At 53.1% G+C, this 187,257-nt stretch carries 142 protein-coding genes, 3 tRNA genes and 1 other RNA gene (1 of these 146 running past the window's edge); 63 read left to right on the top strand and 83 right to left on the bottom strand.

Annotated elements, in window-relative coordinates:
• Positions 1 to 294: 294 nt before the first annotated feature.
• The 3 genes from G0Q06_RS05595 (at position 295) to G0Q06_RS05585 (ending at position 4,137) form a co-directional block, all read left to right on the top strand.
• Positions 295 to 1,479: a glycosyl hydrolase gene (locus G0Q06_RS05595; protein WP_163963263.1), complete on the top strand. Its 1,185-nt coding sequence runs from the start codon at positions 295 to 297 to the stop codon at positions 1,477 to 1,479.
• A 146-nt stretch (positions 1,480 to 1,625) separates the two neighbouring features.
• Positions 1,626 to 3,659: a TonB-dependent receptor gene (locus tag G0Q06_RS05590; protein ID WP_163963261.1), complete on the top strand. Its 2,034-nt coding sequence runs from the start codon at positions 1,626 to 1,628 to the stop codon at positions 3,657 to 3,659.
• A gap of 73 nt (positions 3,660 to 3,732) precedes the next feature.
• The gene (locus G0Q06_RS05585; protein ID WP_238710283.1) at positions 3,733 to 4,137 is read left to right on the top strand and encodes a YccF domain-containing protein; all 405 of its coding nucleotides are present in this window, start codon (positions 3,733 to 3,735) and stop codon (positions 4,135 to 4,137) included.
• Positions 4,138 to 4,258: 121 nt separating this feature from the next.
• Here G0Q06_RS05585 and G0Q06_RS05580 read toward each other — a convergent pair whose 3' ends face one another.
• Positions 4,259 to 5,296: a vWA domain-containing protein gene (locus G0Q06_RS05580; RefSeq protein ID WP_163963259.1), complete on the bottom strand. Its 1,038-nt coding sequence runs from the start codon at positions 5,294 to 5,296 to the stop codon at positions 4,259 to 4,261.
• 178 nt (positions 5,297 to 5,474) lie between these two features.
• Between G0Q06_RS05580 and G0Q06_RS05575 the strand changes: the two genes are divergently transcribed.
• Positions 5,475 to 5,551, top strand: a tRNA-Asp gene (locus G0Q06_RS05575).
• Between the two features lie 71 nt (positions 5,552 to 5,622).
• Here G0Q06_RS05575 and G0Q06_RS05570 read toward each other — a convergent pair.
• Complete coding sequence (locus tag G0Q06_RS05570; RefSeq protein WP_163963257.1) at positions 5,623 to 6,258, bottom strand: energy transducer TonB; 636 nt, start codon at positions 6,256 to 6,258, stop codon at positions 5,623 to 5,625.
• On the opposite strand from G0Q06_RS05570, the gene G0Q06_RS05565 reads away from it, so the two are divergent.
• From G0Q06_RS05565 to G0Q06_RS05545, 5 genes are all read left to right on the top strand, one after another.
• Positions 6,257 to 6,646, top strand: a complete 390-nt coding sequence (locus G0Q06_RS05565; protein ID WP_163963255.1) for a hypothetical protein — start codon at positions 6,257 to 6,259, stop codon at positions 6,644 to 6,646. The two genes, G0Q06_RS05570 and G0Q06_RS05565, sit on opposite strands and share 2 nt — an antisense overlap.
• Before the next feature lie 229 nt (positions 6,647 to 6,875).
• Positions 6,876 to 7,565: a PEP-CTERM sorting domain-containing protein gene (locus G0Q06_RS05560; RefSeq protein ID WP_163963253.1), complete on the top strand. Its 690-nt coding sequence runs from the start codon at positions 6,876 to 6,878 to the stop codon at positions 7,563 to 7,565.
• A gap of 110 nt (positions 7,566 to 7,675) precedes the next feature.
• Positions 7,676 to 9,496 (top strand): tetratricopeptide repeat protein, encoded by a 1,821-nt coding sequence (locus tag G0Q06_RS05555; protein ID WP_163963251.1) that lies wholly within the window; start codon positions 7,676 to 7,678, stop codon positions 9,494 to 9,496.
• Between the two features lie 118 nt (positions 9,497 to 9,614).
• Positions 9,615 to 10,919, top strand: coding sequence for a glycoside hydrolase family 16 protein (locus G0Q06_RS05550; RefSeq protein WP_163963249.1), 1,305 nt, complete (start codon positions 9,615 to 9,617; stop codon positions 10,917 to 10,919).
• A gap of 81 nt (positions 10,920 to 11,000) precedes the next feature.
• On the top strand, positions 11,001 to 12,746 hold the full coding sequence (locus G0Q06_RS05545; protein WP_238710281.1) for a tetratricopeptide repeat protein: 1,746 nt from the start codon (positions 11,001 to 11,003) through the stop codon (positions 12,744 to 12,746).
• On the opposite strand, the gene G0Q06_RS05540 is transcribed toward G0Q06_RS05545, so the two are convergent.
• The 3 genes from G0Q06_RS05540 to G0Q06_RS14455 are packed head-to-tail and all read right to left on the bottom strand — an operon-like array spanning position 12,743 to position 15,125.
• The gene (locus tag G0Q06_RS05540) at positions 12,743 to 13,141 is read right to left on the bottom strand and encodes a hypothetical protein (RefSeq protein WP_163963246.1); all 399 of its coding nucleotides are present in this window, start codon (positions 13,139 to 13,141) and stop codon (positions 12,743 to 12,745) included. The two genes, G0Q06_RS05545 and G0Q06_RS05540, sit on opposite strands and share 4 nt — an antisense overlap.
• 4 nt (positions 13,142 to 13,145) lie before the next feature.
• A complete protein-coding gene (locus G0Q06_RS14675; protein ID WP_163963244.1) occupies positions 13,146 to 14,963 on the bottom strand; it encodes a carbamoyltransferase N-terminal domain-containing protein in 1,818 nt (605 codons plus the stop codon).
• A 9-nt stretch (positions 14,964 to 14,972) separates the two neighbouring features.
• On the bottom strand, positions 14,973 to 15,125 hold the full coding sequence (locus G0Q06_RS14455) for a DUF5989 family protein (RefSeq protein WP_238710279.1): 153 nt from the start codon (positions 15,123 to 15,125) through the stop codon (positions 14,973 to 14,975).
• Positions 15,126 to 15,226: 101 nt separating this feature from the next.
• Between G0Q06_RS14455 and G0Q06_RS05530 the strand changes: the two genes are divergently transcribed.
• Positions 15,227 to 15,931, top strand: a complete 705-nt coding sequence (locus tag G0Q06_RS05530; protein ID WP_163963351.1) for a nitroreductase family protein — start codon at positions 15,227 to 15,229, stop codon at positions 15,929 to 15,931.
• 38 nt (positions 15,932 to 15,969) lie between these two features.
• Positions 15,970 to 16,878 (top strand): cation diffusion facilitator family transporter, encoded by a 909-nt coding sequence (locus tag G0Q06_RS05525; RefSeq protein WP_163963242.1) that lies wholly within the window; start codon positions 15,970 to 15,972, stop codon positions 16,876 to 16,878.
• Positions 16,879 to 16,917: 39 nt separating this feature from the next.
• Here the strand turns inward: G0Q06_RS05525 and G0Q06_RS05520 are convergent, their stop codons facing one another.
• Positions 16,918 to 17,178, bottom strand: coding sequence for a hypothetical protein (locus tag G0Q06_RS05520; protein WP_163963240.1), 261 nt, complete (start codon positions 17,176 to 17,178; stop codon positions 16,918 to 16,920).
• 179 nt (positions 17,179 to 17,357) lie between these two features.
• Between G0Q06_RS05520 and G0Q06_RS05515 the strand changes: the two genes are divergently transcribed.
• Both G0Q06_RS05515 and G0Q06_RS05510 read left to right on the top strand, forming a co-directional pair.
• Complete coding sequence (locus G0Q06_RS05515) at positions 17,358 to 18,890, top strand: PAS domain-containing protein (protein WP_163963239.1); 1,533 nt, start codon at positions 17,358 to 17,360, stop codon at positions 18,888 to 18,890.
• Positions 18,891 to 18,964: 74 nt separating this feature from the next.
• The gene (locus G0Q06_RS05510) at positions 18,965 to 20,227 is read left to right on the top strand and encodes a Glu/Leu/Phe/Val family dehydrogenase (protein ID WP_163963236.1); all 1,263 of its coding nucleotides are present in this window, start codon (positions 18,965 to 18,967) and stop codon (positions 20,225 to 20,227) included.
• 2 nt (positions 20,228 to 20,229) lie between these two features.
• Here G0Q06_RS05510 and G0Q06_RS05505 read toward each other — a convergent pair whose 3' ends face one another.
• Together G0Q06_RS05505 and G0Q06_RS05500 are read right to left on the bottom strand one after the other, a co-directional pair.
• Positions 20,230 to 20,649, bottom strand: coding sequence for a response regulator (locus tag G0Q06_RS05505; protein WP_163963234.1), 420 nt, complete (start codon positions 20,647 to 20,649; stop codon positions 20,230 to 20,232).
• Positions 20,650 to 20,708: 59 nt separating this feature from the next.
• Positions 20,709 to 21,815, bottom strand: a complete 1,107-nt coding sequence (locus G0Q06_RS05500; protein ID WP_238710278.1) for a hypothetical protein — start codon at positions 21,813 to 21,815, stop codon at positions 20,709 to 20,711.
• A gap of 207 nt (positions 21,816 to 22,022) precedes the next feature.
• On the opposite strand from G0Q06_RS05500, the gene G0Q06_RS05495 reads away from it, so the two are divergent.
• Genes G0Q06_RS05495 through G0Q06_RS05485 form a run of 3 tightly spaced genes read left to right on the top strand, consistent with a single transcriptional unit; the run spans position 22,023 to position 24,306 of the window.
• Positions 22,023 to 23,075 carry a CNNM domain-containing protein gene (locus G0Q06_RS05495; RefSeq protein ID WP_163963233.1) on the top strand — a complete coding sequence of 351 codons (1,053 nt, stop codon included), beginning with the start codon at positions 22,023 to 22,025 and terminating at the stop codon, positions 23,073 to 23,075.
• An 8-nt stretch (positions 23,076 to 23,083) separates the two neighbouring features.
• The gene (gene lgt / locus G0Q06_RS05490; RefSeq protein WP_163963231.1) at positions 23,084 to 23,959 is read left to right on the top strand and encodes a prolipoprotein diacylglyceryl transferase; all 876 of its coding nucleotides are present in this window, start codon (positions 23,084 to 23,086) and stop codon (positions 23,957 to 23,959) included.
• A gap of 11 nt (positions 23,960 to 23,970) precedes the next feature.
• Positions 23,971 to 24,306 (top strand): glutaredoxin family protein, encoded by a 336-nt coding sequence (locus tag G0Q06_RS05485; protein ID WP_163963229.1) that lies wholly within the window; start codon positions 23,971 to 23,973, stop codon positions 24,304 to 24,306.
• Here G0Q06_RS05485 and G0Q06_RS05480 read toward each other — a convergent pair.
• The 5 genes from G0Q06_RS05480 to G0Q06_RS05460 form a co-directional block, all read right to left on the bottom strand.
• On the bottom strand, positions 24,303 to 27,800 hold the full coding sequence (locus G0Q06_RS05480) for a Ser-Thr-rich GPI-anchored membrane family protein (RefSeq protein ID WP_238710275.1): 3,498 nt from the start codon (positions 27,798 to 27,800) through the stop codon (positions 24,303 to 24,305). The genes G0Q06_RS05485 and G0Q06_RS05480 overlap by 4 nt on opposite strands.
• A 266-nt stretch (positions 27,801 to 28,066) precedes the next feature.
• On the bottom strand, positions 28,067 to 29,080 hold the full coding sequence (dusB, locus tag G0Q06_RS05475; protein WP_163963224.1) for a tRNA dihydrouridine synthase DusB: 1,014 nt from the start codon (positions 29,078 to 29,080) through the stop codon (positions 28,067 to 28,069).
• Positions 29,081 to 29,086: 6 nt separating this feature from the next.
• The gene (locus G0Q06_RS05470) at positions 29,087 to 30,880 is read right to left on the bottom strand and encodes a M3 family metallopeptidase (RefSeq protein ID WP_163963222.1); all 1,794 of its coding nucleotides are present in this window, start codon (positions 30,878 to 30,880) and stop codon (positions 29,087 to 29,089) included.
• A gap of 31 nt (positions 30,881 to 30,911) precedes the next feature.
• Positions 30,912 to 31,742: an alpha/beta fold hydrolase gene (locus tag G0Q06_RS05465; protein ID WP_163963220.1), complete on the bottom strand. Its 831-nt coding sequence runs from the start codon at positions 31,740 to 31,742 to the stop codon at positions 30,912 to 30,914.
• A 35-nt stretch (positions 31,743 to 31,777) separates the two neighbouring features.
• Positions 31,778 to 32,269 (bottom strand): peptidylprolyl isomerase, encoded by a 492-nt coding sequence (locus tag G0Q06_RS05460; protein ID WP_163963218.1) that lies wholly within the window; start codon positions 32,267 to 32,269, stop codon positions 31,778 to 31,780.
• 131 nt (positions 32,270 to 32,400) lie between these two features.
• On the opposite strand from G0Q06_RS05460, the gene G0Q06_RS05455 reads away from it, so the two are divergent.
• The gene (locus tag G0Q06_RS05455) at positions 32,401 to 34,218 is read left to right on the top strand and encodes an assimilatory sulfite reductase (NADPH) flavoprotein subunit (RefSeq protein ID WP_163963217.1); all 1,818 of its coding nucleotides are present in this window, start codon (positions 32,401 to 32,403) and stop codon (positions 34,216 to 34,218) included.
• 189 nt (positions 34,219 to 34,407) lie between these two features.
• On the opposite strand, the gene G0Q06_RS05450 is transcribed toward G0Q06_RS05455, so the two are convergent.
• The 4 genes from G0Q06_RS05450 to G0Q06_RS05435 all read right to left on the bottom strand — a co-directional run bounded on the left by G0Q06_RS05450 (position 34,408) and on the right by G0Q06_RS05435 (position 38,692).
• Entirely contained in the window at positions 34,408 to 35,370 is a 963-nt protein-coding gene (locus tag G0Q06_RS05450) for a DUF4097 family beta strand repeat-containing protein (protein WP_163963214.1), read from the bottom strand.
• Between the two features lie 91 nt (positions 35,371 to 35,461).
• Positions 35,462 to 36,790: an endo-1,4-beta-xylanase gene (locus G0Q06_RS05445; protein WP_163963212.1), complete on the bottom strand. Its 1,329-nt coding sequence runs from the start codon at positions 36,788 to 36,790 to the stop codon at positions 35,462 to 35,464.
• Positions 36,791 to 36,856: 66 nt separating this feature from the next.
• Positions 36,857 to 37,705 (bottom strand): alpha/beta hydrolase, encoded by an 849-nt coding sequence (locus G0Q06_RS05440; protein ID WP_238710273.1) that lies wholly within the window; start codon positions 37,703 to 37,705, stop codon positions 36,857 to 36,859.
• Positions 37,706 to 37,807: 102 nt separating this feature from the next.
• A complete protein-coding gene (locus G0Q06_RS05435; protein WP_163963210.1) occupies positions 37,808 to 38,692 on the bottom strand; it encodes a hypothetical protein in 885 nt (294 codons plus the stop codon).
• A 193-nt stretch (positions 38,693 to 38,885) separates the two neighbouring features.
• Here G0Q06_RS05435 and G0Q06_RS05430 point away from each other — a divergent pair, with 193 nt between their 5' ends.
• Positions 38,886 to 40,040 (top strand): substrate-binding domain-containing protein, encoded by a 1,155-nt coding sequence (locus tag G0Q06_RS05430; RefSeq protein WP_163963208.1) that lies wholly within the window; start codon positions 38,886 to 38,888, stop codon positions 40,038 to 40,040.
• Positions 40,041 to 40,070: 30 nt separating this feature from the next.
• On the opposite strand, the gene G0Q06_RS05425 is transcribed toward G0Q06_RS05430, so the two are convergent.
• From G0Q06_RS05425 to trpA, 14 genes are all read right to left on the bottom strand, one after another.
• Positions 40,071 to 41,789, bottom strand: coding sequence for a sulfatase-like hydrolase/transferase (locus G0Q06_RS05425; protein WP_238710271.1), 1,719 nt, complete (start codon positions 41,787 to 41,789; stop codon positions 40,071 to 40,073).
• Between the two features lie 48 nt (positions 41,790 to 41,837).
• Positions 41,838 to 45,695: an endo-1,4-beta-xylanase gene (locus tag G0Q06_RS05420; RefSeq protein ID WP_163963207.1), complete on the bottom strand. Its 3,858-nt coding sequence runs from the start codon at positions 45,693 to 45,695 to the stop codon at positions 41,838 to 41,840.
• A gap of 41 nt (positions 45,696 to 45,736) precedes the next feature.
• Positions 45,737 to 47,095 (bottom strand): glycoside-pentoside-hexuronide (GPH):cation symporter, encoded by a 1,359-nt coding sequence (locus G0Q06_RS05415; RefSeq protein ID WP_163963205.1) that lies wholly within the window; start codon positions 47,093 to 47,095, stop codon positions 45,737 to 45,739.
• Positions 47,096 to 47,107: 12 nt separating this feature from the next.
• On the bottom strand, positions 47,108 to 48,730 hold the full coding sequence (locus G0Q06_RS05410; protein WP_163963203.1) for a sulfatase: 1,623 nt from the start codon (positions 48,728 to 48,730) through the stop codon (positions 47,108 to 47,110).
• 88 nt (positions 48,731 to 48,818) lie between these two features.
• Positions 48,819 to 51,785, bottom strand: a complete 2,967-nt coding sequence (locus G0Q06_RS05405; RefSeq protein ID WP_163963201.1) for a TonB-dependent receptor plug domain-containing protein — start codon at positions 51,783 to 51,785, stop codon at positions 48,819 to 48,821.
• A 33-nt stretch (positions 51,786 to 51,818) separates the two neighbouring features.
• Complete coding sequence (locus G0Q06_RS05400; RefSeq protein ID WP_163963200.1) at positions 51,819 to 53,432, bottom strand: glycoside hydrolase family 43 protein; 1,614 nt, start codon at positions 53,430 to 53,432, stop codon at positions 51,819 to 51,821.
• 36 nt (positions 53,433 to 53,468) lie between these two features.
• Positions 53,469 to 54,515, bottom strand: a complete 1,047-nt coding sequence (locus tag G0Q06_RS05395; RefSeq protein WP_163963198.1) for a LacI family DNA-binding transcriptional regulator — start codon at positions 54,513 to 54,515, stop codon at positions 53,469 to 53,471.
• A gap of 35 nt (positions 54,516 to 54,550) precedes the next feature.
• Positions 54,551 to 59,221 carry a sulfatase-like hydrolase/transferase gene (locus tag G0Q06_RS05390; protein WP_163963196.1) on the bottom strand — a complete coding sequence of 1,557 codons (4,671 nt, stop codon included), beginning with the start codon at positions 59,219 to 59,221 and terminating at the stop codon, positions 54,551 to 54,553.
• A 46-nt stretch (positions 59,222 to 59,267) separates the two neighbouring features.
• A complete protein-coding gene (locus G0Q06_RS05385; protein WP_163963194.1) occupies positions 59,268 to 60,224 on the bottom strand; it encodes a hypothetical protein in 957 nt (318 codons plus the stop codon).
• An 89-nt stretch (positions 60,225 to 60,313) separates the two neighbouring features.
• Positions 60,314 to 63,625, bottom strand: a complete 3,312-nt coding sequence (locus tag G0Q06_RS05380; protein WP_163963192.1) for a carbohydrate binding domain-containing protein — start codon at positions 63,623 to 63,625, stop codon at positions 60,314 to 60,316.
• 33 nt (positions 63,626 to 63,658) lie between these two features.
• Complete coding sequence (locus G0Q06_RS05375; RefSeq protein ID WP_163963190.1) at positions 63,659 to 64,201, bottom strand: carbohydrate binding domain-containing protein; 543 nt, start codon at positions 64,199 to 64,201, stop codon at positions 63,659 to 63,661.
• A 199-nt stretch (positions 64,202 to 64,400) separates the two neighbouring features.
• The gene (locus G0Q06_RS05370) at positions 64,401 to 64,646 is read right to left on the bottom strand and encodes a type B 50S ribosomal protein L31 (RefSeq protein WP_163963188.1); all 246 of its coding nucleotides are present in this window, start codon (positions 64,644 to 64,646) and stop codon (positions 64,401 to 64,403) included.
• Between the two features lie 22 nt (positions 64,647 to 64,668).
• Entirely contained in the window at positions 64,669 to 64,794 is a 126-nt protein-coding gene (gene ykgO, locus G0Q06_RS05365) for a type B 50S ribosomal protein L36 (protein WP_163963186.1), read from the bottom strand.
• Positions 64,795 to 64,879: 85 nt separating this feature from the next.
• Complete coding sequence (gene trpA / locus G0Q06_RS05360; protein ID WP_163963185.1) at positions 64,880 to 65,683, bottom strand: tryptophan synthase subunit alpha; 804 nt, start codon at positions 65,681 to 65,683, stop codon at positions 64,880 to 64,882.
• Between the two features lie 95 nt (positions 65,684 to 65,778).
• Between trpA and G0Q06_RS05355 the strand changes: the two genes are divergently transcribed.
• Entirely contained in the window at positions 65,779 to 67,092 is a 1,314-nt protein-coding gene (locus tag G0Q06_RS05355) for a 3-deoxy-D-manno-octulosonic acid transferase (RefSeq protein ID WP_163963183.1), read from the top strand.
• On the opposite strand, the gene kbl is transcribed toward G0Q06_RS05355, so the two are convergent.
• Positions 67,076 to 68,275 carry a glycine C-acetyltransferase gene (kbl, locus tag G0Q06_RS05350; protein WP_163963181.1) on the bottom strand — a complete coding sequence of 400 codons (1,200 nt, stop codon included), beginning with the start codon at positions 68,273 to 68,275 and terminating at the stop codon, positions 67,076 to 67,078. The two genes, G0Q06_RS05355 and kbl, sit on opposite strands and share 17 nt — an antisense overlap.
• A 105-nt stretch (positions 68,276 to 68,380) precedes the next feature.
• Here kbl and tdh point away from each other — a divergent pair, with 105 nt between their 5' ends.
• On the top strand, positions 68,381 to 69,406 hold the full coding sequence (tdh, locus tag G0Q06_RS05345; RefSeq protein WP_163963344.1) for an L-threonine 3-dehydrogenase: 1,026 nt from the start codon (positions 68,381 to 68,383) through the stop codon (positions 69,404 to 69,406).
• Here the strand turns inward: tdh and G0Q06_RS05340 are convergent.
• Entirely contained in the window at positions 69,403 to 70,548 is a 1,146-nt protein-coding gene (locus G0Q06_RS05340) for a DNA polymerase Y family protein (RefSeq protein ID WP_163963179.1), read from the bottom strand. The two genes, tdh and G0Q06_RS05340, sit on opposite strands and share 4 nt — an antisense overlap.
• Before the next feature lie 141 nt (positions 70,549 to 70,689).
• On the opposite strand from G0Q06_RS05340, the gene tkt reads away from it, so the two are divergent.
• On the top strand, positions 70,690 to 72,696 hold the full coding sequence (gene tkt, locus G0Q06_RS05335) for a transketolase (RefSeq protein ID WP_275106703.1): 2,007 nt from the start codon (positions 70,690 to 70,692) through the stop codon (positions 72,694 to 72,696).
• A gap of 9 nt (positions 72,697 to 72,705) precedes the next feature.
• On the opposite strand, the gene lepB is transcribed toward tkt, so the two are convergent.
• The 5 genes from lepB to G0Q06_RS05310 all read right to left on the bottom strand — a co-directional run bounded on the left by lepB (position 72,706) and on the right by G0Q06_RS05310 (position 78,160).
• Positions 72,706 to 73,929 (bottom strand): signal peptidase I, encoded by a 1,224-nt coding sequence (gene lepB / locus G0Q06_RS14670; protein WP_163963175.1) that lies wholly within the window; start codon positions 73,927 to 73,929, stop codon positions 72,706 to 72,708.
• Between the two features lie 22 nt (positions 73,930 to 73,951).
• Positions 73,952 to 75,757 (bottom strand): translation elongation factor 4, encoded by a 1,806-nt coding sequence (gene lepA / locus G0Q06_RS05325; RefSeq protein ID WP_163963173.1) that lies wholly within the window; start codon positions 75,755 to 75,757, stop codon positions 73,952 to 73,954.
• Between the two features lie 98 nt (positions 75,758 to 75,855).
• A complete protein-coding gene (gene fabD / locus G0Q06_RS05320) occupies positions 75,856 to 76,761 on the bottom strand; it encodes an ACP S-malonyltransferase (RefSeq protein ID WP_163963171.1) in 906 nt (301 codons plus the stop codon).
• Between the two features lie 130 nt (positions 76,762 to 76,891).
• Positions 76,892 to 77,242: a transfer-messenger RNA gene (ssrA, locus tag G0Q06_RS05315) on the bottom strand.
• A 105-nt stretch (positions 77,243 to 77,347) separates the two neighbouring features.
• Entirely contained in the window at positions 77,348 to 78,160 is an 813-nt protein-coding gene (locus tag G0Q06_RS05310; protein ID WP_163963169.1) for a hypothetical protein, read from the bottom strand.
• Between the two features lie 93 nt (positions 78,161 to 78,253).
• On the opposite strand from G0Q06_RS05310, the gene G0Q06_RS05305 reads away from it, so the two are divergent.
• The 6 genes from G0Q06_RS05305 (at position 78,254) to recJ (ending at position 85,469) form a co-directional block, all read left to right on the top strand.
• Positions 78,254 to 78,976 carry an SDR family NAD(P)-dependent oxidoreductase gene (locus G0Q06_RS05305; RefSeq protein WP_163963167.1) on the top strand — a complete coding sequence of 241 codons (723 nt, stop codon included), beginning with the start codon at positions 78,254 to 78,256 and terminating at the stop codon, positions 78,974 to 78,976.
• A gap of 54 nt (positions 78,977 to 79,030) precedes the next feature.
• Positions 79,031 to 80,131 (top strand): glycine cleavage system aminomethyltransferase GcvT, encoded by a 1,101-nt coding sequence (gene gcvT / locus G0Q06_RS05300; protein WP_238710268.1) that lies wholly within the window; start codon positions 79,031 to 79,033, stop codon positions 80,129 to 80,131.
• 73 nt (positions 80,132 to 80,204) lie between these two features.
• The gene (gcvH, locus tag G0Q06_RS05295; RefSeq protein WP_163963163.1) at positions 80,205 to 80,588 is read left to right on the top strand and encodes a glycine cleavage system protein GcvH; all 384 of its coding nucleotides are present in this window, start codon (positions 80,205 to 80,207) and stop codon (positions 80,586 to 80,588) included.
• Positions 80,589 to 80,726: 138 nt separating this feature from the next.
• Positions 80,727 to 81,038 carry a preprotein translocase subunit YajC gene (yajC, locus tag G0Q06_RS05290; protein ID WP_163963161.1) on the top strand — a complete coding sequence of 104 codons (312 nt, stop codon included), beginning with the start codon at positions 80,727 to 80,729 and terminating at the stop codon, positions 81,036 to 81,038.
• A 45-nt stretch (positions 81,039 to 81,083) separates the two neighbouring features.
• The gene (gene secD, locus G0Q06_RS05285; RefSeq protein WP_163963159.1) at positions 81,084 to 83,741 is read left to right on the top strand and encodes a protein translocase subunit SecD; all 2,658 of its coding nucleotides are present in this window, start codon (positions 81,084 to 81,086) and stop codon (positions 83,739 to 83,741) included.
• 12 nt (positions 83,742 to 83,753) lie between these two features.
• Positions 83,754 to 85,469, top strand: a complete 1,716-nt coding sequence (recJ, locus tag G0Q06_RS05280; RefSeq protein ID WP_163963157.1) for a single-stranded-DNA-specific exonuclease RecJ — start codon at positions 83,754 to 83,756, stop codon at positions 85,467 to 85,469.
• Between the two features lie 28 nt (positions 85,470 to 85,497).
• On the opposite strand, the gene G0Q06_RS05275 is transcribed toward recJ, so the two are convergent.
• The 3 genes from G0Q06_RS05275 to G0Q06_RS05265 are packed head-to-tail and all read right to left on the bottom strand — an operon-like array spanning position 85,498 to position 89,100.
• Positions 85,498 to 86,079, bottom strand: a complete 582-nt coding sequence (locus tag G0Q06_RS05275; protein ID WP_163963155.1) for an SRPBCC family protein — start codon at positions 86,077 to 86,079, stop codon at positions 85,498 to 85,500.
• Between the two features lie 46 nt (positions 86,080 to 86,125).
• Positions 86,126 to 87,661: a glycine--tRNA ligase gene (locus tag G0Q06_RS05270; RefSeq protein WP_163963153.1), complete on the bottom strand. Its 1,536-nt coding sequence runs from the start codon at positions 87,659 to 87,661 to the stop codon at positions 86,126 to 86,128.
• Positions 87,662 to 87,711: 50 nt separating this feature from the next.
• The gene (locus G0Q06_RS05265) at positions 87,712 to 89,100 is read right to left on the bottom strand and encodes a glutamate--tRNA ligase (RefSeq protein ID WP_163963151.1); all 1,389 of its coding nucleotides are present in this window, start codon (positions 89,098 to 89,100) and stop codon (positions 87,712 to 87,714) included.
• 62 nt (positions 89,101 to 89,162) lie between these two features.
• On the opposite strand from G0Q06_RS05265, the gene G0Q06_RS05260 reads away from it, so the two are divergent.
• Positions 89,163 to 89,927, top strand: a complete 765-nt coding sequence (locus tag G0Q06_RS05260; protein WP_163963149.1) for a M14 family metallopeptidase — start codon at positions 89,163 to 89,165, stop codon at positions 89,925 to 89,927.
• Between the two features lie 13 nt (positions 89,928 to 89,940).
• Here G0Q06_RS05260 and G0Q06_RS05255 read toward each other — a convergent pair whose 3' ends face one another.
• Entirely contained in the window at positions 89,941 to 90,351 is a 411-nt protein-coding gene (locus tag G0Q06_RS05255; RefSeq protein WP_163963148.1) for a response regulator, read from the bottom strand.
• Between the two features lie 66 nt (positions 90,352 to 90,417).
• Positions 90,418 to 91,134, bottom strand: coding sequence for a dienelactone hydrolase family protein (locus G0Q06_RS05250; RefSeq protein WP_163963146.1), 717 nt, complete (start codon positions 91,132 to 91,134; stop codon positions 90,418 to 90,420).
• Between the two features lie 228 nt (positions 91,135 to 91,362).
• Here G0Q06_RS05250 and G0Q06_RS05245 point away from each other — a divergent pair, with 228 nt between their 5' ends.
• Both G0Q06_RS05245 and G0Q06_RS05240 read left to right on the top strand, forming a co-directional pair.
• Positions 91,363 to 91,896, top strand: coding sequence for a hypothetical protein (locus G0Q06_RS05245; RefSeq protein ID WP_163963144.1), 534 nt, complete (start codon positions 91,363 to 91,365; stop codon positions 91,894 to 91,896).
• Between the two features lie 128 nt (positions 91,897 to 92,024).
• A complete protein-coding gene (locus G0Q06_RS05240; RefSeq protein WP_163963142.1) occupies positions 92,025 to 93,362 on the top strand; it encodes a formylglycine-generating enzyme family protein in 1,338 nt (445 codons plus the stop codon).
• A gap of 19 nt (positions 93,363 to 93,381) precedes the next feature.
• On the opposite strand, the gene G0Q06_RS05235 is transcribed toward G0Q06_RS05240, so the two are convergent.
• From G0Q06_RS05235 to G0Q06_RS05225, 3 genes are all read right to left on the bottom strand, one after another.
• Positions 93,382 to 93,466: transfer RNA gene (locus G0Q06_RS05235), tRNA-Leu, on the bottom strand.
• 79 nt (positions 93,467 to 93,545) lie between these two features.
• On the bottom strand, positions 93,546 to 94,697 hold the full coding sequence (locus tag G0Q06_RS05230) for an LptF/LptG family permease (RefSeq protein ID WP_163963140.1): 1,152 nt from the start codon (positions 94,695 to 94,697) through the stop codon (positions 93,546 to 93,548).
• Between the two features lie 16 nt (positions 94,698 to 94,713).
• Positions 94,714 to 95,871: a MalY/PatB family protein gene (locus G0Q06_RS05225; RefSeq protein ID WP_163963138.1), complete on the bottom strand. Its 1,158-nt coding sequence runs from the start codon at positions 95,869 to 95,871 to the stop codon at positions 94,714 to 94,716.
• Positions 95,872 to 95,960: 89 nt separating this feature from the next.
• Here G0Q06_RS05225 and G0Q06_RS05220 point away from each other — a divergent pair, with 89 nt between their 5' ends.
• From G0Q06_RS05220 to G0Q06_RS05210, 3 genes are all read left to right on the top strand, one after another.
• Positions 95,961 to 96,683, top strand: a complete 723-nt coding sequence (locus tag G0Q06_RS05220) for an HAD family hydrolase (protein WP_163963136.1) — start codon at positions 95,961 to 95,963, stop codon at positions 96,681 to 96,683.
• A 1-nt stretch (position 96,684) separates the two neighbouring features.
• Positions 96,685 to 98,898 carry an SF1B family DNA helicase RecD2 gene (gene recD2 / locus G0Q06_RS05215; protein ID WP_163963134.1) on the top strand — a complete coding sequence of 738 codons (2,214 nt, stop codon included), beginning with the start codon at positions 96,685 to 96,687 and terminating at the stop codon, positions 98,896 to 98,898.
• 145 nt (positions 98,899 to 99,043) lie between these two features.
• Positions 99,044 to 100,030 (top strand): hypothetical protein, encoded by a 987-nt coding sequence (locus G0Q06_RS05210; protein WP_163963126.1) that lies wholly within the window; start codon positions 99,044 to 99,046, stop codon positions 100,028 to 100,030.
• A 3-nt stretch (positions 100,031 to 100,033) separates the two neighbouring features.
• On the opposite strand, the gene G0Q06_RS05205 is transcribed toward G0Q06_RS05210, so the two are convergent.
• The 3 genes from G0Q06_RS05205 to G0Q06_RS05195 all read right to left on the bottom strand — a co-directional run bounded on the left by G0Q06_RS05205 (position 100,034) and on the right by G0Q06_RS05195 (position 102,688).
• Complete coding sequence (locus G0Q06_RS05205; protein WP_163963124.1) at positions 100,034 to 101,380, bottom strand: NupC/NupG family nucleoside CNT transporter; 1,347 nt, start codon at positions 101,378 to 101,380, stop codon at positions 100,034 to 100,036.
• Positions 101,381 to 101,447: 67 nt separating this feature from the next.
• Entirely contained in the window at positions 101,448 to 102,263 is an 816-nt protein-coding gene (locus G0Q06_RS05200; RefSeq protein ID WP_163963122.1) for a TatD family hydrolase, read from the bottom strand.
• Positions 102,260 to 102,688: a SufE family protein gene (locus G0Q06_RS05195; protein ID WP_163963120.1), complete on the bottom strand. Its 429-nt coding sequence runs from the start codon at positions 102,686 to 102,688 to the stop codon at positions 102,260 to 102,262. The genes G0Q06_RS05200 and G0Q06_RS05195 overlap by 4 nt, the downstream gene beginning before the upstream one ends.
• 75 nt (positions 102,689 to 102,763) lie before the next feature.
• Here G0Q06_RS05195 and G0Q06_RS05190 point away from each other — a divergent pair, with 75 nt between their 5' ends.
• Positions 102,764 to 103,108, top strand: coding sequence for an SH3 domain-containing protein (locus G0Q06_RS05190; RefSeq protein WP_163963118.1), 345 nt, complete (start codon positions 102,764 to 102,766; stop codon positions 103,106 to 103,108).
• Here G0Q06_RS05190 and glgB read toward each other — a convergent pair.
• Complete coding sequence (gene glgB / locus G0Q06_RS05185) at positions 103,080 to 105,284, bottom strand: 1,4-alpha-glucan branching protein GlgB (protein ID WP_163963116.1); 2,205 nt, start codon at positions 105,282 to 105,284, stop codon at positions 103,080 to 103,082. The genes G0Q06_RS05190 and glgB overlap by 29 nt on opposite strands.
• A 152-nt stretch (positions 105,285 to 105,436) precedes the next feature.
• Here glgB and G0Q06_RS05180 point away from each other — a divergent pair, with 152 nt between their 5' ends.
• From G0Q06_RS05180 to aroQ, 5 genes are all read left to right on the top strand, one after another.
• Complete coding sequence (locus tag G0Q06_RS05180) at positions 105,437 to 107,605, top strand: LPS-assembly protein LptD (RefSeq protein ID WP_163963114.1); 2,169 nt, start codon at positions 105,437 to 105,439, stop codon at positions 107,603 to 107,605.
• An 11-nt stretch (positions 107,606 to 107,616) separates the two neighbouring features.
• Positions 107,617 to 108,387: a segregation and condensation protein A gene (locus G0Q06_RS05175; protein ID WP_163963113.1), complete on the top strand. Its 771-nt coding sequence runs from the start codon at positions 107,617 to 107,619 to the stop codon at positions 108,385 to 108,387.
• Between the two features lie 44 nt (positions 108,388 to 108,431).
• Positions 108,432 to 108,668, top strand: a complete 237-nt coding sequence (locus G0Q06_RS05170) for a hypothetical protein (protein ID WP_163963110.1) — start codon at positions 108,432 to 108,434, stop codon at positions 108,666 to 108,668.
• Between the two features lie 36 nt (positions 108,669 to 108,704).
• Positions 108,705 to 109,028, top strand: a complete 324-nt coding sequence (trxA, locus tag G0Q06_RS05165; protein ID WP_163963108.1) for a thioredoxin — start codon at positions 108,705 to 108,707, stop codon at positions 109,026 to 109,028.
• Positions 109,029 to 109,136: 108 nt separating this feature from the next.
• Complete coding sequence (aroQ, locus tag G0Q06_RS05160) at positions 109,137 to 109,574, top strand: type II 3-dehydroquinate dehydratase (protein ID WP_163963107.1); 438 nt, start codon at positions 109,137 to 109,139, stop codon at positions 109,572 to 109,574.
• A gap of 1 nt (position 109,575) precedes the next feature.
• Here aroQ and G0Q06_RS05155 read toward each other — a convergent pair whose 3' ends face one another.
• Together G0Q06_RS05155 and pgsA are read right to left on the bottom strand one after the other, a co-directional pair.
• Complete coding sequence (locus G0Q06_RS05155; protein ID WP_163963105.1) at positions 109,576 to 110,100, bottom strand: phosphatidylglycerophosphatase A family protein; 525 nt, start codon at positions 110,098 to 110,100, stop codon at positions 109,576 to 109,578.
• Positions 110,097 to 110,720, bottom strand: coding sequence for a CDP-diacylglycerol--glycerol-3-phosphate 3-phosphatidyltransferase (gene pgsA / locus G0Q06_RS05150; protein WP_163963103.1), 624 nt, complete (start codon positions 110,718 to 110,720; stop codon positions 110,097 to 110,099). Before pgsA ends, G0Q06_RS05155 begins: the two co-directional genes overlap by 4 nt.
• A 135-nt stretch (positions 110,721 to 110,855) precedes the next feature.
• On the opposite strand from pgsA, the gene coaD reads away from it, so the two are divergent.
• Both coaD and G0Q06_RS05140 read left to right on the top strand, forming a co-directional pair.
• The gene (coaD, locus tag G0Q06_RS05145; RefSeq protein ID WP_163963101.1) at positions 110,856 to 111,338 is read left to right on the top strand and encodes a pantetheine-phosphate adenylyltransferase; all 483 of its coding nucleotides are present in this window, start codon (positions 110,856 to 110,858) and stop codon (positions 111,336 to 111,338) included.
• A gap of 8 nt (positions 111,339 to 111,346) precedes the next feature.
• Complete coding sequence (locus tag G0Q06_RS05140) at positions 111,347 to 112,681, top strand: MFS transporter (protein ID WP_163963099.1); 1,335 nt, start codon at positions 111,347 to 111,349, stop codon at positions 112,679 to 112,681.
• Between the two features lie 8 nt (positions 112,682 to 112,689).
• Here G0Q06_RS05140 and G0Q06_RS05135 read toward each other — a convergent pair whose 3' ends face one another.
• From G0Q06_RS05135 to serA, 7 genes are read right to left on the bottom strand one after another with little or no spacing between them, the layout of a single operon-like run.
• Positions 112,690 to 113,193, bottom strand: a complete 504-nt coding sequence (locus G0Q06_RS05135) for a type II secretion system protein (protein WP_163963097.1) — start codon at positions 113,191 to 113,193, stop codon at positions 112,690 to 112,692.
• Between the two features lie 57 nt (positions 113,194 to 113,250).
• Positions 113,251 to 114,252, bottom strand: coding sequence for an NAD(P)H-dependent glycerol-3-phosphate dehydrogenase (locus G0Q06_RS05130; protein WP_163963096.1), 1,002 nt, complete (start codon positions 114,250 to 114,252; stop codon positions 113,251 to 113,253).
• Between the two features lie 12 nt (positions 114,253 to 114,264).
• Positions 114,265 to 115,626: a threonine synthase gene (thrC, locus tag G0Q06_RS05125; RefSeq protein ID WP_163963094.1), complete on the bottom strand. Its 1,362-nt coding sequence runs from the start codon at positions 115,624 to 115,626 to the stop codon at positions 114,265 to 114,267.
• A gap of 7 nt (positions 115,627 to 115,633) precedes the next feature.
• A complete protein-coding gene (locus G0Q06_RS05120) occupies positions 115,634 to 116,848 on the bottom strand; it encodes an aspartate kinase (RefSeq protein ID WP_163963092.1) in 1,215 nt (404 codons plus the stop codon).
• Between the two features lie 14 nt (positions 116,849 to 116,862).
• Positions 116,863 to 118,179, bottom strand: coding sequence for a homoserine dehydrogenase (locus tag G0Q06_RS05115; protein ID WP_163963089.1), 1,317 nt, complete (start codon positions 118,177 to 118,179; stop codon positions 116,863 to 116,865).
• Positions 118,176 to 118,796 carry a glycerol-3-phosphate 1-O-acyltransferase PlsY gene (gene plsY, locus G0Q06_RS05110; RefSeq protein WP_163963087.1) on the bottom strand — a complete coding sequence of 207 codons (621 nt, stop codon included), beginning with the start codon at positions 118,794 to 118,796 and terminating at the stop codon, positions 118,176 to 118,178. Before plsY ends, G0Q06_RS05115 begins: the two co-directional genes overlap by 4 nt.
• 1 nt (position 118,797) lies before the next feature.
• On the bottom strand, positions 118,798 to 120,396 hold the full coding sequence (gene serA / locus G0Q06_RS05105; protein ID WP_163963085.1) for a phosphoglycerate dehydrogenase: 1,599 nt from the start codon (positions 120,394 to 120,396) through the stop codon (positions 118,798 to 118,800).
• Positions 120,397 to 120,532: 136 nt separating this feature from the next.
• Between serA and G0Q06_RS05100 the strand changes: the two genes are divergently transcribed.
• Positions 120,533 to 121,915 (top strand): dihydrolipoyl dehydrogenase family protein, encoded by a 1,383-nt coding sequence (locus G0Q06_RS05100; protein WP_163963084.1) that lies wholly within the window; start codon positions 120,533 to 120,535, stop codon positions 121,913 to 121,915.
• Between the two features lie 14 nt (positions 121,916 to 121,929).
• On the opposite strand, the gene G0Q06_RS05095 is transcribed toward G0Q06_RS05100, so the two are convergent.
• On the bottom strand, positions 121,930 to 123,255 hold the full coding sequence (locus G0Q06_RS05095; protein ID WP_163963082.1) for an alkaline phosphatase: 1,326 nt from the start codon (positions 123,253 to 123,255) through the stop codon (positions 121,930 to 121,932).
• Positions 123,256 to 123,425: 170 nt separating this feature from the next.
• Between G0Q06_RS05095 and G0Q06_RS05090 the strand changes: the two genes are divergently transcribed.
• Positions 123,426 to 124,646, top strand: a complete 1,221-nt coding sequence (locus G0Q06_RS05090; protein ID WP_163963080.1) for a DUF4126 family protein — start codon at positions 123,426 to 123,428, stop codon at positions 124,644 to 124,646.
• Here the strand turns inward: G0Q06_RS05090 and G0Q06_RS05085 are convergent.
• The 3 genes from G0Q06_RS05085 to hpf are packed head-to-tail and all read right to left on the bottom strand — an operon-like array spanning position 124,643 to position 131,036.
• The gene (locus G0Q06_RS05085) at positions 124,643 to 127,747 is read right to left on the bottom strand and encodes a UvrD-helicase domain-containing protein (protein WP_163963078.1); all 3,105 of its coding nucleotides are present in this window, start codon (positions 127,745 to 127,747) and stop codon (positions 124,643 to 124,645) included. The two genes, G0Q06_RS05090 and G0Q06_RS05085, sit on opposite strands and share 4 nt — an antisense overlap.
• On the bottom strand, positions 127,744 to 130,632 hold the full coding sequence (locus G0Q06_RS05080) for a PD-(D/E)XK nuclease family protein (RefSeq protein WP_163963076.1): 2,889 nt from the start codon (positions 130,630 to 130,632) through the stop codon (positions 127,744 to 127,746). Before G0Q06_RS05080 ends, G0Q06_RS05085 begins: the two co-directional genes overlap by 4 nt.
• 32 nt (positions 130,633 to 130,664) lie before the next feature.
• The gene (gene hpf / locus G0Q06_RS05075; protein WP_163963074.1) at positions 130,665 to 131,036 is read right to left on the bottom strand and encodes a ribosome hibernation-promoting factor, HPF/YfiA family; all 372 of its coding nucleotides are present in this window, start codon (positions 131,034 to 131,036) and stop codon (positions 130,665 to 130,667) included.
• 340 nt (positions 131,037 to 131,376) lie between these two features.
• Between hpf and G0Q06_RS05070 the strand changes: the two genes are divergently transcribed.
• The 4 genes from G0Q06_RS05070 (at position 131,377) to G0Q06_RS05055 (ending at position 135,012) form a co-directional block, all read left to right on the top strand.
• On the top strand, positions 131,377 to 132,147 hold the full coding sequence (locus G0Q06_RS05070) for an RluA family pseudouridine synthase (protein ID WP_163963072.1): 771 nt from the start codon (positions 131,377 to 131,379) through the stop codon (positions 132,145 to 132,147).
• Positions 132,148 to 132,219: 72 nt separating this feature from the next.
• The gene (gene ffh / locus G0Q06_RS05065) at positions 132,220 to 133,602 is read left to right on the top strand and encodes a signal recognition particle protein (RefSeq protein ID WP_163963070.1); all 1,383 of its coding nucleotides are present in this window, start codon (positions 132,220 to 132,222) and stop codon (positions 133,600 to 133,602) included.
• Between the two features lie 18 nt (positions 133,603 to 133,620).
• A complete protein-coding gene (locus G0Q06_RS05060) occupies positions 133,621 to 134,496 on the top strand; it encodes an HAD family hydrolase (RefSeq protein ID WP_163963068.1) in 876 nt (291 codons plus the stop codon).
• Between the two features lie 132 nt (positions 134,497 to 134,628).
• On the top strand, positions 134,629 to 135,012 hold the full coding sequence (locus G0Q06_RS05055) for a response regulator (protein ID WP_163963065.1): 384 nt from the start codon (positions 134,629 to 134,631) through the stop codon (positions 135,010 to 135,012).
• A 17-nt stretch (positions 135,013 to 135,029) separates the two neighbouring features.
• Here G0Q06_RS05055 and G0Q06_RS05050 read toward each other — a convergent pair whose 3' ends face one another.
• Positions 135,030 to 137,267, bottom strand: coding sequence for an NADP-dependent isocitrate dehydrogenase (locus tag G0Q06_RS05050; RefSeq protein ID WP_163963064.1), 2,238 nt, complete (start codon positions 137,265 to 137,267; stop codon positions 135,030 to 135,032).
• A 124-nt stretch (positions 137,268 to 137,391) separates the two neighbouring features.
• On the opposite strand from G0Q06_RS05050, the gene G0Q06_RS05045 reads away from it, so the two are divergent.
• Complete coding sequence (locus tag G0Q06_RS05045) at positions 137,392 to 140,337, top strand: FAD-binding and (Fe-S)-binding domain-containing protein (RefSeq protein WP_163963062.1); 2,946 nt, start codon at positions 137,392 to 137,394, stop codon at positions 140,335 to 140,337.
• A 104-nt stretch (positions 140,338 to 140,441) separates the two neighbouring features.
• Here the strand turns inward: G0Q06_RS05045 and G0Q06_RS05040 are convergent, their stop codons facing one another.
• The 3 genes from G0Q06_RS05040 to G0Q06_RS05030 all read right to left on the bottom strand — a co-directional run bounded on the left by G0Q06_RS05040 (position 140,442) and on the right by G0Q06_RS05030 (position 147,203).
• Positions 140,442 to 143,699, bottom strand: a complete 3,258-nt coding sequence (locus G0Q06_RS05040) for a TonB-dependent receptor (RefSeq protein ID WP_163963060.1) — start codon at positions 143,697 to 143,699, stop codon at positions 140,442 to 140,444.
• 80 nt (positions 143,700 to 143,779) lie between these two features.
• Positions 143,780 to 145,555 (bottom strand): choice-of-anchor J domain-containing protein, encoded by a 1,776-nt coding sequence (locus G0Q06_RS05035; RefSeq protein ID WP_163963058.1) that lies wholly within the window; start codon positions 145,553 to 145,555, stop codon positions 143,780 to 143,782.
• Between the two features lie 25 nt (positions 145,556 to 145,580).
• A complete protein-coding gene (locus tag G0Q06_RS05030; RefSeq protein ID WP_163963056.1) occupies positions 145,581 to 147,203 on the bottom strand; it encodes an endonuclease I family protein in 1,623 nt (540 codons plus the stop codon).
• Between the two features lie 273 nt (positions 147,204 to 147,476).
• Between G0Q06_RS05030 and G0Q06_RS05025 the strand changes: the two genes are divergently transcribed.
• The 4 genes from G0Q06_RS05025 (at position 147,477) to G0Q06_RS05010 (ending at position 151,668) form a co-directional block, all read left to right on the top strand.
• Positions 147,477 to 148,328: a hypothetical protein gene (locus tag G0Q06_RS05025; protein WP_163963054.1), complete on the top strand. Its 852-nt coding sequence runs from the start codon at positions 147,477 to 147,479 to the stop codon at positions 148,326 to 148,328.
• Positions 148,329 to 148,511: 183 nt separating this feature from the next.
• Entirely contained in the window at positions 148,512 to 149,072 is a 561-nt protein-coding gene (locus tag G0Q06_RS05020) for a lipocalin family protein (protein WP_163963052.1), read from the top strand.
• 100 nt (positions 149,073 to 149,172) lie between these two features.
• Positions 149,173 to 149,991 (top strand): mechanosensitive ion channel family protein, encoded by an 819-nt coding sequence (locus G0Q06_RS05015; protein ID WP_163963050.1) that lies wholly within the window; start codon positions 149,173 to 149,175, stop codon positions 149,989 to 149,991.
• 246 nt (positions 149,992 to 150,237) lie between these two features.
• Positions 150,238 to 151,668, top strand: a complete 1,431-nt coding sequence (locus tag G0Q06_RS05010; protein WP_163963048.1) for an MFS transporter — start codon at positions 150,238 to 150,240, stop codon at positions 151,666 to 151,668.
• A gap of 79 nt (positions 151,669 to 151,747) precedes the next feature.
• On the opposite strand, the gene G0Q06_RS05005 is transcribed toward G0Q06_RS05010, so the two are convergent.
• Positions 151,748 to 151,823: transfer RNA gene (locus G0Q06_RS05005), tRNA-Ile, on the bottom strand.
• A gap of 152 nt (positions 151,824 to 151,975) precedes the next feature.
• Here G0Q06_RS05005 and G0Q06_RS05000 point away from each other — a divergent pair.
• Positions 151,976 to 153,730: a hypothetical protein gene (locus G0Q06_RS05000; RefSeq protein ID WP_238710267.1), complete on the top strand. Its 1,755-nt coding sequence runs from the start codon at positions 151,976 to 151,978 to the stop codon at positions 153,728 to 153,730.
• A 4-nt stretch (positions 153,731 to 153,734) separates the two neighbouring features.
• On the opposite strand, the gene G0Q06_RS04995 is transcribed toward G0Q06_RS05000, so the two are convergent.
• From G0Q06_RS04995 to G0Q06_RS04975, 5 genes are all read right to left on the bottom strand, one after another.
• Positions 153,735 to 154,748, bottom strand: coding sequence for a glycoside hydrolase 5 family protein (locus tag G0Q06_RS04995; RefSeq protein WP_238710265.1), 1,014 nt, complete (start codon positions 154,746 to 154,748; stop codon positions 153,735 to 153,737).
• Between the two features lie 18 nt (positions 154,749 to 154,766).
• Positions 154,767 to 156,986 (bottom strand): APC family permease, encoded by a 2,220-nt coding sequence (locus G0Q06_RS04990; protein ID WP_163963046.1) that lies wholly within the window; start codon positions 156,984 to 156,986, stop codon positions 154,767 to 154,769.
• Between the two features lie 386 nt (positions 156,987 to 157,372).
• On the bottom strand, positions 157,373 to 157,885 hold the full coding sequence (locus tag G0Q06_RS04985) for an acyl-CoA carboxylase biotin carboxyl carrier protein subunit (protein WP_163963044.1): 513 nt from the start codon (positions 157,883 to 157,885) through the stop codon (positions 157,373 to 157,375).
• Positions 157,882 to 159,414 carry an ATP-binding protein gene (locus G0Q06_RS04980; RefSeq protein ID WP_163963043.1) on the bottom strand — a complete coding sequence of 511 codons (1,533 nt, stop codon included), beginning with the start codon at positions 159,412 to 159,414 and terminating at the stop codon, positions 157,882 to 157,884. The genes G0Q06_RS04985 and G0Q06_RS04980 overlap by 4 nt, the downstream gene beginning before the upstream one ends.
• Before the next feature lie 35 nt (positions 159,415 to 159,449).
• Positions 159,450 to 161,033 carry an acyl-CoA carboxylase subunit beta gene (locus G0Q06_RS04975; protein WP_163963041.1) on the bottom strand — a complete coding sequence of 528 codons (1,584 nt, stop codon included), beginning with the start codon at positions 161,031 to 161,033 and terminating at the stop codon, positions 159,450 to 159,452.
• Between the two features lie 182 nt (positions 161,034 to 161,215).
• Here G0Q06_RS04975 and G0Q06_RS04970 point away from each other — a divergent pair, with 182 nt between their 5' ends.
• The 7 genes from G0Q06_RS04970 to G0Q06_RS04940 are packed head-to-tail and all read left to right on the top strand — an operon-like array spanning position 161,216 to position 166,177.
• Entirely contained in the window at positions 161,216 to 161,539 is a 324-nt protein-coding gene (locus G0Q06_RS04970) for an ArsR/SmtB family transcription factor (protein WP_163963040.1), read from the top strand.
• Between the two features lie 8 nt (positions 161,540 to 161,547).
• Positions 161,548 to 162,801, top strand: coding sequence for a type III sulfide quinone reductase, selenoprotein subtype (gene sqr / locus G0Q06_RS04965; protein WP_163963038.1), 1,254 nt, complete (start codon positions 161,548 to 161,550; stop codon positions 162,799 to 162,801).
• Positions 162,802 to 162,844: 43 nt separating this feature from the next.
• Entirely contained in the window at positions 162,845 to 163,159 is a 315-nt protein-coding gene (locus tag G0Q06_RS04960) for a TusE/DsrC/DsvC family sulfur relay protein (protein WP_163963036.1), read from the top strand.
• Between the two features lie 15 nt (positions 163,160 to 163,174).
• A complete protein-coding gene (locus tag G0Q06_RS04955; protein ID WP_163963034.1) occupies positions 163,175 to 163,666 on the top strand; it encodes a DsrE/DsrF/DrsH-like family protein in 492 nt (163 codons plus the stop codon).
• 52 nt (positions 163,667 to 163,718) lie between these two features.
• On the top strand, positions 163,719 to 165,026 hold the full coding sequence (locus G0Q06_RS04950) for an OmpP1/FadL family transporter (RefSeq protein WP_163963032.1): 1,308 nt from the start codon (positions 163,719 to 163,721) through the stop codon (positions 165,024 to 165,026).
• 25 nt (positions 165,027 to 165,051) lie between these two features.
• Entirely contained in the window at positions 165,052 to 165,552 is a 501-nt protein-coding gene (locus G0Q06_RS04945; protein WP_163963030.1) for a TlpA family protein disulfide reductase, read from the top strand.
• Positions 165,553 to 165,586: 34 nt separating this feature from the next.
• On the top strand, positions 165,587 to 166,177 hold the full coding sequence (locus tag G0Q06_RS04940; protein WP_163963028.1) for a redoxin domain-containing protein: 591 nt from the start codon (positions 165,587 to 165,589) through the stop codon (positions 166,175 to 166,177).
• Positions 166,178 to 166,195: 18 nt separating this feature from the next.
• Here the strand turns inward: G0Q06_RS04940 and G0Q06_RS04935 are convergent, their stop codons facing one another.
• Positions 166,196 to 167,461, bottom strand: coding sequence for a glycosyltransferase (locus G0Q06_RS04935; protein WP_163963027.1), 1,266 nt, complete (start codon positions 167,459 to 167,461; stop codon positions 166,196 to 166,198).
• A 10-nt stretch (positions 167,462 to 167,471) separates the two neighbouring features.
• Positions 167,472 to 169,709 (bottom strand): hypothetical protein, encoded by a 2,238-nt coding sequence (locus G0Q06_RS04930; RefSeq protein ID WP_163963025.1) that lies wholly within the window; start codon positions 169,707 to 169,709, stop codon positions 167,472 to 167,474.
• A gap of 101 nt (positions 169,710 to 169,810) precedes the next feature.
• Between G0Q06_RS04930 and G0Q06_RS04925 the strand changes: the two genes are divergently transcribed.
• A complete protein-coding gene (locus G0Q06_RS04925) occupies positions 169,811 to 172,627 on the top strand; it encodes an insulinase family protein (RefSeq protein ID WP_163963023.1) in 2,817 nt (938 codons plus the stop codon).
• Positions 172,628 to 172,673: 46 nt separating this feature from the next.
• Here the strand turns inward: G0Q06_RS04925 and G0Q06_RS04920 are convergent, their stop codons facing one another.
• From G0Q06_RS04920 to G0Q06_RS04900, 5 genes are all read right to left on the bottom strand, one after another.
• Entirely contained in the window at positions 172,674 to 176,228 is a 3,555-nt protein-coding gene (locus tag G0Q06_RS04920; protein ID WP_163963021.1) for a beta-propeller domain-containing protein, read from the bottom strand.
• 82 nt (positions 176,229 to 176,310) lie between these two features.
• The gene (locus G0Q06_RS04915; RefSeq protein WP_163963019.1) at positions 176,311 to 177,012 is read right to left on the bottom strand and encodes an AsmA family protein; all 702 of its coding nucleotides are present in this window, start codon (positions 177,010 to 177,012) and stop codon (positions 176,311 to 176,313) included.
• An 89-nt stretch (positions 177,013 to 177,101) separates the two neighbouring features.
• The gene (locus tag G0Q06_RS04910) at positions 177,102 to 179,180 is read right to left on the bottom strand and encodes an endonuclease (protein WP_163963017.1); all 2,079 of its coding nucleotides are present in this window, start codon (positions 179,178 to 179,180) and stop codon (positions 177,102 to 177,104) included.
• Between the two features lie 114 nt (positions 179,181 to 179,294).
• Positions 179,295 to 180,467: a lipid-A-disaccharide synthase gene (lpxB, locus tag G0Q06_RS04905; protein ID WP_163963015.1), complete on the bottom strand. Its 1,173-nt coding sequence runs from the start codon at positions 180,465 to 180,467 to the stop codon at positions 179,295 to 179,297.
• 10 nt (positions 180,468 to 180,477) lie between these two features.
• A complete protein-coding gene (locus G0Q06_RS04900) occupies positions 180,478 to 181,419 on the bottom strand; it encodes a Gfo/Idh/MocA family protein (RefSeq protein WP_163963014.1) in 942 nt (313 codons plus the stop codon).
• A gap of 329 nt (positions 181,420 to 181,748) precedes the next feature.
• Between G0Q06_RS04900 and G0Q06_RS04895 the strand changes: the two genes are divergently transcribed.
• Positions 181,749 to 182,933 (top strand): hydrolase, encoded by a 1,185-nt coding sequence (locus tag G0Q06_RS04895; RefSeq protein WP_163963012.1) that lies wholly within the window; start codon positions 181,749 to 181,751, stop codon positions 182,931 to 182,933.
• Positions 182,930 to 183,958, top strand: coding sequence for an arginine N-succinyltransferase (locus tag G0Q06_RS04890; protein ID WP_163963010.1), 1,029 nt, complete (start codon positions 182,930 to 182,932; stop codon positions 183,956 to 183,958). Before G0Q06_RS04895 ends, G0Q06_RS04890 begins: the two co-directional genes overlap by 4 nt.
• A gap of 29 nt (positions 183,959 to 183,987) precedes the next feature.
• Here the strand turns inward: G0Q06_RS04890 and clpX are convergent, their stop codons facing one another.
• The 3 genes from clpX to G0Q06_RS04875 form a co-directional block, all read right to left on the bottom strand.
• Positions 183,988 to 185,286, bottom strand: a complete 1,299-nt coding sequence (clpX, locus tag G0Q06_RS04885) for an ATP-dependent Clp protease ATP-binding subunit ClpX (protein WP_163963008.1) — start codon at positions 185,284 to 185,286, stop codon at positions 183,988 to 183,990.
• A 66-nt stretch (positions 185,287 to 185,352) separates the two neighbouring features.
• A complete protein-coding gene (locus G0Q06_RS04880) occupies positions 185,353 to 185,952 on the bottom strand; it encodes an ATP-dependent Clp protease proteolytic subunit (RefSeq protein WP_163963006.1) in 600 nt (199 codons plus the stop codon).
• A gap of 35 nt (positions 185,953 to 185,987) precedes the next feature.
• Positions 185,988 to 187,257 carry the 3' portion of a trigger factor gene (locus G0Q06_RS04875; protein ID WP_163963004.1) on the bottom strand. Its footprint extends 89 nt past the window's final position, so only the last 1,270 of its 1,359 coding nucleotides appear in the window; its start codon lies off the right edge, out of view — the gene reads right to left on this strand; its stop codon occupies positions 185,988 to 185,990.

The following is a 187,257-nucleotide window of genomic DNA, read 5'->3' as shown; positions in this document are numbered from 1 at the left end:
CGCTGAGCTACCGAGCAATAAAAGTTAAAAGAACGTCCGGTGACCAAGTGGTTAATCCCGCTATGCGGGACTCTACCGCTGAGCTACCGAGCAATTTTCCAGAGGAAAACGAGAAATAAGTGGGCTTGGAGTCGGCTTGTCAACGGTGTTTTGGGAAGAAATTCATCGCTTTGGGAGGAAAGTGCCGGATGACTTGGAATTCATTGGCAATCAATTATCCCGGGTGGTAGGCTTCCCAGTATGATTACCCGGATGAGGCTCTATTTTCTTGGGACTCTAACCTGCTTTATATGCATGGAGCCGTTGGCAGGCGAGCCGGCATGGCGGAGCCAAAAGCGGGGGGTGAGCGCGAATAACCTGACGAGCGAGCAGGTGGCCCTCCTGGCTGAGGGGGTCTCATGGGTCTATAACTGGGGTCCAGACGAGGGCAATATCGAGGTGAATGGCCAAATGGAGTTTCTGCCGATGATCTGGAGTGACCGACAATACGAGCTGGACATCGTGGAGTCCCGACTGGCAGGAGGCGAAAGGCCCTCCGCGGTGCTTCTCCTGAATGAGCCAAACCTGCTTGGGCAGGCCTTTCTGACGCCTGAAATCTCAGCGGATTGGATCACGCATGTCCATGAGACGCTGAGCGAATTCGAGGTTCCCTTGATCGGTCCACAAATGTCCCTGGGATCATCTGCTGACCGTTCGATTACTGCCTGGGATCCCATCCAGCAGACAGAGGTCACGTACACGACCATGCTGATGTTCCTCGATGCCTACGATTATTACATGGGCGATTTGAGCCTCGAGGGGATTTCCATCCATCCATACGGGAACATCGGTGAGTTGAAGTATTTTGTGGATGTGATCTATGAGCGCTATGGCCAACCCGTCTGGGTGACTGAATTTGCCTTTTGGGATGCCCCGGATGCAGAGGCTGAGTATGCCTATATGATCCAGGCCTTGGAATTCCTTGAACGCTCTCCAAAGGTGGCTGGCTACGCCTGGTTCAAGGCAGACCTCGGATCACGGAACAAGTTGAGCCTGCTTGAAAGTGGGGAAGCTCAACTGACCCGACTGGGTGAGTTGTATGTAAACTTCCCCGCCTTTGACCCAGACTATCATTATTCCGTACCTGGGCGAATCCAGGCGGAAGCCTATTCCTACAAGGACGATACTATCGTCCTGACAGAATCGGACTCAGAAGACGGCTTTGCAGCGCTGAAAGCCGGACGTGGATTTGGTTGGGTGCATTACCAGATCAATGTCGCCGAGGCTGGAACCTATCGCCTGAGAGTCCGGGTAACAAGTGAGTTTTATGATCCGATCCCCGAACCGGATGGGCCGTCGGAAGTGATGGATCCACCAAGCGGGATCGAGCGAGACCTCTTTTTCACGACAGGGCTGCAAGCGGGTGAGCAGACCCTTCAAATAATGCTCAAAGGGCTCAATGCGAAAGTGGATTGGCTGGAGTTTGAGCGTATTGATTGAAGGGCAATACAGTCTTTAATGATAGGATAAGCATTTCTTGCGACTCTCATCGGCATTTCTGATAATTGAAAGAATGGTCCTTAAACTGTGTCATATCAGTTGGCGGACTGTTGACAGAATGGTAGCCGGGCGGCTGAACGGTTTGTATGCGTTTGTCACTGTTCTTAGCCTGTTGTGTGGGAATATCCCTGCATGCCGATGACCTGATCGAGCTGAATCCCTTCATTGTTGTCGCGCCGAATCTGCTTCCGCTGGACGGCAGCCTGCCGGGCGAGCAAATCCGGGAATCTAAGCCACTGGACTTGGCGACCATCCTCTCGGAGGAAATGCCGAGCATCGCGCTCTCGCGAAAAAGCCCGCTGGCGGGTGACATTGTCCTGCGCGGCATGACCCGAGACAACATCCTCATCACTGTGGACAACACCAAGACCTTTTGTGCCTGCCCGAACCGGATGGATCCCCCGGCATTTCACGTGAGCTCGCAACAGATCGAGGCGATCAGTGTGCGGGCGGGCCCGTTTTCAGTCAGGCAAGGGGCGACCACTGGCGGGGCCGTGTTTGTGAAGACAACACCGGCCCCGGACAGTCTCTCAGCCCGGGCCTATGGATTTGTGGGAAGCTTTGGGTACCGCGCTGCGGGAATCACTGCCGGGGCGCCACTTCAGGATGGAAAAGCCCAGTTGCAGGCGGGCTTGTACACGCAGTACGGGGATGTCTTCGAGGACGGTGATGGGATCCCGTTTACCCGTCTTCCGGGAACCAATTACCAGAATGGTCGGATGACAGGTCAGGCCTTCAAGGTGATTAATCTTGAGACCAAGCTGTCCGTCAATTTGTCCGGCGGAAAGGTCATCGCGTTTAATTACGCCTTGCAGGATGCGCAGGATGTCCTGTACCCGGGCCTGAAAATGGATGCCCTGACGGACACCCTGAATCGCGGTGGGATTTCGTTCAAGATGCCGATGGAGTCCGGTATTGCCGACTCGCTCAGTGTGAGTGTGGCGGTCAGCACGGTGGATCACGACATGCGGGATACATTCCGGAAGAGCGCTCTCATGAATCCGGCTTTTGCGGAGCGCGGATACATGATGCGGACCGAGAGCAAGACGGGTTATTTCGGGCTCATGCTGGAAGGGCGCAAGGAGCTCGATGCAGGCGTCTTGAGTTATGGATTGGACCTCATGGAGCGCCAATGGGATGCCGCCAACCAGATCATGATGATGGAAAATGACATGCTCCCGGATGTGAGTGGCCGCAGCGCAGGCGCATGGGCGGTCATGGAGCGGGCAGTGGAGGCATGGAAATATGAATTGGGCGCCCGGGTTGATTACACGCGATCACGCGCACAGGACGATATTTCATTCGTGCAGGCACTTCGGGGCACTTCGACCAACAAGACGGATGACTTGCTCGCCTCAGCCTATGTCCTGACCAGTTATGATCTTGACCAGAATCGCTCGCTCTTTCTTGGCCTGGGCCATGGGGAGCGCCTTCCCGACCCACAGGAGCGTTACCTGAACCTGAACCGTCCAACCGGCAAGCCGGATTGGGTGGGTAACCCGGATTTGAAACCTGTGCAAAACACGGAAATCCAGGTGGGCGGGCGTTTTCAGGTAAATGGATTCTCCACCTCGGTGTCCGTTTTTCATTCATGGCTGGGCGATTACATTTACCTCGGAAGTATCCAAACCACCAATACAAAAGCGACCACCTACGAGAACATTGATGCGCGCCTCTACGGGACTTCGCTCGACCTTTCCTACCAACTCGCGGACCGCTGGAATTTCCGCTCCGCGATCGCCTGGCAGGAGGGAGTCAAGTCCTCATCGTTACCGGGCTCGTCCAACAAAAACCTTGCCGAAGTTCCGCCATTGAAAGCGGTCTTCTCGCTGACATGGAAGGGCGAGTCGGTCGCGGTCAGGTGCTCGGCCCAGTTTCAGGATGACTTGAGCCGGATCGATACCGACCTGAATGAGCAACCCATTGATTCCTCATGGGTGATCAATCTCGCAGCCCATTGGAACCTGAATTCGCACATCACGCTCAGCGGGGGAGTCGACAACCTCTTGGACGAAACCTACGCAGTCGCCAATTCACACCTGCGGGATCCCTTCTCCAGTTCAGTTATTGTCAATGAACCGGGCCGCTTTTTCTTCCTGCGCTTGTCGGCCGAGTATTAGCGTTCGAAAAATGATTCCAATGCGCAGCTCAAAACACTCGCCATTCTTGTATGTTTCATAGAAGGCTAATCGCATGAAAGGTATAAGTCTTCTCCTCAATCTTCTCTGGTTTGTCCTGGGTGGATGGATCATGGCTATCCAGTGGTTCATCGGCGGGCTCATCCTTGCCATCACAATTATCGGGTTGCCCTTCGTCCCCGGAATCTGGCGCATCGCCATGTTTTCCGCTTTCCCATTCGGGCAGGAATTGATCGATTCCCCAAAGGGCAGGGGAGGTTCGGTCTTCTCGGGCCTGCTCAACATCTTCTGGCTCATCTTTGCCGGCATCTGGATTGCTATCAGCCACGCCCTCGCGGGTATTGTCCTTTTCATTACGATCATTGGGATTCCCTTTGGATTTGCCCATTTCAAGCTGGCCGGCGCCGCCCTCATGCCGGTTGGGAAGGAGATTGTGCCGAAGCCGCTGAAAACGCGGTGAGCGCTGCATCATTTAACTCCGAATTACGCGGATCACACGAAATCCAAAGTAGTGCGCTTTATAGTTTTTATAGTATTCGGGTGATTTGCGCGACTCGTAGTTAGACCTGTGTGATTCCCAGTTAAAACACCCGCAGCGTCCCGTTGCCGGTTTCGCGGACCCACGCCTTCAAATCGGCCAGTGCTTCCTCGGGAGGGTAGAAGCAGAGGACCCGCAGTCGCGTCTCGCCGATGGATTGTTGTTGGAGCTGCTTTGTGAGATCCCGCAACTGCGCCCATGGGACATCCTGCCCGCCACCGCCGGGGGGTGTGCGTTGGAAGTCGCAATCGCTGACGAGGAATAGCTCATCCAGCTGGGGATCCATGGCGAAGGCCTGTGTCATGACGGCCTCGATACCGTTGGGAAAGCCGCCATTCCAGTTGTGCCCGCTGGTCCCGTTTGTCCGGAAGGAGGAATTGATCCATTCGCGCGCTTCCTCACGAACCTTTGTTGTGGCAGGAACCAGTTCGTCGCGGAAGGCTTGCCATTTGCGGGTGAACTGGATGATCCCGAAGAGGTGATTGGGACCGAGTTGGTCGACAAATTTGTGCACTTCCTCGCGCAGCTTTTCCATGGAGACCCCGGCGCGCTCCATCTTGCTTTTCACCGAGCCCGAGACGTCCAGCAGGAGAACGATGCGCCGGGCGCTGAGGCTTTCCCCGAGGAAGGAGACCGGATCGGGTGGGGGAAGTGAATCCGCATCCATCCCGTCCGTGAAGGCACTCAGGCTACCCTGAAAAATCGACCCCATCGGGAGCATCGCTCCCATCGCCCCGATTGACTGGGCCAGATCCGGGGATGCCACCGCCAGCTCCGGTCGGGTCGCCTCCAGCATCGGCTGCATCAACGTGTTCAGGCCCTCCGATTGCATCCGGTTCAGCTGGGCCAGCTGGTTCTCGGTCGTGCGCTGTTGCTCCCGATGCCGGGTTGCCGATCCCGCCGGCAGCTTCAGCGTTGCCTCTTTGTGTGGCTGGGGATCCAGCACCCCGATCAAGACCGCCAACCCCAGAATCACACATTGAAAAGCCAGCGCCAGCCCTCCCGCCAGAAGCCCCTTTCGCCAGGCTCGGCGCTGGGACCGTGTGGCCGACACATCCCTGCGATCCGGGTCCGCTTGCATGCTGAGAGATTGTCTTCGCTATCGTCAGCCACACAAGGCCTCAGCATGCCCACTTTAGACCGATTTCACCGCTTGACCTCCCTCGGTTTCCAGTTCTTTCCGGCTTCACATTTTTTTATGCAATAAACGCTTGACCAACCAAGGCCCCCGAATAGCTTCACTTCTCATTACCCAATTTGGGGTGGTAGTTCAGTTGGTTAGAACGCCGGCCTGTCACGCCGGAGGCCGCGAGTTCAAGTCTCGTCCATCCCGCCATTTTAAAAAGGACCCGATTCGAAAGAGTCGGGTCTTTTGCATTTCCGACCAATCAACCTGCCTTGTAGACCTCAATTTGAGATGGTGAAGGGGATGCGCACACGGACGCGGGAGGTGACGATTTTGCCGTCCTTTTCCCCAGGGATGAATTTCCAGCGCCGGACGGCGTCGGTGGCGGCCGATTCGAAGACCGGGTTGGAGGATTTAAGGATTTCAATGCCTTTGGTGAGGCCCTCAATAGTAACGAGAAACTGCACAACAACCTCTCCGCTGATCCGGTTGCGTTTGGCATCGGGCGGGTAGATCGGGGAGGGCTGCTGGATCGCCTTGGGCTGGGTCGTGAGATCCTTAATATCGACGAAGGGGTCGGGAATATCCCCGGTTGGCAAATTAATTTGCGTGCCGCTCCCGATGCCCCGCAAATCCGGATTAATGATGATTTCAATATCCGTAATGGTGGGCGGCTGCACATCCGGCTTGAAGTCATCAATTGGCTTGTCTTTTGGCGGCGGGGGAGGCGGAGGGGGCTCCTCGTAGTCGGGAGATTCATAGGGAATGGTATCGGTGTCCGGTCCCGACGGAACTGGATCATCGGTATTGGTCCACTGCACAAACGGAATGGCGAGCAGAAGCGCCACTACAAAGAGAATGGAAATCCAGAGCGCCCCGGAAGGGGTCTTGTTTGAGACTTCAGGCACAGATGTCATGAAAGCTCTATACAAGATTAACGGTTCCTTGCCAAGCCTGCTTAAACGAGGCCTTTATTGTGGCTGGCTGTCCGCATCCGGTGAAGAGTGGTTCATCCAGAAAGCGGGGATTCCACTATCGCTGAGCCCCTCCGAGCAGGCAACTCCTGTCACCATCGCTATTATTGATGACGGGGTCCGCATAACCCACGAGGAGTTAGCGCCTTTCCTGTGGGTGAATCCGGGGGAAGTTCGCTGGAACGGAATTGATGATGATGGAAACGGGTTGAGAGATGATGTGCACGGTTGGGACTTCGGGGACCGCGAAGCGCTGCTCTGGTTTGTCACAGACGGTCAAAACCAGGGCCAGGGGTGGAACGTCCAGTATGAGTTTGTCGAGGCGGACTAGGATCAGGGAATTCAGCGGTATTAAAAGGCTTTCGGGCGCCTGCATATTCCTGCATCATTCCCGCATAAAACGAGAGTTTTTTACATATAAGATTGCACTCAATTGCAGTTTTTCTGTTGACACTGCAGAGTCGATGCCATTTCACTCTACATCGTTACGGTGCGATTTGCCGTAGCGTGAATTAACGTTAATCACTAAAAATCCTAATTATATGAAAAAATTACTCTTAATGGCTTCGCTAGCCGGACTTGTCACAAGTTCATTGTCAGCGCAGTTAAATTTCACGGTCGATCCGGGTGCTGCTTGGAACGGATTTGTGAATACCTTCAGCGTAGCAGACGATTCCTTCCAGTTTGGTTTTGGCTATGGCGATTTCCCGAATGCTCAATCCACCTTTTCGGGCAGCACGCTGTCCTTAGGCGCTAACAAGGGCATTTATGATGTTGAAGCCGCTAACCCTGTCTGGGTAAACCAGACGACTGGCGATCCCGAATTGTACATTGAGTACGCCTTCTATCAAGAAGTCGTCGGTGCAGCTATTGGTACTACAGTCAATTTCGACTTTGAGACAATTACTCAGGGCTTACCCGCTGGCTACAGTGTGGTAGCTTTTGCCGCGGTCTTGGATGGTTTTGTAACGTGGGCAACGACCCAGTTGGAAACCGCTCCGCTCGTATCCGGTGTGACGGACAGCCTATCCCTCGTGGTGGCATCGCCCGGCACAGGTACTCCTGTAGTACAAGCTGGATTCCGTGTCACTGGCCCGATCCAGCCGTCGCTCGACGAGTTCTTCAACCCGAACCCGCTGACCCTGCAGTACGCTACGGTTCAAACTCCGGTTCCGGAGCCGTCAACCTACGCAGTCCTGCTTGGTTTTGCTGCTCTTGGTCTGGTGATCTATCGTCGCCGCAAGGCTTAATCTGAGCACATCTTTAGAGATTTTTAATTTCTAAATTACAAACCCGCTATTTTCGGATAGCGGGTTTTTTTATTCCTGATTAGATTCTCCCTAGGACAATCCGATAAACGATGAAAAAACGAATAAGCCCCCGTCGTCTTTGGGCCATGCGGCTGATGGCCATGGTCATTATTCCTGTTCTGTTTATCGGTGGACTTGAGCTGCTGTTAAGAGTGACGGGCTTTGGCTATCCCACGACCTTTTTCCTTCCTAGCAGGCTCGATGGAAAAGAGTATTTAATACCCAACTACAAATTCAGTTACCGGTTTTTTCCGCCAGCCTTGGCGCGGGTTCCATTAGTGTTTCGGATGCCAGCTGAGAAGCCGGAGGGTACCTACCGGATTTTTCTATTTGGGGAATCAGCTGCTTTGGGCGATCCTGAGCCAAGTTACGGGGTGGGGCGTCAGCTTGAGATACTTCTGGAAAACCGTTATCCAGGGAGAGAATTCGAGGTCATCAATGTCGCGATGACCGCGATCAATTCACATGTAATCCTGCCAATTGCTCGGGAGTGTGCCCGACTGGATGGCGACCTGTGGCTGATCTACATGGGCAACAACGAGATGGTCGGCCCGTTTGGAGCTGGAACCGTCTTTGGTTCAAAGGCTCCCAGCCTCTGGTTTGTCCGGCTAGGCCTTGCCTTGAAAACGACAAAGATCGGCCAGTTGCTGACACTGCTCTCTTCTGTTTCTGATGGCGGAGAGGCTGATTCTGGAAATTGGGCAGGTATCGACATGTTCAAGGAAAATCAGCTCAGGCTGGATGATCCGAATCGCCTGCAGGCCTACGAAAACTTCAGGGGAAATCTTGAGGATATCCTCAAGGCGGGTCGAAAAGCTGGGGTGCCGGTTCTACTGAGCACTGTGGGGAGTAACTTGAAGGATTGTTCACCGTTTGCCTCGCTGCACCGGGAGGGCCTTGATTCCTCGCAAGAAGCGAAATGGGATGCCTTATTCTCGGAAGGAAATGCCTTTGAGGAGGCAGGTGATTTTGCTTCTGCTCTGGGGAAATATGAAGAAGCCGCGGAAATTGATTCTGACTATGCCGAGCTGCAGTTTCGGATTGGCACTTGCCTGCTTAAACTTTCAAAGCCGATTGAAGCGAAGGAAGCCTTCGTCCGGGCAAGGGATCTGGATGCGCTGGCGGTCAGGGCAGACACCCGAATAAACGCAATTGTGAATGAGACGGCGCTTAACAGCGAAGGCCAAGTCGTTCTTGTTGACGGAGTCGATCTGCTGGCACGCCAATCTTCCGACACAATTCCAGACCAGAACCTTTTCTACGAGCACGTCCACTTTACGACCAAAGGGAATTACATTCTGGCCAGAGCCTTCGCGGAAGAAGTGGCCCAGTTTCTACCACCCACTATTCTGGAAGCGCAGGAAGAGGAGTGGATCAGGGAGTCCACATGCCTAAAGCAGCTGGCCCTGACAACCTGGGATACAAAACGGCTCTGGCAGACAGCCCTGGGGCGAATCAACGTTTCTCCATTCAAGGAACAAAGCAGCCATTCCCGAACTGTGAGTCATATCCGGGAACAATTAGGACAGATCGATAAAGGTATCACGATGCAGACGCCGTGGCGGGACCGGAGCCTTTACATTGCCGCTTTGAGACGAGCGCCTGAGGATACAATGCTTCTTGGCAACTACGCGCAATTCCTTGATGGAACAGGATCTGGTCCCGAAGCTATTGAACAAGCTCGGCGGTTCTGTGACATGTTACCTGACCTCGCCTGGCCACATTACTACCTGGGAGTATTGCTCTTGAAGGGGGAAAGGTTTGCCGAGGCCAAGGAATCCTTCGAGAGAGCTTTGGAGATTCGCAGCAACTTCAAGCAGGCGGCCAATGACCTCAAGACAGTAGAGAGAAAATTGAACAGGCTCAATTAGGCACGAAATGCCTTTGGGGATTCTTGATTCCTTAAACCCGAGCCAGCTATCTTTGGAGTGCGGGCTTCTTTATCGGTTGTGTAATCACCATAAAGCTTTTCGCTTAGAGACACCAATTATGAGATCGCAAAAATTAGTCATGGCAGGAGCGATCCTCCTTGGTGCGATCAGCCTGTCTGGTCAATTGCCGGAAATCAGCTTCACATTTGTCCCGCCGCAGGGATCCGATGCCAATTTGACCGGTGAGGTAATGAATGTGAACCCGGAGGATCATCGGGTGGCTGTTTATATCTATGTTCATGGATGGTGGACAAAGCCGACCAACGCGCAACCGCTGAGCATGATCGATTCTGGCGGAAACTGGGTCTGCGACATTACGACCGGCGGTGCGGACCTCGTGGCCAAAAAGATCGCGGCATTTCTCATTCCGGTGGGTTACGATCCGCCGATTCTCAATGGGACGGCTGAATTCCCAGTGGATCTTCAAGTAACTGCTTTGGCTTCCATCCAAGTGGATCGGCAAAGCGTGAATGCTTTCCATTTCTCCGGTTACGACTGGGATGTGAAAACGTCGGGTGGATTCCTTTTCGGTCCAGGACCCAATGTCTTTTCAGATGATCTTGAAAATGTCTGGGTCGATGCAGAAGGAAAACTGCATTTACGGATTACCTATCGTGACGGGCAATGGCGTTGTGCGGAGGTGATCTCAAATGACTCATTTGGATACGGGACTTACCGGTTTTATGTGGATTCCCCGGTTGATGCCTTGGATCCGAATGTGGTTTTGGGGCTTTTTACATGGAGCGATGATCCTGCGTATTCCTACCGTGAAATCGACGTGGAGATAACCCGTTGGGGGGATGCCCAAGACCCGACGAATGCGCAATTTGTCGTCCAACCATGGAATAACCCTGGAAATCTGGTACGCTACACGATTCCCCAGGGAAGCGCACCGACCACGCACAGTTTTGACTGGCAGGCCGATCAAATTGCATTCGCCAGCCACGATGGTGCGTATGCGCCACCTCCGGATGTCACCCCACTTTTGACGCAATGGACTTATACAGGGCCTGACATTCCAGTCCCCGGCGATGAACAAGTACGAATCAATCTCTGGCTTGTTTCCGGCCTTGAGCCAATTGATGGCGAAGAAGTCGAAGTCGTCATCAGCCGGTTTGTTTTTATTCCTTCGGTCGTCCCGCCCCCCAAGCTCACATTTTTGGAAATGGATGATCAAGGAAACCTCCAACTCAGTTATGCCGGAATTCCACAGCTCCTCTATAATCTCCAAAGTTCTCCGGATTTGGATCAATGGACAAAGGTGCAGTCCCAGATTTCTGACGAAGCCACGTTTCAATTTAGCGCACCCAGTCCATCGGTTTCAGAAAAAGTCTTCTACCGGGTCCAAGTCCCCGTGCAATGAGTTTGGAGTTTATAAAGCATCCTTGTTATGGTTGTAAGTGGCATTAGAGGTTCCAGATTGTGGCTCATGCGGTTCGCTGCGATGCTGCTAATCCCGGCCTTGTTCCTGGGCATATTGGAGCTGGCCCTTCGCGTAGCAGGTTTTGGCTATTCAACAAATTTCTGGGTACCGAGTACGATCGACGGGGAAGAGTACCTTGTCCCGAACACGCAATTCACGTATCGGTTTTTCCCGCCGGCCTTGGCGCGTGCGCCCTTGCCGATGCGGATGCTGGCGGAGAAGCCGGAGGGGACTTATCGGATATTCTTGTTTGGGGAATCGGCGGCGTATGGGGATCCTGATCCGGCGTATGGGATGGGTCGCCAGCTGGAGATCCTGTTGCGGGAACGCTTCCCGGGGACGGAGTTTGAAGTGATCTGCACGGCCATGACGGCGATCAATTCGCACGCCATTCTTCCGCTGGCGCGGGAATCCGCAAAACTGGATGGCGACCTGTGGATCATCTACATGGGGAATAATGAGATGGTCGGGGCGTATGGCGCAGGGACCGTCTTCAGTTCGAAGGCACCGCCGCTGGGAGTTGTCAGGGGGATACTTTTTCTGAAGAGCACGCGAATCGGGCAGTTGATGGACACGCTCTTGTCTGGAGGAAGTAACGACTCCATGGATCGGGATGATTGGGATGGGATCAACATGTTTACCAGAACTTCTCTTCGGTACAATGATCCAAGCCGGTTGACGGCCTATAAAAATTTCCGCGGAAACCTTGAGGACATTCTGAAAATCGGGAAGAAGGCGGACGTACCGGTTCTCTTGAGCACGGTGGCAAGCAACTTGAAGGATTGTGCACCGTTTATATCGCTGAATGACAAATCCCTTGGCACATCCCGCTTATCACAATGGGAACAATTCTACGCCCTTGGCCGGCAGAGCGAATCGGCGCAGGCATATGGGGAAGCCTTGTCCTATTATTCACAGGCCGCTGAGATCGACCCGAATTATGCCGAGCTGCAGTATCGCATGGGGCAAAGTTTTCTTGCCATGGGAAATGCTGAATCGGCCCTTGAAGCTTTTGAAAGTGCGCGTGACCATGACGGGTTGGCAGTGCGCGCCGATACGCGTATCAACCTAATCATCCAGAATGCGGCCAAGAATGCGGAGGGGAAAGTGTCCCTTCTGGATTCAGCAAAGGAATTGAGTGCGGAGTCATCCGGGATAATTCCCGGCAAGGAACATTTCTACGAGCATGTGCATCTAACCCTGAATGGAAACTATGCACTGGCGCGTGCAATGGCTGAGCGGATTACCGGGATGCTTCCGTCTGTAATTCTCGATACAGACAGTGGGGATTGGGTTTCCCTGGAGACGTGCAACCGGGAACTGGCGGCGACCCTCTGGGATCAGCACCGACTCTGGAACAACATGCTGAAACGGGGATCCGTTCCTCCCCATACCGCACAGTCAAATCATCGGGCAAATCTGGAATATCTCACCCAGCAGGCACAAAAGGTGATTGCCCAAATCACGAACAAAACGCCACAGGAAGACCGCGCCTTGTACTTGGAAGCGATTACCAAATATCCCAACGACAACCTGATCCATGCCCGCTTTGGGCAATATCTTGAGGCCATGGGATCAAGGAACGAAGCAATTGCCCAGTTCCAGAAAGTCTGCGAGTTGCTGCCCGACGTGGAATGGCCGCATTTCTATCTTGCGGAACTCTTTTTCCGCGCGGGCAGGAAGGATGAGGCAAGGCAGTCCCTTTCGCGAGCCCTGGAGATTCGTCCGGATTTTGCCCAGGCCCTCAATAAATTGTCGGAAATTTAAAACATCCGGTCAAACTCGCGGTTGTTCTTCGCCGGGTGCCAGTGCGTCGCGTCCTCCGGGTTGATCTTGATCTTCAGGAGATCCTTTCCAAGAAGGCGAAGTAACAGCCCCATTGGCATGACGAGCAGAAAGAAGAAAAGCACAAGAAGCAGCTTCCCGAAGGTCTGCCCGATATGGAAACTGACCGTCATGCCGCCCCGGTAAAAACCACGAAACCATCGTGGTCGGACGAACGAGGCACCCAGAGCAAGCAGCGCCAGGCCGATCCCTGCCAGCAAAAGCATTGATGGGAGGATAGCGTTCCACCAAAGCATCCAGAGGATCAGGTTCGCACTGAGTCCCATGACTCCTGTGAACTTGATCCATTCAACTGGGTTTTCCTTCAAGCGTAGCATTGTGTTAATCGGGGACTGGGTGAAAGGATTGTTTCACGCCTTCATGCGGTTGGTCAGCGCGCTTGAGAAGGAAGTGACCGATGGCCAGGTAATCCATCTCAGTATTGACAAAGCAACGGTACGCATCGTCCGGCGTGCAGACCACCGGTTCGCCGCGTACATTGAAGGAAGTATTCATAAGGACAGGACAATCCGTCTTCTCCTCAAAGCGTTTCAGGATGGCATGAAAGTTCGGGTTTTGGTCGGCGGTCACCGTCTGCACACGGGCCGAGTAATCGACATGCGTAACGGCGGGGATTTTGGAACGCAACTGTTTGAGCCGCTCAAGCCCGGAGGCCGGGGGAGGGGACTCAAGGCGCTGATCCGGATGGACTGGAGCCACGATGAGCATATAGGGGGAATTCGTTTCCAATTCAAAGAACTCGGGGGTGTGTTCCAGCAAAACGGCCGGGGCAAACGGCCGGAAGGATTCACGGAACTTCACCTTCATATTCAGGATTGACTGCATCTGCGGTGAGCGCGGATCCCCGAGGATTGAACGGTGGCCAAGGGCCCGCGGACCGAATTCTATCCGCCCCTGAAACCAGCCAACAATCTTTTCGTCTGCAAGATGATCAGCAACTGTATCTAGTAGCGACTCCGTATCCAGTTTTCGATACACGGCATTGTGCGTTTTCAGAACGGCTTCAATTTCCTTATCTGGAAATTCCGGTCCGAGAAATGCCCCCTGCATCGCATCCGGTTGAACCACGGAGCGCGGTTGTGGAGCATCCTTTTGCATATGCCAGACCGCGAGGGCTGCGCCAAGGGCACCGCCCGCATCGCCAGCGGCGGGCTGTATCCAGATATTTTCAAAAATCTTCTCCCGGAGAATACGCCCGTTGGCAACGCAGTTCAGGGCCACACCGCCCGCCATGCAGAGATTGTTTTGCCCGGTCAATTCACGCGCATGCCGGGCCAGCCGGAGCATAATCTCCTCAGTGACCACTTGTATCGAGCGGGCGACATCCATGTGGCGTTGCTCAACCGGCGTCTCTGGCTTGCGCATCGGTCCACCAAACAGTTGGTCAAACTTGGAATTGGTCATCCGAAGGCCACGCAGGAAGTGAAAGTATTCCAGGTTCAATTGCAGGGAACCGTCATCCTTGAGATCAAGGAGGTGCTCATAAATGGCATCGACGTATTTCGGTTCCCCGTACGGAGCAAGTCCCATCAGCTTGTATTCCCCGGAGTTGATCCGGAACCCGCAATAGGCAGTGAAGGCAGAGTAGAGCAGTCCGAGAGAGTGGGGGAAGCGCAGTTCCTTGAGAATTGTAACCTCATTGTCTTTTCCCATCCCAACCGTCGTGGTCGCCCATTCCCCCACGCCATCAACTGTCAGAATGGCCGCCTCTTCAAACGGGGAGGGAAAAAATGCACTCGCAGCGTGCGACTGGTGGTGCTCGGTGAAGAGAATCGGCGTCTCCTCTCTTAAACCGGATAGTTCATACCGGAGCGTTCCACGCAGGTTGAGCTTTTCCCCAAGCCATGGCGGCAGGGCCCGCGGAAAGGTCATCCAACCTCCCGGGGCAACCGCAAGATAGGATTCGAGCAATCGGGCAAACTTGATGATCGGCTTGTCGTAGAAAACGACTGCGTCCAAGTCGGACTCCGAAATGCCTGCCTGCTTTAAGCAGAAAGCCACCGCATTTCTTGGAAATCGCTCGTCATTCTTTTTGCGACTGAAGCGTTCCTCCTGGGCGGCCGCAATGATTTGTCCGTCACTCAGCAGCGCCGCTGCGGAGTCGTGGTAATATGCTGAAATGCCAAGGATATGCCGCACGCGGACCTTTTACATGAAGGGATACATGAGCGGCGCGAGGACGGACCCACCGGTAAAAACAATAACCGCTGCCAGAAGAAGCAGAATAACGACAAGCGGGATCAGCCACCATTTTTTCTCCTGGCGAAGGAACAATAGAAATTCTTTAAATAACTGCCACATGATTGCGCTTAATCTCAGGTAATTTCTTTATGGAGTAAAGGCCTTAAAGAACCGGACAGGATCTGCATTGCCAACAACTCCCGATGAATTTCACTGGTGTGATGGCTAACTCGGATATGGCGACAGACGCCAACAAATCAAGCACTCCGGTCAAACGGATTTCCTATTCAGTACCTCTTCTTTCTCCTCGGGATATGCAAAGCAGGGCAAAAGCCGTGTACAAGCGCCTTTCGGCCCGTCGGAGTGTTCGCGATTTCTCCACTGATCCGATTCCAGAGGGAGTGCTTGAAGACGCCATCCGCTCGGCTGGCACAGCCCCCAATGGGGCAAATCAACAGCCATGGCATTTTGCAGTTGTCCGGGACCCTGAGATCAAACGGAAGATCCGTCTGGCCGCCGAGGAAGAGGAGCGGGCATTTTACAATGGTCGTGCACCGAAAGAATGGCTGAATACCCTGGCACCTCTGGGAACCGATGCCGAGAAGCCTTTTCTGGAGACTGCTCCCGCACTTGTCGCCATATTCATGAAATCGAAAATCAAGGCCCCCGATGCAACATTGCGAAAGACCTATTATCCAAAAGAGAGTGTTGGGATTGCGACGGGATTCCTAATTGCCGCCCTGCAGGAAATTGGTCTTTCAACCCTGACGCACACGCCGAGCCCAATGCAGTTCCTGAATCAAATTCTCGACCGACCACCAGAGGAAAAACCCTTTCTTTTACTGGTTGTTGGCTATCCTTCAAAGTCTTGTACGGTCCCGGCAATTCAGAAACTGCCCCTCGAACAGATCTCCAGCTTCCAGTAGTCTTGTCTATTTTTTTCGGTTCCCTATAAATCCAGCGAATGCCAGGGAAAGCCCCATCAGAATTTCCATCCTCCGGACTCCTGCAATTGGGTATCGGGACGCTCTGCCTGAATCTTATCCTCGTTATTATCAAGCTGACAACCGGGCATATGGGCAATTCGCAGGCCTTGATTGCCGACGGGCTTGAGTCGGCAAGTGACATTATTGTCAGCCTTGTCACGTGGGGCGGTTTCATGCTGTCCCTGCGACCTCCCGATAAGAACCATCCGTTTGGACACGGGAAAATTGAATCCCTGACCGGGCTCTTTTCAGGTCTTTTTCTCATTGTGGCAGCTCTGGGGATTGCCGCTGTTTCAGTCAGGGAAATCAATGACTTATCCCACGAGGTACCATCGTGGTATACCTTGCCGGTGCTCCTCCTGGTCGTGGCAGCCAAGGAATTTGTTTTCCGTAAAATTGAGCGCTACTCAGATGATCACAAGAGCTGCGCCCTTGCGGGCGAGGCATGGCATCATCGTTCGGATGCGATCACCTCCGCAGCGGCAGCCTTGGGAATTTCCATCGCCTTGATTGGCGGTACTGATTGGGCTACAGCCGATGACTGGGCGGCCTTGGTGGCCTGCGTATTTATCGCCTTTAATGGCACCCGCATCATCCGGTTATCCCTGCATGATGCCCTCGATGGAAATGTGGAAACAGGATTTATCGAGTCCCTTAAAGGACAGGCAAATCAACATGTCGATGTCCTGAGGGTAGAAAAGTGCCGGGTCCGGAAGAGTGGGGTGGATTATTTCCTGGAGCTGCATCTTCAGGTCGATCCGGAAATGAGTGTCCTCAAAGGGCATGATCTTGGCCACCAAGTGAAGGATAACCTGATGAAGGCCCATGCAAACCTTCGGGACGTGGTTGTCCATTTGGAGCCGTATGCAGGGCAGCATCCCGATTGAACACAGGACCGGACTTGGCCGATTCCTCCACTGGTTTCCTTAAGAAGCCTTGCCGTCCTGGCGCTTTTCCCCGGCCTCCTTCATCAGGGCTTTTGCTGCTTCGAACTTACCCGTCGCACAGGCACAAAAGGGACACAAGCGCCCATGGTATTTCAAGGCGACCTTCTCTCCCAAGGTGAGGTCGCGCTCACAACCGGTCTCCACCAGAGCCAGCGCCTTTGTGCAGTTTGGAAGGCACTCACAAGCGCTTTCCATGAGACGATTGCTCCAGGATCGGGAGGTACTTGGCTTGGATGGCATATGATTGGGTTATCCACTCCTGAGGGAATTTCAAGACAAGGGGACAATTCAAGCTGCTGACGCTTGACGCCCTGTAAATATTATATTACCTAAGATTACCTTCTAATATTTACGAAAAGGTCTTGAGGGAAATGGACATTCACGGGTTTCAAAAGAAATATGCGCTGTCAAATAAGGATATGGCGGAGATCTGCTTGTGCTCCCTGCCAACTATCCAGAAATGGCGAAGCGGGGAAGTCACCCCTTCCGGGGCCGCAAGGCAGCTGATTAAACTTCTGGATTTCTCCGCCAAGGGAAATCCTGCCGAACTGAGAAGTCTGCTCTCAAAGATGAACCGGAGCATTAGTTCCGGTTCTAGCCAGGCGGATGATGAGATCCAGCAGTTGGAATCGAGCATGACCAAGGTCATGAATCGTATTGAGCTCATGCTTGATGCGAGGCGAAAGGAAAAAGCCCTTGCGGAAAGCGAAGCCCGCTATCGCTCAATGGTGGAATCCCAGGAAGATCCTGTTTGCCGGTGGAAACCCGATACTACTTTGACCTTCGTGAACGAGGCGTATGCCAACCTTTACAGTAAATTCGGGACCGATCTCCTGGGCAGGAAATGGCTCGATTTTATTCCAAAGGAAAGGCGATCCTTTATTGAGACACTTGTTACCGACATGGTCCGCCGCGGGGAACCGGAAGTCTTGAAGCATGAGTCCGTGGACAAGGATGGCCAAATCCACTATCAGGAATGGCGCGATATCCCGATTTTAGATGAGCGCGGAAGCGTCATTGAATTCCACTCGGTCGGAAGGGATAAAACAGAATTGTTTAAAAGTCGCCAGAAGATCGAGGAATTGACAGCCAGTCTGGATTCACTGATGCAGGCCTGCGGGAATCCCGTTATCCTGTTCAAGCCCGACGGAACGCTGCTTCAGTGGAACACTGAATTCAAGGAACAGTTGTTGCAGGACAATGACTGGAAGCATCTGGGAGACTTGTTCCCGGCCTTGGAAAAGAAGCGCTTTAACCGGTTGCTTGAACGGCTAACGGAATCAGATCACATCGTTTATCGCATCAAATTTGATAACCGGGCGATGCTGATGACTGTCCGGGCAATCCGGGCTTTCGAAAGTGAACCGCAGTTTTTGGGCGTATTTCAGGAAATCAAGAATCTTCCTTCAGGTCATATAAAACAGGTCAGGTTGGCCGAAGAGATCCTCATCGATGACCGTCCGCTTGATCCGGTTTTGCGTAAGGCTGATGAAAAAAGGATCAACCGTGAGGTGGAGGCAGTTGCGAAAAGAACCCAGGTTGATCGGATCCGTGTATTCCTTTTTGATGACAAGAATGAGCTGGCAAATAATGTTATTGAGTGGTGTGCGGACGGAGATGATTCCCACATTGATCAACTCCAAAGAGTTTCTTACAATGAGTATTCCTGGTGGATGAAAAAACTCAACAAGGGCCAGTGGATCAATGTGAGCGACATCAACCAGCTTCCCGGAACAGCAGGCAGTGAGAAAAAGGTGCTTAAGGCACAAGACATTGCCTCAGTTGTCGTGGCACCTCTTGAGGTCGATGGCAAGCTGGTGGGATCTGTGGGCTTTGAACAGATCCTCAAACCGCGCCTGTGGCACAGTCAGGAGATTGAGCTCCTCAAGCACCTCAAGGAGAAAACCGAGGAATATCTGGCCGGTTCGCTTTCGGCCAGCGAGTCAAATTGATCTCCCAGGGATTGCATTCTTGAATTGCTAATTTGGCGATTTAAGGGAGACTACGGCTAAACCATTACCCCTGTATGCAATCCCGGATTTTTGACTCACAAGTATTCAACATGGCATGCCGGCAATTTGACGCCGCTGCGGAAATTCTCGATCTTCCAATGGATGACCGGGACCGGACCAAGTTCCCGAAGCGCTGTATCGCAGTGACCATGCCGGTGCGTATGGATGATGGCCGGGTCGAGGTATTTGAAGCCTACCGGGTCCAACACCATCTTTCCAAGGGGCCGACCAAAGGCGGAACGCGCTTCCATCCTTCCGTAACGGTCGGGGAAGTGGCTGCCCTGGCAATGTGGATGAGCTGGAAATGCGCCCTTGTTGGCCTGCCTTATGGCGGGGCCAAGGGTGGAGTGGCCGTCGATCCACGTCAGCTCAGCCTCGCGGAAAAGGAGCGGGTTTCCCGGCGCTACATGCAGGAGTTGGTGCCCTTTGTCGGGCCCAATATTGATGTTATGGCCCCGGATATGGGAACGGATCCGCAGACAATGGCCTGGATGATGGATACGTATTCCAATATTGTCGGTTGCTCGACTCCCGCTGTCGTCACAGGCAAGCCAATTGACATTGGTGGTTCGGAAGGCCGCCTTGAATCAACGGGACGCGGGGTTGCCTACTTGATCAAACGGTACCTTGAGTCACATGGCCTGAGACCCCACCAAGCCACGGTGAATATCCAGGGATTCGGGAATGTTGGATCCCACGCCGCCTTGGGCCTGCTCGGGTACGGCTGCCGCATAACTGGAATCAGCGATATTTCAGGGGCGATATTTAATCCCGGTGGGATTGATGTGCATGAGGCGCTTCGGCATGTCGAGGCAAACGGTACCCTTGAAGGGTACATGGAAGGTGACCGGCTGACCAACGACGAGTTGCTCCTTCAGAAATGCACAGTGCTGGTCCCTGCGGCTTTGGAGCGTGTCATAACCGTGAAGGTGGCACGCAAATTAAAGTGCCGCTTCCTGGCTGAAGCCGCCAATGGGCCCACGACAGTCAGCGCGGACGCTGTCTTGGATGAGCGCGGGGACATCGAGGTCATTCCAGATGTTCTTTGTAACAGCGGCGGGGTGATCTGTTCCTATTTCGAGTGGGTACAGGACCTGCAAAGCCTTTTCTGGGAGCATGACGAAGTCCTTCGAAAGCTCTTTGATATTCTGGACAAAGCCCGGCATAGCGTGGAAACGCAAAAGGAACGCCTTGGAATTAGCCGCCGAAATGCCGCCCTGACGCTGGGGATTGAGCGGGTTGCCCGGGCCAAGGCGCTGAGGGGAATTTTTCCCTAGGCCTAGAAGTCGTAGTCTTCAATCAAGCGGGCGATGCTCGGACTGAAATACCGGTTGCCCGCAATGGCGGAAGTAATTGCCTTCTGAAGTTCTTCCAGACCGTATGCCTTTTCGACATACGCGATGGCCCCGTTTTCCAAAGTTGTTCGCAACATCTCCTCGGACAATGAGCCCGTGAAAATGATGACTTTTGTTTCTGGTAATTCCATGTGGAGCACCTTCAAAACATCGAGTCCACTGACCTCCGGAATACGCAGGTCCAGAATAATTAAATCCGGTCGTAGCTTGCGGCATTTTTCAATGGCGGTCGCCCCGTCCCGGGCATCACCCAGAAATTCTATTTCTTCAAGCTCACCCAGAAACTCTGCGAGCAATTCACAGACCAGGGCTTCGTCCTCAACTAGGAATAATTTCACTGCCATGTTAGTAAATGAGTTAGAAGACCTCATGCATAATGTCCATTCTCAATTGAGGGGAATCCTTAGATATCGTCCTCAAACTGGGTCTCAACCTGTTTGCGGTAGCGCAGGACTCGCTCCTCAATGAGATCGAGGGAAGTTTGAACAAGATGCCCCATGCGAGTGCATCGGAGGAAGCGCTTGTCCTTGTGGTGCTTGGCCAGTCCACGGCGTAGTTCGTCGATTTTTTCATCGGAGGAAATCTGGTCCTCGCACATACACTGGAGCAACCGCTTGACACGCGTTTCGGCAAGCTGGATACGCCGGAAAATGACCGATTGCTCTTCCTTCTGGTATTGCCTGGCGGTCTGCGGATTCAATTGCTGGACACAGAATTCCACCAACTTGTTATTGTCCTTGAAAAATTGTGGCAGATAAAACTTGAGCCGTCCGCTGTAGCTTTGCTGGTCAAAATCCATTGGGCGAATCTTGACCTGCACATCCTCGAAGTCCGGGGTTACCTCGACTACGAAATTGTAGGCCCGCATATCCCCGAGAAGGCGCAGAAAGCAACGCTCGTTGAATTTAACAAGTTCCTTGGCGAGGCGAATATTGTTCAAGTGCGGATCATCCAGCCATGTCTCGATAAAGACATCTCCCGGAATGCCCACAACGTGTTCCTCGACAAGAATATCCTCAGCAATGAAGTAGTGCATCCGGTTGGGCGACAACAGGTGTTCCAGCTCAAGTCCATAGATCCGCGACGCATCCGACTTCTTGATATAATAGTAATCCTGATTCTCGTTGTAGGAATTGACGACACGGATCCGGAAAGGATTGCTGTTGCCGAAGGTGCAGTAATCCACTCGGTCCACATAGAGGTGATCGACGAAGGAGGTGTCGCCCTCCGTTTTCAAAAGGGCGTAAATCGCAGTCAGGTGCTTGTTCAGTCGCCTCCAGACTTCCGGGCGGTAAATAACCGTCTGCCAGAGGGTATCTTCGCCATCAGCATCATAGAGTGGCATCGACTCAGCCCATTCAAGGAGCCTCGAATAGGAGACCGGTAATTCAAATTCCCGGCTGTACTGGCGAAGGTAGTCCCGCAGGCCCGGTCCGACCGGATACATGGGCTTTTTCTTGGTCGCAAAAGCGTCGAGAACTGGAATGGGGTCAGCCTGCATTTCCAGCATTAGAAGAATTCATCAATTCGGGTGCAATATGAATTGCATTGCGGCCTTCTTTTGCCCACATCATAAGGTTTATTGATAAATGAAGGTATGTGAACCAGAAGAAACGGAGCCTGACAGTAGATGCCCTCAGGGCCGGCATCATAGATGCATTTTACGCGGCAGGATGACTTTAAGCGGCTGCCAGACACCTAGTAGGGGGGTCGCTCCATGACCGGATTAGTCATTGCAATCCTACTCACTCTCGGGGTTTCCGCGATCTGTTCGCTTTTGGAGGCTTTTATTCTCAGCACGACCATGGCCGAGATCGAGGGTTTGAAAAAATCCCATCCCAAGGCAGGACAGTTACTGGAAATGTACAAGGTCGGCATTGATGAGACCAGCTCCGCCATCCTGACCTTGAACACCATCGCCAATACGGCGGGCGCAACGATTGTCGGGGCCCTTGCGGCACGGGTATTGGAAAGCACCTCCCTTGGCATTCTTTCAGGTGGGATGGTCCTCGGAATCCTCTTCTTTTCAGAAATTATCCCGAAAAACCTTGGAGTGGCCTATCGTAAAAACCTGCAAGTCTATCTGGTTTACCCGATCCTGGTAATCCGCTGGTCGATGAGCCCATTGTCGTATGTGGCCAAGAAAATGCTGACCCTGATCATGCCGACGGGGCAGCCGACGGAGGAGGAACAGGAGGAGGAAATCCGGCTTTTGGCTGAGCGAAGCGCTCAGAGCGGTGCCTTGAGTGATGATGAGCGCGATCTGATTTCCAACGCCCTCAGCTTGGACGATGTGTCGGTTGAATCGATCATGACGCCGAGAACTGTCGTAACCTTCCTCAAGGAGAGTCTGACCGTGGAGGAAGTTTGCAATGAATTCAAAAACATCCCCTTTGCACGCATTCCCATTTACAAGGAAACGATAGATGAAATTGCTGGAATTGTCCGGCGTCGTGATATCCTCGAGGCGAACGGGGAAGGTAAAGCGGAAATGACGCTTGAGGAACTGAAGGGGGATGCCCTTTTCATTCCAGAGACCGCATCCGGTCTGCAGGCCTTGCAGTTATTCATGAAAAAACACCAGCAAATCGGGGTTGTCGTGGATGAATACGGGTCAACCGTCGGTGTTATTACGATGGAAGACGTAGTTGAGCACTTGCTGGGCGATGAGATTTACGAGGAATCCGACATGGCAGTCGATATGCGCGAGTTGGCTAAAAAGCGGGCTGAGCGGATGCCAAGTGCCACTCCGAACTTACGCGAAGACTGATCAAGGCGATGGAGGAAAGCGGTCAGGTCAGCTACTGGGTCCACGATCTCGATCCTGTCATTATCCAGTTTACCGATACCCTTGCCGTACGCTGGTACGGATTAGCCTATGTGGCGGGATTTCTGGTCGCATTCGCCTTGCTTGGCTTGTACTGGAAGAAAGGTCGCTCACAGCTCAGCCCGCAGATGCTCGAATCCATGGGGATGACAATGATCCTCGGGGTGATGATTGGCGGACGGTTGGGATATTTTCTCCTGTACGAGTTTTCCACCTTCATCGCCAATCCGCTGGTTTTCTTCAAAGTCTGGGAAGGGGGAATGGCCAGCCACGGGGGATTTGCCGGAGTAGCAGTCGCTGCGCTTTTGACTGCGCGGAAGTTTAAGCTACATCTGCTGATGCTTGGGGATTTGGTTGCTTCGGTCTCGGCGGCAGGACTGTTCTTTGGGCGGGTCGCAAATTTCATCAATGGTGAGCTATGGGGCAAGGTCACAGACGTCTCGTGGGCGGTTATCTTTCCGGCAAGTGCTCCTGTTGGCTTGCCAGTGCAGCTGATCCCCCCGAGGCACCCATCGCAACTCTATGAGGCCCTCCTTGAAGGCCTCTTCCTGTTTATCTACATGCAGGCACGGTTCTGGATGGTCAAGGGGCGTGAAGACCCGACCAAGGTGGGCTCTCCATCTTCAAGGCCCGGCCACCTGACTGGAGAGTTTCTGGTCTTTTACAGCATCGGGCGGTGGATCGCAGAGCTCTTCCGGGAACCAGATGCTGCGCTCATCATGGGAATCAACCGAGGAAGTTTTTATTCCCTCTTTCTCCTGATAGCCGGGATTTTCTTCATTGCCTGGAGTCGCCGCTCAAAGTTGACAAACGGCCAAATTGGATAACCTTCCAACATATGGAAATAGTTGCCTACCTTAAACCAACCTGCGGATGGAGTACTGGTGTTCGCGCCATACTCAAGAAGTACAACCTCGAATACACCGACAAGGACATCATTAACAACGCGGAAAATTACGCGGAAATGGTGCAGAAGTCGGGTCAGCCCTTGTCACCGTGCGTCGTCGTGGATGGGGTGATGCTGGCCGATGTCAGTGGTGAAGAAGTTGAAAACTATCTTCTTTCCAACGGACTGGTCCAGCCCAGTGAAGGGGATGTGGATGTCCCCACGAATGCTCCTTGTACAGACGAAGAACACGCGCGGATGCAATCAAAGACGATCCGGTTCTTCTAGTCCTGGTTCGAGGTCACATTCAGCCGGATGAATTTCCGGGCTCCCGGCGTCATGGGACTGTTCAGACGAATCGTCACCGTTTCCACGCCGTTGACCGTATTTCTGGATTCCACAGTTCCAGCAACTGGGCTCCATGATGATGCTCCCAGCGTCTGGCTTGTTTCCACAACATAGACCAGATCGTCGACCGAATATCCACTTGCTCCGGATTCAATTCCTCCTGCAAGCCGGCGGTATTGAAAGGTGAGGTATTCCAGATCCTCAACAACAGTGGAAGACTGAATGGGCCGGTAGGCATTCCCGCCATCCGTTGGGAGCGTTCCGAAGGCCCGTTCCATTACGTTGGCAAGGCCGTCCCGGTCAAAATCAAATTCATCAGAGGCCACACCCTCATTGAGGGTTGTTTCGAAGTAGGTCAGACGCCACGATTCAGGCGGGCTCAAGCCTGGGGAGTTATTGATCGAGAAGGAAGCTGTATATTGGTCGGCAATACTTTCGCCACCTGTCAGGTCCAGATCCTGATCGACCAATTGACCATACGTATCAGCAACGGTTGGATTGAGGACCATTGAATAATTTCCATCCACTGATTGCTCGGGAAAATCAACGCGCAGTAGGGTTGAAGAGATCCATTCGAAACCACTCGAAGAGATTGAACCGTTTGGCCCGTCAAATTGTGAGATGTCTCCAAGGCTGAAGCTACCCGGATCCATCGGTTGGGAGTATTCAAAAAAGAGGGCTGATTGGCTCCCGCTTGATTCATCGTTGGGAGTATGACAAATGACAACTGGAGGTGGCGGGGCAACTGTCTGCGAAGGTGTGTTTACCAGAACTTCTATGTCATCAATGTTCCAACCAAATGATTCGCTTTGCCCGTCTGATTCGATGACAAAGCGAATTAAGAGGGATTCCTGATTCTCCGCGCTGGCGGGCAACGAGAAGCTTTGAAGGGCCCATCCCGTATCGACAATCTCCGTGCTGTTTTCCCAGATCGATGTCCATGACGTGCCATTCGTCGAGTACTCAACCCGGGCATAGTCTGCATGCCGTGAATTAGGCGAACCGTTCGCCTTTAGAGAGACCCCGAGCCAGCGCCGGAATTGCAGCTGGACCTGAGTTTTGCCGGTTGTGGCAATAGCGGGCAATGTGGCTTTACGTACAATCCCCGGTTCATACTGTCCGGACAGATTGTAACCTAGAACGGAATTTCCGGTGTAGGCTGAATTGGGTCCACCCAAGCCTCCTTGAGAGGGAACTCCCCAAGCCCAACCGGGATCGGTGGAAGCGCCCGGATTTGATGACATGTCCGCAGTGTACACGGTTGAGATACCGCCCGGTATTTCTTCCGTAATTTCAAAGATCAGGGCATACTGGTCTTCAAATGCTTCACCTGGTAAAAGGTCGCCGTCCTGATCGAGCGGATTACCATTTGTATCGAGAATTTCAGGACCCATGACCATTCGATAAAATCCGGTGGTGTCCAAAGCATTGAAGGAAATGGTGAGAACCGTATTCGAGGCGGACCAGGAAAATCCGGTTATCGACGAAGACAAATCCACTGCCTGGGGACCCGTAAAGCTGGCAACGTCGTCGGTAATCGTGAATGAGGCTGGGTCCATTGTCTCATTGAAGGTAATTGTCACCGAGGTCTGCGGACCTTCAAGCAGGTCACTCGCAGAAGGTGCCTGACCCGCTACAACAGGAAGAACTTCCCGGATTTCAAATATACCCGAATCAGACGTTCCCGTAACTCCGTCAACACTGACCCGCACAGTATAGCCAGAACCCTGTTCCAGGCCGGAGGGGACGGTCCACAAGGTCGAACTGTTGGCACCATCTAAATTTGAGACAATACTCTGCACAAATGAACCGTTTCGGTATAGATCCAGATCGACCGATTGGCCGGCGACCGTCCCGCCCCAAATGATTTCATAAAGAAGACCGGGTTGCCAGGTAGCGCCAAGGGCAGGGGAGGCGACAGACAAGTCCTGCGGAATCGTTCCAGAAATAAAATACATCCCGAGACTGCCATAACTGGTATATCCAGAAGGTGGATCGCCGAGGGGATTTCCTGAACCTGTTCCTTCAATGGAAATCGTATAAGCCCCTTGAGTTACACTGAGGTTCAGCGAGGCTGCGACTTCCGCTGTCGGATCGGCCACCGCGACTGTATTGCCGGCGCTGTCGAATAGAGTCAGTTTTAGGTCTAAGTTATTACCGCGGGCATATTGGGTTACTTCGGAGATGAACGGATCCACTGTAATGGAAAGAGGGCCGCCGCTTGTCTCAAAGGAAAAGAAATCCTTGTCGGTGGGAGTTTGGATAATTCCCTCATTTGAATCATCCCCGATAAAAAACTCAGTTGAAGGTGCCTCGATGGAGTTTCCGACAAGGCTGAGCGGAGTGGCACTGGCTCGAGTATCACCGACTACGTCAGGATCGCTTCCGACTTTTCCCGTAATGATATTGATGTCATCCTGAGTGTTATTGGCGTTCAGATAATCACCTTTGCTCCATGTAGTGACATTCTCATAGTATGAAGACCCCATAATCGGGGCCCACTCAGTCTCACCCGACCCATGGCCGGCATAATATTCAACTGTACTCGAACCATCATGGGCCAATCCCATATTATGACCCATCTCGTGGGAACCGGCTTCCGCCATAAAGTGCCCCACGTTGGGTCCAAGGTTGTCTGCATACACGAGGGCAGGGGAGTAATTGGATGCATAGAGGGAACTGCCGAACACATTCAACCAGGCAACGCCGCCTGCGCCTTTGGCGGGCATGGCTGTTCCGCTTTTATCCTCGTCGCGGGTGAAGAGGATCCACCCGATCGAATTGGAACCACCTGTCACATCCGGATCAAAGCTCGGGTCAGTTGTCACATTGACATTGAAGGGTGCGTAATCTTCGGAAATGCGCTGCCAGATTTCGCGAATGATGGCCTGCTCAGCATCGGAGAAGGTTGTGCTGTCACTATCCTTGGTCCAAATATATGTATCGTAGTCGGCACCGCTGTTGTAATTCGAGTTCCACAGCGTACCGGAGATCACGCCACCATTGAAATCCAAATAGATGGCATACGGGGCGCCTGGCTTTGAATGATAGACAGGTGGTTGGCTCACAGGCACGGAGGCCTCTGCGGTGAGGGCAAGGGCTTCTGATTGCTGGGGAGTAAACTCAAGGAAAACACTTTCTGAGGCATCTGAGTGATGAACGCCCGAGCAAGCGTAATGGAGGCTTCCACAGGATCCAACGCGGAGAGATGAAGAGTCCTGAATGGGGATTTCCAAGTCGTTGAATTGCCCGAGGGCCTTGGCGCGTGCCACTGTGTCGAGTTCAAGAAGCCCCTGGCGGAAAGTTGATTGGGGAATATCGGGGAGGAGCCGTCTGGCATTGGAGGCCGTGTTGGCGATCGCTTCCTTCTGACTAACCTGAGTAACTGAAGCAGATTCAGGTGTGGCGGATCCCCCGCGGGCCGATGTGTCCAAATTGGCAATTTCCGCGGATTGGGGCCCAATTAATTGCTTCTGAGGAAGCCGGGAATGACCAGATATGAAAATGGCCGCAGCAGCCATAGTGAGAGCTCCTCCAATAAGGGGGAATTTCCATGAATTTAGACGCATGCATATCTAAGTGTATGATGTTACAGCGCTGACAAGCCACACTCTCATTTTAACAAATAAAAACAAGTTTCTGACAATCATAGGGGGCAAAATCCACGACCCACTGGGCTGTTCCACTTATTTATGCCAATTCAGGCGGATTCCCAGGATTCTGACAGCAGTCGCAATTGTTCCACAGAGGTGACTGTTTCAAGCTCTCGACGCATGGACTTTGATCCCGGAAAATTCTTGGCGAAAGCCTTGAGGCGTGACCGCATCCAGTTGATCCGGTCGGATTGTGCCCTTTCCCGATGCTCGGTCAATTGCTCGCAATAGCGGATTATCACGTCCCAACGTTCAGCGATGTCAGGTGGTGGCAGCTCCTCACCTGTCTGAAGGGTGTGTTTGATTTCCCGGAAAATCCATGGATTGCCAAGGGCGGCCCGGCCGATCATAAGACCACGCACCTTGCCAGCTGTCTTGATCCGCCTCACATCCTCCGCCGTGCGCACGCTCCCATTTCCAATCACCGGGACAGAAACAGCATCTGCAACGGCATGGATTACCTCCCAATCTGCATCACCACTGTAACCTTGCTCCTTGGTTCTTCCGTGCACGGCAACGGCCTCGATGCCCACATCTTCAAGTCGCCTTGAATTCTCAACCGCGTTTACACTTGTAGCGTCCCAGCCAATACGAATTTTGGCAGTGACAGGAACGTCTTTTCCAACGGACTCGACAACTTCTGCGGCGACAGCCTGAAGCCGGCATGGGTCTTTCAAGAGGGATGATCCGGCAGCGTTGTCGACTACCTTGGGTGCGGGACAACCGTAGTTGATATCGATAAAATCGGGCTTCAGGCGATCGACAATCCTGCGTGATGCCTCTGCCATTTTTCCAGGTTCGCTGCCGAAAATCTGGACTCCCATCGGTCGCTGTTGCGGAGTAAAATCAACAATTTCCCAAGCGTCGCGTTCCCCGCGAGGGTCAAGGAATTTGTTCGCCATGACAAACTCGGTCACCATGACATCGGCTCCCTGCTCCTTGCACAACTCGCGGAAAATACGGTCCGTAAAGCCTGCCATCGGAGCGAGGTAAAGGGGAAACTTTCCCCCGTCAAACCAGGGAAGGCGGCTAACCGGTAAGCCTGTTTCAGCGGGCGGCATCAATGGTCAATGACTCAGTTCCTGAAGGAGGGTTTTGTATTCTCCAAATGGCCGCTGCAACTTGTCGATTAGACCGGCCCAGAAATTTGGGTCTTCTATGTCCTCGGCAAGGGTTTCGGAGACAACCTCCTCACAGCTCATCTGCCCAGAGAGGGCCAAAAACCTTTCGTAGGAATTGAGGGTTTCCGTGCCGCCTTGACGGAATTGTTCCATGAAAGCGGTACTCAACAGATAGCCAAAAGTGTAGGGATAATTGTAGAACTGCACCTGGTTAATATAGAAATGCAATTTGGAGGTCCAAAACCACGGGTCCTCTCCGCCAACCGATAGTGACTCACCGAACACTTTCCGCTGCATGTCTTTCATCAGCGAACAGAGCTCTCCCGGGGAGAGTGTCCCATTACGACGACGATGATAAACTTCCTCCTCGAATCGAAAACGCACCGGGATATCGAGCAGGAAGGCCAGCATGTGCTCAATCTCTGCATCAAGAATGATCAATTTGGTCAACTTATCGATTCGGGTATCTTTCAGGACGCCCTCTGTGAGCATGCGCTCAGCAAGGGTGGACGCCGTTTCAGCAAGTGTCATCGGGTAGCCTGCACAGAGCACCCGCGCGTCCTTGAGAATACGCGAATGCCATGCATGGCCTGCTTCGTGTGCAAGGGTGAGGACATCGTTCAAGGTGTCCTTGTAAGTCATGAAGATCCTCGATTCCCTTGTCATGAGAGAACCAGTACAAAACCCGCCCGGGCGCTTACCCATGCGAGGAGTAAAATCGACCCAGCTTTTGGAGATCAATTCGTCAAAGAAAGATCCCAGCGATGGATAGATTGTGTTAAAGGCATTGGAGACAAGCTCCACACCTTCATCCCACGTTGGGCCGGATCCTTCTCCCAATGGCAGCGGGGCCCGCAAGTCAGCATAGCTTGGATTATCAATTTTCAGGAATTTGGTCCGGAAGGTGAACACTTCCCTTACAAACGGCAGCCTGTCCTCAATGGCCCGCATGAGGGCCTGAAGCGTGGTGTGCTTGATGCGGGATTGCTCAAGCGAAGGCTGAAGGAAATTCCCGATACCACGGCGCTTGTTGAGTACATGCCGGGTTCCCGAAATTGAATTCAAGGCGCTCGCGTAAAGGTGCTGGTTGGCCTCGAAGGTTTTCACGGCGCCTTTGTATGCGGCGAGGCGTCTCTCCCGAAGCGGGTTGGAGAGAAGGCTGTTCAGTTGTGACATGGGAACATCCGTCTCACCGGTCTCCGGGTCTATGTAGGTAAAACTTAGGGTGCCCATGGTCGTGAAATAGAGACGGCTCCATGCGGAGATCCCATTCACGCCAAGGTCGGCCGTCAGCTCTTCAAGATCCGAACTCATGCGGTGCTTCGATTCCCTCCGGAATTCCTTTAACCGAAAGGCTGCCTCGGAGAGACGGTCACGATGGATCAAGGTGGAAAACTCCTCTTCAGACATCTGTCCGATTCCACGAATGATTTTATCATTGAGTTTGGCTGCTGTGGCCTGCATTTCGGAAAGCAGACTTTCCTCTTTCAGGTATGCTTCGTTCGTGGCGTCAGCCGCAGTGAGGCAGCTGATGTAACTGGAAAGATGTGAAAAGTTTGCCAGCATGTGCTCATAGTCGAGGAGAAAGGTTTCCCAATCACCGGAGCTAAAGGATGGTGCCTCGAGCAACTTCTGGGCAAGGGAATCCAGTTGCTCGAAGGAGTCTGCCAGATCCTGCTTGAAAATTGTGAAAACAGGGCTCCCGAACTGCGTGAAATAGCTTTTTAAACTCCAATCCATAAGAAGCAGATTGGCAGGAAAGAACGACCTTTCAACGGGAAAGTAAGAAATTGCTCAGCACCGCTGCCGTTGCTTCTGGAGCTTCCAGGTGGGGGGCATGTCCGCTCCCAGGAACAGCGATTGCCTCAAGGCCACTATGTTCACGCTGCATCGAGCGGGCAATTTGCTGAAATTTGTCGTCTTCCTGTCCAAAGAGGCAAAGTGCTGGGGGTAGCTTGGCAAGATCCGCCCAAAGGCTTGGCAGGACGCCGCTGCCAAGGGCGAGCAAGGTATTGCGGAGTCCAATTGGGTCATTCTGTCGACGCCGTGCAGCCAGTTCTGACTTGATCGGCTCGGGTAGTTGCGTCTGTGGTCGGATCAAATCCTGAGCCTCCCACTGATCACAGAAATCGTTTATGGAGGCGTCTGGTCCGGAGATGAGGAGACCATCTCTCTGGCGGCGCTTCGACCGCTCTTCCGCGTTATCGATGCCGGGATTCGCAGCGATCAGGACGGCCGGCATGGGCGTTGCCCATTTCAAATAATGCAGGCCGACCCGCGCCCCCATCGAATAGCCGAGAAGACAGACCTGATGTGGATCCGGCGCAAAACTGCGGGCTGCATCGATCAGGCTAAGCGCGTTGACAAGAAGATACGGATCCAGCGAATCGGGGCTTTGACTCCGACCGTGGCCCATGAAATCCACACAGACCCAGTTGAAGGAGTCCGCGCCAAGGCTTGACCGGAGTGGGAGAAAATCTTCACCAGATCCGGTAAATCCGTGCAGGGCAATGAGGGTTGGAGAGCCCTCTTTAGCAGCTGGATGGAAGGTTAGAGTAGCCTGCGACCCCGCCACAAGAACCTCGATCAAGCGAGCTCGCATGACCATGTCGCCTCCAGTCGCCCGAAGAGCGAAACTTATTCGTGAATGGTGATACTCTGAATCACCTGATCATCGACAGGGCGGTCATCCCGACCAGTCGGTGTCCGCTCAATCTTTTCCACAACTTCATACCCTTCAATGACTTCGCCAAAGATTGTATGGCGACCATCGAGCCATGGGGTGAGGGCAGTGGTAATGAAAAACTGGCTTCCGTTGGTGTTCGGACCGGCATTGGCCATCGCCAGAATGCCGCGCTTGTTGAAGCTCAGCTCGGGGGAGCATTCGTCCTCAAACGGCTTTCCCCATAGGGATTGCCCACCGCGGCCGGTCCCAGTGGGATCGCCGCCCTGAATCATGAACTCAGTTATGACACGGTGGAAAATAATGCCGTCGTAATAGCCCTTTTTGGCCAGTCCGAGGAAATTTTCGATCGTTTTTGGTGCATGTTGCGGGAACAGCTTGATCCGAATTGTTCCCTGATTGGTATTAATTCCAACCTCGCATTGCTTGTTGTCTGTATCAGCCATTTGAGGAAAATCCGGGAGAGCGAGCACTTTGTCAAGGCACAGGATTCTTCATGGCCAGATGCAAAGATTTCCCACGATAAGACCCTGAAGCGGATTGCAAACTGACCATAAATCCTAAAGTTACCTCCAAGATGAGTAAATCACCCACGAGTTTACCGGAAAATGCGCCCTTCGGGCAAAAGCAGAAAGAGGCCCTTAATTCGTTGATTTCAACATTGGATGCCTCGCAAACCGCTTGGTTGAGCGGTTTCTTGGCAGGTTTGGGACAAGAAAAAGGGGAGGGTGCCTCTGGGCATTCCAGTGAGACTTCCGCAGTCCCAATGACCATTCTGTACGGCTCGGAATCCGGAAACGCGGAAGGTTGCGCTGACGAGGCCGCCAACTTGGCCAAGAACGCGGGATTTAAGGTGTCCGTGTGCGATATGGCTGATTATGACCGCTCAAACCTCCCCAAAGAGGAAAATGTCCTCGTAATTGTCAGCACCTGGGGCGAGGGCGATCCACCGGAAGGCGCGGTTGATTTCCATGAGTATTTCATGAGCGATGCGGCCCCCAGATTTAAGCAGACAAACTTTGCGGTATTCGCATTGGGCGATACAAGCTACGCGGAGTTCTGCGAGTGCGGGAAGCAGTTTGACCGGCGCTTTTCCGAGCTCGGGGCAACGCGGATCTTGGATCGAGTGGACTCCGATGTGGACTACGAAGAACCGTTTTCGAAGTGGCTGGGGCTCGCTATTCCGAAATTTGTCGATGCGACCGGGGCCGGCCAAGCCGGCAAGGCACCATCTGTGGCGGTTATGGATAATTCCTCCATCGCCAAGGATGTGCCGGTCTTCGGTAAGAAGAATCCATTTCAAGCACCGTTGAAAACTTTTATCAACCTGAATGGAAGGGGATCCGCCAAGGAGACCTGCCATTTGGAATTTTCCCTCGAAGGGTCAGGGTTGAGCTACGAACCCGGTGATGTTGTCGGAGTTTTCCCGAGGAATTGTCCCGAAGTGGTTGAGGATTTCTTAAAGGTGACCGGGCTTCGGGCAGATGAGCAAGTTGAAGACGCGCAACAGGTCCTCAACGAGGTGCTGGCAACTCGCCACGATCTGACATCCTTGAACGCCTTGCTCCTGAAAAAGTATGCCCCAATCGCCAAGAACAAGCAATTGGATGCTTTTCTGCAGCCGGATAAGAAGGAAGACGTAAAGGAATGGCTCTGGGGACGGGAAATTCGCGACATGTTCCTTGAGTTTCCGCCAGAGAAGAAGTTGGACACGGCTCAGATCCTCGGGCTTTTGCGCAAGATGCCTCCTCGGCTTTATTCAATCGCCTCGAGTCTGCGGGCCCATCCGGACGAGGTTCACCTGACCGTTGGCTCAGTCGAGTATCAGGCCCATGACAGGCACCGTAAGGGGGTTTGCTCAACTTATCTGAATCAGAGAATCAAGCCCGGTGACACCGTTTCCCTGTACACTCATCACAACAAAAATTTCTTCCTGCCTGAAAATGGGGAGACCCCGATCATTATGATTGGTCCAGGTACTGGCATTGCTCCGTTCAGGGCCTTCGTTGAGGAAAGGGACGCCTTGGGACAAAAGGGCAAGAATTGGCTCTTTTTTGGCGATCAACACTTCAATACGGATTTCCTCTACCAGCTTGAATGGACTAACTATTTGAAAAAAGGCGTTCTCGATCGGCTCGATGTCGCTTTCTCACGCGACACCGACCATAAGATCTATGTCCAGCACCGGATGAAGGAAAAGGCCCGCGATATCTATGCCTGGATGCAGGAGGGGGCTTATTTTTACGTCTGCGGCGATGCCAACCGAATGGCCAAGGATGTTCATCAGGCACTCATCCAGATTTATGCCGAGGAGGGTGGACTCGCACTCGATGCCGCCGAGATTGCCGTTAAGGAACTCCAGAAATCCAAGCGCTATCAGCGCGATGTCTATTAAAGTTTCTCGTCGGAATACGACCTTTAATATTCTCGTTGGAGTTACGCCTTTAGAATTCTCGTTGGAGTTCCACCTTCAGGCGGTCTGGTGGACAGGGGACCGCCTGAAGGCGGGACTCCAGCTAATTAGTATTAACTCGTTCAGCCCCAGTTTATTACAAATTAGACATAATACATATTGTGCCTCAATCTACTGTGGAGCGGCTGGATAGAGGGAGACATTCCCTGTACCGGCCTTGGCGGAAATCAGGGCCCCGTTGTTATTCAGGACCAGATCGACCTCCTTTTGTGAGACGGACAGGAAATTGGCATTGGGAAAGTCAGCGCGGACCTCGCCGGAGTTGGTTGAGCCATTGAACTGGGCGTTGGCGGAGATGGGGAGAAAAATATCGATATTGCCGCTACCGGTTGAGACGGAGGACGGATCGGGATCATTCAAGGCGGTCTCAATGATGACGGATCCACTACCGGTATCTGCGGAAAAGGAACTGATCCGTCCGCGTGCCTGGATGTTCCCGGAGCCGGTATCGCCATAAAATTCTCCCTCAAGGTCCTGAACCATGATATTCCCGGAGCCGGTATCTCCGCGAAAAACTCCTGAGATCATCTTGACGGAGATATTCCCGGAACCGGTATCGGAATTCACCGAACCGGTCAGGTTTTCGCCTGTAATATTACCGGAACCGGTGTCGAGCGTGATCTCTCCTTCGACCCCGGCGACGAAAACATTCCCGGAGCCGGTATCGAGGACAAGATCGCAGGATTTCGGGCAAATCGCATAAACGACCACTGGTGGAGCTTTCCTGCCGACGAGCCAACCCCAGGAGGAATACCCTTTTTGATTGCGGACCTTTACTTGAACCCCGCTGTCGGATTCATCAATGTTGACCTCAATCTTGTCGAAAAGTGCATCAGCTTTTTCCTGATTTGAGGCCTTCACGGAGATTTTCACCTGAATTAAAGTGGAATCATCGTCCCCTGCCCGGACTTGGATATCCCCTGCCCTGGTATCGATGACCAATTCCCTACCGGATTGACTGACAAATTCCCGGGATATATCCCGCTCGAAAACCTTGGCGGAAACAGGTGGTAAAACAGAGGCAAAGACGACTAAGCCAATGCCGAATTGGAGTATTCTTCGTGTGTCGCTCATGAAGCCAGTTTGCAGACAAACTTCCCTCGGTAAAACCTTTTTTTAGGGATGGGTACCCCTGCTTAGGAGCACAGGAAAGCGTAAACAAGATTCACGATTCAGGGATAAGCTTCGTCAAGTGGATGTTGACTGTATTGTCGGAATCCCGGGAAATCTCAAAACTGCCGACGTAACTCTTCTTCCCGAGACTGACTGTCAATCTATAGGAGCCATAGAAACCGCGTAACCCGATTGAACCAGACTCATCAGTTGAGGTTCTCAGACGAGTTTTCCACTGCTGGTTAATAAGCTTATCGAGTACGCGGTAAACAGGTTTGGGCCGACAATCCCGATCCAGCAAGCCAGCGGGAGCCCCGCGCCAGGCAGCCCTGTCCGAAACAGACCACCAGATGATTGCCTCGACCTTGGGATAGCTGAAGGCCAATGTGTAAAAATCCCGCGTGTAATCAGCCTGATACTTTTCCCATTCGGGGCTACTATTGATGAACGGCAGGTCCTTGCCTTGTCGCCTTGCCTGATTGATGGACTCCTTGTAGGCCTTGATCTCCTTGTATGATTCGAAGGGTTCACAGCTAAGGACGCTGATCTCACTTAAATGTAGTGGTTTTTCAAATACGGAGAAACGCTTTAACATCTCATTCATCTCCTCCTCCTGGAGGACGGAATCTCGCGAATGCATGTGAGTTTGAATGCCTATGGCATCAAAAGGAACATCGTTACTGAGGCAGAATTCCACTTGGTCCCAATACTCGGGATCATTCCCATTGAAGTGATTCAGGATGAAATAACCATCAGGTTTCACCGAGCGGACTTCCTTCACGACAAGTGCAGTCATGGGTCCTGCACCGCCAGTTGATTCAACCCATCTTCGGGCACCCCAGTCCGGATCCACAAGTCTTATTCCAGGTGCCTCATTATACAGGTCCCACTGGTGTATTTCAGGATACAATCTAACCAGGCGACGGACGTGCTCCTTGATGTCTTTATCAATTTCAGAAACGGGGCGATTTGTGTCGCTGATCCATTTGGGAATAGCGTTATGCCACATCAGAGGATGCCCTCTCAGTGTCATTCCTTTGCTCTGGGCCCAGTCAATTGCATCACGGGTGTAGTCTTGAAGATTCCACTCCCCTCGCCTCCTTTCATGCAGCGACCAGTAAAAGCCAATAGTGGAATAGTTGAACAATCGGGCAAAGTTCACCTTGTACTCTTCAAGGACCCCTTGGCCATGAAGGGATCGAACTTGCGCCAGTGAGCCTCCAAAGTTGAAGGCATGCCGGGTCTGCTCAATTCCGACAGGAGTACCCTCAGGAAGGAATGATCCGTCAGGGAGACTGATGGTGAGTGTACAGGTTCCTTTTCGATATTGCTCAATACGCTGCTCTGCCTCCTTCAAATTCCATGCCTCATGTATCGGCATAGCTGATACTGTGAGCCCAGTTATCAGGCTTAGGATTTGAATGAGGCTTTTCATGAGTGATTTAAATTATTCTTCAATCAGGTATCCCAGAGAAGAAAGGAATCGATCCATCTCTGTCAGGGTTCTCAAGTAGTTGTCTCGATTTCCATAATTGAAGAAGCCGTGGGGTTCGCCCTCATAAAGGTGCAAATCGCAACGCCGCCCCTTCTCTTCCATCAGGCGCTTGTATTTCTTTGCTGTTTTTACCGGGATCAGCTTATCCGCGGTGCCGAGAAAAACGATAGTCGGTGGCGTGGCTTCGCTTATATTGTGAATGGGCGAAAACTCTTTCCAGTATTCCTTAACCCGATAATAGCCGTAGCCATTGGGGCCATTATCGAAGACGGGATTGAAAAGAATCAAGGCATCTGGGCGGGCGCTGATAGCTGAATCTTCGCCCTCTTCCTCAAATCCGCTTGCCATGGCGGCAGCGGCGGCGACTTGACCCCCTGCTGATCCACCCCCTGCGGCGATTCGATCAGGATCAATTCCGAGTTCCTTTGCCTGTTGCCGGATCCATCTGACAGCAGATTTACCATCCTTCACGCACTCGCGCGGGGTTGTCTTGTCTCGGGACTTTACGCGGTACTCGGCAGACATGGCGACCATGCCCTTGGAGGCCAAGTGCTGGCAATGCGCGTAGAACTGGCTGGGAGAACCGCCATTCCAACCACCGCCAAAGAAGAATACAATCGCCGGGCGCTTGTCTCCCTTCCTGTGCCCATGCGGATAAAAGACATGCAGGTTAAGGCTCGTTTCTCCAACCTTCTTGTATTCGATGACTTGATCGGCAGTGAAACCCTTGCTCTCAAGCGAAAATGCCTGAAAAAAGGCGCAGATGAATAAAATGTACAGATAGTGTCGAGTTGTTTTCAAAATGAACCTAGTTTGGAAAGTGAATGGTATTGCGCTAAAAATAAAGCGCAACTTCTCAAGTTGCGCTTTACTTTATAACCCTTCTCGAAACCCCTTAGAAAATCATAGACGCCGACGGCGGTACATAACAAGGCCGAGCGTCGCAAAGGCTGCCCAAAGGGCGAAAGTCGCCGGCTCGGGAACAGCGGTTAAAGTCATACTGTCAATTAGAACATAGTCGCCTGCTGTTCCGCCAACCGTTGGGTCCGTGGTTTGCCCGGCTCCCGCACCACCCCAGGAACCAATGGTGGGACTCTTAGCAAACACGCCAATCGCCGCAATCTCAGTCAGTCCGCTACCTGAAGTGATGACCTTGAATGCGCCTCCGTCACCATCGTTGGCTGAAGCGGTCCATGCTCCAGTGGTCAAATCGCCTGTAATCCTCAATATGCCGCCGTTGGCTTCGAATCGATTTACGGCATTATCAAAATCACCCCCATTGACTTGGGAAAATACAGTTCCAGTGCCTTGACTGAAAGCGCGAAAGCCACTTGTCCCCTGCGTATCAAACCCGATTTGCGCATTATCCGCACCCCCAGCGGTCGACTCCAATATGCGGAAGCCGATGCCCTTGGCAGCTGCAGAAGCGTTGCTGGGATCCCAGTTTTGGCGAAGATCCCACTTTGATAAATCAATTTCGAAGGTGTAAGTGGAATAATTGGCACTGGTGATTGCGCTAGAGAAAGCAAATGTCCGGAAAGCTCCTGAACCCGCCGCATCATCAACATCCTGCCATTTAAAAAATGATGTGTAGCCGAAGTTCAAAGCCCCGTTTTGCGTTTGCGGACCTCCGAAATTCCAACTGCCGCTCTCTGCGCCTGTCGTGGTCGCGACGTTTAAATTCGTCCCGTTGGCGTCAGCGAACTGCCAATCCCTGAGAACAAGTTGTGCGCTGAGGCTTGAAAACCCGAGGGTTAAGGCCAGTAATCCTATGGTAGTTTTAGTCATTGTTAGTTTTTGGGGTTATGGGAGTTGTTGGTCGGGAAAAATGGTAAATTTTGATCAATACCGGCGAGTGCCGCTAATGGCATTCGGAACTACTTTGCATATGGGGAACATACGGATTCTACTTGTTTATCCGGAAGATCACAATACACAGTATTGACATCTAAATCCTAAATTTTGAAACTGGCTGACTGCCGTGCTGAAAACCAAACATATCCTGCTCCTGTTGGAATGGTATGACTACCGGATTCATCGTGGTGTTGCCATGATCGCGCGGAAATATGGCTGGCAGCTGAATTGCCCCAAGGACATGGTTGCCAACGAAGGGTTTTTGAAGGACTGGCAGGGTGACGGGTGCATTGCTCTCCTCGAATGCAGGGATACTCTGGATTATTTTTGGAAGAACAATATCCCCTTGGTCGATCTCGGATTACACAGTTACAAGCGACCGGTTCCGCGAGTCGTGACCGATAACCGACAAATCGGTCGATTAGCGGCAGAACATTTCCGGGATCACGGCTACAGGGAAGTTTTCACCTTTGATCATGGAGGAAAAACCATGTTCAGGGAGCGCTTTGAAGGCTTAAGGGAGTTCATGGAGAGTGAAGGAGGAAAAGTCACCATGCTGGGATCCTCAAGGACAGTTAAGCCCGATATCATTGAAAAATTAAGTCAAGTTGTGGAACGGGAGGGAAAGCGACTAAAGGAAACGTCCGTGGGGCTTTTTGCTTACGAAGATACCATGGCATCCGAGATGATTTCCCTGTGCTTGCAGCAGGAGCTGAAAGTTCCTGAGAATATTGCCGTTCTGGGTGTTGATAACGACGACCTGATCAACAGCGGTCTGACAATTGGCCTCAGCAGTATCGACAGCGACCAGGAAGGCCTTGGGATGGCAGCAGGGGAACTTCTTCAATCTGTTTTCAGAGGGGAGAATTGCCCGAAAGACATCCTGGTCCATCGGCACCCTCCCAAAGGTGTTGTCACTCGTGGTAGTACCGATTGTTACGCGGTTAACAATGCGGTTGTAGCAAAGGCCCTGCACTGGATTCATAAAAACTTTTACATGGGGATACAAGCCATTGATGTGGCAAATGCTGTTGGCGTTAGCCAGCAAGGATTACAGAAAGCTTTTGCGAAAAGTTATACACGTTCACCCGGCGAGGAAATTCGCCAGCAGCGGATTCAAGCTGTTGCACATTTACTAGGCACTACCAATGCCAGCTTGGATGAAATAGCCGAAAACTGTGGTTACTACTCGGTGAATTCCCTGATAAATAATTTCAAGGCAGCCTACGGGACAACTCCAGGAAAGTACCGTCAGCTTAAGAGAGCAGAATACTTGATATGAATCCCTACCCTCTCATTTTGAACGATGAGCTTAGTTCGCTGGAATGACGGCAATTTTGAGATTTGCCGTCACAGGCGAATTTTGACCATCAGAGACACTGACAACAAACTCATTTGTGCCCAAATCTTCTGCCGAAGGAGTCCCTTCCACTTTGCCGTATTTTGAGTTTGTCATCGACAGCCAGTCTGGTCCGGAGAGCAAGGCATACTCCAAGGCATCCTCTTCCTTATCGGTAGCCGCCCAATTCACATAGGAGACATAATCCTCACCAACGGTTGCATCCTTTAGCTTGAAAGTGCCCCGCTTCCATTTTGGTGCTTGATTGACGGAGCCCTTCTCCTTCGCACTGATTTCCAGAAGTGGGTCTGAGTTTTTAACCTCTGTACGGTGAGCCTTGAGCACTGCGGACAACTTGGCCACTACCTCCTTGTATTCGGAATTCTCGGCCACGTTGATGTTTTGGTCCGGATCAATTGATTGGTCATACAGCATTCTGGCCCCTCCGCTCCATTCCGCGTAAAGAAATCTTTCTGTGCGGACAGCCTCCCCACCGTGGTACCTGGAAAAAGCGGCTCTCTTCAGCACAAGCTCATCATTTTTCAGGAGCGGCACTAGGCTCGTCCCTTGGAGGTGTCCCGGCATTTTCAGTCCGGCAAGTTCACAAAGGGTCGGGAAGATATCCACAAATTCGACAAGGGAGCTTGTCCGCTGTTCTTCTTTCATTCCGGGCGCGCTGATAATGAGCGGAGCATTCAGGGAGGTATCAAACAAGGCGTGCTTGCACCAGAGGGAATGCTCACCCAATTGCCAACCGTGGTCTCCCCACAGAATCACAATAGTATTTTCTCTCATTTCGAGCCGGTCCAGTTCAGCCAGAACCTGGCCAATCATCGCATCAGTATAAGAGACGGCTGCCCGATAGCCATGGATTAAGGTCCGGGCCAATTCATCTGGCAAGGGACCGGACTTCGGAATTCCCCCATACCCGTTCCGCAGCTCCTGCCATTGATGGATTGCCTGCCGTGGAGCTCCCTTTGGAGCGAAGGGATTATCAGCCAGTTCAATGCTTTCGTGATCATAGAGATCCCAATACTTCTTGGGTGCATTGAAGGGCAAATGTGGCTTTGTGTATCCTGCCGCGATAAAAAAAGGAGTTCCGTCCTTTTTGGCCTGTCGGAGGTCATCGATAATCCTGACCGTCATTTGTCCTGTGGGATACGCATTATCCGGGACATCCGCTGACTCGTATGCCGGCTGCTTTCCATTGGGCAGGTTGGCGTTTTCGGGGAGCAGGTATACCCTGAAATTCTTCGTACGGTCAATTTCGTCCCATGAGGGTTTGTTATCATCCCGGTTATGATAAATCTTCCCGTGGGATATTGTCTGGTATCCATACTTCTTGAGCCAACCCGGAAGGTCGACAATGCCAGGAGCATCCTCGTCAGCCCTTGAATGGTAAGTGACAAAACGATCCGGGGTCGGATAAAGGCCTGTCATCAGGCTGGCTCTGGAGGCTCCACAGACTGGCACTTGACAGTAGGCTTGGGAAAACAAGGTTCCCTGGCTGGCCAGACGGTCAATGTTCGGGCTGATGACTTCCTCAACTCCGTAAGCTCCAAGTTCAGGACGGAGATCATCGACTGCGATGAACAGAATATTTGGATGTTCAGATGTTTCAGCGCAGAGTCCGACATGCAACAGCATCAGTGCTCCAGCAAAAAATGGGAATGAAATTTTAGATAAGTGCATGGCTTGGTTTTTTGAGATATTAAAGTCGGAAAATGTGAAACTGCTGGATCAATAATGGTCCTGCATGTAGTCGGATGGTTTCAACCTTCCTTCAAGATGACCCGGGACATTCTTGAACCGGGTTGTCTTGTCCAATGGGTGAAGGGTGGGTTTCAGCAAGGGAAGGGGCTTGCCAAGTTCGATGAAATCGCCCTGCTCCCCCATCCATTGCAATAACTGAACCATCAACTGTTGCCTGAGTTCCTTGAATTCAGGCTTTTTACCGAGGTTGTCTTGCTCGAAGGGATCGGCTGAAAGATCGTACAGCTCAATAAACCGCCGCCAGTGGTCCTTTTGCGCACCCAGTTGGAGAAATTCATTGACGACGGTATTGTCACCATAGTTTTTCTCAAGGGCCTCAACGGCGTTGAAATTAATGGATAACTTATATCTGCCAGTTGTAATACTGCGGCCCGGAAAAACCCGTGTATCCTGAATATTCTGGTAGGTCTGAAGTCCGTAGACCGCTTCATGGATTGCATCCGCATCCCCTTTCACCAAGGGCAAAATACTTGTTCCGTCGAGGCTCTCATTTGCCTCCCCGCCTGCAATCTCTACCATTGTGGGAACAATATCCACGAAATGAACGAGGGCGTCGATCTCGCCCCCTGGTGATGCCTGGCCTTTCCATCTCATTATCAAGGGAACGCGAAGGCCACGGTCAAAAGTTGTGTACTTTCCATCTATTCCATGATCAGAGGCGTAAAAGAAAACATCGTTCTCCCAATTGCCCGTTCCCTTGAGCATTTCCACAAGCTGGCCAAGCTGCTGGTCATCTTTCCGGATGTTTTCATAGTAACCGGCAGTCCGTTTACGGGCTCTGAAGTTGTTGGATTGATATGGCTTCGGACTGAATTCTGACTCATCAAGGGCTGGCATGTCCGGATATGGGCCATGGGGAAACTCAGAGGCGAAGAAAACACAGGCTGGACCTTCCTTTGTTCGAAGAAACTCCTCAACCTTTTCCAATGGTAATCGTCCACCCTTTTCTCCCCTGACGGGGACAGTCGGCCAATGATGCGACCAGTCAAATACTGAATTCGGATTGACATGGCTTTTCCCAGCCAGAATCACCGTGTATCCAAGGTCCTTGAGATACTGGGCAACGCTGCGGATGTCATTCCGCGAGCGAATGTGATTCATGTAGCAACCGTTCCTGAGTGGGTAGAGTCCGGTATACAGGCTGTTTCGACTCGGTGAACAGATGGCCATGCTGGTGTATGCCCGCGTAAACAGAAGGCTCTCGTTAACCAGCTTGTCCACATTCGGTGTACTGACTTTGTCATTACCCGCGAAACCGTAATCCCAGTAATTCTGATCATCAGCCAGATAAAAGAATAGATCCGGGCGGATGACATTCGTTGACGCTTGCTCTTCCAGCAAGTGGGGTGATACAGGTTCCTCAATGGCGGAATGCTCCTCCAAGTAGGCCGAAGGGTTGATGACCGCTGAGTAAGCTGATTTGGCCCGCCCTTCCCTGTTTATTAAGCCTGCGTAGTCAGTCCTGCGATCGACTGGCCAGTAATTTCTCCAATTGTCGGCATCGTAAATCCCCCAAAAAGTCACGCGTTCTAAATCACCCGCATATTCCTGGTAGAGACTCATTAAGTTGGCATATTTAATCCCCTGGTAGATTTCGAGCTCTCCTGGCAATCCCCCGGAATAGCGGTCGGACTTGTCCCCCATGTCGAATACACTCATGTCGATTTCGGAGACCGATACCTTCAAGCCCATATTACTGACGGCCTTAATGCTCTTCGCCAATTCTTCAAGCTCTGGATAGTACAGGTTGTAATGCGACTGGAAGCCGACTGTATCTACCTGAATACCCTTTTCCAGAAGACCCGAAATCAAGCGGACAAGTTTTTTCCGCTTTGGTGGATCAGGCAATGAATAATCGTTGTAGCTCAGCAAGGCGCCTGTTCCTGCTTCCATTGCGTACAGAAAGGCCTTCTCAATGAAGTCTTCTCCAACAATCTCCAGCCACTTTGATGGATAAAGGAAAACATCCTCCTCATCAGAAATAGCCTCGTTCACGACATCCCAACCATAAATTACATCCTTGTAGCGATTCATCACGGTGTGGATATGCTCCCGCATTCGCTTCAGTACCAATTCCCGGGAGGCTGTGGAGTCGCCATCCTTGAATATCCATTCGGGAGTCTGGTGATGCCAGACGAGGACGTGTCCCCAGAGCTTGTACCCGTTTGCGCGCGCAAATTCAGCCACTTTATCAGCCTGAACAAAATCATACCGGTCCTCTTCCGGATGGATGGCGTCCCATTTGAAGCAATTTTCCGCTGTCAGGATGGAAAAGTTATTTTTGATCAATGAAAGTCTCTCAGGATCAGCTTCCATTACTTCGCGATAACTGATCGCTGTTCCGACTGGGAAGTAATCCGCATAGGTTTTCTTAATGGAACCCGATACGTTGAAATCCTTTTTTGCGATGGACTGGCGTACATCCTCCAATTGGCTCTTCATTGCCTCCACTACACCGGCATATTCCGGCGATTCAGAAACATTCAAGTTTTCGGCAGGATCGTTTTCATGGTCGTACAACATTCGTCCATAAAGTTCACCGGATTGGTTGATCCACTCAGTATAGATGTGTTGATCACTAATAATGGATTCACCCCAATGGTACCGGCTGTAAGCATACTCCTTGAATTGGTTGTCCGGTTCCCTGAGTTCGGAAACAAAGCTCTTTCCATCCAGATGTCCCGGAATGGGCAGATCCGCCAATTCGCACAAGGTCGGATAGATATCAATAAACTCGGTAATGGCGGAAGTTTTAACGCCGCCTTTGATACCCGGCGCCTTGACAATCAGCGGAGCGTTCATCGTGCGGTCAAAATTGGCATGTTTGCACCAGAGACCGTGTTCACCCAGATGATAGCCGTGATCTCCCCAGAGGACAACAATCGTGTTTTCCGCCAGGCCGGTCTCTTCAAGCGTATCAAGCAGCTTGTTGATTTGGGCATCAGAGTATGAAACAGCTGCAAAGTATCCGTGAATAAGTCGGCGGGCCAACTCATCAGAAATCGGACCGTCCTGCGGGATATCGCCATACATGTCACGAAGCTCACCAAAGCGATGCATTGCCGCATCAGGTGAGTCCTTGGGTTGGTAGGGATTATCGGCGAGTTCAATATCCTCGGGATTGTATAAATCCCAATACTTCTTCGGTGCATTGAAGGGCAGATGTGGTTTCCAGAATCCTACTCCAAGAAAAAACGGCTCACCAGATTTTGCAAAACGCTTTAGATCCTCGATTGCCTTGTCGGCCAACATTCCGTCTGGGTACATGTTGTCATCGACATCCGCATTCTCCGTGGCGGGACCAATGATCTGGTTCGGGTTTTCAGCAGTTTGGTTGGCAAGGATCATTGTCTTGGATTCTTCCGTGAGGTAGCCCTGCCATCCAATCCCTTTGCTCGGCGGGCCCCATGGACGCTCAGACCATGCGACAAGGTCGTCATCCGTATGGTGATAGATTTTCCCATTGGAGATTGTCGTGTACCCATGGTCCTTGAACCATTTGGCGACGCTCGGTACTTCGGGTAAATCCCTATCCTTGCGCGTATAGTAATTGAAAAACCGATCTGCAGTCGGGCGAACGCCTGTCATCAAGCTGGCTCTTGATGCCCCACAGACGGGGACGCTGCAATACGCGCGCGAGAATACGACCGATTCATCCGCAAGGCGGCTCAGTCCGGGCGTCTTCATCTGGTTCTGTCCATAGACAGTCGATTGCAAGCGTAAGTCATCAACTGCAATGAACAGAATGTTTGGTCGTTCCCCCGCAAAACCGGAAATGGCGGCGAAAGAGGAGATTAATAATAAGGTCAGGGGAAGTAGTTTCATAAATCCTGCTAGTTATATAGATTCAAATTCGGTCCGGTTGTTCACTTTCCGACACTTGGATGGAACCGGTTGTTCTGGAGATCGATCAGGATTTGTTCGTATCGCTCACCAGTCAGCTTATAAAAAAGCAAGCTCAAGAGGCACAAAACTGAACACAGTCCAGGAAATATATTGAATAGCCAACGGATGCCTTCCGCCGCCTGCGCCGTTAGTTCGGTATTGGCAACGTATCCGGTCAGGGAAAGAACATAGGCCGCGAAAGCACCTGCCAAAGCCATACCAACTTTTTGCGAAAAAGAGAAGAAGGCGATGGGTATTCCCTCGGAGCGGAAACCCGTTTTCCAGTGACCATACTCCACCGTGTCCGGGACCATCCCCCACTGGGTGACCGAACAGGCCATTTGCCCGACAGTCCCCAATGCCGATACGACAAACAGCAACCAAATCATTGAATCCGGAACAAAGTAACGACCAAGGGCGAAGACGGCTACGACGAAGCTTCCCAAAATAAACGCCTGTCGTTTCCCGATCCATTTGGTGAGCATCGGGGCAAGGATAACTCCCAGCAGGTTGAAGGGAATCATGACGAAGAAAAAGATCGGCTGAAGGCCGGCATCACCTAGTATGTATTTGAAAAAGTACAGAGCTACTGCATTTCCAATGACCCAGACACCGGTGTTCAGGATCATGGCCAGGCCTAAAATGAGCAAGGCGTCGTTCTTCCGGATAATGGTGATGATGTCCTTGAGGTGATAGCGTTCTTTTGGCACTTCAACCCGCTCTTGGGAGAATCGGAATGCGAGCCAAATCAGGAGGGTCGAGGCAATGGCAAAGATAATGGACACCAAAGAGAAGCCGGTTTGTTCGCTTGAAAAAGCGGCAACCATGGGGCGGACCCCGACCGCGATGATACTCATGCCGATGATCACCGCAAAAAACATCCGAAAGGAGGCAATGACGGACCGCTCCTGCTGGTCTTGTGTCATTACCGCGGCGATCGAGGAGTATGGCAGCCCAAGCGCCGTGAAGACCATTCCATGAAGGAGATAAGTAACATAAGCATAGACCACTTTTGCCTCCACGGAAATCTCTGGCGTAAAGAAACAGGCGACCAACATTAGATTCAACGGAATGGCCATGAAAAGCAGGTACGGGCGAAACCGTCCCCACCGGGATTTGGTATGGTCAGCGATATACCCCATGATCGGGTCATTAACCGCATCCCATATTCGCGCCACCAGGAAAAGCCCCGCTACATGCCCGGGAGAGATTCCAAAGACATCGGTGTAGAAATAAGCCAGATAGAAACCGATCATCTGGAAATTGAGGTTGATCCCCAAGTCCCCGAGTGAGTATCCAAAGATGCGGGATTTTGAAAGTGGAGGTAGTGAAGTGCTCATGTAAGTTTCTGGTTAGCGGGTGGTATTGATTACTTGAAAAAATTCCTTGCGAAGGGTTTGAACCACTGGCGCGTATTGCGGGCGGCTAGCGAGGTTGTACCATTCGTTGGGGTCAGTCAGATGATCGTACAGTTCCTCTTCACCGTTCCTTGTCAGGACATAGCGATAGCGCTCGCTGCGGATCGAATAGTGCTGGTCCTCCGGCGCCCCCGGTTCGTTGATCTCAAGTGGCTTATTTGAGGACAATGCGGTTATGGCTATCGGTGGACCCTCCCATTTATTTGCAGAGGGATTTTCCAGCAACCCCCTCATGGTGAATCCATCGAGAGACTTTCCATTCTTCCTTGCGTTCGGTTCCTGATCCAACTGCCCATAATCAACCAGTGTCGGATAAAGGTCTATCAAAGATACCGGCGCTGTGCAAACGGCATCAACAGCAATATCGGGACCAGCAATTACCATCGGAACACGGGTACTCTCTTCCCAAACAGAGTTTTTGAACAAATGCGATTTCTCTCCCATGTGGTATCCGTGGTCGCTTGTGAATATGACGATGGTGTTATCCGCATACGCACTCTCGTCCAATGCGTCGAGCACGCGACCCAATTGGTCATCAACAAAAGTGACGCAGGCCAGGTATGCCTGTGTCCATGCTTTCAGGTTTTCCAGACCCCCATTGTTAATGACATGGCTGAATTTTTCAAAACCGTAGCCCTCCGTTCCAATATCCTTCTTCGTGCTGAATGTCGGGGCACAATCCTCCAAATCATCCTTAAGCATCGGGGTCAATTGAAGCTCATCCAATGGGTACAGATCAAAGTAGTTTTCTGGAACATGCCTCGGGGAATGCGGCCGGTTAAATCCGATTGCCAGCATGAACGGTTTGTCGTGCTTTTGCTGCAAGAGCTCGATGGCATAATCCGCACAGCGTTCATCGGGCATTAAATCCCGGTCATCCGGACCTTCGTACCGGTACTCGTCTTCCCAACTGAATTTATATTTCCAGTAACCGGTACCACCGTATTCAGCGGATATATCCCGGATGGCTCCGAAACCAGAGTCCCACCCCACCCCTTTCATTCCCGAAGGCATGTCGGGATGGGTGTTCCCCCGGCCGGGATACTCATGTTTATCACCCGCTGGATAGGGCCCCATGCTGGGCTCAACCTTAAAGCCGGTATTCCCATCAAGGTCCTTGAAAATATCCCAGTCCTCGTGGCCGTTGTGATGAATTTTACCACTCGCGAAGACTTTGTATCCCTCGTTAGTGAGGTGCTCAAACAGCGTGACAGTCTCCTTCATGACGGGGTTTTTCCGCCATGGGTTCTGTTGCTGCTTGTAGCCAAAATTTCCTGTCGTGTGTGGATAAAGACCACTCCAGAGACTGGCCCTTGAAGGCCCGCAGATCGGAACATTACACTGGGCGTTAACGAACTTCACCCCTTTTCTAGCCAAACGGTCCATGTTTGGCGTGATTGCCTGTGGGTGCCCGCCAAATCCCTCAACGGAATCATTCAGGTCATCGCAGATGATAAAAATGACATTTGGAACATCCCCTCCCTTCTTCCCCGCCGCCACTTGTGTGGACAGGAATAGAATGAAAACAAAGACCAATGCTGACGTGCTGATTTTCATACGAAACAGTCGCGGACAGGTTCATAACCGGCCGGACCCATCGAATGTAATGGAATCCGGGAGTTTAGCTTCATGTTTGATTGTCCGATTAAAACCTGAAGGAGGTGGTCAGGGAAGCTTCACGGCCTTCAACGGGTCGTAGAGCATAGATTTCTCCTGTTATCGAATTGGCCGACTGCACTGAGAAATCATCGTTATCGAGGACATTGCTAATGTTCAGGCGGATATTCATGATGACTCCATTGGAAAACTTTTTCCAATATCCGAGATTCATTCCAAGGATATAGTTGGGGTCATCATAAACGTAAGCTCCGGTAAAGCCGGTCTGGGGGTCAATGATAGCCTGGATGGCCTTCTTGCTTGAGTAACGCAAATTTCCACCAATGGAAATCCCCTTCAATGGCCCTTTTCGGAAACTGTAATTGGTCACCAGTGTGTAGCGCCATTTGCTCGAACGGATTGCCAGCGTTCCTTCCCTTGAGAACTTGTCATTGGCAATTTCCTGCCTTGTATCAGCGAAGAACTCCGAAATTGTCCGGTCGTAGTCAGGAATGTCCCAATCATCCAAACCAGTTGAAATGAAGGCAGCCTCAATCGGGAGAAGAAATTCCTGGAAATGCCGGAAGCTTCTGTTCAGAACGTTCGATTCCTTGTTCTCCATTTTTTGTCCCCGGAAGGAAATACGCCAGTTTGGCTTGGGATTATATGTGATTTCCCAATCCATTCCTTCCGCCTCGTTATCAAAGGTATCGATCGGGTCAGCTATTTCCACCTGTGCGGCTCCGTAATTCAAGTCAGGAAATCCAGCGGGTTGATCGGTCCCTTCCTGGACTTCAATGAGTGCGTCCAGAAGGTTGTTTGTGGGATCAGGAAACTGGGCTCCAACATTCCCACCAATAATATTGAACAAGGGAATATTCAATTGGGTGGATTCAAAGACTGAAAAGCTTCCAACTAATTTGCCATCAAGGAGTTCAAAGCGAACGCCGGCATCCCAACCCTCGCCCGTTGACGAGGATATCGTTTCACCAAATACATCCTGTCGGCTGCTTCCTGGAGACAGGACCTCTGATTCATTGTAGAATAAATCAATGAAAGGTGTGATCCGATAAACGACACCCCATGTCAAAGTTGTGTCATCGAATGTTGATGCTCTCTCATATGGTAGTGTCCTCCAGTCCGGAAAAACACCACGGACTTTAGAGGCATTCATTTCTGATTGTATCAACTGGGTCGATACTTGGTCGTCTTTCCGAAGACCCCAGAATGGGACAAGGCGTTCCCTGATGTTACCAAATCCAGGCGCTGGGAAGAAGCTCTGCATGGAGAAGACCCATGAGTCGGTTTCCGTCTCCCCACGGCTCACCCGGAAATTGGCGAGTTCAGTTGCAAACCGATCCCCCGCTTCACTCTGCACGCTGGAAGGATCAACAAGACCGCTGATTGAGGAATAGGCATCCCTGCCTGGATTCGCCATCCCCTGCCAGACATTGCCATACCCGGTGAAAAGATAACTCCTGCGGACGGTGCGATTGCCGAAATTGGTCAAATCACTTTGAAATGCCCCAGGACGGTCAGTCAGAAGATTGACTTCAAGAAGGTCATTGAGCCCCAGAAGGTCACGCGAACTTTCCAAAAGAACACCAAAGCGATGGCGACCCAACCAGTCAGCCGTATCGCGAAGATCCAATTCATATCCGACAGTCAGTCTTCCGACTTCAATCTCACGATACTGTTGCTGGACCCGCGGGGTTCCCTGTGTAAAGACCTTGCCGACATTTGGATTGGAGTCCCCATTGGGTAGAAACTCCAAGACATCGACATACAGGTCTTGCCCACCGTTGCTTCGGTTCCAGTCACGGTCGACACTTTGTTGATACCAGGCAATTTCCGTGAAGAGTTTATCGAAGAAGGTCTGCTCGACAAAGACAGCATGGGAATCAGAGTCCAGCGTATATCCCCAAGCGGCACCTTGATAGGATAAATCAGTCGGAATAGGTATATCCGTGCCGGGGATGGTTGCTCTGCTTAAGGGAGTGCCGATTCGATAGCGCTGATTGTTGTCGGAGCGAGATTGCATGCTGGCGGGCCTGTTACCATATGTGAAAGTGGGAACATTCACTTCAGAGCCGCTAATTACGGGCGCTATCGTGAAAGCATTGGGAATTCGGGTCATCCCGGCAGGCCATCTTAATGCGGCAGGAACCTGGTCTGGGGAATCATATGTTGGCGAACCCGCATCCTGCCAGGCTGTGATGTTGTCCCATGGCAAATTCCATGCCCGTGTAGTCGTGACCTGAGAAACATCTTCAAACTGATAGCGAACGCTCAGGTCATAATTTTTGGTATCAGCTATCTTGGCGTTAAGGGCGATGTAGAACCGCTTGTCCCGGTCGGACATGGGTTCGATAAAGCCCTTTCTGTCTTCTGTCATTCCGGCAATACGGATTGCCAGACGGTCTTCGATGACAACCTGATTCCAATCCCCGGCAAAGCGCCAGCTGTCGAGGGTATCCACCCGGTTTTCCACCCACCCAAAATTCTTCCTCAACTCAGCGTTTTTCGTTGTCGCGACATAGGTGCCGCCAGGATTGCCGATTCCGAAGAGAATCGCGTTGGGGCCGCGATTAATCTCAATGCGATCAATATTATAGCGGTCCGTCGTGGTCCGCGTGGGGAAAAAGTTCACGTTTGTATTTGTCTGCTGGAACCCCCTGATCCGTGATGAAACCGGATTGTTGTTCAGGGAGTTGTAAGGCCGCGGATCATCATCCACGGCAGGAACAAAGGACAAGGCGTCGTTTATATCGGTGGCATCAATATCCTCCAGGAATTCCATCGTAAGGACAGTGACGGGTGACGGGGCATCCTTCAGGTCGGTGGCAAGGCGTGTGCCAGCCAGCGTTTGTGAAGCGAGGTAACCGGTATCCTTTGAGGCATCGACGACGAATGGAGATAAATTAAAAACATCATCGGCTTCTGCTTTTTCGTCCTGACCGAAAAGAACAAACGCAGAGGAAGCGAACAATCCTGTTATGAGGTATTTGGTTTTCATATGTTTTAGTATTGGAGTTTGGTAATTGGGTAATTACGGCAGTGAAAGTTCTTGGTACTTGAAATACTTGAAATCGGCTGGATTGCCTGACCGTACAAAGTCTTGGGCACACATACCCACAAACGCTCCTGTAAAGCCCAAGTGATTAAAGTCATCGGATAAGATTGTGCTCTCAAGGACCGGTCCAATGGGTGTCCAGCTTTCCCCGTCGAGGGAAAAATAAAATTGGAGTTCAGTTTGCTCGATTCGAACCCTTAGGTGGACAGATCCGTCCGATGGAACCGGCACATCTTCGGAAAGAATTTCACCACTTGGTCCGGCAACAGTCTGAATGATGTTTAATGAGCGGCCGACTTTTTCGTCATGGCTTAATCGAAGGTAATAGTGGTTCTCTGTATCATAATAGGCGATAAGCCCTGCCATTTGGTTGAATCCTTCCGGCTTGAAGTCAACTTCGGTGGAGGCCTCAATAGTAAAGGCCTGTACCCGCCGGGCGATCAGACTTTGGCGAAACTGGCTCGTGGTCGGTTCAAACCCCTTCAGCCTTAGCCACCCGGGACGCTCCGTAAGGCTGCACCAGTCCTCGGTGATAGGCTGGCGAAGGGATTGAAAATGGATATCAAGCGCGCTGGGAGAAAATTCGCCATCCCAAACATCTTCAGTCCCATCTGAATGATCCAGATTCAAAGGCCCCGTCACTTCCACTTGTGGAGAAGATCCGCCGCTCTCAAGATAAATCCAGCCATCATCCTTCCAGTTGCACTTTTGCAGGGCTGTCTCCCGGCCCAGGATGCAATGTCGCCCGTCGACTGGACGACCACACAAATGAGCCAGGTACCACTCGCCTTCCGGAGTTTCGACAAGGGATCCGTGCCCCGCTTTCTGGAGGTTCAGTTCCGGCTTTCCGTAGGAAGTCAATAATGGGTTTTCCGGGTGAATTTCGTAGGGGCCTTCAATCTGTCGCGAACGACAAAGGCTCACAGCATGTTGGTACTGCGTTCCTCCTTCAGCTGTCAAAAGGTAATAGTAACCATTGAGTCGATACAAATGCGGACCTTCCACGAGGCCAATTTCCGTGCCCTTGAAGATTTTTTGGACAGGGCCAATCAGCTTCTTCTCAGCGGGCGAAAATTCCTGCAAAAGAATGCCACTGAAACGATCCCGACCCTTCCGGTGATCCCACTCCATGCTTACCAACCACTTGCGGCCGTCCTCATCATGAAAAAGTGAGGGGTCAAACCCGGTGGAATTCAGGTAGATTGGTTCTGACCAGGGCCCATCAATAGCCGGTGCCGTGACCAGGAAATTGTCGACCACCTTATAGGGATCTTCTTTCCATCTCCTCACATTCGAATAAATCAAATGGAATTTTCCATCGCAATGGCTCAAACAAGGAGCCCAAACCCCGCCCGAATCAGGATTGCCCAACATGTCCAGTTGGCTTCTGCGCGTGAGAGGACGGGTTATCAGCCTCCAGTTGGCCAGATCACGGGAGTGATGGATCTGTACTCCCGGAAACCATTCGAAAGTTGAAGTCGCGATGTAGTAGTCTTTTCCTACCCTGAGAATCGATGGGTCCGGATTAAATCCCCGCAGGATGGGATTTTGAATTGTCCCTGTTTCAGTGCCTTTCTGTGCCCCTATCATATCTACATTAATCCTTTAATGAATTGGTAAAAAAAATCAGATGGTATTCCCCTGGATCAGCGAGGGAACAAATCTTACGCTTGGTAGCTTACCAGCATCCCCCTTGATCCGGTTGACGGCCATTCGACCGAGCGTCAGACCCATTTCGTAAGCGGGAATCTGCATTGTGGTCAAGGCGCGCCAAGAGGAAAGGGAAGCATAATCACCATTAAACCCTGCGAGACCAATATCGTCTGGTATCCGAATGCCTTTATCATAGCACTTGCGGGCAATACAATTGGCAAAGTCGTCATCATAGGCGATAATCGCATCGAATTCTTTAAGCTGTTCCCACTGCTCATCAGTCAGGTTAACTTCCCTTCCAAGCACAGCAGGTGATTCAACCGTAACAACTGTCGGGTTCAGTCCATTTGCAGACATGGTCTGCCGGTATCCAGTTTCCCGATCGAGGGCGCTGTGGTGCATTTTCTCAATTACCGGTTCCCCCTTGATGTAACGGTGGGCAAAAGCGATTTTTCTATAACCCTTTGAGATAACATGGTTTGTTAGAACCTTTGAAGCTTCAATTTCCCCGACAAAGACTGAATCAAATTCGTGTCGATCATTCAGGTAAAGAAAGGGAAAGTCCCTGTCGGCATACAGGTCGTGGAGTTTCGACGCCAACTCACTATAGCTTTCAACGATCAGGCCATCGAGGTGAAATTCACTAAAGGCCTTGGGGATTTCCTCGCTTGCCTGGTCCACCCCTGCAGAGACGCGAATGAGGGTGAGCCGGAAATCACTCTCTTCCAGGGCATCATGTACACCGTGCTGATATCCGTATGGAGTGTAGACAAGGTTAAGTGACTTGGAAGAAAAGTACCCAATTGAGCCAAAACGTTGTGAGCGAATGGAGCGGGCGCCCGTATGTGGCCTGTAATTGAGTTTTTTTGCTGTTTCCCGGATTAATTGGATCTTGGTCTCCTGAAGCTTTATATTGGAGTTTTCCTTGGGCCGCAGCGCTTGGGAAACTGCCGCGGTACTCACACCCGCAGCTTCAGCCACATCCTTGATGGTCGTCCTTTTTGAATTGGATTTTCTCATGATGTTTAAGTTGTACTACAGGCCAGAACCAGAGCTCAAGGATTCGCCTGAACATTCAACCGGATAAACCCCTTGGCTTCCGTGGTGTTAAGCGTGGCATCCGTCCGTCCGGTTTCAGTATTGTTGTTTATGGTTAATCCGCTTGTGGACCAGGTCGACAAATCAAAACTCTTCTCAGGGTAGCCTGTATAGTCTGGCCGAATCACTGGAGATGGATAACCAAGTGTAATTTCCAGAGAGCCGCCTCCATTGCTCGCCCCAAACGATAAAGGTTTGTCATCCCATACCACTGGAGACAAGCCGAGGAAGTATTCAACGGATGTTGGTAGACCATCTCCGTCATAATCCAAATTGTCCGCCAATAGGGCCGACTCTGTTCCCAATGGAAAATAGACAGATTTCCAATTTGCGATCGGAGTAACTTGAACTGGATCACCGACATACTGGGCAATGATGGAATCCTCCCACCGGGCACCCTCCATGACTGGCCTGAAAGCAGCGACTTGCAGAGCATAAGCTGAATCGCCAATCAAGTTGACTGGCTCGTCCGGGGCGTTGCCATAATCATAGAACTCCTCATCTACTGGAGTAGACCCTGTGGTACTCGCGTCAATGAGGGAACCACGAGGGAACCACGAGGTCAGCCGGTACTGGTCAGTCCTCATGGAATAACCCATGTAGAGCGAACCGGGATTCCGGTGATACTGGCTGAAAGCCGCCTTGCGCCAGGGTCGATTGCTGTCACGCAAAACTGGCTCAAGCCCATTCCCTTCGAGTGGTCCGACATTCGGTTGAACAGGATAAGCAAGTCCAGTTAACTGACAGAGTGTGGGGAAGATATCGACCAGTTCGACAGGCGAAGTGACAACCCCACCCGCCTCAGTTACCCCAGGCGCTTTCACCATCAGGACGCTGCGGGTGGATTGCTCATAGTTACTGTGCTTGGCCCAGAAGGCACCGTGATCCCCAAGGTGAAAACCGTGGTCACTCCAAAGCACGACAATGGTGTCATCAGCAATCCCTTGGGCCTCCAGCTCATCCAGGAGTCTTCCAATTTGTGCATCAATGAAACTGGCACAAGCGTAGTAGCCGTGCACCAGTCGTGTAGCTTCCGAGGCATCCGGGGCTAATACTACTCCCTCATCACCTGCAGGCCATCCTGCGCCGTATGTTTCATCTGGGATTTGACCCTGCACTTCATATGATCCGGGTTCTCCACTGAACGGACGGGCGTAGGTGGGTGCGCCGACCGGATAATCAAAGAGAGCGTTGTAGGAACCCATACCAAAGTCTACCCCGTCATAAAGTGCCCAATATTGATCCGGGGCATTAAAGGGCAGGTGTGGTTTCTGGAAACCAACCGTCAGGAAGAAAGGCGTTCCATTATTGATGAATTCCGGAGCGTATTCAGCAATTTTATCCACGCCCTTCTGGGCAGCCATCCCGTCACCATAATCAGTGTCTGCGCTGACAATTCCCCGGTCGGTCGAAGAAACCCTCCCCGCAACCGAACCGTTGCCGCTCGACCTCAATGCATCCTCAAATTCAGATTTTCCGGGTTCATAAAATTTCTTGGTCACTCCATGAGCTTCCCAACCATCATTCCATGACAGCGCAACATCCTGTCCGGCAGAATTTGTTCCATGGAAGATTTTGGAAATGCCATGGGTTGTGTAGCCGTGGTCGGAAAAATGTTGCGGCAAAGTAACGATTTCCGGGTTCACGTCGCGGACCAGAGTGTTCAAGTCAAAGACACCTGTTGAGTCCGGGCGTAATCCCGTCAGAACCGATGCCCTTGAGGGTCCACATATAGCCATCTGGCAATGTGCGTTGGAAAAGATCACCCCTTGGTCAGCCAATTGGTCCATCCGGGGTGTCACGGCAATCGGGTCTCCAAAGGCACCAATGGTCGGCTTCAAGTCGTCAACAATGATCATCAGAACATTGCGTACGGGCGGTCCGTTGACAACAAACTCCCCTGCCTGGTCAAGATCGACATCATATTGGAAGTTGTCACCGGAAATTCGATACTTACCGGGAATTCCCCTCACCTGAACCATGCCATCGGCCCCGACGGTTTCTTCCAGCGTTTCCATAAAGACCGGGTAACCGGGAAAAAGGCTGCTATGATCGACTCTGCCGGTCATGTGCTGCCAGGCCCGTCCAAAATCTGTCAAAGTGTAATTGAAATTTCCGTCATCCAGCAACATTGGGGCCGCTGTTGCATTTGTGAACATTTCTCCTTCAAGGAAATTCCAGACAAGGAAGGAATTCACGCGGTCATTCCCGAGAGCGATGGTCATTGCCTGTCGCAAGAGTTCCGCGCTTTCCATATATGTCGGGACTGGAGCGGGCTCCTGCTTGACTCCAAATTCAGTGATTGAAAGGGGAAGGCCCATTGAGGCCGTGTTTTGAAGGACCTTGTAATACACTATTGGATCGAGAAAGGAATTCTGGCCCGGTTTGTTGGAGACATACGATTGATGTCCAATCCCAAAACCGTCCAATCGCTTGCTCTCCGGAATGTTCGCCAAAACATTCTGGATATGATCGACAAACCAACTGGCGTAGTCGTTCGCAGTGGAACTGAAAGTTCCGTACTCATTGAAATATATGGGCGTGGTTGAGCCGATTAGTCGCAACTCATCATAGGCTTCCTCATAAATATCGGCCACACCAGCGTAGCCATAAAGTTGAAGCAGGCCATCAACGTGCCAACCCTCGTTGATGCCATCCATTTCTATCCAATCAGTCGCGCGACCGGTAATGTAGTCGGTGATGCGCTCGGAAATTTCGCTACGAAGAGCGTTTGCTGAGGCAACATTCCCGCCAATGCCTTCATCCATCAAATCAACAGCCCACCCCGGGTTCCCCCCGGATTTAGCCCAGGCGAGCGCGTGCATGCGCAGTCTCAAGTTGTTTGTGGATGCAAAGCCTTGGATCAGGTCAAGTACGTCGTAATCGAGCAGATCCCGGACATTTTCAACTGGCGCCCACTTGCCTGCATTGTTTGTCACGATGGTGTTGAAATTTTGGGCAAGAAAATCCCGGATGGGTTGCAGGTCTGCATAATCGGGATGTGTTGGATCTACCCAATCGCGTTTGGCGGCCTGCCCGGCACTACTGTTCCAGCCCTTCACACCCACGCCAAAATTAAGGCTGGTTTCCAAGGGGGTAATTGTGACCGGAGTTCCCGGAACGAGACGCTGTCCATCTGCATCATGCAGTATCAGGGAAAAAGCGTTCTTGCGGTAGTACTCAAAACTGTTCTCCGCAGCTTGCAGGGTGTGGCTCTCAACATTGTCAAAAACCACATCAATACCAGATACCGTAATTGAATTCAGGGTGATGGAACGGGCCGGTCCCAATTCTGGATTCATGAGGCTTAAACGAAGGGTGTGGACTCCTGGAGGCAGAGTAAAAGTGTAATTCTCTGTTGCAGCTCCAGAGACGGTCCTTTGCTCTCTGGTGACCCCAGTGAATACTTCAAGCACGGGTGAGACCGCAAGGTAATCAATGCCTGTAACATCCAGACTCAGGGTGACTTCTGAATCCTCAGAGCCGAGATTATTCAGGAAGCTGCCGATGTATCCGGGGCCATCCAGCGTCCAAGCTCCCGAGCCCGCTGAACTGCCACTTGATCGGAAGACAAAGGTATCCGGTGCAAGTGAATCTAACGGTACAACTGGATTGGGTTCGATAAGGTTAAAGCTGTCCAGATAGAAGGAAGCGAGTGACCCGCCGCTGGGGGAATTAATGGCCAACTTGAGATCCGTAAGGCTTGTCTCTGTAAAGGAGAACTCAGCTGAAAAATCACGATACTCGGAATCGGTTGAGGCAACAGTCGTGAGCTGGGTGAAAGTGTTTCCAGAACCATCATTCTTGAGTAATTGAATCTGTATGTTGGTATCTGTTTCTCCTGTAGCAAGTCTCACGTGCCCGGTTATTCGATAGGTTGTACTTGGGAGTAAGATTCCCAGCAGATCCTGTTGGATTCCGTTCCAAGTTTGGGTTCTGGATTCGACCAACACAGAGCTTGCGCCTGTAACAACTGGGCTTGCTGGCTGAGACAAAGTTGCATCACCTCTCCTGTCCCAACCGCTTCCGTCGGTGGGATTAATCGTATCCTCAAATCCAGGGTTAACGAGAATATTGGGAAGCTCGGTCAGAGTGAAGTAATCCAGTAGAAAGGCCGCATTAACAGCCGGTCCGTTGACCGAGAGGTAGGTATCTTCTTCCGCAAACTCAAAATCTGCACTGAATTCCACATATTCGGAGTCAGTAACCGCGGATAATTCCACCAGTAATTTCTCAACTCCACCCGTTGTAGTCAGCAACTTAATCCGAATGGTATCAGGAGCCTCACCCTGAGCCATGCGAACATGGCCCTTGATGCGGTAAAGTCTTCCTGGTGTCAGGATACTTGTCAGGTCTTGGCGTATGCCGTTCCAAACAGCTGAGGTTCGTCCGTCAACTTCCAAGGCAGAGGCTCCTTGAACAACCGGATTGCTGACCTGCGTGAGCGTAATGGTCGTTGGACCCCTTCGGTCCCAACCATTTCCATCACCTGGAGAAACAGGCGACTCAAAACTGGGATTGACCAGAAGGTTCGCTGAGGAATGGGTAAGACCAGAAAACAGCACCGCAAGGCAGATCCATTTCCATTGGTTCAAAAATCGATTCAGGACAAATTTTATACGTGGCATAATGACTCTCGTGGAGGGCTTGGGGGCGAGGAGACTCAGCCTTGTATTATTTAGGTGCGTAATTCCATGCGCCAGAGTCGGTGACTAAAGCCTCGGGCAAGTAAATGTACATCTTCGAAGAATTCACATATACAAAATCCCCGCTGGTGACATTGATCCAACCAAGCCAATCTCCGGTATCTACCCAGCCATCTTCCTCAATTGCATATCCAGCCCAGCCAGTGCTCGGCTCTGTAGGCTCTCCGCTGACCGTGAAAACCCTTACCCCATAATTCAAGCCCAATTGCTCCTCAATTGTCGTGAGTTCCAAGAGGAAGCCGACATAATCAACACTTTCAAAAGAAGGGCTAGCAAGAGCGCCCCCGGTGACGGCAGAATCCACATCGGTTAGCGGATCGTATTCGTACCAGTTCGCAGCAAGAGCATTCGCAGAATAGGCTGAAGGCGTATTTCCGGCCAATCCGCCTGTTTGCAGATTTTCTGATGACTCGGAAATGTACCATGTTCCCGCATCGCGGACAACAAAGCTGATTGTTGAAATCTCCACGCGGGCCATGTCTGAGGTAAAGATATCAGGCGCATCGATCAAGTCGTTCAGCGCTGTGAACTTTACGGGTGCCGGTTCCCCGCTGATTTCAGTCTTAAAAACATGCAATACACTAATCTGCAATGCACCGGTATTGGCAGTGAGTTCGTCGAAAGGAACGGTTGCATTGGCACGAATCCTCCAACCGGATCCACCCGAGTTGGAGACACCGCCCCCACCCTTGAAAATGTTCCGCGTGAGTCCTCCGTAAACATTGGGTCCGGAGTAACTTTCATCGCCAGTCAAAACGGGAGTCGTTATGTCCAACGGAATGATTTTACCGAAAGAACCATTGTAAGCGGCAAGCGTACTGTCGGAAGTATCGGTCTGCATCGTGTAGATGTCCAGATTTAGGACAGTGGCTCCATTGGCAATAATGGGCAGACAGAGAAGAGTTAATAATGCACTTTTTTTCATGATTGGATGAGGTTTATAGATATTTGAAAATAGAGTTTATAGTATTGTTTGACGGGTGGCTTGAGCAACCGTTTTGACTAAAACAAGGTTCATGGGGCTTGATCAACATTGAACCGGTAAAATTCCTTGTCAGGATGTGGCCCAATCAGGGTTGCCTCAACGGTCGTTTCAATGATTCCGTTATTGGCTGCTCCTTCTATAATCACTGGGATTTCTGTAACAGGACCCCAACCGGACAAATCCGAGGATTGTTCAATGTCGGCAAACAGGTCAGTGATGCCGTCACGAACAGGTATTGTCCAAGAGAGGATGCGATTGGTCCCCACAGTGAAACTGTTATCCACCAGGAAGGAATTCACTCCGCCGGGAGCGTCCGCAACGAGGGGATCATATCCGAACACATATTCGAAGAAGTTGGACAAACCATCTTTATCGAAGTCGTAGCCAGGACCGGCGAAATTCAAGATAGCGGTTTCAGAAGTATACGGAAACAGCGGATCTTCAGCTATGAAACCGGCAAAACTATCATAGGTTGTGCTCGCCACAAAAAGGTTAATATTGTCGACGATGAAATCAGCGCCAATTGCGGGACCGTGAATGGAAATTTCAAACAGGTGCAAATTCGTGGGTACGGTGAAGACCTTCGAGAAACTTGTCCATTCAGCATCGGAAACTGAAACAAGCGTGTTCGCCCCGAAATAGGATACGCCGTCTTCTTCTGTGCCGATGCCCTGTATGGCGATGGTGTCTGCACTTTCTCCGGTGGCCATCCTGACATCACCGGTAATCTGGTAAGTCATTCCAGGGTCCAAATTAAGGTTGGCGTACTTGATACCATTGAAGGTGGCTGTGCGACCACCAACCTGCAGGGCGCTTGACCCATTGGTGGGGGTTGGGGAAGCAACTTGGGTCAAGGTGACCGTTCCTCCACGGTTGCTCCATCCCGGGTTGGACCCAGTGGCTGGAACAACAACATCTTCAAAACTTGGATTTTCTATTGGAAAGGCAGGTGTGACTTCCTCAAGGACACAATTGTCCACAAGAAAAGTAGCCAGATTCGGGCTGTCCGGCACCGAAACATTGGCTGGACCATGTATCGATAAATCAAGAATAGACAGACCAGTTTCCGGATAGGAAAATAGGGCAATGAATTCCTGCCATGAACCTGATGTGGCCGTACTGAACGTGTAAAGCGTATCAAGAACCTGTCCACTCCCGTCGTCCTTGATCAATTGTACGCGGATCAGGTCATCGGCTTCTCCTGCCCCCATCTGGACTTTTCCGGAAATCCGATAAAGCGTATTGGGTTTTGTTATGGGAAGAAGACTCTGCTTTACGCCATTGAATGCTTCACCAGGTGTACGCCCCGCAACAAGAATCGCAAAGCTCCCGTCATCAGGCGTTGGAGAACTTACCTGTGAAAGGGTTACGCTGCTGCCGCGCTGCTCCCAGCCAATCCCGTCGGCTACAACCGGGGCCGTTTCAAAACTTGGATTCACGAGTTCAGGCACTCTCTCAAGCACTACATTATCGATAATCAAGTCTACCCCTGCAGCAGGTCCGTGGATGGACAGATCGAGTTTGGTCAGGCCAGTGTCACTGAATGAAAAAGTGTTTGAAAAGCTAGACCAACCTGTGTCGGTGGCGGTTGTTGAAGCAATGGTTTGGAAAATGTTTCCTGCGCCAATGTCCTTTATCAGCTGAACTTGAACAGCGTCTGAAGAGGAACCGACGAGACGAACATCCCCACTGATCCTGTAATTGGTATCGGCTTGAAGGGTACCAAGGAGGTTTTGCAAGACACCATGAAAGGTGGCCGTTCGACTGATGACCTGCAAGGCGTTATCGCCTTCGGTTATTGGGCTCGTGACGAGAATCAATTCAGATCCTGTGATGCCACGGGGATCCCAACCAGTGCCGGCTAGACTATTAATCGGGTATTCAAAGCCAGGATTAACCAGCAGGGTCGAAACGAGCTCTAGAGAGAAGTTATCTACCGTAAAACCTTTCAGCACCCCCACGCCTTCAACCAATGAGGCACTTGTTACTGCGCCGACCGATAATTGCAGTGTTGAAAAAGCATCAACAGAAAATGTCGTCGTGAAAGAAGTGAATGCACTATCCCCTGCCCCAACAGTTGCAATATTCACTGGAGCACCACCGTTCCCGTTGACGATTAGCTGGATCTTGACAGAATCCGTTGACTCGCCCGCGTTCATCCTAAGATCTCCTGAGAGCCTGTAGGTTAATCCGGGTGAGGTGACGCCTGTAATATCTTGCGCAATGCTATGAAACCCTGCAGTGCGATTGGTGAGTTGAACCGCAAAAAGTCCGGATGAAACAGGGCTCGTCACTGCTGTAAATGTGGGAGATCCACGCTTGGCCCAACCACTTGTTCCGTCCTCGAAATCAGCGTTTACAAGCAAATCCAGGGGTTCCTCCGCAATTGAGAAATTATCCAGAATAAAACTGGCGGTGGTTGAGCTGAGGCCTCCCACAGTCAATTCAAGATTAGAGGTAACCTCTGACCCGAAGGAAAAACTTGCCGAAAAAGGTGTATACGCGGCATCCGTGACATTGACTGTTTCGAGTGTTACCGGAGCGCCGCCATTCCCATTCTTAATCAACTGCACCTTGATGGCATCAGGAGATTCACCCGCAGACATGCGTAGATCTCCTGTCACACGGTATAGCTTATCTTGGGAAAGAACATTATAAAGGCCTTGCTTGACACCATCAAAGCCAGCGTTCCGGCCCGTGACTTCCAATGCCTTGGTTCCTTCGGATACTGGGCTCGTGATTTGGGTCAGAGTGGTTCCTCCGCGCTCCACCCAGTCGACCAATCCAATGTCAGATTCGAATCCGGGATTGGCCAGAAGCGTCGGACTTTCCTCCAGAGAGAGATTGTCGATCAGGAATGCCACTCCACCAGTCGGACCAGAAAATGAAACCACGGTTGTTTCAAAAGGTCCATCAATTGAAAAGTAGATGTCGAAGAATGACCAGGTCGAACCGTCTATAGGGAATTCAATCAAGTTGACTGGAGTCGCCCCGATTCCGTCTTTTATGACCTGTACCTTGAATGGTTCTGGTCCACCGCTCGCAAGCCTTGCATAACCAGAAAGTCGATAGATTTGCCCGGGAATCAAATCCAGTGAATGCACAACCCCGTTCCAAGGCTGGGCCGCATTCCTGTCAGATACAAACAGGGCGAATGCACCTTCCTGTACGGGAGAGGCCACACGGGTCAAGGTGACCGTGTCGCCACGACGGTTCCAATCGACGTTGTTAGAGGGGATAACATTTCCGTCCTCAAAACCAGGATTTAGAAATAAGTTCTCAGCTTGTATTGTGATGGCAAAAACAAGACTGAGGGCAGGCAGTAGTATACGAGTTTTCATGGCTATGATTTCTTGGGGTTCTTGAGGTTAAATTTAATCGATCTCCTGAAGGCTGAATCCGTCGATGATAAACGATTTTCCGCCGCCCATCCCGTGGATGGAAATGAAGAGTTCCTCGGGTTGCTTTCCCTCTATCGAGAAGGTTTCCGTGAAGGTCGTGTATTCGCTCGCGTTGAGCTTGCTGCGGAAAATGTCCTGAAACTCGGTTTTCCCCGGCCCATAGGATTTGATCAACTGCACCGCTCCCTTGTCGGCTTTTTCACCCTTCCCAAGGCGAATGGATCCTGAAATCCGGTAGGTTTTACCCATCTCCAATTTCACCGCCTGCTTGACGCCTTCCCACTTGGGGCCACTCCGGCCATCGACAAGCAGCGCGTAATCCCCCTCTTTCACCGGGTCCTTGACCCGTTCCAGGCTTATCGCTTGAGGGCCGCGGGCATCCCAGCCTTGCTTGTCATAATTTGAAATTTCATCCTCGAAACTAGGGTTCGTCAGGAGCTCTTCGCCTTTCAGCGCCGTTGAGAGTCCGAGCGTGCCAATCAGGATGGTTAGGGTAATCTTTATCGATACTTTCATTTGTTGAATCCAAGGGTAAGTCGGTGAATATAGCTGTATTAAACAATACAGGATTAACCGTTTAATTCAGGCCGCGCAAGCAGGTCAAGCACTTAATTAAAGGTTTAATTAAAAATTGAGAAAATCGGCGTATTGGGGACAAAAAAAGCCCTCCGGTTAGGGAGGGCCTTCTGGTAAAGTGGAATGAAATAAACGAGCTCTAGCGCTTGCGGCGGAACTTGTTCTGGAATTTCTCAACGCGGCCGGCGGAGTCGACAAAGCGTTTTTCGCCGGTGTAGACCGGGTGTGAATCCATGGTAATATCCCGGACAACAACATCATATTCGATGCCATCGATGGTTTCCTTCCGATCCGACTTCATAGTGGACTGGGTGAGGAAGTTTTTTCCGCTGGAAACGTCGCGGAAGCAAACGGGATGAGATTTCGGATGAATTTCTGGCTTCATTGGAATGATCCCTTTCTGGAAATTAGCCCTGACGCGCCTTGAAGCGCGGGTTGGTTTTACAAATCACGTAGAGACGGCCGCGGCGGCGAACCACCTGGCAATCCGGGTGACGGGTTTTCAAAGACTTGATTGAAGAAGCTACTTTCATTTTCGGAACTGGTTAAAAGAGAGGAAGAAAGGTGTTTGGACTGGGGCTGTCAAACGATTTATAGGAAAAATCGGGATAGGCTCCCCTACTCTTTTACGAGGCCCGGACGGAGGGCTTCCATCTTGCTCCCCAATTCGGATAAAATAGCCTCCTGGTCACCCAGATTATGGGCAATACAATTGACCAATGCGCTCCCGACAACCACGCCGTCGGCGACGGCTGCCACGGTCCGGACATGATGCGGCTGGGAAATGCCAAACCCGACTACAACGGGCTGTGTGGCGTGTTTTTGGATGAGCTGGAGTTTTTCGGCAAGATTGGTTGCAATCTCGCTGCGTTCCCCGGTGACCCCTTCCTGGCTGACGTAGTACAGGAATCCGGTCACGTGCTGGCAGATCATGCGAATTCGGTCTTCAGGGGTCGTGGGCGCGATGATGTAAACTGTCTTAACACCGGCTTTATCACACACTTGTTCAAATTCGCCAGCTTCCTCAGGCGGCAGGTCAAGCGTCAGGACGCCGTCTGCCCCGGCAGAAGAGACCTGCCCCGCGTAGGCCTCCAGGCCCTGTGAGAAGACAAGGTTGTAGTAAGTGTAGAGAACAATCGGAACCTCCGAGAATTCACGGATTCTGCGGATCAGCTCGAAGACCTTCTGCTGGTCCATTCCCGAGGCCAGGGCACGCTCGGCAGCCAGTTGATTGGTCAAGCCGTCAGCCAAGGGATCGGAAAACGGCACTCCCAGCTCGAGAATGTCTGTACCCTTCTCAATCAAGGTGCAGCAGACTGCCAGGGAGGATTCGAGGTCGGGATCGCCAGCGCAGACATAGGCGACAAAAACGGCCCGGTTTTCGGCTTTGGCTGAATCAAATGCGTGTTGGATGCGGTTCATGGTGTGTCCTTGTTTGAGGGAAGTTGGGAAAAGAAGTGCCCGAGGGCAACCGGAAGCTTGCCCAAAATCAAAAAAAATGGGGAGTATGGCAGGCGATGCTACTGTATCGGATTTTGTACATACCGGCTCTGGTCCTTGCCTTGCCCTACTTCGCCTACCGCATGTGGCGTCGTGGCGGCTACCGCAAAGGCTTTGCAAACCGCTTTGGCATCCTCGAGGGAGTTCCCCCACGGAAGCCGGGTATCCGGCGGATCTGGATTCAGGCAGTGAGTGTCGGAGAGTTGATGGCGATTGGGCCGTTGCTCAGGAATTTGCTGGCTGAAAAGGATACCGAAATTGTCCTCACGACCACAACGAGCACGGGATACCGGCTTCTGAACGATAAATATTCGGAGGAAACCGTCTGGAGAGGCACCTTCCCTTTGGATTTCTGGGCCTGCAGCCGGAAGGCCTGGAAACTTCTCCAACCCGACATGGCGGTCCTCATGGAAGGCGAACTTTGGCCGGAACACATTCATCAGGCGTACCTGAGGAAAGTCCCGGTGGTTATGATCAACGCAAGACTCTCGGACCGCTCCTTCAGGCGGCATTATAAAGTCCGGTCATTCATGCGATCGTATCTCTGCAAGCTCAGTGCAATCCTCGCGGGAAGCACGACTGATCTGAAACGAATCCGGAAGCTGGGCTGGTTGCCCGAGGAAAGGATCCTCCGGTCGGGTAACCTGAAGCTGGACTTGGACCAAGAGCCGGATTTCCCAACAGAGGAACGAAAGCGCCTCCTCTCCGAATTGGGATTTGCCAATCTCTCGGATGAATCCACTGACATCCAGGTGCTTCTCGGCTCATCGACGTGGCCCGGGGAAGAAGCCGCCCTGGTGCAATCCTACATCGACTTGCGCAAGCGCTTTCCGAATTTGCGCCTGCTGATTGTGCCCCGTCATGCGGAGCGCCGAAAGGAACTGGAGGCAGATCTCAAGGCGTTGCCGGTACAGACCCATTACCGCACGGACAGGAAACAGGCGCCTCCCGGAACGGAGGTCTATGTGGCCGATACCACCGGTGAATTGAAATCGCTTACCCGCGTGGCCGACCTTGTCTTCATCGGGAAATCGCTACCTCCCAATTCAGGCGGGCAAACTCCCATTGAAGCCGCCTCAATGGGCAAGGCCATTATCTGCGGTCCTCAAATGAATAACTTCCGCGATGTCACTCGGTCGTTGCTGCGCGAAAACGCCATTGTCCGCCTTCAATCCGTGGAAGAACTCACCGCTCAGGTGGCAAGGTTTCTGGAGAATCCGGACGAACGGCTTGCCATGGGACAACGAGCTGGCGCCTTTATTGATGTCAGCCGTGGGGCTGCTGATTTTACCGCGGCCACACTTCTCGAACTACTCAATCAACAAGATTGAATTCCTCTGCAATTTCCTTCCACGCGTCGAGTACCTGGTCGAGATCATTTCGGGAATGAGCTGCGCTTATCTGCGTGCGCAAACGAGCCTCACCTTTTGGAACAACCGGATAAAAGAACCCGACCATGAAAATTCCCTTCTCGAGCATGCGCTTCGAGATTTTCTGGGAAAGCGCGGCATCTCCCACCATTACCGGGACGATTGGGTGCTCGGTGCCCCTCACTGTGAGGCCCAGCTTCTTGAGCCCTTCCCGATAGTAAAGGGTGTTTTCCATCAAGCGTTCCCGAAGATAAGTTGAGCGCTCAAGCATCCTCAATACCTTTAATGAACCAGCAGCAACCGCTGGGGCCAATGTATTGGAAAATAGATACGGACGCGATCGTTGGCGGAGGAGATCGATCATCTCCTTCGGGCCGCTGACATAGCCACCGCTTCCCCCACCAAGGGCTTTTCCAAGAGTGCCAGTGAGAATATCCACTTTCCCCATCACATTGTGATGTTCATGCGTGCCTCGCCCCGACTCTCCCATGAACCCTGTCGCGTGGCAGTCATCAACCAGCACCAGGGCATCATATTGCTCTGCAAGGTCCGTGATTCCTTTCAGGTCAGCGACCACTCCGTCCATCGAAAAGACCCCGTCAGTAACGATGACTTTTTGCCGCGCTCCCTTTGCCACGGCTTCCTTGAGCTGCTTCTCCAGGTCAGCCATATCGTTGTGTTGGTAACGGTATCGGGCCGCTTTGCAGAGGCGGATGCCGTCGATGAGGCTGGCGTGGTTGAGCTGGTCACTGATGATGGCATCATCCGTACCAAGCAATGCCTCAAAAACCCCGCTGTTGGCATCAAAACAGGCAGCATAGAGGATTGTGTCTTCCATGCCGAGGAATGTGCTGAGCTCGGCCTCGAGCTCCTTGTGCAAGTCGAGGGTTCCACAGATGAAGCGCACGCTGGCCATTCCAAAGCCATGCTCGTCCATGCCCTTTTTGGCGGCGGCCATGATATCCGGGTGGTCAGCCAGCCCGAGGTAATTGTTGGCACAGAAATTCAGGACAGTCCGCCCGTCGGCCAGCCGGACCTGCGCCGATTGTGATCCGACGATGACTAGCTCATCCTTGTAAAGCCCTTCACTTTCGATTGATTCAAGTGTTTGCTTCAACTCTTCACGAAATCCCTTTGAATACATGAAAAGGACGCTAGCCGGAATTGGCTGGTTCGACAACAGGAATTTGAATTGGGCAGAGTCATTCTCACTCTTGCCAATCTAGAAAAGGCCGTGCAGGATAGTCGTATGCGAGCCATCATGAAGGAAAAGGCAGGGCCCGGTCTTGCGATGAAGGAGGTTGAAGCACCGGTTCCGGGACCTGACGAGGTTCTCATACGCATTCTGAGGACCTCCATTTGCGGAACCGACGTACACATCGACCTGTGGGATAAGTGGGCTTCGCAGACTATTGAGCCCCCATTGGTCATCGGGCATGAATTTGTCGGGGAAATCGTTGAGACGGGTGAACATGTGAAAGGCCTGAATCCCGGGGAGATTGTTTCCGGTGAAGGGCATCTGGTCTGCGGGGAATGCCGCAACTGTCTCGGGGGCCGGATGCATCTCTGTCCACACACCAAGGGTGTCGGTGTAAACCGCCAGGGAGCCTTTGCCGATTTTCTCTGCCTGCCGAAGACGAATGTCTGGCGGGTTAATCCGCCACTCCCGCTGGATGTCGTCTCCTGTTTTGATCCGCTTGGCAACGCAGTCCATACCGCAACGCATTTCGATGTCCTCGGGGAAGATGTTCTGATCACCGGTGCCGGCCCGATTGGTTGCATGGCGGCGGCTATCTGCCGGCATGCCGGGGCCCGCAGCGTGGTTGTCACCGACGTCAATCCCTACCGGTTGGAACTGGCCCGTAAAATGGGGGCAACCGTAGCCCTCGATGTATCGAAAGATTCACTACTCGAAACAGAGAAGTTCCTTGGCATGAAGGAGGGCTTTGATGTGGGGCTTGAAATGAGCGGCAACCCGCAGGCTTTGTCCCAGATGATTGAAGTCATGTTCAGTGGCGGACGGATCGCCCTGTTGGGAATTCTTCCTTCGGATGCCCAGGTCGACTGGACCCGGATCATTTTCAAGGGACTGACCCTCAAGGGTATTTACGGCCGGAAGATGTATGAGACATGGTACAAGATGAGCGTCCTTCTTCGTGGCGGACTGGATATCCAACCAATCATAACGCACCGCTTTCCCGCAGAATCCTGGCGGGAAGCCTTTGATCTGATGGAGAGCGGGCAAAGCGGAAAAATCATCCTCGAGTGGAATTAAAGCTGGCTTGCGCGCATCAGGCTGCCCTTGCCAAAACGGGAGTTGAGGTCGTCCCCCACTTCGCAAATACGCCGCGCGCGCAGCTGCGTCTCGTCAAACAGGTCATTCTGGATCCAAGCGGGATACAGGTTACTGAGTTGCACGCGGATTTGATTGACCTGAACCCGCCGCTGCCAGGCGCGCTTCATGAGCACCCTCACCCGCGGAAGAAAGACCGGATCGAGATTGCTCGGCTCCGGGAAGCTGTGTGAGGCCTGTGCATATTCCCGATCGCTGTAGCGCAAACCAATGCCGAGGGTCCGCGCGGTTTGCCGGGCCGCCCGAAGACGCCGGAGCTGGTTCTCCAGCAAGCCCTTGATGTCCCGTTCGACCTGATCTTCGTCCCCTGTCTCGCGGTCAAAGGTTTCCTGTTCTCCATAGGATTTAGGTTGTGGGGCTTCGGTAGTCACTGGTTGGCTGTCCTGTCCCCGCGCCAGCTCCAGCAGCGGCTCAGCCTGCTTGCCGAGAATAGGATACAGAATATCCGGCCCGACACGGACCAGGTCCCCGATTGAGCGCAGGCCGATTTGTCCGAGCCGGCGCGTGGTGACCGGCCCGAGGCCCGGCAGATGGTAAAGTCCCAACGGCTCGAGGAAAGCAGCCTCGCTACCCTCTGGTACAATGGTAAAACCGTGCGGCTTGTTCGCCTTTCCGGCAATTTGGGCAATCCGCTTCTGCGAGGAAAATCCGCAGGAAACGGTAATCTTGAGCCATTCAGACACCTCACGATCAAACGCCCGGAGGATTCCAATCGCGACCTCGGGACCCCCTGCCCTGCCCCGGAAATCCACGTAGCCCTCATCAATGGAAGTCTGCTCAACATGCGGCGTGAAATCCTCACACAGATCAAAGAGTTGCCCGCTGAAGCGCTCGTAGAGCTCGAATTGCCCGCGGATGAGGGTCAGCTCCGGACAGAGCTGGAGGGCCCTCCGGGTGGGCATTGCACTGTGAATGCCAAAGGCGCGGGCCTCATAACTGGCTGAACAGACTACGCCACGCGAGCCGCCCCCGACCGCAACAGGACGCCGACGCAGGCGGCGATCAGCCGCCTGTTCAACCGAGGCAAAAAACGCGTCCGCATCAAAATGGGCAATAGAGGACATGTATAGGTGAATATTTGTACACTACTCCTTCTGTCGCAAGATCGATTTAACGAGTTAAGAGATTTTTGGACAGTAAAGCTGAAAAAGAGTTGGCATCAAAGCGCCATCCCGCCCTAGTTTGTGCTCTTCTTATATAAAATACTGAAAGACAACCAAACCATGGACACAGAAATCTTGAAGAAATCGGCGGCGCAGGCACGGGGCCTGGCCATTGATGCGATCCACACGGCCGGAATCGGCCACCTTGGCCTTCCGCTCGGATGTGCGGAAATCGGCGCCAGCCTGTTCAGTGAATCCCTCTCCTTTAATCCCGACAAGCCACGCTGGATCAACCGCGACCGCTTTGTCCTTTCGGCCGGACACGGCAGCATGTTCCTGTACGGATGGCTGCACCTTTCGGGATACGACCTGTCCATGGATGAGATCAGGAAGTTCCGTCAGCTCCATTCGAAGACTCCGGGCCACCCGGAATTCGGTGAGACTGATGGCGTTGAAAGTACGACCGGACCGCTTGGCCAAGGTGTGGGAAATGCCGTGGGAATAGCCATCTCGCAGAAGATGTGTGCTGAGAAATTCAATACCGCCGAGCACCAGATCATCGATAACCATGTTGTCTGCCTCGCGGGGGACGGCTGTTTCCAGGAGGGTGTGGCGATGGAAGCCAGTTCCCTGGCCGGCCACCTTGGATTGGATAATTTGATTGTCATTCTGGACAGCAATGACGTGACGCTTGATGCGATGGCCGAGGTAACCCAGAGTGAGGACACGGGTAAGCGGTACGAGGCGATGGGATTTGACGTGGTCACCATTGATGGACATGACTTCGCCGCCGTTGCCAAGGCTGTTGCAGAGGCCAAGGCAGCCGACAACGGCAAACCCAAGCTGATTATCGCCAAGACCGAAATCGGCCGCGGTATTGAGGAAGTGGCAGGAACGAGCAAGGCGCACGGCGAAGGTGGGGCCAAGTTTGCCGAATCCGCACGGGCAAAGCTCGGGCTACCGGCCGAAACCTTTTATGTCAGTGAGGACGTGAAGGCCTATTTCGCTGAAAAGAAGGCGGAAAAAATTTCCTCCTTCACCGAATGGGAAAAGACTTACAAAGCATGGAAGAGCGCCAACAGCGAGCTGGCCGCACTCCTTGAATCCGCGGAGGCCGGTAAGCGTCCGACCGCCGAGGAATGCCTAGAAATGATTCCTGCTTTCCCCGCTGATGCCAAGCTGGCGACCCGTGCAGCGGGCGGCAAGGTCCTCCAGCCACTGGCTGCAGGATTGCCGCTGATGACAACCGGCTCAGCCGACTTGTTTGGATCCAATAAAAACTACCTGGAAGGCCTTGGGGATTTGAGCCGCGACAACTTCAGCGGACGCAACACCTGGTACGGCATCCGGGAGCACGCCATGGGAGCCGTTTGTAACGGAATCGCCTACGACGGGATTTTCATTACCTCCGGGGCCACCTTCCTTGTCTTTTCCGATTACATGCGCGCGAGTATCCGCCTTGCCGGACTCGCCAACTTGCCGGTGTTCCATGTCTTTACGCACGACTCGGTCGGCGTCGGCGAGGATGGACCCACTCACCAGCCCGTCGAAACAACCAGCGCCCTGCGCCTGATTCCTAATGTCGACGTGATTCGCCCGGGTGATCCGGAGGAAACCGCGGCCGCTTTTGCCATGGCAGTTGCCCGCAAAGATGGACCGACCTGTCTGGTTCTTTCGCGACAGAATCTCCCCAACCAGAATGACATTCCGGTAGAGGCCCGCCGTCTGGGCACTCTCAAGGGCGGCTACGTTGCCAGGAAGGAATCCGGCGAATTGAAAGCCGTTATCCTCGCCACAGGGAGCGAGCTGCAACACGCCTTGGTCGCCGCTGAACAATTGGGTGATGGTGTTCGTGTCGTGAGCATGCCTTCCTTGGAAGTCTTCGACCGGCAGGATAATGCATATAAGGAGGAGGTCATTCCCAGTGCCTGCAAGGCGCGTGTGGCAATAGAAGCCGGTGTCGGTGGACTTTGGTACAAATACACGGGACTCGACGGCAAGGTTGTCAGCATCGACCGCTTCGGCCTCAGTGCCCCGGGTGATTTGGTCATGAAGGAGCTCGGAATGGAGCCGGCCAGCGTCGTCGCAGCCGCTCAAAGCCTTCTCTGAGCCGCTACCCTACTCCGCTGGTCCCCAGCGGTGGCTGAAGGGATAATAGATAAACATCGCCTTCCCGACAATTTCCGTCTGTGGGACAAATCCCCACATGCGGCTGTCAGCGCTGTTGGGCGAGTTATCGCCCATGGCAAAATAATGTCCGTCCGGGATCTTGATAGGCGTTCGCCCATCTGCCTGGGGTAACGGATAGTTCTGTGAACGCATCCCGTAGACATATCCCGAGTAAGGAGCTTCCTGATTACGGTTTGCCTCAAAAGCCTTTGCCCCTGTCGCCGGCTGGCCGTTGAGCACCAGTCCGGGCGGATCAATTTCGAGAACGTCATTGGGGCCGGCAACCGCGCGCTTGATGTAGTACTTCCCCCGGTTATCGCGGTCGATGTGTTCCAAGTTGTCGGTACGGAAGACAATGGGATCACCCACACTAGGGCGCTTGAAATGGTAGCTGAAACGATCCACGAACAGTTGGTCGCCGGTCAATAAATCGAAGGAAAAAGCGGTCTCGCCCTTGTTGATTTGTATTCCCGTTTTCAATACGCGCGTCCCATTTGAGAGGCGTCCCATGTTTCCCTCGGAACCTTCCATCAAGGGCTCAATGACTTGGCGGATATCAAATTCCAAGGGCAAGTCCAAGGCGACCGGGGATTCCCCCACGTAAAAGGTGTAGCGCAGCTTTTTTGTCGGTAGCACAAACCACTTCCTGCCCGGGACAACCGATCTTTCCACGCCAAAGGACAATTCTCCTGAATCAGGCGCAGTGACGGACTTGTTCGCTGCCCCAAGTGTGACAAAGCGGAAGACGCGGAGGACAGGATTGGGCCCCGTGTCGGCCTGGTAGACCCTCGCAGTCATCCCGTTGTAGGTCGGGTACATTGAATTGGTCGGAATCTTGAAGGGTTGCAGGAAAAAAGACCGGATCCCGATAGCCAGTATGGCCGCGAACAATATCATTTCGGAATTCTCCGCGATGAAACTCTTCGGGTAGAAATGTCCACCGGTCCGTTTCATGATGGGCTCCGCTTCATTCTGGACAATCTCCAGGCCTTCAACTGGTGTGCGCTTGTCCTTGAGTAACTTGTAGAGACGATCCACTACATTTTTCAGGGCGTCCCGATCTGCTTCCGGCAAAATATCGTGCCGATAGTCGTAGATCTTTTTAGCCATATGGTAGCACTCTGTCGCCTGTTTGCGTGCCGCCTTGACCTTCTTGTCTGCAAAAAATTTCACTATCTGGTTTTCTGGGTTGGGGTTACCGGCTTGTCGACTTCAGAATGTCGACGAAGGCTTCCTGGGGGATCGAAACTTTTCCGATCTGTTTCATGCGCTTTTTTCCCTCCTTTTGCTTTTCGAGGAGTTTGCGCTTTCTGGAAATATCACCGCCATAACATTTTGCCGTCACATCCTTGCGCAGGGCGCTGATGGTTTCCCGGGCGACTACCTTGCTCCCCACGGAGGCCTGAATGGCAATCTTGAACATCTGCCGCGGAAGAATCTCCTTGAGCTTCTCGCACAACTGGCGGCCCTTTGCCTCGCTTCTTTCCATGTGGACGATACTGGAAAAGGCATCCACTGTCTCGCCATTGACGAGAATGTCCAACCGGACAAGTTTGCTCTGCTGGTAATCAGACAATTCGTAATCCATCGAGCCATATCCCTTGGTGATGCTCTTGAGCCGGTCATTGAAATCAACAAGGATCTCATTGAGAGGCAAATGGGCAACCATCATGACGCGGGATTCATCGAGAGTTTCAGTGTGATCAACGTATCCGCGCTTTTCCGTGGCAAGAGCCAGGATGTCCCCGATGGATTTGGATGGAATATGCAGGGTCGCCTTGATTGTCGGCTCGGAGATGGAAGTGATTTCCGCCGGGTCTGGCATGTTAACGGGATTGTGGACTTCAATCTCGGTCCCGTCGGTTTTCAGCACTTTGTATACAACACTTGGATACGTTGAGATGATATCCAGGTCATACTCGCGGCGGATGCGCTCCGTGACAATTTCCATGTGCAGCAACCCGAGGAACCCGCACCGAAAACCGAACCCAAGAGCAACTGAGGATTCAGGAGTAAAGACCAGGGCCGAATCATTGAGCTGGAGCTTGCCCATGCTCACTTTCAGCTTCTCATAATCCGATGTGTCGATCGGGTATAGTCCGGAAAACACCATCGGACGCACTTCCTTGTATCCCGGAAGCATCTCAGTCGCCGGGTTTGCGGCGGTCGTGATCGTGTCGCCAATCTTGATTTCAGAGACGTCCTTGATGTTGGTCACGATATACCCGACCCAGCCGGCCTCGATTGTCGAGGAGGGTTTCATGCTCGGGGAAAAGATTCCAACTTCTTTCACTTCGGCCTTTGTGCCGTCGCTCATCATGAGGATGGTGTCACCGCGTTTAATGGTTCCTGAGAAAACGCGGACAAAACAGATCACGCCTTTGTAGGCATCATAAACACAGTCAAAAATCAGTGTGCGGGTATGCGGATGTTCTCCCCACCGCGGCGGTGGAACGCGCTGGATGATGGCCTCCATGATTTCGGGAATCCCCTTGCCAGCCTTGGCACTGGCGAGAATTGCCTCATCCGCAGGAATGGCCAAAATATCCTCAAGCTGTTGTTTGACCAACGGGATATCTGAACCGGGCAGGTCAATCTTGTTGATGACCGGAATGACCTCCATCCCAAGATCAAGTGCCAAATGGGCGTTGGCCACGGTCTGCGCCTCAATCCCCTGTGCGGCATCAACGAGCAAAAGTGCGCCTTCACAGGCTGTCAGGCTCCGCGACACCTCGTACGAAAAGTCCACGTGCCCGGGGGTGTCGATCAGGTTGAAAATGTAGTCGATTCCATCGGCGGCCTTGTGCTTCAAAGTCACCGGATGGCTCTTGATGGTGATTCCTCGCTCCCGCTCCAGATCCATTGAATCCAGCAATTGCGCCTGCATGTCGCGCGCGCTGACCGTCTGGGTAGCCTCCAGCAAGCGGTCGCTGAGGGTGGTCTTCCCGTGGTCGATATGGGCGATGATGCAAAAATTGCGAATTTTGGAGAGCTTGGACATATGAGTTTAGAAACTACGAATCCCGCGAATTTCGCGGATTAATTAGGGACGCTGGTTTCAATAAGTTTTTCGATTCGAATGATTCGTGCAATTCGTAGTTAACCCAGATCCGCGAATTCCGCAATGGACTTGACGATCCATGAGCGGTCGGTCCGCTTGGCCATACCGGCCAGAACCGCACCAAGGCCGCATTCGTAGAAGTCTGTCACGCCCATTGAGGCCGCTTCCCGCATGCAATCCTCCCAGAGGACACTGGAGACTACCTGCTTCGCGAGGGCTTCCCGGATTTCGGCAGCCGTCTTGACCGCCTTGCCGGTGGTGTTGCTCAACACAGTCAGCTGCGGTTCTTTAATTTCGACCCCTTGGAGGAATTCCTCAAACTTGACCCGAGCCGGCTCCATCAGGCGGCTGTGATAGGCGCCTGCCACCTTGAGCGGCACCACCATGCGGAAAGTCCCAGCGGCTTTGGCGGCTTCAACGGCCTGCCCGACCTTCGCCGTCTCCCCGGAAATCACTATCTGACCGGGGCAGTTGAGGTTGGCCATGTCGACATCGTGCGCTGCACAGAGTTCTTTCACCGCCTCCACTTCGCCACCGATCATCGAGGCCATCGCACCGTCTGTGGCGTCACAAGCCTCCTGCATCAGGCGACCACGCTCCGCGACCACCCGCAAGCCGTCTTCAAAGGAAAAGGATCCGGCGGCGGCCAGGGCCGTCAGCTCACCCAAGCTCAAGCCGGCGGCGAGGCTGATGTCGCCCGTCTTGCCCGCTTCCTCGAGTAAAGTGTAGACCGTAAAGCCGTGGACATATAGTGCCGGCTGGCAGACGCGGGTCTCCGTGAGGGTTTCCTCCGGCCCGTTGAAGCTGATTTCGCTCAGCTTCCAGCCCAGTACCTCATCCGCCTTTTCATACAGCGCTTTTGCAGTGGGACTGCCCTCAAACAGGGACTGGCCCATGCCGACCTTCTGCGCTCCCTGACCTGAAAATATGATTCCTTTAGACATAAGCGGGTCATCAAATGACCTCTCGGGAAGAAATCAATATCCTAATCACAGTTTGATGCCCGTGCCGCAGGCTTCGTCCGGGCTCGCCGCGCTCACTTGGCTTGCCATCCGAAGCCCGCAGGGCGAAGGATGGTGGAGGTGAGGGGATTTGAACCCCTGTCCCGGTCGTTTCAAGAAACCGCCTCTACAAGCTTAGCTGTATGTTTAAGTCTCGCCTTTGGAGCACGAAACAGCGCGTTTTCCGCAGGCCAGATACCTGTTGAATACGGCCTCGCCCCGGTATCCCGGACGAAGGCTATGCCCGCTAATCGTCGGATTCCCTCTCAGCGGGTGTCAGAGGTTCACCGTCACAGCACAATTAAGCTGCGAGTGCGTATTCGTTTTCGCCATTTATAGGCTTGGCCGATTGTTAAGGAGCCTTCGGCCAACTCCTGCCTGCCACGATTTCCGTTCACGACCGGTCGAATTCCAAAACACCCCCAAAAGAGAAAGTCCGAAATTGACCATCGAAACCGGGTCGATGAGTCAAAGAACTAAGAGTCGAATATCGCTCCGGTGGACCCTGCTTGTCAAACGGATTAGTAATTCACGGCCCTGGGGGCCGACCCCCACCCGGAGGACCAAACCCGGAGCCGTTTCCGAGACTTTCCAGATAGCTGGACAACTGTTCTTCGGTCAGGATGGTGCCAAGCTGTTCCTGCACGGCTTCCCGCATATTGAAATCCTCACCGGTCTGCCGCGCAATCAGCCATTCCTGGGCTGTGGCGTTCACCGTGTCATAGACAGTGGCTTGCTGCTCATCCGAAAGCTCAACTGACTGGATCAAGCGGACCAGTTGTGTCGTCGCGATCAACTCCGCCCGGTTGTAGATTTCTTCCTGGGACTCCTCAAGGTATTGGGCAAACTGTTCCTCGGATAGCACCCCGGCAATGGCCTCATCCAAATTGAACGGTTCCACAGCTTCCCCGTTCCGGCGTGCCCTGAAATTCTCCAATTGCATCCGGAAGACCTCCTCAAGCTGTCCCCGCTGTGCCTCATTCAGGTCATAATCGGCCACGAGGGAATCGACCCGCCGAGCCATCCGGTTTTCCATTTGCCGGGCAAATCCGGATCGGCGTTCTGGCTCTGCTTCAGGCTCCGGCTCGGGCTCGACGATTGAAGCGGAAATTTCCTGCGCTCCGACAGTGGCCAATTCACCCCGCAGGCGGACAATCTCCTGTTCCTGCTCACGGATCCGGGCGAGCAATGCCCCACTCTCTTCAGTTGCCTCGACTTGACTCTCGGTTCCCGGAGTATCTGCAGGAGGTTGATCAAGAGGCCGGAAAATCAGCGTCAGGCCCACACCCGTTAACGCTCCAAGCAAAAAGATAAAGCCAAGCAGCTTGTTGTTCTTCATCATAATAAATTACGATACGTGATAACTGGCTGTAAGAAAAGACCATTTCTCATTCCTCGTTTGCCAAATGTTGAAGGCTGACAAAAATTTCCGTTTATGAAGGAAACAATCTTTATCACGGGCGTCAGCCGCGGCTTGGGCCACGGATTGGCAAAGGTGTATCTGGAAAGCGGGCATACGGTCTTTGGTTGCAGTCGTGGTGAGTGTGACCTGGTTGAAGCTTACCCGGAACAGTTCAACTACGCCTCCATTGATCTCGCCGACCATCTTAAGGGCAAGTCCACCCTTGAGAATTGGCTGAAGCGGGTTTCGGGATTCGACCGGGTAATTCTCAACGCGGGAATCCTTTCCGAAATCCGTGACATGCGTGACACGCCCTTGGAATCCCTTCGTGACACCATGGAGATCAACGTCTGGTCAAACAAGTGGTTGCTGGATGCGCTCCTCCGCATGGAACAAAAGCCGCGACAGGTGGTAGCTATTTCGTCCGGGGCGGCCGTATCGGGCAGCCGTGGTTGGAACGGCTATTCCATTTCCAAGGCGGCCTTGAACATGCTGGTGATGCTCTACGCCGCCGAGGAACCGGAGGTGCACTTTACCTCGCTGGCCCCCGGCCTGATCGATACGGCCATGCAGGATTACATCTGCGGCATTGAGGCTGATCAGAATTTCGAAACGGTCAGGCGACTTAAGAAGGCAAAGAACACCCCGGACATGCCTTCCGCTGAGGCGGCGGCCCACCGCATATCCAGTGCAATGGAAAAATTCATGTCCGAGCCCTCTGGATCGTTCATCGATATACGGAAAATGAAAAGTTAGGAATTCCTGCCAAGTTTTATTGGTTTTTCCGTGAAATGCCTTTTAATGGGAATTATGAGTGATTCACTAAAACGCACCCCCTTGCATGCCTTTCACACGGATCATAATGCTCGATTGGTGCCATTCGCCGGCTGGGAAATGCCGGTCCAGTATACTTCCATTCTGCAGGAACACCGTGCTGTCCGCGAAGCTGCGGGCTTGTTTGATGTCAGCCACATGGGTGAAGTGCGCGTGCATGGATCCGGGGCACGGGCCTTCCTGAACAAACTCGTGACCAACAACGTCGAGAAGCTTCAAGTCGGCAAAGCCATCTACACGGTGATGTGCTATGAGGATGGCGGGGTTGTCGATGACCTGATCATTTATCAGGTTGGCGATGAAGAGTATTTTCTCTGTGTGAATGCCGCCAATGTCTCCAAGGATGTTGAATGGATCACCGGCCAGGCAGTTGGCTTTGATTGCCTGATCGATGATGTTTCCGAGGATTTCGGGCAGCTGGCATTGCAGGGACCGAAGGCCATGGAGATCTTCAAGCTGGCCTCTGGACAGGACCTCTCCTCCCTGAAGCGCTTCCACTTTATCCAAGGATCATTCATGGAGACCAACGCCATTGTCAGCCGCACCGGCTACACCGGCGAGGATGGCGTGGAGATCTACCTGCCCGCCGGTGAAGCGGCACGGGTCGCAAACCGTATACTGGAGATCGGCAAGGATCACGGCCTTCAGTTGGTCGGGCTTGGCGCACGCGACAGCCTACGCCTTGAGGCGGGTTATCCCCTCTATGGGCACGAAATCAGCGCCCAGATTGATCCCCTCACAGGCGGACTGGGCTGGGTCGTCAAGTTCCAGAAGGCCACGGACTTTGTCGGGAGGACTGCCCTGCAGAAGCGGCTCGACGAGGGTCTTGACCGGAAAGTGGTCTTTTTCCGCCTGGAAGACCGGCGCATTGCCCGCGAGGGAACTGAAATCATCGACGAGGATGGCAATCCATGCGGAAAAGTTCTATCTGGGACTCAATCCCCCATGCTGGGTCGTCCCATTGGTTCCGCATGCGTTTCCACACAAGCGCTCAAGGATAAGATTCCGCTGCTTGTCGAGATACGCAAAACGCGGATTCCCTTGGAAATTGCCCAGCCTCCGCTGCACAAAGTGTGATTTTGCAGGCTAAATTGTCCGGCAAAGCGTTTTTCCGGTTGTCAGGTCGTGCTCAAGCCCCTTGAAGAGAGGCATGAGTTCAATTCCGGATAATTTGAAATATACCAAGGATCATGAGTGGATTCGTCTTGAGGAAGATGGAACGGTCACCGTTGGCGTTACCGACTATGCTCAAAACAGCCTTGGGGATATTACCTTTGTGGAACTTCCTGAAGTCGATGACACCTTCGAAGCCGGCGATTCATTCGGGGTGGTCGAATCCGTCAAGGCGGCCAGCGACCTTTACATGCCGGTTCAAGGCACGATCAGGGCCGTTAATGATGAGCTGACCGGAGCCCCTGAGACCGTCAATTCCGATCCGTACGGAGAAGCTTGGATGATTCGCGTTCAATTGGATGAGGGAGCCAATCTTGATGATCTGATGGACGCTGCCGCCTATGCTAATATTGTTGGCTGAATACAGCCTTCAGCCAGCTGATCCGGCAACAAGCCCCTCGCAACCGTCCTTAATTGGCCGGGACTACGCAAATTTCTTGATTCTTCCAGCGAGAGGCGCACAGTTGCTGGTTTTTTACGACCTTTAACTCGCACAACTATGAACAGTGTATTTTACATCCTCGCACAGGGCGGCCCTTCACAGGGAAACATGCTCATGCAGCTTCTCGCCTTTATTCTTCTGATGGTGGGCTTCTGGTTCCTCCTGATCCAGCCACAGCGCAAGAAGCAAAAAGAGCACCAGCAAATGATCACGGAATTGAAGCCCGGTGATACTGTTGTCACTGCCGGCGGTATTTGCGGCGTGATCACGCACGTGAAAAAGGATCGATTCCAGGTCAAAATTGATGACAACACCCGCATCGATGTCCTGAAGGGATCCATCACGGCCCGTGACACCGCAGACCAGTAAAGCGCCCCCCTCCCCCTTTTTCCAGTAAACCAACCAATATATCCAATGAACGGAACAAACCTTTTCAGGCTGATTGTCACCCTCCTCGTTGCCGCATGGGCAACCACGGAGCTGCTCCCACCAACAGGAACACCCTTTGAACCGTATTTGACCAGTCAGGTAACTGCAGCCGTAGACGAGTCAGGTACCGAGATAAAGTCCCGCGAGGACAATTTCTCCGAGTTTGAAGCGCTTGTCGTGCGGGCCAATGAAAAGGTTGAAGAGGCCGCTGGAGATGCAACGTCTCCCTACGCCACCCTCTATACGGCCCTGTTGAGAATTTCAGAGGATGAATCAATCGACCTCTCGCAATATTTTCAGGACATCCGGCTTCAGGAAATTCGTAACCTCAAGAAGAAGAACAAAATTCTTCTCACCGAGCTGCTCCGCCGTTCAAAGGGTGAAATCAGCCTTGGGCTGGACCTCAATGGGGGGGTTGCCATTACCTTTGATGTGGACGAAGCAAGCTTGTCCGAGGACATGTTCTTTCGCCAGCGACAGCTGGAGGATGCGCGTCAAGTGGTTCTCGACCGAGTCGATGGTCTTGGAGTGGCTGAACCCGTGGTACGCCTCAAAGGGGCAAACCTGATCGAGGTGCAGATGCCCGGTATCAATACCGAGGACAATCCCAATATTGCCGAGACAATTGGAGCCCCTGCCCTGCTTGAATTCAAGCTGGTCCACCGGACCGCTCAACCGCGCCCGGGCGCTGAGCCCCCACTGGGTTACCAAGTGCTTGTTGAGGAAACAGAAGATCCGGAAACCGGGGAAATTGTTGAGAGCCCGACGTACGTGAAAATCATTCCGGTAATGACGGGGGAAATCATTGAAGAGGCCCGTCCGCAGATTACCCAAACCGGTGGTTACGAAGTGACCATGGAATTCACTTCCGAGGGGCGGCGCCAATTCGCCGAGGTCACCGGACAGATTGCCGCTGGCAACACCGATTTCAGCATTGGCCGCCTGGCCATTGTCCTCGACGGCAAACTTGTTTCTTCCCCAACAGTACGGGAACGCATCAACAGCGATTCCGCCCGGATTACCGGGTCTTTCACCCAGCGTGAGGCATTCGAACTGGCCAACGCCTTGAACAATCCCCTCGCCGTCGAAATGGAAGTCGCCGAGATGTACGAGGTTGGCCCGACACTTGCCAAGGATGCCCGCAATACAAGTATCAGTGCCGGCATGTACGGCGGTATTCTCGTCATTGTCTTCATGATTCTCTATTACGGGCTTTCCGGCCTGGTCGCGATGCTCACTGTCTGCCTTAACTTGTTTATTGTTCTGGGCGCCCTGGCGAGCTTTGGGGCCACGATCACCCTTCCCGGTGTCGCAGCCCTCGTCCTGACAATCGGGATGGCAGTCGACGCCAGTATCTTGATATTCGAACGTATCCGGGAGGAGCTACATAACGGCAAAAGCGTGCACAGTGCTCTTGTGGCTGGGTACGACAAAGCCTTTTCGACCATTGTGGATGCGAATGTCACCACATTGATCACCGCCTTGATCCTGGTCTGGCTGGGGAATGGCCCTGTCCGCGGATTTGGTGTCACCCTCAGCGCCGGTATTCTTGCCACCGTCTTCTGTAGTCTGGTGACCAGCCGGTTTATTCTCGAAGCCTTGGTTGAAGGGGGAATCATCAAAAACCCCTTCCGATTCCAGCTCTTCAAAAATACCAGTTTCCAGTTTCTCAATCATGCCCGCCGCGCTTTTGCCTGTTCATGGGTTCTCGTGCTGATCGGGGTGGCATCCTTCGCCTATCATTTTGATCAGGCCTTCGGGATTGATTTTACGGGTGGTGATGAAGTTGCCGTCAGTTACAGTGAGCGGCTCTCTTCCCAGCAGGTGGATGAGGTGGCCTCTTCGGCAAGTTTTGTCGACGAGGACGGCGTGACTCAATCCTTCGGGGAAGTGAACATCTTCTTCCAAACTCCGCTCGGCGCCGACAAGGATGTCATGATTGTCCAGACTGAGCCCGACAAGGGTGAACAGTTCTTCGGCGCTCTCAATACGGCTTATCCTGAAGCAGAACTCGTTGAGTTGGGGTTGACCCAGATTGGCTCAGCAGTCGGTAGCGAAGTGACGCGCAGTGCCATTCTTTCCATCCTGGTCGCACTGTTGGGGATTCTCCTCTACATCGCCTTCCGGTTCGAGTTTGGATACGGATTGGGCGCAGTTGTAGCGACGGTTCACGACATCTTGATGACAATCGGTATTTTTGTCACTCTGGGAGAAATCTTTGGAATCGGAAGCGGACAATTCTCTGCTCCGATGATTGCGGCCATCCTGATGACAGTCGGTTACTCCATCAATGATACGATTGTGGTCTTTGACCGTGTTCGTGAGGAACTGGAATTGAATCCGGGAAGCAACCTCAAGAAGATTGTCCACCTGTCCATCAACCGGGTCCTCAACCGGACGGTCCTGACCAGTGTGACAACGCTCTTTGCCTCACTCATGCTCTTCCTCTTTGGGGCGGGTGTGATCAAGGACTTCGCGCTTGTCTTCCTGATCGGTATTCTCACCGGAACCTTCTCTTCGATGTTCATCGCCAGCCCAGTATTCTTCTGGTACCATAAGGGCGATCGCAAATCGGTCGAAAAGGGAGAAATCCTTCCGAGCTACGACTGGACATCTGACGAATCATCCAAGCAAAAAGCCTGATTTTGATCCGCGATGCGCTGGATCAAATCATCCCTTGATGAAACCCTGGCTACTGCCATTGCCCGGGAACAGGGATTAAGCGAAATCAGCGCCCGCCTGCTTGCCGGCAGAAACCTGACCACCATGGAAGAGGTGGAGGGCTTTCTGAATCCCGGCCTGTCAACGCTTGGCGATCCACTCTCGATGGGTGGAATGCCGGAAGCGGTTGCCCGGGTGGAATCGGCCCTGAAGAAGCAGGAATCTGTCCTGATATTTGGGGACTATGATGTGGATGGAGTCACCTCCACCGTTTTCCTGACACATTTCCTCAGGCGCTTTGGGCTATCCCCGAAGTTCGTTGTTCCCAAGCGACTGGAGGAGGGCTATGGGCTGGGTATCGATTCCCTTTCGCGAGCACTCGAGGAGGGTAAGCCGGACCTGATGATCGCCGTTGATTGTGGAACAAGCAGCTCCGAGGAAGTGGCCTGGTTGAGGGAACAAGGGATCTCCGTGATCATTCTCGATCATCACACATCCAAGGAGTCCCTTCCCGACGATTGCATCATGGTCAATCCCCATGTCCACGATCCTGACTCTGTCCCATGGAAGAACCTCTGTTCCGTGGGGCTGGTCTTCAAGTTTTGTCATGCCTTTTTGAAGGTCATGCGGCAAAAGGGCGATGCTCTTGCCGCGACGACCGACCTGCGCGAGTACCTCGATCTGGTCGCCCTCGGCACTGTTGCCGACCTGGTCGACCTGACTGGAGAGAATCGCATTCTCGTTCGCAACGGCTTGCGCTATCTGGAAAAGTGTCAGCGGCCTGGCATTTGTGCGCTTATGGAGGTCGCCGGGTTGACGCTTGGCGACACCCTTTCGCCGAGCGATATAGGTTTCCGCCTCGGACCGCGAATCAATGCGAGCGGACGGCTGGATGACGCCGCTCTTCCCATCCAGCTTCTACTCAGTGAAAACTGGCAGACTTGCCGTGAGACGGCCTTGACGCTGGATGAGTTTAACCGGGACCGTCAGGACATTGAGCGTTCCATCGCTGAACTAGCCGAGGCTCAAGTCAGTGATCTTTATCCCGACCACATCGGAATCGTTGTTCACGCGTCTGATTGGCATTCGGGCGTAGTGGGAATTGTCGCCAGCCGGCTTGCCCGTAAATTCCACCGTCCTTGCCTGGTCCTCGGATCGGAAGGTGAAGGGCTGGCCAAAGGCTCGGGACGGAGTGTGGAGGGCGTGGATCTGGTCGAGATTCTCAAGGAGTGTTCGGATGTCATTACCCAATGGGGAGGTCATCCAATGGCAGTTGGCCTGACGATCCAGGAGGACAAGGTGAATGAACTTCGGGAATCCTTTAATGCGGCTTTACGGGAAAAGTACAGCGAAGGAATCCCTGAACAGGTTATTACAATTGAAGCAGAGGCTCGGCCTGAAGAATTGACTTCCACGCTCTTATCCGAGCTGGATCAACTAGCCCCCTACGGACAAGGAAATCCCGAGCCTGTTTTCGCCCTTCGCGGGGTGGTTTTGCCCGCGCTTGCGAAGATTGGCACGGCACACCTGAAGTTTGGGGTACCGCGGCCAGGGCTCACTGGCCCAATTGAATGCATTGGCTGGAATGCGGCCGAGAATCCACCGCCCACAGGGAAGGCAATCGATCTCGCCGTGCGGTTTGGCTGGCATTCATGGCGGGGGCAACGGTCCCCTCGCCTGACCTTGCTGGATTGGCAACAAAGTCGTTGATTGAGGATTGAGCAGGTTCCGGTACAAATCAGGGAACTGGGACTTCCTTGAAAACAGCTTCCGGATCAAGAGCGAGTGCTTCGCATCTTTCCTTGAGCGATTGCAGGCCCTTTTCGTAGCTCGGACCGACAAATTTGTCGATCATCACACTCATCCATCGGCCAAAGAAGCTATCCCCCACATTACCTTCGAAGGTCCATCGCACAGTGGAGCTACCTTCGCTTGATCCTTCGGAGATGAAAAGCGAACTGTAGGAAGGATTGTCCTCGTATCCTTCGAACAGGAGTTCAAAGCGCACGTGTTCCATGCCTTCCACCTTGATGATCTTCATGGCCCCGTCACCTGCCACGTCACTCTGCCAGGTGTAGCTGGCGCCAGGTCCGGCTGAAAGCTCTCCGTACTCAATGAGCATGTCAGGATCCATCTCATTCCACGGATTCCATTCCTGCCAGGCGACCAGATCTACAACCTGCGAAAAGACCAGTTCTGCGGGAGTATTAATCTCCGTGGACCGCTCAATCTCGTATTCGGTCGGGAGGAAGAAGGTGATGAGTACAAAGAGACCCAGAAGTAACGCTACAAGGGCGATCAACCATTTAACAATCTTCATAACGCATTGGACCTTATGAAGATCCCCAAGGCAATGCGACTAAAAACTAGCCCTCGATTCGCTCGTTCAACCAGCCTTCAACCTCATCAAGGGGAATACGGACCTGCTCGGTCGTATCACGGTCCCGGATGGTCACGCATTGGTCCTTTTCAATGGTATCAAAATCAATAGTGACACAATACGGCGTGCCAATTTCATCCTGGCGACGATAACGCCGCCCGATCGCTCCCGAGACATCCCAGGCGACATTCCAGCGCCGTTGCAATTGCTTGTAGAGATTTCGCGCGGATTCAACCAACTCCGGCTTGTTCTTCAAAAGCGGGAAGACCGCTACCTTGAAGGGCGCGACTTTGGGGTGGAATTTCAAGAGCACCCGCTTCTCCGGGGCACCCTTGTCATTCGGCACTTCGTCCTCGCAATAAGCAGCTGTTAGGACGGCGAGGATTGTCCGGTCCACACCGAGGGAAGGTTCCACAACATGAGGAATATATTTTTCCTTCCGTCCCTCGTCGAAGAACTCCATGGACTTGCGGCTGTGCTTCTGGTGCTGCGTCAGGTCAAAGTTCCCGCGGCAGGCAATTCCCCAGAGCTCTTGTGTGCCGAAGGGAAAGGTAAAAGTCAGGTCGGTTGTTCCCTTTGAATAATGGGAAAGCTTTTCCGCCGGGTGGACATCCTCGCCCACCATGTCGGCAGGAATCCCGATGCTGACCAACCACTCCTTGCACGTATCGATCCATTCACGGTATACGCGCGGCCAGGTCTCTTCATCCGGATCGATGAAGTATTCAATTTCCATCTGCTCAAATTCCCGTGAACGGAAAATGAAATTTCGCGGCGTGATCTCGTTGCGGAAAGCCTTTCCGATCTGGGCAATGCCAAACGGGATCTTCACCCGGCCAGTGTCCACGACATTCTTGAAATTTTGGAAAATCCCCTGAGCGGTTTCCGGGCGCAGATATGAAAGCCCGGAAGCGTCCGCCAGCGGGCCAACCCGTGTCTCAAACATGAGGTTAAATTGGCGGGGCGGGGTTAATGAGCCGGGCTTGCCGGTGGCCGGACTGGGAATGAGTTCGTATTCCTCCGGATCCGCTTCGGTGTAGTCCTTTAATTCAATTGCCTCAAGGGTTCCCTGGACCGCCTGCTTGCGCTTCATCTCGGCGGCCATTTCCTCGGCTTCGGCCTGCATGGTGCCGGATTCCTCAACTGAGACATAACCAATCGTATTTCCGTCAACCCGGACCGGTGCAAAAAACAACTGATCTGCCCGGTAGCGCTTCTTGGATTCCTTGCAATCCACCATCGGGTCATTGAAGCCCTCAACGTGGCCACTCGCCTTCCAGATTTCCGGATGCATGATAATTGTCGAATCAAGCCCGACAATTTCATCCCGCTCATGGACCATGGCTTTCCACCAGGCGTCCTTGACGTTCTTCTTCAATTCCGCCCCGAGAGGCCCGTAATCAAAAAAACCGGCATAACCGCCGTAGATTTCACTGGACTGGAAAATAAATCCCCGCCGCTTGCACAAAGTGACAAGGGCTTCAAGCGTGGGAAGAGTTCGTGAGCTGGATTCTTCGGACATAAGCGCAGAAAAATGGGTTTTGGTCAGTGTTTGGTCAAGAAGGCAATTGATCAGCTATTGGCTTCGAGGAATCGCCCCAGCCTTCCAATGACCATTTCCCGTCCCATGATTTCCAGCATCGGGAGGAAATCCGGCCCACTGGAGGTGCCACTCACGGCAAAACGGGTCAGCGGCCACCACTGGAAGGGCTTCTCCATGCCGTGGGCAGTTGCCAGATCCTGGAAGGCGGCTTCAAGGGATGCCTGTGTCCAGTTATCCCCGGCAACAGCGGAAAGAGCCTCTTTCACCTGGCTGGCCAGCTCAACGGCATTGCCTTTCTTGAGGACCTTTGCCTTGGCCTTTTCATTTTCCGCGTATTCATCCGAAAAGAAGTAGGCACAAAAGAGCGGGAGCTCTTCGAGAGATGTGATTTTTTCCTGACAAATGGCCAGCACGCGCTGGAGGTGATCTTCATCATGATCCTCAGCGAGCAGCCCCTTGGCGGTCAATACAGGGCGGGCAAACCAGGCATAGGTTTCCACGGGCAACTCCTTGAGATACTGGAAATTGATGTGGCTCATTTTTGCCTCATCAAACCGCGCGGCGCCCTTCTGGATATCCTTGATATCAAAGGATTCAATAATTTCCCCGATGTCCATGATCTCCCGGTCGTCCCCGGGGTTCCAGCCAAGAAGGGCAATTGCATTGCGCACCGCGGCGGGTAGAAAATGGCGCTCTTGATATTCCTCGATGAGGGAGCCCTTGTCGCGCTTGCTCATCTTCCCCTTGCCCATTTTCGGGTCCTTCAAAATGAGCGGTAAATGGGCAAACTGCGGAGGCGTAACCCCGAATGCATTGAAGAGCTCCACATGCTTGCTGGAATTACTCAAATGGTCCTCACCACGAATGACATGGGTGATCTTCATTGTGATATCATCGACCACATTCACAAAGTGGAATGTGGGGCTCCCATCTGAGCGGAAAATAACAAAGTCTCTTGTTTCGCTCCGGACCACCTTTCCGCGGATGGCATCATCAATTTCAACCGGTTCGGCGCGTACTTTTTCCACTTCTTTGCCATGATACTCGTCAAACTCCGTGTAACGCTCCCCTTCCAGCTTGAAGAAGATCGCTCCGTCCTGCTCGTAAGTCCGTCCGGCGGCCTGCAGCTTGCCAAGGTACTCCTTGTAGATTTCGCCACGCTGACTCTGGAAATATGGACCAAAGTCACCGCCCATGTCTGGCCCCTCATCCCAGTCAATGCCGAGCCAGCGCATGCCCTTGAGCAGGACCTCAAGGGCCTCCTGAGTGTTGCGGGCCTCATCGGTGTCTTCAATGCGAAGGATAAAGGAGCCGTTGGTGTGCCGGGCATAGAGCCAGTTGAAGAGCGCCGTCCGGGCGCTTCCAATGTGGAAGAATCCCGTTGGACTGGGAGCAAAGCGTACTCGTGTTTCAGACATGAAGGAGACTGTGTGTGCCTTTGCAGTTGAATTCAAGGCGGATTCACGCCTTTAGTTTACCTGTGAATGTCGAAGTCTATAGCGAGCGTCTGGAAGTGGCTGCCAAGCGCGCCGGCTTTTCCGTTTTATCCTACGGAAAGGTTGGTGATTTCTCCCTGCCTGTTCTTAAACGCGATGTCTCGGATACGGCCCCATCGGTTTACATTTCTGCCGGGGTGCATGGAAATGAACCAGCCGGGCCGATGGCTGTTCTCGACATGCTGCGCCGAAAGGCATTCCCGGAATACGCCAACTTGACCGTTTTCCCCTTGATCAATCCGGAAGGCCTTCTCGCCGGGACCCGCGAGAATGCTGCTGGAATTGATCTCAACCGGGACTACGGCCTGAGCCCGCGCTCCGTTGAAACAAAAGCCCAACTGGAATGGATTGGTCAACGGTCGTTCGACTTCGTCATCTGCCTGCACGAGGATGATGATGGACAGGGATTTTATATTTATGCCCATGTTGATGCGGATACGGAGCTCGATTATGAAGGCATCGCCCTGAAGGCCGCCGAACCATGGACCGGAATTGATCAGCGTGAGCTGATTGATGATATGCCAGCGGAGAATGGGCGGATGCGCCCTCCTGAGGAAGTGATGGATGCCTTCGGGAATGATTTACCGGAAGCCCTCAGACTTCACTTTCACCACAGCTCCAAATATACATTTACAACCGAGACACCGAGTCGACAGCCCATCGACAAGCGCATCAGGGCGCAATGCGCGGTTGTGGAGGCGGTATTGGCGGCATGGTGCAATGAGCAGCAGCCCGACCCTATTGCCTGAAACCCCTCCATCCCTACAGCTTTAATCCCGTGTGTTTCTCCACGCAGTCGCGTAGCATCTGCGAGCTGATTGGCTTGGTCAGGAAGCCGCTGAGGCCCTGGCTCAGGATATCGCTCTCGCTGGCATGGTAAACATCCGCCGTCAGGGCGACTATCGGCGGACATTGATCCCCTAGCATCTCGCGGATGATTCCAGCCGCTTCCACTCCATGCATGCCCGGCATATGAAGGTCCATGAGGATCAGGTCATATTTTGATTCTTTAACCTTCTCCACCGCCTCCTCACCGTGGTTGGCAATATCCGGCTCAATGGCATACTTGGAGAGCATTAGCCGGACAACCTTCTGGTTGAGAGGGTTATCCTCGACAAGTAGTATTGAGCACTTGTCAGTTGTTTCAGGGGATCCTTCGGACTCTGTTGGCATCAGGTAAATAATTACCAAGCGCCAATCTACCTGTAAACAAATATTCTCCTTAATTCCTTCAGTCGCCTACCAAAGTTCACTGAAAAGTGTCTTCATGTAGGCAAAGGCGCGTTTGGCGGATTGTGGGTGGTATTCCGCCTTTCCGGCCATGCTGGCGCTCGGGTCCGTGAAGGAGTGCACGGTGTTGCTGAACTGTACCAATTGCCAATCGGACTCAGTACCCTGCATCGCCGTTACAAAAGAGGCCACATGCTCCTGCGGGACAAACGGGTCGTCCGCACCATGCAGGACCAGAACCTTCGCGGTGACATTTGCCGAGTCAGCTTCCAGCGTTGGCGATACCAGATCCCCGTGGAAGGAAACGACCGCATCCAAGTCCGCTCCGGCCCGGGCCAGCTCGAGGACTGTACCGCCTCCAAAACAAAACCCAATTCCGGCCACGTGATCTTTCGCGAAAGGAATATCTACACTGGAAAGGAAAACCTGCAGCGCCTTCAAACCGCGGGCACGCATCAGCTCACGGTCACTCCGCAATACACCTGCGGCCGCCCCTGCTTCACCGCCGTTTTGCGGACGGACATCCACGCCGTACATATCCACCATCATGACCACGTAGTCCTCCCCTGCGATCTCCTGCGCCTTCTCAAGGGAAGTTTTGGTCGGTCCCATCCAGTTGGGAACCATGAGGATTCCCGGGCGGGCCTCATCAATATGACCGTCCCAAGTGATGACGCTTTCAAAGGAGACGCCATCGAGCTCGTAAGTGACAGTCCTTGTGCTCATGTGAGCCATGGCTGAGGAAACACTGAGAAAGAAAATTACACAGATTAGGCTTAAGGATTTCATGTTTTAAAGTCCCCCAATCCTGCCAAATCGCAAGCAGCCGAAAGGGATATTCCATAGGGATTCCTGATTACCCATGTGCAACTAGGTTTGGGACCTGGAAATAAATAGAAGATATGTATATTTTTTCTTGATTGTTAAATATTTGGCCCAATTTGTGTAAAACCAATGAATACCAAGTATATCATATTCCTACCAGCAATGGCGGCGCTTTGCGCATTGTTGATCCTCTCCGGTTGCAAAACGACCTCCCTGGATTCATCGAGCTATCCGCCCAATAGCATCGGGGGAAATTCGCAAATACCCGAGGAGATATTCGTCGATTTCTACGGTGAGGAGGTGACGAAGGCATTTATCGGGCGTCCCTACGATGTGTATGTGCGCTTCCGGGCAAACACCGATCGGGATGACATCCTTCAGATCAAACGTGCCCTCTATAAATATCCGGAGGAAATCGACCTGAACCGGATCCAGAAATTTCCAGAAGGCCTTAAAAATAAATACAAGGCGGCCGGTTCCCGAATCAAACCTTCCTTAAAAGTGCATGTTGTCTGCTTTGAGAAAAACATGTTTCCCATGGAGGCCATTGTCATGGTGGAACCTGAGGGAATCGCTACCCCGGAATCGAGCGTCTACGACCGCTGGATCAAGGTCATCCAATACACCCGGCCGCTTCTGAAACAAACACGCACCGAGGACTAGGCCCACAATTCCAGTCCACCGGGTTTCGGCTGAAGCCTTTGTCCAGTCCAGATGCAGTGAGGGATTGATAGTCCCCTTGACCTTGTGGTGAAAAATGGATTTTATCCTCGGTACGGGAGGATTTAACCATGGTGGCACTTGTACGACTTTTCTTATGCGGATTTTTATGTGCTGGGACGGCTATAGCGCAAACCCTGACACTGATTCAGGATGGAGCAGATGACCTCGGAGGGGGTTGGTACAACCTTGACTGGTTTGGTGCATTCCATGAGTCCTCGCCCGATTGGATTTATCACCGCGAGCATGGATTCATGCGAGTTGTCGGAGAAAACACTGCCGAGTTGGCATTGTATGATTTGGAATTGAACACTTGGTTCATGGTGTCCTCTGAAGCCTATCCAATAATCTACAAGATGGGTTACCGGGAAGGCTGGTATTGGTATTACATGGGAGCTGAACCGGGCAGCAGGGTTTTCCACGACTTCGCCCTCAATCAAGACATCGGCCAGCGCTTATTGATTGAATATATATCTCCGACCTATGCCCTCATCCCGGCGGGTTCATTTACCATGGGGGACAGGCTCGATGTTGTGTCACAGGAATATCTCAATCGAATTCCGGCACACGATGTCATGTTGTCTGCCTACTACATTCAACACACTCACGTGACCAACGCCCAGTTTGCCGTGGTTTTGAACTGGGCGAGCGAGCAAGCACTCGTTGAGATCACAAACGATCGGGTTTATAATACTGAAGGTGATGTTCAGGCCCTGCTTTACACAAAATCCGATTCCCCAACATGGAGTCAGGTACGATGGGACGGTAGCCAGTTTGCCGTGGATTCTGGCAAGGAAAATTTTCCCGTAACGGGTATAACCTGGTACGGGGCCATGGCCTACTGTCACTATCTAACGCGGATGGAAGGGGGATTGGTCCAGGCAATTGACCTGACCGACTGGAGCATGGACACCACTGTTGATGGATATCGCCTGCCGACTGAAGCCGAATGGGAAAAGGCGGGTCGTGGGGGATTGGACAACACCCGCTTCCCTTGGGAAGATTATTGGATCACCCATGAAAAGGCCAATTATTATGCATGGGTAGGCAGCCTCATCGATAAGAGTACAACCCTCCGTTACCATCCTGATTGGGATACAAATGCTGAACGGGCCTACTACACAAGTCCTGTCGGGACATTTGCACCAAACGGTTATGGCTTGTATGATATGGCGGGAAACGTCTTTGACTGGTGCTATGACTGGTTCGGTGAAGCATACTATCTCGAACATTTTCAGTCCCCTGTTCCAGATCCCCTCGGACCTGAGACTGGAACCAAAAGAATTCTGCGTGGGGGTTGCTGGGACCTTGGCGAAAAATGGTGCAGGGTCGCCTACCGCGAATCCGATTACCCAACCCAGTTTACAATGACCCGGATCGGCCTCCGAGTGGCACGAAGTAGCCCATGACCAATCCGCAGTATCCCTTTGGTACCCGGGACAGGGGTTGAACCTGCACACCTTACGGTACTGGATCCTAAATCCAGCGCGTCTGCCAATTCCGCCACCCGGGCCAAGGATGTGAGCAGTTGAAAAAGGCTGGTTGGGCGAAGCAACCTTTTTCTTTTCCATTCCAGAAATTGGAGGAGGAGCCTAGTGCCGGTGGGCTCGAAGGAGGAGCCAGAAACCAAGTGCCTGCGCCGTAAGATTGGGCATCCAGACAAGTAGTTCCGGGCGGAGATGGGGCTTATCCTGCGTCCAGCCGATAATAATGAGGGCAAAGTAGTAGCTGAGGGCAATTGCCAGGGCCAAAGTAAAATTGGCATAGGTTTCGGTCCGGCTCACGCGAATGCCCAGGGGAACGGCGAAAAGGGCCAGCGAGAAGACGCTGAAGGCCATGGCAAAGTGCCGGCTGATATAATATTGAATACGACGATAGTCGACCAGCGCTTCCTGGTGAACTTCCTCAGTTGTGTTTTCTGAAAGTATCTCTTCCGCACCGCGCCGGAGCTGAATCAACTCATCAATCGTGAAATTCTTGAGTTTTCTCGGTTTATTTGCCGCACCGAGAAGATTCGCCAGGGGGAGCCTGATCCGGGCATCCCGGAATGAAAGCGTTGGTTGGACTTCACGGAGATTATCGGGGTTCTTGGGATCGCGAAGCTCCGTGAATCCCTCCTTGAGGGTCAGGACCAGGGCATCATTTTGCGCGTCAAAGGAGAAGTTACCCTCCTCAGCCCGCAGGAGGCGGACCGCCCGCTTCTTCTCATCCAGTTCCCATAACCAGAACTGCTTCATCCGATCCTCTTCCTTTTCCGCAACATAAAGAATGTAGCCGGGAAAGTCATGAATGAAGGTTCTTGGAACAATGAAGCGAAGAGGATCCGTCCGCACAAGGTCGTTCAGGATGGCGCGATAGGAAGCACTGGACTGCGGTGCGTGGACCGCATTGATATAGGCGGCCAGAAGGCTCCCGCAGAGGGCGACAAAAAGAATTGGCGAGGTGATCGAAAAGAGGGAAATGCCGGCAGCCTTTAGAGCGGTCAGTTCCCGGTTGGCGGACAATCGCCCCATCACCAAGAGGATGGCAATCAGGACACCCAGCGGCATCGCGAAGGAAAAGGCGCTTGGAACAAGCAGGAATATGAGGTCTACCCCGAGGGAAAGCGGAATGTAGCCCGCGGCCAAAAGACCGAGAATGTCCCGCATGGCATTGCCCGTAATGAGGATAAAGACAAAAACAAGAATACCCGCGAGACTTGTGGCTGCGACGGCCTTGGCAATATATCGGGTGAGGATCGTCATTATCCGGAAGAAGGGATCAAGTCCCTATCTTATGATAGGCCACTTCCATTCGTTCAAGCGCGCTTTCCAACATTTTGCGCGGGCATCCGAAATTAAGCCGCAGAAAGCCTTTGGATCCGAAGAGCGCTCCGTTGCTCAATCCGACTCCATGATCCTCAAAATAGCGGTCCGGTGCCTCAAGTCCCAACCGGCTGACATCCAGCCAGGCAAGATAGGTCGCCTCCATCGGAAACATGTGGATCTTGGGCATCTTTTCACGAATGTAGTCGTAAGTATACTCATAGTTCCCCTGCAGCACCTTGATCAATTCCTTCAGCCATGGGCCTCCATGCCGGTAGGCGGCCTCACAGCCGACATATCCAAGGCAGTTGACCTCAGTGATCATTCCCCTCGAGGCCCGCTGGAAACGCGCCCGCAAGCCGGCGTTGGGGATCAGAATGAAACTACAGGACAGTCCGGGAACATTGAACGTCTTGCTTGGAGCCATCAAGGTCAGCGAATGATCATAAGCCCAGTCGTCGAGACTCAGAAATGAGTGATGCTTTTTATATTCATCGAGGATCAGGTCGCAATGGATCTCATCGGAAATGACGATCAGGTCATGTTTTTTGCAGAAACTGATCAGCTCTCCCAGCTCATCGCGATTCCATACACGGCCCACTGGATTATGCGGGTTGCACAGGATGAAGAGCTTGGTCCGCTCGGTAACCGCCGCTTCCATGGCCTCAAAGTCGAAAGTGTAGCGGTTTTCCACGATCTTGAGCGGGACAGACAAGAGCTCCTTGTCCTGCCATTCCGGAGCGGTCAGGAAAGGTGGATAGACGGGCGTGTTGGTCATGACACCGTCCCCCGGGTTTTCAAAGGCCCGAGAAGCTGTGTTCAGCGCAGGAACGAGCCCGGGCATCCAGACAATCCATTCACGCTTGATCTCGAGCCCGTGCGAGCGGTTCAGGTATTCGATAACGGCATCTTCGACGCTCGTGTAAGGAATTGTGTAACCGTAGACCCCGTGCTCGACCCTGGCATGCAGGGCGGATCGGATTTCTTCCGGGGAGCGAAAGTCCATATCGGCAACCCACATGGGGAGAATGTCTTTGTCCTGATAACGCTGCCACTTCAAGCTGCCCGTGCGGGTCCGATCGGGATATGAATCAAAGTCAAAATGAGGATGCATGCAATTGGTCTTCACCCCTCTTTCGCGCAAAGGCAAAATAATTTGTCCTCCGATTGATCGATTTACCTGAATTCGGCCTTTGAAGGGCATTGACAAAGCAGAGCGCCGTTTCCTCTCTCAAAGATGTGCATGCCGATCCGACACAATCCTGCAAGGCGGTCCTATTCGATCTCGATGGGACCCTGATTGATCACTTCCGGGTCATCTTCCGCTGTTACGAATATGCCCTCGAAAAACTTTCCCTGAAGCCAGTGACCTACGAGCAGGTGCGGGCAGCCGTTGGGGGCTCAATTGTCATTACTTTTGGCAAGCTGATCCCCGAGGAGCACGTGGAGGAGGCAGTCGATTATTTTCGCGAGGAATTTGACCGAATTTGGCACGAGGACATTGAAATCCTGCCCGGTACCCGTTGGCTGCTGGAAAGCCTGCATGAACGCGGGCTCAAGCTCGCTGTATTCACCAACAAGGAAGGTGACCGGGCCCGGAGAATTCTCAAATACATCGGCTTGGATTCGCGTCTCGATGGGATATTCGGGACCCTCGACACGCCCTGGAGGAAGCCGCAGCCGGAATTCACCATGCACGTCCTGGAAGAACTCGGCGCGGATCCGCTTCATGCCTGCATGATTGGGGATTCTCCTTATGATGTGGATGCGGCCGCAGTGGCACAGATGCCGTGCTACACTGTCGCGACGGGTTCTCACACGGTAGCCCAATTGAAACAGGAAACCGACTCAGCCGGAGTGTTTAAAAACCTATTCGAACTGGGGGAATCCGTATTCGGACTTCCTCCAGCCAACCAATCCTCCTGACATGGCCGGACAGGGACAAAATTCACCAATTCATCCGGACAGCCTGAATGGGGTCCTGGAAAGAATTATCTACAGCAATCCGGAGAACCAGTTTTGCGTCGGTGAATTACGGGAGGAAAGCGGGCTCACGCACACCGTCACCGGGGTCATGCCCAATGTTCAATGCGGGGAAACCCTCGAACTGACCGGCAACTGGGAAACTCATCGGCAGCACGGACGCCAATTCAAAGTGGAATCCTGTTCATCCACCCTCCCCGCTTCTGTGTATGGAATTCGCAAATACCTTGGAAGCGGCCTCGTTCCCGGCATTGGAAAAACCTATGCCAGAAAAATCGTTGAGGCTTTCGGTAATGAAACCTTCGATATAATAGAAAATCATTCCGCGCGACTCCGGGAGGTTGAGGGCATTGGTCCCAAACGGGTGCACGAGATTAAGAATGCGTGGGACACCCAACGGGCAAGCCGGGAGGTCATGCTCTTCCTCCAGACCTATGGCGTTTCGGTCCGCAACTGCCTCCGCCTGGTCAAGCGCTATGGAAATCAGGCCAAGGCCATTCTTCTCGAGGATCCGTACACTACCGCTCGCGAAATTGACGGTATTGGATTCAAAACGGCAGACCAGATTGCACGAAATCTTGGATTCGGTTTCTCATCGCGAGAGCGCATTGAGGCAGGTCTTCTGCATGTGTTGAAGGATAAGGAATCCGAGGGCCATACGGCCCTGCCGCGACAGTTTCTTGTGGAAGAGGCGCACCGGCTCCTCGAAGTTGAAATTCAGGATATCGAACCCCACCTGGGGACATTGGTCGATGGCCAACACATGGTGCCTGCCGGGGGAACCGATTTCCTGCAACTGCCGGTGAACCAGATGCGGGAAAAGACCATTGCACGCCAAGTCATGCGGCTCAAGGAAACCGCTTCCTGCCTGCCCGCGATCAAGGTGGATGTAGCCATTGATTGGGCCCAGGAAAGAAGTCGAATCAGTTTTTCTCCCGAGCAGGCAGACGGTTTGCGCAAGGCCCTCAGTTCCAAGATCTCCATTTTAACAGGTGGACCCGGCACTGGCAAAACCACCATTCTGCGGAGTCTTGTCGAAATTCTCAGTGCGAAGAAGGTGCGGCTGGCCCTCGCCTCCCCGACCGGGCGTGCCGCTCAGCGCCTGTCCGAGTCGGCAAGGCATCCGGCCTCCACTCTTCATCGGCTTCTCAAGTTTGATCCGGCTAAAGGTGGCTTCACGATGAATGAAGATCATCCCCTGAACTGCCATTATGTGATCATTGACGAGGCCAGCATGCTTGATACCGGCCTTGCCTCGGCGATGTTCCGGAGCATTCCCTCGGATGCCCATCTGCTTCTTGTCGGCGACGTGAACCAGTTGCCCAGTGTCGGTGCAGGGAATGTATTGAATGACTTGATACAACATGCGGACATTCCCGTGGTTCGGCTTCAACAAGTCTACCGCCAGCGCGAGGAAAGCAATATCGTGACAACCGCCCACGCGCTGCTGGGTGGCCGGGCCTCCCCGCCCCGCACGGCAAATTCGCTGACCGATCTTGATTCGCGCTGGGACCTGCAATTCATCCCTGCCCCGGATCCGGGTGAATGCCTCAACCTGATTGAGGAGCTGATTTCCAAGTGGATTCCGCAAAGGCTGAAGCGAGTGGATCCTATTCGCGACGTGCAGATCCTTGCCCCAATGCATCGAGGGGTCACGGGCATCCGTCAAATCAACCTCACGATGCAGAAGCGTCTCAACCCGGGGGCCAAGGGTGTGGCTTTCGGGGATACGCTATATTCCATTGGCGACCGGGTCATCCAGACACGTAACAACTACGACAAGAATATTTTCAATGGCGACATGGGGACTGTCACGGCGGTCCATCCCGAAGCAGGAACCATTGCCGTGGAATTCGACGGGCGCGTCATCGATCTTGAGCGAATGGAGCTGATCGACATCGACCTTGCCTATGCGATCAGCGTGCACAAGTCACAGGGTAGCGAGTTTCCTGTAGTGGTTTGTCCGATACTAAAGCAGCATTACGTCCTGCTTCAACGGAATCTCCTTTACACCGCGATCACCCGTGGTCGGCGCAAGGTCTTTGTTGTCGGTGATCCCGTGGCGTGGGCCATGGCCGTGAACAACAATGAGCAACGGGAACGCTTTACCGCCCTGCCCCTCCAGCTTAAACCGGATTGGGTGCCGGATGAGAAGTGATAACTGCGATAAGCCATACTGATTTAAGCAGGCTGAATGCATTATCGTTGCGCCTTTAGTAAATCCCTCTAACCTCAAGGCGTCCCCCCGAGTAGATTTGCATCTACAGGAAATCACGCGAAAACCAGTAAGGGAGGAGAAGTAGATGAGAGGGAAACTTGCCGGCATGATGGGAATGTGCCTTGCGTTTTGTCCCGCAATTCATGGACAGACTGTCGATATTGCGGACTTTTTTATTTTGGAAGAGGATTATAAGCACACGATGGATGGCTGGGGCGACTGGGATGACTGGTGGCGGACCATCGGTTGGGATGTCAAGGTCAAGAAGGCATTCGGCTATGACAATCAAGGCATTCGCCAGCTCTCCATCTACATGCTTCGATACTCGGTCAGCTGGTCCTTTGATTTGGAAGTGACTCCATCGCATCTTCTCCTGCACAAATCTGTTTACCGGGACTTGGATTTTTCGATGGAGACCCGCGAGTTTCCCTATCCCGACCCGATCCCCTTCCTTCCCCGGTTGGTCACAATTGGTCATGAATACTCGATCGAGGCTGGGACGGAACTACCGGTCTTTTACAAGACCATTCGTATCGATGGCATCGAGGAGAAATCCTACGGAAGTTGGACTGTGCCAACACTGAGATTGGTTCTGACAGATGAATTGGATACCCTCACGCTTTGGCTGGCCCGCGATATTGGGATTGTCGAATTATACTTCGATTGGAAAAACGAGGTCCCGCCGGGGACGGCCGGGGCATATTTGACGGGTCCTGGAGGCGAATGGACAGCGCAGTTGGTGGATTGCCAATGGGGCAATACGCTTCGCGAAGGCACGGGCGGTTGGCGTACCCATCATTGGATGGGATTGATTTTTCCTCTTGCGATGAACTCCCCGTGGGCCTTTCAGGGCATGGGCTGGACCTACTGCACAGGCACCGATGACAATGAGTGGCTCTATCTGCCTGGCCATGGCTGGCTTTGGACAAACGCGACATACTACCCTCTTATGTACCGGCTTCAAGACGGCCATTGGATGAGTTATCGTATTCCAAGTGGCTTTCCAACGCGAGACCAGTGGTTCTACGACTGGAATATGCAGGAATGGGTTAACTTGGGTAATCCAGGTTGAGCGTTAAATAAAAATTCCCGAAATCGCGCCTGTATAGAGGCATGCCGCTGTTCCCCCGACCACGGAAAGCAGGGCCAGCCTGGACAAGTTACCCCGCTGCGAAGGGGCGAGTACGGAAATACCGCCGATCTGGATTCCCATTGAGCTGAAGTTGGCAAACCCACACAGTGCGTAGGTGGCAATGATCACGGAGCGTTCCGAAAGGACCCCGCCCTGCTGCATCATATTCCCCAGTTGCTCGTAGGCGACAAATTCATTGGCGACCAGCTTGATTCCGAGGAGCTGCCCGATGCTGAGAAGGTCACCAGACCCAATGCCGATGATCCAGGCTATTGGCGCAAAGATAATGCCAAATAAAAACTCCAGATTGAGTTCCAGGTAAGCCCCACCAGTTGCCTCGGCTACGACACCATGCAGGCCGGTTACCGAACCAAATGCCCCAATCAGGTAATTGAACAGGGCAATAAAGGCGAGAAAGGTAATCAGCATGGCCCCAATATTCAGGGCCAGTTGCATTCCCTGCGTGGTCCCTTGGCAGACTGCGTCAAAGGCGTTTTCCCCAAGCTTCTCCTTATTCACTTTCAGGGTGTAATCCACCTCATCGGTTTGCGGGATGAGAATCTTAGCGGCGACAATTGCCGCCGGGGCCGAAAGAAAGGACGCCGTCAGAAGATGCTTTGCAAAGATGGCCTGTGCTTCGGGATCGCTGCCCCCGAGGATCCACACGTAGGCCCCGAAGACGCCCCCGGCAATGGTCGCCATTCCCCCAGTCATGAGACACATCAGCTCGGAGTTGTTCATGTTGGCGATATAGGGCTTCACCATCAGCGGAGCTTCTGTCTGACCCACAAAGACATTGGCGGCCGCGGCAAGGCTTTCCGTCCCAGAGAGGCGCATCGACTTCTGCAAGAGCCAGGCAAACCCCTTCACCAGTACTTGCAACCAGCCGAGATAATACAGGAAGGAGGTCAGGGCGGAAAAGAAAATCACGGTTGGCAAGACCTTGAAGGCAAAGATCAGGCCGAATCCGGTAAACTGGTTTCCCTCACCACTAAGGGCTTCGTTTACCCGCTCCCAGAGATCAGGACCCGCACCCAGAAATCCAAAGACAAAGCGTGTCCCGGCATCGGTAAATCCCAGAAGGGCCACGAAGAAGCTGGAAATCCATTCAATCGGCTTGTCCGCATTGGGGACTTTCAAAATGACTGCGGCAAGAATCAGCTGAAAAAGCAATCCGCTGGCCACCAGCTTCCAATCGACGGCCCGCCGGTTCCGGCTGAACAACCAGAGAATCCCCGTCAGGCAAATAATCCCCAATAGTCCGCGCAAAGTCACCAGCAAGGTATCCATGCGATTGGTTTGTAGAAAGACCAGGGGAACCGCAAATCAAATGAATGCGGCGGCTTTGATATCCCAGCTAGCCCATGAAGAGTTTGCGGAAATTTTTCTCCAACTGAACGGCCAATTCCTCAAGGGGCAACTGCCGCAACTCCGCCAGCATCGCATAACTGGATTGTATTTCCAATGGATGATGGAGGCGCTGCCCTTGTGCATCCTTAATGGGAAACCGGCATAAGTCTTCCGGCGGGACCATGTCCGGGGCGTCTGTTTCGGCCAGAAGGCGATCCTCCGGGCAAGCCCGTATGGCATCGCGCATGCGCTTGCGACCCGGATCGGATGCATAGGAGGAAAAAGAAACATGCCCTCCCAGATCCAGCAATTGAAAGAGGACTTCCTTCGATCCCCCGAACCCATGCACAAGAAAACCTCTTCGCAGCGCCGGGCCCGTCCGGATGGAATCCACAAGAAGCCCCCAGGCACGCAGGCAATGTATGGAAGGAACAAGATCCTCCTCATGGGCCATTTGCAATTGCCGAGCAAAGACCTCCAGCTGCAAGCGGTCGTCTCGAACCTGAATCCAGTGGTCCAGCCCAATCTCCCCGACACTTGCCGCACCGCTTTTCAGGAATCGACGCAATTGTGATTCCCAATCTACCGGTAACTGGTCCACACACCAGGGATGAACCCCGTAGGCTTTCAAAACTGTCGTTTCATCAGTCGAGGAAACATCCTGGACCGCCTGCCAATCATCCGGCCGTGTTCCGTTGCAAACCTGTGCCTTGATCCCCTCAAACTTTACCTCCGGCCCGATGGCATCGATCAAATCCGGATCCTGCCGATGCAGATGTGCATCGAAATACTTCACCCCCTCAACTGGGGTGATGCTGCTCATTTTTCCGCACCTGACTCGAGACAGGATTCAGCGAATCGTTTGATCCTTTCATCCACTTTTCCCAATCCATTTCTGCGATTACTTGAGAGATGCTGGTCAACCCCGACCTCTTCGAGAAACTTCACATCGCCACTGAGGATTGTCTCCGGTGTTTCGTCACTGTAGTAATCACAAATGATAGTCGCAATTCCCTTCACAATGGCTGAATCCGAATCAGCGCTGAATGAACAAATGCCCTCCTTGAATCCGGGAACAAGCCAAAGCTGTGACTGGCAACCCTCCACCCGGAAGGTATCTGTGCGAAGCTCCTCCGGGATGGTCTCGCGGTCCTTGGCATAATCGACAATATAGGTAAACCGCTCAAACCGGTCGGGCAGGTAACTCATGTCGTCAACGATACGCTTGCGCTTTTCTTCTAATGACATCGCTTCAAAGTTTAGGACCTGTCGGGGATTGTCAAATTTCCAGACAGGTGTTTACCTGTCTCCATGATCGAGGGAATGCAGTTTCGTGTACTTGCCGATTATGAGGTAAACGATCCTCATCCTCTACGCCTGCTGGCAGGAACCGAGGTCAAGGCCATCAAGACGGATAACAGCTGGCCGGGCTGGCTTTGGATTGAATCGGACGGGCAAAGCGGCTGGATCCCCGAAAGTTATCTCGCGGAGTCTCCTGACGGACGACTGCGGACCAGTCGGGAATTCAACGGTACGGAACTATCCGCCCTAAGACATGCAATTCTGAATGCCCTTGAGACTGAATCCGGATGGATTTTCGCCCGCTCAGAGTCTGGTGAGACAGGCTGGTTTCCAATGTTTAACCTTCGGCCTCACCAGAATACTTGAAAATCGTCGTACTCATGCCGGGCAGGGTGATTTTCATGGAATGCCCGTGCTGATCCCAGGCGATCGGGTCGGTCTTGACCCCGCCAAGGTTGCCCGTTCCTTCCCCACCATAATGGCTCGCAGAGGAATTCAGGACTTCCTTCCAGAATCCGGGGTAAGGAACCCCCAAGGTGTAACCGTAACGGTTCACAGGCGTGTAGTGGCCGACGACGAGTATCGTGTCTTCCGGATTTTTTGACTTTCTCAAAAAGGCCAGGACCGAGCTGTCCGCGTCACCCGCAGAGACCCATTCAAATCCCTGTGGATCGGTGTCCCCAGTGACCAGGGCAGGCTCCTCCTTGTACAATTGGTTCAGGTCCCGGATAATATCGAGAATGCCCGAGTGGTCCTTGTATTGAAGGAGGTGCCAGGCAAGGCTGTTGTCGTAGGACCATTCATCCGACTGGCCAAACTCCTGGCCCATGAAAAGGGTTTTCTTTCCCGGCCAGGCCCACATGAGGGCATACAGGGCACGAAGGTTGTGCGATTTCTCCGTTATGCTCCCCGCCCCCATCTTCATCAGCATGGAGCCCTTTCCGTGGACAACCTCATCATGGGAAAAGCACTGCACGAAATTCTCGGAATACTGGTAGATCATCCCGAAGGTGAGATTGTTCTGGTGGAACTTCCGGTAGATGGAATCCTTTTCGAAGTACTGCAGCGTGTCGTGCATCCAGCCCATGTTCCATTTAAAATCAAATCCGATACCGCCTTCCTCGACGGGCTTGGAAATCCCGGAAAAGGCAGTCGACTCCTCGGCGATCATGAGAACTCCCGGATAATAGTCATGGACCAGCTTGTTGGTCATTTGCAGGAACTCGATCGCCTCGAGATTCTCGCGGCCGCCATATTTGTTTGGAATCCATTCCCCCTCCTTGCGTGAATAATCAAGGTAAAGCATGGAGGCCACGGCATCCACCCGGAAGCCGTCGATATGGTAGCGATCCAGCCATGACAAGGCACTTCCCAAAAGAAAGGCTTTTACCTCGTGTCTCCCGAAATTGGGAATCAGGGTTCCCCAGTCCTGATGGAATCCCTGACGCGGATCTTCGTGCTCGTAAAGGGCCGAGCCGTCAAATTTGCCAAGGGCAAAAGCGTCCGTCGGGAAGTGCGCCGGAACCCAGTCCATGATCACGCCGATGCCAGCTTTGTGCAACTCATTGACAAGATACTGAAAATCCTCGGGCGTCCCGTAGCGCTGAGTCGGGGCAAAGTACCCGGTCACCTGATATCCCCAGGAACCTGTGAACGGGTGCTCGGCCAATGGCATGAACTCCACATGTGTGTAATTGAGATCGACCACGTAACGCGTTAGCTCTTCGGCCATTTCGCGATAAGTGAAGGGGCGTCCTCCGTCCTCAACCTTCCGCTTCCATGACCCGAAATGCACTTCATAAGCGCTGATCGGGGCATTTTTCCAGTCAGTCTGTGACCGCCGCTTGATCCACTCGTCATCTTCCCATTGGAAACCCGTCACATTACGGATGACGCTGGCATTGTGAGGTGGTGCTTCAAAATATGTTCCGTAGGGATCCGTTTTCAGGTGCAGGTTTCCGCCTTCGTCACGAATCTCGTATTTGTACTTATTTCCCTCGGCAATGCCCGGAATAAAGATTTCCCAGACCCCAGAGGACCCGAGCGCACGCATTTGGTGATATCGTCCGTCCCATCGGTTGAAGTCACCGACTACGCTGACCCGCTTTGCACTTGGGGCCCAGACCGCAAAGCTGACACCGGCCACCTCGTCGACGGTTCGCACGTGCGCCCCGAGCTTGTTATAGATTCGATGATCGTCACCCTTGTTGAAAAGATAAAGGTCCTCATCACTGAGACAGGGAAGAAAGCGGTAGGGATCGTAAAACTGGCGAATTTCCCCGTTCCCCTGCTGAACCCGCAAGCGGTAGGTGAAGACCTCCGAGCGGCTCTTGATTTCGCCCTCGAAGAATCCGTACTCGCTGGTTGATTTTAATGGAAAACGCTCATCCGTTTCAACATCCACGACTTCACAGGTTTCAGCGTCCTGTAGGAATGCCCGGACGACCAATCCCTTTTTATAGGGATGCATGCCGAGGCACTGGTGGGGGTGATGGTGCAGGGCCTCTGTCAGGCGCTTGAATTCTTCCTTGGCTACGATCATCGGTAAATAGGGTTAAATGGGTCTTGAGATTGGGTTCGTGATCGCACGGAAGTGCATCTAGTGCAAGAGATTTCACCCACAACGCAGGCATAGTGACCGTGCACGAAAATAACGCTTGAGCCTCGTGGGCGTAAACTCATCCTGAAGGCGTCGTGAAGAACCTTATCCGAACCTGCAGCCTTATTCCTCTGATTTTCCCGGTTTTACCGGTTTCAGCTCAAGCTCCAGAACTCAGCGCCGATGCCCCGATCGCCTATTCAGAGGACACGGGCATGCTGATTGCCACCGGCAACGCTGTCTACACCGATGAGGACACGACCGTCGAGGCCGAGGAAATCCTCTACAACCGCGATTCCAATAAGATTGAGGCTTCCGGAAATGTCCGCGTGACTCGCAAAGGCATCCGCTTGCTGGCCAACGCTGTCACCTACGATGCCTCGAACAAGACCTTCTCTGCAGATCAATTCCGGGCAGGTTATCCACCCGCTTTCATCAGCGGGGAATCCTTCTCGGGAAGCCTCGAACAGATTGATTTCAACAATATCCACCTCTATTTCCAGGAGCCAGTCCCGGGTTCGGCAAAGCTCTCAGTGGGCCGTGCAACCTATGTCTCGAATGAGTATCTCAGGGCCGAAAATGTCGGCTTTTCCACCTTCGGTAATTTCCATCTTCCCCTGCCCGGCTTTACTTATGTTTTCGGTACCCCGGCCATTGATTTGGATGTTTCGGCGGGTTACCAGGACAATCTTGGGGCTTATCTACAGACAGAATGGCTTTACCCTTTTTTCCAGACGCTTTCCCTCGGGGCCAATTTCGACCTTTATTCCCAGCGAGGGGTCTTGGTGGGTCCAGTTCTGGAGTACAGAAGCCAGGACCGGCGGATAAAGGCCTTTCTCAGTAGCGGCTGGATCCAGGATAATTCCCGCAAGGAACGCGGAATCGATATTCTGGGCGAGCCAATCGAAGAGGACCGGGGATTTGTCGATTTCGGAATTCAGTGGAGAAATGAGGGAAGCCTTCAATTCCAAGGTCGAGGGACCTACTTGAGCGATTCCGAAGTACTCCGGGACTTTCGCCGAAATGCCTATTTCGATCGTTTTCACCCGGATACCTTTGCGGATTTCACATGGCAGAAATCCAGTTTTCTGCTGAATGTCTTCGCCCGCACGCAGATCAACGACTTTTACCAGATGGTCGAGCGCCTGCCGGAAGTACGGGCGGAGTGGCTTCCCTCTGAGATAGCCCGGACCGGTTTCTACATCCAGGCGGCCGCGACCGCCACACGCTACCGCCTGCAGGAGATTATCCCCTCCACAGGAACAGTCCTTTTCCCCTCTAATTCTCTCGGTCTGCCATCCATGCCGATTGCAGGCGGCCTTTTTCCTGGAGATATGGTCAGCTCGGAAGTTTACCAGCGCCTGGACGGGACTGCGACCATCACCCGCCCGTTCCACGGTCCTTCGGGAATAGATCTTGTTCTCCGGGGAGGTGCCCGATGGAGCTATTATACTTCAGACAATCCCTTTCCGAGTGGAACCACCAGCGATGAGCGCCTGATGGGCGAGCTGGGCTTTGACCTGTCCCAAACGCTTGCCCGGACCTATTCCGTTGAATTGCCGAAGCTGGGTATCGAAAAACTCTACCATCAATCCCGTGTCTCCCTGAAATACCGGTGGCATCCAGGTGCTGAAGAGGCCCCCAATGCCCCACCTTTTGACTTGTACCCATACCACGCCAGCCCGACCACACTTGATCTCGCCGATCTCTGGCAAGTGGACGGGCTCCGTGATTGGAGCGTAGCCCGGTTTGGTTGGGAGCACGAGCTCATGGTTGCCGGTTCTGAAGGCAATTACCGGGATTTTCTCAGGCTGAATTTCTACCAGGATCTGCTCCTCTCCGAGGACCGTGGAGAAGATCAATGGGAGGCCTTTTACGCGCAGTTGGACTTCACTCCGGCAGCATGGTTCCGTCTGCAGTTTGCACAGAAATTCCGCCCCGAAGGCTTTACAAATGAAGCAGCCTTCATGCGGGCAACCGTACGCAGCTCAGACCTTTGGTCAGTCAGCTTTCAAGCGGAATACTTGAAGAGTGCCATTGAACAGTACCGGGTTGATGGTTGGTACCGGCTTAGCGAAACCGTCGGACTGTTCGGGAACTGGCAGTATGATGCCTTCCTGAAGACCTGGAGCCTGCAACGCTACGGGGTTTCCAAACGGTTTGCCAATACCTGGCAGGTTGAGCTTTATTTGACCCTGACCGATGCGGATGATCGCCGGGGCGATTTCGGGGTCGGCATCCGCGTGAACTGGCTTTCCTTCTAAGGGATCTCCTCATGGCAGAACAAAAACAAGCCGAACAACCCCTTATCAGGGCCTTTGATCATGCGGTGAGCCTGCCGGTCTTCGAAGGACCGCTGGACCTGCTCCTTTTCCTGATCAGGAAGAATGAAATCGATATTTACGATATCCCGATTGAGCGGATAACCCGTCAATACCTGGAGATTCTCCGCAGTATGGAACACCAGAAACTGGAAGTGGCTGGCGACTTTTTTGTCATGGCAGCCACCCTGATGCAGGTGAAAAGCCGCATGCTGCTCCCAAAGGATGAGCAACTGCCCGGAGCTGACGAGGACGAGGGGGATGAAGTCGACCCGCGCTGGGAACTTGTCCAGCAACTGATCGAGTACAAGAAGTTCAAGGACGCCTCCGGCAAGCTGGGCGAATTAATGGAAGAGGCACAAAACACTCTCTTCCGGGATTACTTTATAAAGGCGGAAGAAAAGATTGAGCGACCTCTGCGCCCGACAGATGCGGTCTCCATGTGGAATACCTTCAACCAGGTACTGAGGCGGCTCTCTGAAAAGATCGTCATCGGACAAATTCACGATGACACGATCACTATCGCTGAGAGAATGGAAGATATCCTTGAGGAGATCCAGGCCCGCCCGGAATTCCGGTTTTCCGAACTCATCAAGGGCCCGGTCAGCATCCCTTATGTCATTTCTACCTTTCTCGCCCTCCTCGAGCTGGCGCGGTTGCGAAAACTGGTTCTCGAACAGAACACAGGCTTTGATGATATCATTTGTACCGCCTTCAAGGAATAAAGTCGCTTGAAATTTCTCCCAACTGCATATCAATAGACACATCAATGGATGGGAAAAAGTCAGTACACTTGCTAGGAGTCGGGCTGGATAACGATGATGGACACAAGCGCCTCACACAGGCCGAGAAGTTCTCCATCATCGGAGGGTCCGAAGAGACACACGAGCGGATGACCGAAACCCTGATCAAGACTGTGGAGGATTTGAAAGTGAAGGGCAAAGAGCTCGAATCCACTGATACCAAGGAGCTTGCCGAAATCATCCATAACAATACGCCCCGCTAATTTGCTTTTTTCAAAACAATACCTAAGGATAAAATTATGTCAGATGCGATAATCAACGTGAGTGAAGCAACATTCGACGAAACGCTTTCGTCCACAGCCAATCCGGTTATAGTGGATTTTTGGGCTCCCTGGTGCGGTCCTTGCCGGACAATTGCCCCCATCCTCGAGGAAGTGGCCAAGGAAAAAAGTGGCTCCGTCACGGTTACCAAGGTAAACGTGGACGAAAACCAGGGGCTCGCTCAGAAGTATAATGTGCGCGCTATTCCAACCATTTTGTTTTTCAAGGATGGAGAGCTCAAGGACCAAGCCGTTGGCTTGCTCTCCAAGGACGACTTGATCAAAAAGGCGGAAGCGCTCTAGGATTTAATTTCCCTCCCCTACATAGAAAGGGTCGGGTTCGCTTCGGCGGCCCGGCCCTGTTTTTTTCTCCTTTTCATGAGTGGAACAGACTGACAGCATGCTCCCAACATGAAGACGGTCGCCATTCTCAACGGTCCGAACCTGCATCGCCTAGGCAAGCGGGAACCGGCCATCTACGGATCTCAGACACTCGATGAGCTCATTTGCGGCATACGCAAAATTGCGAATGCTCAAGGCGTGGCGATAGAGCATTTCCAGAGCAACCATGAAGGGGAACTGATTGACAAGATCCACGCCTGGTCCGACGCCGGAATTAAAATGGGCATCATCAACGGGGCTGGATTCACCCACACGAGCGTTGCCCTGCGGGATGCAATCGCCGCCAGCTCAATTGAATTTGTCGAAGTGCATATCAGTCACATCCACAGCCGTGAGCCGTTTCGGCATACATCCCTGACTGCCCCAGTCTGCATTGCCCAGATTTCCGGTCTTGGCGCATTTGGCTATGAAGCCGCCCTCGAATTTCTCCTCAGCCGGGACAGCTGACTCAGATCCAGCCGCCGAAACCAAGGGCGAAGATCAATAGGCGCAAGGTGATATTGGTCGCAACAGCCGCAGCCAGATCATCCACGACTACGCCAATTCCGCCCGGGTACTTCTGCAGGTTCTTGATTCCGAATGGCTTCAGGATATCAAAGAGCCGGAATAGCCCGAATCCTGCCAGCATGTAAAGCCAGACATGGCCGGTTTCCGCCATCAGTCCATTCATCCCGATAAAGCAAATTGGCACGGCCACAACTTCATCGAGGATCATCTCACCTGGATCACGCTTGGCCATGCGCCGTTCCCCCTCGTCGCAGAGAAGAATCGCCAAACCCACCAACAATGCTGTCAGCACTACCTGCCCGACCAGGCCGATTTGAAAAAAGACCAAGGTGTACAGGAGAATTCCAAGGAGCGTGCCATTGGTTCCCGGAGCTTTGCCCCAATTTCCAACTGGTCCGCAAGTACAGGCCGAAATCACCGCCTGACTCGGTAACTGGGCAAGAAACAGCCTGACCTCGGGTTTCATGACTCTAGTTCCGGATTTGTACGCCCTGGGATAAGCACCCAGCCATACTTCCTGAGATACTTGTAGCCCGAGCCGATGGTCAGCCAGGCGGCCAGAACGAAGTACAAATAGGCGTTGATCCTGACAAAGGTCCCGAAAAGAGACAGGTCCGCGCCTATCCAGGTTGCAACGTCGCGCTCGAACATCGGAATGGCAAAAAAGACACAGATCGCCGTGGTTTGCCAGATGGTCTTCCGCTTACCCGATTTTTCCGCTGCAAGGACAAGGTTTTTACGCGTTGCGACAAAGCGAAGAATGGTAATCCCAATCTCGCGGACAGCGATCAGGGCGACGATAATACTTGCCAAAAGGAGTGGCTCGATAAGGCCCAGCCAGACTAAAAGAATGAAAGACCCCAGTGTCATCACCTTGTCCACTGTGGCATCCATGATCTTTCCAAAGTTGGTAATCAGGTTGTATTTCCGGGCAATGTATCCATCGAGAAAGTCCGATACAGAGCCGTAGAGAATACAGAAAAAGGCCAGTGTAGCGGCTCCAGTCCACTCCTGCAGGACCAACCAGAGGAGGGCGATAAGCACGCCGATGCGGCTGAATGTGATGAGATTGGGTAAGTGGCGCATGTAAAATCCTCTGCCTTCTATGGATTTTCAGGGAGCTTATTCCAAGGATAATCGATCTGAAAAGAGTTCATTTCACAATCAGCTCCTTTTTTGCTTAACCTGCCCCACCGAATGCCTTCATGATGTTCTCCTATTATGGCAACTGCCGTCTACCCAGGAACTTTCGACCCAGTGACCAATGGTCATTTGGATATACTACACCGTGCCTGTCATATTTTTGACAAAGTGATTGTCGGTGTGGCACCAAACGAACTCAAGGGCCCCCTGTTTACCGCTCAGGAGCGCATCGACCTGATTGAATCCAATGTCAAGGACTGGCGCGTCGAGGTGAAAATCTTTGAGGGCTTGGTGGTGGATTTTGCACGCAAAAACAATGCCACAGTGCTCATTCGCGGCTTGCGGGCCGTCTCCGATTTTGAGTTTGAATTCCAGATGACGCAAATGAATCGCGATCTGGATGGGGAAATTGAGACAATCTTCCTCATGCCGGGAGCCACTTATTTCTTCACCAGCTCGCACCTGATGAAGCAAGTGGCCTACTACGATCCAGAACGCATTTCGAAGTTTGTCCCCTTGAATGTGGCCGCCGCCCTCAAGCGGAAATTTGACCATATATAAGTAATTTTATGGGAACTACATCGCCCTCCGCGCCTTCCTCCAAACACGCAATCGGAGTTGTCTGGCTGACGGTCTTCATCGATCTGGTTGGATTTTCCGTCATTTTCCCAATCTTTCCTGCCATGCTGGACTGGTATCTCCCGAGGGAAGAATCGGGATCCATGCTCCACACATTGATTGGAATTTTCAAGGGACTGACCCATGGGGACAACCAGCAGTTTCTTGTCGCAGTGCTGTTCGGCGGCTTGCTGGGATCGCTCTACAGTGTCCTCCAGTTTTTCTCCTCCCCCTTCTGGGGACGACTCTCAGACCATCATGGCCGCCGGAAAATCCTCCTCATCACAACGACCGGCACCGCGGTTGCCTACGCCTTATGGATTTTCTCGGGTAGTTTCTGGGTGCTGGTTATTTCCCGTGTACTCGGTGGAATCATGGCTGGCAATCTGGCAGTTGCCACAGCCTCCGTTGCCGACCTGACGGATTCCTCAAAACGATCCAAGGGGATGGCCTTGATTGGCGTGGCCTTCGGATTGGGCTTTATCCTCGGACCTGCCCTTGGAGGTTTGGGGTCTTTGGTCGACCTTGGGGTCAACCCGCAGTCGACAGCCGCCTTCGGACTCACCCCCTTTTCATTTCCCGCTCTCCTGGCTTTCTTGATGGCCCTCTTCAATATCGTCTGGGTCTGGCGCGCCTTTCCGGAAACGCTGGATGCCACCCACATGGAGGAAAACAGGAAAAAGCCCTCTCCCCTGCTTCGCCTTGGCTCGAAAATTCCTGATGTCCGGAGGGCCCTCAAAGTCTATTTTCTATTCATTTTCGCGTTTGCCGGAATGGAGTTCACCCTGACTTTCCTTGCCTTGGAACGGCTTCTATACGAACCGCACAACATGGCCCTGCTCTTTTTGTTCATTGGCCTTGTTCTTTCCCTGACTCAGGGTTTTGTCGTCCGACGATACGCACACCGTTTTGGGGAGAGAAACTTCACGACGCTGGGATTGCTCAGCGCCTGCCTATCCCTGATTTGTCTCTCCATTAGCCAGTCGACGGGGCTCTTTTATACGGGACTGGCCCTTCTGGGGTTCGGTGTTGGCTGCGCCAGTCCTTCGCTTTCGGCCCTCGTATCCCTTTATTCTCCTGCAAACCGGCAGGGCTCCGAGCTGGGGGCCTTTCGGTCCATTGGTTCCATGGGGCGCGCCTTGGGTCCGCTCTACGGTGCAGGCTTGTATTGGTGGATGGGCTCACAAGTGGCCTACCTGACCTCGGCGATCCTGTTATTTGTCGCCGTCCTGTTTTCCATCCTGCTACCCAACCCTACGCAGGAGCCCGCCACGGAAAAAAAGTAACCTGATGCTTAGGGGGTATTGGTTCTCAGGTAGTAACGAACCCTTGTACCGGCAACCTGCAGGTATCCAGTTCCCAAGTTTCCATCATCAATTTCCTCATCCAGGCTGAGAATATCTGCCAAGGTGATATTGAACGTGTTCTCTCCCTGCTCGACGAGCTGGATATAAGCCTCACGGTTTGCAGGATTGGGATCAGACGTATACACCCAGGTATACACACCGCCGATCGGCGTTTTGCTGAGCCAAGCCGTGCTGAGCAACTGTTTATCCACATTCATTCCCGGTACATAGGTTCCCGGCGTGGTATGGGTTGCGGGATAGTCAGCATTCTCAAGGGCGTAGGTCGTAAAGGCATCCGAGAAAATACGCAGGTCATTCGCGAGAGTGGAGAACCGGGACTTTTTAAGAATTATCGAGAAAAGGGGAATGGCGAGTGCCGCCAAAATCCCGATAATAGCCACGACAATGGCAATTTCCACCAAACTGAACCCGGACTTTCCTTTACGTTTCATAATTGGATAACTTGCGGAAATCATCCCAATTGAAAAGAAGAAAATGGTACTTGCCGGTCAGTGCTCGGACTTCAACTCGCGAGACATGAGGGCTCGAATGGCCTCCCCGGCGGTCTGGCCTTCGTACAAGATCCTGTAGATTTGCTCGAGGATCGGAGCATCAATCCCTTTTTCCACACAAATATGGTGAAAGCAATGGGATGTCCGGTAACCCTCAACCGTCATCTGTTTCTCCTCAATCAGGCTCTTGATGCTTTCCCCTTTTGCATAGAGCTCGCCGAAGGTACGGTTACGGCTTTCCTCGCCATTGCAGGTCAGGACCAGGTCACCAAAGCCGGTGAGTCCGTAAAAAGTCTCGATGCTCCCGCCGAGAGCCACGCCAACCCGGACCATTTCATGGAGGGCACGCGTCAACAAGGCGGCACGGCTATTGTCACGCAGACCCAGCCCGTCGCACATGCCGGAGGCTATGGCATAAACATTCTTGAGGCAACCCCCCAGCTCAACCCCCACCATATCCGTACTGGTGTAGACCCGCAGATTCTCACCACTGATAGCTTCCTGCAGGGCAAGTTTGAGCTCATCGGAAGCGTTTGTCGCAAGGACAAGTGCAGATGGCTGTCCCTCCGCTACCTGACTTGCAAAAGTCGGTCCGCTGAGCACTCCATGGAAATACCCGGGAAGTTCTTTTTCGAGAATTGTGCTGGGAATATCGTTGGTCCCTTCCTCAAGCCCTTTGCAAATGGTAATGAAAAGCTTCAGAGATTTTGCCTCCCCCAGCTGACTACGGACATTCTGACAAACGGATCGGAGAAATTTCGACGGGCAGGCAAGGATACAGACATCCGCTTCCATGAGAGCCGGCTTGATCTCGAATCCGATCTGGAGATCGCTGGGCAATGGATGCCCCGGGAAAAACCGCTTATTCTCACGGCAAGAGCCCATGTCCATGGCCTCCTCAAGCGTATGGGGAACCAAGGTCACTGAGTGCCCGTTCCGGCTCAAATGGATGGCGAGGGCGGTGCCCCAGGCCCCGGCAGGAAGAATGCAAATATTCATGGGTAACTCGAGTTAGGAGGTGATGTGCTCGTGAATGAACTTTTTAACGGACTCAGGATCCGGTTCAAGCACATAGGAACACGGTTCGATGGCTTTCAATTCCTCCAGCCTGGGCGATTTTGGATGTTCGCCAATCGAAAGCTCAATCGTTTCCGGAAATTTGGCGGGATCGGCCGTCCCGAGAACCACGCGGGTCCCGGATTCAGGCAAATTCTGGAATCCACAAGCGGTATGCGGGTCGAGAACGTATCCATATTGTTCATGGATATCCCGGATATGGGCCTGGATATCCGCGTCGGTTGCCCGGCTTGCCGAAAAGGTATCCCGGTTGAAATCAGCAAATGTGTACTGTCCGGAATCCCGGAACTGCGACATGATTTCCCGCACCCGCGCAGGATCCTGCCCTTCATGAAAATAGAGGAATCGCTCAAAATTGCTGGCGATCTGTATATCCATGGATGGTGCGCTGCTGGGGTGGACTGAATGGACCTCGTACTTGCCTGTCGTGAAAAGTCGATACAGGATATCATTCTGATTGGTGGCGATATGAAAGCCCTTGACGGGCAGGCCCATCTTTTGTGTCCACCAACCGGCGAGGACATTTCCAAAATTCCCAGTAGGCACGACAAAGGTGAGGTTTTCCCGTTCCTCTTCGGGAAGCCGGAAAAACGCGTAGATATAATAGACACACTGGGCCAGGACGCGGGCCAGGTTGATTGAATTGACCGCGCTCAAATGGGCGGAATGGCGAAACTCCAGATCACCAAAGACTTCCTTGATGCTGTTCTGGGCATCGTCAAAGGTCCCATCAATCCCGATTGCATAGACATTGTCGGCCCGCGTGCAGGTCATCTGCCGCTCCTGCAGGGCGGAAACCCCGCCACGTGGATACAGGATAAAGATATTCACGCCTTCCTTTCCAAGGAGGCCATGGATTGCTGCCGCGCCGGTATCACCGGAAGTGGCGCCAAGTACATTAATTGGATTACCAGTCCGCTGAATCTGGGCCTCATAGAGGTTGCCCAGTAGCTGAAGGGCAAAATCCTTGAATGCGAGTGTGGGGCCATGAAACAACTCAAGAACATGAAGTCCTTTCTCAAGTGTTTTCAACGGGGCCGTATCAGGATGGCTGAAATCAAGGTAGGCATCCCGGACACATTGCTTGAGGACAACCGGATCGAGATCGGTGGCGAAGAGCTTGAAAAACTCCTCGCAAAGATCCGCGTACCCAAGCCCTTCCCAGTCTTTCAAAAATGGACGCAAATCCGGCAGGTCCATCGGGACATACAGGCCTCCGTCGGGGGCCAAACCAGTTGCCACGGCTTTGGTAAAGGAAAGCGGATCGGACTGGCCACGTGTTGAAACGTACTGCATGTGCCGACTACTCCTTGTCCAAATCAAAGGAAGTATGGATCACGCGAACCGCATCGTCCGCCTTCTCCAAATCAACAGCGACCGATATCTTGATCTCACTTGTGCTGATAAGCTGGATATTGATGCCGTTCTCCGCGAGCGCCGTAAACATTTTCGAGGCAACGCCTGAATGACTCCGCATGCCAATCCCGACTACGGAGACTTTCGCCATCCGGTCTGCCAGGTCGACTTTGCCGCGGCCCAGCTTCCCCAGACACTCGGTCACTGCCTTCTCGGCTTTGTAAGCCTCGTCCGAGGCAACCGTAAAGGTAAGGTTGGCAATCCCGTCACGCCCGAGATTCTGCACGATCATGTCCACATTGACCTTCGCGTCGGAGAGGTCCTGGAAGACCTTGGCAGCCGCACCGGGTTGGTCGGGCAATTCACTGACAACAACTTTGGTCTGGTTCTTGTCGCAGGCGACACCACGCACCACAACGTCTTCAAGAGTAATATCCGCTTTCACAATCGTTCCTGGATTATTGTTATAACTGTTTCGTACCTCAAATGGCACATCATGCTTGTTGGCAAATTCCACTGCTCGTGACTGCATTACCTTGGAGCCAAGGCTGGCCAGCTCGAGCATCTCCTCGTAGGCAATTTCCGGCAGTTTGCGGGCGTTGGGCACGACCCGGGGATCGGCCGTGTAGACACCATCCACGTCCGTGTATATCTGGCAGATATCCGCCTTGAGGGCGGCCGCCAGGGCAATCGCTGACAAATCCGAACCGCCGCGACCGAGGGTTGTGATCTGGCCAGTCTCATTCATTCCCTGAAAACCAGCAACTATGACCACTTTCCCGTCATTCAACTGCTGCGGAATGTCCCCGCCGCTAATATCAATAAGGCGGGCCTTCGTATGGACGCTGTCCGTCACAATGCCGGCCTGCGCACCCGTACGGGATACCGCAGGCTGGCCGATAGCATGAAGGGCGATGGAGGTCAGGGCGATTGTTTCCTGCTCACCGATGGAAAGGAGCATGTCCATTTCCCGATCATCCGGTTGCTCGTGAAGGGTCTTTGCATCCGCGACAAGCCGGTTGGTCACGCCACCACGGGCGGAAACGACAACCACAACCTGGTTCCCCTCTTCACAGGTCTGCTTGACTCGCGCCGCGACTGCCTGAATCCGCTCAAGGTCCTTGACCGAACTGCCGCCGTATTTTTGTACGATGAGTGCCATAATTTATCCTCTCTTCAACCCAGGCGCTGGGCAAAATCGGCAATGCGCAAAAGGAAGGGTTTCTTCAGCAAAGACCGGTGGCGCTTCAATACAGCAACGGCTGATGCCATGGCTGCTTCACTACAAACGTGTGTCGTCAGGACAAGGTTTGCCGAGCCACTCGTTCCGTTGGGCTGCTGCATGACGCTTTCGATACTGATGTCCTGCTTGGAAAGAATATTCGCTACTTCCGCGAGTACACCCGGTTGGTCTTTTACGGAAAGGCGAATGTAGAATGAGCGGTAAACATCTTCAAGTCGGGCCAGTTTCAAGTCTTGCCGGTTGACGGGCTCCTCGGGTTGGATCCCGTGTGAAATGGCCGTCACAGCATCAACAACATCACTGATCACCGCACTGGCCGTTGCATCCTGACCGGCCCCCCTTCCAATGTAGACACTCTCACCGACGATATCGCCGGTCACGGAGATCGCGTTGAAGACCCCGTCCACGTTGGCAAGGATCATGTCTGAGGGAACCAAGGCGGGTTGCACGCTGGCAAAAAGGTGGTCATTCTTGAAATCGCGCAAAATAAGGGCCAGCAACTTGATCTTATAGCCGAGCCGTTGCGCCCACTGGATATCCTCAAGCGTGATCTCCCGGATACCTTCTACCGGCATTTTCTTCAAAGGTATCCATTTTCCATGGGCAAGGTAGGCAATGATAACGGCCTTGTGGGCAGCATCCCATCCATCCAGATCCAGGCTCTCGTCCGCTTCGACATATCCGAGGCGGCGGGCATCCTGCAGAATTGTCTCGAAGGACTGCATTTCGCGCTCCATCCGCGTGAGGATGTAATTGCAGGTACCGTTGAGGATTCCGTAGATCTGCGGAAACTGGTTCACGACAAGGCCTTCCCGCAGGGCCTTGATAATCGGAATCCCCCCGGCCACACTGGCCTCAAAATAGATATGCGCGCCGTTTTCCTTGGCCAACCGGAACAAGGCATCGCCGTGATCACAGAGCAGGGCCTTGTTCGCTGAAACAACAGTCTTCCCGTTCTTGAGGGCAGCCTTGGTCACCTTGAGGGCCTCATCGGTTCCGCCCATTAATTCACACAGCACATCAATTTCCGGATCATTGGCGAGTGACATTGCGTCATCGGTGAGAACCTTTTGTGAAATCCGGATAGCCCTCTTTTTTGAAAGATCCCGGACCGCCGCCCGTTCGAGCGAATACTGGCAACGCATGCTGGACTCGAGTTCCTTGCGCCGAGCCCGCAGGTGCTTCCAAACCCCCTGCCCCACAGTTCCAAGCCCGGCAATGGCCACTTTGATTTTGCGTGAATTTGTCATGATTTCCTACTACGCCCGGCGCGGTTTTCCGTTCCGGCCAGAAGGCGTTGAATGTTTGCGCGGTGACGAACTAGAATGAGAATGGCGAGAAATACACAGAGCCAGAAACTGGCCTGATCGGATTTCAGGAAAAAGGCACTTACAGGCAGGCTGACCCCAAGAACCAGACTGGCAAGGGAGACATACCGTGAAATAAGAAACACAATAAGCCACAAGATGGCACCGATCAGCATGACCAGTGGCAAAAGCGTAAACAAGCCGCCAACTGTGGTTGCCACGCCCTTCCCTCCCTTGAATTTCAGGAAGAGCGAAAAACTATGCCCGAGGATTGCCCCTAGCAAACCAATGATTCCCAGCAACTGCGGATCTAGGCCCGCCTGAAGGGAGAGCCCGCGGCCAATAAGCACCGCGGCGACACCCTTGAACGCGTCCAGCAGAAAACAGGTATATCCATAAGGCTTGCCCAGAACACGAAGGACATTGGTCGCGCCAGGATTACCGCTGCCTACCGAAAAGATGTCCACCCCCTTGGCACGGGTGATCAATACAGCAAAGGAGATTGATCCGATGAGGTATCCGGCAAGCAGGGAAAACAGGCTTATGACATACGCATTCACATTATGCCCCGTTCAGGTTCACTACCCGGATGCCCTTGATATATTTGTTGGCAGTGATTTCAGCGATCGCTTCAGCCTCCGGTTCGCTGTCCAGTCCGCAAATGTTCAAGGCAATGCCACCCACCGTATTCCGGCTTAGCGACATGTTGGAAATATTCAACTTATGCTTGGCAAGGACCGTCCCCACCATGCCGACAATGCCGGGAACGTCCTCGTTCTCGAGAACCAGGAGATACTTTTCATCAAGCGGGCTTTCCACGTTGCGCTCGTTGACCAGCGTCAGGCGCGGGTTTTGCGACTTGCCGATCAAGGTCCCTTCAATCGAATAAGACTTTCCGTTTGAATCAGTCGCCTCAATGCGGATCAGCTCCGTGTAGTCCCGTTCGAGGCTGTTCTGGACAATTTCCCCCTTGATACCCAGACGGTCCATGATTCGAGGCGCGTTGACGTCGTTGACGTCGGTCGTGATTTTACGCAGATAGCCGCGCTGGAATGCCCGATTGAGCGGTTTTACCTCGAGGTTGACCAGATTGCCCGAGTAGGTGATTCGGATGTGATTGATCTCCGATGGAGTCAATTGCTGGATGACCGTTCCCATCTTGAAAGCAAGATTCAGATAAGGACGGAGTACCGCCAGCTGCTTGGGATCGATCGATGGCGCATTGATTGCGTTCTGCACCCATCCTCCCATCAGGGATTCATAAATGCTTTCGGCCACTTCCAAGCCGACGTTTTCCTGAGCCTCCGCGGTGGAAGCACCAAGGTGCGGTGTCATGACAAGTCGGTCATGTTCGCGAAGTGCACTTTCCGAAGATAGCGGTTCCTCGACAAAGACGTCGAGTCCAGCAGCTGCAACCTTTCCAGAACGGAGTGCCTCGGCAAGATCATCCTCATCAATCAAGCCACCTCGGGCGCAATTAATAATACGGATGCCATCCTTCATCTTGGCAAACGTGGAAGCGTTGAGCATGTTTTTTGTCGTTTCAGTCTTGGGCATGTGGACTGTGATGAAATCCGCCTTCTCAAAGACTTCCTCCAACTCCACCTTGTTCACCTCGAGCTGCTCGGCACGCGCCTTCGTCAGGTAAGGATCGTAGGCGAGGACATTCATGCCAAAGGCCTTTGCGCGCTTGGCCACTTCCGATCCGATCCGGCCGAGTCCGAGAATACCGATTGTCTTCTTGTACAACTCGCTTCCCTGAAAGGCTTTCTTTTCCCATTTGCCCGCTTTCATGAGCGCGTTGGCTTGTGGGATTGGCCGTGCAGAGCAAAGCAAATGCGTGAAAGTCAATTCCGCGGTGGCGATGGTATTGCCACCCGGCGTGTTCATGACCACTATTCCCCGGTCAGTAGCTGCCTCGATATCGATATTATCGACACCGACTCCCGCACGGCCAACTGCCCGCAGCTTGGGGGCTGCATCTATGATGGCCTTGGTCACACTGGAGGCGCTCCGAACAATGATCGCGTCCACATCGGCGACCATTCCCTCGAGCTCTTCCTGAGAGGAACCATAGGCCTCCACCACTTCCACGCCTTCCTGATCACGGAGGAATTGGACCCCGCTACCGGATATTTTGTCTGCTATCAGTATTTTCATGAGTGCAAAGCGGGAAAGGGTAGATACAGGAAAGTCCCATTGGCAATCCCTTCTTCGCGAATCGGGCAGATGGATGGAAGAAAGGCGAATTAAAGAGAGACTTGCTGATCGGCAGGCTTGCGGTAGATTTTCGCCCATGGAACACTTTGATGTAATCGTAATTGGAGGGGGCTCCGCAGGCTATGCCGCGGCAAGAACCGTGCGGGAGACCCACCAACGCGTGGCTATTGTCGACAATTCTGACGAATTGGGCGGCCTCTGCATCCTGCGGGGCTGCATGCCTTCCAAGACCCTTATTTACTCTGCCGAGGTCCTTCATCTGGCACAGAATGGTCGCCTCTTTGGACTCGATATTCCGTCGGCCAAGGTCGACATGCCAGCACTCCATCAGCGGAAAACCCGTATGATTGACGATTTCAAGAGCTATCGGCAGGAGCAACTGGCTTCAGATCGCTTCACGCTGTTCCGGGAATTGGGAGCCTTCAAGGACCCCAAAACTCTCAAACTCTCGACATCCGGCAAGGAAATCACCGCCGATGCATTCATCATCGCGACGGGTTCAGTGGTCAACTTTCCGAATATACCCGGCCTGGAGCTTCCCGGAATCTGGACGAGTGACGACGTATTGGATTTAAGCGAGCTGCCCGAATCGGTAATTGTCCTCGGAGGCGGCGTGGTCGCTTGTGAACTGGCCCAATTCCTCCACCGGGCCGGCTCGAAAGTGACTCAGGTACAGCGCAGCCCGCATATCCTCAAGGAGGAATCCCCCGAGGCCGCGGAGGTCGTCATGAAGGCATTCCGGGAAGAAGGCATGGATCTCCATACGGGCACCAAACTAGGCAAAATTGAAAAGACGGATACCGGATTCTCCGTTGAATTTATGGAGGGTGCCGAATCGATGAGGGTCGAGGCCCGTCATTTGGTCAATGCCCTTGGGCGTCGACCCGCGATCGACAATATGAATCTAAAGGCTGCGGGGGTGACCCTTAAGCCAAACGGCCAAATACAGGTGAATGAGCACCAACAGACTTCCAATCCGAAAATCTATGCGGCAGGCGATGTCTGCGGACCGTTTGAAATTGTCCATATTGCCATCATGCAGGGTGAGACGGCTGCCCGGCACGCCACTGGAAGGCCAGCGGACCCGGTCAATCTCGATACACGGACTTCCGTCGTTTTCACCGATCCGCAGGTTGCCTCAGCAGGTATTCCTGTGGAGGAGGCCAAAGCACGCGGGATGGAATTGATCGAGGCGGAGTACCCGTTTGACGACCACGGCAAGTCGATCCTCATGGAGGCCAAACATGGCTATGTCAAGGCTTGGGCGGAGCGGTCGAGCGGCAGGATTGTCGGTGCCCAGTGCGTGGGCAAGGACGCCGGGGAATTGATCCACGCTCTCGCAGTCGGGATTTCCATGGGTGCCACTGCCAAGGACCTGCTCAAGGTCCACTGGTACCATCCGACGCTTTCAGAGATCTGGAGCTACCCGCTTGAAGACATCGCCGATGGCGTCAGCTAAGGCCTCACCAATCTTTATTCCTGCAACTTCGATGCCGCGATTTCGGGAGTCACCCCGAAGAGAACCTCGTAGAAGATGCGGTAGATTCCGCTGTTATCAATGTTCGTACCCAGCAATTGGCTATTAAATCCGTGAGCCCGCGTAATCGCACTTCCCTGATAATCATTTGCGTTGGCCCATGAAATGCCGAACGGGTAAGCATTACCGAACTGGTCCGGTTTGCTGAAGAAGGGAGTTCCGCCCGTTCCTTCGGGCCCATCCAACTCTGCGCCGGAATTCGTCTTTTTTGGAAGTTGATAATCTTCACCTTTCCCCCTTGGGGCCCAGATAGACGGGCTCCCGGCGTCGCTGTCAGCACCCACAATCAGCAAGGTCTTCCGGTCGGCTTGTGTATTCATGAAATCGACTACTGCGCCGATCGCCTTGTCTGCCCGGATGGCGGCATCCAACATTCCCTTGGCATTTGTATTATTCGAGAAATTGTCGGTCCCCTCCTCTTCTGCAACGAGGAAAAACTGCCGTTGGGGATCTGATCCAAGGATCTTCAGGGCGACGGTTGTCATCTCGGCGAAGGTCGGTGCCTCCGGATCGTAGGTTTCAAGGCCTGCCTTCTTTAAGACGTTTTCCTTCTTGTCATTATAGGTGTTTTCCGCGGCAAAAATCCCGATTACCTTTTCCGTCTTGGGATCAAGCGCGAACAACTCCTCCCGGGTAAAAATCACAGTGTAGCCACGGCCCTCGGCTTCTTCCAACAGGTTTCGCCCATCCTCACGCGTGCCTTCCCTGCCGTGCTTGCCGATTGTGCCAACCGGGATCAGGTAGATTTCCCCCGCACAGAAAATCAAGTCAGCCCCGCTCTCCATGATCTTCCGGGCAAGTGGCCGGAAATCATATCGATTGTCGGTACTGGCAAGGAATACTCCCGTGCCCGGTTCACCGATGTGCCCGCTGTTGACTACCCCGACGCGGATTCCCGACGCCATGGCTTCCTGCATGATGGATAGCGGCTTGCCGGAAAGAGCTGTCAAGGGCTTGTCCTGATCCATGCCATAGGAATTATGGTGGACCTTTTTGCCGTATGCATGGGCGGTGGCCCCTGCATGTGAGGTCGTTGAGAGCCAGTTCTTCTGGTGCACGCGATAGGCCGCCAACTGCTCCAGTGTATCCCAGTTCAACATCCCGTCTGGTCCGACCTCGAGGAGTCGTGCAGCGTTCCAATGCCCAAGGCCCATTCCATCAGGATGAATGAAAATGGCACTGCCGGTTTCATCAGCCGAAAAAAGGCTGCCCAGGAGGAGAGTCGACAGTGAGACAACGGTGATCAATCGGGGAAAATTCATGTATCCATCAGGCAATTCATTGTCACATAATGTACAATCCAAAAGCATGAATCAATCGCCTCAAGGTACGGCAAGGCATGCAGGACAAACAGCTGAAAAGAATTTTGCCTCGTCTCGACAGGTAAAATCCCTCATTTTCCGTATACTCCAATAACCACGAAACACGACTCATGGACCTGACTTCTCTAATTTACCTTACCGGAGCATCCGGATTTTTCACCTCACGCGCCTTCATTCCCGCCTTTTTCACGGCGGTTTTTCTGCGTTATGGGGAGCATTTTCCGTGGATCGGCACGATGGAATTTGTCCAGACCACCGGTGCTGAACCGACCTGGTTCACCAACAACTACACAATCCTTGCCTTGGGCGTTCTCTCCATTCTGGAAGTCGGCGCGACCAAGATCCCCGAGGCGCAGGAAGCACTCGACGGTGTCCACAAGTACGCCAAGACAGGCCTCTCTGCCCTTGCCGCAATGGGCGTTCTCGGCAGCCGTGATATTGCTTTCGCAGAGGGCATGATCTCCCAGGCCGGCGTTTTCGAGATGGTCGTGAGTGCCGTCGTGGGTGGTGCGGTCTTCTTTTTCAGCACGATCCGGTCGGGTGTGATGGATCTGCTCGCCATGTCGGATCCTGATGATGACCTTGGCATTCGCGGCCTCATCAGCTGGTTTGAAGACTTGTGGAGCTCCTTCGGGATTTTCCTCCTGATTTTATATCCTTTCGTCATCCTGACAGTTCTGGCAGTGGTCCTTGGCCTTCTTTTCGCCATGAGAAAATGGGCCGAGTACAAGGAGGAAAAATCTAGAATTCCCTGCACTTCCTGTGGCGAGCTTGTCTATGCCTGCGCCGTTGAGTGTCCGAAGTGCCACACCGCTGTTGAAAATCCCAAGGATATCGGGTTTTTCTCGCAGACCGTCGATCGACCCGCCCAACCGGGCAAGGAGCAGGAGCTGCGCCTCGTCAGTAAACGGCGATGTGCCAAGTGTGCCACACGCATAGAAAAGCGACGCTTGCCGCAGAGCTGCCCAGTTTGCGAACATTCCATTCTCAGCGACCGGGCTGACCAAGAGCTGTACACGGCCAAAGTCCGCAACCGGCTTCCAAAAGTTCTTGGCGTCACCTTTCTTCTCAGCCTTGTCCCGATTCTCGGGATCATTCCGGGAATTATCTATTACCGCATACAACTGATTGCGCCGTTCCGGGCCTATATTCCCGCATCAAGGGGATTTGTCCTTCGCTGGGTTGTGAGGATACTCTTCCTTCTCCTAATCTCCCTGCAACTGATTCCGGGACTTGGCGGTTTCATGGTGCCCATCATGGCCCTCATCAGTTACGCCCTCTACTCCGGCTATTTCAACAAGACGCTGCGGGAGGGCTCCAGCCCAGCCTAAACCGGGATTAGCTTCGCGCTTATTTTCTCAAGGGGTAACCCGGTCAGGACGGACACTGCTTCCCGGTAGCGCTCCACCTGTACCGAGTACTTTTCCAGGAGCTGTTCTTCGGCTTGCCTGTCCGGATCCAGTGAGTCTGTCTTGTAGTCATAGATCACTACACGATCTGGATTACCCGCCGGGTCCCGGTAAATGACTGCACGGTCGATAATTCCATAGGAGAGGCGGTTTTCAAGCCGGAGGACGTACGGCTTCTCCCTCCAGAGATCGCAAGGACAATCGGGTTTGACAAAGACCTCCTTCCCATGGCTTGAAAGAAACAAGCACTTGACCCGTTCTTGAAGGTCTTCAGGGAATTCAGACACCGCCTGATCAAGTGCAGAAGGATCATCTGCATCCACCCACTCAACAAGCGACAACAAGTCGTGCATGCGGGTCCCAAACAAGCGCCCTGCTGGCGATCGAAGTTCCTCTGAAAAAATCTCCTCTGCGTGTGATTCCTCTGAAGGAGATGGAGCCCGTTGAAGGAATTTTCCAACCGTGTCCGGAAGGCTTTCTTTCCGAGAGAGGGTCACTCGGTTATCAGCTATCTTTTCTTTCTGGACCAAATCTGAATACCAAACCGGAGTCCCGAAAGTCGCATGCCATTCAATGGCTCCCTCCTTCCGTGGGTTATCATCCTTGGATAACCCAGTTTCAAACAAGTGATGCCACGTTGTCTGACTGCTGTTCCGCGTTGGTGGATGAGCCAGGCAGTACAACCCTTGGCGTGCTCTCGTCATGGCGACATAGAGAAGACAGAGGGCTTCAAATACATTACGTCCTGTTTCCCCATGCGCAGCGGCACTGAGGCAGGGCTCGGCTTCCAGAATAGCCTTGTTGGGAAGATCCAGAATCCAGTCGACTTCCCCGTCCACGTGGCGCTCGACATGAAGGGACGATTTATTGGAGCGGACGAGCGGACTGGCTCCAAATCCAGCGACAATAACCATGTCAAAGTCCAAGCCTTTGGCCTTGTGTACGGTCATGACCTGGATCTGGCTGCTCAATGTGGATTCCTCCACACTGGCAGTTTCAATAAACTGGATGAAGCCCTCAAGGGTCTTGACGCCAGTTGCTTCAAAGCGCGTGGCCGCCTCGAGAAGCTGGTCAGCGCGCCGGTTGAGAAACCGGGTCATCTCGACATTCCCGGATAGAAAACCAATCAGCACCCGAAGGGCCTCTGCAAATCCATGACCAGCCAGTGCCGTCCGGGTCTCGGAAGCAAGGCGACTGTGAGTCCCCTTGTCATAGGGAAAACCGTGCCAGGTCAGGTAAGCGGTGGGAAAGGACTCGTCAGGACGGGCAAGGGAATAGAGAAAAGCGCGTATCCATGAACCGATTACATTGTCCGTGGCAATCTCCACACGCCCTTCCATGCTGGCCGGAATATCCGCTTCGCGAAGCGCTTGGGTCATCGCCACGATCTCCTTGTTCTTCCTCATGAGGATTGCACAGCTCAGCCCCTTTTTCAGAGGGTTCACTTCCCTGAGCAGTTCAACGCACCCCTCCTCTATCGAGGACTCAGAATCGACCAAGCCCCATCCGGCAAAGCCTGACAGTAAGGCGGTCTTTTCCGAAGGCTCATGCTCCGCCCATTGCTCGTTCCAGCGGGTGGCCACTTCTTCTCCGCACAGCATTGGGGTCACCGCATTTCCGAACAAGGCATTGACGCAGTTGAGAACCGGAGGCGCGCTCCGCCATGAATGCGTGAGATGGGATTTCTTGATGCCATCGTCCCCGCTTCCATAGCGCTGGTAGATTTCCTCGAAGAGACGGCTGTCCCCGCCACGCCATCCGTAAATGGATTGCTTGATGTCCCCCACATGAAAGAATGATCGCTGACCTCCCGGATCCTGGAGGATTTCATCCACGAACGCAGAGAGCACTTTCCACTGGACGCGCGAAGTATCCTGAAACTCGTCGATAAGCCAATGATCCGTCTGGCCATCCAATCGATAGATAATCTCCTCCGCGGAAAAGGCCTCCCCGGGATTTGCCAATGCCTTGATGAGGAGCAAAGGCAGGTCTGAAAAGACAAGCGAGCCGGCTTCGCGGACAGATGATTCATAGAGTCTGTCATACTCCGCCAACAATTTCCCAAGCGATTGGGTCATGATCAGGCGCCGGGCAATCTCCTGGCTGACATAGACCTTGATCAACTGGAGCAGTTGGCTGGCCAGGGCGCCTTCAATATCCAGTTCGGTCCGGCCCAGTTTGATATTGGCATTTCCGCTTTCCAAGTCTCCCCGCGACTCAAAAAGACGCTTGAGAAGAACACCGTTGTCCAGCGGTTGGCCGGGTTGCCAACTGAGAAAGCGTGTCAGGAGCGTTTCAAATTTTTCATGATTTGCCGGGGAAATTTCCAGCTCAAGCAGGCTCTCCCGGATCGATTCCACCAATTTCTCCTTGTCCATGTCCTTGCCAAGCCACCACGGGCTCTGCTTGAAAACACGGTCAGCCTGTCCCCAGCATTTTGGATCGCTGGTTTCCAGATAAAGCGAAAGGTAAGCCTGCAAACTGTCCTCAAAGAGGGAATACACATTCTTCTCCTCAGCGCCCCAAGTCAGCTCCTTGTAAAGTTGCAGTATCAGGGTTTCCCTATCCTCGTCTCCAAAGGCCATCAAGGTCTCCATCGCTTGGGCCCGGGCAACCCCCTGCTCAAAGTCGTCCATGATCCGATGCGGCCGGGTCAGTCCCAACTCATAAGGAAAGGCACCCACCATGCGGGCAAAAAAGCTGTCGATCGTTCCAAGCTGCAAGTTGCCCATTTCATGGACTAGGGAAACAAGGATTGTCTTGAAGAAAGACGCCGGACTGGGCTGAATTTGAATATCTTCCGAAAGCTTTCGGGCTTTATCCTCATCGCCGGCTGCCTCAGTCAGGCGGGCAAAGATTTTCTGCAAAAACTCCCCCGCTGCCTTGCGCGTAAATGTCAGGGCAATGATCTGGGCAGGATCCACCCCGTGGGCCAACAGTCGCAGGTAGCGATTTACGAGGGCGTATGTCTTGCCGGACCCGGCCGAGGCCAGAATCATCTCGTGGCGGATTTTTCCACTCATGAATCCTTTCCTCCTTGTTTGGCCACCCAGTCCGGATGCAAGTTACGCTCATAATCCCCGCCAAACCACTTGAGCCACGGATCTTCATAGGAAGAGTTTCCTTCCAATGGGAATCTTTCCGTTTGGATTTGTTTCACGATGGCTTCCGCGCATTGAAGAGCGGCCTCACGCTGGGCTTCAGTCGTTGCCCATTCCAGAATGCCGATTTCCCCCACTGCCTTGGACAGATTGAAGTAGGCACAGGTGGCTATTTCTCCCGTGAGCAATTCCACGGCCTTCTGATAAAGCGGCAACTGCAGGTCCGTCCAACGCGCGGTTTTCTTGCCGTCCAAAAAGTCACACTCCGGGAGGAGGGGCTCGCGCGACCGAGCGTTAGGATGTGTCAGGTGCTTTCGAGCCGGATCAGCGGCCTTGTCGGAGGTTTTGTAGTCAACTATTCGATACTGACCTGATTCTTCATTCTTTTCGAGCAGGTCTACCACCCCACGCAGGCGAATACCTCCAATCCTGAAATCGAGGTCTTTGTGGAAGACCCACTCCGCCTTTTCCGGAATCCAGCCGGACTGGCGCTCACGGGCAATATGTCCAGCGGCGGCACGAAAGCGCTCTGCCAGTGAACTGACCTGGATCTGCAGGGAAACGGGAATCCGTGATCCATAACGCGAGAGAACCTGCTCATCTAGGCCGGTCAGCAGGAATTCCACGATTTCCTTTTCCTTCAGCAGGGAAATCCCATCCTCCCTGGAATTTAATCCCTCAAGAACGGTGTGGGCCAATTGCCCAAAGGCCATTGCATCCACCTCCCTCGGCAATGCCTCCGGGGGAGACAAATAGTTTAATCGTTCGAGATAGAAGTGGAAGGGATTGTTCAGGTAGGTGCGAAGGGCCGTAACGGAGATTTTCTCAAATTCGGGCATTGGAGGGGGCTGCAATCTGGTCCCGAATTCTGCTGGCAGAGGATCCTCTTCAAGCGATCGCTCACCGAGGAGAGTCTCCACGCGGTTCAGAATGCACGTTTCATCAGCGAGAAAGAGAAAACGGGTTGGGAGGACCGGCGAATCGTCCAGTCCCCTGTCCGGAAGAAGTATATCCACCCGGCCCCACTGTTTTCGGGATTCCAAAATCAGGCGCAAGCGGAAGGCATGAAAGGCAGCCAGCTCATCCGGCCCATAAAGGCCAAGTGATCGGCATAACAAAGGGGTCAGGAAGGAATCAAGGACTTTTGGACCCGGGACCTGGCTGTCGGGCAAGCTGAGCAACACAATATGCGGAGCACACTCCCACGGAAGCTCAAGCCAACCGGAGACGGGGCGTTCGTCTTCCGAGCGTTCAGGGTAAAATTGCGTATTTGTCAGCTGGAAATTCAACAGCTCCCACCAGTCCGATTCCGTCAATCGGGCGTTCTCAAATCCGGCCTGGATATCCTGTAACAGTTCTTCGATCTGGCGAAGCGAATTGAGGGACTCGGGGGCCAGCTGCTGGCTTATTGCCACTTGGCGGAGGAGTTTCCATAGATTTTCCGCGAATCCGCCCCTTCCCCTCTGGTTGAAACCTTGCGCGTCGAGCAGCTCAATCCCCTCCCGGACAAGGCCAATCGACTTGGATGGACCCAGTCCATTGTCCAGCAACTGCCGGGAGGTCTTCAGCAACTGTTCCTTGAGGATGGACTGGATGGCTCCCTGCAAGCGGAGAATGTCCAACCCTTGGTGGACCGCCCATTCGCGGAATAGATCATGATTCAACAGATTAAAGAGCGTGGCCAGTTGCCCGCTCTTCTGCCAGTCGTTGATCAGGCCAATGAGCCTCCCCCATGAGGTTTCCGCGAGGGCCCGGCCTTCCGGCGCGTAGTAGGGCGTCTTTGTTAACCGGCTTCTCTCAATAAGGTAATCCGCAAGATCCCTCTCGGGTGAACCGACGACCAGGCTGTCGACTTCTCCACCGTAGTCCTCACTGAGCTCGAGAATCTGCTCAACCAATTCGCGAGGCTCGGGTGAACGTTGCAGGCAATTCTTGATAAGGGTTTCAGGCAGTGGCTCCTTTTCCCAGAGGTCTTTCTCCGGGCGACCCAAGGCATCAAATGCGTCCCGCTGCTCCTCAGGAATGGGCAGGTAAAACTCAATTTCAAGGCCTCTTGCCGCGAGGGCCCGCATGCAGGCAGCCTGTCTCTGGCTCATGTTCAGGACACCGGCCACCATCAGCACGGAATAGGGTTGTGGGCTGATTTCCGCGGTCAGAATGCGTTCCAGCACACATTCCGGATCCTCAAGGCCATGGCTCGACAACTCTTCGAGATAAGCCTGCTCCAACCGCCCAAGGGTGGACCAACGCTTCAGGTCCTGAGGTAGCTGCTGACTGGCAATCTTGCGAAAATCCCACTGGTCCTCGGCAAGGCGTCCCCGAAGCCGCATCAGTTGCTGGCCCACTGTGAAAGCCCAGGCAGATTTGTTTTCCCTTGGGATGACTGGAAATACCGCTTCGAGCCCGGATGGATCAGCAAGCTCCAGCACTCGCTTCCATGCATAGAGACATTGTGTCTCCGTGGCGATGCTTCCATCATCCGGCAACAAGGATCGCACAAACCGGGCCGGTGTCACCAGTCGGGGAGGATGGAAGGCTTCAGCAACGCTTTCCTTGGGACCAAACAACTCATTCAGGACATGCCGGCCAGCCCGGGCACTGGGAGTCCAGATCAACAAATGGTCGTAGGAACGGGATTTCCCGTATTCCTTTTTCAGGTGATCAGCAAATTCAATGCTGAATGGTCGCTTCCAACCAAGATAATGCCACTTGCTCTCCATTCGAAATCCTCGATAAACCACGGTCTCTGACAGGTCAATCCCTTCCACGCTGTATTCCTGTCTGGATACAAAAAAGGTCCCGAACAAGTCGGGACCTTTGATGTAAAGTGGCCGCTTCCTCAGGCTGATTGGACCTTTGGAATCTCTGCCGGAATATCCAAGCTGTGTGGCTGCTTTCTTTTCAGTACCCGCAAGCGCGAGCGCCTCCGTAACATCCGGTCGAGTTTCGTTTCCAGTAAATCAATCGATTTGTACAAGTCTTCGGAAGATACATTCGCGACAAGGTCCTTCCCTTTGATTTCCACCAAGCCTTTGGCAAGGTGCTCCTTTACATGGTTTGACTGTCGCGTACTTAATTCCACTCGAATTCGTATAATGTGATTTTCGTGTTCAAACAATTTAGAGACCTTTTCGATGACCATACTTTTGAGCGCTTTCGTGAGATCGAGGTTATGCCCAGAGATGATGATATCGTTGGTTCTATCTTTCATGATGTCTCTATCCTTTTCTTTTATGTTATCACTGTTTCCCCGTACGCAATACGTCAGGGAATGAGGGTTAAAGTGGATGCAGTCGTCCTTGGGGAGCGCGAACTGACCAGGCTTTACCATGTAAATCGCCATCGCCCCCGAGTATAGGCAGTCACTTGAATCTGCCGGCTTGGTTGATAATTTAAGTATGTACCACAGATTCCAATTAATTCGCTCGTATCTGAAACTGGTACCGGTACAACCATACTCTCTACGCTCATAACTGTAGTCGCGGGGCATTAGATTGCAACTCCCTTCTTCAGGAATCTGGTAAAAATAGTGCCAAAAATACCCGTTTGGAATGTCAATTGAATCCCCATTTGGGGCGGAAGCCCTACTAATAAAGCCTGAACAGCTGGAAAGCTGGATCATGGAGGAGAGCGAGGATATCATCGTCCTCGACAAGCCCGGATGGGTCGTCTGCCACCCCTCGAAGAATGGTCCCTGGTCAAGTCTTGTCGGTGCGGTGCGCGAGGCGCGCGGCCTTGACCGGATCCATCTGGTGAGCCGGCTGGACCGCGAAACCAGTGGCGTGGTCATTCTGGCCAAACACCACAAAGCGGCAAGCCAGCTGCAAACGGCCTTTTCCAAGCGCAACACAAAGAAACGCTATCTGGCCCTTCTAAAGGGGCACCTGAAAGAGGCCCGGACAACGGAAAGCAATCTGGAAAAGGATCCGGAAAGCGAAGTGGTTGTGAAGCAGCGGGTTTCCTTTGGCGGGCGCGGTAAGTCCGCCCTCACCCACTTCCGTCCCTTGGAGTACTGGGGACCGCACACCCTTGCGGAAGTCACCCCTGAAAGCGGTCGCAAGCACCAGATCCGGGTCCACGCGGCCTGGCTGGAGCATCCTGTCCTCGGCGACAAGATCTACGCCGGTGATCCAAGCTGGTATCTCGAGTTTATTGAAAATGGTTGGACTGACCGACTAGACCGGGAACTGCGGTATCCGCGGCAGGCACTGCACGCGGCGGATTTGGAGGTCTGGGGAGAGGATTGGAAGTTCACTTTCAGCGCGCCCTGCCCCTTTGAGGCCGAGGGATATCGCACGCTGGCCGAGAGCGAAACCGCCTAACCCGGGCACAATCCTAATTTGGCGGTCCTCCCCGCTTGACTCGATGGCACCAATTCCCATTGCTTGCGGGCTATGTTGGAATCCCTGACTGATCGACTCGGAAATGCCCTGCGCTCATTGCGCGGCCAGGCCAAATTGACCGAAGAGAACATGACCGAAAGCCTGCAGGAGGTCCGTAAGGCCCTGCTCGCTGCGGACGTCCATTTTCGCGTGGCCCGTGAGTTCATCGATCGGGTGGCCAAACAGTGTGAAGGCCAGGCAGTCCTGAAGTCAGTCACGCCCGGACAGATGATCGTCAAGATCATCCATGACGAGCTGGTCAGCCTCCTCGGGGAAGGGTCGACCGCCCTGGAGGACAAGAAGCCCCTGCGTGTTTTATTGTTGGGGCTGCAAGGCTCCGGGAAGACAACCTTTGCCGGGAAGCTGGCCCTGCACTTGCGCAAGAATGGCTACACCCCCGCAGTAATTGCCTGTGACGTCTACCGCCCGGCGGCTATTGACCAGCTCGAGACGCTGGCCCGAGACAATGACATCCTTTTCTATGGCGAACGGGATAGCAAAAATGTCCGGAAAATAGGCCGTAACGGCTGGGAATGGGCCAAGGAACAAGGTGCCGACGCAATCATTTTTGACACTGCTGGGCGTCTCCAGATTGACGAACCCCTGGTCAAGGAAGTGGTCGACCTGAAAAAGGAGGTCCAGCCGGACGAAAGCATTCTCGTCGCCGATGCCGCCCTCGGGCAGGAAGCAGTCAATGTTGCGAAGACCTTTCACGAGGCAGTTGGGCTCACGGGAATTGCCCTGAGCAAGCTGGATGGCGACACCCGTGGCGGGGCCGCCCTTTCGATGAAGGCAATCGCCCAGGTCCCGATCAAGTTTCTCGGAACAGGGGAAAAGGTCACTGATCTGGAAGTTTTCCACCCGGACCGGCTGGCCGGACGCATCCTGGGAATGGGTGATGTTGTTTCGCTCGTGGAAAAGGCCCAGGATACGATTGACGAGGATGAGGCCAAGCGCATGGCCGAAAAAATGCAGCGCGCTGAATTCAATTTTGAGGATTTCCTGAGCCAGATGCAGGCCGTCAAGAAGATGGGTTCCCTCGGCGGGCTCATGAAAATGATGCCGGGCATGGGAAATGTTGAGGTGGGCGACAAGGAGGAGAAGAAACTCAAGCACACGGAAGCCCTGATCCAATCGATGACGCTGCAGGAGCGTCAGAATCCGCAGTTGCTCAACGGTAGCCGGCGGGCGCGCATCTCCCGGGGAGCTGGCCTTCCGGTCAAGGATCTCAATGCGCTCATCAAGCAGTTCCAGCAGATGAAGAAGATGATGCGGATGATGAAGGGTCCGAAGGCGCGGAAAATGATGAAAAAGATGCAGAAATCGGGAGCAGGCATGCCGGACATGCCGGATCTCGGAAACATGGGCGGAATGGGCGGCCTTCCACGCATGTAAGCGGAAACGGATTCATTGATGGCAAATCACCAGCTGATTGATCATATACGGGCGCATTCCAGCCCGCTCGATCCGGTAGAGACGGGCGAGCCGAAGCTTGTGTCGAAGGTGCCGGGCTTGAAGGCTGTTGTCTTTGATGTTTACGGGACACTCTTCATTTCCGCTTCAGGGGATATTAGCCTCGCCGAAAACGAGGATCGCTCCCCGGCTATCATGGCTGCGTTGGAAACAGCGGGCTATGAGGTCCTTGACCGCGAAGCCCCTTGGTCGGCGAACTTCATGGGCACCCTCCAGCGCTTTCGCAGAGATCGCGCCAAGGCGGGCATCGACTATCCGGAAGTGCATATTGAGGAAGTTTGGCAGGACCTGATTGAGGAATCGAAAAATGCCGGTTTTCTGGCAGGAAGCGGTGATGTCCAGCTGGCCATCGTGGACCATGAATGCCGTGTCAATCCATGCTGGCCAATGCCAAATCTTGAGGAGACCCTTAGCCGGCTCACGCGGGAGGGCCTGCACCTCGGGATTGTTTCAAACGCTCAATTTTACACGCCCCTGCTCTTTCCCGCGTTAATCAGCAAGCCTCACACGGAATATGCCTTTGATAGCAAACACTGCGTCTGGTCATGGATGGAGCGTGAGGGAAAACCTTCGACCGGGCTCTACCAGAGACTGAAGCAAGTCCTGGAGGTGGATGGAATATCACCTCACGATACGCTCTATGTCGGAAATGATTTACGCAACGACATCTGGCCAGCGAAAGCGCTGGGCTTCCAGACGGTACTCTTTGCAGGTGACAAGCGGTCCTTGCGCTGGCGAACAGACGATCCGGATTGCCGGTCCGTCCGCCCGGACTTTGTCATCACCGACTTGAGCCAGCTTTTTGAAATTCTCTAATAAGCGCGGCGGATGGGCCGTTTTCTGGAGTTTGACAAGCAGTACGGCTGAATCTTGACAGAGTATGGCCTTACACTCTAAATGCTCAATCACACCCATACGGGGTTAATTGGAACCGATACTTTCCCTCAAATGAATATTCTTTTAGTAGAGGACGAACCTGAGCTCAGCCAAATTGCCTGCGAAACCATTGAAGGAATGGGCCATAAGGTAAAAGTTGTTGCAGGCGTTGAAGATGCTATCGCTGCGCTTGAGGACGAAACACAAGCGCTTGACCTGATGATCGCCGACCACCGGCTGCCCGATGGATGGGGCGTGGCTCTATGCCTTCAGTGCAAAGTCAAATTCCCCCAGGTCAGGGTGGCTGTTGTTTCCGGATGTCTCACCGATGAAAACATTGAATTACTCGACGAGTACAAAATTCCCTACTGGAAGAAACCCGTCCTCTACAGCACGGTCATGAGGGAATTGCTTGGACCTCCCAAGTTGCCGCCCCTTCCCGGTAGCGGGAACTGAGCGAATTCATCCACCTGTCATCGCGATTCCCGGAACTGCCCGAGAATTGAATTCAAGGTTGCGCTGGGACACATTGCCGCGCTCGTCTTGCTCTCATCCACCCAGTAGTAACCACCAATGTCGACAGGCTGACCCTGTACGGCAAGGAGCTCCTTTACGATGGCATCCTCGCTAGCTGCAAGTTGATCAGCCAGCGGGGCAAAGCGCGCCTTCAAACCGGAATCCTGATCCTGTGCGGCCAGCGCTTCAGCCCAGTACAGGGCGAGATAGAAATGGCTACCGCGATTATCTATACCACCCAAGCGACGTGTCGGGGACTTATTGGTGTCGAGAAATTTTTCATTGGCGAGGTCAAGCGCCTCCGCCAGTACCTTGGCCCGGGGATTTCCAAAGACCTGTGCAAGGTGCTCAAGGGATACGGCCAAGGCGAGAAATTCACCAAGGGAATCCCAGCGTATGTAGTTTTCCGCTACAAACTGTTGCACATGTTTAGGCGCAGATCCGCCAGCACCCGTCTCAAAAAGGCCGCCGCCGTTCATCAATGGCACGATGGAAAGCATCTTGGCGCTGGTCCCGACTTCAAGAATGGGAAAAAGATCCGTGAGGTAATCGCGGAGCACGTTGCCCGTCACAGAAATAGTGTTTTCCCCTTCCACAATTCGTTCCATGCTCACTTGACAGGCGGTCGCGGGTGCCAGGATGCGAATATCAAGCCCCGTGGTGTCATGGTCCTTCAAGTACGCTCCAACCTTCTTGATAAGACAGGCATCATGAGCACGGTTCTTGTCCAGCCAGAATACCGCCGGATCATCCGTCTCGCGGGCCCGCTTCACCGCCAGTTTAACCCAATCGCGAATGGCTGCATCCTTGGTCTGACACGCGCGCCAGATATCACCGGGTTCCACATCATGCTCAAGCAGGACATTGCCGGAAGTATCCACGATCCGAACTGTACCGGATGCCGGCATTTCGAAGGTCTTGTCGTGCGAACCGTATTCTTCAGCCTTCTGGGCCATGAGCCCGACATTGGGAACGGAACCCATCGTGCGCGGATCAAAAGCCCCATGCTCACGACAGAAATCAATAACCGCCTGATAAACGCCGGCGTAGGAACTGTCAGGGATGACCGCCAGGGTGTCCTGTTGTTCTCCCTTGGCATTCCACATTTGACCGGATGTGCGGATCATCGCCGGCATGGAGGCATCTACAATAATATCGCTCGGAACATGCAGGTTGGTGATGCCCTTGTCGGAATTGACCATAGCCAGCGCAGGCCCGTTTGCATAAGCTGCTTCGATATCCTGTTCAATTAGCTTTTGCTTGGATTCCGGAAGGGAGGAGATCTTTCCTAGCAGATCCCCGAAGCCGTTCTTGAAATCAATCTTCAAGTCCTTAAAGGAATCTGCGTGCTTTGCCAAAAGGTCCTTAAAATATACGCTGACCGCATGTCCGAAAATAATCGGGTCGGAGACTTTCATCATTGTCGCCTTCATGTGAAGCGAAAAGAGCACCCCATCCTTTTTGGCGCGGGCGATCTGCTCCTCAAGAAAGGCGACCAGCGATGCCTTCCGCATCACGGTGCTGTCGAGGACCTCCCCTTCCTGCAACGGAAAGGCTGGTTTGAGTACCTTCTTTTCGCCATCCGCTGGAATAAATTCAATCGTCACTTCGGTCGCCTTTGAAAGCGTGACCGACTTCTCATTCGAATAAAAATCATCCTTGCCCATTGTGGCGACATTCGTCTTGGAGCCCTTGCTCCATTCGCCCATCGAATGAGGATGCTTGCGGGCATAGGCCTTGATTGGCGCGGGGGCTCGGCGATCTGAATTTCCCTCGCGGAGAACGGGATTCACCGCACTACCCTTCACCTTGTCATAACGGGCCTTGATGTCCACTTCCCCAGCATTGGCTGGATTCGACGGATAGTCTGGAATCGCATAGCCCTTGGCCTGCAATTCAGCAATGGCGGCCTGCAGCTGTGGCTCGGATGCGCTGATATTGGGCAACTTGATGATGTTGGCCTTCGGGTCCTGCGTGAGCTGTCCCAGATATGCCAACTCGTCCTCGATACGCTGATCCTCGCTGAGGAATTCCGGAAATTGGGACAAAATGCGGCCGGCAAGCGAGATATCGCGCATCTCCACTTCGATCCCAGCGGCCCCGGTGAAGTCGCGAATAATCGGCAGGAGTGAGTAAGTGGCCAAGGCCGGGGCTTCGTCCGTCTTGGTGTATACGATTGTTGGATTCTGAGACATGCTACCTGTCGTTTTGGGCAATGCTGGGAAATTGTGCAATAGAAAGTGATCCGAAAAACGATAACCGGGTTTTATTGAATTAATGCAATGGATCGGTTTATCCTGAGTCTACTCAAATGATCCGATGAATGGGAAAGCAAACAACCTGTCTAAACTGGCCTCCCGGCTGAAGGGTGCTTTCCACACTGGTGAGCTGATGCGGCGCCTGTATGCCACGGATGCTTCCGCTTATCAAGAGGTGCCGCTGGCTGTCTCTATCCCCGAATGCGAGGAGGACCTCGTCGAGTTGGTGAATTTTGCCAGGACGAACAGGATCGGCTTGATCCCGCGGACTGCTGGGACATCGCTGGCCGGCCAGGTTGTCGGTAGCGGGATTGTCGTCGATGTCTCGAGGCACTTTACCAAGATATTGGAAATCAATCGCAAGGAATCGTGGGTGCGCTGCCAACCGGGGGTGATTCGCAACGAGCTGAATATGGCGCTTGAGCCGCATAGATTGCTTTTCGGGCCAGAGACCTCGACCCAGAACCGGGCCATGATGGGCGGCATGTTGGGCAACAATTCCTGTGGTTCCAACTCAATCAAGTACGGCAGCATGCGGGACCATCTTCTCGAGGTAACGGCGCTTCTTGCGGACGGCTCAAAGGTGGTTTTCGGTCCGCTGAGCAAAAAAGCGTTTGAGGCCAAGTGTAACGGCCCGGAATCGTTGGAAACACAAATCTACAGGGATATCCGCGGTATGCTCGGGGATCCCGAAAATCGCGAGGAAATCCGGAAAGAATTTCCCGATCCGGCAATCCCGCGGCGCAATACGGGCTACGCGCTGGATCTGTTGATGGACACAGATTGCTTTGATCCGGAAAGCGATAAGCCATTTAACTTCGGAAAATTGATTGCCGGGAGCGAGGGAACTCTCTGCCTCGTCACTGAAATGAAACTGCGCTGCCTGCCCATGCCTGAACCCGTGGATGGTCTTCTCTGCGCGCAGTTTGAATCGGTTGAGCAGGCCCTGCTGGCGACCCAGATCTCGGTCAAATACGATTGCTTTGCCGTTGAATTGATTGATCGCTACATTCTCGACTGTACCGCGCGCAGCATCGAGCATCGCGAAAACAGGTTTTTCATTGAGGGAGATCCGGGCGCGGTGCTCGTCACGGAGATTCGCGGACAATCCGAGGAAGCCGTGAAGGCAATCACCAATGAAATAACTGAAGAGATGCGGCAAGCGGGACTCGGCTATGCCTACCCGGTGCTCTTCGGGGATGACACCGTAAAGATCTGGAATTTACGCAAGGCCGGCCTGGGACTGCTTTCAAACATGCCGGGCGATGCCAAGCCGGTGCCCGTGGTCGAGGATACGGCCGTCAGGGTTTCAGACCTGCCCGCTTACATTGGTGAATTCAATCGTCGCCTCAAGGAGCGATTCGGGTTGGACTGTGTGCACTACGCGCACGCCGGCTCCGGCGAAATTCATCTGCGGCCAATCATCGACTTGAAAACCGAGGAGGGCAACCGGATGTTCCGTGAAGTTGCGCAAACGATTGCCGAGCTTGTTAAGGAATATCGCGGATCGCTCTCCGGCGAGCATGGCGACGGACGCCTGCGCGGTGAGTTTCTCAAGCAGATGATTGGCGAGAAAAACTACGCCTTGGTCGAACAAGTCAAGCAGAGCTGGGATCCACAGGGGGTTTTCAATCCGAGGAAGATCGTCGGGACACCGCCCATGAACAGCTCCCTGCGTTATGCCCCGGGCCAGGAGACTAAGGAACCCAAAACGCTGTTTGATTGGTCCTCGACCAATGGCATGCTCGGGGCAGCAGAAATGTGCAACGGCTCGGGCGATTGCCGAAAGACCCATCTTTCCGGCGGAACGATGTGCCCGAGCTACATGGCGACCCGTAATGAAAAAGACACGACACGCGCACGGGCAAACATGCTGCGCCATGCCCTGACCGAAGGTCCGCGCGACGCACAGACCTCCGTCTTTGACAACCCGGATGTCAAGGAGGTGCTCGACCTGTGCCTTTCCTGCAAGGGCTGCAAGAAGGAATGCCCGTCCACAGTGGATATGGCAAAGCTCAAGGCCGAGTTCATGCAGCATTACTACGATGCTCACCGGGTTCCACTTCGTGCAAGGATGGTTGCCACATTTCCATGGAGCCAGAAACTGGCTTCCTATGCGCCTTGGGCGTGGAACGCCCTCTTCGGCGCTGCTCCAATCCGGCGTCTCCTGAACAAACTTGTCGGGTTCCATCCAGACCGGACTATTCCCCTGCTTCCCAAGTCCACCTTTTCCTTCTGGTTTGATAAACATGTCCCGCATGCCAATGCGGGCAAGGTCGGTTCTGTCTGGTTTTTTAATGACGAATTCACCAATTTCACCGATGTCCATGTCGGGATAAAAGCGGTCACCTTGCTGGAACGCCTTGGCTACGCGGTGGAGATTCCCGAGCATAAATACAGCGGGCGCACCTGGCTATCCAAGGGACTTGTCCGCGATGCCAAAATGCTCATTAACGAGAACCTGCGCCTTCTGGGCGAAAAGGTGACTGCGGAGAAGCCGATGGTTGGGGTGGAACCATCCGGGATACTGACCTTCGTCGATGAGGCTCTTGATCTGGCCAAAACCGAATACAAGGAAGCCGCCCGAAGGATGGCCCCGCATTGCTACATGGTGGAGGCCTTCATTGCCCGGGAAGCGAAGGCAGGCAGAATTTCTCCAGATGCGTTCACCGATGAACATCATAAGGTGAAGCTCCACGGGCACTGTTTCCAGAAGGCCCTCACGGGTCCCAAGGGAAGTTTGGAGGCGCTCCGCCTGCCAAGAAATTTCACAGTGGAATTAATTCCAAGTGGGTGTTGCGGGATGGCCGGATCCTTTGGCTACGAGAAAGAACACTATGCCCTTTCCCAAGCAGTTGGTGAACTCGTACTGTTCCCGACTGTGCGCCGGTCCGCTGCCGACACGATTATTGCCGCCCCGGGAACCAGTTGCCGTCACCAGATCCACGATGGTACCGGGCGCACGGCCTTGCACCCGATTGAGGTCCTGCATGATGCGCTGAAGTAGTGTTTCCACAGGCAGGGATGCCTGTGACACTGTGTTACTTTTGTTTTTGTTTTGCAGGCAGGGATGCCTGCAACACCACACGCCTTGGCTATATCAACAAGTGTTTAAAAACTGTATCGCACGCCAAGCTGCATGGCCCAGCGCGAGGAGAATGTCCGCGTCTGGTACCATTCCTTCTCTGAGAGATTGTCCAGGTTTGGATAATAGGCATAAACGGGACGGCGCTCACCATCAACGAGACGGGTTGTATTGTTTACGGTAATGATCGGAAGGTTGCCTCCACTGCCATTAATGCGTCGCTCAAGACCCCACTGATCATTGAGGAGGTTGCCAAAGTTTTCGATGGCAAAAATCAGCTCGAGCTTATGGTCATTAAAGAGCGTGATCTGGTGAGTAATTCCGATATCAAACTGGTGAATCCATGGCGATGTCCCGCTGTTGCGGGGAACGACCTCGCCTTTGTATTTGCCCAGCCCGTCAATCTTCTCGATGCCGGCCATCCACTCAGCAGCGAGGGCAAGATTTTCCTCACTATTGTTCCCGCCCCAGACAATGAGCGGATCGTCAACGCCAGTTGGGACATAGAACAGGTCATTTGAGGTATTGCCGTCGTTATTGATATCCGTGGGTCCTCCATCGCCCATGACAAAAGAGAAGGGTCGGCCCGTGCGACCGTCATAGAACATCGAGAAAATGGTCATGTGTTTCTCCGACCACTTGTGCGAGTAGGTTGCACTGGCCACCATGCGATGAGTCGTTTCATAGCGACTACGGCCAAGGATTTCATCATTGGGGTTAAAGCCAACATTGTTAGTCCAGTTGGAATATGCAGTCGAGGCGAGACCGTCATTCACATTCTTTGCCCGCGTGTAGGTATAACCTAGATTGTAACTGAGGTTTTCGAATGCGCGCCCTTCCAAACGGGTCGTTACTTGGCGAGAATAACCCTTTTCGGTATTCGTGAGCCGGATCACATCCCGGTAGCCAGCTTCGCGTGAGCGCGCCTGGGCATTGTCGTATTCCGTGCGGCCGTCAGCGATGAAACCGTCGGGATTCAGGAAATTCGAAGCACGCTTCAAGTTTTCGTGGACGTAATGAATGTCCTTATTCGTCCAGGACACTGCGGCATCGAGCGTAAAGACCATGTTGTCCATGATCTGCACATCGAGCGCGAGGTTGGATTTCCACTCGCTTGGCATCTCAAAGTCTTCGTCTACGAGATCAACATTTACGCGCGCATTGACCGCATCAGGAATGGGCGGATTATTCGGGTCCGCGGAAAAGGCCGGGGTTTGTTGAACGGAGGCGTAATAACTCTCCTGAGAATTCCCGTTGTTCACGTAAATCGATGAAATCCAGACGTGTGGAGCTGTACCAAAAAAGAGACCTGCCCCACCCCGCAACTGGACTGTACGATCTTCATCAAAAGCGTAATTGAAGCCAACGCGTGGCTGGATGACATAATTCCCATCCAAAGTATTTTGATTTGTATAGCCAAAAACCTCTTCAAATGTTCCTTCTGAGGAAGACCTAGCCAATGTGGGAACGTCATCAAGAACAGGAAAATCTATCCTCAAGCCGAAATTGAGTGTTAAATCCTCTGTCGCCTTCCAGTTGTCTTCAATGAAAGCAGACACGATCGACATTTCCCATTCAGCAATACCGCTCTGTCCCGGAGCGGGAAGCGTCAGGCTGTAGTTTTCCACGTTGCCCGGATTGTCTGCGTTCTCAAAAGACTGAACACCATTGCGGAAAAACCAGCGGCCAAAGCGATTCGGGATGAATTCATTAACATTGGCAAAATTCTCATACTGGATGCCGGCCTTGATTGAGTGATCGCCGATGAGCCATGAGATCTTCGAACGAACGGTGGTTGTCTCAACATTCAGGTTATTTGCCTGGCTGTTACCTTCGGCTCCGATCCAAACTGAACCCGGATCCCCATCGATGCCATCGACCGAGGAGATTTGTATTTCGGGAAGCGGATCTGTGACAAGCGCGCGAAACTGATTGTACTCCTTGAAGGAGGCCAGAATTTCCGTTTGGAAGGTGGAAGACCAATTTGAGAATAATTCAACGGCGTAATCCTTCAGTTCGAAATTCTGGATATAATTATGGCTCGTGAAGGCCACGCTGTTAAAGCCACTGTCTGGATAATTTGGATCTTCGCCTTCTGTCAGTTGGTAACGGGTGGTCAGACGATGCTTGTCAGAAATATTCCAGTCGAGCTTGAGAAGGTATTTATCATCCACCCGCGTGAGTGAATCAGGTTCCGTGAGGACGCCGGGGTCAAATTGATACACTTCATCAATCATGAACGAAATACGGTCTAATTGCTCCTGAGTTGGAAACCATGTCCCCGGATCCTGTGTAACGGTTTCCTCAACCGTTTCATAAAGTGCGAAGAAGAATAGCTTATCCTTGATGATGGGACCACCAACCGTGAAACCTGCTGTATATTCTTCGAAATTGTCAATCGGGACGATCGTCTCTTCCTCTGTTCCTTCAGGAAGCGTCTTGTTGCGATTGACCCAGTAAAGATCCTCCAGCTCACCGACCATCGATTCATTCCGGTAGAATCCAAAAACCGAGCCTTTGAATGTATTCGTGCCGCTTTTGGTCACAGCCGAGATCGCCGCACCGGTAAAGCCCGCGTTTTCGACTGAGTAAGGAGACAGTTGGACGCTCACTTCAGCAATTCCCTCGAGGGAAAACGGCTGCTTCAAAGCAGGAAGGCCGCTGTCTGACAGGCCGAAGGAATCATTCGTGGGCACCCCATCAATGAGCAGGGAGTTATAACGGGTGTTTTTACCGCCTGCGGAAAGCGTCCCGCTATCTTCGTCGTAGGACGCCATTCTTGGATCCAGGCGAACGATGTCATTGATGCTGCGACTGACCGTAGGAATCCGGCTAATGCTTTCAGCGTTGATAATCGTGCTCGATCCCTGCTTGTTCTCGTTAAAGGTCGAGGAAAATTCATTGGCGGTCACTTCAAAGGCATCAAGCTCGAATATATCGCCAGAGGGGCGGACACGCGTATTGAGGATTCTCTGCTGCTGAAGGCTCAGGGAGATGTTATCCACGACGGATTGATCCCCATTGGGGGCGGTGAAGGTGATCCGGTAAGGACCCCCTACACGCATACCACCGATATTGTAACGACCTTCGGAGTTGGTGGTCGTCGTAAAGCGACTACCCGAGGGCACGTGTAGTGCCTGAACAGATACATTATTCGCCAGATCACCCGATGAGGATCTGACAACGCCGCCAATGCCGGAGGAAGTCACGCTCTGACTAAACAACGGGGTGGCAAAGACAACAAGGAGCACAAAGACCTTGAGAAAAGCTTCCTGAATTTTCATCTGTTCACGCAGTTTAAAGGATTTAAAAGTTTCAAGGCGACCCCCATCTGGAGGTCGCCTTGAAAAGAATTATCTAAGAATTAACCTTGAGGATTGATGAAGTTGTCGAAAGTCCATCCGTTATCGAACAAGTAGAATCGACCTCTATCACCCTCGTCCACGTAGACAAAGCCGAGAGTCGGGCTGTAGAGCCACATGGCCTCGCCGGGTAAGCGGACAATGACATACATGAACCCAAAATTGGCTTGGTAAATCCATGGGTAGTTGCTCGGCAGAACAAATCCCAGATCAAGGGAGTAGTTCCAACCGTTGGCATATTCATATACGAGACCTAATTCAGCTGTAACCGCCCATCCGCCAGTATCGCCACCAACGGCAAGATAATGGATGCGGTCGATAGCGCCATCACCGGGGCCAGTACCGGTTGAGGTATACCGTATTGCGATATAAATGGTTTCTCCATCATAGGCGGAAAGATCGACAATACCGGAATCGATTAACTCGAAGGTGCTGTCTCCAGCAAGCGTTACGCTTATGTCTGTCCATGTTCCACCGGCAGGAGTGCCTGTGCCATCCCAGTCCGTGGATACCTTAATCTGAAGAGGAGGTCCACCAAAGGCACGCTCATGGCCCATAACCATGTAGGCATTGCCGACATTGGTAAGATCAATAACCGGTGTAACGAGCCAATCATCAGAGGCTTCGTCTGCACCGAAACCGCTGATTTCAATCGAGCTGGAATCTGCAAAGGAAGAAGCTTCCCAATTCTCATTGGAGGCAATGCTGAAGGTCTGGAAATCACCAAGGCCGTTGACGAAGTCTTCCGAAAAGACGAGGGAATCTGTATCCAGAACAACCACAAAGCCGACCGAATCATCGGTATCATCCGGGTTGGTTACCGTTACCTCGCCCGTGACAGCCCCTTCAGGAACCGTAACGACGAGCGCATCGCCATTAACGACGAAACTGGCATTGACGCCCCCGATTGTCACAGCTGTTGCTGTGGCGAGGTTTTGACCTGTGACTGTGACTTCGTCGCCAACAGAAGCAAAGGTCGCGGAAATCCCTTCAATGCTTGGAGGGAAGGAGGCAGGGGGAGCAATGGGGTTCTCCGTACCTGGCGTATCCGAGGCATCAGGATTCAAGCCAATTACATTCCCATTGGAGTCTTCTTCGAAAAGAACGTATGCACCGATGGTCCATTCTTCCGTGTCACTTGTGAGAAATGCATGCGAAGGAACAAAACCGCCATTGTCAGGCCCGAGATTTGTACCTCCAAACGCTTCACCATAGTAAAATTCACCACCATTAACCGTTTCGACAAGGCTAACGGCATCGATGACTTCCGTCCACGGAAGGACCGCGTTGGGGGTGCCGTCATCATCGTCATCGATATCGATTGCGGCATTGCCGAGCTGATCATCGAAAACAAGGATTTCACCTTCTGTCCAACCACGAACGAGCATAGCCGTGACATTATCCGAGTTTTCCAAGGCATTGCCGAAAACGTCGGAAACATAATCAACCTGGGAGGCATCAATTCCCATCGTCGTACCGTCGAATGCGGGACCGATCATGAGGAAGATACCATCAGCCGGGATGACATAGCCCGTGAGGTCCAGAGCGCGTTCCACCACGCCGGAACCCTTGAAGGCACCATCACCGGAGTGGTCACCGATATAAATGAACCAAACATCATCCAGGCTTTCCCCGGGAGTGCCCTTGATTTCAACAAACTCCTCATCATCCGGATTATCGGGTTGGTCTGTGCGGATTTCGTTGAGCACAAGGCCCTGTACGGAGTACGCGCTAAAAGCGAGAGCTCCCAATGTGATTATAGATTTTCTGCTTATCATATTTTAGTTAGTTAGGGTTTAATTATTAAGTGCTCTGAGCGAGCAAGGTTTGCTCCTGAATCCATCCTTGGCCGTAGACGTAAATCCAACGGTTAGGGAAGTAGGTGCTTTTCAGGAAATAAATCCATCCGCCGAGGTCAAAACTATAAAGATACGGATAGACATCCGAGGAGGTAAAAGACCAACCCAGGTTTGTGTCGAAAAACCAGACCGCATCATCGCGCGTAGCTGAGAGGTAGAGCCAGTTATGCTCAAGATGATAAACCCACGGATAGTGGTCGTCGGCAACTGAACCAAACCAGGGCGATTGCTTGAAGTCCGAGCCATTCAACTTGTTTTGATAGACGAAGATTGAATCAGCGGTTGCCGGATTGTTGGCAAGCACAGGATTGTATGCGGCGGAAATACTGGAATCTGGCCCAGTTTCGCGGGTGACCCGAAGGCGGTACCAAGTTGGCTCAGCAGCGGGCGGGAGAGCAATCGTCACCAATTCCGTGTCCCCTTGGTCGGTGGCGAAGAAATTGGTCCAGTCGTCTTCCGTCAGAACCGACCAGGTTTCTTCACGCAATGGGGTGCTCGAGGCCTCCACGGCATAATCAACACCGGCCAGCTGACGCAATTTTTGGCGTGTGTAGCGAATCTGTGATCCGAATGAACCGAAGCTGGAAACATTAAGAATTTCTGAGGTCTCCGGCGAGGTGGGGTCGGTATTGACCCCGTATTCGATCAGGTTCAGGCGGTAATCTTCGTCCGGATCGTCGAGGTCGTTGATTTGTAACCCGTTGACCAGCTGATCAATAGAAAAGTGAGTCCATCGCCATGTACCCCAGCCGATGTAGTCATCACCGGTAAATATGACTTCCGCAAGGTCGGGAATATCCACGAAGGGGTTGCGGTTGCCCTGATTGAAATTGAACGCCCCGAAAGAAAAACCGGTGTAGATGAGATGATTCCGTCGGCGTTCGCGCTCGTCAGCCGGAAAGAGGCGGTGCCATTCCAGAAGGACGGAAAGTTTGGCGAAGGCGGTTGTCGATTGATTCGCTGTTTCCTTGAGGACAAAATCAGATGAGTCTGAACCATCATAGCGCAAATCCATGTAGAGCATTGCGCGTGCGACGCGCCCCTTGTCCTCGTCGCGCGGTTCCCAGGAGTTGCTGTCGTAGCTTGATCCGGGCGCTTTTGGGTTTGTGTTGAAATCCCCCGGATTTGTGTAATCAAATATCAAATTGCTCCGGGCGGAATTCACGCCGGGGTCGGCCGGGTAAAGATGGTGAAGGTCTGCTCCCGGTTTGGTGGCGGCATCCGCCCCGAATGATTGAGGCCAGAGATGTTCGCGATTCCAGCCTCCTGTGGTATTAAAGAGAAAACTGGGAATAGAGTCACCGGAATACATCAGGAGAATATTGCCTTCCACCTCCGGATCGGCATCGAGCGTACGGAGGGCTGTTCTGGCAGCGTCGTAACCAAGGTCCTGATTATTATCGATGAGGTTTTGAAGCTCATTGCGCAGGGCTGTCCCCACCTGACCTTCTGCGTTATTGTAAAAACCTTCCGGAGGGCCGTAATCCTGTGCGCTACCCTTGGGGCACACTACTAAAAACGGGACGCTGAGGAGGAAAGACCGAAAAAAGGAAAGCCGAAATGTCATAATTAAGCCGAAAGCTGATGGAGTTCATGAAATTGAACAGTTCTCTTGTCTTGTCAAAGCGGGAAATGTTCCGTCTGCGGTATTTTTCCGAACGCCTTTCAAGGCAGCCTAATCCTTGTCCCGTTACTTTCGATTTGACCGCAGAAATTTCCTAAGAAGCCCAATCCCAATCAGTGTTTTCCTGCGCAAATTTCATTATGGGGTTGATTCTCGTTTTGGGATATTGATAGTCAAAACCTCTCATCTTCCCTACAACACATTACACAAAAAGATATGAACAAAATTGTCGCATTACTAACCATCCTTTCCTTGTCCGGAGTTTCCTTTGGGCAATATATCAGCGAGTTTGAGCCAAATCCCGCCGGCCAAGACCCTGCCGAGCAAACCATAGAAATAGGGGGCGGAACACCTTCTGCCGCATTTGACCTCTGGATTTTGTCGGTCGAAAACGACGGTTACAATGGCCTAGTGGACCGCGTCAACAATGTCACCGGAACTTTCGATGCCAACGGATTGGCGGTCGTCACCATTCCGGATTTGGAAAATCCTTCCTTTACCCTGATTTTGACCACAAGTTTCAGCGGCGACACCTCGACTGACCTCGATCCGACAGATAGTGGCACTCTGGACACCAGCTCGCTGGGGGAAATCCTCGATGCGATCGGGGTATCCGATGCTGTGGGAGATGATCCGGGATTGTATGGCGTCCTTCTGGGTGGCAGCGATATTCTCTTCAATGGGCAATTTGAGCCGCTGCTTGTCTTCCGCGATTCCGTGACCGGCGAGCTGTACAACACAGTGACCGTTGATTTCGGGGAGCCAACCGAGCATTTGGGCGTTTTCGATTCCTCCGGTAGCGGAATTGAGCTGGATGCTGGAATTTTTGACATTGATCCCCTGGTGCCAACCTTCGGTTCGGTTAATCCTACCGCAGCTTCTGCGAGCCCCACTTGGGCCGGTTACACCATCGGTGAAGAAGGCTACGTACAGACAGCCCCCTGGCTTGGTCTCCTCTATGTTGAGGAAGCTCCCTGGGTGTGGTCCGTTGGCCTTGGTCAGTACCTCTTTGTCGATGAGGCCGGTGTGGATGAAAACGGCGGCTGGGTCTATTTTGTGAAGCCCTGAATGTAATCCGTCAGCTTCTCACCAAAACAAACTCTCAAAAGCCCCGGTCCTGCCGGGGCTTTTTTATTGATTGAGAAGAGGCCAATAGATCGGCCGGGTTGAAAATATTCCGGAATTAGCCGACCTTACCACATGCGAATTAGTAGTTCTCGACCACTGATCTTAATTTTAACCTCTGTCATAATGGCTATTACAACCGGCTGCGCCAGCAAGGCTCCCCTCCCCACTCCGTCACAGGTCGATCTGGATCGCTTCATGGGGGCGTGGTTTGTCGTGGGCTACACGCCAATCCTTGTCGATGGGAAGGCACACAATGCCGTGGAGCATTATTTTCTGGCTCCTGATGGAAAGATCCGGACCACTTACCAGTACCGCGATGGTGGATTCGATGCCAAGCTGAAGACCCACACGCCGGTTGGCACGGTCTATAATGCCGAAACGAACGCCGAATGGCGGATGCAGTTCATCTGGCCCTTCAAGGCACAATACATCATTTATTATCTGTCCGATGACTACAACCGGACAATCATCGCCCACCCGAACCGTAAATATGCCTGGATCATGCAGCGGACTCCGACCATTTCAGATGGCGACTACGAGGACATGCTCAAAAAGCTCGAGGCAGTCGGTTTTGAACGGTCCCTCATCCAGCGGCTTCCACATGACTGGTCAAGCGATCAGGAGCGTCTCCGCGTGATTGAGTCCATCGGCAGCCGCAAACCGCTCGCTGATGCGGGCCTTTAATCAGTAATGCCCGGAAAAATCCTCGGTTCATCAAGGAATCTTGTGGAATCAATTTGTATATTGGGGAAATTGGCCTGATTTCTGGTAGTATCTTATTATTATGGACACAACCAACATAGAACAAGTCATCCAACTGTACGGGCTCCGCGTCATTGGAGCGATCATCACGCTGGTTATCGGCTATCTTGTTGCCGGATGGATCAAGCGCTGGATCAAGCGGCTGGCCTTGAAATCTGGGCGAATTGACGACACCGTCGGGGCCCTCTTCGCCCAGATCGCTTTTGTGGCGGTAATACTGTTCACCATTACCGCCACCCTGAACCAGTTTGGGGTTGCCACGACCAGCATTGTCGCCGCCCTCGGTGCGGCCGGCCTAGCCATTGGCCTGGCCCTGCAAGGCACCCTTTCGAATGTTGCTGCCGGTGTCATGATCCTGATCCTAAAACCGTTTAAAAACGGGGAGGCCGTCAAGGTGAGTGGATCCGTCTATTTGATCGATGAAATCGGCCTCATGGCGACGCGGGCGCACGAACCGGACGGCCCGAAGGCCTTCATCCCCAACAGCAAGTTGTGGGGAGATATTCTTATCAACTTCAGCCAGACACACAATGATTTGCGCCGTTTCAATGAAACTTTCGGCATCTCCTACGCGGACGACATCGGTAAGGCCATTGAAACCGTCAAGCAAGTCCTCGCAGATGAAGAGAAGGTACTCGATGATCCTGCTTCCATGGTGGAAGTGGTCAAACTCAACGAAAGCTCAGTCGACCTCATCGTTCAGGCATGGATCCCACGCGCCGATTGGTGGTCCACCAAGCTCAGGTTGACCCGCCAGATCAAGGAGGCCTTCGACAAGGCTGGTGTCGTCATTCCGTTTCCACAGCGCGACGTGCACCTTTTCCAGAAGAACGAGTCCTGACCCGGCTCGCCATCTATGGACCGCGCGTGAGGCCCGGCGGTATCGGTGACTAGAGCGATATTCAGGGCGTATTCTGAGGCTTTTACTCATTATTGAGTAGATCCTTGGGTAAGCTGGTACCCAAATAGCGTTTGGGACTTTTACCATTGATAGGAATCCAAAATAAGTCATCTACCAATATACGTGGATCTCATCTGATTCATCAAAACCCTACACTTACCCCCCCCTCCTTAACATAACAAAGATATGGCTAATCCTCATACAGCCGACAGAGATCGAGTGCCTTTGGGCCAAAAAGCGGCCTACGGATCAGGCACCCTGACGCTCAATCTCCTTCCTGCCGCCCTTGGCGTATTTGCAGCTTTCCTGATCATCGAATTCGGCATGGATCCCCTCCTTGCCGGATTATTGGGAGCTATTCCCCGATTGCTCGATGCGATTACAGACCCGATCATGGGGTTTATCACCGACAATACAAAGTCCCGGTGGGGCCGGCGGCGCCCTTACATTTTCATCGGAGCTATTCTCAGCGGGGTCATTTTTGCACTCCTCTGGCAACTCGACACCGGTAACTCGCAAACCTACAATTTCTGGTACTTTCTCATCCTTTCCCTGATGTTTACCTTGGGGAATACAATGTATGCAACGCCCTTGGTGGGATTGGGCTACGAATTAACGTCGGACTACAACGAGCGAACCCACCTCATGGCCTTTTCCCAATTTGTAGGGCAATTTGCCTGGATGTTTGTGCCCTGGCTATGGGTATTGGTCGCTAATGAGAATTGGTTTGATAGTGCCGCTGAAGGGGTTCGCGAACTGGCCATATATGTTGCTATCGCCTGCACGACTTTGGGGCTGCTTCCTGCAATCTTTTGCCGGGGCATTGATTCCTCCCACATTGAAAACAGGAAGGAAATCTCCTTTAAGGAAATGGCGAATAACTTCATCGAAGTTTTCAGGGGAATTGGTCAGGCCTTCCGCAATATTCCATTTGTCAGGCTGTGCGCTGCCACCTTTCTGATTTTTAATGGCTTTCAGATGGTCGCTTCCTTTGCCTTCTTCATCATTTTGTACCACATGTTCGGCGGCGACTACGGGGCTGCCGGAAACTGGCCTGCCTGGTTTGGCACAATCAGTGCCGTTGTCACTGCTTTCCTGGTCATTCCCATCGTCAGCTGGATGGCCGACCGCTGGGGAAAACGAAATGCATTTATCATTTCCACCTGCCTTTCGATTGTCGGCTACCTGCTCAAATGGTGGGGCTTCAATCCGGAGAATCCATGGATGATTTTTATGCCGATCCCGCTCATCTCCTTCGGTATTGGTGGTTTGTTTACACTCATGATGAGTATGACCGCCGATGTTTGTGACTTGGACGAACTACGAAACGGCATGCCACGAAAAGAAGGTACCTTTGGCGCAATCTACTGGTTGATGGTCAAACTGGGACAAGCGCTGGCAATTTTCCTTGGTGGCCTGGTCTTGAAACTTGTCGGCTTCGATGGCAGCGTACAAATCCAAGCCACCGATACCATGACGCAGCTCAGATTAGCCGATATGTTCATCCCGGCAGCAACCGCCGCCATGGCCATAATCGTCATGCTCGGATACAACATCACCGAAAAACGAGCACGCGAGATCAAAGCCCAATTGGTCGAGCGGCGCGGCGAATTGTAGGACCCATACGGCGGAAAATGGCAGAGCTATCTTCAATGGCTTGCCAGCCGTAGCTCCGAGCGGAGCGAGGAGCGTAGGATGGTGGGCCCAGAGGGATTTGAACCCCCGACCAAGGGATTATGAGTCCCCTGCTCTAACCGCTGAGCTATGGGCCCGGTAGAGGGAAATATCTCTGTCAGGCGTAGCAACCGGGTCAAGGTTTTTGCAGGCTTGGGAACGATCAAAGGGGTGATTGGAGGGAGAATTCAGTCGGGTTACTGGATTGGTGTGACTGGACATTCTCCGGGAAGCCGATTCTCTGAACTAAATGAAGTGGTTTGCTCTCCCTATCCTGATCTTAATTCTCGCAGGGATTTATTGGATCGGCTTTAACGGAGGGCCTGGAATGGAGATTTCCGCTGCACAGTCCATCTTCGGTCCGAAGGTCATGGTTTTTGATCCGGCGAAGGACCAGGGTGAGATCCAGGCAATTCTGGACGGCCTGCACAAGCAACAGAAGCACGCGCAATTCGGGGAGGAACGCTATGCCCTCTTGTTCAAGCCGGGAGAATACGACCTGGATGTCACGGTGGATTACCACGTGGAAGCCGCAGGACTGGGCCGTGTCCCGGGAGATGTCCGGATTAATGGATCTGTCCAGTCGGTAGCGACAACGCATACGAACAATGTCACGATCATGTTCTGGCGTTCTGCCAGCAATTTCGAGGTGCATCCACGGTCCACGGAAGATCTTATCTACTGGGCGGTCTCGCAGGCCGCGCCTTACCGGCGCATGCACATTCTTGGTGACCTGCAGTTTGACAAAGGCGGCTGGGCAAGCGGAGGCCTGCTGGCCAACTCCATTGTCGAGGGGAATGCGCGCCTGACCACCGGCCAGCAATGGTTTACCCGGAATTCCGAGCTGGGATCATGGTCGGGAGGCAACTGGAACCGGACCTTTGTCGGGACGATCGGGGCCGCGACTGAAGAGTGGCCGGTGAAGCCCAACACGGTAGTGCAAAGGACTCCGGTAATCCGCGAAAAACCGTTCCTGTTGATTGATGAGTCGGGCGGCTACTCCGTTTTCGTCCCTGCATTGGCACACTCAACTCACGGAGTAAGCTGGAAAGATGGCAAGGAAGCCGGGGAATTAATCCCCATCAATGCCTTTCATATAGCTTTTCCCGGGACGGACACCGCCGCGTCGATCAACGAAGCATTGGCATCCGGAAAGCACATTCTTTTTACCCCCGGCATCTATTCCCTTGAGGAGACGATCCGTGTATCAAGGGAGAACACAATCATCCTCGGCATTGGGCTCCCCACTTTGGTCCCAACAAACGGGAAAACAGCCCTCGCAACCGATGACCTTCCGGGGATTATCCTTTCCGGAATGATGTTTGATGCGGGGCTTACCGAGTCCCCTTCCCTGCTTGAGATCGGGCCACCCGGTTCAAATCGTGACCATGCGGATAACCCGTCCAGCCTGCATGACATCTATTGTCGGGTTGGAGGCGCCATACCCGGAACGGTCGAGACCTGCCTTGTAGTGAATAGTCATGACGTAATCATTGACCATACATGGCTCTGGCGGGCTGATCATGGTGCCGGTGCGGAATGGGAAGTGAATAAGGCAAAACATGGTATTGTCGTGAATGGCGATGACGTGACGATCTTTGGTCTCTTCAACGAGCACTTCCAGGAGTACCAGACCCTGTGGAATGGCGAGCGCGGCAGGACCTATTTCTACCAGTCTGAAATCCCCTACGACCCGCCGAGTCAGGATCTATGGATGTCTGGCGAGACCCTCGGCTATGCCTCCTACAAGGTCGCCGACCACGTTGAGTCCCACCATGCATGGGGACTCGGTATCTACAGCTTCTTCGGGGTCCGTGCGGACAGTGATCCCGGTGTCCGCTTGCACAGTGCGATTGAGGGCCCGGAAAAGCCGGGAATCCAATTTACACACATCACCACCTTTGCCGGAAGATACGGCGGCATCAATCACCCGATCAATGACTTCGGCCCGCGGACAGACGCGAAGGAACTCAAGTTTTTCGATCCAGCTAGTGAAAATCCCTGATTGCTCAGGGGGTCGCCCATTTCTCCTGCAACACCCCAAAGACTTCCTTCTTCACGCGGTCAATTGTAACGATTCCCCACCATTCCTCGTTGGCGACATCGTCATAAGGAAAACCTGTACCATCCTTGCCACTCACGTCTTGGACATCATTATTGCCGTGCTTCCACCACTCGTCGTTGAAGGCGAAGATAACCACGCCCGCGCAAATCTCAGCATACGGCTCAATGTCCTCAAGGATTGTCCTGACCGCATCGGCCTGTGCTCTTTCATTCGAGCCCTGCTTGTAGCCGAGGTTGGGAATCGTCATGTAACTATCCGCACCGACCTCTGAAAAGTAGAGGGCCTTTCCCGGGAAATCCTTCACCCATTCCACCAGGAGGCTACCCGGATCGTCCCAGCGGTAAACATTCAATCCCCAGATATCGATGTCCGGGCAAAGCTCGAAGACCTCCGGGGTCGGGATTTCCCCGTGTGCCGTGGAAACCAGACGATCGGGATCGATGGCTTTAATCGACTTGGCAGCATTGTTCAGGGCAGTGTACCAGACATTGATATCACCGCCAAACCACTCGGGATGAAAGTTAAATTCATTACCAAGCTCCCAGAGAAGAATCGCCTCGTGGTCCATGTACTGTCTGACATATTCAAACAAGGTTCCGCTGAGGATGTCGTATTTGCCATCCTGGTTATATCCGAAATTCATGATCACCTTGAGGCCAGCGTCACGGATTTGATCCAACACGGCCCGGTCATCAATCGGCTCATAGACGCGAATGGTATTGATTCCCGCTTCTTTCATGAGGACCAGATCCCCGGCCAAAAGGGAGAAATCCCTCTTATTGCTTCCTTTGGGAACGGGATGGTAACAAATCCCCTTAATTTCAAACGGCTGGCCATCGACAAGGATCTTTTGGGCAGGAATCAGGTCAGCGGTCAAAACGGATTCCCGCTTCCCGTCGGTGCATCCAGTAAGGGAAAGGAGACAGGCAAGGATGATGAGGAGATATATGTTTTTCATGAGGGCGTTGCTAGGGTGTTAAATCAGTTCACCGGCAAATTTTCCGGCATTGCGGACAAAGACAATGTTCGAAAATCTATTACCGAGTTTGAAGAGCGTATCCGCATATTCGAACAATTCAATATCCTCGGGTATTTTTAGTCCCATAAAGACGAGATCCGCGTTGCGGCTATGGGACTGCATGAGGTCGAACAAATGCGTGGATTGATCCATTGTGAAGACTTCGATATCCGCGGGAATCCGGGCCTCCTGGATAAGTTCGTTCAGGGCGTATGTGACAGCCTCTTTCTCGCCCCGCTTGTTGGCCACAATTGTCCGCAAGCGGATTTTGCCGTCCTTCCAATCGGTATTTAAAGTGAGGAGATGGCCAAGGAGAAGCATCATGTCGCCGTTGTATTGCTTGCCGCGCCACCACACATCGAGGAGGCGTTTCTGCCGGATCGTGGGGGTGTCTTCCAGCTTGGCCAGTAGGCAGCTGATGTTGAGGCGGGAAGCGGTTGAACAGATCCTTAGCAGGCGCGCCATGCCCTCCGCATCATCCGGCCAGCCAAACATGATCGTGTTGGATTGCAGACCAGCGTAACCATTTGCCTGGGTGATATTGATCACACCCTCCTCGAAATTGCGGACGATATTGACTTCACAGAAGGCGGCGAGGCCTTCCTTGTCGATAGCCTCTTCCATTTCCTGTTGCATGGCGGGGATCTTACGAAAGTCCTGGTCAAGATCACCGACAACAGCCCGGCAGACCGTAACAATTCCCCGCTCCTGGTTGAAGCCGCTAGCCAACCGAACGAGGCTTCGGCGGTGATCTGGATTAGCTGTGAACAAGAGGATGTGCGGGCGCCAGTTGCGGGCCAGCGACTCGGTATTCCGCAAGCGCAAGAGGGCAAACCGGGCCAGTCCGTTCCAGACACCGGCCCAGACATCTCCCCAGCGGCGCTCAAGGGATTTCCGGCGAAGATAGAACAGGAGAAGGAATTCGAGAAAAATGGCCGCCAGACAGAAAAGCGGATTGATGAGGAACATGACCGCGGTGGCCGCAAAGCAGCCGAAGAGGGACACCCATGCGGGCAGATTGAACCGTGGCCGGTAGGATGGCTCGCGGGCCAGTTTCTCAAGTGCCGCGGAAAGATTGATTGTCACGTAAAGGGTCAGAAAGAAGACTGTTACCAACCGTCCCACGGCGTTCAGGTCACCCAGCAAGACCGCCAACAAGGCAATGCCCCCAGTGACCCAGGTGGCCACGGTGGGTTGTCCGGATTTGCTGAGCTTGGCAAGGATACCCGGCACGAGGCCATCCGTAGCCAGCGCTTGCAAAACGCGGGGACCGCCAAGAGCACTACCAAAGGCACTGGAAAGAATGGCCCCCCACATGCCCGGAAGGATCAGCCAGACCCCAAGAATTGCGATATTGGCCCAAATGGGAGGGGCATTGGGATCAAGGGTTGCCAGCTGCTGGCCACTGACTTTACCAGTGACTGAAAGCAATGTCAGAATCACGGCATAGGTGACAAAACCTGTCACTACGGCAAGAATCGTTCCGATGGGGATGGACTTTCTTGGATGCTTGAGATCGCCGGACATGCCAATTCCGGCCGTAAATCCCGTCACAGCAGGGAAAAATACGGCAAAGACTAACCAGAATCCACTTGGGGCAGAACGTTCATAACTCGGCTCAAGTGAAGGCATGTGTAGCGGTCCGGTCATGACACCGGCAACAAGGGCAAGGATGCTCAGTCCCACGGCAATCATGATCGGGATCTGTAGCTTCAAGGTCAGGCTGGCGCTTTTCCCGGCCACCGCGGTGATGAACAGGATGATCACGCCAGTCATGACTTGAACCGGGGGCTCCCCCCACTCGGCCGGCCAGACAAAGGCAAGGGATTCGGCCAATCCGAATGCGTAAAGGGTGAGGCTTAACGTCCGGCAAAGAAACAACGGAATCCCAATCGCGCCCCCGAGCTCCAAGCCAAGGCTTCGCGAAACCATGTAGTATTCGCCCCCTACCCCGACCCGGATGTTGGTGGCGATCGCCGAAGCGCTTAATCCGGTAATAAAGGTGATCCCTGAGGCCATGCAGAGGATCAGCAAAGTGTGCAGTAGTCCGGCATTTCCCAGCACCCAGCCAAAGCGCAGGTACATCATGACGCCGAGGATCGTCAATACGCTGGGCGTAAAGACACCGAGAAACGTACCGAACTTTTTGCTCTCTGTGGTGGGATCTCCCTCTGCCATGGGGCCCACCGTATTCAAAACGCTTAACGGATAAAGCAAATTCCTCGCCGATCACGGTGCATACCTGCCGGTGCCCCGGCCGTTAACCCACGCGGACCGTTAACCCACGCGGACCGTTAACCCACGCGGACCGTTAACCCACGCGGACCGTTAACCCACGCGGACCGTTAACCCACGCGGACCGTTAACCCACGCGGACCGTTAACCCGGGCCTTCGCTTCGCTCCAGCCCGGGCTGGTATGGATGCCGGCCGTTGGCCGTCATCATACCATCCCCAAAAACCGGACGGCCGAAGGCCGGGACCCTATACCAGCCCAGGCTATCGGCCTGGGTGATGTGGGTGGGTGCACAAAATGCGGAGCCCCTGCGTGGCATGCACGGCGTGCTTACTCAATTTCCAGAATCAAATCCCCCTTGGCGAGGATCTGTCCGGGCTGTGCCGAAATAGATCTAACCGTGCCGTCCTTGGGCGCCAAAAGCTCATTTTCCATTTTCATGGCGTCAAGGATCCCCAGCGATTGCCCGGTGGTGATTGCTTCGCCCGTCTTGACAAAAAGGGCCACAATTTGTCCGGGCAAATTGGCACGCACTTCGCCGCTGATTTCACGGTCAGGTAATTCCGGACGAAAGCGTGTCGAAGCCATCTTCGAGATATCCACGTCAAAAGGCACACCCTTGAGAAAGACCCGCACCGGCAGGCCGTCACCCCGACGTTCCACTTCCACCGGACAGACTTTATGGTCGATCATAAGAGTCTTGAGACTTCCGTCGTCCTGGACCTTTCGGATTTCCACCGAATAACTGCCTTTATCCACCGCGACCTCGAAAAGGCCGTTCAGGTCGGCCTTACGATCAATCGTGACCGAGTGCTTCTTGGGAGAATGGACATTGTAATTCATAGTGGTCTCCTTGGTTTGCGTGGGCGAAGCCACCGGGTAGCTGCCCCGAGAACGGAATCCTTGCCCCGTTCGGCAACGAGTGCCTCCATCCGTTTGATGGTGTCGCCATCGCGGTGCAGGGCAAGGGCGGCAACAAGGGCGGCAATTTCACAATCGCTCTCCGACTTGAGGCTTTCGACCAGCCGGACGCGGTCCTCCGGGCGATTGATAAAGTCCGGGGTCAGGGAACTCGACTGGAAGGCATCCGATTTAAGAATTCCCCTCATAAGCGGAATGTTCGTCTTCACGCCCTCCACGAAAAACTCTTCAAGGGCAATGCTCATTTTCAGGATGGCATCCTCACGGCTAAGTCCGCGTACCAGCAATTTCGCTACCATCGGATCATAAAAGGGTGAGATTTTTGCCCCGCTGAATATGGAGGTCTGCATGAAAACTTCCTCCCCGAAGGGAAGGTAAAGCCGGTCCACCTGGCCTGGGGACGGCTCGAAGTTGTTTTCCGGATCCTCGGCGAAGATGTAGGCTCCGATGACATGCCGGTCAGGTTTATGATCCTCGCTCCGCACTTTCAGGGGCTCACCCGAAAGCAACCGGATCTGCTCCTTCAGCATGTCTACGCCAGTCAGCAGCGTGGTCGCCGTATGGGATGGTTGGATATATCCGTTAATCTCGATAAAGTACGGCTTGCCCTCATGGACAAGGAATTCCACCGAGGCAAAGCCGAAGACGTCCAAGCGCTCACACAGGACGCGGATCTCCGATTGCAAGCGCGACCGCATGTCCGGATCGAAATCCGGTGCAGGTGTTTCCGCCAGCAGCTTTTGGAAACGCCTCTGCAGCGAACACTCCATCTCTGGAAAAACCGTTGTCCGGCCGCTCTTGTCTCGCAAAACGGGAAACTCAATATGCCGGGCATTGGGAAGATACTCCTCAAGAAAAACCTCGGGGGAATTCATGAGAAACTTTCCACTGATTGTCTGGATCCCCTCGAAGGCACTTTCAAGGCGACTGGCATCCTTGACGACCCGCATTCCGATCCCGCCAAACCCATGAACCGCTTTCATCAGGAGGGGAAACTCAAGGCGCTCCGCAAATTCGAGTAGTCGGGTACTTTCGCTGCAGGCTTCCGAGCCTTTCAAGACCGGTAATCCGGCACTTCGGGCTGCTTCCTTTACGCGTGACTTGTCTGAAAGGTTCAACATGCCGCCCGCACTCGGGGCAATGATTGATATGCCCCGCTTCTCCAGCTCACGCGCGAATTTGGCGTTTTGGGCAAGAAAACCATATCCGGGATGCACCGCATCGACTTTGAGTTTTTCCGCGAGCGCCACGATTTGCTCAAGATCCAAATATGGGCGCAAGCGTGGATCATGCAGCACAAGGCGGTATGCTTCATCCGCATTCCGAACCCCCGCACTGTCCCGGTCCTCATCATCAAATATCGTGATGGCGGTCGCCCCCAGTTCCTTAACCGCCCTCACGCAGTTGGCCTGGATCAGTCCGCGGTTGGCTATCAACACTCGTTTGAACATGGTTATCCTTTTTCGATGATTGATCAGGTTCTGCCTTAAAGCGGGATGTTACCGTGTTTACGGATTGGCCGCTCAACATGCTTATCGCTCAGTGACCATAAGTACTGACGTACAAAGTGGCCTGTCTGGTCCGGCTCAATAACGTCGTCCACATACCCGAGGGACGCCGCCATCCGCGGATTGGCAAAGGTCTCAATGTATTCGTTCTCCTTATCTTTCGCCGCCTGTTCCTGGTCATCGCTGGCCGCAATCTCCTTCCGGAAGATCACATTGACTGCTCCCTTTGGTCCCATGACCGCGATTTCCGCGCCAGGCCAGGCCACTACCATATCCGCGCCAAGGTGCTTCGAACACATGCAGATGTAGGCCCCTCCATACGCTTTCCGCAGGACAACCGTTAATTTCGGAACGGTCGCCTCGCTGTACGCATAGAGCAACTTGGCCCCGTGACGAATGATGCCAGAGTACTCCTGGTCCACGCCGGGTAAAAAGCCCGGCACATCCACCAGCGTGAGCAAGGGAATATTGAATGCGTCACAAAATCGCACAAATCGTGCCGCCTTGTCACTGGCATTGACGTCAAGGCAACCAGCCAGGTGCTTCGGGTTGTTGGCAATAATTCCTGTACTGATTCCGTCGATACGGCTGAACCCGATCACCACATTGGACGCGTAGGCTTCCTGGAGTTCCAGAAAACTGTGCGGATCAACAACCGCGTCGATTACCGCATGGATATCATAGCTCTTGTTGGCGTTTGAGGGGACAAAATCCTGCAGGGAAAAGGGCAAGCCAGTCGTGCGGGCCACCGGCGGCACGACCGGTACCGATTCCTGGTTGTTCGGCGGGATATAGGAGAGTAACTTCGCCACCCAGTTCAGCGTCGACTCGTCATCCTCACCGATGTGCGTTGCCACACCTGATTTGGCCATGTGGATCTCCGGTCCGCCAAGGTCCTCCTTGCTCACTTCCTCACCGGTCACCGTCTTGATCACGTCCGGCCCGGTGATGAACATGTTGGAGGTCCCTTTCACCATCGCCACAAAATCAGTGATCCCGGGCGAGTAAACCGCCCCTCCCGCACAGGGGCCCATGATCACGCTGATCTGCGGGATCACCCCGCTGGCCTGCGTGTTCCGATAGAAAATCTCGCCGTAGCCGCACAAGGAGCCAATCCCTTCCTGGATCCTCGCCCCGCCACTGTCATTCAGGGTGATCATTGGCGCACCGTTGCGGATGGCCATGTCCATGATCGTCGCCACTTTCTTGCCATGCATCTCCCCAAGTGAGCCCCCCAACACCGTGAAATCCTGCGCCGCCATGTAGACCAGTTCCCCGTTTACCCGGCCAAACCCGGTCACTACGCCGTCCCCGGGCGCCTTTTTCTTGCCCAGCCCGAAGTGCTCGCTCCGCAGCTCCACAAAGCCCCCCACTTCCACAAAGGTCCCTTCGTCAAATAAATACTCAATCCGCTCCCAGACGCTTAGCTTGCCCCGGTCCTGTTGCGCCTTTAGCCGCGCCTCACCACCGCCAAGCCGCATCGCCGCCTTTTGTTCCCGTAAGGCCTCCGTCCGCTCGCGGTTCACTTCATCTCCCTTTTCCGGTCCGTCTTGTTCTGGCATAAGCAAAATTAATAGGTTGGTTTATTATCTATCAAAAAAAGTGATACGCCTGACAAGCCAATCTTTTCTTCGAAACAAGAAAAATCCGTCATTATGGTCATAAGATACTCTTATTCCATGTTTTCCTAATATAAATTTTCTTGATCCGCGGCCATTGGTTTTATTATTTAACAATCATTCAGATGTTAAACTCAATTGGACAGGAACTACGGGAGGAATTCGCGAGGAACGAGGAGGTTTGCCGCCACGTCATCGGGATATTCCAGTTAATCGCGAACAAGCAACGATTCCGGATCGTCTGCATATTGAGCCGTGGAGACTTCTGCGTATCGGAGATGGCGGAGATACTGGGAACGGAGAAGCTATCGAATTTATCGCAGCAGCTGAAGATCCTGCGTCTGGCGGGAATTGTGGAATGCGACCGTGACGCGAAGCGGATGGTGTATCGACTGACCGATGACCGGGTGCGTGAAATGATCCAATTTTTCAAAGCAAAGTACCTTTAGGAAAAAAAATGAAGAAACTATTGATACTGGGTGCGGGCACTGCCGGCACAATCATGGCCAACACAATGAGCCGGAAGGCAGGCAAGGACTGGGAAATCACGATTGTCGACCAGAGCGAGGTGCATTACTACCAGCCGGGCTACCTCTTCATGCCCTTCGGAGTCTACACGGAAAAGGACGTGCAGAAGCCGCGGAAGAAATTTCTCCCCTCGCGGGCGACGTATCGCCAGTCGGGAATTGAGCAAATTTGCCCGGAAGACAACAAGGTGATCCTGGCCGGAGGCGAGGAACTCGGCTATGACATCCTGATTGTCGGGACAGGATGCCGCATCGCCCCAGAGGAAATTGATGGACTAACGGGATCGGACTGGGGCAAGCGTAGTCATGATTTCTATACATTTGAAGGAGCGCGTAAACTGACGGCTGCGATGAAGGACTGGCAAGGCGGGCGCCTTGTCATCAACATTGCGGAAATGCCGATCAAATGTCCGGTCGCGCCACTGGAATTTGCCTTTCTGGCCGACTGGTACCTGACACAGCGAGGCCTCCGGGAAAAGACAGAGATTGTCTACACAACTCCGCTCTCCGGGGCGTTCACAAAGCCGGTTGCCTCGGCCATCCTGAACCACCTCCTCGAGGAAAAGGGCATCATTGTGGAACAGGACTTCGCCATCGGATCGGTGGACAACGAAGGCCACAAGATTGTCTCCTGGGACGAGCGAGAAGTTCCCTATGACCTGCTGGTATCCGTACCGACCAACATGGGGGACAGGCTGATAGAACGTTCCAACATGGGGGACGAACTGAATTTCATTCCGACAAACCGGGACACCCTGCAGGCCAAGGCGAAGGAAAACATCTTTGTCATTGGGGACGCCACCGACCTGCCGACATCCAAGGCAGGCTCAGTGGCCCACTTCGAGGCCGAAGTCCTGACGGAAAACATCCTCTCCTACATGAAGGGCGAGGAGATGGAGGAACGCTTTGACGGACACGCCAATTGCTTCATTGAGTCCGGGTTTGGAAAAGGATTCCTGCTCGACTTTAATTACGAGCAGGAACCGGTCCCTGGCCATTTCCCCTTCCCGCATGTCGGTCCGTTTGGACTGCTCAGCCAGACTCGCCTGAACCATCTGGGTAAACTGGCCTTCAAGTATGTCTACTGGCACATGTTGCTCAAGGGCTACCCCATCCCCTTTGTCGATCACCGGATGTCCTATCTTGGGAAGAAAATCCCGAACAAGGCAAAGGCCTCCGCATAATCATTTAACCAAACCGAATTAAACCCTAAAAAAACGAAATATCATGGCTACGAAAGAACTCGCTGGAAGCAGCGTTGAAGTGAACGAGGAAGGTTACCTGACCGACCGTACGCAATGGAATGAGGCTGTGGCTGCGGCCCTCGCAACCGAAGAAGGTATTGAGCTGAGCGATGAGCATTGGAAAGTCCTCAAGTTCATTGAGTCAGATTTTGCGGAAAAGCAGGCTGTTCCAGGCATGCGCCGACTGAACAAGGTGGGCGGCATCCCGACAAAGGACCTGTACCGTCTTTTCCCCGGCGGGCCGATCAAGAAAGCTGCGCGTATCGCCGGATTCCCGAAACCAGCCAGTTGCGTTTAACAGGAGGATACCACAATGAGCGAACCCATTAAAAAAGTCTCAATCGTCGTCTCCAAGGGATCCCTCGAAGGGGTCTATCCCGGACTGATCATGGCCAACGGGGCCCGCATGGAAGGAATCGAGGCCAGCCTCTTTTTCACCTTCTTCGGTCTGCACGCCATCGTGAAGAAGAAGATGGAAAAGTTGAAGGTGGCCACGGTGGGCAACCCCGCCCTTTGCGTACCGGATGCCATGGGCTTCCCAATGCCGACCATCCTCGGGGCAATTCCCGGAATGTCGGCCTTTGCCACGCATATGATGAAGAAGGAAATGGACAAGCTCGACATACCCCCGGTCGGTGAGTTCATCGAGATGATCAGTGATGCCGGCGGCGAGATTTTTGCCTGCAAGGCAACAGTCGACATGTTCCATCTCAAACCGGAAGACTTCTGCCCGCAAATGGACAGGGTCCTGACGGTCGGTGAGTTCTACGAACTGTCCGCCGGTTCACAGATTATCTTTACCTGATCAATAGAGTATAGAACAGAAATAGTAGCGAAAACCAATTACATATCCCAAAATGAAACGACACACACTAACAACACTCCTGATCGGATCCGCTTTATTGGGTTCATCAGTCTTGCAAGCCACCAATGGCGACAACTTGATTGCCATAGGTCCAAAAGCACGCGCAATGGGAGGCGCCTCCATCGCCTACCCACAAGATGCGATCACCGCCGTTTTTGGTAATCCGGCCTCACTGTGCTTCACAAAGTTCTGCCCGTCGACACAAGTAGACTTTGCCGGCACGCTTTTCATGCCCGACGTGAAGGCATCGGTGACCAATCCACTCATGCCGAGTGAGTCGTTGAATGTCAGTAGTGACGACAGCGTATACCCAATTCCGGCAATCGGGGTGGCAGTCCCATTCGGCGAGGACAATCGTGGCCGGTTCGGACTGGCAGCATACGGGGTCAGCGGCCTCGGTGTTGATTACCGCAATACAGTCATCGGTGGCACCCTCGGCAGCCTTGGACAGGTCCCCCCCGGGTTTGATACAGCACCGATCATTGCCGGCAGCTATACCAGCCTGCAAATCATGAAATTCGCGCCAAGTGTCGCCTGGCAGTTGGCCCCAGACCTCTCCGTCGGGGTGGCTTTTCATCTTGATTACGCGGTTCTTGACCTTGGCCAGGGATCTTCGAGCGGCTACGGTTACGGCGTTCAGCTGGGCCTTGCCTATCGTCCCAGCGAAAATATCGCCTTGGGCCTGGTCTACACGAGTCCACAGGAAGTCAATCACGAGAACGTGATTTCCCTCGGTGGCCCCTTGCAGGATCTCAAACTGGAAAACCCGCAGCAGATTGGTGTGGGCGTAGCCTATGAAGCCAACGAAGGCGCACTGGTTCTAGCCGCTGATGTAAAGTGGATCAACTGGGGCGACGCAACGGGTTACTCCGACTTTGACTGGAGAAACCAGACTGTCATCGCACTGGGTATCCAGTATGAAGCAATCAAGGACAAGCTGGTCCTCCGCGTGGGATACAATTATGGCAAAAACCCGGTCAAGGAGAACAATGGCTGGGATGGCAGCTTCGATTTCAACACAGGCATGCCGAATGACATGACCGTCGTGCAGGACCTTGTCATGCCGACTTACTTCTACGAAACATTCCGCGTTATCGGCTTCCCCGCTGTTGTTGAATCCCATGTGACAGCCGGTTTGACATACCACTATTCCGAACGCTTTGCCCTGAGCCTTGCGTTTATGAAAGCGCTCGAAGAGGACATCAGCGAGTCGGGCACCGGGCCGACCGGAGCACCGACAACCCTCAAGTCCACACTGAGCGAGACCAGTATTGAGTTTGGTCTCAGCTGGAAATTCTAATTCCCCCCCAATGCGATTATACCGCATGATAGTGAAGACAGGCTGGCTGGCCATCCCGGCCAGCCTGCTCCTTCTATTTGGATGCCAGACTTCCATTGAAGAAAGCACACAGGTCGCGGCACCGGCAAAGGAGGAGATCTTGTCACATGAGATCCTGACTCCTGATGCGGACGTGTGGGTGTTGACATTTTTTGATCTGTATTGTGTCGCCTGCCAGCAGTCAGCCGACAATTTTGCCAAGCTGAACACAATGCTCTCAGAGCAGCCAATGGACGAGACGGTCCGCGTGCTGGGCATTGGAACCGGAGACACCGCCTTCGAGGTGGAGGTCTTCCTCAAGCGATATCCCTTGGGTTACCGTTGCATTCCTGATCCGGACACGGCCTTGAAATATCCATTTTCGTTAAGAGGGACCCCGACGGTGCTGGTCCTGAAGCCATCCGGTAACGGCTGGCGCGAAGTATACCGGCACGAGGGCCGCTTTCGCAGCGATGACCTCAATATGGTGCTTGAATCCGTCCGCTGATTCCATTCACATCCACTCAATTCAAAATTCCACCATGCTCGCAACCCCATTCACTATTCTCGGATTTGCCCTTGTTTCCTGCAATCCGCAGGTCATGTGTAGCACCGACCAGCCCGCCAATACCTCCGTCTACCAGCCCGGCCATCTTGAGCCGCTCGACAGCGCGAGCCAATTGAGAGTCGGCGATAAGGCTCCAGATTTCATTCTGCCCTCTTTAAGTGGCAGTGAAGTCCGGTTGTATGACGAGTTGGCGAAGCATCCGGTTGTTATCACCTTCGTGCCTGCTGCGTGGACTCCAGTCTGTTCAGAACAATGGCCGGGCTACAATGTGGCCCAACCGCTTTTCGAGGAGCTGGGTGTCTGTTTGATGGGCATCACTACCGACAACCTTCCAACGCTATATGCATGGACCCAGGAAATGGGCGGGGTCTGGTTTAAAGTCCTGTCAGACTTTTACCCGCATGGCCAAGTCTGCTCCGAATTTGGCATTCTGCGCAGTGACGGAACTTCCGAACGTGCCCTTTTTGTCATCGATCAGGAAGGTGTGATTCGCTACATCGACATCCACAACATTAACGAGCGTCCACCGCTCGAAGATTTGATCGAAGCGCTCAAGAAACTGTAGGGTGAATTCCGCCCTCTTTCAATCAGCGCCTCGCAATGCCACACCGATTGCCCGTGCCCGGCTGATGGCAATTTCCCATTCCGCTTCAATCCGGTTGGCAAAGCGGTCGAAGGATTTTATGTCCGGAGAGATCTGCTCCTCCTCACGTAACTCGTGATAAAGTGCTTCCACCCGGTAAAGGCAGGCGGACTCTGAAAATTTTTCGGCGGTTGTCCTCATGTTTTCATGCAACTCCTGGCTGTTTTCGGAGGCCAGTTTGCGCAACTCGCCGATTCCTCTGGCAAAGGATTCCGGATTGCTGGCCTCCGGCATCAGGCGGCCGTTTTTCCAGTCATTGATAATATCGCGAGATCCTGAAGCATCGAGGGCGATTACCGGGGTTCCTGCAGCCATGGCCTCAGCAAGGACCATTCCCTGCGTCTCGGACTTGGAGGAAAAGGCAAACAAGTCCATCGCATGATAGCTGTCGACAAGGTCCTGCCGGTCTAACTTGCCGAGATAATGGACTCGCTTATCGAGTCTCTCTTCATGCATCGTGGCTTTGATACGATCAAGGCTATCCCCTTTTCCGACGAGGAGAAACTCAGCATCCTGCGCCCCTTTCAAATAAGCGCACACCGCTTCAACCAGATACGGCAGGTTTTTTTCATTAGCGAGCCGACCGACATGCCCTATGACAAACCGGTCCTCGGCAATTCCCAGTTGCTTGCGAATCTTGAGCCCGTCGCCTGATTTGAATTGTTCGTGATCGATACCAGTTGGAATCGACGAGACCGGGACCTTGACGCCGCGTTTTGTAATGAGATCCTTGATACTGTTACTGGGGGCGATCACCCGGTCACAGAGATTCGCATACTCGGTTGCCAATTCGATTGCCAGACGCTCCAGGTACTCGAAATCATCAATGACATAGTGGACATAATCCTCGTAGCGGGTATGGTGGGTGAAGACAATGGGAACCTGCCACTGATGCGCCATTCGCATGGCCGCATCGCCCAGGAGGAATGGATGATGACTATGGATTATATCCGGATGAAAGGCCTTGATCGCTTCCCCTATCCTATTTCCGCTGGGCAGCTTGAACGAGAAATCAGTTCCGTTGAAATTGTGGATCGAGGGAATCCTGACAACTGAAAGCTCGTCCTTCGGTTGGTTTTCAAATTCCGGTGCCACGACAAGGACTTCATGGTTGCGTGCGCGCATGCCCTTCACAAGAGCCGCAACAGACTTTGCCACGCCCCCGACATGGGGTGAATAGGTATTAGTGAATAGTGCCAATTTCATGGAATATGCTTCATGGTGCCAGTTGGGCCGGGATGTCCTCAGGCAGGCAAATTTCAATTTCTGGCGGGATTCCTCTCCACTCCGCAAGGACATGAATCTTCCATGTGCCCTCACTTTTTCTGAGGTCGACGCTCAGCGGACCCCAGCGCGTCAAGGTCGGACCGAAGGAAAGCGGCTTCTCCTGCCCAAGCCATGCAGCAGGGAGCCCTTGGCCAATTTTGAGGGAATGGCCGGAGTCATCAATGAATAGGGCCCGCATCATCTGGCACCACTCGGCGGCTGCCCAGGCATGCTCGCCGTCGCCCATACAGCCACCCATCGTGTTTGGATGAACCGCTTCGGGCCACTTGCCAGTGGGAGAAGCTGCCTCGGCAGTCGCGCACACCAGTTGCCAGTAGCGCGGGTCACCGGCGCGCAGGAAAGTCTGGGCGATATCCAGAGTCAGATAGGCGTTCATGCCGGAGTGGATCATATTCTGGAAAAAGGTGCCCTTGTGGAAGGAGTGATTTTTCAACCATTCAGCTGTGGCAAGAATTCTCTCTCTCGGGACCCACGACAAAGCCAGGGGATAATCCGCAACCAACGAGCCGATGGCCCCACTGTCCATGCGGCGAGTGGGCGCCGCGGGAATGGCCTTTCCAACACGCGCAGGCTCGTGCGTTTCGATACTTGCGAGGATGGCTTTTTCAAAGGCAGACGCCATTGAGGAGATTTCACCCGCTCGCTCGCTTTCGCCCCTCGCATCAAGGACGGCGGCGGCGGAACGCAAGCCAGCCGCGCCCCAGAAGTCGTCCCAGTAGTAAAAGTCATTCGGACCGAGGTGTTCGGCGCTGAATCCAGCCGGCAGTAATCCACGGAAAGGCTGCGCATCATGTTCGGTCTTGCGACGCTTTCGATCAATCCAGCGAGCTGCCTTCAAGATAGATCCCGTGTCGAGGGATTTCCCGGTATTGCCGGAAAGTAGTTCATATTGTCTGGCCAGCCAGAGGACTTGGCCGTTGGAATCCCACTCACCTTCTTGCGAATGAAAGTAACCGTCCAGATGTTGCCGGTTATGGAAAAAGCTTAATGATTTGCGGACAGTTTCGTCCTGTCCGAGCCCAAGAAGGGCATTCCCAATCAGGCAGGCATCCCGGAACCAGAAACGACGATAGGTGTAAGGCCCGGGCAGGATGTCTGTTTGGCTAAGCAGGGCCAGGGTGCGTTTGCTGCTTTCAAATATCTCCACAAAACGCCCGGACGGCACCTGAAGCTTTGCCCAACCAGCCATGTGCGGTGTCCAGTCAGAGGCCTTCGTGCGCTCCGGGCTTTTATGGAGGAGGCTACCGGAGGATTCCTCAATAATTGGAATGGAGTAGCTGAATTCCTGCGTTTCCCCTTCATTGATGCGGTAGGCGGCGGCGGCAGTGGCAAGACCGGCCTCGCAGTCGCATTTATGAGTCTCCAAACCGGATTGAATCTGTCGCAGGACATCTCCCTCCTCATAATTGGAAGTATATAATTCGTCCGGACTTCGCGCAAATTGCACATGCTGCGATTTACCGACATCAAGGCGATATCCGTCATTGCTAAAGCCGACGCTTTCAATGAATTGGACCCCCTCCGGATTACAGGGTCGGATGCTCAAAATCAAACGGCCCGATTGTCGTGCGGTCACTTGGATGGAAGTTCTGAGAACAGGTGTGCCTTCCTCCCGGTTTACTTCCGATCGCAATACCAGTCTTGCAGCCTTACTGGAACAGATTGTCTCAACTGTATGGCGCTCCTCCATCAACAACCGCTGTTCGGCATCCTCAAGCGTCGAGGGGTAAAGCCCGGGACCCTGATCCGGTATGAACCAGTGATCAACCGACCAGTCGTCATGATGGGGAGTGACCAATCCTCTTGGATCCACAATGGGAAGCTCAAGACAGCCAGGCACACCGAGGGCGGTCCAGTTCCGGTGGGTCAGATTGACATGACTGAAGGAAAATGCCCGTGGAATGAAGGATGGATCTTCAGGGGAAAACTGCCGGACCACCCAGTAGGGCCAGATCCAGTCAAGATTGTGCTGAATGACTTTGGTGTTCACCAATCCACGGGCATGAAAAACCATACCTGCTCGTATGAGTTCGATGGGTTCCTGCACTTCCGAGGGTTGCGAAAAACGCCTCAGCCTGGCGAGCAACTCAAATGGATCTAGAAAGCCCTTCCGGTGGGCAATCCGTCGGATAAGGGTGCGCCACGGAAACAAATTGAACACCCGCATGAGAACAGGTTAATGCATTCAAACGGATTTGTCAGCCCTGATTGCAAAGGGTAAACAATTGACTTTACTAGTAATCACTAACCCAATTCTGATCTATGCGTATGAAACAATTACTGTCCCCTGTTTTACTTCTAATTATTACATTTTCGGCCCTACAGGCCATCGGAACCCTTGAAAAGCACCCGCTCGATAACTCCGAATCAGAAACCCTCATTCTCGATAATGGTCTCAAGGTCATCCTGGTTTCCGATCCGGACCTGAATATTTCATCGGCCTCGATTGCGGTTGATGTCGGCTCCTACATGGATCCGGAAAACGCCCAGGGCCTGGCACACTTTCTGGAGCACATGCTCTTTCTGGGAACTGAAAAATATCCTGACGCTGGTGAATATACGGAATACCTGACCCAAAACGGTGGCTACAGCAACGCCTACACCGCCGGCGATCATACCAACTACCATTTTCAGGTCTTCCCTGATGCCTTCGAAGGCGCCCTCGACCGCTTTGCCCAGTTCTTTATTGCTCCACTATTCACTGAGGAGTTCACCGAGCGCGAACTCAATGCAGTTGATTCAGAGTTTGAAAAGAACCTGGAAAGCGACAGCTGGCGCGGTTACCGCATGTTTGCCATCCATACAAAGGAGGGGCATCCAGAGCACAGCTTTAACATTGGAAACAAGGATTCCCTGATCAATGCCAGCCGCGAACAACTGATTGAGTTCTACGAAACATACTATTCAGCCAACCAGATGGCCCTGAGTCTGGTTTCAACGCATTCCATCGACCAGATGGAGTCATGGGTCCGGGACAAGTTCAGCCCGGTCAAGAGTAGCGGACGCGACGCCCTGCGCTACCCGCCAGACTATTTGGAAGACGAAGAAGCTGTGCGCATCATTCGAATGAAGGCCATCGAGGATCAGCGACTTCTTAACATCTATTTCAACACGCCAAGTGTCCGAAGTGACTGGGATGCAAAATCCGAATCCATGATTGGCTTTATCATTGGCTACGAGGGAAAAGGAAGCCTCCTTTCCAGTTTGAAGGCGGAGAATCTGGCCACTTCCCTCGGGTCCTCCGTGTGGGATGAAACAGGTGATTATAGCACGACGGTCTTTTCCATTGGGTTGACCCCGGCCGGACAAGCCAATTCGGAACGGGTTCTTGAGCTTGTCGCCAGTTACCTGGAGATGATGCGCCAGTCACCCTACCCTGAATTTCTCTACGAGGAACAGGCCATGATGGCTGGCCTGCGCCGGCTTTACACGGACAAGGGAGAAGGGGCAGACCGGGCGACCCAGCTCGCCAACCGCGGCTTGCAGCTGCCGCTTGAGTTCGCGGAAAACGCACCCACCCTTTACCTCCGTCAGGATCCGGATTTCTATTTCGAATTCCTCAATTACCTTCGCCCGGAGAACATGCTGGTGAGCATTTCCGCCAAGGATATGGAAACCGATCAGGAAGAGGAAATTTTTGGGATCGAATACAGTTATGTTGAATTGACTGGTGAGATCTACGACCGACTTGCCAACCCGGAAATTGTCGAAGGGCAAACCCTGCCCAATCCAAATCCTTTTGTTCCGGAAAATGTCGATTTGCTCCCTGAGCGCCCAGTGCTGCTCATCAATGAACCGGGACTAAGCCTGTATTATGGGCAGGACCAGGAGTTCCAACGCCCGAAAACTGCCATGCACTTCAAGGTGCGGCTTCCCGATACGGATTATTCGGTTGAAGATGCTGTCCTCATGGAATTCTACCAGGCAGTTGTCCGGGAAAAGGTGAACGAAATTGGATATGATGCCCTCATGGCCGAGTTGGGGTACGTCATCAGCGCTTCATCGGAAGGTGTCTCTGTATCCCTTTTTGGATACACGGAATCAGCTCGAAAATTACTGCCATTCCTTGTTGATGCCTTGCAAAATTTTGAAATTGAGAAGGCGCGCTTTGACGCGATCAAGGAACGCATGGTTCGCGGGTGGCAGAATGCCCGATTCGACAACGCCTACTCATACGTGCGCTATTTTACTTCCCAGGCGACCTTCAAGGATTATTACCTGCCGGCACAAAAAGCAGCAGCCGCTGAATCCATCGAGTTGGCGGATGTCTATGCCCACGGCGCTCAACTCTTTGAATCGGGCAATATTGAAGCACTTGTTTACGGAAGTGTCTCCGCCGCACAAGCGGTGGAAATGGCTCGTACGCTCAAGGCATCACTTGAAATCAAGGCGATTGATAATCCATACGAAAATCAGGTCCTCGCTTTCGATTCTGGCAACCAGCTTGTCTACAAGGAGGTTTTGCCAACGAATAATTCGGTGTTCCGGAAGGACTACCTGGTCGGACCGGCCACCCCGGAGAATCGCGTTGCAGCAGCGGTCCTGAGCAACCTGACGCAGGCCCCCTACTATTCCGAAATGCGAACCCGGCAGCAATTGGGATATGTTGTCTGGTCCTTCAATTTCAACCTGAAGGATACTACCCGATTGGGATTTGTCATCCAGTCCGGAGATTACGACCCAGTTGAACTGGTCCGGCGCTCCGATGAACTTGTCTCAACTTTTCCCGAGATGCTCAGGAGCATGCCAGAGGACGCCTTCAAGAAGGCCAAGGAGGCTGTTCGCTCGGAGCTCGAAAAGAAGGACAAGACCATTCTCGAGAAGGCGACCCGGTTCTACCAGATTGCCTACGAGCATGGAGCAAACTGGTCCCGGCGCGCTGACGCCCTCGCTGCCCTCGACGATCTGACTATGGAAGATGTGGTCGCCTTTCTTGAATCCACAATTGATCCGGAACAGGCGCAGTCACAATTGATCCTCCTGTTCGCCCGTCAGGAAGCTGAGCTGGCTGATGAAGTCGAAGCGGTCACCAACCTCGACGACTGGAAAGCCGGACAGTCCTACCGGGAAGTCACGAAGCTGTAGTCACTGTCATTGGATCGCGTCTTTAAGCCGCGGCCCTGACGAGCCCCTACTTGTTCCGGTTCATCCAACCACTGCTGAGTCCATAGAACCATCGGTGGCCTTCTGTTGCGCTTGCCTCCACGTAATGAATCCACTCATCACGCTGGTAGCTGTAGAAGAAGGGCCACACCGAGGGATGCGTCCAGACAATCCCAAAATCGTGGTACAGGAGGAACAGACCCTCCGCTTCCACATCATCCGGGACATAGGAATACAGCGCGCCATGCTCAACATGACTGATCCATTCGGGTGCATTGGCAGCGTGCGCATATCGACCGAACCAAGCGGATTCACGGTTGAAATCCCCTAAATCGGTCGCCATGGCATCCAATTCCCGCATTGAATCGGGCCGATAGAGCCAATTGTACTCGTTCAGGACACCTGCATTATCAACATTGTTCATGGTGACAATTTGCCAGCTTGAACCGGATAATTCACGCCAACCGGCGACGGCCTCAAGCTGTTGGTAGCGAGGGGCCATATCGAGGGGAAGCGGATCGTCGAATACAAAAGTCTCTACACCGTAAAGGCCGAATGGAACATAAGCCCGGTTCGCATCAAGGATGGTCTGCCCGAGTTCCAGTCCGTAGTAATACGGAATGTCGAGGAGCATGGAGGCCACCTTTTCGAATTTCTTCGTCTGGGCATCGCCCTTGAATAGATCCAGGGTTTCGTTAGTTGACTGGAGATAGAACGGTTCCAGAACTGCGTTGTTCCCAAGCCATTGGCCGACATAATCGAACTCATTCAGCCGGAAAAACCGGTTTGCGGAGAAATTGTGAATCCAGACCTCAAGCGAATTTTTGTACTCTCCATCCAGATACAAATAACGGCTTCGGAGATGGAACGGCGGCATCCATGCAAGCGTATAGGAGGATTCCTTACTTGGGTCATTGGTGCCAAGTATCTGCTTGAAAAGCGGGAAGGCGATTGCCCCGTCCCATGCCCACGTTTCCACCATTCTGTAATCAGGCTCGAAATAGAGGAAGTATTCCCGCCCGCTTCCGACAGCTTCGACAGCGCGCAAGTCGGCAGGAATCTTGGCCCTGGCGAGTTGCAGCGGTTCGCTGGGAATTGTGAAATCAACCGCGATCAGGTGATTCTTTGCCTGATATTCCGGATATCCATCCGGTCCCTGATACTCGACGTATTCACTCATGGAAGCAATCAAGAGCGGCTCTTCCCAAAACCAGGAGGAGGCGTTGCTCCACTGTGCAGATGTCGCGTAAACATGGGATGCCCCAATCTTTACCATATCAATGAGCGGGCTGTACTCTGTAACGAGATATGAGAGCTGTCCGCCATAAAGATATGGACCCGGCCAGATGGCGTCATAGCGAAAATCGATGAAGTAGTCATAGCGAGGCACTGAGCTGGACCAGATCACACTGTCGCCAGCCTGATGTGGAACGAATGCTCCTCCGAGATATGGGCTGCCGGAAAGCAGGTCTTCGTTCATGAGGACCGGATTAAGCGGATCAGCCAGGCTGTAAAGGCGCGCCACGATGTCCTGTTTTTCCGGGATGTTCCAGTAGTCGTCTTCTGGATACACTGTCACATCCTGAAGGAGCAACAGCCTGTCAGATTGGACAACCGCCCCGAGCAACCGGCCTGCAGCGAGAGGAACCTCGGCGGCTGGAATATTCGGGCTGTCCTTGGAGGTGACAAAAAGAATTGGTTCCATCAAGGCATTGGGATCATAAGGAGAACGCCAATACCCCCAGTAGTTGGCACTGGGCGTCTCAAGCTGTAGCAAATACTCCTCGTGCGGGATCAAGCGACTGACATTCCAAGCCAGGGTTGCCTTTCCACCTTCAACAGGCAGGTCAGGGTCATTGATGTCAGTGGTGACAACTTCACGCCCGGACACAGTCACTACAGTTGAGTCCAGCAAGGTTCCCCGACGGGGCACATCAATATGCTGTATGGCTCCGCGCAGTTGCAGGCCGGTATCATCCCAGCTGATCAGTTGCATCGCTTGGATTTGCTCCTGCTTCTCCCATGACCATGAACTGAAGGGCAGCATCAAAAGTTTCTTCTCGGGGAAGAAGGAGATTGCCTGGTCATCATATTGGGCCTCGCTGAAGGCCCATGAGTCCTCACTCAGGTTGACACGGCTTTTCAGGCTCATGTTCGTCGGGTCGGCGACATCGAAGATGGACACCGTCAGGCGGCGTTCCTCAATACCAACTGCAAAAAGCTGATCGTCCACCCACTCAATATAGTTGGACCAACCAGGAACAATAAGCTCACCCACAACTTTTGGTTGCGAAGGGATGCTGTTGTCGATGGCAAACAGCGGATCGACAAATTCAAAAGTGACCACATAGACCGTATCCTCGTAAAAGCGGGTCGCGAAAAGCGTCTCTCCCGGTGCCAGGTCAAGCGAACCAACCTTGGTGAATCCCGAATCTCCAAGGGCGAAATTCTCCAGTTTAGTGACGCGCGAGAATGCGCCCGTCGTCCAATCGGCCTGCTGCGAAACAGTCGTCAGCAACCCGTTGCGGAAATTCATCTTGAACTTGTCATGGACAATTCCAGCCAAGGGAGCTACCCCGACCAATTCGGGTACGCCGTCCGCACCCGGCACAAGCACGTGCACTTCAGAGCGCCAGCGGTATCGAAAGTCCACGGCACGGTTTTCCCATTTGTTTAGACTCAGGAGGATCCCGTCAGGCTGAGCTGTCAGCACCGCGTCCAACCACCCATTGCTTGCGAAAGTCTGTACATCGACAACCCTCTCGGCCACCAAATCGCCAAGGGCAACGGTGTACAAGCGAATGAGCGGATACTGGCTCTCCTGACCATTTGGATTGAGTTCGCGACGCCACTCACGGGTCATGACATACAGGTAATCTCCGTATCGGCGGCTATCCAGATATTGCCCCGCCTCAAGCTCGACTGTTTCATCAAGAGACACTTCCGATCCGTCGAATTGTAGAAACTGGAGCGCAACACTGTCGTTGGACCAGTAATTGCCTGTTCCAATTAGGATGATGCGGCCATTTTCCATTGCGTAGAGGTCTTCTCCCCGCGCGGGATATCGGAAATAATCCTGCCATTCCGGTGCCAGGGGATTTTCCAAATCAATGACCTGCAACCCACGGTATTGATTATAAAAATAGAGCGTCGGGCCATTCCATGCCCAGATATCGGCCTCTTCAATCACCGGCTCTTCGGTTCCCATGGTATTGGCATCAACAACAGCCTCAGGTCCCCAGCCACGATACTGCGAGGGCGGATAGGCCACAAAGGTCGTACCCGCGGAGCGGGCAGACTCCATCTTACCGGCAAAAGGCGAGACAGCATCTGTCCCCATCACCCGGAGCTGGTGAGTCTCAAATTCCTCAGGAAGAGCAATCTTGAGCCAGCCTGAATCGGTGTGGTCCCGATAGCCCGAGGCAATTGCCAGCCAGCGACCCGTGTCGGAATCCAGAGCCTCCACTCTGACCTGCTGGATAGCGTCGGATACCCGTACCTCTACCGCATTAGTTTGGGCTAATAACCCACTTTGGCCGACCATCCAAAGGGCCGCGCCGACATATAAACATTTCACTTTCATCTTCCCCTCCACGTCGTCTATTTAACATGAGAATCAGATTCCCTGCAATATTATACAGCAACCGCGGGAAAATGTTCCCTGCTTAGTCTCCGCCGCCAAAAATATTCTTGATACCCTCAATTGTACTTCCGGGGGACTTGGCTGCCGCTTCGATAACTTGCTGCAAGACAACCGACATCACCTCGAAAGTCATTTCGTCAGGAGAAATCCCACCTTCATCCGTTCCAATGTCGCGCAGGACAATTTTCGGCATTGGCAGGGGGACCGTCGATCCGGCCATGCTAAGCGAGACCTGGCCCTCATCAATGATCAGCTCGCGTATTTCCACTTTGAGGTTGGATGGTTCATCCGTCTGGGGTTCAGGCTCGGTATCCGGTTCGCGCCCGGCGGCCGCCCGGATATTCTTCAGGATTTCCTTGATGTTGGAAGAGATGATCTTCGTCTCATAATTGAACTTTGGAGCGTAAACATGGACTTTCTCAATGAGAATCCGGTCACCAAGAATGGAAAACGGGGCCACATCCAGATGTGCGCGGCCAAAGGCAATTGAGTAATCAGAGCTATAGCCATCGGGGTTCCCCAGGACGAAGTTCTCGATAGTGCCCGAACCGGTCAATGGTGACACTTTCAGACTGTCCATGGTCACCGTGGTCTTTGTCACTTGGGGCACAAAGGCCTCCACACCAGCTTCGGCAACCTTTCCAAGGACCATCCCTCCAAAAAGATAAAGGCCGATAAAAAGAACGGGAATCAGGATCACAATGACAATTAGTGGCTTTTTCATGTAAGAAAACATGACACAAGCCCCTTCCCTTGGCAAAAACAATTTCCAAGGTCGATCCGCAATGGGTGGCAGTGAAAGTCAGTCGAATTTTACAGTCGTGTAACCTGGATTCGATAGAACTCAACCTCACCCACCGCCAGGGTTCGGACAACAGTGACCTCTTCCTGCTCAGTATTCACAGTACTGATGGTCGCGCCCCCCAAAGGAAGCGGGTCCCATGTCTGCAAGTCCGTGGAAACTTGAACTTCCATATCCAGATTGAGGTTCGACATGTCATTGGCCCGGACAAAGCTCACGGTTACCTGGTTGCCACTGGCGGAACCTTCCACGGCAGGTGCATCATCTGCCGAGCGCGGATCAGAATACCGCGCCATCTCAACAAGGTTTATGATGCCATCAAAATCCGGGTCGGCAAGGTCGCCGGAAATGGCCGGGTTTACCAGCTCTTCAAAGCTGAAATGCTCCAAGCGCCATCCGCCCCATGAGGGACCTGTCACAAAGACAGCATCAGCAAACTCAGGAAAATCAATGTAGGGGTTCCGGTTTCCCTGGTAATTGTCAAAAACCGCCTGGTTGATCTCCTGCTCCTTGAGGACCGGAAGAAATTTCCGGTTCCATTCAAGAAGGACCGACAACTGTGCCATGAATGTACCGTCAACAAAGGGCTCCGGGTCCGGGGGAGTGTCAATGAGGGTCAGGTAGTTGTAGCGGGTAGTCACGTAGAACATGGCACGAGCCACCCAGCCCTTCTGTCCATCGGCAGGCTCCCATGAATCGCTGTCGGCGGTACAATCAGGGGAAAGGAAATAAGCTGGGTCAGCATAGGAGCCATCCAGTGGATTGGAATAATCAAAGTACTTGTTGCTCCTGCTTGTGTTAACTCCCCGGTACGATGGAACCAGGTTGAAGAGATCACTGTTATCGGGCCCGTCGGTGCCAATCCCGTAGGAACGCGGCCAAAGGTGCTCACGGTTCCAGTAATCACTTGGGCTACCGCCGCTGTCCTGTAGCGACTTATCGATGCTGGCCTGAGAGTAGAAAAGGATCAGGTTGCTTGGATTGTTTGGATCCTCGTAAAGGTCCTGATGGGCATCCCAGATATCGGTGCTGCTGCTTGTGTAGGGAATCACCGTGTGGTCGTCTATGATCTGCTCCAGCTGAACCTTGAGGGTATTGCCCGTCAGTCCGATAACGGGAGTGTAGTAAGCAATATCCGGTGGGAGAGTTCCCGTGCTGCTGGTAAAGTCCCAAGCTGTTGTCCCCGTCAATCCGCCAAAGGGATTGCTGCTCAGGTCTTCAACAATGCCAACTGGTAACTGTACGTAATACGTAGTCGCCGCGGCAAATTCTGCGGTGGGATTCAGGGTCAAGGTGTTGCCTGAAATAGAGACATTGGCTGCGCCAATCGAAAAGGATTCGACGATGGAATCATTCGAACTAAGATGAAGCGTAACGCTTCCACTTCCGGCTTGGACCGGCTCGCTGAAGGTCACGACAAGATTGCTACCCACTGCAACCTCCAGGGCATCATCAGCAGGACTGAGGCTGGAAATCGACGGTGGGTTGTCGATTACCCCGGTACTGTAAGAACCTGTGGGAAAAGGCGTAGCAGCAGCGGCATTTGTCGTTTCACCGTCCAAGGCATTTGCTCCACTGAAACTCCAACTGGACAAGGAAAAGGTTGATCCATCCGGACCGGTGTCATCATTGCGATAGGCCCATCCATCGAGGTGGTCCCAAGGCTGGCCAGTACCATCCGTATTAATGTCGCCCAATACATCGATAACACTTCCGCTTTGGAAAAGTTCGATGGCATCGTCCCCGTTGATATTGGCTGCACCGCTTGTGAAATCCGGAGCAAATCCAAAAAAGGCTGTAAACTGGGGAACTTCTGAAGCGACATAAATAAAGTCACCGGCAGTAGCTGAGCCGACGGGGAAAGTGAACTCCTCACCATCAGACCCTCCCCCGTTGTTCGCTGAGCCGAGCCCATAGATACTCAAATCAGGAATATCAGCGGTAACATATACTTCGATCGCTTTAGGGAGGCCGCCCGTAAGAGGCCCGTCAATAGTGCCTGTAATGACGAGCGAACCTTTCGCAAAGGAGCCAGTAAACAATAAAGCCGTACACGCGGCGGCAATGCCGAAACAAGAGGATAGATTCATAGGGAGCCTGGTGAAATGAGCCGTGTTTTAAACCGAAAACACGCCAAAAACAGAAACACAAATCGGCGCCCTGTCAACTGTAGGTCTAATACCTTGCTTCCAGTTCCTAATACCTCAATCCAAGCCAACCAGCTGCACGATCTGGGTCACCATGTTAGACGCGTCTGTCGCGTGTAATTTACCAAAAACCTCTTTAGAACCTGCAGAAAAGACACCATGGGCTTCAGGATCAGCAAGAGTATCCCTCAGCAATGTGGCCAGCACCTCCGGCTTGGCTGCCTCCTGGATAAATTCCGGATAGAGACATCGACCAAGGACGAGATTGGCAATCCCAAGCCATTCGATGCTCACGAGGCGGCGTCCCAACCAAGTCGTGAATGGATGGGCAACATAGACAATCGCTCCTGGTAATCCTGCAAGGGCACAATTAAGGGACATGGTCCCGGAACTTGTCAGGACAGCGGAAGCAGTCGTTCCCTGCTCCGCAGGACGAAGGCTCACCATCCCGGAATCAACATGCTCCCGCCCGATGACATCCTCCAAAATCAGGCGGATACTGTCTTCAGGATACAGGCAGACACAGCGTCGGGTTCCACCGGATGCCCGATAGGCTGCGATTGTCTTCAACATTACGGGAAAGATACGAGAGACAGCCTGCTTCCGACTACCGGGCAGAAGAAGAATGGGGCCTTCGGGATCATAGCGTAGCGGATTGCTGTAATCCTTCCTCGCAAATGGATGCCCGACAAAGGCCACCGGCAAATTGGTATCCGTGTAGCAGTCCAATTCAAAAGGAAAAATCACCCCTAAGCCATCCAGGATTTTCGCCATCTTGAAGCGACGCTTGGCCTTCCATGCCCAGATCTGCGGGGAAACGTATTGATAAACCGCTACATTTCCTCCGCCCTTCCGGCTGATGCCCCGTTTGCGAAGGGCGTCGGCAAGTCGGAGGTTGAAGCCCGGGTAGTCAACGAGGACCACAACCTTTGGCTGATGTGCCCCGATCCACCCGACCAAGGCTTCGAAGATTCGCTTGAATTCCCCGTAATGCCGTAAAACCTCAACCAGGCCCACCACCGAATGCCGGGTCAGGTCGAAGAGCAGTTGAACACCGGCAAGTTTCAGGCTGGGCCCGCCCATGGCCGCCATCTGCCAATCCGGATGGGCTTGCTGGATATCGCGTGCAATCAGCGCCGCATGCTGGTCACCTGAATGTTCACCGGCGACGAAAAGGACATCTACAGGTCCACTCGCTGGCGGTGAAAGCTCTATATCCGCAGTAGACATTTGGGGAATTCTATTTGCGTCCGGGCATCTGGACACGAATTTGCTCGGTGATGCGGATAGCCACCTCCAATGCGGATGCTGCCTCGACACCCCCGACTTTCGGGGAGCGCTTTTCGCGCACGCAATCCACGAAGGATTGCAGCTCCAGCTTAAGGGGCTCATCCTTCTCAATCGGAATCATTTCCTTCTCCAGCCCGGCCCCACTCTTGCGAACAAGGTGGCCGTTCTGTTCCATGAAATTCAGGGAAAGATAGCCGTCTTTCTGGAATACCCGGATTTCGCGAACCTTCTTCGTGCTCACCCGGCTCGTGTTGATGTTTGCCACGCACCCGTTAGCAAATTGAATTCGCGCATTGGCAATATCTTCCTTGCCGGAGAGGACGTCCACGCCCACGGAATCGAGCTTCGCAATGGGCGACTTGACCAGCTGCTGGATCACTCCGATGTCGTGGATCATGAGATCCAATACCACACCAACTTCCGTGCCACGAATATTGAATGGCGCAAGCCGGTCAGCCGTGATGTAAAGCGGTTCGCGGACATGCTCCTCAAGGTAGCTCATCACAGGATTGAAATGCTCAATGTGTCCCACCTGGACCAGCCGGTCCGTGCGTTTGGCCGCTTCAAGCACAATTGCCGCCTCCTCAAGGGATGCACAGATCGGTTTTTCCACGAGCACATGCGCCCCGGCTTCCATTACCGGAACTGCCACCTGCGCATGCAGGTCTGTCGGAACAACAATGCTAATGGCCTCGCACTCCGCCGCAAGAGCCTCCGGCGACTCAAAGGCAGTCGTTCCGTGCTGACTGGCAATTTCCGCCGCCCGGGAGGGATCTGCATCGCAGATTCCCACTAGTTCGACCCCGGGCAGGGCGGCATAAATCCGCGCATGGTGCTGCCCAAGGGATCCGACTCCAATGACTCCGCATTTGACCTGCTCAATGTTGCTCATCGTGCTTCCGAGGCTGAACGCACGCGACGATGGGTCAAGATATTGTCGAGGCCAAAAGCGATACCAAGTCACCGCCCCTCAGGGATTAAAAATAAAGGAGGGCCGAAAACAGGATCCGTTGCCCCCCTGATATAGAAGATCCAGCTTCCGGCCCAATCGGATAACTCCGATAATCCATGCCAGCAACGGGGGACTGGTCTAATGGGTATTTGGGGTAAATAGTATGAACTTGAGTAAAAGAGCCTAATCACCCTTTTTCACAAAAAGCAACGGATTTTTTATAAGAGAATTCCTATTGCGGAAAACAATGGATGAGTTAAGCTAATATAATGCAGTATGCCTCACTGGAGCATTGGGTAAATATCAACTCTGGAAGCCTCAATCCAGAGGGGTTGCGGCTAATGGCCGATGCCCTCGCTGAACACCTGTCAGGAATCCCCGGACCCATCGAACGGATCACCTTGCCCGAATTTCGCGAACTGGATGGTTCCGTCATCCACCCGGGTGATGTCCTCAGATTGCGCTTTCGATCGGAAGCGCCCGTGCAGGTGCTATTCAGCGGCCATATGGATACCGTTTTTGATAAGAATCATTCCTTCCAGCGATTGCGGATGCTGGAGGACGGAAAGGCAAACGGGCCCGGTGTAACCGACATGAAGGGCGGCCTCTTCATCATGCTGGAAGCTGTGGAGCAGTTTCTCAGGGAAAACAGGTCAGGTACCCTTGGAGGCGAGATCCTGATTACCGCCGATGAGGAAATTGGCTCGCCAGCCAGCCGTGACCTCATCCTCGAAGCGGCAGGTCGGGCTCACCTTGGACTGGTCTTTGAAAGTGCCCTTCCCGGCGGCGAGCTGGTCTGCGCGAGAAAAGGGACAGGCACCTACCAGGTACGGACAAGAGGAAAGGCCGCTCATACCGGCCGAGACTTTCGGGCTGGTCGAAATGCCATCGTGGCCCTCTCCGATTTCCTCCTGAGGTGCCACGCCCTCAATGAAAGTTTCGAGGATGCAGTTGTGAACGTTGGGCGCATCAACGGCGGGGGCGCTGTTAACGTTGTCCCCGACAAGGCCGAGGGATGGCTGAACGTCCGCGCATCCCACGAATCCACCGGCAACCAGATTGAACGCGCCCTGCATGATATGGTCGGAGAATCCCAGGCTCGCTGGAAGGGCGTTTCTTTTTCCCTTGAAGGAGGCTTTACCCGGCCGCCCAAAGAGGAGTCTAAAGGTGATGCGACCCTGTACAGGATCTGGAATACAATCGAGCATGGGCTGGGATTTCCTGAATCCGGAAAGCGCGAAACAGGCGGAAGCTCGGATGGAAACCTGTTGAGCCAGGCAGGCCTCCCGCATCTCGACGGAATCGGTATTCGCGGCAACTACATTCATTCAGAGAATGAATATGCACTCCTCGAAAGCATACCCGAGCAGATCGCAAAGACAGTTGCCTTCCTGCATCACTTTGCAGACAGTCCCGCACTTGTCGCAACTCCCCCGTTACAAAAACCTTCATGACCACACCTGCCTGCATCCTTCGTCCTGTGCGCGAAAGCGATCATGACGACCTCTTCCACCTGGTAGGAACAATCGGACATGGGCTCACTTCGCTCCCCAATGACCCTGACTTTCTGGCTCACCGGATTGATGATTCCATAAGGGCCTTCGATCCGCGGATACGCAAACCCGGTGGTGAGTTGTACCTCTTCGTCCTTGAGGATGTGGCCTCGGGAAAGATAATTGGTACCTCGGGTATCCTATCCCGGGTCGGTGGTTTTGATCCGTTCTACACCTACACGATCCGTGAGCAGGAACAGAATTATCCACCGCTTGAAATCCGCACCTGCCTCCAGACTCTTCACCTGACAAAAAACCACAAGGGACCGACCGAAATCTGCAGCCTTTTCCTGCATCGGGATTTTCGCTCGGGGGGCCTCGGGAAATTGCTCTCCCTGGCCCGGTTCTGCTTCATGAAGTCCTTTCCCGAACGCTTCGACAACGAGGTCATCGCCGAGCTGCGTGGCTACATCAACGATCAGAATTTGTCCCCGTTTTGGGAAGCGGTCGGGGTCAAGTTCTTTGAGAAGGATTACTATACGGCAGATATTTTAAGTGGGCTTGGGGAAAAGGAATTTATCGGGGTCCTTATGCCGAAATTTCCCATTTATGTGAGCCTGCTTCCGGAGTCAGCCCGATCCGTAATCGGGCGTGTGCACCCGCATACTGAGCCAGCACGGCGCATCCTCATGCAGGAGGGGTTCAAGGAGACAAATGAGGTGGATATTTTCGACGCCGGACCAATCTTGATGGCTGATCGGGAGGAGCTCGGAACATGGAAGGCCGCCAAATTAGTAAGCCTCAAGCCGGGAATTCCAAACCCTGAAAAGTCAATCCAGCTCCTTCTCGCAAACGGCTCGCTAGATTTCCGGGCGATCATCGCTGATGCGGAAACCACTGGAAGCGATGTGATCATCGTAGCTCCGGAAACAATCGAGGCACTGCAAGCACAAGATGCGATGTCCCTCGCGGTTGGAAATCCGTAGAGAGCGGGTTCAACTCGCGATGATGCCTCCTAGGCGGCGTCTTCGTTGTACTTGAGCTTTGGCTTGGCCTTGCCGGCGACAACCGCAGGGGTAATAATGACTTCCTTGACATCCTTGTAGTCAGGAAGCTGATACATGATATCGAGCATAATGCCCTCCATGATTGAGCGCAAGGCACGCGCACCGGTCTTGAGGACCATTGCCTTCTCGGCGATCGCACGGATGGCATCCTTACGATAAGTCAACTTGACCCCTTCCATTTCGAAAAGTTTCGCATACTGCTTCGTGATGGCATTGCGGGTCTGCGTAAGAATGTGTTCAAGCTGCTCCTGATCAAGCTCCTGCAGCACGGATACGACCGGCAAACGCCCGATAAACTCGGGGATAAGGCCGTATCGCACAAGATCTTCGGGCGCTAATTCATGATAGACACGCTCGCCGTCCCAGGATTGATGCTCGGCATCATCCCAACCAATGCTCCCCTTGCCCAAGCGTCGACGGATGATATCCTCGAGCCCGACAAATGCACCGCCACAGATAAAGAGGACATTGCGCGTATCGACCTGAATGTATTCCTGGTTCGGGTGCTTACGCCCGCCTTGCGGTGGAACATTACAAACAGTACCTTCCAGGATTTTCAAAAGGGCTTGTTGGACACCTTCCCCGGAAACATCGCGCGTAATGGAGACATTATCCGTCTTGCGCCCGATCTTGTCGATTTCATCGACATAAATAATACCGCATTCGGCCTTGGCGACATCGTAATCGGCAGCCTGTAGAAGGCGAAGCACAATATTCTCCACATCTTCACCCACATAGCCGGCTTCGGTCAGCGTGGTAGCGTCGGCAATTGCAAAAGGGACTTCCAGGAGGTCGGCAAGGGTACGGGCGAGGAGGGTTTTTCCACTTCCCGTGGGACCCGCCATGAGCACATTGCTTTTCTCGATCCGCACATCCGAAGCTTTTTTCGAAGTTGCAGAAGTTGCAGAAGTTGCATTTTCCACTTCCGGGGCGGCCTCTGACTTGAGACGTTTGTAATGGTTGTAAACAGCGACAGAAAGAACCTTCTTGGCGTGATCCTGACCGACAACATCCAGATCCAGCAGAGCCTTGATTTCAGCTGGCTTCACCAGCTTGAATCTACGGGGAGATGCGCTGGTTGATGAAGTCTTTCCGGCCTCCTTCAACTCCCGGTCAATGATTGTCTTACAGACGTCCACGCAGGAATCGCAGATGTATACCCCGGCCGGTCCAGCAATAATCTTGCGTACTTCCGACTGCGATTTGCCGCAGAAGCTGCAGAATGTCATTTTTGAGGATCGGGCCATTGTAAAGTTGCAGTTGGAATTCCGCCTTCAATTAAAGTTGGAGTTCCGCCTTCAGGCGGTCCCCCGCTATTCCTTATCCTTAAACTGAATGACTTGATCGACAAGCCCATAATCCTTGGCTTCATCGGCAGTCATGTAGAAGTCGCGATCGGAATCCTTTTCAATCCGCTCAACAGATTGGCCCGAATGCTCCGAGAGGACTTCGCTCAGTGTACGCTTCCAGCGAAGAATTTCACGGGCCGCAATCGTGATGTCAGCCGACTGGCCAGTGGCCCCACCAGTTGGCTGGTGGATCATCACGCGGCTATGAGGCAAGGCATAACGCTTTCCGGGCGTGCCGGCAGCAAGGAGCACAGTCGCCATACTGGCTGCCTGTCCCATGCAGTACGTCTTGATGTCACAACTCAGGAAGCGCATGGTATCGTAAATAGCCATGCCGTCGGTGACGCTGCCCCCGGGAGAATTGATGTAAAGCTGGATATCCTTTTTGGGATCCTCCATCTGCAACAAAAGCATCTGGGCGATGACGGCATTGGCCACGTAGTCATCAACTGGCGTGCCAATAAAGATGATGCGGTCCTTGAGCAGGCGGCTATAGATATCCCAGCTCTTTTCCGTGCGGCCGTCGCTCTCGACGACGTGCGGTAATGGCAGATAATAACTCATGTGCGTAAGATGATCTGATCTTGGCTGAATCGCAATCAGGATTCCGCTTTTTCGTCAACTGGTGCCGCTTCAACCGTTTTTGATTTGGCTTCGCCGCGCAGAAAATCGAGGGTCTTTGAGAAAAGGATTTGGCGCTGCAACTGGACCAGGCGGCTGCGGTCTTTCCGGAATTCCTTGGCAAGATCCTCCGGCTTCTGGCGCTGCTGCATGGCCATGCTGTAAACAGCCCGGGAAAGATCGTCGTTTTCAACCGTAATCTCCTCCTTGCCGGCAATCCGGTTGAGGATAATCTGCAGTTTCACGTCACGTTGCGCACTTTTGGCCGCACCAGCATGGATCTGTTCCTTGTGCTTTTCGAATTCCTCTTCCGGAACACCTTGCTGCATGTTCTGGCTGATGATCCGGGCCATGGCGCTTTGGGTCTCCGACTCGACCGCGCTGGCTGGCAGAGGGAAATCGACCGCGTCGCCAAGGAAATTCAGGATCTGGTCGCGTTGGGCATCCTCGGCATTGCGCTTTTTCTGGTTTTCCAACTCGTCTAAAATTTGTGCCTTGAAGTCTTCAAGTGACTCAGCACGGACGCTTTTGAGAAATTCCTCATCAATCTCGGGTAGCTTGCGTTCACGAACTTCCTGCGTCTCGACCTCGTAAGTGACGGTCTTGCCGCGCAATTCTTCCACAGCGAAATCATCCCCGATTTCCTGCTCAACGGATTTCTTGTCCCCGGCCTTCATGCCGACAAGCGCATCGATGACAGCCGGAACGCCAAATTGCTTGGCTTCATCCGTACCGGCTTCTTCCCAGCCATCAGTAACAGACCCCCAAGCTTGCAGGCGTGGGACATCCTTCAGCTTCTCCGCAATGGCTTCCCCATCGATTGTACCCGTGTAGGAAAGCTTCACGTAATCACCTGCCGCGGCCTCGCGCTCGACGACTTCAAAATCCGCGCGTTGTCGGCGAATCCGGTCGATGGAATCCTCGATTTCCTTGTCATCCACCTCGGTTGAAGGAACTTCAGTCGAAATTCCCTTGTAATCCGGCAACTCAAATTCCGGATTCACGTCGACGGTCAGGTCGATCGAGACTTCCTGTCCGCTCAAGATATCTCCCGGCTCGGGAAACTCGACGATTGTGTAGACATCGAGATTATCCTGCCCGACCACTTCATCATAGGCAGACCGCATCACGGATTCCTTTAGCTGCTCCTTGATCTGCGATCCGAAAAGCTGGCGCACTCGCGCTTCGGGAGCCTTTCCTGGGCGAAAACCAGGCACTTTCGCCTGCTTCATAAAGTTTTTCAGGATG

It is taken from the genome of Oceanipulchritudo coccoides (assembly GCF_010500615.1).
In the GTDB taxonomy this organism is placed as follows: Bacteria; Verrucomicrobiota; Verrucomicrobiia; order Opitutales; family Oceanipulchritudinaceae; genus Oceanipulchritudo; species Oceanipulchritudo coccoides.
This window is presented reverse-complemented; position numbering and strand designations above follow the sequence as displayed.

Bases quoted from the DNA above. Each gene is read 5' to 3' on its own strand.
- G0Q06_RS04970 (WP_163963040.1), top strand. From the start codon at position 161,216: ATGTTAAACTCAATTGGACAGGAACTACGGGAGGAATTCGCGAGGAAC.
- trxA (WP_163963108.1), top strand. From the start codon at position 108,705: ATGTCAGATGCGATAATCAACGTGAGTGAAGCAACATTCGACGAAACG.
- aroQ (WP_163963107.1), top strand. From the start codon at position 109,137: ATGAAGACGGTCGCCATTCTCAACGGTCCGAACCTGCATCGCCTAGGC.
- G0Q06_RS05530 (WP_163963351.1), top strand. From the start codon at position 15,227: ATGGCTAACTCGGATATGGCGACAGACGCCAACAAATCAAGCACTCCG.
- G0Q06_RS05560 (WP_163963253.1), top strand. From the start codon at position 6,876: ATGGCTTCGCTAGCCGGACTTGTCACAAGTTCATTGTCAGCGCAGTTA.
- yajC (WP_163963161.1), top strand. From the start codon at position 80,727: ATGAACAGTGTATTTTACATCCTCGCACAGGGCGGCCCTTCACAGGGA.
- G0Q06_RS05400 (WP_163963200.1), bottom strand. From the start codon at position 53,432: ATGATAGGGGCACAGAAAGGCACTGAAACAGGGACAATTCAAAATCCC.
- thrC (WP_163963094.1), bottom strand. From the start codon at position 115,626: ATGCAGTACGTTTCAACACGTGGCCAGTCCGATCCGCTTTCCTTTACC.
- G0Q06_RS05555 (WP_163963251.1), top strand. From the start codon at position 7,676: ATGAAAAAACGAATAAGCCCCCGTCGTCTTTGGGCCATGCGGCTGATG.
- gcvH (WP_163963163.1), top strand. From the start codon at position 80,205: ATGAGTTCAATTCCGGATAATTTGAAATATACCAAGGATCATGAGTGG.
- G0Q06_RS05515 (WP_163963239.1), top strand. From the start codon at position 17,358: ATGGCGGAGATCTGCTTGTGCTCCCTGCCAACTATCCAGAAATGGCGA.
- G0Q06_RS05140 (WP_163963099.1), top strand. From the start codon at position 111,347: ATGGGAACTACATCGCCCTCCGCGCCTTCCTCCAAACACGCAATCGGA.
- G0Q06_RS04950 (WP_163963032.1), top strand. From the start codon at position 163,719: ATGAAACGACACACACTAACAACACTCCTGATCGGATCCGCTTTATTG.
- G0Q06_RS05460 (WP_163963218.1), bottom strand. From the start codon at position 32,269: ATGGCTGATACAGACAACAAGCAATGCGAGGTTGGAATTAATACCAAT.
- G0Q06_RS05385 (WP_163963194.1), bottom strand. From the start codon at position 60,224: ATGAAAAAAAGTGCATTATTAACTCTTCTCTGTCTGCCCATTATTGCC.
- G0Q06_RS05095 (WP_163963082.1), bottom strand. From the start codon at position 123,255: ATGAATTTTCCCCGATTGATCACCGTTGTCTCACTGTCGACTCTCCTC.
- fabD (WP_163963171.1), bottom strand. From the start codon at position 76,761: ATGTCTAAAGGAATCATATTTTCAGGTCAGGGAGCGCAGAAGGTCGGC.
- G0Q06_RS05585 (WP_238710283.1), top strand. From the start codon at position 3,733: ATGAAAGGTATAAGTCTTCTCCTCAATCTTCTCTGGTTTGTCCTGGGT.
- G0Q06_RS05020 (WP_163963052.1), top strand. From the start codon at position 148,512: ATGGCTATTACAACCGGCTGCGCCAGCAAGGCTCCCCTCCCCACTCCG.
- G0Q06_RS05025 (WP_163963054.1), top strand. From the start codon at position 147,477: ATGAACAAAATTGTCGCATTACTAACCATCCTTTCCTTGTCCGGAGTT.
- G0Q06_RS04930 (WP_163963025.1), bottom strand. From the start codon at position 169,709: ATGCGGGTGTTCAATTTGTTTCCGTGGCGCACCCTTATCCGACGGATT.
- G0Q06_RS04940 (WP_163963028.1), top strand. From the start codon at position 165,587: ATGCTCGCAACCCCATTCACTATTCTCGGATTTGCCCTTGTTTCCTGC.
- sqr (WP_163963038.1), top strand. From the start codon at position 161,548: ATGAAGAAACTATTGATACTGGGTGCGGGCACTGCCGGCACAATCATG.
- G0Q06_RS05305 (WP_163963167.1), top strand. From the start codon at position 78,254: ATGAAGGAAACAATCTTTATCACGGGCGTCAGCCGCGGCTTGGGCCAC.
- coaD (WP_163963101.1), top strand. From the start codon at position 110,856: ATGGCAACTGCCGTCTACCCAGGAACTTTCGACCCAGTGACCAATGGT.
- G0Q06_RS05040 (WP_163963060.1), bottom strand. From the start codon at position 143,699: ATGAAAATTCAGGAAGCTTTTCTCAAGGTCTTTGTGCTCCTTGTTGTC.
- G0Q06_RS05380 (WP_163963192.1), bottom strand. From the start codon at position 63,625: ATGAAAACTCGTATACTACTGCCTGCCCTCAGTCTTGTTTTTGCCATC.
- G0Q06_RS05245 (WP_163963144.1), top strand. From the start codon at position 91,363: ATGAATACCAAGTATATCATATTCCTACCAGCAATGGCGGCGCTTTGC.
- trpA (WP_163963185.1), bottom strand. From the start codon at position 65,683: ATGAACCGCATCCAACACGCATTTGATTCAGCCAAAGCCGAAAACCGG.
- G0Q06_RS05045 (WP_163963062.1), top strand. From the start codon at position 137,392: ATGAATGGGAAAGCAAACAACCTGTCTAAACTGGCCTCCCGGCTGAAG.
- ykgO (WP_163963186.1), bottom strand. From the start codon at position 64,794: ATGAAAGTAGCTTCTTCAATCAAGTCTTTGAAAACCCGTCACCCGGAT.
- ffh (WP_163963070.1), top strand. From the start codon at position 132,220: ATGTTGGAATCCCTGACTGATCGACTCGGAAATGCCCTGCGCTCATTG.
- G0Q06_RS05015 (WP_163963050.1), top strand. From the start codon at position 149,173: ATGGACACAACCAACATAGAACAAGTCATCCAACTGTACGGGCTCCGC.
- G0Q06_RS05565 (WP_163963255.1), top strand. From the start codon at position 6,257: ATGAAAGCTCTATACAAGATTAACGGTTCCTTGCCAAGCCTGCTTAAA.
- G0Q06_RS05495 (WP_163963233.1), top strand. From the start codon at position 22,023: ATGACCGGATTAGTCATTGCAATCCTACTCACTCTCGGGGTTTCCGCG.
- G0Q06_RS05205 (WP_163963124.1), bottom strand. From the start codon at position 101,380: ATGGATACCTTGCTGGTGACTTTGCGCGGACTATTGGGGATTATTTGC.
- G0Q06_RS05525 (WP_163963242.1), top strand. From the start codon at position 15,970: ATGCCAGGGAAAGCCCCATCAGAATTTCCATCCTCCGGACTCCTGCAA.
- G0Q06_RS05175 (WP_163963113.1), top strand. From the start codon at position 107,617: ATGGCAGAACAAAAACAAGCCGAACAACCCCTTATCAGGGCCTTTGAT.
- G0Q06_RS05210 (WP_163963126.1), top strand. From the start codon at position 99,044: ATGAGAGGGAAACTTGCCGGCATGATGGGAATGTGCCTTGCGTTTTGT.
- clpX (WP_163963008.1), bottom strand. From the start codon at position 185,286: ATGGCCCGATCCTCAAAAATGACATTCTGCAGCTTCTGCGGCAAATCG.
- G0Q06_RS05505 (WP_163963234.1), bottom strand. From the start codon at position 20,649: ATGGCAGTGAAATTATTCCTAGTTGAGGACGAAGCCCTGGTCTGTGAA.
- G0Q06_RS05070 (WP_163963072.1), top strand. From the start codon at position 131,377: ATGTCAATTGAATCCCCATTTGGGGCGGAAGCCCTACTAATAAAGCCT.
- secD (WP_163963159.1), top strand. From the start codon at position 81,084: ATGAACGGAACAAACCTTTTCAGGCTGATTGTCACCCTCCTCGTTGCC.
- lepA (WP_163963173.1), bottom strand. From the start codon at position 75,757: ATGTCCAAGCTCTCCAAAATTCGCAATTTTTGCATCATCGCCCATATC.
- G0Q06_RS05570 (WP_163963257.1), bottom strand. From the start codon at position 6,258: ATGACATCTGTGCCTGAAGTCTCAAACAAGACCCCTTCCGGGGCGCTC.
- G0Q06_RS05250 (WP_163963146.1), bottom strand. From the start codon at position 91,134: ATGAGCACAAGGACTGTCACTTACGAGCTCGATGGCGTCTCCTTTGAA.
- G0Q06_RS05100 (WP_163963084.1), top strand. From the start codon at position 120,533: ATGGAACACTTTGATGTAATCGTAATTGGAGGGGGCTCCGCAGGCTAT.
- G0Q06_RS04925 (WP_163963023.1), top strand. From the start codon at position 169,811: ATGAAACAATTACTGTCCCCTGTTTTACTTCTAATTATTACATTTTCG.
- G0Q06_RS05270 (WP_163963153.1), bottom strand. From the start codon at position 87,661: ATGTCCGAAGAATCCAGCTCACGAACTCTTCCCACGCTTGAAGCCCTT.
- dusB (WP_163963224.1), bottom strand. From the start codon at position 29,080: ATGCCGCCCGCTGAAACAGGCTTACCGGTTAGCCGCCTTCCCTGGTTT.
- G0Q06_RS05230 (WP_163963140.1), bottom strand. From the start codon at position 94,697: ATGACGATCCTCACCCGATATATTGCCAAGGCCGTCGCAGCCACAAGT.
- G0Q06_RS05595 (WP_163963263.1), top strand. From the start codon at position 295: ATGGAGCCGTTGGCAGGCGAGCCGGCATGGCGGAGCCAAAAGCGGGGG.
- lpxB (WP_163963015.1), bottom strand. From the start codon at position 180,467: ATGTCTACTGCGGATATAGAGCTTTCACCGCCAGCGAGTGGACCTGTA.
- glgB (WP_163963116.1), bottom strand. From the start codon at position 105,284: ATGATCGTAGCCAAGGAAGAATTCAAGCGCCTGACAGAGGCCCTGCAC.
- G0Q06_RS05415 (WP_163963205.1), bottom strand. From the start codon at position 47,095: ATGAGCACTTCACTACCTCCACTTTCAAAATCCCGCATCTTTGGATAC.
- G0Q06_RS05340 (WP_163963179.1), bottom strand. From the start codon at position 70,548: ATGTCCTCTATTGCCCATTTTGATGCGGACGCGTTTTTTGCCTCGGTT.
- G0Q06_RS05190 (WP_163963118.1), top strand. From the start codon at position 102,764: ATGCAGTTTCGTGTACTTGCCGATTATGAGGTAAACGATCCTCATCCT.
- G0Q06_RS04920 (WP_163963021.1), bottom strand. From the start codon at position 176,228: ATGAAAGTGAAATGTTTATATGTCGGCGCGGCCCTTTGGATGGTCGGC.
- G0Q06_RS05450 (WP_163963214.1), bottom strand. From the start codon at position 35,370: ATGAGCGACACACGAAGAATACTCCAATTCGGCATTGGCTTAGTCGTC.
- G0Q06_RS05310 (WP_163963169.1), bottom strand. From the start codon at position 78,160: ATGATGAAGAACAACAAGCTGCTTGGCTTTATCTTTTTGCTTGGAGCG.
- G0Q06_RS04985 (WP_163963044.1), bottom strand. From the start codon at position 157,885: ATGAATTACAATGTCCATTCTCCCAAGAAGCACTCGGTCACGATTGAT.
- recJ (WP_163963157.1), top strand. From the start codon at position 83,754: ATGCGCTGGATCAAATCATCCCTTGATGAAACCCTGGCTACTGCCATT.
- G0Q06_RS05395 (WP_163963198.1), bottom strand. From the start codon at position 54,515: ATGAGAAAATCCAATTCAAAAAGGACGACCATCAAGGATGTGGCTGAA.
- G0Q06_RS05445 (WP_163963212.1), bottom strand. From the start codon at position 36,790: ATGCCGATACATGAGGCATGGAATTTGAAGGAGGCAGAGCAGCGTATT.
- G0Q06_RS05410 (WP_163963203.1), bottom strand. From the start codon at position 48,730: ATGAAAATCAGCACGTCAGCATTGGTCTTTGTTTTCATTCTATTCCTG.
- hpf (WP_163963074.1), bottom strand. From the start codon at position 131,036: ATGAAAGATAGAACCAACGATATCATCATCTCTGGGCATAACCTCGAT.
- G0Q06_RS05135 (WP_163963097.1), bottom strand. From the start codon at position 113,193: ATGAAACGTAAAGGAAAGTCCGGGTTCAGTTTGGTGGAAATTGCCATT.
- G0Q06_RS04895 (WP_163963012.1), top strand. From the start codon at position 181,749: ATGCAGTATGCCTCACTGGAGCATTGGGTAAATATCAACTCTGGAAGC.
- G0Q06_RS05470 (WP_163963222.1), bottom strand. From the start codon at position 30,880: ATGGATTGGAGTTTAAAAAGCTATTTCACGCAGTTCGGGAGCCCTGTT.
- G0Q06_RS05090 (WP_163963080.1), top strand. From the start codon at position 123,426: ATGGACCTGACTTCTCTAATTTACCTTACCGGAGCATCCGGATTTTTC.
- G0Q06_RS05130 (WP_163963096.1), bottom strand. From the start codon at position 114,252: ATGAATATTTGCATTCTTCCTGCCGGGGCCTGGGGCACCGCCCTCGCC.
- G0Q06_RS05255 (WP_163963148.1), bottom strand. From the start codon at position 90,351: ATGCCAACAGAGTCCGAAGGATCCCCTGAAACAACTGACAAGTGCTCA.
- G0Q06_RS04975 (WP_163963041.1), bottom strand. From the start codon at position 161,033: ATGCCAGAACAAGACGGACCGGAAAAGGGAGATGAAGTGAACCGCGAG.
- G0Q06_RS05375 (WP_163963190.1), bottom strand. From the start codon at position 64,201: ATGAAAGTATCGATAAAGATTACCCTAACCATCCTGATTGGCACGCTC.
- G0Q06_RS05390 (WP_163963196.1), bottom strand. From the start codon at position 59,221: ATGCCACGTATAAAATTTGTCCTGAATCGATTTTTGAACCAATGGAAA.
- G0Q06_RS05030 (WP_163963056.1), bottom strand. From the start codon at position 147,203: ATGACATTTCGGCTTTCCTTTTTTCGGTCTTTCCTCCTCAGCGTCCCG.
- G0Q06_RS05240 (WP_163963142.1), top strand. From the start codon at position 92,025: ATGGTGGCACTTGTACGACTTTTCTTATGCGGATTTTTATGTGCTGGG.
- G0Q06_RS05035 (WP_163963058.1), bottom strand. From the start codon at position 145,555: ATGATAAGCAGAAAATCTATAATCACATTGGGAGCTCTCGCTTTTAGC.
- G0Q06_RS05225 (WP_163963138.1), bottom strand. From the start codon at position 95,871: ATGCATCCTCATTTTGACTTTGATTCATATCCCGATCGGACCCGCACG.
- G0Q06_RS05540 (WP_163963246.1), bottom strand. From the start codon at position 13,141: ATGCTACGCTTGAAGGAAAACCCAGTTGAATGGATCAAGTTCACAGGA.
- G0Q06_RS04880 (WP_163963006.1), bottom strand. From the start codon at position 185,952: ATGAGTTATTATCTGCCATTACCGCACGTCGTCGAGAGCGACGGCCGC.
- G0Q06_RS05155 (WP_163963105.1), bottom strand. From the start codon at position 110,100: ATGAAACCCGAGGTCAGGCTGTTTCTTGCCCAGTTACCGAGTCAGGCG.
- G0Q06_RS04955 (WP_163963034.1), top strand. From the start codon at position 163,175: ATGAGCGAACCCATTAAAAAAGTCTCAATCGTCGTCTCCAAGGGATCC.
- G0Q06_RS05550 (WP_163963249.1), top strand. From the start codon at position 9,615: ATGAGATCGCAAAAATTAGTCATGGCAGGAGCGATCCTCCTTGGTGCG.
- G0Q06_RS05405 (WP_163963201.1), bottom strand. From the start codon at position 51,785: ATGAAAACCAAATACCTCATAACAGGATTGTTCGCTTCCTCTGCGTTT.
- lgt (WP_163963231.1), top strand. From the start codon at position 23,084: ATGGAGGAAAGCGGTCAGGTCAGCTACTGGGTCCACGATCTCGATCCT.
- G0Q06_RS05010 (WP_163963048.1), top strand. From the start codon at position 150,238: ATGGCTAATCCTCATACAGCCGACAGAGATCGAGTGCCTTTGGGCCAA.
- G0Q06_RS05355 (WP_163963183.1), top strand. From the start codon at position 65,779: ATGCTACTGTATCGGATTTTGTACATACCGGCTCTGGTCCTTGCCTTG.
- tdh (WP_163963344.1), top strand. From the start codon at position 68,381: ATGCGAGCCATCATGAAGGAAAAGGCAGGGCCCGGTCTTGCGATGAAG.
- G0Q06_RS05510 (WP_163963236.1), top strand. From the start codon at position 18,965: ATGCAATCCCGGATTTTTGACTCACAAGTATTCAACATGGCATGCCGG.
- G0Q06_RS05370 (WP_163963188.1), bottom strand. From the start codon at position 64,646: ATGAAGCCAGAAATTCATCCGAAATCTCATCCCGTTTGCTTCCGCGAC.
- G0Q06_RS05580 (WP_163963259.1), bottom strand. From the start codon at position 5,296: ATGCAAGCGGACCCGGATCGCAGGGATGTGTCGGCCACACGGTCCCAG.
- G0Q06_RS05520 (WP_163963240.1), bottom strand. From the start codon at position 17,178: ATGCCATCCAAGCCAAGTACCTCCCGATCCTGGAGCAATCGTCTCATG.
- G0Q06_RS05120 (WP_163963092.1), bottom strand. From the start codon at position 116,848: ATGGCACTCATCGTACAAAAATACGGCGGCAGTTCGGTCAAGGACCTT.
- G0Q06_RS04935 (WP_163963027.1), bottom strand. From the start codon at position 167,461: ATGAAATTGGCACTATTCACTAATACCTATTCACCCCATGTCGGGGGC.
- G0Q06_RS05465 (WP_163963220.1), bottom strand. From the start codon at position 31,742: ATGCGAGCTCGCTTGATCGAGGTTCTTGTGGCGGGGTCGCAGGCTACT.
- G0Q06_RS05590 (WP_163963261.1), top strand. From the start codon at position 1,626: ATGCGTTTGTCACTGTTCTTAGCCTGTTGTGTGGGAATATCCCTGCAT.
- G0Q06_RS05195 (WP_163963120.1), bottom strand. From the start codon at position 102,688: ATGTCATTAGAAGAAAAGCGCAAGCGTATCGTTGACGACATGAGTTAC.
- pgsA (WP_163963103.1), bottom strand. From the start codon at position 110,720: ATGCGCCACTTACCCAATCTCATCACATTCAGCCGCATCGGCGTGCTT.
- G0Q06_RS05420 (WP_163963207.1), bottom strand. From the start codon at position 45,695: ATGAAACTACTTCCCCTGACCTTATTATTAATCTCCTCTTTCGCCGCC.
- G0Q06_RS04910 (WP_163963017.1), bottom strand. From the start codon at position 179,180: ATGAATCTATCCTCTTGTTTCGGCATTGCCGCCGCGTGTACGGCTTTA.
- G0Q06_RS05500 (WP_238710278.1), bottom strand. From the start codon at position 21,815: ATGCTGGAAATGCAGGCTGACCCCATTCCAGTTCTCGACGCTTTTGCG.
- G0Q06_RS04980 (WP_163963043.1), bottom strand. From the start codon at position 159,414: ATGTTCAAACGAGTGTTGATAGCCAACCGCGGACTGATCCAGGCCAAC.
- G0Q06_RS05085 (WP_163963078.1), bottom strand. From the start codon at position 127,747: ATGAGTGGAAAAATCCGCCACGAGATGATTCTGGCCTCGGCCGGGTCC.
- G0Q06_RS04890 (WP_163963010.1), top strand. From the start codon at position 182,930: ATGACCACACCTGCCTGCATCCTTCGTCCTGTGCGCGAAAGCGATCAT.
- G0Q06_RS05435 (WP_163963210.1), bottom strand. From the start codon at position 38,692: ATGACTAAAACTACCATAGGATTACTGGCCTTAACCCTCGGGTTTTCA.
- serA (WP_163963085.1), bottom strand. From the start codon at position 120,396: ATGAAAATACTGATAGCAGACAAAATATCCGGTAGCGGGGTCCAATTC.
- G0Q06_RS04990 (WP_163963046.1), bottom strand. From the start codon at position 156,986: ATGGCAGAGGGAGATCCCACCACAGAGAGCAAAAAGTTCGGTACGTTT.
- G0Q06_RS04995 (WP_238710265.1), bottom strand. From the start codon at position 154,748: ATGAAAAACATATATCTCCTCATCATCCTTGCCTGTCTCCTTTCCCTT.
- G0Q06_RS04900 (WP_163963014.1), bottom strand. From the start codon at position 181,419: ATGAGCAACATTGAGCAGGTCAAATGCGGAGTCATTGGAGTCGGATCC.
- G0Q06_RS04945 (WP_163963030.1), top strand. From the start codon at position 165,052: ATGATAGTGAAGACAGGCTGGCTGGCCATCCCGGCCAGCCTGCTCCTT.
- gcvT (WP_238710268.1), top strand. From the start codon at position 79,031: ATGAGTGATTCACTAAAACGCACCCCCTTGCATGCCTTTCACACGGAT.
- G0Q06_RS04960 (WP_163963036.1), top strand. From the start codon at position 162,845: ATGGCTACGAAAGAACTCGCTGGAAGCAGCGTTGAAGTGAACGAGGAA.
- G0Q06_RS14455 (WP_238710279.1), bottom strand. From the start codon at position 15,125: ATGTGGCAGTTATTTAAAGAATTTCTATTGTTCCTTCGCCAGGAGAAA.
- G0Q06_RS05425 (WP_238710271.1), bottom strand. From the start codon at position 41,789: ATGCACTTATCTAAAATTTCATTCCCATTTTTTGCTGGAGCACTGATG.
- G0Q06_RS05485 (WP_163963229.1), top strand. From the start codon at position 23,971: ATGGAAATAGTTGCCTACCTTAAACCAACCTGCGGATGGAGTACTGGT.
- G0Q06_RS05170 (WP_163963110.1), top strand. From the start codon at position 108,432: ATGGATGGGAAAAAGTCAGTACACTTGCTAGGAGTCGGGCTGGATAAC.
- G0Q06_RS04915 (WP_163963019.1), bottom strand. From the start codon at position 177,012: ATGAAAAAGCCACTAATTGTCATTGTGATCCTGATTCCCGTTCTTTTT.
- kbl (WP_163963181.1), bottom strand. From the start codon at position 68,275: ATGTATTCAAAGGGATTTCGTGAAGAGTTGAAGCAAACACTTGAATCA.
- G0Q06_RS05265 (WP_163963151.1), bottom strand. From the start codon at position 89,100: ATGTCTGAAACACGAGTACGCTTTGCTCCCAGTCCAACGGGATTCTTC.
- G0Q06_RS05275 (WP_163963155.1), bottom strand. From the start codon at position 86,079: ATGAAGATTGTTAAATGGTTGATCGCCCTTGTAGCGTTACTTCTGGGT.
- G0Q06_RS05200 (WP_163963122.1), bottom strand. From the start codon at position 102,263: ATGAGCAGCATCACCCCAGTTGAGGGGGTGAAGTATTTCGATGCACAT.
- G0Q06_RS05055 (WP_163963065.1), top strand. From the start codon at position 134,629: ATGAATATTCTTTTAGTAGAGGACGAACCTGAGCTCAGCCAAATTGCC.
- G0Q06_RS05060 (WP_163963068.1), top strand. From the start codon at position 133,621: ATGGCAAATCACCAGCTGATTGATCATATACGGGCGCATTCCAGCCCG.
- G0Q06_RS05545 (WP_238710281.1), top strand. From the start codon at position 11,001: ATGCTGCTAATCCCGGCCTTGTTCCTGGGCATATTGGAGCTGGCCCTT.
- G0Q06_RS05050 (WP_163963064.1), bottom strand. From the start codon at position 137,267: ATGTCTCAGAATCCAACAATCGTATACACCAAGACGGACGAAGCCCCG.
- G0Q06_RS05115 (WP_163963089.1), bottom strand. From the start codon at position 118,179: ATGACAAATTCACGCAAAATCAAAGTGGCCATTGCCGGGCTTGGAACT.
- G0Q06_RS05000 (WP_238710267.1), top strand. From the start codon at position 151,976: ATGAAGTGGTTTGCTCTCCCTATCCTGATCTTAATTCTCGCAGGGATT.
- recD2 (WP_163963134.1), top strand. From the start codon at position 96,685: ATGGCCGGACAGGGACAAAATTCACCAATTCATCCGGACAGCCTGAAT.
- G0Q06_RS05455 (WP_163963217.1), top strand. From the start codon at position 32,401: ATGAGTAAATCACCCACGAGTTTACCGGAAAATGCGCCCTTCGGGCAA.